Source organism: Heliomarina baculiformis, from assembly GCF_019966545.1.
In the GTDB taxonomy this organism is placed as follows: domain Bacteria; phylum Pseudomonadota; class Alphaproteobacteria; order Rhodobacterales; family Rhodobacteraceae; genus Heliomarina; species Heliomarina baculiformis.
In genome coordinates, this window is record NZ_JAIMIC010000001.1 from 1 (window position 1) to 230,686 (window position 230,686).

Genomic DNA, 230,686 nt, shown 5'->3' on the forward strand with positions numbered 1-230,686 from the left:
ACAATCCGCGCCGCCGCCATTCAGCACTGGGCTGGAAAAGCCCAGTCGCTTTCGAGCGGAAGGTGGCCTAAACGAGCGCCGGGGGCGGCACAAAAACGGGACAGGTCCAAAGGGCCGACAAGATATCGCCGGTATCGCAGCACTATGCAGCTCGTGCAAATATTCAAAGCGACACCGCGCAGCCCGTCCGCGAAGCTTCGGACGGATTTACGGATGAAATGCGACGGGTTCTTCGCAACACCGTGAAGAACTTTGGGTCAAGCCAAAGTGGAGGAGACGAATAATGGGTACTCCGACAAACCTGATTGCGACCGGCACACACGCACCTGTGCTAGAACCCCTGTTTGGGTCCTTCCGAGGAGTTACAGTATGCGGGGGGCAAAAGCGCCCGAATACGCCAGTTGCAGCGATTTTTTTTGGGTGCGCACCCCGGGTGCGCAGGTGCGCACTTCAGGTACGCAGGTACGCACCCCATCGTGTTGGGTACGCGCTCGCATCTGGCAGGCTTCGGTGTGCCTCGTTGTTGAAAGGATCTGCGTGCCGCTCCGGTCGGCTGGCCTTTGAAGGTCGCGCAACATGACCTACGGCTCCAACCCACTGGCTGCATCTGCCCTGTCTCCCTCTGAGCGTCGGCAGGAACTGTGCCACCTTCTCGCGCTGGGCCTGATCCGTTTGCACCTCCGCCATAGCGACAAAGACGAGACAGGTCCCGGAAAGAGAGAATGTTCGACTACACATTCCGCGCAATTCGAGCGGCACTGACAGGCAGAGGAAGGAGACGATCATGACCAAGGTCCACAATATCCCTGCCCGCCTGGCAGCGCTCAAAACCACGCCAACGGCTGAACTGAAATCCAAATGGAGTGAACTGTTCGACAGTGACCCCCCGCCCTTCAACCGACGCTACCTGGAAACCCGACTTGCCTACCGGATCCAGGAACTGGCCTATGGCGGCCTCAAACCGGACACTGTCCGTCGGCTGGAACGTATTGGCGAAGAGCTCGATGGGGGAGATCGCAGGAAAAGCCGCCTCCGTGCGGATCTGACACCCATCGTCGGCACCCGGCTGATCCGCGATTGGCAAGGCACCGAACATGTGGTGACGGTCACATCGGACGGCTTCGACTGGCAGGGACGTCCCTACAAATCCCTCTCGGCCATCGCACGGGCCATCACGGGCACGCGCTGGAACGGGTGGGTCTTCTTCGGCCTCAAGAGCCGCAGGGCAAACAGCGGCAGCCGGATGACCGCGCGAGCACAGAGGCCAACGACATGACCCAGCCTGTTCTGCGCAAGCTGCGCTGCGCCATCTACACCCGCAAGTCTTCCGAGGAGGGTCTGCAGCAGGAGTTCAACTCGCTACATGCCCAACGCGAGGCCTGCGAGGCCTATATCGCGAGCCAACGGTCGGAAGGCTGGGTGGCGGTGCGCGATCACTATGACGACGGAGGTCTCTCTGGCGGCACGCTCAACCGCCCTGCCCTGCAGCTCCTGCTTCAGGATATCGAGGACGGCCTTGTCGACGTGGTGGTGGTCTACAAGATCGACCGTCTCAGCCGGTCCCTTGCCGACTTCGCCAAGCTCGTGGACATCTTCGACCGAAACAACGTGACCTTCGTCTCGGTGACGCAGGCCTTCAACACAACCACCTCAATGGGTCGGTTGACGCTGAACATCCTGTTGTCCTTTGCGCAGTTCGAACGCGAGATCACGGCGGAGCGGATCCGCGACAAGTTTGCCGCCTCACGCAAAAAAGGCATGTGGATGGGCGGCGTGCCGCCTCTGGGCTACAAGGTGCAAAACCGCAAACTACTGATCGACACGGCGGAAGCCGAAACGGTGCGCTATATCTTCGAGCGTTTCGTCCATATCGGCTCCGCCACCGAGTTGGCGCGCGAGTTGAAGAGCCAAGGCGTCAAGACGCGCAAAGGTGCTGCGATCTCCAAAGGGTAACTGTACCGACTCCTGACCAACAGGGCCTATATTGGCGAGGCCGTGCACAAAGGAGAGAGCTATCCCGGCGAACACGACGCCCTGATCGATCAAACGACCTGGGACAAGGTTCAGTCCATCCTGAAGGAAAGCCCGCGCAAGCGCGCTGCCCAGACCCGTGCCGAAACACCTGCCCTGCTAAAAGGGGTACTCTTCGGTCCCGATGGCGCCGCCTTCTCTCCCACCCACACCCGCAAGGGTGACAGGCTCTATCGCTACTACGTCAGTCAGACCGTCCTGAAACACGGCGCTGGTGCCTGCCCTGTCGGCCGCGTCTCCGCTGGCGAGATTGAGTCAGCGGTCATCAATCAGCTGCGCGCCGTGTTCCGGCAACCGGAGATCGTCGCCGGCACTTGGAGAGCAGCAAAAAAGCAGGGCCACCAATTTGATGAAACTGAGGTCCGCTCGGCACTGTTGCACCTGGACCCGCTCTGGGACGAGCTCTTTCCAGCCGAACAGGCCCGTATCATCGCGCTCCTGATTGAACGCGTCGACATTGGGACCGACGGTCTCCAGATCCATCTCCGCATCGACGGTCTGTCAGATTTGATGGGCGAGCTGGAAGGTGGCAAGATCCGGCAGGCCGCATGACACGCCCGACCTCCTCACCCAGCACTGTGACGCTGCAGGTCCCGTTCCGGATCACCCAACGCGGCGGCCGCAAGGAAGTGCATCTGCCGGCCGGTGCACCGCGAACGCAACTGACAGACAACACGCTGGTCAAGGCGCTGGGCCGCGCCTTCCGATGGAAGAAAATGCTGGAGACCGGGGAATATACGACGATCAAGGAACTGGCCGATCACGAGGATATCGCCTTCTCCTACATGACCCGGGTGCTGCGCATGACCCTCCTTTCACCGAAGATCGTGGAGGCCGTTCTGGAAGGGAAAGGGCCAGACAGGCTTACTCTCTCAGTCGCGCTTGAACCGTTTCCCCTTGGGTGGCAGGAGCAGGAAATGGCGTTTCTGGAGGAAGATAACCAAGCCGCGCATTTATAGGCAGCCTGCTATAAAACTGCGCGTCAAGAAATTGATTAGATGCAGTGGAGCATTCGGTGCATCGGGCGGATTCCGGACCTTCGCTGCGGCGACAATCCCATCGTCCAAAAATAGTGGAAGCTGACCTTCGGAGCGGACCAAGGTCGAGGTTTGTGCTGCGCCGCCGCAAGACCGCTCCGAGCCTAAAGTGACCAATGCTTCGGGTATGATGTACTCGTAGAACCCCCACAAACGGCACGTCCGACCGCATTGTTCGAACGTGGACAGCGAACTCTTTCTCGACAGATGTTGCAATATTCACGAATGACAGCTTTCGCAAATAGGAGCCAAGCCGGGAAATCGCGCTATCGGTTTCGCCAAAATGTAGCATAAGCTTTCTTTAACCGTCGGCGAGCGTCAAGGTGAATGCCAGTCATTCCCGAAAAATCTCTACCCTATCAAAAACAACAGCTTTATCAAAAAGGTAAGACCTCATAGTGTAATTCAGCGCAACGGGCATATCTCCATATCTAAGAATATTAGTCATTAATATGATCGCGTTTCCTGTTTCCAAGAGGTCGGACAGGATAGAGGAATCCACCACCTCCATGCTCTCAAAATCAACATCAGACGATCGAAATTGCGACGCGAGTGCCTCGCGAACATCTTGCGGCACAATATCTGGTACAAATATCCTACTTAGGCCATACTCAATCGCACCATTCACGAGGATCATAATCTTTGGCTCATCCTCAATGGCATAGAGCCGATCTCCGCTAGTTATTGCCTCACCGTTTCGAGTTAAAGAAACGCTATCGAAAGAAATGATCTCTTCGGCTGCAAAAAAGTTTAATCCGGGTTCCATTTTGAAGAACCTACTCGCCTCAGGGTGCAGAAAATCTCGGGCAGGAGTGAAGATGAACGAGCCATCTATTCTGGACATATCGTCCTCAAAAGTAGAAATATCTGTTCTGACTTGCTGTGTAATATGCAAGCCTGATCTACCAAGTATCTCAATTGTTCTGTTGTCCACAGCAGTGCCTCCCGGCGCAATTAGAGAGACTTGGAGGTCCTCGACTGCTTCCTCCATCGTCATTATTATTATTCGGTTTGGATCATCACTCACCCTTAAAGAATTCACTTCGGAAACTGAAGGTTCAGTGTACAGGAAAACGGCGAAGGGGAAAACGGCTATGCACGTAATTGTTCGCATATCTAAATCTCATCGCAGGGTGGGAGTTCTCGGTCTCCGACCGGGTTCGTATAATTTACACCTTCGTCGAGGTTAAATTCGACGATTCTGTAGCTGCCTTCTGGCATGCCAGTTGGTTTTGCATCCCTCAAGTAGTACCTGCCCCAAGACCACATTCCTTCACGCTTGATTCCCGTAGATCCAGTAAAATCAGCGCAGCTTATGTTTACGTCTCCGAATGATGCCCCGGCTAATAGAGAAAACTTGAAGCTCGCTCTAATTGCGGCAGATGCAACCACCTCGGAATTTCTGAAGGACGCCCCAACGAATACTGCTTCAAAAAGGTCTGCGTTTCTTATTTGAGAGTTTGCAAAAGTAGCGCCAGAAGCATCTACTCTTCTCATATTGATGCCTGCAAGGGAGGTGTAATCCAGCTGCGCACTTTTTAGATTCGCCTTTTCCAAGATGGAGTTGTCAAGTATCGATTCTGTCAATATGGCCCCCTCTAAGTTCGCGTTTGAGAAATCAACCTCACGCAGATCAGATCTTGCCAAATTTACGCCAGACAAGTTTGCTGAGCGAAGAATGGCACCACGGAGATCGACACCCTCTAGATATGTTGGCCGCTCGCAGTAGGAGAGGCCACTTTTCGGGTCACGATCAAAGCCAAGGCCCGGAGGTCCAAAAGAGTCGGTTTCTGGAAACCAGTTTCCTCCCATCACGTCGCATGACAAGTCTATCCCTGCCAAGGGAACGTCCCGTTCCACCAGAAATTCCAGCGCTTCAATTTTACCGGAGTTACCTGACGATTTGGTCGTGAGGAGTTGCCAGGCTCTAGCTATCGAAGCGTTTTCGATTTCTTCAAGTGTTTCTGCGTTGACGACGCGCGCCTCACGTATTGCCGGCAGTTCCACTCTTATAAAAAGTCCGAGTCCCAGCAATGCTGCAACATTGGCACAGGCGGATACAATCAGTATAGCGCGCGCGGGGAAATCTTTTAGAATATCTAATTGAGATCTCATTAGCTTGGGCAACTTCATCCCGCGCTCGCTCAAGAATCTAGGGTTGCTGTTCAAGAATAGCATACGACGATAGGTTCGTCACTCCTTCCCATCCGTTCTAATTTGCGTCGCATCAGCGTTCGTTGGTTTCGTGGAGCAAAATTTGAGCGAAGTTCGCCTTCCTTACCTGCGCCCGATCTAGGGTCAGGATGCATTGATTTTCGACGCGCTGCGTGATTCACGGCTCGGAAAACGGAGCGGTGACATGAGCGACCTGTACTGGCTGACCAACGAGCAGATGGCCAAGCTTGCCCCTTTTTTCCCCAAGTCCCACGGCAAGCCTCGGGTCGATGACAGACGGGTCTTGAGCGGGATTATTTTCATCAATCGCAATGGCTTGCGCTGGCGCGACGCCCCTGAAGCCTACGGACCGCACAAGACGCTGTACAGCCGGTGGAAGCGTTGGAGCGAGAAAGGCATCTTCGCCCGGATGATGGTCGGTCTGGCTGCGGAACACGGCGAGGAAAAGACCGTGATGATCGACGCGACGTATCTGAAAGCCCACCGCACTGCGACCAGCCTGGCCGCGAAAAAAGGGGGCGTGGCCGCCTGATCGGTCGAACCAAGGGCGGCATGAACACCAAGCTGCACGCCATCTGCGACAGCCAAGGGCGACCGCTCAGCCTGTTCGTCACCGCTGGAAAGGTCAGCGACTACATCGGTGCGCGGGCGTTACTGAGCAGTCTGCCCAAGGTCGACTGGCTTCTCGGAGATCGCGGCTATGACGCCGACTGGTTCCGAGAGGCGTTGAAAGACAAGGGGATACGCGCCTGCATCCCTGGTAGAAAGCAGCGCAAGAAGGCCGTCAAATACGACAAGCGCCGATACAAATGGCGCAACCGCATCGAGATCATGTTCGGCAGGCTCAAGGACTGGCGGCGTGTCGCGACACGCTATGATCGCTGTCCCAAGGTGTTCCTCTCAGCCATCGCCCTCGCCGCGGTCGTCATCTACTGGTTATGAATCCTGACCCTAGAGGTTAAGAATTGTGTAGGTACCGTTGTTCGTTTCTAACCAAAGCCGTGTGCATGTCAAGTCAACCGTCTTGAACGCATTCGATAGCCTAGAACAGACATCAATTCATCAATCATGTCGCCATTTTGTAGATGTGCAAGCTCAGCAGGCATTCAACTCAAACTTGAACTAGAGTACGTTCAAGGTGGGTAACAAGGAATTCAGAAGTGGCTGCCAATAAAAGAATAAAACCGACGGCAATCACCAGAGCAGGGTATGAGTACCAAGACCTCGTTGGGATTGAAATGCTTATCCGGCACTACCGAGATCCCAATCTGTTTGAGTGGGTTCAGATTGAATCTGACGATCAGAACGCCAAAGCCCTCGACGATGTTGTTGCGCTAAGAAAAGATGGCTCCGTCGAGTATGTGCAGGTCAAATTTACGGTAAATTCGGAAGAGTATTTCTTGGACTGGGACTGGTTGCTGGGCAAAACTGGCAAGGGTTCAAGTATGCTCGACAAGTGGGCAAAGTCTTTCCGCAAAGCGAAAGCTTTTGGCCCCATCTACAGTGCCAAATTGAAAACAAATCGCGTGCCTACAGATACCCTTGCAGCATGTATGGCAAGCAACAAGGTTCTCCTAGAAAAGTTAGACTTGAAGACGAGAGCACTCGTTGAAGCAGAATGTGGTGGACCAGCTGAAGCCGCTGATTTTTTTGCCAATTTTGAATTCACCTCCGCAATGCCAGACTTGGAGCACTTTGAGGTGCAACTCCGTGATCAGTTGGTTCCTACTGACACTGACCAATCTGGTTGGCTCTTGCTCAAGGATAACGTGACTCGTTGGGCAATTTTGAAGAAAGAACCCTTTCCCGACGGTTGTATCCAAAGAGATCATGTTGTTCGATTGATTTCCAAGAAGCGTCCCAAGCCTATTCGTCAAAATTTCTTGGTCCCCCCCGACTATACACCGCCAGAAGATGGAATCGACGCCGGAATCCGATCTCGCATCAAAGAAAGCGCGACGCCAATCACGGTTTTGTGGGGAACGCCAGGACGTGGAAAGAGCACCTATCTATCCCACTTAACTCAATCGCTTCAGTCGAAAGGCGAAGTTGTGGTGCGTCATCACTATTTTCTTTCGTTAGAAGAGAACAGCGCTAACCGAGCATCATTCGCTGATGTAGCCGCTTCTCTCATCCATCAACTCAAGAGCAGCTATCCGCGACACACATCTGGCCTTGAAGACGACCCCGAAAAGCTCCGTAGCGGCCTGAGCCATGTTGCCAAGAGCTTAGGCTCAGAAGGAAAGCGTCTCTATCTTGTCGTCGATGGTCTTGATCACGTCTATCGCGACACCAGTCGCACTGATCAGCTGGATCACCTATTCAACATTGTTTTCCCGTTGCCGGAACACTTAACGCTGATTGTAGGGACACAACGGGTCTCTGACGACAAATTGCCTCAAAAATTGCTGCTAAACGCATCTGATGACGATTGGATCGAGATTCCGAGGATGAGTGAGGTGGCCGTTGGGCATTGGTTGAAAGGTCAGAACCGAGCTCGACCTCTCGCATTGAAGTGGGAGGGCCGGGAAACAGAAGAAATTAGCAAGATTTCCAAAACGCTATTTGAAATTAGCGGTGGTCATCCACTTCATCTGATTTACGCCTATGAAGCACTGGTTCGTTCTGGTAAGCCAATCGACAGCTCGGATGTCAAAGCTTTGCCTTCATGCCCTGATGGGGACATTCGAAGCTACTACAAAAGCCTATGGTTAAAGATTTCCCCACCAGCAAAGCAAGTACTTCACATGCTGGCAGGTTCAGGTTTCCATTGGCCTGCAAGCGGTATACGAGATTGCATTGGAGATTTTCATGAGGTCGAGTTTCTCTTAGAGCCCCATAACTCGGGGCTGAGGCCGTTTCACGAGAGTATTTTTGCGTGGCTTCGTAGCCGCGACGATCATGAAAATAAATTCCAGGCTCTTCGGCCAAAAATTATTGAATGGCTTGAGAACAATGCTCCTGAGTACTGGCGGTGGGGTTGGCTCTGGCTTACGCAGGCTGCAAGTGGCAACTATTCGCCATTGATTAACGGTGCCGAATTATCCTGGGCAGCAGACTCTTTGGCAAAGGGATGGCCAGAGCAACAGATTGCCAACATCCTTGCTTGCGCTGAAAAGCATACCTTTGAAAAAGGTGACCTCGCTTCAATTGTTAAACTCCGTTCCATAAAGACAAGAGTTATGAATGCGAGGGAGTACCAATCGCAGGATTTTGGAAAATACCTAAGCACAGCATTGACGATATCAAAAAATCAACAGCAGTCGCTTAACTTGCTAGACGACTTGTCTTCTCTCTCTAGCGATGAGCTAGTCGCACTTGCAAGATACGGACCCCAGTCCACTCAAGTTGATACTCGTGAGGCATGCCGAACAGAATTCGAGAGACGTATCAACACTTGGATACAGCTTAGGCATAAAACAGGCAGTGATTTTGTTACATTGACGCATCGCTGTCTAGAAGTTGCAGTTTTTCAAGGCAGGCCCGAAGTCGCAAAAGTTCTGAAATTCCTTAATGGTTTCAAAAACCCAAGCTCTCACCTTGGTCACTACGTCGAAGAACTGGGTAAACTTAACGATCTTGAAGCGCTTGTGGAGGTCTCCGAACACCTTAAGGACGGTAACCATGAGAAGCTGAGATTAGAGATTGACCGAAAGATTCTTAGGTCAGCCCTATTTATCGGCGCAGATCCAATGGAGTTTCTAAATCTGGATTATGGAAGTCTGCCTCCAGACATTACGTCTTGGGCGGCATACGAGAACGAAAGTGTAGCCAACCAAGCCCATCCTATGGTGGTTCCAGAAGATTTTATGCAAGAACGCACTAGCACAACAGAACGGGGCAGGCTAGCTGTCACTTTTTGTGAATACTTTTGGACTGCGCTACACTTTGCTTTAACTCCTGAGTGCGATTGGAAGCAGTTCTACCCTTCTCTAGAACGGGGAACTTTGGCCTTTGTTGATGATGCCTTGGATTGCCTAAAACAGTTGGCCATAGAACTTGTTTCAGGTGACTTACCATGGGAGTATTCAGCCGCATTCTTAGCCGCCTCAAATGTACCTGAGGTTGGTTTCGCAGGGAGTGCTGAAAGCCAACACGTCCACTATCTCGGCTTTCGAAATGCGCTCTGGAGCATCGCATGGGACATACATCTGATGGGGTTGAAGGGCAAAAGTGATCCTAGAATTGTGAAGCAGGAACTGGAAATTGCGCGAGCATCTGTCCACTGGAACGACGATATTTGGATGCATAAAAATGCGGGCCTTTTACACCCAATTCTCTGCGAAGATGCTGCTGAAATGGTGCTCCTTGATATGTCTACAGATCTTTCAAATCGAGTCACGGAATTTAATGAACGTGCGGATAACTGGACCGACTTGGCACTTTTTTCTCATCTTAATGAGGTTGGAGAACCGCGAAAACTACTGACAAGGGCAACCGCATGTCTCTTAGGTTACGGGTATCGGAAAGACATGAGCGTTTTCGATATCCTTAGTTGCGTCAAGTATGTTCACGAGGTGGATGACTCGAAGACTGCTCTTTGGATCAAGAGAATCGCTCCTATCGTTTCAGAAATTTCAGAGTTCACTGATGGTGACGAAACCCGCCATGCTCGGAGTGAACTGATATCAGTTGTTGCAAAAACGTGCCCTTACTGGCTGCACACGTTCTATGCCTACCACCTCTCGATGGACGAGTGGTACCTCGCGGATGATTGCCTAAAACAACTCATCAGAGTTATCGATTTAGAAAGCCCTGAAGCTGCCGCTCTATGTGGAACTCTTATCGATCCAATCCAATTGAGTTCATTAGAAGAGCGCGCCAATAACGAGCCAGCGGCCAAAGCTCTTTTTGACAAGCAAGTTAAATTTCTTGGGGGTCGCCCTCGTAAAAAGGAGCGCAACTATGAGACGCCGGATTCTCCTCTTAACGATGCTGAGAAGGCTCTGTTGGCACAAGACCCCTGTAGATTTGAAGCCGCAGATTTCACAGGATTAGTTTCATCGATTTCCGGCCATGAATTTCCTTATGAGCATCGGAAAGATCAATTGGTTCGCTGGCTTCGCCATTGGCAGTCTGAAAAGAAGGCTCGGACAGCGCTTAAGTCAATCTGGGATGTCTTTGAAGATCAGAGCAACTCTTCAGAAGCCGACGAAGTGCTGGATGAAGCATTTCAAGTGAGCTTGGCTTCTGAGGGAAAGAAAGCAGCATACAAGTGGCTGGTGCTTGCCCAGGTTTATCGCCATGGATGGGCCAGTTACTGGTCTTCAAGCGAGGAAGTAGAACACCGCCTACGAGTATGTGCAGAAACCTACCCCCAAAAGTGGCTGGAGTTTATCCGCGATAGTTCAGTGCCAAATCCTCGCTATGCCAGTGCAGAGACCGATTTCTCTGTGGGTGCAAAACGGCTTGTTCGCTTTTTGCTGTTCGCTAATCAGACAGATATTGCCTCCTCTATCGTAGACACCTTGATTGATGATCTGGCCTTACAAGTTCAGGACCAGCCAATCCCGGAGCTGAAATGGCTGACTTGACCTCCCATGGATTGAACATTTTTTCGTTTCTGACGCAACGGCTGAGCTGGCCTGTGCCTATGGTCAGGTGGAAAGCTGGGCGGGAAATCCGAGATTTATTGGAGAATGAGTTAACCCGTGACCGAATGACTAGTCAGCTCTTTGAAACGTTGGACGCGTGTAGAACAGAATCTGAAGTTTGCTCAATCTTGAATTTGTTCCTTCTAACGAAAAAGGACGCGCGTCCCGAAAGATCTGCCTTGATAAGTCACATAGGTCATCCTTCAATCTTGGCCGATTACATACTGGAGCGCATGTACGGGTGGGGGAAAGGAATAGGCCGATGGCTTACAGCACACTCAGGACAAGCACCCTTGGGCTTCACCGAAAGTAATTATTTTAAGGAACACAAAACCGCGCATGTGCCGCCAGTGTTTTGGCATCGCTTGAAGGAGCTTGAGGATCAAACTCACCTACCTTTCGTTAGGCAATGGGCGTTTGAATGGGAAACTTTGTGCGAACGTACAGGAACGCGTTTCACAAGATACCCCGATTATTTCGACGATGTAATGGAAAGGCGTTCGGGCATAGTTGGGCAATATCAACAGGGGCAGACTGAAGTTTTGCGTTCCGCGCATATTCGTACTTTTGCACTTGCGGTCAGCAAATGGAACATGCCGCAGGAGCGGGCGATGGATGAGCTCTTTGACCATATCCCCGCGATTTCTGGGCTGTTTGATCTTGAGCCTGTCGAAAAACCTAGTTGGCTTGAAAACTTCCCTCACGACTGCCTGGACGATGGTGTAGATCTAAAAGCAGTTGTGCAGGGGTTTGTAGCGAAGATACGGGGCGCTGATAAACAAGTCCTTTCTTTTACTAGCCCGTTCGAGATTGACGATGCCAACTACGGACATGTTCAGCTTAGCGCATTTCTTGCGACAGATGATTTTGTCCTTAAGGACAAAGATAGCCTGTTTGAGCCTAATGCATTTTGCGACGCTCGGGCGAATTTAACGATTGAGACTGTGTGGCCGAACGAACCAATTGAGGCCTTTAGTTTTAAGGGTAGAACTGGTCGAGCCGTACCAATTTGCCATGGAATACTTCCCGTTCCACACGGACATTGGCTGGGTCACAATTTCAGCACAGGTATTCCCGTTTTGGCGAGCTATTGCTTAGAGGGTACTAAAAATCTACGCGTTCGCAACGGTGCGCTTGAGTTAGTGGTTGACGGCACCCTCACATCTGAAACCTCGATCTGGCACTCTTCTTGGTCACCGCACTATGCACGGGACGGTGGACACACTCGAAACGGTGTGTGCGTGAAGGCATCATCTAATGATCTTAAAGGCGTTTTAGAGGGTCGGCCCCACGACCTCAAACTTGGTTGGTTGTTAAAGGTAAAAGTCTGGAAACGTGACAAAGAGTACGGCGACTATGAGCTGAAAGATCGGCAGGTATTTGTGTTTAATGATGAAATTTGAAAACGAAAGCCAAAAATCTCACGCCGGTTTGTCGTACCCGTGTGCCTGTGATTTGAGTGAGAGTTGACGGTTGTGTCCGCTTCCACGGTTGATGATTTTGGGCTCGCGACTACAGCGAACTTCCGCTTTCCGCCCTTTTAACCGCAAGAACTCCTGCCAAAGATTTAGATGCCAGCGTCATTTAGACCGGACAACTCTGACATCGAAACCATTGTTCAGACCAATCAAAAAGTACTTGTTTCCAATACCTTGCAAACAGCGTCGCAAAATAGCGTAGTCAACAGCTTCAGAGAATTCCGGTGTCGGAGAACGCTTTTGTCCGAATTTCACTCCGAACCACGCAACAGCCAAAATTCTATAACCCTCTAATACAAGGGAAAAATCCGAAAGCGCTGAGCGTTGGAGAAAGTTTGCATCGAGGCAAGTGGCGGAGAGACAGGGATTCGAACCCTGGAGACGGTCTCCCGCCTACACACTTTCCAGGCGTGCGCCTTCGACCACTCGGCCACCTCTCCGTAGGGCGGGTATTTGCCGGAACACTTGCCCCATTGCAAGGAGAAATCGGTAAAAATTCCGGGCAATCCGCGCTTTCTTTCGCGTGCACCGCCGCGCAAGGGACATGGGGTCGCCCGAAGGTAATGCCCCAGCCCCACCCGGCTACCGGCTCAGGAAGACTGCGCAGCGGCGTCCGGCTCTTCCGGTCCTTCCGGGGTCTGGTTCGCTCCAGTCCCTTCTGCCCCGGTCCCGCTTTCCTGCGGCTCGGGGCGCTGGTTCAGCGCCTCGGGGTTACGCAGCCAAACGTCCCGCTGGGCAAAGGGAATCTCGATGCCTTCTTCAACGAACCGGGCAGCGATATGGTGGTTCATCTCCGAGTGCACATTCATCACCCAGTTCACATCGCGCAGGATGGCGCGGATCTCGAAATCGAGACTGTCGGCGCCGAACCCCTTGAACAGAATATTGGGCGCGGGATTTGCCAGAACCATCGGGTGGTCATTGGCGATCTCGCGCAGGATCTCCTCGACCCGGCGCGTATCGGTGCCATAGGCCACGCCCACCGGCACGATCACCCGGCCAATCGTGTTGCCCCGCGTGAAGTTGGTCACCGTTCCGGAAATGAAATCCGAGTTCGGCACGATCACATCCGTGCGGTCAAAGGTCTCGATCCGTGTCGAACGCACCGAGATATCGCGCACATAGCCCATCTGGCCATTGACCTCGATCCAGTCGCCCTTGCCGATGGGACGTTCGATCAACAGGATGATGCCTGAGACGAAATTCGACACGATGTTCTGAAGACCGAAACCGATACCGACGGAAAGCGCACCGGCCACATAGCCAAGCGCGGTGAGGTCGATGCCCGCCGTGGTGATCGCCACCAGCGCCGCGATGGCGATCCCGACATACCCGATCCCCGACAGCACCGCCGTCTGCCCGCCCGCATCCATCTTGGTCTTGGGCAGGATAGAGCTGCGCAGCGCCCCCTGCAGCATCCGGGTCAGCATGTAGCCGATGGTAAAGACCACCGCGAAGGTCAGGAAATCGGTGGGCGAAATCCGGCTGTCCCCAATGGCAAAGCCCTCCTGGAACCTCGCCCAGACCTCGGTCAGGTCGGCCAGACGCGCGCCCCAGATGAGCGCCAGCAGCGGCAGCGCCAGCACCGCCACAAGGAACCCCGCCAGAACCGGCACAAGCCCTGTCTGCTCGGACTCGCTGGCCCCAGTGGCAAGATAGTAAAGGTCGTAAATCAGCCGCTGAATGATCGTGACGACACCGGCAAGGAACAACGTCCCAACCGCCGGGTAGACCAGCGCATTCGCCGCTGCGCCGTAGCCGATGGCCGCCATGATCGGCGCGACGACGCCGACCGCCATGGCCATGCGCCCCAGCGCCCAGATCACCCGGTCGAGGAACCCGATCTCATCTCCCTCCTCCGTTCTGCCGCTGGGCAGGATATGGGCAAGCACCTGCCCAAGCCGGAAGATCGCGATCGAGGTCAGAACGAGGATCGGGAAATCGAGAAGGTAACGCGTATTATCCGTGTATTCCCCGACATCACTGATCGTGCTGATGAAATCATGCGCCGCCAGCATCACGCCCAAAACGACGCTCAGAAACCGGGCCTGCTTGCGGTCTGACGGTTCCAGCTTGACCGTGGCCGTCGCATCCGAGCGCGAAAACACCTGTTCCGCCATCCACCACATCAGCAGGATCAGGGTAATCCACGCCGGTATCTGCTGGACCACGGGCTCGGTGATCGGCGCGAGAAGCCCCATGTTGTTGATCGCGGTGGTCACCATCGCCACGCCAAGCATCGGCAGAATGATCTGCCCAAGCGAGGTCAGGAAACTGAACACCCCTGCCCCACGGCGCGATTCCAGCCGCAGGTGGTTCGACAGACGGGTCGCCCAGGACCGTCCGCGCGCGGTTAGCACAAGGCCCAGCACCAGCACCAGCAGGGATACCGGCAGATCGCCCCAGAACTTGCGCCTGAAATCTTCCGAACGCCAGTTGTCGATGGAATCCTCGGCCAGTGACTGAACATTGCTGCCGAATGCACCGGCCACCACGCCCCAGCGGGCCGGGTTCAGCGGACTTGGCCCAAGCTGCAACAACTGGTCCGCGCGCCTTTCGCGGATGATATTGTCGATCTCGCCGATCAGCCCGTTGGCAAGGCTATAGGCCTCTTCCGCATTCAAGACCGGCGCTTTGAGTTGCGCCATCTGATCGTTGAGTTGCTCGCGCCGCGTCGCCACTTCACCGGGCTCCGGCGCGTCGCCCTTCTCGACATCGGGGGGCGGGCCAAGCGCATTAATCTGGCTTTGCAAGGTGCTGATACGAGAGGAATTTATCCCCTCGGCAGCCAGAAATTTCTCGCGCCAATCGGCAAGCTGCGACCGCAGGGTCTCCAGCGTTTCATCCGAAGCCTGGTCAGCCTGAATCAGGTTTTCCGCCCGGTCGGCCAGAACCTGCCAGGCATCGTAATCGGGGGCCTGCTGCGCCTGAACCGCGCCGCCAAAACCTAGGACAAGCAGACACAGGAAACCGGTGACGGCGGAAAGCAGGCGATAATGCATGTGATCAGGTCTCAGCTATCCACAAAGACGCCGGGGATCGACGCAGGCGCACGATCCATCCACGACGGCACCGGCAGTCCTTTTTCGGTCAGGAACTCTGGGTTGAACAGTTTCGACTGATAGCGCGTCCCATAATCGCACAGGATCGTCACTATGGTCTTGCCCGGCCCCAGATCCTTGGCCATGCGCACCGCGCCCGCGATGTTGATGCCGCTCGATCCGCCGACGCAAAGCCCTTCCTCGGACAGCAGGTCAAAGACGTATGGCAGCGCCTCTTCATCCGGGATCTGGTAAAGCATGTCGGGCCGGAACCCTTCGAGGTTGGCGGTGATCCGCCCCTGCCCGATGCCTTCGGTGATCGAATTGCCCTCGGGCTTGGCCTCGCCCTCCTTATACAGGCTGTAGACGCCCGACCCCATCGGATCGGCCAGACCGATCTTGACGCCCTTGGGCTGCAGGGCCATGCCGACCCCGGCCAGCGTACCGCCCGACCCGACCGAGCAGATGAACCCGTCGACCTTGCCGTCGGTCTGCTCCCAGATCTCGGGACCGGTGCCTTCGACATGTGCCTGCCGGTTTGCGGTATTGTCGAACTGATTGGCCCAAATCGCGCCTTTTGGTTCGGATTGTGCAAGCCTTTCGGCCAGTCGCTGTGAGTAACGCACGTAGTTATTTGGATTTTTGTAAGGCGCTGCAGGCACCTGAACCAGCTCGGCACCGGCCAGACGCAGCATATCCTTCTTTTCCTCGGACTGGGTTTCCGGGATCACGATGACCGTCTTGAACCCCATCGAGGCGCCGACCAGCGCCAGCCCGATCCCGGTGTTCCCGGCCGTGCCTTCGACGATAGTGCCACCCGGCTGCAACTCCCCGCGTGCCATCGCGTCACGAATGATGAACAGCGCGGCGCGGTCTTTGACCGATTGACCGGGGTTCAGGAACTCGGCTTTGCCGAATATCTCGCACCCGGTTTCCTCGCTCGCCTTCCGCAGGCGGATCAGGGGTGTGTTTCCTACGGCTTCTGCCAGATCACGTGAGATACGCATGGCGTTCCTTTCCTATCTTCAGCAAAGGTGTAGCCCTGCTGACGCCCGATCTCAAGCGATCAACGCGCGCCAGCGGCTTTGCCCCGCGAACGGTTTATCGCGAAACCGCGCTCTGCAAGGTATTCCCGTTCCGCCTTGCTGACAGTCACAAAACTGTCAGCCCCGGATGCCGGTCAATCCCGCGATGCTTTTCCTAAATGCCCGCCTCGGCCCGCAACCTGTCACGGTGGCGCGACAGCCAGAGCGAGGTCGTGACCAGCGGCATGTCCCGATGCCGTTCCGCATCGATATCCGCGATCAGCTCGTCAAAGCTCACCAACCGGCTCACAAGGTCTTCGCCCTCGCTTTCCAGACCGCCCCCGCCTTCGGGGCGATCCTCGAGGTCGCAGATTCCGATGAACAGGTTAAGAAACTCCCCGGAAGACCCTGTAGAAGAATAACATTTTCCCGCCGCGTGCAACTGACGAACCGTCAGCCCGGCCTCTTCGTGCGCCTCGCGCCGCGCGGCCTCTTCAGCGGTTTCGCCCGGGTCGACCAGACCGGCAACCGGCTCCCAGATCCACGGGTCCGGATCGCCCAGCATAAAGACCGGCGCGCGGAACTGCTGCACCAGCAGCACTCGGTCGCGCAGCGGATCATAGGGCAGCACGACAGCCGCCTCGCCCACCATCAGCGCGCCACGGTTAAGCACATCGCTCATGCTCCCGTCATGGCGACGAAACTGCAGGTCCATCTCTTCCATCGTGAAGAAGTTCATATAGGGCCGGTGATGCGCATGCACCTTCACGTCCTGCGCCAGATCCCAGTCGGTGCTGGCGGGACGTCGCCGGGCGACCATCCGCGCATGGGCCCGGATCGAGATCGGCGTGAACCGTTTTACCATCTCCTCGGCGCTTATCCGGCCATACCAAGCCATGATCTCTACCGCGGCGATCATCTGCAGTTCGGCCCATTTCTCTTGCCAGTCCGCAAGCAGCCATGGCGCGCCCGGCTCCCAGCGGTCGGTAGCCGCAAAGAACACCAGAGCCCGATCCCCGCCGACAAGCTGCACAGGCTCAAGGTCGTAATCGAACGCCCCCTCATAGAACCGCAGCCGCGCCACGTCCTCATCGCTCAACCCACGGGCCAGCAGCCCCTCGGCCCGCGCGCCCGGACGAGCGACGATAATCGGAAAGGCTTCACCCGCCGCCCAAAAGGCCGCGTGATCCTCAAGCACGGCGGGCGCGGTCTTGACGGCATGGCCAAGAACGCGCTCAAGCAGCGGCAGATGGCACAGCGTGCCATAGAAAAACAGGTCTGACATGAAAACTCTCCCGCTGGATCAGCGCCACTGACGCCAGGCATATTCGGTCGCCAGCCCGGCCAGTATGCCGCCGGCGATCAGCGTCATCACGATATGGGTCACAAAGATCGTGATGGCATAATCCAGCCCGATCTGAAAGATCGCCGCCACTGCTTCAAGCGGGCCGTCATAGCGGTTGCGCATCGCCCGGCGCATCATTTCATAGCCGCCCTGGATGAAAAGCGCCCAAAAGACCATGACAACCATGCCGGTCAGCCCGTTGTTCACCGCGTTGGTCATTCCGCGCCCGGCCCGGTCGCCCATGACCACCCAACCGATCGCCAGACCGATCGCGACATTCACGTAAGTGAACCAGCCGAAATCCATGCCCTCCGTCATCAGCGGCATGATCTGTCCGGACACGATAAAGGCTAGGAACGCAAGGCTGAGCGCAGCAACTAGTCGTGAGGCGTCGGGCATATAACTTCCGGCAATTTGGCTACGAAGGCCGCGACACCGTAATCTGGGTGACGTCGACGCCCTTACTGTCAAAGGCCGACGCGCATGAAGTCAAATAGAAATTCCACATGCGTCTGAACCTGTTGTCAAAACCCATCTCTGCGATCTGGTCCCACTTTTCATTGAAGGTCTCATGCCAGCGCCGAAGGGTGATGTCATAGCTCTTGCCGAACTCGATAGAACGTTCCACCGCGAGCCCGGCCTGTTCGACCTGCGCCCGCAGCACCGCCGGGCTGGGCAGCATGCCGCCCGGGAAGATGTATTTCTGAATGAAATCAACGCCGCGCTTGTAAACTTCCCAGCGCTGGTCCGACACGGTGATGATCTGAAGTGTCGCCGTCTTACCCGGTTTCAGACGTTCGCGCAGGGTTTCGAAATAGACCGGCCAGTATTTTTCGCCCACCGCTTCGAACATCTCGATACTGGCGATCCCGTCATAACTGCCGGTTTCATCGCGGTAATCCTGCAGCTTAAAGCTCACGAGATCGGATAGTCCAGCCTTTTCAATACGTTGACGCGCATAATTGAACTGTTCCTTGCTGATCGTCAGTCCCGTCACACGCAGGCCCCGTTCCCGCGCGGCATATTCCGCGAAACCGCCCCAGCCGCAGCCGATCTCAAGAATATGATCGCCCGGTCGCGCGCCCATCTGATCGACGAGAGAGGCGTACTTCGCAGTCTGCGCGCTCTCGGTTCTTTCCTGACCATTCAAAAACAATCCACTTGAATAAGTCATCGTATCATCAAGCCATAGCTTGTAAAATTCGTTACCCAGATCGTAATGGTACGAAATATTACGACGCGCCTGCGCCTTGTGATTGCGCTGTAGCCAGAACCGTAGCTGTTCGTAAAACCGCACCAAGCCCATGCCGGGAAACCCGTCGTATAGCGCCTCGTTCCCGGAGCTGACGAGATCCATGAAAGCCTGCAGATCCGGCGTGCTCCACCATTCCTCCAGATAGGATTCCGAAAAGCCCAGATCGCCCTCACGGATCAGCCGCGCGAAGACGTCGTTGTTATGGATGTGCAATTCCGCTACTGGACCGGGCTGCTTGCCCTCGGCACGGAAATGGCGACCGTCGGGCAGGATGATGTCCATCCGTCCGCGTTGCAGCGCGTTCAGCATCTCCATCACCTGAGGGAAATAGCGCGGCAGGTTTTTCTGCCCCTTGGTATCGGTCAGGATCATCGGTCGTTTCCCATCGAGTTTAATAAAATCTTAAGATGCGTTTCGCATTTGTGGCAAGAGATGACGGTCATCCGCGTCAGAAATCCGGGTTTTCATAGGCATCCAGCGCGGCCTGCCGGCCCTCTTGAACACCGACCACCGGCTCTGGATAATGATCCCCGGCTTGCATCGACCAGTGCCGGGGGATCGCGTCAAAGTAGGACAGCGCGGTTTCCGGGGGCTTGTCCTGCCCCTCGGCGATCCAGGCCTTGGCGTAAACCCCGTCGGGGTCGAACTTTTCCAGCTGCGTCACCGGGTTGAAGATGCGGAAATAGGGCGAGGCATCCGGCCCGGACCCCGCCGCCCATTGCCACCCCATCGAGTTATTCGCCGGATCCCAGTCGATCAGGCAGTCCTCGAACCATTTCTGCCCGATCCGCCAGTGACACATCAGGTTCTTGGTCAGGTAGCTCGCCACGATCATCCGCGACCGGTTGTGCATACGCCCCGTCACGTACAGCTCGCGCATGCCAGCATCGACAAAAGGCACGCCGGTGCGCCCCTGTTTCCACGCCTTGACCTCGGCCAGACGCTCATCTTCCTGCCATGGGAAGCTGTCCCATTTCTCGCGCCAGTTATCTGTCAGGATCCGCGGCGTGTGATGCATCAGGTGATAGGCGAACTCACGCCAGACCAACTCCTTCTGAAAGGTCTCGGCCCCGGCCTTGCCATCCTCGCGGGCCCGTTCTGCCGCCGCCCAGCAGCGGTGCGGGCTGATCTCGCCCAGCGACAGGTTCTCTGACAGGCCCGACGTCCCGTCTTCGCCCGGCAGATCGCGCCGTTTCGCATAATCCGCGACCCCGTCGCGCATAAAGCTGGCCAGCCGCGCAATCGCCGACTTTTCGCCCAACTGCACGTAGGGGCGCACGACATCGGCCCCGCGATCCATCGCCGCGCCAAGGGTCCAGCCCTCCAGATCGTCACTGTCAGGCCACTTGCCCGGCGCTGGAATATCCGCCGGTGTCGAAAGCGGCGCATCCACGTCGCGCCCCTTCACCGCGTTCCAATAGGGCGTATAGACCTTGTAAAAGCTGCCCTCGCCGGTTTCGACCGTCCAGGGTTCGAACATCAGGTGCCCGCCAAAGGACTTTGCCTCGATCCCGTCGGACTTGAGATCGGATTTTACCTCGGAATCCCGCTCAACCGCCCCCGGATCGTAAAGCCGTGACCAATAGACAGCGCCAGCGCCGGTTTCCTCGATCAGCGCCTGCAACTGGGTCAGCGCCCGGCCCCGGCGCAGGATCAGGCGCGAGCCTTTGTCAGCCAGCGCCTTGCCGAAACATTCAAGCCCCAGCCCAAGCCGCCATTTCGGCGCGGCGCCAAGCGCCTCGGCCTGATCGTCCAGAATAAACACAGGGATCACCGGGCGCCCGCTTTCGCAGGCCGCATGCAGCGCCGGATGATCCGACAGACGCAGATCGCGCCGGAACCACAACAGTATCGGAGTATTTTCGCCCGTCATTCACCACTTCCCATTTTAACGGGATACGTAGTCCGCCGGGGCTTGGATCAAAGTAAATCGTCCAAGGCGTTCAAGAGTTTATCCATTTCACCTTGGGTTGTGTAATGGGTAAAGCTCAGCCGCAGAACGCCGGTTTCGGGGGTGACCCCCATGCCTTCGAGCACCCGATGCGCGTAGAAATCGCTCGCGCCCGCGATGATGCCCCGCTCGGCCAGTGCCTTGGCCACCTTGACCGGGTCTTGCGTCAGCGCCAGCGCCACGGTCGGCGCGCGCCCCTCGGCCCGGTCCGGCCCCAACAGGCGCACCGCATTGCGCGATTTCACCGCGTCGAGCAGCGGTTGCAGCAGCGTCGTTTCCTGCCCGCGCATCAGATCATGCACGAACTGTCCCCGCTCCACCGCGTCACTACCGGTAAACCCGTGATGCGTGCCCAGCAGATCGATGTAGTCCGCCATCCCTGCGCAGGCAGCGATCTGGGCATGATCGGGACCTGCCGGTGTGAATTTCTTGTAGATCGAGTCACCGTTGAAATAATGCCCTTGGTTCGGCAACAGCTCGGCCAGCGCCCGGCGCACCACCATCAACCCCTGATGCGGGCCATAGGTTTTATAGGCCGAAAACAGGTAGATATCCGGCCCCAGCGAGTTCAGATCTGGAAACCCGTGCGGCGCGTAGGAGACGCCATCGACACAGACAAAGGCCCCCGCCGCATGAGCCATCGCAGTGATCTCGGTCACCGGATTGATATGGGCCACAACGTTCGAGCAATGCGGGAAACAGACCAGACGAACCTTTTCGTCGAGCAGATCCTCAAGGTCTTCGGGGTTCAGCAACCCGCTGTCCGGATCGACCCGCCATTCGCGGATCTCGATCCCCTCCTCCGCCAGACGCCGCCAAGGTCCCGAATTGGCCTCGTGATCCTGATTGGTAACAATGATCGCCTCGCCCGGGCTCAGCCACGGACGAAAGGCCTGCGCCAGCACATAGGTGTTCTGCGTGGTCGACGGCCCGAAACTCAGCTCGTCCTTCTCAACCCCCAAAAGCGCAGCCATCCGGGCGCGCGCCTCGTCCATTTCTTCGCCGCCAAGGCGGCTGGGGTCAGCATCGCCATAGGGCTGCATCTTTCGCTCGGTATAGAACCGCGTGAGGCGCTCGATCACCGGCGCGCAGGCATAAGACCCGCCCGCGTTCTCGAAATGCGCGAAAGCAGCAAGCTCGGGCTTGGAAAAGGCCGGAAACAGAGAGCGAACATAGTCGGAATCGAGTTTCATGCCGTTAGGAAAATACGAGTTTACCAAGGAAGGCAAGCATTTAGGCGCAAGCGCCTCTCGATTGCAGATCGGCGGGCGTCCCGCCCCTAACGTCCGCCCAGACGCACGTTCAGACGCGGTTTGCCACTGGGCGAGATACCGACTCCGACCGGTCCGCCGCCGGGGCGCACGGTCGCACCGACGCCCTTGGGTCCCACGGTGATCGATCCGTCCTGATTGGCGGTGCGCACCTTTGGTCCGCCGCCACCGACGGTCACCGAACTATGGGCGCCCTTCTTCTTTTTCTTCTTCTTGTTATTGCCTTGCTTGCCCCGGTCTTGCGCTCCGGCATCGGCAACCAAGACCGCCGCGCCCTCTCCCGGCATGGCAGAAGAAGAAGCCATGCCGGGATCGGCGGAGTTAACAATCGCTACAGCTATGCTGCAAAGAAAAATCAGACTCGGAACTGGGGCACGGGCCAAGCCGCTAGGGGGATAGGGGGGACTGATCGGCATGGCGTAACTCCGAAATAGATATTTCAGTTACTGCAACAGCGTGACAATCGTTACACTCAACTTATGATTGAAAACGACCAGTCAGATCAACCCTTAAAGAACAATTAAAAACGGTTGCGGCAAGATTTTTGCCGCAACCGCATAATGCCTACGCAAATTTCAGCTTACCGGGGTTCGCTGGCAAGCCCTTTGTAGATCGCCCAGCACATCAAAAGCAGAACGACCGTGAACGGCAGCCCTGTCGAGATGACCATGGACTGAAGCGAGCTCAGACCGCCCGCCGACAACAGCAGCACGATGGCCACGGCGCCTTCGAAAATGCACCAGAACACACGCTGCGGCACCGGCGCGTCGACCTTGCCGCCCGCCGTGATCGTGTCGATCACCAGCGAACCGGAGTCGGACGAGGTCACGAAGAACACGATGACCAGCACGATCCCGATCAGCGAAGTGATTCCCGCCAGCGGCAACTGGTCCAGCATCTTGAAGAGCTGACGCGGCAGTTCGGCATCCTGCGCGGCGGTATAGCCATCCTGCACGACCTGCTGGATCGCAACGCCGCCAAAGACCGACATCCACAGCACGCAGACAAGGCTCGGAATCAGCAGCACACAGATCACGAATTCACGCACCGAACGGCCCCGGCTGACGCGGGCGATGAACATGCCGACAAAGGGTGACCAGCTGATCCACCACGCCCAGTAGAACGCGGTCCAGCCCTGCATAAAGTTCACGTCCTCACGTCCCACGGGGTTCGACAGCGCCGGCAGGTATTCCACATAGGCCAGCAGGTAATCGCCAAACCCGGTCAGGATCGCGACCGTCGGTCCGGTGAACAGAACAAAGAGCAACAGCAGGAAGGCCAGACCCATGTTGATCTCCGAGAGCACCTTTACCCCGCCATCAAGGCCGCGCAGCACCGAGATCAGCGCAATCGCGGTGATGCCGGAAATCAGGACCACTTCGACCGTGTTGTTGATCGGAATACCGAACAGCTCGTTCAGACCGGCATTGGCCTGCGTCGCCCCAAAACCAAGCGAGGTCGCAAGACCGAACAGCGTGGCGAAGACCGCCAGCGTGTCGATGGCGTGGCCCCACCAGCCCCAGACCCGGTCGCCGAGGATAGGGTAGAATGCCGAACGGATCGTGAGCGGAAGACCCTTGTTGTAGGAAAACAAGGCCAGCGCCAGCGCAACGATGGCATAGATCGCCCAGGGGTGCAGACCCCAGTGAAAGATCGTCGCCGCCATGCCCAGACGCACAGCCGCCGCCTCGTCACCGGCTGCCGCACCCAGCGGTGCCCAGTCGGTACGCGCGCCGCCTTCGGCCGCCGTGCCCCCCATCGAGGACGAGAAGTGGCTCATCGGTTCGGACACGCCGTAGAACATCAGGCCGATGCCCATGCCCGCCGCAAACAGCATCGCGAACCAGCCGATATAGGTGTAATCGGGCTTGGCATCGACGCCACCCAGCCGGACCGACCCAAGCGGGGTAACGATCAGGAACAGGCAGAACAGCACAAAGATGTTCGCCGCGCCAAGGAAGAACCAGTCAAAGCCCTTGGTCACCGCGCCAAACAGCCAGCTGAATGCCTCGCCCGCCTGCTCCGGCAGGGCCAGCGTGTAAAAGACAAAGGCCACGATGGCGATGCCCGAGACGAGGAATACGGGGTTGTGAATGTCAAAACCGAACGGCCCTAGCTGGCCGTCGATATTATCCTGTCCGATCTCATAGTCGGTTTCGATCACGTCAGAGGCACCGCTTGGCTCCGGTATGCCCTGATCGCCAGAAGTGTCGGTCATATGCGATCTCCTTGTTGATTGATGCCGCGCCTCGTGGGGCGGCTATTGTCGTTTCATCCGGTCCGCGCAGGAATTGCACGGCTGATGGCACTGGTCAGTCGCGAACGACCATGACAGAAGCTGCGGCATGGGCCGCGATCTTACCGCCGTTTGACGGCCAGATGTATTCCTTAATGCCGGGCACATGGCTGGCCATGACAACCAGATCGGCGTCGGTTTCCTTAACCGCCTTGAGCAGAATCGCATCCAGATCGATCGCCGGGTCGTTGACCACGACCGCCCGCGCGGAGGCATTGACGGAATTGCTCGCGCCGAAATCGGCCGCAAAGGCATCAAGCTTCGTACGATATTCTTCCGGGGTATGCGCGACCGAGCCCGGCGTATCCGCCGTCACCCCGACCATGATCACCTCGGCCCCGTAATGTTTTGCCAGATCGGCGCTGCATTGCAGCCCTTTCACCAGCTTTTCCTTATGTGCCAGGTCTACCGGCACCATGATTTTGGAAAACACGTCTGTCCCTCCTAACCCGCAGCGAGTCGGCCATTCTGGACGACAGGCTGTTTGTCAGCCCGGCGCTAGCGGTATTGGTGTTGTTCGGGTCCGAACGGCGTATCCGTTCGATCACCACCCATGCGACACAATAGCCCAATAAATAGACAAATTGCAAACAACTGCGGCCATTTAACTGCCATGCGCGACACGCATGCCAGAGGGTACCTGAGAGGTCAGCACCCGATTTGCCCGGAGCCAATGGCTCGAAATGCAAACGACGCGCCCCAGACAGAGGCGCGTCGTTCTAAGACTCTCGACTTTGGGTCAGGATCAGGCGTTGACGTCCACGACGACGCGCCCCTTGACCTTGCCGGCAAGAATGTCGCTGCCCAGCTCGGGCAGATCGGACAGGGTCGCGGGCTGGATCATCGCCTCGAGCTTGTCCATCGGCAGGTCCGACGCAATCCGCGACCAGGCCCGCAGCCGGTTGTCATAGGGCTGCATCACGCTGTCGATCCCAAGAAGGTTCACGCCGCGCAACAGGAACGGCACGACCGTCGCAGGCAGCGCTGCGCCACCGGCCAGACCCACCGCCGAAACCGACGCGCCGTATTTCATCTGGCCAAGCACCCGGGCCAGCATCGCACCGCCCACCGCATCGACGCAGCCGGACCATATCTCGCTCTCCAGCGGGCGCTTGACGGTCTCGTTTATGTCCTCGCGCGCCACGATCTGCGTCGCGCCCAGCGATTTCAGGTAATCCGCGGTCTCGGGCCGCCCGGTCACACCGGCCACCTCGTAGCCGAGATTGCCAAGGATCGCCGTCGCGACCGACCCGACACCGCCCGCCGCGCCGGTGACCAGCACCGGACCATGGCCTGGTTCCAGCCCGTGATCTTCCAGAGCCATGACCGCCAGCATCGCGGTGAAACCGGCGGTGCCGACCGCCATCGCCTGTTTCGTATCCAGCCCCTCGGGCAGCGGCACCAGCCAGTCGGCCTTGACCCGCGCCTTTTGCGCATAGCCGCCCCAGTGGGCCTCGCCCACGCGCCAGCCGGTCAGCACTACCTTGTCGCCGGGCTTGTAGCGGTCATCGTCCGAGGCTTCGACCGTGCCCGCGAAATCAATGCCCGGCACATGCGGATAGCGCCGTACCAAACCGCCGCCCGGCCCAATGCACAGCCCATCCTTGTAATTGACGGTGGAATATTCGACCGCGACGGTCACCTCGCCATCAGGCAGATCCTCCAGCGAGATCTGGCTTACCCCGGCACTGGTCTTGCCGGTTTCGTCGTCCTTTTCCACCACGAGCGCATTGAACATCTCTAACTCCTGCTTGCTGGATTCACCGGCCAAAGCGCCTTTTCGCGCCCTCGCCCCCTCGATCAACTCAAACTGCTAACAGCCCGCCGACCCCTCTGCAATCCGTTCACAAGACTTCCGGCATCATGAAGAGGTCGGTCACCGGCGCTTCCGATCCGGTCGCCGTCAGCATCGCATGAACCTGACCGCGGTGATGGGTCTGGTGGTTGAAGAAATGCGGCACCAAAATCGACATGGGCTGGGTATTCTCCCTGCCCGTCAGCCCCGAGAACCACGTCAGATCGCCCGCCAGATCGACATTGTGCAGATGCGCCGCCCAAAGCGAGATGCGCCCGTCCAGCTGGAACCGTTCGGCACTCCACGCCGCGAGCGTCGGAAACTGCCCGAGCGCCTCCTTCGCCGTGTAGTCGGGTTTCTCGCCGCCGTCGAAACGCGACATCCAGATCTTGTCGGCCCAGCACAGGTGGTTCAGCGTCCCAAGGATCGAGCCGAAAAAGGCCTTACGGTTGCGCGTAAGTTCCTTGAAATCGAGCGCCCCCAGCAGGGTTTCGAGCTGCCTGTTCTGCCAGCGATTGTAACGCGCGAAAGTCACGCAATACCGGGTATCGATCATCCCTGGTATCCTCCGTCGAACCGGATGAAATATCGCGAAAAATATTGTCAGCTTTGGAAAACGCTTACAAATAAAAACGTTAACCGGAGTGTGTTATGCTGCCTTGCAGAATATGTAACACCTGCATGACAATCACACCTTGTCTTACGGTGTGATCGGCTTAAACAAAATTGCATGATCGAAACTCTGAACATCATCGCGGCGATGCTGACCATCGGATTTGGCCTCTTCGGCCTGATATCGCCCAATTACACCGCGTCGGTGCTTGATCTGACCCCGCGCGGCAGCACCATGGGCTATTCCGAGCTTCGCGCCTCGACCGGCGGCCTGTTTGTCGTGGCGGGGATCGCCGCGCTCTGGCTCTCTGCGCCGATCGCCTACGCGATGCTGGGTTTCGTCTATGCCGGGGCGGCGCTCGGGCGGCTTGTGTCGCTGCTTTTCGATCATCCGCCGGTGAAAAAGGTCATGGCCTATGGCGGGATCGAGGCGGCGCTTGCGCTATGGCTGATCTGGGCCAATCTCAGCTTTTAGGCCGATGCTGCGCTGCGGCGGTGTACAGGGGGTGCACAGATGCTGTACGGCCCGTGCATCGCGTACACCCCGTTATTTTAATCATTTTTCCCACCGCGCGTTGCCCCCGACACAGATTGACGATTGAAACCGCGCGGCCCCCGTCCTATATGAGATCTGTCCTTCGGGACTATGGACATAAACGCGCTCGTAATAAGCGGATCGGACCCGGGGGCGGTACCCGGCGGCTCCACCAAACATCCTTCATTTGGGGATCATGGGGCCGAAACAGGATCGACGAACGTCTAAAGGGGTTAGCTTTGTCCCGGCTGTCTGCCACCGTTATCGGCGAAACAAGTACAATTGCAAATGACAATCGTGCTCCGGTCGCCGTTGCTGCGTAAGCAGTAACAAGACCGAAACTTAAGCCCTTGCGCCTAGCAGCGTAAGGCGGGGTTCGCAGGCGCCTGGCAACAGAAGCCTGCACTTCCCTTTCCACTCGGTAACCTGCTGTTTCTGAATACTTTTCATTTTACAGTTTTCCATGGTTTTACAATTTCGGCAGATTGGCGTTCACGAATTGCCCTCAAGACGGCTTGACCGCCTGCTTTTCGATCCGCGTGTCGGCAATACCTTTCGACCATAGGCACAGACATTCCGACCATGTCCGAGATCTGCCCATGGCTGTAGCTTTCCTGACGCAGCCTGATGACAGCGTTCGCGCGCAGTCCATGCCAAACAGCGCCGGAGAGCACTTCGTTCTGTTCTCGCACCCGATTGAAAACCTTCCACAGTCCATTGGTCGTAAAGGGTTTTCCAGCGTTTCGACCGTTCTCCTGTAGCAAGTACGGCCCCGGGCGTTTATCCCAAGTTTCCATTTCCGATTGCAGCTCAGAGAAGATTGGGCACCACGGCCGAGCGCCACTTTTCTTTTGGCGCAAGCTGAAGCCGCCATCATCGATGCTGTGCGGCCCCAATCTGATTATGTCGCTTTCGCGTTGCCCAGTGAATCGAGCCAAGTAGAAGGCTCGGCGCAACATCCCGGTGAAATGCGCCTCTGCCCATTCCAGTTGCTCTTGGGTCCAAGGCTTGTGCCCCTCGCCCTTCTGATAATGTTGCACGCCCCGCGTTGGATCACGATCCAGTAATTCGCGCGGCCCGGACGCCCACTTGCACATAGCCTTGAGCGCATCGAGTGTATTGTTAGCTGCGCCTGGCCGTTCAATCCCGATTTTCTCAATGAGCGCCTGAACATGCTTAGGACGCAGATTATTAATGGGTAGATCGCCCCAAGATTGCTCCACAACGCCAAGATAGCGGCGATACTGATCTTGAGTTCCAGCCGACAACTTGCGCGGCAGACCCGGCCAAGCAGCGATGTAGGCCGCTATTACTGCGCCGACTGTGTCCGCGACCACAACTCCGGAAAGACCTTGAGCTTGTCGGACAGCTACCCAGAATTCTGGTTTCGTCGGATCATTGGGCAAGGAAATTCGGTCGCCTTCGTGGGCCGTCCCCCTACCCTCTTGATAATAAAAATACTCTCGGCCGCGCGATGTAACGCGGTGAACGTGCCGAGGAAGTGAGACTTTAGCGGCCATCATTCAACGCCGACAGAAAAGGGTCGACCTCCTGATCGGATTGCGGCTTGAGAGATGCATCGACTAGCGCCCAGCACCAGCGAACAGAGCCGCCCCGCTTGATTGGTTTCGGCAGAATGCCGCGCTTGACCCAATCATCGACAGTGCTTTCGCTGATATCGAGTTCCGCCGCCAAAGTAGCCTTCGACGGATAGCTCGGTGGACGGTCACCCTTTATCTCTCGGAGTTGCGCCATTACTCGGCCTTCATTTCCCGCATAGCTTCGAGTGCATCGAGACCGAGCTTTGATAGGAACGGATAAAAGAGCATTTCCAGATCGACGGCATCCAGCGACGTGCGAATGCTTTCCAACGGCTCTTTTCCGGAAAAGTGCCTTACCTGACATGCCATCGGATTTTCTCGATTGATCATGAAAAGCGTAAGTCCTTCCCGGAAGAGATGGCCCGCCTTTCTATTGTGTGTCGCACCCATTTCACCGGCGATATCGCCCTGATGAGCAAAATTAATTGCCGCTTCGCACGCATCAGGAACGGTAAGACCTCGCTTGTTCAATTCAACCGCCAATGGCAGTTGCAAAGTCGTTCTTGCGGACAGATTTACCCCACCTCCCCGCCCGACCTTTTCGCGATCTGCTGATGTGAGGACGAGCTCGCCTCGCTTGATCCACTTCGAGACAGTGTCGTGCTTACGTCCGGCGGCAGTTGCTGCCAGAGGCAAACCGAAGTGCATTTCGAAAAAGGCCATAACATCGTCTCCAATCATTTATTCGGAACTTATTCCGATAAAATGATTCCCGTCAAGACGTTTGAGCAATCTAAGTTGCAGAAATCATTGTCCTCATCTCCGCCCAAAGCTCATGTTCCCTTTCGGGAAGCCCCAAAGCGCCCCAACTGCTGAAGGCGATTATCTTGGCGGCAAGGTCGGCCATGTTTGCCGAAGGAACGGCAAGCATTTGACGTTCGATTGCTGCCATTTGCTTAACTGCCATATCGCAGTCTTCCTCAGAAACGCCGTTCGCTTCAATCAGTGCCTGCTCCCACTGACGAAACAGCCGGATTACAGGTGTTGGTGTCTTCGCCGATATCGGGACAGGCAACGACCACGATGCGCCCGTTGCCGGAAGCCCAATGATGAATAGCCGTCGAGTTACGTTTCTATCATCCGAAAGCCGCAAAGGATACCGCCGAACATACGACGTTTTGGGATCATAGATCCAATTTAGATTGATGCGATACTTCCGAGCGATACGGGCAATCCAGAAGTTGATCGGCAAGCCGGTATCGCTCGCCCAAAGGCGTCTTTTGGTCATTGTCAGGTTCTCCTGATTAAGCTACACATTTATTGCAACGCTGCACTATTAGCGCATGTTGCACTAATAGTGCAAGGTTTAAAAATGACTCCCTCTCAATGTCGTGCGGCTCGCGCACTGGTAGCAATGTCACAAGATCGGTTGGCCCAGACTGCTGGCGTGGCAAAACGCACCATTGCTAGCTTTGAGAAAGAAGAGCGACAGCCCTATGATAGAACAATTGCAGCTTTGCGTTCCGCTCTAGAAAGCGCCGGAGTCGAGTTCATCTCTGAAAATGGGAGCGGACCTGGAGTCAGGCTGAAAAATAAGGACATTTAAGGATGACTGTAAAACACCTATCAGTAGATGACGTAATCCGTGTCGCAACTTGTGGAGGCGGGCTTAAACTTAATTGCCAAAGCTTCTTTGTCGGAGACTTAATTCGGATAGCTACCGTCGCTAAATCAAAAAATGCGGTACTGACTCTAGAGAATAGCGCGGCGCTAACTGTCGATGACATGTTAAGATTGGCAACAGCAGGCAGTGGGGTTGTTATATTTGAGTAACATCAAACGAATTGCCCGCTCATCGTTTCTAATCAGCGCGGAAGCGCCCTCTGTTCTATCGAACTAACGGGTACAAATTTCGTAAAAAAAACCGGCTGCAGACACAGGGCTCAAATGAGAGAAAAGGCATGAGCTCATTTTACCCAAACACCGTTTCGGAATGGATAGCCTTGTTCGCGGTACTTGTTCCACTGATCACTTGGTCGGTGTCTGGCGCTTTCAGCGCCTTAACATACCGTCGAGATCAAATCCGACTTAGCTGGCTTCGTCTGTCAGAGCTAACCATCATACTCTACAATAAAAACCATGAGCACGGTGCCTTAGCCCAACTTGCGGCAGTAAGAGAATTGGACAATTTGAAGGTGGGAAGTGCAGACAAAGTAGTGATAGCAGATGCTGCTCTATCTTACTGGGACGGCAAGGCTACTCCTACGCTTGTTTCCGCTTTAAAAGAAGTCAAGTGTCGGCATAGCGTTTCATGTATAAGTCGATTTACAAAAAGGTCCTAGCCATAACCCAATACGCGCCGCGTCTCCGATTGGAGTTTGAGACCGCGCGCTGTCGGGGTTGTTACGGCACTCACCGACTAATCCGAGGTTCTTCCGGGTTGAAGCGCCTAAAAAGCACCCGAGGCGAACTCAGCCTATTCCTTCCAATCCACCATGCGCATTGCCCCGGACAGAGCTTCTGGGGCAATGTCCGCTTCTTTGGCCTCGACCATAGTCTTGACTATTGCGGACAATGCCCTGGCACGGCCGCCAGCGTCGAAGGCTTGCAACGGCCGGATGGTATCGATCTCGATTGTGTTCCCGAGCTTCGCCGTCGCTTCCTCGGCCAGCAATGCTGCAATAGGTTGTAAGGTCCAGATCGCGAGCTGGCGTTGTGCTTCCCTGACCACCGGACCAGTAGAGGCCCGGTTAGCAAGTGAAGGTAGGACGCCATAGGCCATGAGAATTCCCTCGCGGGCCGCTGCCAGCGTCTCGACCGTCATGCTTCTGGACAGATCCGGCGACAGTTGATCCGGCTTCTGGCCGATCTGGGGATTCATACCAGCGGCGGTCGCTTGCGCGACGCCCTCAATGACCAGTGTCGCCCCTCGATTCCCTTTGATTGCCCCCCGTATCGAGGCCATGTCATCGGCCCCAGTATCTGGCACAGGCACGATCTGCGAACCAAGCGGCGCATTCTCGAACGTCTCGCTGAGAGCTGCCTCGACCGCGTGAAGCATGGCGCCGGTAAGGCTCGACCGGCGCAAAGGCGCGGTGCCGATCCACGGTGTCAGGTGATCCGACCCTATCCGCAAATGCAGCACCTCGGCCGACAACGCTGTGACCGTTCGCCCTCCGCCAGCCTCGGGGATGGACAGACGATACGCACGCGGCTTGCCATCGCGGGTTGTCACGTCCCAGTCCGTCGCCGGGACAAGCCCCAGATCGGTGATCAGATACACTGCCTCGCCATTCAAGGCGGCGGCGCGGGCGATCATCGCCATGTTCTGCCGAGTCAGCAGGTCAGTGCCGATCACATCTGCCATTGCAAAGCCGCCTTCCCAATGGCTCACGCAGCTCTGCACCGTCGCGGTCAACTCGGCCACGCCGCGGCGGCCGCTGATGTAGCTATCGCGCGCCGCCATGACTTGGGCGGTGTAACCTTGGCCGCTCGACCTTGCCTCGATCGGGCGCAACTTGTTCATGATCCATCCAAGCATGATCACCTCCACCGAAAAGTTGCAGGACGGCTCGCCACACGTTGAGCTACAGCGCCGAGCGGCTGCCAGCTCCGAGCCTCGATCTGTGCTTCGGGGTATGCGGGCCGCGTGACGGCCGAAAGCTCGTAGAGCAGCGCATCGTGAACCGTTCGGATGAGCGCCATCCCCAAGGAAGGATCTTCTTCCTCGACCGTTTCCGCGTTGGGTGAAACGCGTTCGGGTGGGATTCGGAAACCGGGAGAAAGCCCCAAGATAAGCCCGGCATTCAGCCCAGACAGAAAGTCATTCACATAGTTCGCGCGTTGCAGCTCTACCGTGATGACAGCGGTGAACGCCAAAGCGTCGTCACTGTCCGTCAGATCCAGCGTCCCAGCTTTCCGGGATGCAAGCGGCCGGTCATAGTCGTGACCCACCAGAAAATGAATATCTTCCTCGGGCCGCTCTACGCGATAGCGAAACCCTCTCGGGCCGATCCGTTCCTTCTTGGGACGGCCGCGTCGGCCGCCATCGGTCAGCACTGCCGGTTGCCCGTATGGGAAACGGCCGGAGATGGTGACGTTGCCGCCACCATCCTTTCGCAGCTCAAGGCCGCCAGAGTGAGCGCCCCAGAGCATCAGCCCAGTTCCAGACCGGTCAGCAGTTCAAGTTGGGCGGGGCGCGCAACTGTCACGTCCATCGTCGCCAGAGCCGTGATGCGAAGGCCACCGGATTGCGCATCGCTGTACGGGTCTCGGATCATGTCGATTGCGCCCCAGTTGCCGACATAGATCGGTGCCACGCCGCCGGCCGAAGTCGTCAGCAGAGCAGAACAAGCCAGCGGATCGCCAACCGGCTCTGCCAAAGCGTTGTTCGTCATGGCTATGTTCGACGCCGGGATGTTCTTTACAAGGCGATCCCATTCCGAAAACGCCGTGCCGGACAGGACATTGTCGTCCAAGAAGTCCCACATCTCGGGCCGCATAAGCAACTTGATCATGTCGGACGACGCGGCTGCGTTCGAGGTCATGAACCGGACCACACCTGACCGGATGACTGCCCACCGAGCCAGATCATCTACGGCCGTTGCGGTAATGCCGTAAGTCGCCGCACCAGTGATAACGCCAAGCGGTTGACCGTTGGCACCGGTGCCGAGGAACACGGCCTGATCCATGGCCATACCCATGGCCCCGCTCATGTCGCGCCGAACGGCTTGTTCGAGCGCTGCACCGGACTGCTTCAGCGTCTTGCGCGTGATCCGCATCTGAATGCCGAGATTGTGGTCCGGCGACATGGCGCGATCCGTGGTCGCATAGGTGGTTGGCCCTGCCACGTTTGCGGTCTCGCCATCGGCCCAGCCTGCCGTGACAGCCGAGGTGGTCACCGGCCATTCAACTGCCCCTGTATCGATGCTGATCATCTGCGCGCCCATCCGAGAGGCTACGCTGTCCGGAAACAGCCGGTCGATGATCGGTCGGGTTTGGATTGGGTTCGGGGTTCCGGCCGCGACCGTTTCCCCGGCCCGCACTTCAAGCGCCTGCCACGGCACCGGAATGCCCCGGAAACCGCCTGCGCTGCGCAGCTCGGTGACGATTTCGGCCGTTTGTCCGTCGAGTTGGCGGCCTTCATCGAGGGCCAGCGCGACCTGGCGCATCTCGAAACCGGCCATAAGATCAGCCCATTCCTGAGACGAGCGGGTCTCCAGCTCGTTTCCGGCGTCTCGCCGCTCGGTATCTTCTGCGATCAAGGCCGCGCGATACCGGGTTTCATTCGAGCGATACTCAAAATCGAGCTGCTCCATATTGCGCAGTTCTTCCTCGGACGGGTTTTCCTTTCCCGCCAGCTCGGCAAGGTTCTGGCGGATTTCGCTTTGCCGCCGTGCGATCTTCACTGAATCCAGCATGTGTTACTCCGTTACTGGTGTTGAATTGTCCGTAGCCAGTTCAGCCACGGCATCGTCCCAAGCGCGCCGCTCGGGGGATTTCGGTTTGTGCCCGCATTCGATGCGCGTCTTTCGCGCGTGACAGGGGCCGCAAAGGGTTTGCAGGTTCCGGGGATCGAACGACAATTCGGGATGCGTTCTCACCGGCTTGATGTGATCGACCTCGAGTCGCCGCCGTTCGCCGCAGCGCCGACACTTCCATTCGTCGCGTTCAAGGATTTCATGCCTCAGCACCTGCCAGCGCTTCGTTGACGTGACTTTCCGAGAGTGCCGGGCGTGTTCTTTTCTCAGACCCACATTGCCCTCGCTTTCCGCACCGGATTTGCTTTCATCCGAGCGCCCTGCGCGACAGCCAGAACAGACGCTGCCGCCGCATCGATGCGGCCGAGAGACCGGCCTTTCACCAATTTATGGTTCCCGGCGTCATCGATGATGGTGATCGCGTCCCCGAAGGCGAAGCGCAGCAGAAGGGACGGCCGCGCCTTGACGTGACCCTCGAACAGAGCGCGGCGGAAGCGTTCCACATCCTCGCTGCCGTCCTTCCAGCCGAAACCACGCCAGATAAAGGGAACGTGGCTCAGTCCCGCCGCCCTCAGCGTCTCGATGAACTCGGCTTCGCGGAAGCGGTCGCCGACGATGCACTCCGGCACGATGCCGTCGAGATGCGCCACGATCTGAGCCAGCCATGGGCCTGTCGGAACGGTGGCCGTGCCCATGACGGACAGCTCGCCCCGTTCCTGCATCTGGCAGTAGCGATCCGAGACGCCATCCGCGTCGCCGCGATCCGCTAGAGACGGCGTAGATGGGAAGGTTCCCAAGGCTTCGAGCCTTCCGGTTTCGGGCCAATAGAACGCTGCTGCCGACATGCTGCGCGATCCGCCGAGATCCACGCCGAGAATGCACGGGCCGTCGCGCTCGGGAAGATCGTCCGATGACACTTCGGCCGCCATCCACTCGTCGACAGTAACCAGAACCGAACGATTGTCCGTCGAGACACGTTCGTTGCGGTTGAGGTTTCGGAAACTCGTGAGGGCAGAACCGCCACGGGCAATCGCCCGCTGTGCCTGTGACTGAAGCCATTCGGGGGTGGAGCCGATGCCCTGCGCCGATCCGGGGTTTGCCATCAGCAGGCTTTCCATGTCGTCGGCAGGCAGACCGAACGGCGGGCGATGCTCTTGAACGTAGGTTCCGGGGGGCGGCTCATCGAGCCAGCGAGAAAAGGTGTTGGCGTCGTCTGGGGCAGAGGTGGAAATGATCAGCGCCCGGCCGTCCCGTTTCCCAAGGCCGGAGAGGATTGCGTTTTCGAGGCTGTCGCCCTTCTCACGTTCCCACGCCGCGCGCTCATCCATGATTGCCAGTGTCGGAGCGCCGCCAAGAATGGACTTGCCATCGGCCGCGATCACGCGGGCAAGCCCGCCGCCGTTGCCCTCGAACTCGACTTCGAGCTTGGAGCCGCGCCGAATATAGAACAGGCCTTGGTCGGCCTCCGGCAAACCCTGAATGAAACCTAGAAGAAAGTTGAAGGCGATCTTTGCCTGATCCCGGTTTCGTGCAGCGATGATGATTTCGCGCTTGGGCTGGGGCTTCTCCTGTAGCGCCCCGACCAGCTCACCCAATGCAAGCCCAGCCGATAGGGCCGTTTTGGCATTGCCGCGCCCGATGGAAAGCACCCCGACCATGACTTTCTTGGCCAAAGCGCCTTTTACGAATTTCTTCTAGAAATCCGCCAGTTTCAGCGGTTTTCCGGCATTTTTGCCCTCGGGAATATGCAACAGAGCCAGAAACTGCCGGGCGCGTACTGTCTCCGATTTTCCCCCGATTTTTTCGAGGAGAGAGAAAGCAACAGTTGGTGGCGCGGTCCTGCCCCCCTTTGAGACGGGGGCATTGGGACCAGATCCGAAGAGGTCGGCCTGCCCTGTCTCTCTGTTCGTCCGCATCGCTTGTCCTCTCGCGCGTATCACTTCGTTCATCTGTCTCTCTGTGCCCTCTGCTTACTGGTGAGGGTTCGCTGTGACGGTCGGAAAGCGGGTTACCGTGGCAGGGGATGAAACCCCGCCTCCCGCCCCGACCGCCGCGATCTTGCCTGCTCACCGGAGCCGGGCCGCCGCTTAGGCCAGATCTGCCTTTCCCTCGGCTCGATCCGCTCTCCCATGTTCACCGCCTTGAGGGTGGCAGTGGGGCCTTAGGGCGTGGAGAGACCGCACGACGCGGAATAGCTGCCCTTGTGCTGTGGCCCGTTTCCCGGTAGCACTGTGATGCGTCATCCCCGGCTAACCCGTAAAAGCCAGATGCCGCACAGGCCCGCCGTGTCACCGGCGGGCTTACTTATTTCACCTCTCGATTAGTTCGACCTCCTGCTCGGGAGTGGTGCCCAGCTCGGACACGAGACGGCGCATGATCTGCGACTGCTTGGCAGACGGCCGCCACGCGGCTCGCTTCCCGTGCCTGGCAATCGACCGCACAAAGCCTTTGAGCCAATCGTCGGAGCTGTCGCCCATGACCCGGCGCATAACGAGCGGCCAGCGGTAGGTGAGGATCTCGTCAAGCTCTCGCTCGGTCATACCTGCACCCCCCGATACTTGGCCGCGATGCGCATAAGGTGCGGCGACATGGAATGAAGCCGTTTGTCAGGCTCTCCCCTGACCAAGAACAGCAAAGCCGCTTGATCCATGATCGCTTGCTGCAAGTCTCTCGGGATGGCCGTCACGTCATCGCCAAACCCGGCCAGATACTCGATGCTGATCCTCGACGGACGCAGATCGAAAAGCCCGTGCTTCCACTGGATGTAAGGCCGGTTCCCGCCCAGGAACTCGAAGTCGGTGTAGGCCTCGCCATCAATCGTCACAGTGGGTGTATTGCCGTCATCGGCGGGGCCGATAGGCAAGCGAAGCCCGACATCCAGCTTGGGATCGAAGATGGTGACCCGAATGGACTGAGTGAGCAGTGCCAGTTGGCCGATCTGCTCGATCTCGCTGGCCGCTGTCCAGGCGATATTTTCGATGACCGAATCTTGTTCGGTCTCGTCGTCTTCCAAGCGGAGAACTTGGCGCGTCAGCTCCAGATCAAACGGCGGGTTTTCGGAGACCGGATCTCGATGTGTCAGCATCTTCATAGGGCGATCTCCACTTCGGAGATATGCCGACGGAATGCCATCTGATCGGTGACTGGTAACGCCTCATAGGCCGCCAAGGCGTGGGCTTTCAGTTCTGATCTGCTGGCGAAGTTGGCCCACGACCGCGCGTCTTCCATGCCTCCGAAAAACGACGCAGACGGCGATCCTGCGCCACTGATTGCGGCATCAGCCGCAAGTTCCGCCTTTGACGGTGAAAGTGATTTTAGCGCGGCAAACGCTAAGGCTGCGCGCTCAGTCTCGCTCAGTCGAACGGTCGCGACGGCACTGAATGCGAACCATGCATCGAAGTCGCCAAGCGTAAGGCTGTAGCCCAGCATCTTCGACATGCGCTTGTGCGCCGTCTGCATGTGGTCGCCAAGCCGGAAACGCGTTTTACAGTGAAGTGCTTTGTTCTCCGCCCGTTCACCATTTGTCGTATTTTCGCTGTAAAACGCATGTCCTTGATAAGTTAAAGAACCTGCCGATTGCAGTGGAAGCCTGCACTTTCCTCCTCCACATTCCAGAAAGACACGGCAGGGATCGCTGCCAATTGCTCGCCCCGCCACAGACCTGTAACAAGGCGTTTCGAACAGATTCTGCTTTTAACGACTGCCGCTATGCTACTGAAATCCCTATAGTTGAATTTCTCCACAGACCGGCCTTTCGTTTCTCTCAGAATCTTCTATGTTTGAGTTACTTTGTTCAGGACACGCTCAATGGCGCACGGAATAGACTATGGAAACCTGATGCACACCGCGATGCGCGGACTGATAAAAACAGTCCTCGCCAAGGTGGCGGACCTCGGCGAACTGCCCGGCCAGCATCATTTTTTCATAACCTTCGACACGTCTCACCCGGATGCGGAACTGGCCGACTGGCTGGCCGATCGCTACCCCGGCGAGATGACTGTTGTCGTGCAGCACTGGTTCGACAATCTGGACGTGGGCGATGACGGATTCGCAGTGACGCTGAATTTCGGCAACCAGCCCGAACCGCTGTACATTCCCTATGACGCGATCAAGACGTTCGTCGATCCGTCAGTGGAATTCGGCCTGCGCTTTGAATCGCCCGAGGACGAGGAAATCGACGAGGACGATCTTCCGCCCGACCCGATCAATACCGATCATGCCCGTGAAAAACCTGAAGAATCCGAGAAGTCGGATGCCGAGATCGTCTCGCTCGACAGCTTCCGCAAGCACTGAATTTCGGCGTTCTACTGCCGTTTGAGATGCGTGCTGACCGCCGGTTTGGCGTCTTCGCTGTTCAGCCTGCTGAATTCAAGATCCAGCCCGCCCTCGGCCAGCGACCTGTCGAACTGCTGGATTTCATACCCCCCATCCGCCGTCACATAGAGTGAAAACACGGTCAGCGTGTCGTCGACGATCCGCGCCCAGACATAGGGAAGCCCCTTCATCGGGTCGAGCTGGACCTCGTGGCCAAAGACGTTCTTGGTCATCGCCGCCGCATAAACCCCGTCGCGATCGCTCGGTTGGAACTCGATGTGATAGGATTTCTGCGTGGCCTTATCGCTGCGAAACGTGGTCGAACTCCAGTCGATGGAAAAGCCTTCCTTGGTCTCGCGGATCGCAACACTCATGTCCCGGTCGACCAGGGAACCATCATAGGTCTCCACCTCGGCCGAGCCGGAATAGTCGCCTACAAACGGGGTGATAGCCGATTCCGCCATCGCAGCAGTGGCAAGGAATGCGGTCGCGAAACTGGCCAGCAGGCTTACGGCAATCGGGCGCATGTCGGGGATCCTGTTCTGGAAAGCCATCATAATCTTTCAACATAGATAGATTATGCACCGGTACAATGCCTGCAGGGCGGCCATTCTCCTGTACCCGATCACGTCTTGGCCATATGGTCTGGCCGAGCTCAGCAATTGCGTCACGGGCACCGTCCCGCTAAAGCGCAAGGCAAGACATGCAAGACGGAGAGAGAGATGTCCGATACCCGCACCGAAACCGACAGTTTTGGCCCGCTCGAAGTCCCGGCGGACAAGTACTGGGGTGCCCAGACCCAACGCTCGATCATGAATTTCCCGATCGGCTGGGAAAAACAGCCCGTACCGATCATCCGCGCCCTTGGCGTGGTGAAAAAAGCCTGCGCGATGGCGAACAAGGACTCCGGCGCACTTGATGCGAAACTGGCCGACGCGATCATCGCCGCCGCGGGCGAAGTCATCGACGGCAAGTTCGACGACAACTTTCCGCTCGTCGTCTGGCAGACCGGTTCGGGCACCCAGTCGAACATGAACGCGAACGAGGTGATCTCGAACCGCGCGATTGAAATGCTGGGTGGCAAGCTGGCCTCAAAAGATCCGGTTCACCCGAACGATCACTGCAACATGGGCCAGTCGTCGAACGACACCTTCCCCACCGCCATGCACGTGGCCATCGGGATGCAGGCCCGTGACGTGCTGCTCCCGGGGCTGAAAAAGCTGCACGAGGCGCTGGTCGCGAAATCGGAATCCTTCAAGGACATCATCAAGATCGGCCGCACCCATACGCAGGACGCGACCCCGCTCACGCTCGGACAGGAATTTTCCGGCTACGCCCATCAGGTCGCCAAGGGGATCGAACGGGTCGAGGCCTGCTTGCCCGACATCTACGAACTGGCGCAGGGCGGCACCGCCGTCGGCACCGGGCTGAACACGAAAAAGGGCTGGGGCGAAACCGTCGCCGCGAACATGGCCGAGATCACCGGCCTGCCCTTTGTCACCGCGCCCAACAAGTTCGAGGCACTGGCCGCCCATGACGCGATGGTCATGTTCTCGGGTGCGCTCAAGACGGTCGCCGCTTCTCTCTTCAAGATCGCCAACGACATCCGCCTGCTGGGTTCCGGCCCGCGTTCGGGTCTGGGCGAGCTGATCCTGCCCGAGAATGAGCCCGGCTCCTCGATCATGCCGGGTAAGGTCAACCCGACACAGGCCGAGGCGCTGACCATGGTCTGTGCCCATGTGATGGGCAATGACGCGGCTGTCGGCATGGCGGGTTCGCAAGGTCACTTTGAACTCAACGTCTACAACCCAATGATGAGCTATAACGTGCTGCAATCCATGCAGCTTCTGGGCGACAGCGCCTCGGCCTTCACCGACAACATGGTGGTCGGCATCAAAGCGAATGAGGCCCGCATTGAAAAGCTTATGAAGGAATCGCTGATGCTGGTCACGGCACTGGCCCCCACCATCGGCTATGACAATGCCACCAAGGTCGCCAAGACCGCGCATAAGAACGGAACGACCCTGCGCGAAGAAGCTATCGCGCTTGGCTTCGTGGACGAGGAAACCTTTGACCGCGTCGTCCGCCCCGAAGACATGATCGGTCCCAAGGACTGATCCCGGTCACATGACACATCACGGGCGGCCCCTTTGGCCGCCCGTTTTGATTCCCGCCCGCGCTTTCACCCGCGCATTCGTGATCTAGCCGGGTTTGGCAATCCGCATCGCTTGCGCCAGATTATGCCCATGATCACAAGACGCTCGCTCCTCGCCGCCTCGACGGCCATGCTCGCCACCGGCGCCCTGACGGGCCGCCCGCGAGCGCAATCGCTTTCCGATCTCGAAACCGCTGGCGACAGGTTCGACCAGTTGCATTCGCTGCAGGTGATGCAAGGCGACAAGATCCTCTTTGAACGCGCCTTTCGCGGCCCCGGGCTGGACCGGCTCGCCAATATCAAGAGCTGCTCCAAGAGCATCGTGGCCTTGCTGCTGGGCAGCGCCATCGACTACGGCGCGGTGACGGGTGTCGAGGCGACGCTGGGTGAGGTCGCACCCGCGCTGATCCCTTCCGGGGCGGATCCGCGCGTGGCCGAGATCACGCTCGAAGACCTCGTGACCCTGCGCGCCGGGCTGGAGCGCACCTCGGGCGCGAATTACGGCGAATGGGTTTCTTCGCGGAACTGGGTGGCCAATGCCCTCTCTCGCCCCATGGTGGCCCGGCCCGGTGGGCGGATGCTCTATTCCACAGGATCGACCCATATTCTGGGCGCGGCGCTGGCGGAGGCCACCGGCGACAGCCTGCTTGCGCAGGCCCGGGCAACACTTGGGCGTCCGCTTGGCATTGAGATTCCGCCCTGGACCCGGGACCCGCAGGGCTACTATCTCGGCGGCAACGAAATGGCGCTGACGCCGCGTGCGATGCTGCGCATCGCGCAGGTCATGCGCGACGGTGGCCGATACAACGGGGCGCAGGTCATCCCGGAAAGCTGGATGCAGGCCAGCTTGCGCGCCCGCACCCGGTCGCCCTTCTCTGGCATGGGATATGGCTATGGCTGGTTCCTCACCGACACGGGCTATGTGCTGGCCCGCGGTTATGGCGGTCAGGTTATCGCGGCCCATCCCAAGCGCGGGCTTGCGGTCGCGCTGACCTCCGACCCGCTGCGCCCTGCCCGTTCCGGCGGGTATTTCGGCGATATCGAGGCCCTACTGAACGGGCCGATCCTTGCTCTTGCCTGAAAGCGCTGGCAGAGTGAGCGCATGAGCAACGTCGTCAATCTCAACCAGTTCCGCAAGACCAAGGCCCGCAAGGAAAAGAAACAGCGGTCCGAAGAAAATGTGGCAAAGTACGGCCGGACCAAGGCCGAGCGGCAGGCCGAGGCCGATGCCAGCGAACGTGCGACGCGGCTGCTCGAAGATCACCGGCGGGAAACGGACGAAAGCGCCGAGGAATGAACAACCGCCCGGTCAAGCGCTCGCTGACCCTGAAAGGCCACCGCACCAGCGTCTCGCTAGAAGACGATTTCTGGTCCGCCTTTCGCGAAATTGCTGCCGCCGAGGACAAGCCGATCAACCTGCTGGCCGCCGAGATCGATGCCGAACGCGGGGTCGATTGCGGGCTGGCCTCGGCGATCCGGCTCTACGTGCTGCGTCACTTCCGAAGCCGCGCTTAACCCGATCTTTACGGTTCGCGTGGCACCACGGAGAGATGAGCGAAACTTTGATTCAAATCGATGCGGATCGCTGGATTTCACAGCTGTTCAGCTCGCAGACCGCCTGCGAGGGCGGCGTGGTCCGGCGACGCACGCGGGATGTGAAGCTCTTCGTCGGGCTGGACCGACTTCGCCACGAAGTCGACCGGCGCGGGTACCGGGCGGTCGAAAACGGCCGCCATATCGTGATCTTCTGCAATAGCGAGCCGATTACCCGGCTCTGACCCGCCGAAGGACCAAATTTCTGAACCAGAAATTTGCCCAGTAATTCCTATTTCCGTGGGTCAGCGCCGCTTCAGCTTCAGTCGGATCCCATCCTGCGCCCGCACTGTCAGATGCGCCACCGGCACGGGCTGGTCTTCCCCAATGACCTCGAAACGAAATTCCCGCACCAGCATCGACAGGATCAGCGGGCCTTCCATCATCGCAAAGCCCGCCCCCGGACAGACCCTCGCCCCGGCCGAAAAGGGGATGAAAGCCTCGCGATGACACTGCCGTCCATTCTCCCCATGCCAGCGCGCGGGATCGAAGCCGTCAGGGTTGTCCCACAGCCGCTCGTGCCGGTGAAGGTGCCACGGGCTGAGCACGATCTGCGCGCCGGTCGGTACGTCGCGCCCGCGCATCTCATGCGGGCAGGACGCCTCGCGCACCATCATCGGCACCGGCGGGTACAGACGCAGCGCCTCGCGGAACACGTCCCGCGACAGCCTAAGCGCATTGATAGCGGCGAAACCCTCGCCCATGCCCGCAGCCTCTTGTGCCACCCGCTCCTGCCAGGCGGGATAAAGCGCGAGCAGATAAAGCGACCAGGCAAGCGCCGAGGCGCTGGTTTCATGCCCGGCGAGAAAAAAGATCGCGACCTGATCGACCATTTCCTCGCGTGAGAAGCACTGCCCGGTCTCTGGGTCGGGCATGGTCATGATCTTGGTCGCAAGGTCATCGGGCGCACGGCTCTCGCGGATTTCAGCCTCGCGTGCCGCCACCAGCGCCGCGATCAATGCCCTGATCTCCCGCGCCGCCTGCCGGGTCGCGCGGCGATGCAAGCGCGGCACCCAAGTCGGCAGAGGCACAAAGGCGGCAAGGTTCAGGATCGGCTGGCTGCGCTGGTAGGCGCGAAAACGGTCGAACACCTGCGCGGCGATCTCGTGGTCGATAGGAATGGAGAAAAGCGTTCGAAAGATCACATCCGCCGCCGCATGGCTGGTGACCGCCTCGATCTCGGTCTCGCCCGGTTTGAGACGTGCGACTGCCGCCCGCGCCGCATCTTGCATCGCCGGAAAGGTATCGCGCAGCCTGCCACCTTCAAAGGCCGGATCAATAATCCGCCGCTGCCGCTTCCATGTCTCACCATTGCTCAGGAAAACCGAATTGCCAAGCAAGGGCCGCAGTCCTTCTCCGATCCTATCGGATTTCGGGAAATCCCCGGGCCGTTCCTTCAACACCAGCCGCACCAGTTCCGGCTGGTTTACCAGATACGACCGGAAAAACGGTGTGCGGAACTCGGCCATCCAGGCGCGGTAGAGCTTTGCCGGTTGCGCCGAGAGGATGTCGCGCCGGAACAGGCGCAGATAGCGCCAGAACGAAACCTTGTCGGCACGCGAAGCGGGTTTCGGCGGCATCATGGACCGGACACCGATCGATAGCCCGAGACCGGCGTTTCAATGCGCGAGGCCGAAGGCGCGCGCCCGGCGAACCGCGTCGCCAGTCGTTGCGGACCGGCGGTGATGCGGAAGTAATCATAGTCGCCCGGACGGTCGAAGGCGCAGAGATACTGGAAATGCAGCCGAAAAAACCGCCAGCGCAGTTCCCTCCATTTCTCGGGGCTGAGCGTCTGGGTGAAAGCGGCTGAAATCACCAGCGGTCCGCGTCTGCCGGGCGGCGCCACCCCGCTCACCGCCACCGGGTCGCACAAGGCAAAGGCGCAGCCATCGCCGGGGGCCGTCACATCCACCCATGTCACCCGTTCCGAGGCCGAGAGGTCGCGGAGATCCCGGCGCAGCCGGTCCGCGGCGGGCAGGAAAGACATCATCGGCACCACATGCCCCAGCGACAGGAAGGACAGCGCCGGGCCGTTGTCCGGCACGCGGCCCGCGCGCAAGAGGTCCGCAAGGATCGACACCGCCAGATGCGCGCCGGAGGAATGGCCGACAACCAGAACCTCCTCCGCCCCGCCCTGCAACGCCTCTGCGATCGTATCCCCCATTTCCGCCATGCGCTCTTCCAGCTCGGCCGGATTGGCACCGCGCCAGCGTGCTGAAAACGCATAGTCGTGCATGAGGTAATAGGCGAAATACCGGCCATCGCGTTTCTTGAACCAGCGCAGGATCAGCCCCGCTACCAACAGGCCGGGCAATGCGGCCAGCACTACGGCGTAAGGGGCAATCAGATGAAACACCCCCAGCCCCGTCAGCACGGCCACCAGCGCCTGTACCAGCAGAAAGCCAACCGGATAGAGAGCCGCGATCACCGGCCCTTTCCGAAGCCGCATCATCCGCCACAGAGCACCGGTCGAAAGGTAAACCCATGCCGTGCGCGCCAGTTGCAGATAGGTGCCGGGGATCGACCCGGTCATGCTGTCGCGCACGATGTCGGACCAGACCAGCACCTCGACATCGGCACTGACCGCCGCGCCCTCGATCTGCGCCGCGACGTGCCAGCCATAGGCCCCGCCCACCCGCTTGGGGCTCAGGGCAAGCTCGTAACCCGAAATCGCCGCCTGTGCCGCGCCCTCCTTGCGGTAAAGCTCGCGGTAGCGGCGTGGGTGGATCGGGTCGTAGCCGGGGATGTAGAATACATGCCGATGCCGCACCTGATCCGCGCCGGAAATAGACTGCTCGGGCGTCACCTGTTCTTCGGCCATTCTGTCTCCATCTTACTGCGAGAAAGCTTAACGGGGATTTTCCCCGAGCGTAAGATGTCAGCCCAGTCTCGCCAGAGAGGGGAAGGTTTCGAGCAACCACCACGAGAACATGCTGAACGCTCCGGTCACCAGCGCGAGCCCGACGAGGATCAGAAGACCGCCCATCACCTTTTCGATCAGGCCCATGTGACGTTTCAGCCGGTTCATCACCACCATGGAGCGGGTCAGGAACATCGCCGCCAGCAGGAAAGGAATGCCAAGCCCGGCCGCATAGATACCCAAAAGCACCGTTCCCCGCGTCAGAGAGGCCTCTGAAGCGGCGAGAGACAGGATCGCGCCGAGCTGCGGGCCGATGCAGGGTGTCCAGCCAAAGGCAAAGGCCAGCCCGAGGATATACGCCCCGAAAGACGACCCGCCCGCGTCCCCTGCATCCATGCGGGCCTCGCGGTCGAGGAAAGGAATGCGAAAGACGTTCAGGAAATGCAGGCCAAAGATGATGACCACGACCCCGGAGATCCGCGCGAACAGCTCCTGGTTCTTCAGGAAGAACGCCCCAAAGGCCGAGGCTGTGAAGCCGAGCAGCAGGAAGACAGTACTGAGGCCCAGAACAAAGAACAGCGCCGCGATGATCGCCTTGCGCCGCCCGGCCCGGTCATCCTGCATATCGTTCAGCGTCACCCCGCTCATATATGCAAGATACGGCGGCACGATCGGCAGCACGCAGGGCGACAGAAAGCTGATGATACCGGCGACGAGTGCCACGATCATCGCGGGCGCAAGGCCGGCATCTATGATTTCAATTCCGAACATGTACATGGTCTTAGGGCATTCACCCGACCGGGTCACGCCCCCTCCCCATGGCAGATGGTCACATCCCTGTGGACAGGCTGAAACATCGCGATTATCCCGAAGGCATGACTGAGATCGCCGATACGCTGGACGCCAACGGGCTGCTTTGCCCCCTTCCCGTCCTTAAGGCCCGCAAGCGCCTGCAACCGCTGGCGCCGGGTGCCGTTCTGAAAGTGCTAGCCGACGATCCGGCCGCGATCATCGACATGCCGCATTTCTGCGCCGAGGCCGGTCACGCGCTGATCTCGCAAGAGGAGCAGGACGGCCAGCAGATCTACCTCATCCGCAAGGGCGGCTAGGCGTCCGTCGAGACTGACGAACGACAGCGGCAAAGAAAAACCCCGGCACATCGGCCGGGGTTTTCCGTTTTTCAGAACTGTTGCCCAGGTCAGCTGCCCAGCGACCACCAGCCGCGCCGCTTGGGCTTGTTCGGCTCGTCTTTTTCCGGCTCGGAATCGCCGTTGGCAGCAACCGGTTCCGGCTCTTTGGGCGTCTCGGCCACAGGGGCCGGGCTCGCCGTCTTGGTCTCGGGCGCAGCAGCAGGCTCTGGCGCGGTCTCCGTCGCTGGGGTCGCCTCGACCGCCGGCTCGGGTTTTTCTTCGGCGACCGGCTCGGGTTGTTCCTCTGGCGCAGGCGCTTCCGGCTCGGCGGGGGTTTCCGCCGCCGCTGCTTCCGCAGGGGCCTCGGCTACAGGTTCCGCCGCCGCGTCTTCCGCGACCGGTGCTTCGGCCTCGGCCTCAACAGGTGCCGCTTTCTTGCGGGACCGGCTGCGCTTGGGCTTGGGCTTTTCCTGAAGCGCTTCGGCTTCGGTCACGTCTTCCGAAACGCTTGCATCCGCGCTGGTGGTTTCCTCGGCGGCCGTCTCCGCTTCCTTCGGCTTGGAGCGGGATCTGGACCGGCTGCGCGACCGCGTTTTCGGCTTGGGCTTATCCTCGGTCGCGGTCTCGGCTTCGGCGTCAGCTTCAGCAGTTTCTACACTCGCCTCTGCCGTGGCTTCAGCCATTGCAGGCTCGGGCTTGTTTTCCTCACCGGACTGCTCGTCGGACTTGTCGCCCTCGGAGTCGCCATTGTCGTTCGATTGGTCCTGCTCGTTCGAATCGCCGTTCGACTTGCCGCCACGACGCCGCCGACGACGACGCTTGCGCTTGGGCTTGTTCTCACCATCCCCGTTATCCGACGGCGTGCTGTCCGCCGACCCGGATCCGGTATCCTCGTCTTCGCTCTCGCTTACGTCCTCATTCGCGTCGATCTGGTCCATGATCGAGGTATCGACCGAAACCACCGGCGCCGCGACAGGGATCGCGCGGGTCGCTGTCTTGAACTTTTCAAGCGAGAAATCGGGGCTGACCAGATGCGGGTCGCCTTCGATGCGCACGGACAGACCATAGCGCGCCTCGATCTGGGCGATATGTTCGCGTTTCTGGTTCATCAGGAAGTTCGCGATACCGACCGGGCACTTCACCAGCACCTCGCGTGAGCGGCGACGCACGCCTTCTTCCTCGATCTGGCGCAGGATCGACAAGGCCATGTTGTCGTCCGAGCGGATCAGGCCGGTGCCGTGGCAGGCCGGGCAAGGCTGGGTCGTCGCCTCGATCATGCCGGGACGCAGACGCTGACGGCTCATCTCCATCAGGCCGAAACCGCTGATCCGGCCCACCTGAATGCGGGCGCGGTCGGTCTTCAGCTTGTCTTTCATCTTCTTTTCGACGGCAGCGTTGTTCTTGCGCTCGTCCATGTCGATAAAGTCAATGACGATGAGACCGGCAAGGTCACGCAGGCGCAACTGGCGGGCGACCTCCTCGGCGGCTTCAAGGTTGGTCTTGAGCGCGGTCTCCTCGATCGAGCCTTCCTTGGTGGCGCGACCCGAGTTCACGTCGATGGCCACCAGCGCTTCGGTCACGCCAATCACGATGTAACCACCGGATTTCAGCTGAACGGTCGGGTTGAACATCCCGCCCAGATAGCTTTCGACTTGGTAGCGCGCGAAAAGCGGCATCTGCTCGTTATAGAGCTTCACGTTCTTCGCGTGGGACGGCATGATCATCTTCATGAAGTCCTTGGCGATGCGATAGCCGCGCTCGCCCTCGACAAAAACCTCGTCGATATCGCGGTTATAGAGATCGCGGATCGACCGCTTGATTAGGTCACCCTCTTCGTAGATCCGGGCCGGCGCGATGGATTTCAGCGTCAGCTCGCGGATCTGCTCCCAGAGCCGTTGCAGGTATTCATAGTCGCGCTTGATCTCGGCCTTGGTCCGCTTGGCACCGGCGGTGCGAACGATCAGGCCCGCGCCGGTTGGCACGTCGATCTCGGCGGCGATTTCCTTGAGCTTCTTGCGGTCGGCAGCATTGGTGATCTTGCGCGAAATGCCACCGCCACGGGCGGTGTTCGGCATCAGCACGCAGTACCGGCCTGCAAGCGAAAGATAGGTGGTCAGCGCCGCGCCCTTGTTGCCACGCTCTTCCTTGACGACCTGAACCAGCAGCACCTGCCGGACCTTGATGACTTCCTGGATCTTGTAGCGACGCGGGCGCGGTTTGCGTACCGGGCGGAGATCTTCGGCGTCATCCTCTTCGGCGACGGATTCGATGGTGTCGTCTTTGTCCGCCGCGTCTGCGCCGTCCTCGTCATCGCCATCGTCATGCTGATCGTCGTCCTGATCGGAATCGTCTTGATCCGTATCGGGCTGATCGCTGTCTTCGGGTTCTTCGACCGGCGTTTCGGCGACGCGTTCCATCGGCGAGGACCCTTCGGGCACCCCGTCCGCGGCATCCACCGCTTCCGCCATGTCATCGCTCAGGTCGATGGTCTCCATCCCGCTGATTTCGCCCTCGACCTCTTTGGTCTCGACGGCATCCTTTGGGGTGGTTTCCTCGCTCTTGGAGCGCGAACGCGAGCGGGATTTTCTTGACTTGGGCTTTGCGGCCTCGGCCTCATCCTTGGCACGCTGAGCCTCGGCATAGGCGCGTTCTTCCTCCATCAGGGCCTGACGGTCGGCGACGGGGATCTGGTAATAGTCCGGATGAATCTCGGAAAAGGCGAGGAAACCGTGCCGGTTGCCGCCGTAATCGACAAAGGCCGCCTGAAGCGACGGTTCGACCCGTGTTACCTTTGCGAGGTATATGTTGCCAGCAAGCTGGCGTTTATTTTCGGATTCAAAGTCAAACTCCTCAACCTTGTTTCCGTCGACCACCACAACGCGGGTTTCTTCCGCGTGGGTGGCATCGATAAGCATTTTCTTGGCCATGTGTCCTTGATGCACGACCGCAACCGCGCCCGACCTGGCGGACGAGCGCGTTTGGGGTGGTGTCTTGAAAGGGCGATTTTGGACGCGGCGCGGCAGGGTCTGGCGCCTGGCCTACCCGACTGATTGATCAGTGCTCGCTCGCGCGTCATCGCGGTTCTTCTCCGACAGGCCGGGATGTCCCGTTACCTGCCCATTCTTTCCTTCGCCGCTTTACTTGCAACGAAGGTACTCCACTGATCCTTGGAAGGATCAAATCAGCCTGCCGGGAAACTGGAGGGATTTTTGTCCAGCACCGCTTCCCAAGCAGCGAAACTCTCTCCGGTCCGGCGTGGAAACGCGCGAAACCGTTTGTCTACTTAATGCCATGACGCGGTGAAAGACAATGGTCAACTTGGTTAAGCGACCGCAAATACGGAAACACGCCTCTTGGTTGAGCAACGCCCCGCGCCCCAAACAGCGCGAGGCGGTCTCCGGCTAGAGCCCGTAGAGCGCGCCGAACTTCGCTTCGAGATAGTCGAGAAGCGGTGCTTCGGAGACCGGCGCACCGGTCGCCTTTTCAATGACCTTGCGCGGTTCATACAGGCCGCCGTGCCGCTGGACGTTCTCGCGCAGCCAGCTCGTGGCCCCCAGCGTATCACCCGCCGAAAGCTGGTCGTCGAGCAGCGGCACCGCCTCGCGCAGCGCGTGATGCAGGCAGCCCGCGTAGACATTGCCAAGGCTGTAGGTCGGGAAATACCCGAACAAGCCCACTGACCAGTGCACATCCTGAAGGCATCCGTTCGAGGGCTGATCGACCGCATAGCCGAAATCGGCTTTGAACCGGTCGTTCCACGCGGCCTCGAGGTTGGCGACCTGCAGATCGCCCGACATCAGTGCCCGTTCCAGATCGAAACGCAGCATGATGTGGAGGTTGTACTGCACCTCATCGGATTCCGTGCGGATATAGCCGTTGTGGACCCGGTTCACCGCGCCAAAGAACTCAACCGCCGAATTGATACCGATATTGCCGTAGACGTCACGCATCTCTTCAAACAGCCAGCCGGTAAAGGCGCGCGAACGGCCAAGCTGGTTCTCGTAGATCCGGCTCTGGCTTTCATGCACGCCCATCGAGGCTCCGTGTCCGATCGGGGTCAGCGCATAGGCATCGTCGATGCTTTGCTCATAGGCCGCATGTCCGACCTCGTGGATCGTCGAATAGATGCAGTTGAACGGGTCAGACGGGTTGGTGCGCGTGGTGATCCGCACATCCATGCCGCTGCCCGAGCTGAACGGATGCACCGCCTTGTCCACGCGGCCCCGGTTCATGTCATAACCAAAGGTGCGGGCCAGTTTTCGGGCCAGACGCATCTGCACCTTTTCATCGTACATCCCGGTCAGCCCCTTGGGCGCGGGCTTGTCCAGCACCGCCGCGCGCAAGTCTACCAGACGGGGGCGCATCGCGTCGAACAGCGTTGCGATCTCGGCCCCGGTGATGCCCGGTTCGTAATCGTCGAGCATTGCGTCATAAAGCGTCCCACCCGCCGCCAGCGCCGCGCCTTCTTCGCGCTTCAGCTCGACGACGCGTTCCAGCACCGGCAAGAACGCCGAAACGTCCTCGTCCGCCCGTGCCGCCGCCCATTTGCCCTGTGCCTCGGAGGTGACCTGCGCCAGTTCCTTGGCCAGTCGCGCGGGCACCTTGTTGGCCCTTTCGAACGCCCGGCGGATTTCACGCAGCTGCGCCGCGCCGACCTCGTCAGGGGCCTCGGCTTTTTCCAGCCAGTCGCCGACCTCGGGCGCGGACCGGCGTGCGTGCAGCACGGATTCGATCGCTGCCATCTCGGCTCCCCGCTGCGCGGCTGCGCCGCGCGGCATGACAGTTTCCTGATCCCAGCCCAGACGCCCGGCAATCTCGCCAAGCGCCGTGGTATCGCGGGCATAGCTCATCAGCTCTTCAAATGCGCTCATTTCGCGCCTCCTTTGGTATTGCCCCGGATCGACGTGACCACCGGGTAGGCCGACAGGTAGCGCGCACGCAGGATCAGTGACCAGAGAACGACCGCCATGAACTGGTGCAGGATCGCAACCTGCACTGGTGCCGCGTAAAGAACGGTCACGATGCCCAGCAACATCTGGATGATCAGCGCCGCAAACACCGCGTTAAAGGCGAACCACGTCGCCGTGTGGGCGCTGCGCCGTCCGCGCAGCCAGACCACCACGCCAAAAGCAAACAGCAGGTAGCCGACGATACGGTGGATGAACTGCACGAGCCCCGGGCTTTCAAAGAAATTCCGCCACATCTGCGGTTCCGGGAAAGCATTCGGCGGAAAAAACTGCCCGGCCATCATCGGCCAGTCGTTATAGGTCCGGCCCGCGTCGATCCCCGCCACTAGCGCCCCGATAAGGATTTGCAGAAACGCGAAATGCAAAAGCCCGGTCGCCATGCCGAACTGTTTTGCTTCCTTGGCACGGCGCGCCTGCATCAGGTCACGCTCGCTGCGGCCCAGCAGGTAGACATACCACGCGATAAACCCGAGGATCACGAAAGCCAGTCCCAGATGCGTCGCCAGCCGGTAGCTTGCGACCGAGGTGATGCCCTCGCCCTGCGTTATACCCGAATGCACCATCCACCAGCCGATCACGCCCTGAAGCCCGCCCAGCGCGCCGATCAGCAGCAGCCGGCCGGTCCAGCCCGCCGGGATCTGGCGCGCGGCAAGAAAGCCGAGAAAGCCCAGCGCCCAAACAAGGCCGATAGCGCGGCCAAGCTGACGATGACCCCATTCCCACCAGTAGATCTGTTTAAAGTCCGACAGCTCCATCCAGCTGTGCTGAATACGGAACTGGTCGATCTGCTGGTATTTCTCGAATTCCGACTGCCACTCGGCCTCGTTCATCGGCGGCAGGGCGCCGGAGACGGGGCGCCATTCGGTAATCGACAACCCGCTGTCGGTGAGCCGGGTCAGTCCGCCCACGGCGATCATCACCACGACCAGTGCAAACAGCACCATCAGCCATGCCCGGATGCCACGGCGCGCGCCGGTGCGGGTCTTGCCGCTGCTGGTCTTGTCGATCAGCCCGGTCTGGGCTTCGGGTCGCTTGTCGCCGGTTTCGGAAACTTCTTCGAAGATGCTGCGCTTTGAGCTCATCTTGTCCTCATGCGTCATTCGGGCGGGAACCTAAGCCGCAAGTGCCCAAGGGTCCAGCGTGATCAATCGCCGCGCTCTTTCCAGCGCACCATCTGCCGCATGATCCCGTGCAGCATGCGCACATCCACCTGCGTCAGCGGCATCCGCGACCAGAGATTGCGCAGGTTCATCTTCATCGAGGCGGCCTTGTGTTCGGGAAAGAAGAACCCCGCCTGCTCGAGACGTTCCTCAAAATGATCGCCCAGCGCCGCGATTTCGTGGCCTTCGGCCCAGTCGGTCTTGCCCAGCGGCGTCGTCTCATGAGTGACCGCGCCGCTCTGGCGCATCCACTCGTAGCTCATCAAGAGCGTGCATTGCGCAAGGTTAAGCGAGGCAAATTCCGGGTTCACCGGCACCGAGATAATCGCATTGGCGCGCGCGATCTCTTCGTTTTCCATACCCGCACGTTCAGGGCCGAACAGAACGGCGACCTTTTCACCCTCTCCGATCCGGCGCGCCGCCTCCTGCATCGCGCGTTCCGGACTGAACACCGGCTTGGTCAGCCCGCGCGGCCTTGCGGTGGTCGCCAGCACATAGGTGCAGTCGGCAAGCGCCTCGGGAAAGGAGTCGAATATCTGCGCCTCGTCCAGCAGGCGCCCTGCCCCGCTTGCCATCACCACGGCCTTTTCGTTCGGCCAGCCGTCACGTGGCGCGACGATCCGCATCCGGTCGAGCCCGAAGTTCCACATCGCCCGGGCGGCGGCACCGATATTCTCGCCCATCTGCGGGCGCACCAGCACGAATGATGGCTGCGGTTGGTCAGTTGGCATAAAGGGTTCCCGTAAAAGCTGGGCCGTCCTCTAGTCCCTGCCGTGCATTTGGGCAACCCGTGCAGGCGAAACCGGTTTGCATCACGGTGTGAATTCGCTAGACGAGGTCAATCACGAACCGAGGAATACGGCCATGACCGCGCCCGAGCAGCCGCAAATATACCTGATCACCCCACCGACCTTTGAACTGAGCCATTTCCCTGACCAGCTTGCCGAAGTTCTGGACGAGGTCGAGATCGCCTGCGTCCGCCTTGCACTCGCCAGCCGCGACGAGGATGCACTGGGCCGCGCGGCAGATGCGCTGCGCGAGGTCACCCATGCACGCGACGTGGCGCTGGTGATTTCCGATCACGTGGTTCTGGCCGAACGGCATGGTCTTGACGGTGTACACCTGAGCGACGCGGCCCGGTCGGTCCGTTCCGCGCGCAAGACGCTTGGGCCGGATGCGATTGTCGGCAGTTTCTGCGCCGCCTCGCGCCACGATGGCATGACCGCGGGCGAAGCCGGGGCGGATTACGTCTGTTTCGGTCCAGTGGGCGAAACGACCCTGAATGATGGCACCCGCGCCGAGGCCGAGCTGTTCCAGTGGTGGTCGGAGATGATCGAAATCCCCGTGGTCGCCGAGGGCGCGCTGACCGATGAGCTGATGCGCAGCCTTGCGCCCGCCACCGATTTCTTTGGCATTGGAGACGAGATCTGGTCGAGCGACCAGCCCCTTGCCCGGCTGAACCAGCTCATATCGGCGATGGGTTAAAGAAACACCCGTTCGACAAACCAATAGGCGCCGATCACCGCGATCACGCAGGAGGCCGGCACCGCGATCCGCGACCGGTACCACGGCTTGTCCCGGAACCAGAAGCCGACCAGCAGAAAGGCAATGGCGATCACCGTCAGTTGCCCGATCTCGACGCCCACGTTGAACCCCAGAAGCGCGGGCACGAACTGCGCCTGCGGAAGACCGAATTCCGCCAGCACGCTGGCAAAGCCCAGCCCGTGCAACAGCCCGAAGCCGAACACGATCACGGGCCGCCAGCGGTGCAGCTTGCTAGTCAGGACGTTCTCGACCGCCACATAGGTGATCGAGGCCGCGATCAACGGCTCGACAATCGATCCCGGCACAGACACAAGACCCAGCGCGCCCAGCGCCAGCGTGACCGTATGGGCAAGGGTAAAGGCGCTGATCTGCCAGAGCAGCGGCCCCAGCCGGGTCGACAGAAAGAACAGGCCCAGCACGAAGAGAATATGATCCAGCCCCTTGGGCAAGATGTGATCGAAGCCCACCGGGACGTAGGCGGTGAAAGCTTCAAGCGGTCCACCGGCAAATCCGCCCGCCACGGCAATGGCCTCGCTATAGCCACCGCCCTCGATGAAACCGGTATAGGGATCTTCGACGCCCTGCTGGCGCAACCCCAGATCACCCGAGCCCACCGGCCAGCCGACGATGATGGTCTGGGTCCCCTCGGGCAGGTCCCCCGTCACCGTCAGGATCGAGCTGCGCGCGTATTGCGGGTCCGCCACCTCGGGGATGTCGAACCCATCGGCTGACAGGATGACCGGTTCATCCCCGTCGGCCAGCACGGTGAGGGATGCAAGCCAGGCCTCGACCCAGGTCTGCGCCTCGGCCTCAAGCTCTTTTGGCGGCAACCGGCGCAGGGTCTCGAAACGCTCGGCCTCGCTGGCGTTATTGGTATCCTGGACCTCGTCCAGATCGATCCCGGCCAGAAACGCCTCGAGGTTCATGCGCAACTCAAGCGTAAGCACCCCCTCCTCGACGGTCAGATCACCGATGGTCGGCGTCACCTCATGCGCGGCCCCGCCCGAGGGCAGCATGAACCACAGGCTTGACAGGATCATCGCAAAGGTCAGTTTGATCCGGGTGAGCAGCAGAGGTATTTCCATGTGTCGCGGCATCCTGACTCTGTCGGCATTCATATGGCTTGTGTCGAGTTTTCAAACTCTTGCACATGAGTTCTGGATAGAACCAGAGGAATATCAAATCCAGCCCCGCGCGCCCCTATCCGCCGATTTACGGAACGGTCAGGAATTCGAAGGCATCAATCTTCCCTATTTCAACCGGAACACCGAACGGTTCGAGATGATCCGCGAGGGTCACAGCGAACCTGTCACCTCGCGCATGGGCAACATCCCCGCGCTTGAGACCACTGCCGGTGAACCGGGCTTGCTTGTCCTTCTGCACGAAACCGCCCCCGCCACCCTGACTTATGACGACTGGGACACATTCGCACGCTTCATCGCGCATAAGGACTTTGGCGACATCGAATCCCGTCATACGGCGCGTGGTCTGCCCCGCGTAGGGTTCCGCGAGATCTACCGCCGTTTTGCCAAGGCGCTGGTGGCCGTGGGTGACGCGAGCGGGTCAGATAGCGCGAGCGGAATGGAAACGGAATTCATCGCCCTCACCAACCCCTATACCAGTACCGATGACACGATCACTGTCCAGCTGCTCTATCAGGATGCGCCCCGCCGGGATGCGCAGGTCGAGGTGTTTGCCAAGGCCCCCGATGACACCGTCACGACTACCTATCTGCGGACCGATGAGAACGGCGAGGTCACCGTGCCGCTGACCCCGGGTCATCGCTATCTGCTGGACGCCGTGGTGCTGCGAGAAGCGCCGCAGGGATCGGAAGCGGTGTGGGAATCGCTCTGGGCTGCGTTAACCTTTGCGCGTCCCTGATACGGCTCTGCCTTGCCAGTGGCCCTGATTATGGGCAGAAGGCGGATCATGAAACAAACCGCGCCAAGTGACATCCTCTGCATCGGCAGCGTCCTCTGGGACGTGATCGGTCGCGCCGCAAGCCATATGCGGCAGGGTTCCGACGTGCCGGGCCGGATCACCCGCCTTCCCGGCGGTGTCGCCATGAACATCGCCATGACGCTGGCGCGGTTCGGCCTGCGCCCGGTCCTGCTCAGCGCCATCGGAAGAGACCCTGAAGGGGACGAGCTGATCGCTGCCTGCCGCAAGCTCGGCATGGAAACGGCGCAAGTCTACCGGTCCGAGGATCTGCCAACCGATCGCTATATGGCGGTCGAAGGCGCGAACGGGCTGATCGCGGCCATTGCCGACGCCCATTCCCTTGAAGAAGCCGGAGACAAGATCCTGCGCCCGCTGACCGGCGGCGCGCTCGGGTCCGAAGCGAACCCATATGAGGGAATCGTCGCGCTCGACGGCAACCTGACCAAGTCCCTGCTGGAAACCATCGCCCAGAGCCCGGCCTTTGCCCGTGCCGATCTGCGCGTGGCACCCGCCTCTCCCGGCAAGGCGGAACGGCTGCTGCCCTTTCTGTCGTCCGGACGCGCCACGCTTTACGTCAACCTCGAAGAGGCCGGCCTCCTCTGTCAGGACGAATTCCCCGATACCGAGGCCGCTGCCGCCGGCCTGCTGTCGCGCGGGGCCAATCGCGTGCTTGTCACCGATGGCGGACGCGCCGCGACCGAGGCCGATCAGGACCGGATGCTGACCCAGGTGCCGCCGCAGGTGCTGGTGACGCGGGTGACCGGCGCGGGCGATACATTCATGGCCGCCCATCTGGCGGCAGAACATGCGGGCGCGGATCGCAAAGCGGCGCTGGAAAGCGCCCTGCGTGCGGCCGCCCGATACGTCTCAGGAGAAATGCCGCTGTGATCGACATCACCAATTCCGCCGAAGTCCAGAGTGCCCGCGACGCGGGTACGCCCATCGTCGCGCTGGAAAGCACGATCATCACCCATGGCATGCCCTATCCGCAGAATATCGAGGTCGCCGCCGAGGTAGAACAGGACATCCGCGACAGCGGCGCGACCCCCGCCACCATTGTCGTGCTCGAAGGCCGCCTGCATGTCGGCCTGGAGAAGGACCAACTGGCGCGTCTGGGTCAGGCGAAAGACGTGGCCAAGCTCTCGCGCGCGGATATTGCCGCCTGTCTGGCCACCGGCGGCACCGGCGCAACCACCGTCGCTGCCACGATGATCGCCGCGCGGCTTGCGGGCATCGAGGTTTTTGCCACCGGCGGCATCGGCGGCGTCCATACCGGTGCCGAGCAGAGCTTTGACATCTCCGCCGACCTCCTGGAACTGGCCCAGACCCCCGTGACCGTCGTCGCCGCCGGACCGAAAGCGATCCTAGACATCCCCAAAACGCTCGAAGTGCTGGAAACGCAGGGCGTGCCGGTGATCTGCTACGGACAGGACAGCCTGCCCGCTTTCTGGTCCGCCAGTTCGCCCCATGCCGCGCCGCTGCGCATGGATGATCCCGAAACCATCGCGCGCGCGCATTTCCTGCGCGGGCAGATGGACCTTCCGGGTGGCCAGCTTGTCGCCAACCCGATCCTTGCAGAAGATGAAATTCCAGCAAGCGAACTGGCCCCCGTCATCGCACAGGCGCAGGCAGAGGCCGACGAACAGGGCGTCGCGGGCAAGGCGATCACGCCCTTCCTGCTACAACGCATCTTCGAGATCACAAAGGGCCGTTCGCTCACCGCCAATATCGCTCTGGTGCGCAACAACGCCCGGCTTGCTGCCCGTATCGCCATCGCGCTGAACAAAATTCGGGGCTAGGAGCCTCCGAAAGGGTCCGACCCATTGTCGCGCGGGTCAAGACTTCCTAACTTGCGCGCATATCTGGTGGAATTACGATGAACACCCCTTTCGACGACGACTCAAAACGCCGTAGCGGACGGATCGGTACCCTGCGGGCGTCATTCCTGACAGGGCTGGTCATCATTGCCCCCGTCGGCCTGACCATCTGGCTCATCTGGACCGTTATCGGCTGGATCGACGGTGTCGTTCTGCCGCTCGTGCCGCACGACCTCCGGCCCGAGCAATATATCGGGATCAACCTGCGCGGCGTCGGGGTGATCATCTTTCTGGTCTTCACCACCTTCATCGGCTTTGTCGGACGCGGGCTGATCGGGCGTTCGCTGATCCGCTGGGGCGAAAGCATCGTCGATCGCATGCCGGTCGTGCGCTCCGTCTATTCCGGCATCAAGCAGATCTCGGAAACCGTCTTTGCCCAGAGCGAACGCTCCTTCGAGAAAGCCTGCCTTATCCAGTACCCGCGCAAGGGCATCTGGGCGGTCGGATTCATTTCGACCACCGCCCGCGGCGAAGTGGCGGACCGCGCGGAAACCTCGGGCGAGCTGATGAGCATTTTCGTCCCTACCACGCCCAACCCGACCTCGGGTTTCCTGCTGTTCTTTCCGAAAGAGGACGTGATCGAGCTGGATATGAGCATCGAGGACGCGGCCAAGCTGGTAATCTCTGCCGGTCTCGTCTACCCGAATGGCAACAAAACCAACGGCCATTAGCCCCTAGCTGTACATCGCCGCCAAATCGATCGTCCCGCGTTCGTTGAGGTCGGACTTGTGATCTGCAAGGAACCGTTCGGTCATCGTGCGGCCCGCATGTTTCAGCTGGCTAATCACCAGCGGGTTCGGGATCAGCTTTGTCGCGACCGACAGATCATTCATCAGGTCATCATCCGAGATCATGTGCACCAGCACCCGCGACTTGTCGGTGCTGGTCAGCCGCCCTTCGTCCAGCAGCCGCTGCACGAAAGCGATGGCCCGCAATTCGCGCAGCAGCGACGAATTGAAACTGATCTCGTTGATCCGGTTCTGAATCTGCTGCGGGGTGATCGGCACCTGATCGCGCTCAAGCGGATTGATGTTCACGATGACGATATCGTCGGGCAGGTTCGACCCGAACAGCGGGAACAGCGCCGGATTGCCTGTATAGCCGCCATCCCAATAGGCCTCCCGCCGCCCGGTTTTCGGATCGTCGATCTCGACCGCCTGAAACATCGTCGGTAGGCAGGCCGAGGCAAGGATCGCATCTGTCGTGATCTCGTCATGGGTAAAGATGCGGATCTTGCCGGTGCGGACGGCCGTCGCGCAGATAAAAAGCTCCGGCCCCTCGTCGGCACAGACATTGTCGAAATTCAGCGCCTCGACAAGCGGCTGCACCGCATTGCGATAAAACGGACCGTAACTATAGGGCGAGATCGTGCGCGCCACCGCATCCGACCAAGCGTAAAGCGGCGACAGTTCCAGCGCCTGCGCGAGCGGCCCGACCGTCGCCGCCCTGAACCATTCAGCCATGCCCGGCAGATCGCTTGCCCCGACACCGTTCCAGATCGCATCGAGACTGGCGCGGGCCCCTTCGCGTCCTCCCGCGAGCATTCCCGCCTTGTAGGCGGCGCCGTTCAGCGCGCCGGCTGAGGTGCCGGAAATACCGGAAATCTCGATGTCTTCCTCGTCCAGAAACCGGTCTAGCACGCCCCATGTGAACGCCCCATGCGCACCGCCGCCCTGCAAGGCGAGATTGATCCGTTTGACAGCCATCGAGAGCCCCTTCACCTATGAAAACGCGGGATAATTATGTCAGGGTGCGACATAGCGCTCCTAACATTCATTATCGCGCATATGTGATTTTTGATTGAAACTGGTTCTGTTAGACCCAGATCGAGAAAACAGTAATTCGTACCTGTGAGGCCCCGAATGAGCAATCCGACCCGACGCCGATTTATTGCCACCGCCACCGCTTCCGCCGCGCTGATCCCGGCCGCGAAAGCATGGGCGGTCGAAATCGAAGATCCCAGTCTTACCCATGACGAAACCCTGGCGCCGGTCCGCCGCAACATCTCGAGCTTTTCGGCGCAGGACTGGCGCGACCACTTCGACTCGCTTGGCGTGGCCAGCATCGTGGCCGATACGACCTCGCGCGCGCTGCACTACTGGGATGCGACCGGCGAAGATTACCGGATTTACCCGACCTCTGTCCCGATGAGCGACGAGCTGACCAAGCGCGGCTATACCAAGATCGTGCGCAAGAAGGTCGGCCCCGACTGGACGCCGACCCCCAACATGCTCGAGCGTGACCCCGACCTGAAATACATGCCGCCGGGACCCGGCAACCCGCTGGGCACCCATGCCATGTATCTCGACTGGCCCGCCTACCTGATCCACGGCACCCATGACACCCGCAAGATCGGGCGCAGGTCGTCGAGCGGATGTATCGGGCTGTACAATCATTTCATCGCCGAACTCTTTGAAATCACGCCGGTCGGCACGCAGGTTCGCGTCATCTGACGCCCTCTCCCGCGCCTGGACATCCGGGCGCGGGGATATGCCCATCAGGGCGCGGGGATATGCCCATCAGGACGCGGTCCAGCCGCCATCGGCGCTGATTGTCGTCCCGGTGATCTGATCCGCAGCCGGTGAGCAGAGGAAAACCGCGATCCCGGCAATCTGTTCGACCGTCGCGAATTCCTTTGAAGGCTGCTTGGCAAGGATCACCTTTTCCACAGCCTCATCCTCAGAAATCCCGTATTCCTTGGCCGTGTCCGGAATCTGCTTTTCCACCAGCGGTGTCAGCACATAACCCGGGCAGATCGCGTTAACGGTGATCGATTCCTTCGCGGTTTCGAGTGCCGCGACCTTGGTCATGCCGACAACTCCGTGCTTGGCCGTCACATAGGCCGATTTGAATGGGCTGGCGCGCAATCCGTGGGCCGAAGCCACGTTAACCACCCGGCCCCAACCGGCCTTGCGCATCATCGGCAGCGCCGCCGCCATGGTGTGAAAGGTTGAATTCATGTTGATCGCGATGATCGCATCCCATTTATCCACCGGGAACTCGTCAATCGCGGCGACATGCTGGATACCGGCGTTGTTCACGAGGATATCGCAGGCCCCCGCCTCTTGCACCAGCTTGCGGCATTCGTCCCCCTTGGACATGTCTGCCTTGATGTAGCGGGCCGTAACGCCCGTTTCCTTGGCGATCTTCTCGGCCAGGGCGTGGTCTTCTTCGTTATCGGTAAATGAGTTCAGGACGACATTCGCTCCGGCGCGTGCCAGTTCCCACGCGATTCCCAGACCGATTCCCGAGTTCGACCCGGTGATGACGGCGGTTTTTCCCGACAGTGACATGGTGTTTCCTTCTCGTCAGATGATCACGGGCAGAGTTGCATGCTGCACATGCGAATTAAACGGCTAAATCCGAATAAGTGGCCGATGATGAATGGCCGGTTCGACCTGTCCGGACGATCTGCCGCAGGGGGCGGTGGTTCGGCCATTTTCAGCCGGTCGGCCCAATATATGCTGGTGAAGGCGCGCTGCCTGTGAAAAACGGCAGCCACGCGACGGTGAGGATTTCCCCCATGATTCCCGTCGCGGGAAAACCCGGATGACGCCAACCCGACGAGCTAGGGACAATGACGCGGATGCCGCAGGAAACGCAGGGATCAGGGGCAAAAAAAAAACGCCCGCACGAAGCGGGCGTTAAGTTATTGAGGCAGGTTTCATACAGGCAAGAAACCTATCGAGCAGTGCCCCTGTTATAAGCAATTCCGCAGCGGCATCCAAGCTAAAAGTTTGAAAAGACGTGAATCCCACGTTAGCCTTGTTGCCAATAATATAAGGCCAGAGCAGATTGTCGCCAAAATGAAGATCAATTATTTCCGCCGCTTCCCGGCGATCGGACGTGGTTTCGCCGCCGGAGTCGCGATGGGATTCGCAGGGGTGCTTACAGGCTCTCTGGCCGGTGCCGAGCCAAGCCATGGCATAGCTATGTATGGCGACCCTGCCCTGCCACCGGATTTTGTGTCGCTGCCTTATGCAAATCCAAATGCGCCCAAGGGCGGAAAAATCGTCTTCGGCAACACTGGCGGTTTCGATTCACTCAATCCGTTCGTCTCGAAAGGCACTTCGCCCTGGCAAATGCGTTTCTGGAGCTACGAGTCCCTCATGGGGCGATCCTGGGACGAACCTTTCACCCTTTACGGTCTTCTTGCCGAATCGATAGAAACGCCGCCCGACCGGTCATGGGTCGAATTCACCCTCCGCCCCGAGGCTCGATTCTCGGATGGCAGCCCCGTGACCGTCGAAGATGTGATCTGGTCTTATGAAATCCTCGGCGAGGAAGGACACCTGCGCTATCAGGGTTTTGCCGATCAGGTCGAAAGCATGGAGCAGACCGGCCCGCGCAGCCTGCGCATCACCTTCAATCGCGACGACCGTGAGTTGGCGCTCTTGGCCGGGATGCGCCCGATCCTCAAGAAAGCGCAATGGGAGGGCAAGGACTTCGCCAATGCGCCGCTCTCGGAAATTCCCATCGGTACAGGCCCTTACGTGGTGTCCGATTATCAGGCCGGGCGTCAGGTCCGGCTGGAACGCAACCCGGACTACTGGGGCAAGGATGTCCCGTTCCGACGCGGCACGATGAATTTCGACGAGATGGATATCGAATTCTTTGGCGATGGCGCGGTGCTCTTCGAAGCGTTCAAGGCCGGCACCCTGACGGTCGAGCGCGAATACAACGCCGAGAAATGGAACAGCCAGTACGATTTCCCCGCGATCCAGCGCGGCGATGTCATCAAGACCGAGATCAGGCATGGCCGCCCGACCGGCATGACCGGCTTTGTGATGAACACCCGTCGCGCGCCGCTGGATGACTGGCGCGTGCGCGAGGCGCTGCTGCTGGCCTTCAATTTCGAGTTCATCAACGACACGATGACCGGCGGCGAACAGGCCCGCATCCACTCCTATTTCGACAACTCCGAACTTGGGATGCGCCCCGGCCCAGCCGAAGGGCGCGTGCGCGAAATCCTGATGCCCTTTGCCGACAGCCTGCTGCCCGGCGCGCTTGAAGGATACGAGATGCCCGTCTCGGACGGCACCGCCCGCAACCGGTCGAACCTGCGCAAGGCCGCGGCCCTGCTGCAAGAGGCCGGCTGGGGTGTCGAAAACGGCCGCCGCGTCAATGCCGACGGTCAGCCGATGCATTTCAACGTCCTGCTGCGTCAGGGCGATACGCAGAACAGCTCGATCATGGATCTTTACGTTCGTGCGCTGGAACGGCTTGGGATCTCCGTGCGGGTCGATCTGGTGGACAATGCGCAATACACGGCGCGGGAATCCGAGCAGGATTTCGACATCACCTCGTTCCGCCGTGACCTGTCCCTGTCGCCGGGGAACGAGCAGCGACTTTACTGGGGCAGCAATACCGCCGACCGCCCCGGCACGCGAAACCTGATGGGGGTCGAGTCGCCCGCGCTGGACGCAGCAATCGACGCGATGCTGGTATCTGAAACGCGCGAGGATTTCATCTCGGCCGCCCGCGCGCTTGATCGGATCCTGACCAGCGGACGCTATGTCATCCCGCTCTGGCAATATGACGTGGACCGGATAGCCCATGCGAAGGAGTTGAAATTCCCCGACTATACGCCGGTTTACGGCGACAGGCCCGGCTTTTTGCCCGAGGTCTGGTGGTACGCCGAAGACTGACGCGGCCACCGGTTCGGCAAGGAATTGCCCTGCGACATTTGACCACACCCAGCACCACCGAAGGTACGTTAGCGTAAACTATCTTCTGCGGCACTGGGGAGGTCACCGTGATGAGGATGCAATGGGCTGAAATAGCCAGTGACTGGTGTATGTGGTCTGAACGAATTCATCATAGGTTTCCGCACCTCGATTCCGAGCAGATGAACCTGCTCTATCGGGACCGGAAATCGTTCGAGGCACATCTTGCCGCGACCCATAACCTTTCCCTGATCGAGGCACGCGAGGAAATCGACGATTTCCTCTATGTCGAAACACTTGCACGCGAGCTGTCCGGCATTTCGTCCCGGATGCAATAGCTCAGCTTAGCGACGTCACCCACAGGATCGTCGCGTCCTCGGGGCTGACCGAGATCACGTTATGCCCCATCGTTGCGTCGTAATAGGCGCTGTCACCGCGCCGCATTTCGATGACTTCGTAGAATTCAGTGTAAAGCCGGATCACCCCGGTCAGTACGTACAGAAACTCTTCGCCATCGTGACGCACCCAGCCGTCGAACTCCTTCATCGAGCGCGCGCGCACCCGGGTGCGATAGGGCAACATCTGCTTCTTGGTCAGGCTGTCGGCCAGAAGCTTGTGCTCGTAGGTCGCCGTGGCCAGCGGCTGTCCATCGTCTGACTTGGTCACCGCCATGCGCCCGTTCACCTGATCGCGCTGGGGCGGCGTGAACAGTTGCGGTACCGAAATCTGCAAGCCGGTCGCCAGCTTTTTCAACGCGTCATAGGTGGGCGACATCTGCCCGTTCTCGATCTTGGACAGGGTCGACCGCGCCAGCCCGGCCTGATTGGCGGCCTGTTCCAGCGTCCAGTCCCGTTCCTTGCGCAGCTCGCGCACCCGCGCCCCAAGATCGAGCGGTTCGGCTTCGATTTCCGCGCCCGACGCGTGGGCAATCTGAATCAGGGATTTCGGGTCTTTCGGTGTCATGGAAATGCTATAGGCCTGCGATCAAAGGCTTGCAACGGCGCTTGCATGCCCGCAGGCACCGGGCTAGCCAGCGCCATGCTTTCGATTTTCGACAAAGGCGCCTTTGCGCCCTGCCCCGCTCCTTTCAACATGGCCGCCCATGTGCTGGCCCGCGCACCCAAACTGGCGGACAAGGTCGCGCTTTCGGTGCTGGGGCCCGCCCGATCGACTGACTGGACATATGGCGCGCTCGAAGCCGCCGTGCGCGGCACCGGCACCGGCCTGCTTGAGGCTGGCATCGCACCCGGTGATATCGTTCTCATGCGGCTGGGCAATACGTTCGATTTCCCGATTGCCTACCTTGGCGCGATTGCCGCCGGGATCATCCCGGTGCCGACCTCGTCGCAACTGACCGAGCGCGAGACGCAGAAGATCGTCGATGACCTGAAACCGGCGGCCATCCTGCTGGACCCCGAGGTCGCCTGTCCGCCGCACCCCAACCGCATCACGCTCGACGGGTTGCGCGAGATGCGGGACCTGCCGCCCTGCGCCTATGCGATGGGCGATCCAGAGCGGCTTGGCTATATCGTCTATACCTCCGGCACCTCGGGCAATCCCCGCGCCGTGGCCCATGCCCATCGCGCGATCTGGGCTCGAAAGATGATGCATGATGGCTGGTATGCCCTGCGCGAGGATGACCGGCTGCTGCATGCGGGCGCGTTCAACTGGACCTATACGCTTGGCACCGGGCTGATGGACCCCTGGACCATTGGCGCGACCGCTTTGATCCCCGAACCCGGCACCGATCCGGCCCATCTGCCGTTGCGTCTGCGCCACCACAAAGCGAGTATTTTTGCAGCCGCGCCGGGCGTTTACCGCAAGTTCCTCAAGGACAACGCGCCGCTGAACCTGCCAGAATTGCGCCACGGGCTAAGCGCTGGAGAAAAGCTCTCACCCAGCTTGTCCGCCGCCTGGACGAGTGCCACCGGATGCGGGCTCTACGAGGCCTACGGCATGTCGGAATGTTCGACCTTCATCTCATCAAGTCCCGATCATCCGGCTCGCGGACAGGCGCTTGGCCAGCCTCAACAGGGGCGCAAGGTCGCCATCCTCGGCCCCGGCGGGCCGGTGGATCAGGGCGCGCCGGGCACCATTGCCGTTCACCGCAGCGACCCCGGTCTGATGCTCGGATACCTGAACGCTCCGGAAGAAACCGAGGCTCGCATGCAGGGTGACTGGTTCCTGACCGGTGATCAGGGCGCAATGGCTGCGGACGGGCAGATCACCTATCTGGGTCGCGACGACGACATGATGAACGCGGGCGGCTACCGGGTCTCTCCGCTCGAAGTCGAAGCGGCGCTGACCGGTTTTCCCGGCATCGACATGGTCGGCGTCACGGATGTCGAGATCAAGCAGGATACCCGCATCATCGTGGCATTCTACGCAGGCCCCGCCGAGATCGACGAACAAGCGCTGCGTGACTTTGCAGAACAGACGCTTGCGCGCTATAAACAACCCCGTGCCTTTGTTTACCTGCCTGAAATGCCCACCGGGGCGAATGGCAAATTGCTGCGTCGCGCCCTGAAACCGTATTTTGAAAGCACTGCCTCATGAGTGAAAAAACAGTTGCCCTCGACATCCTGTCCGACCCGATCTGCCCTTGGTGCTATATCGGCAAGGCCCATCTCGAGACGGCTCTGGCGGCAACGCCCGATCATCCCTTTGTGATCCAGTGGCACCCGTTCCAGCTTAACCCCGAGATGCCAGCCGAAGGCATGGACCGGCGCGCCTATCTCGAAGCCAAGTTCGGCGGCAAGGAAGGTGCAATCAAGGCCTATGCGCCCGTCGTGGAGCATGCGGAAAAAGCAGGGCTGAACATTAATTTCGAAGGTATCGCACGTACCCCCAACACGCTGGATGCGCACCGGCTGATCCACTGGGCAGGGATCGAGCGCAAACAGAACGAGGCGGTCAACGCGCTATTCAACGCCTATTTCGTCGAAGGCCGCGATATCGGAGATGCCGAAGTTCTGAGCGATATCGCCGACATGATCGGCATGGACGCCTCGGTCGTAAGCAAGCTGCTGGCATCCGACGCCGACCGCGATGACATCTCGCGCCGCGACAGCGAGGCACGCTCGATGGGCGTCACCTCGGTGCCCACCTTTATCGTGGCAGGCAAACACGCGGTTCCGGGCGCCCAGCCGCCGGATCTCTGGCAGAACGTCATCTCGGAACTTAAGGAACAGCTCGACGCATGAGACCGATCAGTGCCGCCACACTGATCGTAAGTCTGACGACAGTTGTGGCGGCGGGCACGGTCTTTTTTCACTTCATCGAAAGCTGGAGCTGGCTCGATTCCTATTTCTTCACCGTCGTCACCATTTCCACGGTCGGCTACGGTGAACTGGTGCCGCAGACGCCCGTCGGCAAGATCGGCACCACGGTCATTATCTTTTTCGGCCTTGGGATTTTCGCGATGGCGATCCAGCAATTCGCGGAATACCACATGCTGATCCGGACGCGCCGCCGTCGCAACAAGCTGTCGTCGAAAAACATCGAAATCGCCGAAAACGACGACACCGACCGGGGTTAAGAAAACTTTTCCGCACGGACACGCAGAATTGCCCCGCCGGCCATATGGTCCCCCTCGAAATTACATGCTACCGGCACGTACCTGAAGGAGTCACCCATGTCCCGCATGTCACGGCCAGAATTCATCGCGCTGATCGCGATGATGTTTGCAACTATCGCTTTCTCCGTCGATGCCATGCTCCCGGCGCTGCCCGAGATCAGTGAAGAACTCAGCCCGCTTGATCCCAACCGCGCCACGCTGATCATTACCGCATTCTTGGCTGGCATGGGGATCGGCACTTTTTTTGTCGGCCCGATGTCCGATGCGATGGGCCGCAAGCCGGTGATTGTCGGGGGCGCGGCCGTATATATCGTCGGCGCGGCCGTGGCCGGCACGGCTGAATCGCTTGAACTGGTGGTCGCCGCGCGGCTGTTGCAGGGCATCGGCGCTGCCGGTCCGCGGGTCGTAGCCATGGCGATCATGCGGGACATGTACAGCGGGCGCGTCATGGCGCGGATGCTCTCTATCGCCATGTCGATCTTTGTGATCTTTCCCGCGCTCGCCCCGATGATCGGCACCGGCATCATCTACCTGTTCAACTGGCGCGCGATCTTCGGGGCTTTTGTGCTTTTCTCGGCAGTTTCTGTCACATGGCTGCTGATCCGCCTGCCGGAATCCTTGCCCCCCGAAGCACGCCGCCCGATGCGTCTGCCCCTGATGTTCGGCGCCGTGCGCGAAATGGTCTCGCATCCGATGGTGCGGCTGTCGATCGTCGTCCAGACGCTCTGCCTTTCGATGATGTTCGCGATGATCGCCTCGGTTCAGCCGGTCTATGACCTGATCTACAACCGCAACGACGAATTCCCCTTCTGGTTCGCCGGTGTCGCGTTGGTTGCGGGTTGCGCGAGCATCCTCAACGCCTCGCTGGTGGAACGGCTTGGCATGCGCAAGCTGGTCACATGGACGCTAGCCGTCGAAATCCTGATGTCCATCGTGATGATCGTTGAATACGGGCTCGACCTGCCGGAATCCGTCGCCTTCGGCTTTTTCGTGTTTTGGCAGGCAACCGTGTTCTTCATGGTCGGCACCGCGATGGGCAACCTGAACGCGCTGGCGATGGAGCCGATGGGCCATATCGCGGGCATGGCCGCCTCGGTCATCGGGGCAATTTCGACCGTGCTCGGATCTATCATCGCCTCGCCTATCGGCCTGATGTTCAACGGCTCCATCCTGCCGCTGGCGCTGGGAATTTTCGTGCTCTCGACGCTTGGGTTCCTGCTGATGCTGCGCATGAGCAAGCTGGAAAGAACATTGACAGCAAAGCCACCCATGGCGGAACATGCGCAAAAGGCGTGAGGATTGACCATGACCGATGAAGATTACGGTTACGATCTCGGAACTTACAGCCTGCCGGTCCGCGCGGCGACACCCGAGGCGCAGCGATGGTTCGATCGGGGCCTGAACTGGACCTACGGCTTCAACCACGAGGAAGCCGTCGTCTGTTTCAAGAAAGCCATCGCCCATGATCCGGGCTGCGCCATGGCGCACTGGGGCGTCGCCTATGCCACGGGGCCCAATTACAACATGCCATGGGAGCTTTTCGATGAGAAATCCAGGGCAGAGGCGCTGGCCATCGCCTATGACGCCACGCAAGTCGCGCTGGAGCTCTGCAAGGACGGCCCCGCCCATGAAAAGGCGCTGATCTCCGCGCTTGCCGCCCGCTATCCTGAACGCGACCCTGTCGAGGATATGGAGGCTTGGAACCACGACTTTGCCGATGAGATGGCAAAGGTCCATGCGGCGATGCCCGACCAGCCCGATATCCGGTCGATCTATGTCGAGTCGCTGATGAATCTCACGCCCTGGCAGATGTGGGACCTCGCCAATGCCTGCCCGGCCCCGGGGGCCGAAACGGAAAAGGCGCAGGCGGTGCTCGAGGACGCGTTGGCCAATCATCCCGGCACCATGGAGCACCCGGGGCTGCTGCACCTCTACGTGCACCTGATGGAAATGTCGCCCTTCCCGGAAAAGGCTTTGTCCGCGGGGGATATCCTGCGCACGCTGGTGCCCGACGCGGGCCATCTGGTGCATATGCCGACCCATATCGACGTGCTCTGCGGCCATTACAAGGACGTGGTCTTCTGGAACCAAAAGGCCATCGAGGCCGACCTGAAGTATTTCAACCGCGAAGGCGCCTTCAACATCTACACCGGCTATCGCCAACACGACTACCACTTCGTCATTTACGGCGCGCTGTTCCTTGGCCAGATGGAACCGGCGCTCGAAGCCAATCGCGGCTTGCTCGCCACCACACCCGAAGAGTTGCTGCGCGTCGAATCCCCGCCCATGGCCGATTTCTTTGAAAGCTACATGGCGATGGAGCCGCATATCCTCATCCGCTTCGGCCGCTGGGAAGAGCTGATCGCGATGAAGCCGCCCGAAGATTGCGAGATCTGGCAGACCTGCATTGCAACCGTGCATTACGGCCGCGCACTGGCTTTTGCCGCCCTGGGCCGCGTGGCCGAGGCAGAGGCCGAGGAGCAGGTGTTCCTGGACGCCGCCGCGCGGATCCCCGACTCCCGCCTGATGCACAATAATCGCGTTGTCGACCTCATGGAGATTGCCAAGGCGATGCTGCGTGGGGAAATTGCCTATCGCAAGTCAGAGTTCGACGCGGCCTATGCCTTCCTGCGCAAGGCCATCGAGCTTGAAGACAACCTGCCCTATGACGAACCCTGGGGCTGGATGCAGCCCGTACGCCATGCGCTTGGCGCGCTGCTTTTCGAACAGGGTCATGTGGCCGAGGCGGAGAAGGCCTACCGTGAGGATCTCGGACTTGGCGGACAGCTGAGCCGCGCCACAGTGCATCCGGATAATGTCTGGAGCCTCAAAGGCTTGTACGACTGTCTGAAAGCGCGCGGAGAGACGGTCGAGATCGTGCAGATCCGCCAGCGGCTGGACCTCGCGCTGGCCCGTGCCGACCGGCGTGTCGGGGCATCCTGTTTCTGCGCGCAGGCCGCCATGGCCATACCCGCCTAAAATTCTGACCAGAATTTTCTTGGCCCCGGATCAGGCCTTGGACTTCTTCTCCTTGACCTTCATCGCCAGGTCGCGCGCGATCGCATAGGCGCCCTTGATCTTGTCGCTTTCCTTGGTCCAGTCCCGGCGCACCACGATCTTGTTATCCTTGACCTTGGCCATGCCCCGCTGGTCCTGAATAAATTCGACCAGCCCTTCGGGCGCGGAGAATTTGTCATTGTGGAACTGGATAGTGGCTCCCTTGGGCCCGCCGTCCAGCTTGGCGATCCCGGCGCGTTTGCACATCGCCTTGATCCGAACCACCAGCAACAGCGTATTCACCTCGCGCGGCAGCTTGCCGAACCGGTCGATCAGTTCCGCCGCAAACCCTTCAAGCTCGACCTTGGTGCTGAGCGAGGACAACCGACGGTAAAGCCCCAGACGCACATCGAGATCCGGCACGTAATCCTCGGGGATCAGCACCGCAACGCCAAGGTTGATCTGCGGCGCCCACTGCTCGTCAATTTCCGAAAGCCCGTCGATTTCCCCGGCCCGGATCTTGGCAATCGCCTCTTCCAGCATCGATTGGTACAGTTCATAGCCTACGTCGCGCATCTGGCCGGACTGTTCCTCACCCAACAGGTTCCCCGCGCCCCGAATGTCGAGATCCTGGCTGGCAAGGGTAAAGCCCGCGCCCAGCGTGTCGAGACTGCCGAGAACGCGCAGACGCTTTTCGGCGGTGGCGGTGAGCTTTTCGCGTGGTTTCGTCGTCAGGTAGGCATAGGCGCGGGTTTTCGAGCGCCCCACCCGTCCCCGGATCTGGTAAAGCTGCGCCAGTCCGAACATATCCGCGCGATGGATGATCATCGTGTTGGCCGTCGGGATATCCAGACCGGATTCCACTATGGTCGTCGCCAGCAGCACATCGTACTTGCCGTCGTAAAAGGCATTCATCCGGTCATCGAGATCGCCGGCCGCCATCTGCCCGTTAGCCACAATATAGCTAACCTCAGGCACCTGCTCCTTGAGGAATTCCTCGATCTCGGGCAGGTCCGATATGCGCGGCACCACGTAAAAACTCTGCCCGCCCCGGTAATGTTCGCGCAACAGCGCCTCGCGGATCGTCACCGCGTCGAATTCGCTCACATAGGTGCGGATCGCCAGCCGGTCCACCGGCGGCGTGCCGATAATCGACAGGTCCCGCACGCCCGAAAGCGACAGTTGCAGCGTCCGTGGAATCGGCGTCGCGGTCAGCGTCAGAACGTGAATATCGGTGCGGAGTTGCTTCAGTCGTTCCTTGTGGGACACGCCGAAATGCTGTTCCTCGTCTATGATCAGCAGCCCGAGGTTCTGAAACCGGATCCCCTTGGCCAAAAGCGCATGGGTGCCGATCACGATGTCCACGGTGCCCCGCGCAATCCCGTCGCGCGTGGCCTGCGCCTCCTTGGCGCTCACGAACCGGCTAAGCTGACGCACGTTCAGCGGAAAGCCCCGGAAACGCTTGGCAAAACTTGCATAATGCTGCCGCGCCAAAAGCGTCGTGGGGGCGATCAACGCCACCTGCGTGCCAGACATGGCCGCGACAAAGGCGGCGCGCATCGCGACCTCGGTCTTGCCGAAACCCACGTCGCCGCAGATCAGCCGGTCCATCGGCTGTCCCGAGCCCATGTCGTCGAGCACATCGCCGATGGCGCGCAGCTGGTCATCGGTTTCCTCGTAAGGAAAGCGCGCGGAGAATGCCTCCCAGGCGTGATGTTCCGGCTCAAGCACCGGAGCGGTGCGCAGTGCCCGTTCTGCCGCGACGCGGATCAGCCGGTCGGCCATCTCGCGGATACGTTCCTTGAGCCGCGCTTTCTTGGCCTGCCATGCGCCGCCGCCCAACCGGTCGAGAAGCCCCTCTTCGTGACCGTATTTCGACAGCAGCTCGATATTCTCGACCGGCAGGTAAAGCCTTGCGTTTTCGGCATATTCCAGCAGCAGGCATTCATGGGCCGCGCCCGCCGCCGTGATCACCTCAAGCCCCTGATAGCGCCCGATCCCGTGGTCCACATGCACGACCAGATCGCCGGGCACGAGGCTCTGGGTTTCCGTCAGGAAATTCTCGGCCTTGCGCTTCCTGCGGGCCGTGCGGATCAGCCGGTCGCCCAGCACATCCTGCTCGGAGATGACCGTCAGCCCTTCGGTCTCGAACCCATGATCCAGCGGCCAGACCGCAAGGTGCAGGCCATTCTTGCCAATACGCGTGCCGTTCGGGATCGGGATGACCTCGACCAGACCTTCGTCCTCGATCAGGCCGGTCAGGCGCTCCCGCGCACCTTCAGAATAGGACGCGACTACCACCGGCCCATGCGCCATGCGCGCTTTGATATGAGCCGCCAGCGCCTCGAAGACCGAAACGTGTTCTTGCTGGCGCTCGGGCGCAAAATTGCGACCGATCCGTCCGCCGGCGTCGATCACGCCCGGCCCGGTCGCCTGCGGCAGCGCCGCGAATTGCAGCACGCGATGGCTGGCGACAGCCTTGGTCCACGCCGCGTCGTCCAGATAGAGTAGATCCGGTGGCGCCGGTTTGTAAACGCTGTCGAGCCGGGATTTCTGCTGCATCGCCAGTTTGCGCGTTTCATACTGGTCCGCGATGCTTTCCCACCGGGCCAGACGGCTGGGGGTTGACTGTTCATCCAGCGTGATCGACGTATCCGGCAGGTAATCGAACAGGGTTTCCAGCTTTTCGTGGAAGAACGGCAGCCAGTGTTCGATGCCCTGATGCTTGCGCCCGGCGCTGACCGCCTCGTAGAGCGGATCGTCCGTTCCCGCCGCGCCGAATTCGATGCGATAGCTCTGACGGAACCGGGTGATCGCCGCCTCATCAAGGATCACCTCGGACACGGGCGCGAGTTCGATCACATCGAGCTTTTCCGTCGTGCGCTGGCTCGCCGGATCAAAGCGGCGCGCCCCGTCGAGCACGTCGCCAAATAGGTCAAGCCGCACCGGACCGCTCTCGCCCGGCGGATAGATGTCGATGATGCCGCCGCGGATCGCATAATCGCCCGGCTCCATCACGGTCGGGCTTTGGGTGAACCCCATGCGCACAAGGAAATTGCGCAATCCTTCTTCGTCGATCCGGTCACCGACCCGCGCCGAAAACGCCGCCTCGCGCAGGACCGAACGCGCTGGCACCCGCTGGGTGGCCGCATTCAGCGTCGTCAGCAGGACAAACTGCTTGGGCAGCTGGTGCACCAGCGCCGCCAGTGTCGCCATGCGCGCCGCCGAAATATCGGCATTGGGCGAAACACGGTCATAGGGCAGGCAATCCCAGCTTGGAAACGTCAGCACCGGCATGTCCGGCGCGTAAAAAGCCAGCGCCGAGGCCATCGCCGCAAGCCGCTTGTCGTCGCGGGCCACATGCATGACGGGCCGGTTCTTGCGCGCGATTTCGTCAAGGATCAGACGCGCGTCGAAACCTTCGGGCGCGCCGCTCACTGTGATATGGTCAGGTGACGACATGGATCTGCCTGTGCTGGTTGCGACGCCGGATCAGAGCACGCCGATGGAAATATTCTGGTACATGCCCCACAGGGCAGTTACGAAAATCGAAAGCGTGCCGATCATCTGCGTATAAATTCTGTGCCTTGTCAGACGCTTGCAGAGCAATTCTCCTGTGGATTGTTCCACCTCGATCAGACGGGCCGTCGACAGGCTCAGCAGCCCGACCAAGGACATGGGAAAGCCCAGAAGGAACAGCGCCTGCGCGAATTCGATACGGTAGTAGAACCCCAGCACCGCGAGGCCCGACAGGATAAAGCAGCCAAGACCAAGCAGCCAGAGCCCCGAAACACGCGCGATGTAAAGCAGCCGGTTGACGTTGACGCGGGCAATATCCTCAAGATCCGCGACCGCCTGACCCTGATGGCGACGGGCACGCGTGACCATGTCATAGGGCACGCCAAGCACCCAGTGGCTCGTTGTGGACCAGACGACGGCAAGGGCGATCCAGAACCAGAGATTTGAAAAGGATCGCATATCGATCAGCTCGAATATCGAGGTGTACCAATCCAATCGTATCGCCCTTTTCTTCGATTTCTTGCCCGGCCTCGGGTTCGCCCCCGCTGTTTCCCTTGTGGGGGGTCGGCAATCCATGCCACCCAATAGCAAATTGTGCAAGGAGACCCTGCCATGAAACCCGTTGCCGCCGCCTTTCCAACCGCCCGTTTCCGTCGGGTGCGACAATCTCCCGCTCTCCGCGGTCTCGTGCGCGAAACGCTTCTGTCATCGGACGACCTGATCTGGCCGGTCTTCGTGCGCGAAGGCAAGGGTGAGGTCGAGCCGGTCGCGTCGATGCCGGGCGTGTTCCGCCGCAGCGTCGACAAGATTGCCGAAGCCGCCCGCGAAGCCTATGATCTGGGTGTCTCCGCGATCTGCATCTTTCCCTATACCCCGCTCGAGGCCCGCACCGAAGACTGCGCCGAGGCGTGGAACCCCGACAATATCGCCAACAGGGCGATCCGCGCCGTGAAAGAAACCGTCCCAGAGATGGCGGTGATGACCGACGTGGCGCTCGACCCGTATAATATCAACGGCCATGACGGTTTCGTGGTCGACGGCCAGATCGTCAACGACCGCACGGTCGAGGCGCTGGTCAAGATGACACTTGCCCAGGCCGAAGCCGGTGCCGATATCATCGGCCCTTCGGACATGATGGACGGGCGTATCGGCGCGATGCGCGGCGCGTTGGAAAGCGAAGGGCATCAGAACGTTACGATCCTCAGCTACAGCGCGAAATACGCCAGCGCCTATTACGGGCCATTCCGGGACGCAGTCGGAGCAAGCGGCGCGCTGACCGGCGACAAGAAGACCTACCAGATGGACGTGGCGAATTCCGACGAGGCCATGCGCCTGATCCAGCGCGACCTGAACGAAGGTGCCGACATGGTCATGGTCAAGCCCGGCACCCCCTATCTTGATATCTGCCGCCGCGCCAAGGACATGTTCGGCGTCCCGACCTTTGCCTATCAGGTCAGCGGAGAATACGCGATGATCAAGGCCGCCGCGCAGAACGGCTGGATCGACGGCGAAAAGATCATGATGGAAAGCCTCATCGGCTTCAAACGCGCAGGCTGTGACGGCGTCTTGACATATTTCGCCCCCGAAGCGGCGCGCATCCTCAATACCTAGCGCCTTATTTTCGCCAGCAATGATGTGATTAGAAACAAACTGTCCACGTCAGCATTACCTATTGCCACAAACAAAACACAATTTAAATCGATTAAGGAGAAAGTATGTCGTAACTAGGTTCACAGTATGAGCGGATTGGGTCACTCCATTATTTCAGTATTGGCCAGTGGGGATGCCCGGATCGACGGGCTTCTCTATGAATCCGCGTGGGCCGATAACAAGGTGACCTACGCCTTCCCCGCCGGCATGTCGCTGGCGGCCGCGCCCTATGGCGCGGGCGAGGCCGAGGGCATCTTTTCTGCATCCGGAGACATGCAATCCGTCGTGGCCTATGCGCTCGATGCCGACAACGGTCTCGCCGAACAGGCCGGTTTCGCGGTCAGCGGTTTTACCCAGCTTGAAATCATCCAGACCGTTTCCGACGGCTCGGCTCATATCAACGTGGCCCAGACCTCGGAAGACCCTTATAATTTCAACACCGCCTGGGGCTATTTTCCCTCGACCAGCGCGACGGCGGGCGATGTCTGGCTGACCAACAAGGTTTATAACTACGCGGATCAGGCGCCGGGCCAGTATGCCCATGTCATCCTGCAACATGAACTCGGACATGTGCTGGGCCTCGATCACGGCCATTCCGAAACAGCGCATGGCACGGTCCCCACGGAATATGACACGATGGAATACTCCATCATGACTTACCGCTCTTACGAGGGCGCCGACGCGCTTCGCTATTACAATCACAGCGACGGTTACGCGCAAAGCTGGATGATGCTCGACATTGCCGCGCTTCAGCACCTTTATGGCGCGGATTTCGACGCCAATGCCGGGGACACGGTCTATCGCTGGGACCCCGAAAAGGGCGAGACCATGATCGACGGCAAGGCAGCGATCGCACCGGCCACGAATAAGATCTTTGCCACCATCTGGGACGGCAACGGCACCGACACCTACGACCTCAGCGCCTATCGCAAGCCGGTCGACGTCGATCTCGCGCCCGGCGGGCATTCCCTGTTCAGCCTCGATCAGGCTGCGGGGCTGGGCAATGGCAATTACGCCTCCGGAAACATCTATAATGCACTGCAATACGACGGCGATGACCGGTCGCTGATCGAAAACGCCATCGGCGGCCGTGGCGACGACACGATCTCTGGCAACAGCGCCGATAACCGGCTCAAGGGCAACTCGGGCAAGGACGAACTCTTTGGTTTAGACGGGCGCGACAAGCTGATCGGCAACGGCGGCAGAGATATTCTCGACGGTGGCAATGCCCGCGACAAGCTGATCGGCGGCGGCGGCAAGGATACCCTCATCGGCGGAAATGGCCGCGACGTTCTGCGCGGCGGCAACGGCGATGACACGCTGATCGGCAACGCGGGCCGCGACAAAATGATCGGCATGAAAGGCGCGGACACCTTCCTGTTTCTGACACCCGACGACAGCGGCACCACGCGCAAATCTGTAGACCGCATCATCAACTTCTCCAGCGGCGAGGACATGATGGATTTCACCGCCCTGTCCGCCGCCTCGGTCGATTACGAGGACACGGGAAAAAAGTCGTTCAGCGTTTTTATCGACATCGACGGCGATGGCTCCGCCGACATGCAGGTCGATCTGCTGAGAACTGACGCCTTCGGCGACGGCGATTTCCTGTTCTGATCGCCACCTCAACGGCTACTATAGATAGCGGGTCACAGCGATTTCCCGCGCAATATGCGCCCATGTGACGTGACATATGGCAAACTTCCGCGTATATCACAGGTCAAGGACGGATTAACCGCCCAGATCGTGCAGCATTACAGGCAGACATAGTCATGAAAAATCAGAATACGTCCCGGCTGTCGCGCCGGGCCTTTACCTTATCAGCGCTCTCGGGCCTGACGGTCACCGCAGCCTGCGGCAACGGTGTAGGAAGCAACGGCGCGAACCAGATCGACGCGCGCGTGAACGCGACGCTCAACGAAATGTACAGCGTCTACCCCAACACGGTTTCGCTTTCGGAAAAGGCGTCGGGCATGCTGGTCATGCCGCTGGTCACCGAGGCCGGTTTCTGGCTGGGCGGCGCCTATGGGCGCGGCGCGCTCCGCGTCAACGGTGTCACTGTGGATTACTATTCGACCGCCAAGGCGAGCGCGGGCCTGCAGATCGGTGCGCAGCAATACGCACATGTGCTGTTCTTCATGACCGATGACGCGCTGTCCGAATTCCGCCGCTCGTCCGGCTGGGCCGCCGGTGGCGATATCGAATACGTGGTACGCGATCAGGGGGACTCGGTCGCGGCCGACACCACGACACTGCGTTCCCCCGTTCTGGCCGCTGTCTTTGGTCGCGCAGGGCTGCGCATCGGTGCAACGCTCGAAGGCACCAAATACACGCGCATCATCCCCTGATATTCGGATCCACAAACGAAAAATGCCGGACCTTTCGGTCCGGCATTGTTTGATTCTAATGAATTAGAAATTAGTCGTTCGCAGTCACTTCCGACCCTTGCTCATTGTCGGCACCGCGCGAGGACGTTTCGGTGTCGCTCGTCATGGTGTCGGAGACGTCAGTGCCCGGCTCTTCGGTGGCACGCGCTTGGTCGGAACCACGCGATGCGTCAAGTTCACCATCTTCGGCTTTAAGAACGTCGGCGTCCGCGTCGCCATCGGCGATTTCTTCGCTGCGCTCTTCGTCAGAACCACGCTGGGAGTCCTGTGCTTCGTCGGTGCTGCCGGACATCGTGGTAGCTTCGCTTACTTCGATCGAACCGGATTCACCGGTGGAAACTTCGTTTTCGACGCCAGCGGTAACTTCTTCACCCTGAAGGTCGGCTGCACCACGGCTTTCGACTTCGTCGCTCTTTGCAACGCCAGCAACTTCGTCGTCAGCAATAACTGCGGAACTTTCGGCTTCCGCGGCAGTCAGGTCGTCGTCGCCACGCGATGCTTTGTCGACATTCGCATCAACGGTTGCGTCAACGGGCGTGCCCATTTCGACTTTTTCGGAAGATTTCACGTTATCTGCGCCGCGCGAGGCGGTTTCAGCGAACGAGCCGGTTGCGATCAGGGCAGCGGTGATGGCAGTGGTCATCATGAGTTTCATAGTGTTGTCCTTTCGTTTCTCTCCGGCGGTGTGCTTGCCGCCTCGTATGGAGCAACAACACCGCCGGATCACGAAAGGTTCCCAAAACCGCTGAATTCCTTGGCCCCGCCAGATAACAGAAGCGTGAGAAACCTACCCCGCAGCACGCAAACGCTTGATAAGACTAGAGGTATCCCAGCGCCCGCCGCCAAGTTTCTGCACGTCCTTATAGAACTGGTCCACCAGTGCCGTCACCGGCAGGCTCGCGCCATTTTCATCCGCGGTCGAAAGACAGATGCCCAGATCCTTGCGCATCCAGTCCACGGCGAAGCCATGGTCAAATTGATCGTCCAGCATGGTTTCGTACCGATTTGCCATCTGCCAGCTGCCCGCGGCGCCTTGGCTGATCACCTCGACGACCGAGCGACCGTCAAGCCCGGACTTTTCAGCAAAGTGCAACGCTTCGGACAACCCCTGCACCAAACCAGCGATTGCGATCTGGTTGCACATCTTGGTCACCTGACCGGAACCACTCTCGCCGATACGGCGGCAGATCTTGGAATAGACCTCCATGATCGGCTCGGCGCGTTCATAGGCACCTTCGTCGCCCCCGCACATGATCGACAATGCGCCATTCTCGGCTCCCGCCTGCCCGCCGGAAATCGGCGCATCGATAAAGCTGATCTGCTTGGCATCCGCCTCGGCATAAAGCTCACGCGTCACCTTGGCAGAAACGGTGGTATGGTCGATGAAGACCGTGCCGCTGCCCATCCCGGCGAATGCGCCCTCCTCGCCCAGACAAACGCTGCGCAGGTCGTCGTCATTACCGACGCAGGACAAAACGAAATCGGCGCCCTTGGCCGCCTCTACCGGCGTCGGCGACATCGCGCCGCCATAGGTTTCCACCCATTTATCCGCCTTGGCTGCAGTGCGATTATAAACCGTCACGTCGTGGCCGGCCTTCTGCAAGTGCCCGGCCATCGGAGCACCCATCACTCCCAACCCCAAGAATGCCAGTTTTGCCATTTGCTTTCCCCTCCTGCTAACTTCACATAAAATCAGGATTCTCATTAACAGCCATTGCGGGCGCGGCAAAGAACCTGCATTCACTTTGAATTCCTAGAGCAGAAACAGGCAACAGGTAAGTCATGGCGACTCTCTTTCGCTGGTTATTGCGGGTTACCGCTGCCCTGATCTTTCTGATCGCCCTTGGCATCGGGCTGGTCTACTTCCTCGCCTCGCAATCCCTGCCCGATTACAGCAGCACCGTCGAAACCCCGGGGATCACCACACCGGTCGAGATCGTGCGCGATCATTCGAACGTGCCGCATATCCTTGGCGAAAACGACCCCGACGTCTATTTCGGGCTGGGATATGCCCATGCACAGGACCGGCTCTGGCAGATGACCATGCTACGCCGTACCGCGCAGGGGAGGCTTTCCGAGATATTCGGCCCACGCATGGTCAAGATCGACCGGCTGATCCGGCGGCTCGACATCTACCGGCTGGCGCAACAATCTGTCGCCTCGCAGGATGCCGAGACACTGGATGCACTCAGATCCTACGCGGCCGGCGTGAACGCACGACTGGCCGAAATCAACCACCGCGCCCTTGGCCGCGGCGCACCCGAGATGTTCATTTTCAACGCCCCGGTCGCGCCCTGGCAGCCGGGCGATTCCCTCGCGATCGTCAAGCTGATGGGGCTGCGCCTCTCGGTACAACTTGAATCCGAGGTTCTGCGCGCGCGCACCTCGCTGATGCTCGATGACGCGGACCGGCTGAAAGACATCCTGCCCGACGTGCCCGGCAGCGGCATCGCCGCACTGCCCGAGTATGCCGAACTTTTCCCCGGCCTGCCGCGCTATGCCCAAGGGTCCGACCTGCCCGCCTCGCCGTTGTCACCGATCCCGGAAAACGGTCTGGCCAGCGCCTCGAACGCGTGGAGCGCCGCGCCCTCGCGGTCCGCATCGGGCGGCACCTTGCTCGCGTCCGACCCGCATCTTGGCTTTTCCGCGCCCTCGATCTGGTATCTCGCCCGGCTCGAACTCGACACCGGCGGCGTCATCGGAGGTACCATCCCCGGCATTCCCGTCGTCCTCACCGGGCGCAGCGCGCGGCTTGGCTGGGGGCTGACTTCGGCCTATCTCGACGATCAGGACCTGTTCATCGAAAAGCTGAACCCGGACAACCCCGAGGAATACCTGACTCCTGATGGCTACAAGCCCTTCGAAAAGCGCCCCTCGATCATCGAGATTAAGGATGAGGCGCCGATCACCCTGACCCTGCGCTGGACAGAGAATGGCCCCGTCCTGCCCGGCAGCCAGTTCAACCTTGATACCATCACGCCCCCCGGTCATGTTGCGGCGCTCTCCTGGACCGTGCTCAGCCCGCGCGACACGACGCTCAGCGCCGCCATTGGGATCATGAAATCCGCGACGGTGACCGAGGCCATCGAAAAAGCCGAGGCCTATGTCGCCCCGGCGCAGAACCTGATGCTCGCCGATCAGGAAACCATCGCGATGAAAACCATCGGGGCCAATCCCCGTCGCGATCCCCGGCATCAAAGCAAGGGCCGCCTCCCAAGCCAGGGCTGGCGCGCCGAGAACCGCTGGCAGGGCCGGATGCCCTACGACTCGAACCCCGAATTCGTCAGCCCGCGCGGCGGAATCCTTGGCAACACGAACAACAAGACGGTCGAACGTCCCTTCCCTAATCACATCTCGTTCAAATGGGGCGATACCCAACGTATCAAGCGCTGGCAGCGGCTCATGCAGTCACGGCAGGTCCATACCCGTGACAGTTTCATCGAGGCCCAGCTTGATACGGTCAGCTTTACCGCGCGTTCGCTGCTGCCGCTGATCGGCGCCGATCTCTGGTACACTGGTCAGGCGGCACCCGATGGCACACCTGAACGTCAGCGCCAGATCGCACTTGACCTTCTGGCCGACTGGAACGGCGAGATGAACGAACACCTGCCCGAACCGCTGATCTATGCCGCATGGGTCCGCGCGCTTCAGGAGCGGCTGATCCGCGACGAACTTGGGCCCCTCGCCAATGAATTCAACCGCGTCGATCCGCTCTTCATCGAGCGTGTCTACCGCGACGTCGACGGTGCTTCGGTCTGGTGCGATGTCCGTCAGAGCGCCCCGGTCGAAACCTGCACCGAGATGTCGCGTCTTGCGCTGGACGACGCGCTGGTCTGGATCGGCGAGAATTACGGCACCGCGCTGGAAACCCTGCGCTGGGGCGACGCGCATCAGGCAACCCACGACCACCCGGTCTTGGGCGAAGTGCCCCTGCTGCGCTATTTCGTGAACATCCGCCAATCGACCAGCGGCGGTGACAACACCCTGCAACGCGGGTTGACCTCGGCCACCGGTCCGAACCCGTTCGAAAACGTGCACGGTGCAGCCTATCGCGGTGTCTATGACTTTACCGACCCGAACAGTTCCGTCTTCATCATCTCGACCGGGCAGTCAGGCCATTTCCTGTCACGCCACTACGATGACATGGCGCAGCTCTGGCGTCGTGGAGAATACATCCCGATGTCGCTCGACCTCGATCTCGCCCGCGCTGCTGCCGTCGGCGTCACGCATCTGCTGCCGCTTCCGGCGGCGGACTGACCTCAGACCACGGTCTGCCTGACAAAGGCCTGTACGCAGTCAAGCAGCTGGTCGTTCTGTTCGGGCGTCCCAAGGCAAAAGCGCATGAAATGCTCCAGACCCGCCTCGCGGGTCCGGTTCACCACGAACCCGCCTTCGTCGAACAGGTATTCAACCAAGCCTTCGGTCACCTCCGGCCCCTGCCCGTCGACCGTTACCATCAGGAAATTCGACCCGCTCGGCGTGGCGCTCACCCCCATGTCTTTCAATGCCAGCGCGACCCGGTCCCTCTCGGACACGATCTCGGCCACACGCTCGCGGACCAGATCGATGTCCTCCAGCGCCGCGATAGCGGCGTTCTGCGCCATGTTGTTCACGCTGCCCATGCCGCGTGTGACATAAAACCCCGGCAGCATCCAGGCTGGCACCTGCGCCCAGCCAACCCGCAGCCCGGCCAGCCCGAAGGCCTTGGAAAAGGTGCGCGTCACGATGACATTGTCATGCCCCTGCGCCATCGCATGGACCGAGTTGCAATAGTCCTCGCCGGTGAACTCGCCATAGGCAAGGTCGATCACCAGCACCACATCGGTGCGCAGGGTATCCACCAGCCGCTGCAATTCCGACAGCGGCAGCACGGTGCCCGTCGGGTTATTCGGGTTGGCCAGAAAGATCACCTTTGTGAAATCGCTGACCCCGGAAAGGATACCATCCACATCGGTCGTGAAATCGATCTCGGGCGCCTTGACCAGATCGGCGCCCGCCCGATGCGCGACCATCTGAAACTGGATATAGCCGAACTCGGAAATCAGGATCTCGTCCCCCGGCCGCGCAAAGCTGCGCCCGATCACGTCCAGCAGTTCTTCTGAGCCATTTCCGCAGATCAGGCTCTCGGGGTCCAGCCCGTAGGTCTTGCCAAGCGCCGAGCGCAGCCCGTCACAGCCGGGGCCGCCATAGCTGTTCACCCGATGCCCGGTCGCCTCGATCGCCGCGGCCACGGCAGGTGTCGGCCCATAGGGCAGTTCGTTGTAGCCAAGGTTGATGATCGGCAGACCCTTGGGCTGCGCCCGCGATATCCGCCCCCTGACAGGCATCGCCTCAATATAGGTTGTCGGCCGCGCGGCGGTTTGCTCGTCACTTTGCATCAGTCAGTACCTTGAGACTTCATTCCCAGCCGGGGAACGCTTACAATTCGCTCGATTGCAGGGCCTCGGCCACCGACAGGCCAAGCGCGAAATATATCTCGCGATACATCGCATCGAACCCGTCGAACAACGCCCCGTTCAGCGCCTGCCCCGCCTCGGTCTCCGAGAAATCGAGATAGGCCTGCATCTCGCTGTCGCTGAGCGGCCCATAGGCCATATAAAGGAAACTCTGCAGCCAGCCCAGCGTGTCGGCGCGGATCGCGTCTTCCTGAGACCAGACCTCGTCAAGGATCTCGGCCTCGCTCATCTTGTGGCTGCCGCCTTCGACCAGACCGTTAAAGAAATGATAGTTCGAACTCAGCGCCCCGGTCACGTTGCGCTCGTTTAAATCGTTAATCTCGATAAAGCTGGTGATCGCATCGACCCGGGCGTTTTCATCCGCTACCGCCTCGGCATAGATCGCATCGGCCAGTTCATCGACCGCAGGATCGACCATCGCCACCCGGGCGCTGATCTCAAGCTGCAGGATACGCCGCCCCGCATCGCTGCCAAAGAAATCGAGCGCAGCGCGGGTTTCCTCGGCCGTCAGGCGCTTTTCAAGGCTCGCTTCGAGCACGGACAACATCGCCTCGGGGTCATAGATGCGTTTCACCTTGTCCGAGAAATAGCGCCCACCCGTCCCCGACAGGAGATCGTCGTTCAGCCCATCGCCATAGCGCAGACCTTCCACTCGCAGGACCTTGATCACGTCATCCAGCAGAAGAACATCGCTCAGCTCGTCTATGTCCCCCGCACCGCTTGCAGTAAGCGGAACAAGCGCGACAAGCGACAGCGCCGCGGCGATCACATAACGTCTGGCCCATCTCTTCATGTCAGATGTCCTGACCGGGGTGCAGGTCGGCCATCTTGGCCGCCAGCACTTCGAAACGGTTGGCCATGATCTCGTACTGGACCGCGTTCAGCAGTTCATACACCTCCTGCATCTGCGGCTTTTCCAGTGTTTCGGTATAGGCCAGCAGGTCTTCGTCCGAAATATCGCGATAAGTATAGGCGGACCCGGACATGGCCGATTGCTCTAGAACCACACGCAGCCGTTCCTCGTCTTCCGCGATCATCGCCCGCAACTCATCCGCATCAAGCTGAAGCTCGACCACCCCGGCCGCGCTGGCTGACATCAGAAAGCGTACCTGAATCTCCTGCAAGGCCCGCAGGCTTGAATCGACGGAGGATATCGCCGCGTTCATCCGCTTCAACGTTTCAAGCCGGTCCGGATTATTCTCGGCCAGTTCGGCGAGGATTTGGTTGCCTTGCTTCATCTTGGCGTCATCGTCATCCTGCATGTGCGAGGCGTTCTCGGCCTCGACCAGCCGCTGCCCCAGATCGGTCGCATAGAACCCCGCCGCAAAATCAAGGTTTTCATCACTCAGCGTCTGCTCAAGAATATCAAGTGCGATATCGCGCATGATCTCCGGCTTGAAGACCTGTGCCGTCACCCGGTTCCAATCCGACCCAAAGACGTCTGGTTCCACCCCCAGCATCTGCGGGGCCGAAGCGGCGGAAAACGCGATTGAATCCAGCGCCACGTCAAATCCGGTCGTCGTCAGAAAGGCCTGTACCCGCTCGCGATTGGCCGCATTCGAGGGCTGAACAAAGACACACATCATCGCGAGACCAAGAATGGCAGCGATCTGCAGCAGGCGGGGCGAAACGAGTACGCGCGAAAACTGTATCATGCGGTGAACCGTAAGGCATTTCGCGGCACCGGCAATCAAAAAAAATGCAATCGGCGGAAACCTAAAAAACGCCCTTGCCACCCGCCGCATGACCGATTACACGCAGGCTCCACAGACCCCCGCGGAGAGGTGCCGGAGTGGTCGAACGGGGCGGTCTCGAAAACCGTTGACCCTTCACGGGGTCCCAGGGTTCGAATCCCTGTCTCTCCGCCATATGCCTGCCCATATGCACAAATCGCCGCTGTCACCGGATCAGTTCCGGCGCAATACCCTGCGTCCGTCTGTCCCAGCTCGCCGTGTCAATTACCAGTTCTTTAAGCGGCCTCGAAGAATCCGTTTCCGCGCGGCACTGTGCGCCTTCAATCAGCGCGGGCCATGGTTACTTCGGACCGAAAGCATATTCGGCTCAGCATCTTTGACAATAAATCCATGTCGGGGATAAAGTCGCGCACCGGTCGCAGCGGCCAAAGATCAACCTTCGGAAATGGAATAACGCCTTGCTAGAGCGAAATGAATTCGACGCAGTCTATGCCTGTGTCTGCGACCTCAACGGTGCGATGCGGGGCAAGCGCATCCCAAGCGCCCAGATCGAAAAAATCGGACGCGGTGAAATCCGGATGCCATTGTCCATCCTCTGTCTCGATATCTGGGGCGAGGATGTCGAGGGCAGCGAACTGGTCTTTGAAACCGGCGATGCCGACGGGCTTTGCGACCTGATCGACCGCAAGGTCAGCATCTCCACCTGGACCTCGCGCCCAAGCGCCTTTGCGCAACTCTGGATGCGAGAGGAAAACGGCAAACCCTTCCTTGGCGATCCACGCCGCGCGCTGGCCGAGATCCTCTCGCGCTACAAGGCGCACGGCCTGACGCCGGTGGTGGCGACCGAGCTTGAATTCTACCTCTATGACGACAGCGAAAGCGCCCCCTCAGCGCCCCGCGCGCCCCGTTCGGGGCGCAGTTCGGAAACCGCCGGTGCGCTCTCGCTCGACGAATTGCAGAAATACGAAGAATTCCTCGACGACGTTTACGATGCCTGCGCGCTGCAGGATATTCCCGCCGATGCGGCCATTTCCGAAAACGGCGCCGGGCAGTTCGAAATCAACCTCAAGCATTCCAGCGATGCGCTGAAAGCGGCGGATGATGCGGTCCTGTTCAAACGTCTCGTCAAGGGCGTCGCGCGGCGTCACGGGATGGGCGCCACGTTCATGGCCAAGCCCTATGGCGACCGCTCCGGAAGCGGCCTGCATGTGCACTATTCACTGATAGACGAACAAGGGCGCAATGTCTTCGATGATGGCGGCGCACGCGGCACTGACACGATGCTTCACGCGGTTAGCGGGATGCTCTCGACGATGCAGGATCATACGCTGATCTTTGCCCCGCATGAGAATTCCTATCGCCGGCTCCTGCCCGGCTCACATGCGCCCTCGGCGGTGGCCTGGGGCTATGAAAACCGCACCGCCGCGATCCGCATTCCCGGCGGAGACAACAAATCCCGCCGGATCGAGCACCGTGTCGCCGGTTCGGATGCGAACCCTTATCTCGTCATCGCCTCCATTCTTGGCGGTGCGCTGCTGGGCATCGAATCCAAGGCTATGCCGCCGAAACCGATCGAAGGCGACGCCTATTCCAAAAGGCTCCAGAACCTGCCGCTCGACTGGGCCTCGGCGATCGAGGCCTTCTCGGACAGCACCGGCGTCGAACAGGTCTATTCAAAGTTGCTCAAACGCATGCTGACCCAGTGCAAGATGCAGGAGCTGCGCCGGTTCACCCAGCATGTGACGGATTTCGAATACCAGAGCTATCTCGAGACGGCCTGACCTCCCTCCCCCAATCCCAAACTGATTTCGCCCCGCCGGTGCCCTTGCGATGTACGGCGGGTGTACAGGGGGTGTACGGCTTGTGCCGGGCATTTCGCCCGGGCTCACCCGCCGTTAGTTCTCCCTCGCATTTTGGCAGAGGGCGATTTGATAGACGTCTCTCAAAAAAAGATTGACGACCATCATTTTGATCATTTTATTAGGCGCAGGGAGGAAGTCCATGCAGAGTCGCCTACCGACATTGTCGGACGTCGCGCGTTGCGCGGGCGTTAGCTATGCGACCGTCGATCGCGTGGTGAATGACCGGGGCGGCGTGGCGGAGAAATCCGTCATACGGGTGCGCAAAGCCATCGATGAGCTGGGCTATGTGCGCAATGTAGCGGCGGCAAACCTTTCCCAGAACAAGACCTATCGCTTTGCCGCGATCATACCGACCGGCACCAACCAGTTCTTTCAGCAATTGCGCGCCATTCTCGAAGCCGAACGCATCAGGTTGCTGGCCGACCGCATCGACCTGCGCATCGAGGGGATCGCCGCGTTTGATGGCGAAGCCTTGTGCGAACGCCTTGATATCCTTTCACAAACCGGCATCGACGGCGTCGCGCTTGTCGGAACAGACGACGACATCGTCGCCCAGAAGATCGCCGAGCTTCGGTCTGCCGGGATTGCCGTTCTTACCCTCGTGTCGGACGCGCCGAACGCGCCGCGCGATGCCTATATCGGGATCGACAACCGCGTGGCGGGCCAGACCGCCGGACGTCTGATCGGCCTGTGCCACGGTGGCGCGTGCGGCCGGGTACTACCCATCGTCGGGGCGCTCTCGGCACCCGACCACGCCGAACGGCTTGAGGGCATGCGCGAGACGGTGACGTCCCTCTACCCCGATCTGGATATCGCGCCGGTCATCATCGGCCGGGACGAACACGAGATCGTCGAGAACAAGCTTCGACCAATATTCAAAAATTCTCATGACATAACAGCGGTTTACAGCGTCGGCGGCGGCAATGCGGGCCTGTTGCGCGTGCTGCGCTCCCTGCCTGACGGACAGAACCGGCCGATTGTTGTGCTGCATGACATCGTGCCTCAAGCGCGCGAAGCCCTCGAGGACGGGGTGATCGATGCCATCATCGACCAGCGCCCCGAAGTCGAGATCGCCAACGCCCTGAGCTGCCTGCGCAGCATTGCCGACCGGCGTATACCCGATGTCACGGACCCGATCCTGCCCACCGTTTATTTCAAGGAAAACCTGCCGCCTCACGGCAGGGATTCCTTTGTGCGTCCCGGCCATGCCGTCAATAGAACGGCGTCGGGACATGCCTCAAAATCTCGAATTCTCAAGGAGATAGACCAATGAAGACGATCAAGGGCCCCGGCCTTTTCCTCGCCCAGTTTGCCAGCGACGAAGCGCCGTTCAACTCGTGGGACCAGATCACCAAATGGGCCGCCGACGCCGGGTACAAGGGTGTTCAGGTGCCGGTCTGGGAATCGCGGCTGATCGACCTCGACAAGGCGGCAAGCTCCAAGGATTACTGCGACGAATGGGCCGGGCAAGCCCGCGAAAACGGCGTCGAAGTCACTGATCTCTCGTCACATATTCTCGGACAGCTGGTTGCCGTCCACCCCGCTTATGACACTTGGGTCGACGGCTTCGCCGCCCCCGAAGTGCAGGGCAAGCCCAAGGAACGCGCCGAATGGGCGGCGGAGCAGGTCAAAAAAGCGCTGACCGCATCAAAGCACCTTGGCGTCGATGCGCATGTGACTTTTTCCGGCGGTCTCTGCTGGCCGTTCATCTATCCCTTCCCGCAGCGCCCCGCCGGGCTGGTGGAAACCGCCTTTGACGAACTGGCGGCGCGCTGGCGTCCGATCCTGGATCACGCCGAAGATTGCGGCATCGATGTCTGCTATGAAATCCACCCCATGGAAGACCTGCATGATGGCGTGACCTTCGAGATGTTCCTTGAACGTCTGGACGGTCATGCCCGTTGCAACATGCTTTACGACCCGTCCCACTACGTGCTGCAATGCCTTGATTACCTTGACAATATCGACATCTACAAGGACCGGATCAAGATGTTCCACGTCAAGGATGCCGAGTTCAACCCGACCGGGCGTCAGGGTGTTTACGGTGGCTACCAGCCCTGGGTCGACCGGGCCGGACGCTTCCGCAGCCTTGGCGACGGTCAGGTCGATTTCGGTGCAGTCTTCTCCAAGATGGCGGCCAATGACTTCGACGGCTGGGCCGTTGTCGAATGGGAATGCGCCATCAAACACCCCGAGGACGGTGCTCGCGAAGGCGCGCAATTTGTCAAGGATCACATCATTCGCGTGACGCCCCATGCCTTTGACGATTTCGTCGACGGCGGCACCGATGACGCCGCAAACCGCAAGATGCTGGGGATTGATTGAGATGAGCGATAGCAAACGCATCAGGCTGGGCATGGTCGGCGGCGGAGCCGACGCGTTTATCGGCGGCGTGCACCGCATCGCCAGCCGCATCGACGACCGTTTCGAACTGGTTGCCGGGGCGCTGTCCTCGACCCCCGAAAAGGCCAAGAAGAGCGGCGAGGCGCTGGGGCTGGACCCCGCCCGCAGCTATGCCAGTTTTGAGGAAATGGCTGAGGCCGAAGCGGCGCGCGAGGACGGCATCGAAGCGGTCAGCATCGTGACGCCCAATCATGTCCACTACCCGGCGGCCAAGGCATTTCTTGATCGCGGCATCCATGTGATCTGCGACAAGCCGCTGACCTCGACATGGGAAGATGCCGAGGCGATGGAAAAGGCCGTGGCGGGTTCCAAGTCCCTGTTTATCCTGACACATAACTACACCGGCTATCCGATGGTGCGTCAGGCGCAGGCGATGGTCGAGGCCGGAGACATCGGCAAGATCCGTCTGGTGCAGGTCGAATACCCGCAAGACTGGCTGACCGATCCGGTGGAAACCGAAGGCGTGAAACAAGCCGAATGGCGCACCGATCCGGCGCGCTCCGGCGCGGGCGGGGCCACGGGTGATATCGGCACTCATGCCTATAACCTCGCCTCCTTTGTCAGCGGGTTGAAAGCCAGCGAGTTGCTGGCCGATCTGCAAAGCTTTGGCGCGGGTCGCTCGCTGGACGACAACGGTCACGTCCTGCTGCGCTTCGACAACGGCGCGCGGGGCATGCTCTGGTGTTCGCAGGTCGCGCCGGGCAATGAAAACGGGCTCAAGCTGCGCATTTACGGCGACAAGGGGGGGCTGGAATGGGCGCAGGAAGACCCGAACTACCTGTGGTTCACCCCGCATGGTGAAGCGACCCGCCTGATCCGACGCAACGGCGCCGGGGCAATCGACGCAGCAAATGCCGTAAGCCGTATTCCTCCGGGCCATCCCGAGGGCTATCTGGAAGGGTTCGCCAATATCTACACCGCCGCCGCCGATGCCATTCGCGCGGTTCAGGGAGGCAGCGACCGCGACGCGGCCATGGGCCCCCTGCCCGGCATTTCTGATGGCATGGAGGGGATGCGTTTCGTGCTGGCCTGCGTGGAGTCGTCGAAGAACAACGCGACATGGGTGAAACTGTGAGCACACCCACCCTCGAACTGTGCGATATCCGCAAGAGCTTCGGCCCGATCGAGGTGCTGCATGGCATCGACATCGCGCTGCGCTCGGGCGAGGTCCATGCGCTGATCGGTGAAAACGGGGCGGGCAAATCGACGACGATGAAGATCCTGGCGGGCTATCAGCCCGCCACCTCCGGCAAGATACTGCTAGACGGGAAAGAGGTGACTTTCGACAGTCTGCATGAAGGCGAAGAGGCTGGGATCGTGATGATCCATCAGGAATTCAACCTCGCCGAACAGCTGACGGTCGAGCAGAACATCTTTCTGGGCCGCGAGCTGCGCAAGGGCTGGCTTTTGGACAAGGCCGAGATGCGGCGCCTGACGCGCAGCTATCTCGACCGGGTGAAATGCCGTGTGCATCCCGATACGCCAGTGTCGAAATTGTCCAACTCTGACAAGCAGATGGTGGAAATCGCCAAAGCGCTGAGCCGCGACGCGCGGGTTGTCATCATGGACGAACCCACCGCCGTTCTGACCAACCGTGAGGCGGGCATCCTCTTTGAACAGGTTCGCGCCATGCGCGAGGCCGGCACCGCGATCCTTTTCACCAGCCACAAGCTGAGCGAGGTTGCCGAGATCGCGGATCAGGTCACCGTCATGCGCGACGGGGCGGTCGTGCGCGCCTGCCCCGCGTCGGACATCACCGAGGATGAAATGGCCACGGCCATGGTCGGACGCGATGTGTCCGACCTCTACCCCAAGCATCGCGAAGAAGCCGAGAATGAACTGGCGCTCTCCGTGTCCGGTCTGGATGTGCCCGGCTTTGCCGAAGGCATCTCTTTCGATCTTTATCGCGGCGAGATTTTCGGCATCGCGGGCCTCATCGGTTCTGGCCGGACGGAAGCGATGGAGGGGCTGTGCGGATTGCGCCCCGCCACACGCGACGCCATGCAGATCAATGGGCAGGATGTGAGCATCCGCAAGCCCTCTGACGCGCTGGCCCACGGGCTGTGCTACCTGACCGAAGACCGCAAGTTGCGCGGTCTGCTTCTGGAACGGGGCATGCGCGAGAACCTGACGCTTCAGGCGCTGCCCAAGTTCGGCACGCTGCTGATCGACCGCAGCGCAGAAGAAAAGGCGCTGGATCAGGCGATCAAGGATTTCGACATCCGTGCAGGACGACGGGACGTGAAGGTCGGCAATCTCTCGGGCGGTAACCAGCAGAAACTGCTGCTTGCCAAGGTGATGCAGTCGGAACCGAAGATCCTCATTGTCGATGAGCCGACGCGCGGCATCGATATCGGCACCAAGCAGCAGATCTATGCATTCCTGCGCCGTCTCGCGGATGAAGGCCATGCGATCATCATGGTCTCTTCCGAAATGCAGGAGCTGATCGGCATGGCCGATAGGGTCGCCGTCATGCGCACCGGCCGCATCGCGGGCACGCTGAGCGGCAAAGACATAACAGAAGACGCCATTGTCCGCCTCGCCATGGGCGTAGGGGCAACTGAATACGGCGCGAAAAAGGAACTGGCCTGATGACCTCTGAAACGACGAACAGCAAGCAAAGCGGGCGCGCCCTGCCCTCGATGAGCGTACTGGGCCCGATCCTCGCGCTGGTCCTGCTTGTGGTGGTCGGCGCCCTGCTGAACCCGAATTTCCTTGGCGCGGCCAACATCACAAACGTGCTGGCCCGATCCGCCTTTATCGGCATCATCGCCGTGGGCATGACCTTTGTGATCACCGCCGGGGGGCTCGACCTTTCGGTCGGGTCGATGGCGGCCTTTATCGCCGGGCTGATGATCCTTGTGATGAACGCGGCGCTGCCCAGTATGGGGGTCGGTGTGCCCATTATCCTGCTTGGAATGCTGGTGGCGATTGTCGCCGGTATCCTTGCCGGGCTTCTCAACGGCTTTCTGATTACCACCGTGGGCATCGAGGCGTTTATCGTAACCCTCGGCACCATGGGCATCTACCGCAGCCTTGTGACATGGCTCGCCGATGGCGGCACGCTCAGCCTCGACTTCGGGCTGCGCACCTTTTACCGCCCGGTCTATTTCGACGGGATTCTAGGAATCTCCTGGCCGATCATCGTATTCGCACTGGTCGTCATCATCGGCGAAATCGTGATGAGCCGCGCCCGTTTCGGCCGCCATTGCGCTGCGACGGGATCGAACGAGCACGTGGCCCATTATTCCAACGTGAACGTTAACCGCACCCGGCTGATCACCTACGCCCTGCTTGGTCTGCTGGTGGGGGTCGCGACGATCATGTATGTGCCGCGCCTTGGCTCGGCTTCGTCCTCGACCGGCGTACTGTGGGAGCTTGAAGCCATCGCAGCCGTTATCATCGGCGGCACCGTGCTCAAGGGCGGCTTTGGCCGGGTCTGGGGCACCGTGATCGGCGTCCTGATCCTAAGCCTGATCGACAATATTCTGAACCTGACCGACCTTGTATCGCCATACCTGAACGGCGCGATCCAGGGCGTCATCATCATTCTCGCAGTGATCCTGCAGCGGGAAGCCAAAGCGAAGGGCTGAGGCCCGCGCGTCAATACTCGAAAGGGAGGTAAGACATGAGCTACATGAAAAACATTCTGGCAGGGGCGGCAGCCATCGCGCTTGGTGCCAGCGCAGCCTATGCGCAAGACACCAAGGTGATCGGTGTTTCGATCCCGGCGGCAACCCATGGTTGGGCCGGTGGCATGAACTACCACGCACAGGAAACCGTAGAGCGGTTGGAAGAAGTCTATCCGCAGCTCGACTTTGTGCTGGCTACCGCATCGGATGCGGGCAAGCAGGTCAACGACATCGAGGACATGGTCGCTACGCGCAATATCTCGGCGCTGGTGGTCCTGCCCTTCGAATCCGATCCGCTGACTCCGCCGGTTCAGGCGGTTGCCGATAGCGGTGCATGGGTGACGGTGGTTGACCGTGGCCTGTCCGTCGAAGGCATCGAGGACCTCTATGTCGCAGGCGACAACGCGGGGTTTGGCACGGTATCGGGCGAATACATGGCCTCGAAAATGCCCGACGGTGGCAAGATCGTCGTCCTGCGCGGCATTCCGACCACCATCGACAACATGCGTGTCGAAGGCTTTGAGAAAGCGATCGAAGGCTCGGGCATCGAGATCATCGGCATGGAGCACGGCAACTGGAACCGTGACGACAGCTTTAACGTGATGCAGGACTTCCTGTCGAAGTACGACCAGATCGATGCGGTCTGGGCCTCGGATGACGACATGGCCGTTGGCGTTCTTGCCGCCATCGATGCCGCCGGTCGCGATGATGTTCAGTTCGTGCTTGGCGGCGCGGGCATGAAGGAAATGATCAAGCGCGTGATGGATGGCGACAGCATGATCCCCGCCGACGTGACCTACCCGCCGTCGATGATTGCAACGGCGATTGAAATGACCGCTGTGGGTCTGACATCGAACGCGCCGGTTGCCGGTACCTTCACCATCGGTTCCGTACTGGTCACCCAAGAGAACGCCGAGCAGTTCTACTATCCTGACAGCCCGTTCTGATCCGGAACAATAAAACGGACTGGCCCGGGAATTCCCGGACCAGTCCTTTTCATTTCGGCCTTTCAGCCATTCCGGGCATCGCCAAAATTGTACAGCCCGATCATTTCCAATGATCCGTCACCGATAGATCCGTGTGGTGCAATCCGGTCAATCGATTCAGGATCGTTCGTGAGTTCTCCCGGATCAATTCGTCCACACAATCCGGATCATTCCAGTCTTCCGCCACCGACGGGATAGATATCCCGCACCCGGCCCCTTCATTGCGCAATTTCATATGCATCGCCGTGCTGAGAGAACCCGTGAGCGGTGGGTCAGCATTCGGCCAGACATATACCGTGCCACACAAATATTCAGAGAAGCCGTATTCCGGTTACATTATTTGGTGACAACCCGTCCGCGAACTGTCGAATTCGACCGTCCGAAGATAAATAAGCGCAATAATTATCGTTCGAGTATGCTTTGGTATTTCGCGAAAGTCGTTTGTCTTAAAAGATATCTTGGGAATAAACGTAGTCCAAAGACACGTTTTTCAAACGTGTTTTTTCACGCTTTCGGATTTTCGGCGAATTAAAGCTTATTCAGGAGGATTACCGCGCAGCCCGGTCGCAGATACCAGTCTCCGGTCTAGCACCTTATTGAATGACCGAATTGTCCATCCGGGCAGAGACATCACCTACCCGGTCCAGCGCGCGTGCCGCGACAAAAGCGATGGCCGCTCCGACCAGCAGGCATAGCAGCACCACGGCGACAATCCGCACGAACCCCGCAGCCGTGCGCCGCTCGGCCTCAATCGGCAGCGAGCCGCTCTGCGTCGCCGCAGCGGGCATGTCCTCGGCCACATCGTCCCGACTGGGTTGGCCCACCCGCGGAGGCTGTCGGCGGCGCCCTGCCATGTGGTCCTCTTCTTCCGCAACGTCTTCTCCGGTGGCACGCCCATCTCCAAAGAGAGACAGAACATTGTCGCCAGCCGATGGTTTCGACACAGCAGGTTCAGAGCGTTCGGGCTTTGTTTTGAACGAGGTCAGCTTTGCTTCGGCTTTCGGAGATGCCCCCTCGCGTTCAGCTGCCATTCTCGCAAGGAATTCGGCACGGTTCTCGCGGGCAATGCGCTGCGCATCTTCGGGTGTCGCGTTTCCGATATCGTCCAGCTCATCGCTCTCCGTCGAAGCCGTTTCCCACGGCTTGCGGTCGGGCAGCACAGATTGTCCTTCGGACTTGTTCAGAACCTGCTCACGCGATTGGCGCGCAAGCTCCAGCCGGGCGTTCCAGCTCAGTTTTCGGTCCATATAGGATTTGGAATCCGAGCTTGGTACTTCGTCTTCAGGACGGTCGTTTTTCCGCAGGCTCATCACTCTCACTCAACAATACAGACACGCGGGTACTATACCTCAAGGTTAACGGTACGTCACGCTTTCTCGCGTCGCTCAGACCCCCGCACCCGGTCAGTCTCCCCCTGATCCCCGAGAAAATGGCGCGCAAACCGTGAAAATCAAGTGACGCGCGATAGCTTGCCGCAATGTGCTTAAGCATCAAAGGCGCAGTCTGTGGGACAAATTCGGCTCACCTTCGGCAGGGCGCCGGATAAAGTATGACCGGTTTCCATGGATCTGAAGCCAAGGACGAAAATGAAATTCCGAAGATTTATCTATTTGATAAAAAATAATTTATCGCGCCACGCGACGTTGGCCCTTTTCGCGAAGCGCATGGCATCTTGCGTATGGTTTCAGCATTTGCCGTGCGTCGAACGGAACAGAACGAGGCGGCCATCGATTGCGAAATGACTACCCAAGCTGCCACGCCGAGCGGCTTGAAACGGGCGATCCCAAACGCCTCTGAAATGCACAACCCAAAGTTGCACACATTTTAACGGTTTCGAATCCGGCACAATGTGAAGTAATTGCTGAAACCGTCCCGGCCCGAGCGACAATCCGGCGAATCCGGGAACGGCACGACGCTAGCTGTCCTTCATCAAGTTGTTAAGCACGTCCTGCGTATCCGCACCGCAAGCGGGCGGCGCGTGACGGTAGCAGACCGGCGTTTTCGAAAACTTGACCGGATTGCCGATCAACGGCACCTCGCCCGATGCGGCATGTGCATCCGGCATGGAGATCTTCATGCCGCGCGCCTCGACCTGATCCGAGGCAAACACCTCGGACAGGCTGTTGATCGGACCGCCCGGGATCCCTGCCGCTTCCATCGCGCGCACAAGATCTGCCTTGCCAAAGCGCAGGATTTCTCCGGCGAGCAACCCGATCAGGATATCGCGGTTCGTGACACGGTCGATGTTGCGCCGGAACCGTTCATCCTCGGCAAGATCGGCTCGCCCGAGAATGCCGCAGAACCTCTTGTACTGCACATCGTTCCCGGCGGCCACGATCACATGCCCGTCGCTTGTAGCGAACACCTGATAAGGCACGATATTGGGGTGCTGATTGCCCAGACGCGGCTGTTCCTGCCCCGACAAAAGATAATTTGTCCCCGCATTGACGAGCCACGCCACCTGGCTGTCGACAAGGGCGATGTCGATATGCTGACCTTCGCCGCTCTGGTCGCGATGGCGGATCGCCGCCAAAATCGCCGTCACCGCGTACAGGCCGCAGATCACGTCCGTCACCCCGACCCCGACCTTCATCGGCTCGCCCTCGGGATCTCCGGTCAGACTCATGATACCGCCATAGCCCTGTGCCAGCAGGTCATAGCCGGGCTTGTGCGCATTGGGGCCCGTCTGGCCGAACCCCGTGATCGAACAATAGACAATACCCGGGTTGTCCCGGCTCAGGCTCTGGTAATCCAAACCGTATTTGGCAAGCCCGCCGACCTTAAAATTCTCAACCAGTATATCGCAACGCCGGGCGAGCTGCCGCACCGTCTCGGCCCCCTCTTCGGTGGCGATATCAACCGCGACCGACCGCTTGTTACGATTGGCCGAAAGGTAATAGGCGCTCTCCGCCGTAGGCTCCCCATCCGGTCCGGTCACATAGGGCGGCCCCCAGGCCCGGGTATCATCCCCAAGGCCCGGCTTCTCGATCTTGATGACCTCCGCGCCGTAATCGCCCAGCAATTGCGTGCAGGTCGGACCGGCAAGGATACGGGACAGGTCCAGCACCCGAAGCCCGTCAAGCGGCCCCGGCACCTGCGCATTCGACATTGTCACATCCTTTTACCTGCAGATGCGAGGCCGCCTCAGGCGACCTCTTCCACCTCGCCCCCGGCCTTTTTCCAGCCCGAGAATCCGCCCTCGATATGCGCCACCGGCTGCAAGCCCATCTCCTGCGCGAGCCGCGCGCTCAGGGCAGACCGCCACGCACTGGCACAGTAGAAGACGAATGTCTTGTCCTGGGCGAAAACATCCTTGTGATAGGGGCTTTCCGGATCGATCCAGAATTCCAGCATGCCGCGCGGACAGGAAAACGCACCCGGAATCTTGCCTTCGCGCTTCAGCTCGCGCGGGTCGCGCAGGTCCACGAATACATGATCCTCGGCCCCCAAAAGTGCCTTGGCCTCCTCGATGGGCATGGTGGTGACCACGGCATTCGCCTCGGTGACCATATCTTTCACATGCTTGGTAATCGTTTGTGCCATGTCGGCTCCTTCTCTTCAGACTGGTGTCGTGACACGGGGCTCGCCGCAGGCGGCCTCGATCACCTCGCCCGCGTCAAACAGGATATCCTCGCGAAACTTGCCGCCGATCAGCTGGACGCCAACCGGTGCATCCCCCGCCATGCCGGTCGCGACCGACAGCCCCGGCAGCCCCAGCGTCGGCAGCGCCCGTTGGATAAGCTGCGCTTCCATGATGCGGTCAAATCCCGACCGGGCGCCCACGTCGCTCTGCTGCGCGAAAGGCAACATGCCCGAAGACGGGCAGAGCACCACGGGCCACTCGGCGAGGAAATGCAACCATTCGCGCTGCACCCCGATGCGCCGCTGCAGGCAGGCCATCAACCCGCCAAGGTCCATCTCCGCAGAATCCGCGGTCATCCGCTGAAAAACCACCGTGGCATCGGGATCATCCTCGGCTGCAATGGTTGCCGCCGCAGCGCGGGCTTCCGCCATCCAGAGCTGCGCGTTTATCTCGGCCGCTACCCGCATCGGCGGGCAATCGATCTCCTCGACCTGCCAGCCAGCCTCACGCAGGGCCTCGGCCGCCTGCGTCAGCGCCGCCAATACCGCGTCTTCCACCTCCATCCCGTCCGGAGTCGGACAAAAGGCCACCTTCCTGGGCAAAGCCTCCCCCGTCAGGCGCGCGGGGATCCAAAGCGGATCCTCGGGATCGCCCACCGACATGGCGGCCAGTCCCAACCTCAGATCGGCAATGCTCCGGGCAATCGGGCCCGAAACCGCCATCATCTGCGCCCCGATGTAACGATCCGGCGCCGAGGCATTGCGCGCCGGAACCCGGCCCACGGTCGGTCGAATCCCCTGCAGGCCGCAGGCATAGGCCGGATAACGGATCGATCCGGCGATATCGGTGCCATGTCCTATGGCGCAAATCCCGGCGGCCACCGCCGCCGCCGCCCCGCCCGACGATCCGCCCGGCGTCAGATCGGCATTGCGCGGATTAAGCGTCATCCCGTGCAACTCGTTATTGGTGAACCATCGCATCGAGAAAGCCGGCGTATTGGTGCGCCCGACAATTACCGCCCCGGCCCGCCGCAGGTTGGCCACCACCGGGCTGTCCTGTTTCGCGATCAGATCTTTCTGCAATTTCAGACCGTTGGTCGTCGCGTATCCCTTCTGATCCACGTTGACCTTGATCGTCACCGGCACGCCGGCGAGTGGTCCCGCGTCCTCCCCGCGCCCAAGTCGGTCGTCCAGCACATCCGCAGCGGCCAGCGCTTCCTCCGGGCATTCCTGTACCACTGCGTTGATCCGGGGATTGATCTCCGAAAGCCGGGCAAGATGCGATTCAACCACCTGGCGCGCGGAAAAAGACCGGCTTTTCACACCCCGCGCAATTTCACTGGCATCCATTTCCCAGAACTCAGCCATCCTCGCCCCTTCCTGCTTGAATTCCAAAGAGGTGACATCAAAAATCACGGCGTTTCAATGGGCATATAGAATTTCCCGCCCCATGACGGCGCTGCACAGACGACCCATTGCCGGCCCTGCCTGAAACCGTCTTTCCTCTTGCCAAAATACTCCGGGGGAGTCGCCCGTCAGGGCGGCGGGGGCAGCGCCCCCCATGACGCGGCGCGGGGCCAGCGATTCGAGAGGATATGGAAACGCTTCGTACCGGTGGTTTCTCCGCCGCTCCGGTCTATGCCACGCTGACCATGCCCGTATCCGGCGCCTCAAGGCTCGTGATTGCGCATTCGCCAAACCCCGGCAAATTCTCGACACGGTGATTGCCCAGCCGGAACTCGTCACCAAAGCTTTCCGCCGACGTCTCCAGAACCGTGATCTCCATCGGGGCGCTTTGCGACTGAAGCCGCGCCGCACAGTTCACCGCCGGTCCGAAGACGTCATAGATATATTTCTGCGTCCCCACGACCGAGCCCACAACCGAACCCGAGGCGATCCCGATCCGGGCCTGCCAGCGATGGCGATGCGTCTTGTTGCGATGCGAGAGGTATCTCAGGAAACCGCTCGCGCAGCGCGCCGCCAGCCGGGCGTGATCCGGATTGCTATGCGGCAGCCCAGACACTGCCATGTAGCAATCGCCAATCGTCTTGATCCGCTCGCAGCCATGCAGTTCAGCGATCCGATCGAAGGCCGTGAACAGGTCATTCAGCTCGCTCACCGTTTCCGTCGGATCCGAGGCCACCGCCATTTCGGTGAAGCCCACGAAATCCAACATCAGCACCGAAACCGGTTCGAACAGGCGCGGCGTGACCGTGCCAAAGCTTTTGTATTCCGCGTAGACCGAGCGCGGCATCACGTTCAGCAACAGCTTTTCGACCTGCACCTTCTCGCGCTCAAGTTCACGGGTGCGCCGTTCGGTCATCGAAGCATAGCTGTCGATCATCGCCTCGGTTTCCCGCAGGCGCGAAATGTTCTGACATTCCACGACCCACACCGGCTGTTCCAGATGGCGCGCGTTCCGCACGTCGATCTGCAGCGTCACCCGGCGACGTTTGGCCTTGACCGCAATTTCCAGCGTTTCGCCTTTCAGCGCGCGCGCCACTGCTGTGTGGTCAAGCTCTTCGACCAGCGAGGTCAGGACAACGCCCGAAACAGCCTCGGGAAAAAGCTTGGCAAAAGCCGGGTTGCAATAGATCAGCGTTTCGTCCTTGGCGTCGAAAAGCGCAACGCCCACGCCAATGGCGCGGAAAAGTTCAGTGGTAAAATTGGGGATACTCATGACAATCTCCTTTCGGATCAGGCAACGATCAGCCCGCGCCGCGCTTCGACCGCCTGAATGACCGTCGCGCAGTCATCCGACGCGAAACCGGCGGCCTCGAGCGTTTCGCGCAGCAGCGCCGCCACCTCATCGAACTGCGCATGGGTCACGCCCAGATGCGCATGTACGCGCTTAAGACGGCTTTCCGCAAATTCCGCTGGCCCGCCCAGCAGCATGGCAAAGAACTTGGTCTGATGGTCGATCAGGCGCGGCATATCCACGTCTTCAAAGAAATGCCCGACGATATCGCTGTCGAGAACACGGTCATAAAAATCGAGGATCACGCCGCGCAGGGCGCTCAGACCGCCATACTTGTCAAACAGGGGCATTTGGCCGGGGCGAAGTGCATAGGTCATCGAAATACTCCTTTTCCTGCAACCGGCCCCGCATCGAAATCAGGCGGAACCGGTATCGTGGCAAGGTGGATCAGGCCCGGTGGACGATCACCTCGGCATATTCCGCCGGAACGATCATCGCCTCGGACGTGCGCGACCATGCCGCGCCCAGCGCCGCGAGCTCGCTTTCAAGTGCCGCCGCGCCACTTGGCCCGACCGCCTCGAACGCCTTGAGCATCGGCCCGTAGGCGACCTTCCAGAGGTCGATCCATTGCTGCGGGGATTGAAACCTGAAGACAAAGTTCTTCTTCTCGATCTCGATCTTGCTGGCATTGCTGCCGAGCAGTTCCCGCAGCCGGTCCGGGTTCGACCATTCCATGGGCGAGCGCACACCGGCTGGCGGTTTCACATGGCTGCCGATGGTGCGGAACACGTCACCGATGAACCCCTCGGGCGTCCAGTTGGCCATCCCGATCTTGCCCCCCGACCGGCAGACGCGGGCCAATTCGCTCGCGGCTGCGTCCTGATTGGCCGTGAACATCACTCCAAATGTCGAGGTCACGATATCAAAGGAGGCATCCTCAAAGGGCAGATCCTCGGCATCGGCCTCGCGGAAGGCCACCGAAAGTTTCTCGGCCTCGGCCCGCTGCATGCCATTGCGCAGCCAGGCGCCGACATAATCGGTTGACACCACGTTGCAGTACCGCCGCGCGGCGGCCAGCGTCATGTTGCCATTGCCAGCGGCCACATCAAGCACACGGTCCCCCGGCATCACGTCCAGCGCCTCGGCAAGTCTTTCACCGGTAATCTGCAGGGTCACTCCGATTTCAGCGTAATTGCCGCTGGACCAGACGATCTGCTGGCGGCCCTTGACAGCGGTAAGATCCGGGCTGGGTTGAGTTACGACATTCATTGCAACATCTCCTTGGGTCAAAATATCAATGATCCCAATTTGACCTATCGTCAGCCTTGCCGCTTGGCGGTCCTCTGCAGAATGGCCCCGTTCTTGTGGGGATTACCTGCATATTTCCTGCAGAAACCGCTCTGATGGCTGCAAACGCGCGCCGGGCGACGGCACATCCGGCGCAGGGTCAAGCGGATGTTCTGGATATTTTGGGCGATATATCATAGAATTCGCGGGTATTGCGCCTTCAATTCCGCCCGCACGCCGTGCCGGGCGATACCACCCAAGTCCTTCAAGTCCCTTTGTCCTCGCGAATGGCTATTGTCCTGTGACCTATGCCTTTGACGATTTCGAGCTGGATATCGACCGTGCCGAGCTTCGGCGCGCGGGCGAACCTGTCGCCATCGAACCGCAGGTCTTTGCCTTGCTGAGCCTTCTCGTCACGGCGCAGGATCGCGTGGTCAGCAAGGATGAGATCTTTCAGGAAATCTGGAAGGATCGCATTGTATCTGATGCCGCCCTGTCTGGCCGCGTCCGCGACATGCGGCGCATCATCGGCGATGACGGCACCAGCCAGCGCCTTGTGCGCACCGTCCAGCGGCGTGGTTTCCGATTTGTCGGACCGGTCCGCAAGCTTGCCCCGGCAGATTCTGCCGATCCCATGCCCATCGCCGCGGATCCGGCCGAAGGGATCGATTTTGATCGCCCCGCCATCGCCGTTCTGCCCATATCCGAACCGGGCGGAGATGGAGCGTCGAGCTATATTGCCGAGGGTCTGACGGATGAAATCTGCGCAGCCCTCTGCGCGTGGCGTTATTTCCCGGTTATCGCGCGCAATACCTCTCTCCGTTTTCGCGACAGCGACCTGTCGATGAGCGGGATCGGCCAGCAGATCGGCGCGCGCTACCTGCTCAGCGGCTCGATGCGGCGAGCAGGCAATCGCATCAAGCTGAACATCGAACTGACCGACGCGCTGTCGGGCGTCCAGATATGGACAGAACGATTATCGCGTGACATCGACGATCTGGTCGATCTTGAAGAAGAGCTTGCCGCGCAGGTGGTCACCATCCTTGTTCCCGAACTCGAAGGGGCAGAATCACGGCGTATCATGCGCAAGCAACCCAGCGATTTCACCGCGTGGGATTACGCGATGCAGGCGGTCTGGTACTGCGGACGCGGCGCCAATGCTGATTTCGACATGGCCGAACAACTCGCCCAGAGAGCCTGCGAACGCGAACCCGACTGGTACCTGCCCTACACGCTTATCGCCACCTGCCGCTTTCAAAAGGCAATGGCGGGTTTTTCCTCTGCCGACAGCAGTCTGGCCTTTACCAGCACCCTCGAAGCCGCACGGCAGGCGCTTCAGATCGATCCGGGGTCATGGACAGCCCATGCGCTGGCCGCCGTGGGCGAGTTGTGGACCAATCACAACCACGACCGCGCCATGCGCCATGTAAAGCGCGCTATCGACCTTAATCCCAGCGCGCCGCAGAACTATCATTTCGGCGGTTGTATCTCGGGTTTCTCCGGCTCGCCGACCGAGGCGCGCCGCCTGCAAAAACGCCTGCTGCGCATCGACCCGCTTTACAATTACACGGCGGTGATCGAGGCGGATCTGGGACTCTGGCATATGATCGACGGAGAATATCCCGATGCCGATGATCGGCTGGCACGCTCGCAGCGTTGGGATCCACGTTATGGGCGCGCGCTCCAGCGGCGTATCGCGCTGGCCGGGCTTCAGGGCGATCACAAGGCCGCGCTGGATGCGGCAAACCGGTTGACCGATTTGGGTCTCTCGCTTGACCCGGCGGTGATCGCCGCCTCCTACCCGTTCAAGGTTGATGAACACCGCGCATTATTTGCCGAGGGCCTCTCCCGCGCAGGCATAAATTTCTAGGACCGCGCTATTCAGCAGCCGTCACCGCCGCCCCTCCGGCAAGCAATGTCTCGCTGGCCGGGATTTCCGCCATGTTGACACCCGCCAGACGACACAGATGCCAGGCCAGAACAAGGTTTGACGACAGCACGGTCAGCCCGGTCTCGCGCTGCAACGGTGCGATAATGTCCAGCGTGTCAAGGTTCGTGCAGGAAAGGAATACCCCGTCCACACCACCCTCGCGCACCAGTTCCAGCGCCGCCGCCTTGATCGAGTCAGGCGTGATCCGCGCCACCCGCGCCTCTTCCGCCTCGGCGAAAGTGCCGAATACCGGTGTCTCAGTCCCCTGCCCGGCCAGCACATCACGCAGCCGGTCCGAGACGTTTTCGACATAGGGCGACAGGAAAGCCAACCGTTTCAACCCAAGCTCCGCACAGGCCGCCACCAAGGCCGAGACCGGCTCGCTCACCGCGTTAGCGGCCACGCCTGTGCGCACCTGCGCCGCCACCTGGCTCGGGCCGATCTGCGCCGCGCCCGAGGTACAGCCATAGCCCACCGCCGCATAGGGTCTGACTTGCGGCAAGAGCGCCGCCGCCCGTGGCAGATGCTGGTCCATTTCCTGCAGCGTTTCCGGCGTCACATCCAATCCGCTTGGCACGCGCGAAACAAACAGTTCCGCCTCTGCCGGGATCAGCCGCCGGAAATCCAGTTCAATCCGTTCATCCGCCTGCAAGACGATCAAACCGATACGCAACGCCTCGTCGGTCTTCAGCTCATATGCCAGCCGTTTCATAGCTCAGCCCTCCAGCTCGATCAGCGTCCGCCCGGCGCGTGTAGACAGGAATTCCGGTGCGCCGTCGCGGATGACGATATCTTCCTCGTGCACCATGATCCGCCCTGGCGACAGTTCCACGCCCGGTTCGAGCGTGATGACCATACCGGGGCGCAAAACGGTCTGGTCCTGCGGGATCAGCGACAGCCCTTCGGTCAGTTGCATCCCCAACCCGTGCCCAAGCCGACCCGCGTCCGAGCCCCGCCCGCCAGTCAGCAGCCGGTCCATCACATGAAACAGCTCGGCGGCGGTGGTGCCGGGCCGAGCAATCTCGGCCGCCGCGTCGACAGCATCGATCAGCTTGACCTGCGCCGATTTTTCGGCAGCACCGGCCGGACCGACCGAAAAATTCCGGTCGAAATCGCAGAAATAGCCGTCGCGCTGCATGCCCGTGTCCAGCATCAGCACATCCCCGCGCTGTAGCGGGTCGGGTCCGGCGGGAGAGATGACATCCGAATACCCACCCGCGCCCGAGGCCCCGGCGACGTAAGGTACCCAGTCGGCCCCCTCTTCCAGACCAAGCCGCTGAAAGTCGCGAAACACCCGGTCCAGCGGCACACCGGCGCGGGCAATTTCAGGAACGCGGGCAAACACCCGGTCGCCCACGGCGCAGATCGCGCGGATCTTGTCGATCTCTGCCTCGGACTTCACCGCCCTAAGATCCCACATGATGCGCTGATCTGGCACAAAGCGCAGCCCCGATATCGCCTGCAAGCGCATCCAGTCGCCCAGCGGCATGCGCAGCTGGCTCTCCAGCCCCATCGGCACACCGATGTTCCCGCCCCCGGCCAACTCAGCCAGCGTCTCGGCCAAAAGCGAAACACCGTCGTCTTCGTAATCCGGCGCCCGCCATGTCCGGATGTCCCTGATCCATGTGCGCCCCATCAGCGCCGCGCCGATAGACGGGATCACCGCCACCGGATCGCCTGAAGCGGGCAGCACAAGGAACCACGGACGCGTCGGGCTTTCCCAGAACTTCGTCAGGTAGCCGGTGAAATAGCGAATATCCGGTTCGGTTGTCAGGAACAACGCGGCCAGATCGTGCCGCGCCATCATTCCCTGCGCCCGAGACACCCGCGCCTTGTATTCCGTATCCGGAAAACCGCGCGGCAGATCCATCATTCCGGACCTTCGCTCAGGATCAGCAGCACCGAAGAATGCTCATCCAGCCCCAGCGCCTCGCGATGGGCGGCGCTCGACATAAGGGCCGCCAGACCCGCCGCGCCCGACGGGGTCGACTTCAGCCCGACACCGGCGGCCAGTTCATCCCCCGCGAAGCCTTCGGCCTCGCTGATCGTGGCAAAGAAATCCGCATCCCGCGCCAACCCTTTCAGGGCGATCAGAGACGCCTCCTTGCAATCGAGCCGCCCCATTTCCGAAACCGGTCCGCTCGTCGTGACCATTTCCCCCGCCGCAATCGATTCTTTCAGACAGGGAGCAGCCTCGGGTTCGACCACGGTAATGATCGGTTCATCACCCCACGCCTTGCGGGCCAGCGCAGCTGCCGCCCCGGCAAGTCCACCGACACCGGCCTGAAGAAAGATATGGTTCGGGGCGCGGGGCATCGCCTCGATCACCTCCTGCATCAGTACAAGGTAGCCCTCCATCAGCCGATGCGGCCGCTCGGTATAGCCGGGCCACGAACTGTCCGAGAGCAGTTTCCAGCCGTTGTCTTCGGCCGCCTTGGCCGCCGCCGCCATGCTGTCCTCGTAAACCGCGCCTTCGCGCACCACCTCGGCCCCCTTTGCGCGCAACCGCTCGGCAAAGGCGTCGGGCACGGTTTCCGCGATATAGACCACCGCCCGCGCCCCGTAATCCGCAGCGCCCGCCGCCACCGACATGCCGTGATTGCCTGCGCTGGCGGTCACATAGGTCACGTCACTCACATCGCCCTCTGCCGCGTCATGCGCAATGACATAAGCCGCGCCAAGCGCCTTGAAGCTACCCAGCCCCATCCGGTTGCGTTCGTCCTTGATCCAGACCGTGCCGACCTCGCAGCTATCGGCCAGCGAATCCTGTGTCATCAGCGGCGTGGCGGCTGCATTGGGCCGCTTGTCCGTCAGCTGCACGGCGGTTTCCGCATCCTCGCTGGGATAGGGAATATCGGCGAGACCGGCCAAGGCATCGGTCTGCCCGCGATAGGGGTTCTTGAGTAATTCCATAAAAAGAGCGGACCCCATCAAGGGCCCGCCCGTCAATATTCAAAGCGACGCTTGGGTCGTAAAACGACATGCGCCGTCGAAATCAGCCCCGGCGGCGGCGTCCGCCTGCGCGCCCTGCGCGACCGCGACCTTCCTGCCCGGCTTTCGGCGCGACCTTATTGGTGCGAATCCATTCCGCGCCGTTCGGGTCGTTGTTGGTCAGGAAATTTGCCGCCCGGATTGCTTCCATTTCCGAGCCGGCCTTGGAACTCATCGACCCGAGCCCAAAGAGAGTCACGAATGTCTCGTCGTCCATATCCTCGGGCAGGATGATCCCCGCCGCCTCAACCTCGGCTTTTTTCTCGGCGATCTTGGTCTGCGTGACCGGAAGCGCAACCGGGTTCATGATCGCGCTGGTCATCCCCGCGCCCATCGCCATCGGCAAAAAGGCATTGTTGATCCCGTGCCGGTTCGGCAAGCCGAAGGAAATATTGGACGCGCCGCAGGTGGTGTTCACACCCAGCTCCTCGCGCAGACGCCGCACCAGGGTGAACACCTGCAAACCTGCCGTGCCCATCGCCCCCACCGGCATCACCAGCGGATCGACCACGATATCATGCGCCGGAATGCCGAAATCGGCAGCCCGTTCCACGATCTTCTTCGCCACGGCGAAACGTACGTCCGGATCTTCGGAAATCCCGGTATCGTCGTTGGAAATCGCCACCACTGGCACATTGTATTTCTTGACCAGCGGCAGGATCAGCTCAAGCCGGTCTTCCTCACCGGTGACCGAGTTCAGCAGCGGGCGGCCGTCGCACACCTCCAGACCGGCCTCGAGCGCGGCCGGAACCGAACTGTCGATGCACAGCGGAATATCCACAAGCCCCTGAACCAGCTTAAGAATTTCCACCATCAGCGGCGGTTCGGTCTCATTCGGGTTGGGGTTGGAGTTGTAGACGACACCCGCGTTGACATCCAGCATGGTGGCGCCGGCTTCGACCTGCGCCAGCGCGTCTTTTTCGACGGTCGAGAAATCGCCCGCTTCCAGCTCCGCCGCCAGTTTCTTGCGTCCCGTAGGGTTGATACGCTCACCAATAACGCAGAACGGCTGGTCAAAGCCGATAATGGCGGTCTTGGTTTTGCTCTCGACAATCGTGCGGGTCATTGGCGTCCTTTCCGGAGGCTTTTATTGATCATTCGCCGGGCGCGCGGCGTCACCACCGTTTTCAATGGCCCAGGTCGCATTTGTCTTGATACCGCCCAACGGGAAGAAATGCACGTTGGTGATGTTGAAATCCGGATTTGCCGCCTTGTGCGCCGCCAGCTCGCTGACGACTTCCGTCGGCTCATAGGGCAGCAGCAGCTTGGTCACGTCCATCGCGCGCTTTTGCAGAACCTTGAGCGAGGGGCCGACGCCACAGGCGATGGCGAACTTGATCAGCGTCTGCAACTTGGCCGGACCGGCAATGCCGATGTGGAGCGGCAGGGTGATCCCAGCCTCGCGCAGGCTGTCCGCCCAAGCGATGATCGGCTTGGCATCAAAGGCGAACTGGGTCGCCAGCGCCATGTCCGCGTCGGTGGTTTCGCTGAACTTCTGCTTCCAGCGCAGGGCCGCATCCACGTTGTTGAAACCGCCATCGGGGTCGATGTCGCGGTTGCCCTCGGGGTGACCGGCCACATGCAGCCGCTTGAAGCCCGCGCGGTCGAACTCGCCGGTTTCCATCAGCGCGATGGAGCTGTCGAAATCGCCAACCGGCTCGGCCACGCCACCTGCGAGCAGCAGCGCCTGATCGACACCCGCCTCCCCCTGATAGCGGGCGATCCAGTCCGCCAGAGTCGCGCGATCCTTGATGATCCGGGCCGGGAAATGCGGCATCACCTTAAAGCCGTCCCGCGACAGACGTTTCGCGGTGCTGACCATGTCCTCGATGGGGGTGCCGTCGATATGCGCGATGTAAACGCGGGTTCCCTCGGGCAGCAGCGCGCGGAAATCCTCGACCTTCTCGGCGGTGCGGGGCATCACCTCGATCGAATAATCCTGCAAGAAGGCTTCAACCTGCGCATTGCCCGGCTTGAATCCGACCGCGTCGCGTTTCCGAAAGTTCAACAAAGCCATGGCGGCCTCCCAAAAGGAGGGCGGGATCATGCCCACCCGTCGTTTTCAATCAGCGCCTTGATCCGGTCCTGGTCATATTCCGCATCCAGACGCACAGCCTCGGCCTCGGCAATCGCCTCTGCCTCCCCCTCAAGCACATAGGGATCCGCCTTGCGCCACTCCGCCAGATAGGCGTCGCTGTCCTTGGCGTTCACTTTCATCGCGGCACGGTCGATGGCCTGCTCGAAACGTTCGGGCAATTGCCTTTTTGCGCCACGACGTCCCTTGCCAACGATGACCTGCGCCGGGATATCCCGCCAATAAACAATCGTGACATCGGGCAACGTGTGATTCCTTCGTGTTCTCGATGGCCCTGAATACGGCAGAGCCCTGTCGCCCCATCGCCTGTTTTCGACACAACCGATGATGGGAACGACGCTGACAGATATAATGAAACATGCCATTCTTTACGATCCGGCTAAAAGATCAAATGCGATATCAATTATTCGAGAGTTGAAAAGCCCGCAGCCTTCGAAACCGGCGTTGCGGCAAAGCCTGTGCAGCAGCTTGGCCGGCATGATAGCGTCCTGACATCACGCGCTTTCGTTATCGCAAACCTTGCGTCGGCGACCGCCACAGCCTATCCTTGAAGCAACTCGAAATCGGAGGGCGTGAAATATGGCGCCCAAGCGTCCCACTGGTGCGGGCGCGTTCCCGAAAGCGGTCGAAAGCCCCGCGCCTACACCGCCCGATCCAGCCGACCTCTATGCGGCGCTGGATCTGGGTACCAATAGTTGCCGCATGCTGATCGCCCAGCCCAAGGGCAGCGGTTTCCATGTGGTAGACAGCTTTTCGAAATCGGTGCAGCTCGGCTCCGGTCTCGAGAAGACAGGCCGTCTCTCGCGGTCTTCCATGGCGCGCACGGTCCAGGCCCTGCGAATCTGCCAGCAGAAACTGAAACGCAACAAGGTCAGCCGCATGCGGCTGGTCACCACCGAGGCGTGCCGTCGTGCCAAGAACTCGCGCGAGTTCATCCGGCAGGTGCAGCGTGAAACCGGCATGAAAATCGAGGTCATCCAGCCCGAGGAGGAAGCCCGCCTCGCGGTGATTTCCTGCGCCCCGCTTGTCTCGACCCGTACCGAACAGCTCCTGGTCGTGGATATTGGCGGAGGATCCACCGAACTCGTCTGGATCGACATTTCCTCTGTACCGCATCGCGACCGCCCGCGTGCCATCATGCGTCTGCATGCCGGCTTCCACCCGCCCGAAAGCCCTTTCCCCGCGGCCAAGGTCGTCGACTGGATTTCGGTTCCGCTTGGTGTCGCCACCCTGCGTGACCAGTTCTCGGACGTCGAGGATGACGCGGCCCGCTTTGCACTGATGAGCTGGTTCTTCGAGGAAAACCTCGCCGATTTCGCCCCCTATAAGGACGAACAGGTACGCGAAGGCTTCCAGATCGTCGGCACCTCCGGCACGGTGACCACGGTCGCGGCAAGCCACCTCGGCTTGAAACGCTACGACCGGACCAAGGTAGACGGCCTCCGCATGACCTCCGACCAGATCGACCGCGTCATCCGGCGCTACCTCGAGCTCGGTCCCCAGGGCCGGCGTCGCGATCCGCGCATCGGCGAAGATCGGCAGGCCCTTATCATGTCCGGCTCCGCCATACTTCAGGCCCTGCTGCGCTGCTGGCCGACGGATCGCCTGAGTGTCGCCGACCGCGGCCTGAGAGAGGGACTGCTCTATGCCCAGATGAGCGCGGACGGTGTACTGGAGGACGGCCCTTTCTGAACTTGCGAACGGTGATGGGGGCGCTGCCCCCGCCGCCCTGTCGGGCGCCTCCCCCGGGATATTTTGTCACCCAAAGAAGGGGGCCGTTTACCTGCTTCTTTGGGTCATAAAATATCCCCGCCGGAGGCATCCCAAGGTTTCCGCTTTCGACTCGCTCTATTTGTTCCGCGTGGCTTGCCCGTCTGCACCTGAACGGATAACTCTGAAATCTAGGAGAGATTTGACATGGCCAAGAACACATCCGGGCGCGGACAGCGCGATCTCAAGGTCAAGGTCAAGACGGCGCGCGGACGAAAGCTTTCGTCGACGCGCTGGTTACAGCGGCAGTTGAACGACCCCTATGTGCGGCGCGCGCAGGCAGATGGCTACCGCGGCCGTGCGGCCTACAAAATTCTCGAGCTCGACGACAAGTTCCGCTTTCTCGTACCGGGCGCGCGGGTGGTGGATCTGGGCTGCGCGCCGGGTGGCTGGCTTCAGGTCGCCGTCAAGCGTATCAATGCCTTGGGTGAAAAATCCGGCAAGGCAGTCGGGCGCATTGTCGGTGTCGATCTGCAGGAGGTCGAACCAATTGCCGGGGCCGAGATACACCAGCTGGATTTCATGGCCGATGACGCGGACGAACAGGTGAAGACATGGCTCGACGGCAAGGCCGACGTGGTGATGTCCGACATGGCTGCGGCCTCTTCCGGGCACAAGCAGACGGATCACCTGCGGATCATCGCGCTTTGCGAGGCCGCCGCTTACTTCGCCTTTGACGTGCTGGAAGAGAACGGCACGTTTGTCGCCAAGGTTCTTGCAGGCGGTGCCGAAGGTGATCTGCAAAAGCTGCTGAAGCAGAAGTTTACTAAGGTTGCCAACGTGAAACCGCCCGCATCTCGGGCGGACAGTTCCGAGAAATTCGTCGTGGCGACCGGGTTTCGCGGATAGATTGATCTAGTCCGCCGGCATGTTCCACGACGAAATCGCGATCTCGCGAAAGGCGGCCGCATCGCTTTCATCCATCAGCGCGCGATCCTTCGCGCTGATCCGGACGGCGGTCAGCGCCGAATTGCTTTGCTGATGCAGGAGCTGGAACAGCTTCGAATGACGCTCCTGGCCTGACGCTTGTTTCATCTCCGGTCCCTTTGCCAATTCAGATCGTTGATCAGTTCGCCGGGAAGCTAGGAGCGAATTGTGCATCAACAGTGGCCAAGTCGGGTCATTGCCGTGAACATTGTAGCAAAATTTGTGGTAAATCGGGTGAGATCACGGAAGCGGCGAAAAGGGGCGCGGCTTCTTGCGGCCGTTCCGGCGCCGGATCAGGGCCCCATTGAACTCGGCCCCGAGGATCAGGATGGCAGCAATAAGGTAAAGAAAGATCAATGCCGCCATCGCCCCCGCAAGTCCTGCGTAGGTGGCGCTGTAGCGCGCGAAATGCGCGAGGTAGATCGAGAACCCCCAAGTCGCGGCATACCAGAGACCTACGGTCAGCAGGACACCGGGCCAGATTTGACCAAAGCGGTGGTGCAGCCCCGGCAGCCAGATGTGGCAGGCCGAGACCGAAAAGATCAGCACCGTCAGGGTAATCAGCGATTTCAGCGTCGAATAGCTGGCCAGATCGGCAATCGGATCGGGCAATTCCTGCGCGACATAGCGGAAATAGGCTGGCAGGCCGAAACTTACCGTCAGGCCGACCAGAACGATAGCGCCGCCGACCAGCACGAAGATCAGGCAGAGCCCCCGGGTCTTCCAATACGGGCGCGGGTCGCTTTCGCGATAGGCATAGCTCACCGCAAGCCGTACCGCATCGACACCGTTGGACGCGAAGTACAGCGCAAGGATTCCGCCCACCGTGACCAGACCGACGCTGCCGCCGGCCAGAACCGACCGGATCTCCGCCACGATCGGAGCGGCGATATCATCGGGCCAGACGCCAAAAATCAATTGGATCAGGTCGTCGATATTCACGTCCCGTGAGACTGCCCCGGCCAGCGCCACCACGAAGAGCATGAAAGGAAACAGCGCCAGCATCAGCGACATGGCCACGTGACTCGACAGGATCCAGCCATGATTGTCGTTGAACCTGAGGATCGCCTTGTAAAGCGCCTTGGGCGGTGTCATCCAGCGATGTTTTTCCGGCAGGTTCATAGTCAGGTTCTAGTGCTACACGGTGCATCTTGCCACTGAGAGCCGCAAGATCCGCGCGATTTCGCGCGCGCAATGGTTTTCCGGTGCCACCTGAACTAGCTATTGTGCCATGGACACGATCTCTCAGCCCCGCCAGCCGACGCTTTTTCTCGGTGCCGAGATCTATCGCGGCTCGACCTATGGCAGCGCGCATCCGCTCGCGATTCCCCGGGTACCGACGGTAATCGACCTGTCGCGCGCGCTCGGCTGGCTCCCGCGCGAGGTATATCGCACCAGCCCGCGCATCCGTCCCGCCGGTCTGATGGCCTTTCACACCCCTGCCTACATCGCCGCGCTTCAGACCGCCGAGGCCAGCCAGAGCGTCACCGCCGAAATCCGTGAACGCCACGGGCTTGGTACCTTGTCGAACCCGGTCTACCCCGAGATGTTCCGCCGTCCGGCCACGTCAGCGGGAGGCGCGCTGCTTGCCGCAGATCTGGTCGCCGCCGGTCATCGCGTCTATCATCCGGCGGGCGGCACCCATCACGGGCTGCCCGACCGCGCCAATGGCTTCTGTTTCTTCAACGACCCGGTTCTGGCGATCATAGCGCTCAGGGCACGGGGGCTGCGCCGCATCGTCTATGTCGATATCGACGCGCATCACTGCGACGGGGTCGAGGTCGCCTTTCCCGATACCCCTGGGGTCCGCCTTATTTCCCTGCACGAGGAAAAGCGCTGGCCGTTCACCGGTGCCTTGCATGACCGGGGCTGCGGCAATTTCTTCAACCTGCCCCTGCCCGCCGGGCTGAACGACGATGAATACGCGCTGGCGCTCCAAGATCTCATCTTGCCCGCCATCGCCAGTCACCGTCCGGATGCGGTGGTGCTGCAATGCGGGGCTGATGCGGTGGCCGAGGATCCGCTGTCACGGCTTACGCTCTCGAACAATGCCCATTGGGCAACTGTTGCGGCGCTCAAGGACATCGCGCCGCGCCTGCTGGTGCTGGGCGGGGGCGGGTATAACCCGTGGTCGGTCGGGCGTCTCTGGACCGGGGTATGGGCAACGCTCAACGGTTTTGACATACCCGACCGCCTGCCCCCCGAAGCAGAGGCGATTCAGCGCGGGCTAAGCTGGAACCGCCGCGCCGGGAGAACCCCGCCGGAGCACTGGTTTACCACGCTTCGGGACGTTCCGCACAACGGTGGAATCCGCGACGTGATCCGCGACCGGGTCAGCCTGCTTGCCGCGCGTCTGCTGGCCGAGGTCTGATCAGCGCCCCAACCGGCAATCCGCTAGAATACGCTCGTAATCCTTGCGCTCTTCCGCCTCGCGACGGTCGCGCGCGGCCTGCCCCGCACCGGGCGGCACATGCGGCTGCGCGCCGCCAGAACCGCGGCTGACGCCGATCGCAACTGATCCGCTGATCCGCGCCGTAAAGGGGCCGACATTGAACTCGGGAATGCGGTTGCCGTAATAGCCGCTCAGCTGCCGCGCCCGCTTTTCGCAGGCATCACTGGCCCCGGCCGCATAGGCTTGCGGTACCGCGGTCATACCAAACAGGACCAGACCAATCGTAAGACGTTTCATCACCGCACCCCTGTTTCGCTGCGTTCCACATAACATAAGCCCCCCGGCGATCCGAACCAAGCCCGCAGATGCGGCATTGTCGCCATTCCTCCGTTGCAGGGTTTGACCGCCTCCTGAATTGCGCCATCTTGAGAGAAACCGACCGCCATTTACCCAAAAACATCGGCGGAAAATCGCAAGGACCGCGCCCCGTGCTGCTTGAAATCTCAAACGTTGCCAAAACCTACCCCAAGGCGAAACAGCCCGTCTTTTCCGATATTTCCCTTACGCTCGCCAAGGGAGAAACCCTGGCGCTGACCGGTGAAAGCGGATCGGGCAAGAGCACGCTCCTGCATCTTGCCGGGGCGCTGGACCAATTCGACAGCGGAGAGATCACGCTGGCCGGGGAACCCTACTCGCAGCTCGATGACAAGGGACGCGCCGCGCTTCGCCGGACCCGTGTGGCGATGGTGTTCCAGCAGTTCAACCTGATCCCCTCGATGACCGTGGCCCAGAATCTCGCCTTTCACGCCCGGCTCGGCGACCGATTTGACGCCGCGTGGCTAGGCGAACTGACCAACCGTCTTGGGCTTGAGCCACAGGTGGACAAGTTCCCCGAACATCTCTCGGGCGGCCAGCAGCAGCGCGTCGCTATCGGTCGCGCCCTCGCCTCTCGCCCCGATCTTTTGCTGGCGGATGAACCCACCGGCAATCTGGATGAGGCCACCGGCGACGCGGTGCTGGCGCTGATGCTTGATCTGGTCCGGGCCAGCGGCACCGCCCTGTTCATGGTGACCCATTCGCCGCGCATTGCCGCACAAATGGACCGCCAATTGCATCTGAGCGCTGGCCGCCTGCAATGAACCGCACTGCCTTCCTTGCCCTCTGGTCGCACTGGCGGCGCCAACCGCTGCAACTGCTGGTTCTGGTGCTTGGTCTGTCGCTGGCGACCGGGCTCTGGTCGGCGGTGCAGGCGATCAACGGACAGGCGCGGGCCAGCTACGCCAGCGCCGCGGCCCAGCTTGCGGGCAACCAGCTTGATCGGCTGACATCACCTTCGGGCCGTATCCCTCTGGAAACCTACGCAGAACTGCGCCGTGCGGGCTGGCAGCTTTCGCCTGTCCTGACCGGACGCCTGCGCCTTGGCGACGCCAGGCTGCGTCTGATCGGGGTCGATGTTCTGAGCTACCCGGTGATCCCATCTACCGGCGGCGGGGAAATTGCCCCGGATGAAATCCTGACCCCGCCGGGACGGCTGCTCGCCTCGGCTGAGACCCGCGACGACCTCCCCGAGGATGCCGATCTGCCGCCACTGGTCCTCGCCCCCAATCTCCCACCCGGCACCGCCTTTACCGATATCGCCACCGCCGCGCGCCTTCTGAATCGTCCCAGTGAACTTTCCTACCTGCTGATCCTGCCCGATCAGCCGATGGGCCTGCCTTCCTTGCAAGAGATCGCGCCGGACCTGACCCGCCAGCCACCCAGCAATCAGGCGGATGCGGCGCAGCTTACCGACAGTTTCCACCTGAATCTCACGGCCTTTGGCTTGCTGTCCTTTGCGGTCGGGCTGTTCATCGTAAACGGCACCGTAGGTCTTGCCTTTGAGCAACGCCGCCCGCTGATGCGCACCCTGCGCGCACTCGGCCTGCCGCGGCGCAACCTCACGGCGCTGGTGATGGGGGAACTCCTTGCCCTTGCGCTGGTCGCCGGAACGCTTGGTCTGGTCTTGGGCTACCTGATCGCAGCGGCGCTTTTGCCGGATGTGGCCGCAACCCTGCGGGGTCTCTATGGCGCACCGGTGGCAGGCGGCCTCACTCTGCGCCCGCTCTGGGTTGCCAGCGGCCTTGGCATGGCTTTGCTCGGCACCGCCATTGCAGGTGCCCAAGGGGTTTGGCGGCTCACCCACATGCCGCTCTTGGCCAGCGCGGGTCTTGTCGGCTGGGCGGACGCCGCGCAGAAAAGCGCGCGGATCATGGCGCTTTGCGGCGTAGCCCTCATCGTCGCCGGCGTGCTTGCGGCCTTCCTTTTGCCCGGTCTGATCGGCGGTTTTGCACTGCTTGCCGGTCTCCTCATGGGGGCCGCGCTGACTCTGCCGATCCTTCTGCACACTGCGCTTGCCCTGCTGTCGCGCACAAGCCGCGCCCCCGCAAGCGTCTGGATCTGGGCCGACCTGCGCGCCCAGCTTCCGGGCCTGTCCCTCGCGCTTATGGCGCTCTTACTGGCGCTGGCCACCAATATCGGCGTCGGCACGATGGTCTCGAGCTTCCGGCTCACCTTTACCGGCTGGCTCGACCAGCGGCTGATGTCCGAACTCTACCTCACCGCGCGGGACGACGCTCAAGGCGCGGCTATCGCTGAATGGCTCGCCCCGCGCGCCGATGCCGTCCTGCCGATCCGCGCCGCCGAGATCACGCTCGCCGGTCAACCCGCCCAGCTCTACGGGGTGGCTGATCACGCCACCTACCGCGATCACTGGCCGCTGGTCGCACAAACACCCGACCTCTGGGACCGCCTTGCGCGCGGCGAGACGGTTATCATCAACGAACAGCTCGCCCGCAGCGCCGATATCTGGCCCGGCGACACCATCGACCTCGGCAACTGGCAGATCGAGGTCGGCGGCGTCTATTCCGATTACGGCAACCCAGCGCCCGAGGCCATCGCCGGTCTCGCCCCCCTGCTAAACCGCTACCCGGATATCGAAAACCGACGTTTCGGCATCCGCATTGCCCCCGACAAGGCCGATGCCCTCGCCCAAGAGCTGCGGGCGACCTTCGATCTGCCCGACGGCGCGATCACCGATCAGGCGGCGGTCAAGTCGCTCTCGCTGGATATCTTCGAGAAAACCTTTGTCGTGACCGCCGCGCTCAACGTGCTGACACTGGGCGTCGCCAGTTTCGCTATTCTTACCAGCCTGCTGACGCTCTGGAACAAGCGTCTGCCGCATCTCGCCCCGGTCTGGGCGCTGGGAATGACGCGCGCGCGTCTTGCCCGGCTCGAAGTGTTGCGCAGCGTCGCGCTGGCCGGGTTGACAGCACTCCTTGCCCTGCCGCTCGGGCTGATCCTCGCCTGGGTTCTGCTGGCCGTGATCAACGTTCAGGCTTTTGGCTGGCGCCTGCCCATGCATCTCTTTCCGCTCGACTGGCTCTGGCTCTTCCTTCTCGCTCTCCTGGCCGGGGCCGCCGCTGCCGCCATTCCCGCGCGCCGGTTGCACCGTCTGCCGCCTGCCGCCCTGCTCCGGATCTTTGCCGATGAACGCTAGAACCTCTGCCCTGCTGCTCTGCCTCCTGCCCCTTGGCCTTGGCGCCCAAGGCCTCGACACTGTCGGCAGCGCCGAAAAGGGCTTTGCCGGTCTTGGCGCGGATGCCGAAGGGTTTTCCCTGCCGCAGCCCGGCATCGCCCTCGACTTTCCCGCCGATCACGGGGCCCACCCCGCGTTCCGTATCGAATGGTGGTACCTGACCGCGACGCTCCAAGACACGGAAGGCACCGAATACGGCGTACAATGGACGCTGTTCCGCTCGGCCCTGCGCCCGGAAAGTGGTGAGGGTTGGGATACGCCGCAGATTTGGATGGGCCATGCCGCCCTCACCAGTGAAAACAGCCACCATGTCGCCGAACGGCTTGCCCGCGGCGGCATCGGTCAGGCGGGTGTCACCGCCGCCCCCTTCAGCGCCCATATCGATGACTGGCAGATGACCGCCACCTCACCCGAGGGGATCGACGATCTCAACCTCACCGCGCGCGGCAGCGATTTTGCCTATGACCTGATGCTCAGCGCTGACACGCCGCTGGTTCTGCATGGGGAGGACGGATATTCTGTCAAATCGCGCGAAGGCACCGCCAGCTACTACTATTCCCAGCCGTCCTACGCAGTTAGCGGCACTCTCACCACACCGGATGGCCCCGTCAAAGTCACCGGGAACGGCTGGCTCGACCGGGAATGGTCGTCCCAGCCGCTTTCGGCGGGACAGAGCGGCTGGGACTGGCTCTCGCTCTCCTTTGACAGCGGCGCGCGGATGATGGGATTCCGCCTTCGGGACGAGGCAGGCGATTTCACCTCTGCCACATGGATCGCCCCAGATGGCTCGGCGCAGCCCATCCCCGACGGGGCGCTGACGCTGACGCCTCAGACCAGCACGGACATTGACGGACGGCAGGTGCCAACCACATGGCGTGTCGAACTCCCCGAACGCGACCTTGACGTCACCATCGACGCCCTGAACCCGCGGGCATGGATGACCACCCGTTTCGCCTATTGGGAAGGCCCGGTCAGCATCGCGGGAAGCCATCAGGGACGCGGCTATCTCGAAATGACCGGGTATTGACCAGCGGCATAAACTATGACGTGACGCCACGTCACAACCAGCCATTAACTGCGCGACCGCTGCCAGCGCCGTTCACGTTAACCATTTGTTAACGCGTCTGTGCCGACAATTGGGCTTATTCCCTCCTGTGAAAGCAGCAATGTATGCTCGACGAAAACGTCACACTGGGGTGCCCGATTAAACTGGCTCATGTTTTGGCCAGACAGGTCGCCGTGGATGACTTCTCCGGCATTACGCGGCTGGCTGAAAGCTACGGTGTGCCTCCACCATTCCTGTCGTGGAACGTCGACCCAAGGTCCGCCGACCTGCGGGTTGAGCGCAATTTCTGGGAAATAACCCAAGGGTTTGCCCAGGCCGACGGCTCTGTCCGGCGCGATCTCCTGACCATGGATCGCTACGGGTCGATGAACGAATGGCTGATGCTGCTCGACAAGAATGACGGCACCCCCGGATACCGCTACTCGCAATTCGGCCCGGCGGTGGAAACATGGTGCGTTCCCGCCACCTCGGCCGAACAGAACACGCTCGATTTCGACGGTTTCCTCGGCATCTTCCTTACTGCCACCTACGAAGCCATCGCCATGCGCAACGCGCCGTTGCTGTCGATCCACCAGAGTTTTGAGCAGGCGTTTGTTTCAAAGAACCGCCGCATCATCATCCCGCTGGTCGACCGGCATGGTGAAAACGACGGTTTCATCGCGCTGAATACGCCGACGAACCTGCTCCAGCCGGGGCTCGAAGTGCTGCCCGTGCCGGTTCTCGTGGTCGATGGCGACATGACAGTCTGCTTTGCCAACAAGGAAGCGCGCAAGTCGCTGGACGGCGGGCGCTACGGGCCATGGGACCGGAGCCTGTTCCAATATGCGGGCGTCGACCTCACGATTGAATCCTCGCCCGAGGAAATTCTGATTTCGGGCGTGCCCCATGCCGGCACCTGCCGCCATCTGGCGCATCGCCAGATCGGCTCTTTCAAGGCAACCGTCACCGCCGCCCGGCATTTCGAACATGTGTTCTACATCATCATGCTGACCCGCGATTAAGGCAAAGCGCCCCGCGTACCCGAACGAGCAAAGACCACCACTCACCGGACTCAGCTTTTCGACAGCTCCGCGAGGATCGCCTCGGTATCGGCCCCGCGACCCGGCGCGGCAGGGGGAGACCACTCTTTCTGCCCCGAAAATCGCGGCGCAGGCGCGGCCTGAAGCACGCCCTCGCGTTCGACCCATGTTTTGCGCGCCTTGTTCAATGCATGGTGCTGCGCCTCCTGCGGCGTAAGCACAGGCGCGACGCAGGCATCCGATCCGGCAAACAGCACCTCCCATTCTTCGCGTGTGCGGCTCGCGAAAATACTCTCCATTTGCGAAGTCAGGTAAGGCCACAAATCCTTGTCATACTGGCGGGCAAAATCCTGATCCTTTTCCAGGCCGAGTTTCGTCAGCATGATCTGGTAGAACTTCGGCTCCAGCGCCTGCACCGACATGAACTTGTCGTCCTTGGTCCGGTAGCTGCGCGACCAATGCGGCCCGTCCAGCAGGCTTTTGCCACGTTCCGGCACGAACTGACCGTGCTGCGCCAGCGACATCAGCAGGTTCATCATATTGGCGGCCCCGTCGTAGATCGCCGCGTCGACAACCGTTCCCTTTCCGGTCGAGCGCGCATTCAGCAGCCCCGCCAGCAGCCCGACAACAAGGTACATCGCCCCGCCCCCGATATCACCCACAAGCGTTGGGGTCGTCACCGGCGGCTGCCCCGGCAGCGACGCATGCCACAAGGCTCCGGCAAGCGAGATATAGTTGAGATCATGCCCGGCCACCTGCGCCAGCGGGCCCTCCTGCCCCCAGCCCGTCATGCGCCCGTAGACCAGGCCTGGATTGACCGCGTGGCAATCCTTCGGCCCCAGCCGCAGCCGTTCCATCACCCCGGCACGGAATCCTTCGATCAGCCCGTCGGCACTTGCCACCAGCTTGAGAAAGATCTCCCGGTCGCTTTCCGCCTTGAGGTCCAGCACGATCGACCGCTTGCCCCGGTCCACGATCGCCTGATCCGCGGCCCCCGGCGACTGCGCGCCGTCGGGGCGATGCACCTTGATGACCTCGGCTCCCATGTCGGCCAGCATCATCCCCGCAAAGGGCCCCGGGCCGATGCCTTCGACCTCGACAATCCGTATTCCGCTCAGCATGCCTGTCCTCCCTGCGCCTCTCCTCAAAGGAACCTTGCAGGGAAATCAAAGCGGTGCAAATGCTATCGTGGCATCCCTGACACCGCGGTCAGTTCAGGCCAAGTATCGCGCGGGTCGTCTGCCAGTCTGCCACGGGGCGTTCATATTTCTCGCAAAGCGCTGCGGCACGTTCGACCAGCGCCGCGTTCGACGGGGCAAGCGTATCGCGATCCAGCCGCACGTTGTCCTCCATGCCGGTACGCGCATGCCCGCCCGAGGATATCGCCCACTCGTTCAGCACGATCTGGTTCGGCCCGATCCCTGCCGCACACCAAGCCACGTCCTCGCCGAACAGGCGATGTACGGTTTTGATATAATAATCAAAGACTTCCCGATCCGCAGGCATGGCGTTTTTCACCCCCATCACGAACTGGACGTAAGGCGTATCCTTGATCTGGCCCTTGCGATGCATCTCGGCCGCCTTGAGGATATGCGACAAGTCGAACGCCTCGACCTCGGGCTTGATGCCATAGGTGATCATCTCGCTCGCCAGCCAGTCCACCAGATCAGGCGGATTCTCATAGACCCGCGTCGGGAAATTGTTCGACCCAACCGAAAGCGACGCCATGTCGGGTGCCAGCGGCAGCATCCCGCCCCGCGTCCTGCCCGCACCCGACCGTCCCCCGGTCGAGAACTGGATCACCATGCCGGGACAGTGCTTTTCCAGCCCTTCCTTGAGCCGTGCGAATTTCTCCGGGTCGGAACTCGGCGTCTGATCCTCGTTGCGCACATGCGCATGGCAGATCGTCGCCCCGGCCTCGAACGCGGCCTGCGTGCTTTCGACCTGCTCCTCGACACTGATCGGCACGGCCGGATTGTTTTCTTTCGTGGGCAGCGAACCCGTGATGGCGACACAAATGATGCAAGGTTTTGTCATGCGCCCTGTTTATCGCGGAAGATCTGCATATGTCAGCACAAATTCACCCGCGCCCACTTTCACCCCGCCGCCCGAGTTGATAGCCAGAAATCAAACCGATGCCGCCCCGGCAAAGACAACAGACAGGACTACATGTGAGCGATCTCGACCTTTCCCACCGCACCGCGCTGCCCGACGCGCTTCGCGTCCTGCTGGCGGAATACCCCCGCGAAGCATGGGAGGCCGATCCGAATTTCTCGGCCCTGATCCGATTCTGGCTGGACCGGCACCAGATGTTCCGCGCGCTGATCGAACAGATGTACAAGGACGTGCAAGAGGCGCTCGACGGCAGTATGGAGCCGGGTTTCTACGCGCAAAAGCTCGCCCGGTTCGGCGGCGGTTTCGTGAATGAACTGCACGGCCATCACCAGATCGAGGACATGCACTATTTTCCCGTCCTTGAAAAACAGGATACAAGGATCTCTTCCGGTTTCGGCATTCTCGACAAGGATCACCACCAGATCGACGCGCTTCTGCACGGCTTCGCCGATGCGGCCAACCAGTTGCTCGGTGATCCCGGCACAGGCAGCGCCTTTCGCGACAAGAGCGGCGCGATCAAGACGGAACTCGACCGCATGGCGCCGATGCTCGACCGTCACCTTGTGGACGAAGAGGAACTCGTCGTACCGGTACTGCTGAAATTCAAACCCGCAGGCCTCAGCTAGAGCGACAGCGCTGAAAAAGGCCACCCCCTGTCCGGCCCTTCCAATTCCGAACAGAGGGCGACCGACGGCCCGGGATATTCCCACATCACCCCGACCGTGTCTTCCGGAACATTCGACTTCGTGAGTGACGTCCCGGATGTGACCTATTTGATGCCAAGCTTTTTCTTGATCTTCGAAAGCAGATTGGCGGGCTTTTCCTTGACGCTCTTTGTGTCCCACATGGCGCGCTCCCGCTCTTGCGATGTTTGAATGATCTTGTTTGCCTTGGTGGTTTCAGACAGGCACAGCGCCCGGATCGCGTTGTCTATCGCCTTGATATCCTTGGTGCCAACTTCCTTGGCGATCCGCTTGGCTTCCTTGTTGGTCAGAAGCAGAGCGTGCATTTTGAGAAATTCCGGCGACTTAAAGAAGTTAAGGTTATGGTTGATCTCGAGATCCTGGATGATGTGATCTTCGATGTCGGCCAAAAGCGGTTGCCAGGATTTCAACTTCCAGTCGCCCGCTTCCGCCAGGTCATTGGCGTCCTGAAACATTTTCGAGGTCAGATTCAAACCCTTGCGGGCGTTGGATTTGATATAGACCTTGTAGATTTTCTTGACGTCGAACTTGCCCTGCAGAAAGTTGACCTCATCCGAATTGAACACGCTGGTCAGGTGTTTCTTGTAAAGCGGCCCGATCTTGCGGTCCTTCAGCAGCGCCAAGGGATTGTCGGGATAGGTAATGGTTCCGATCTTGGGCATCGTTTTTGTCTTTCCTTTATGCGTCCGGCGGCACGCGGGGCCGCGCTATCGGGCTTTGATGGATCGTCGCGAACTGCGTCACGACAGGTTCTGTGACTGGGTCGAACGGCGCGGCGAAACGGTTCAAAAAAATTCGAATTTTTTGGGTAGCTCCGCATCGGAACGATCAGGGCTGCAAACACAACCATGACCCAAAGAATGCCTCAGCTTTTGCGGGTGACCCGGGCAAAGACGATGTGACGGTTCTGGCCAAAGACCACCTCGGCCTGCGCATCCTGCCCCTTGAGCGATGCATCGGCCAGCGCGCGCATCTGCGCTTCGGTCCGCATCAGCGACTGCCAGTTCATGAAGGTCTCCATGTACCCGTCCGGAATGACCTTGGTGCTGAAATTGCCAAAGACACAGCTGCTGACCGGCTTCACCCGCGCCAGTATCTGCCGCGTCAGCAGAGTCGCCGCCTCATCCGGTAGGTAGTCATAGACACCGGCCGAAAGGACCGGCATGTGAACGGCTCTCGCAAAAGACAGTCGCCCAGCGAATGGCGCTGTGCTTCGGGCAGCAACTCGCGCCACGTCACCGGGTCGCAGTCACTGCGGAATTCGTGCAGGCGCGTCACCAGCCCATGAACGATGGCATTTGCCGGTTCATCCTGATTGGCGAACCGCAACCGCGCCCATTCAAGTATCAGCAACAGCTTCAGCCGGGATTCTTCAAATGTCTTGGTTTCTTTGTCTTTGTGTCGCTGTTCAGGCCGTGCGTTCTGATCTTTGGCGTCACCGGAAACTTCAGAAAATTCAAAAGGCATCGGGTTATTCCATACTAAAGATGTCGATGTCTGCGAGCTAAGCAGCGTCCCTTGGCTTTCCCGTTATAGTCCCCGTGTGAAGGTTCGACTTCTTGGCGAGCCCTGCGTTGTTTTTCTCGTAGAAGGCAGAGCCAATCCGATGAAAGCTTTTGTTCCCGGCCTCGCGAAACGTCGGAAATAGATCAGGTCGACCCGGCCTCGGTCAGCTCGCGCTGCAACCGTTGTTCCTCGACCGTGCCGGGCTGGCTGAACCGGGCCAGCAACAGGTAGGCCACCGGCGTCAGGAACAGGGTCGACACCGTCGCCAGCCCCAGCCCGCCAACGACGACCCACCCCAGCGCCTCGCGCGCCTCGGCCCCCGCGCCCGACGACAGGATCAGCGGCACGCCCCCCAACACTGTAGATGTCATCGTCATCATTACCGGGCGCAGGCGGATCGTCGAGGCATCATAGATCGCATCGAACAGCTCGGCCCCGTCGTCGCGCAGCTGGTTGGCGAATTCCACGATCAGGATCCCGTTTTTGGCCATGATCCCGATCAGCATTACCAGCCCGATCTGCGAATAGACGTTCAGGCTCAGCCCTGCGAAGATCAGCGCGAATATCGCGCAAGCCAGCCCCAGCGGCACCGTCGCCATCACCACGATAGCAGAGATAAAGCTCTCAAACTGCGCCGACAGCACCAGCAGCACCACCGCAATGGCAAAGCCAAAGGTCAGCAGCAGCCCCGAGGAGGTTTCCTCAAGCGCCGCCGCCTCGCCAAGCGGCACGATGCGGTTGACCGGCGACATCAGCCCGGATGCAAGCTCCTCGACCTCGGTCATCGCCTGCCCAAGAGACAGCTCGGGCGTGAGCGAGGCCGAAATCTCCACCGACCGGTTCTTGCTTTCGCGGTTCAGCTCCGGCGCCACGGCCCGTTCTTCCAGCGATACGAAACTCGCCATAGGCACCATCTGCCCGTCCGCCGCCTGCACAAAGACATTCTCAAGATCGCCCGGATCGTTGATCGGATCCGAGGTCGATAGCATCTGCACCTCGTAACTCGTGTCCCCAAGGAAGACATCCGCCACCGCGCTGCCGTCCAGCATCGCCCGCAGCGCCGCGCCCAGACCGCTGATGTCGATCCCAAGATCCGAGGCCAGCCCCCGGTCGATCTCCACAAACAACTGCGGCTGGGTGGTTTCATAGCCAAGCTGCACACGGCCAAAACGCGGATCGTCGCGCAGGCTCTGCACCATGCTTTCGCCGATCTCGGAAAGCTGGGCGTAATCCGTGCCCGTCAGCGCAAATGTCAGCCCGCGTCCGGCACCGCGAATGCCCAGCGAGTTCGGCTGGATCACAAAGACACGCACCCCGACAATTTCCGAGATGGCATCGTCTATGTCGTCGGCAATCTCCTGCTGGGGCCGCGTGCGTTCGTCCCATTTCGCAAGGGTCGCCACCATGAAACCCTGATTGTCCGCGCCATAGCCGGTGATGGCAAAGACATTGGTGATCTCGCCGGACTGGCGCAGCGGCTCGACCGAATCCTCGATCTCGCGCATTTTCGATGTGGTATATTCCAGCGACACGCCCACCGGCGTGCGTACCGACATCAGGACCACGGCGCGGTCCTCGCGCGGGGTCAGTTCCTGATTGATGCTGCCGAACATAAAAATCGCCGTAACCGCGAACAGCGCCGCGATCACCACCACCACCATCGGCGCGGCCAGCGCGGCACGCAAGAGCCGCCCGTAAAGCGCCGCCAGACGATTGCCAAGCCAGACCATCGGCCCGCGCCCTTCGCCGTCTGAACTCCGGGTCAGCAACCGGCTTGCCATCATCGGCGCCAGCGTCAGCGCCACGACCGAGGACAGCATCACCGCCATCGCCAGCGTAAAGCCGAATTCGCGGAACAGCCCGCCCGCCTGCCCAGGCAGGAAAGACAGCGGGATAAACACCGCCGCCAGCGTCGCCGTCGTCGTCACCACCGCAAAGAACACCTGCCGCGTACCGATCACCGCTGCCGCACGCGGTCCGGTTCCGGCACTTCGGTGACGCACGATATTTTCAAGCACCACGATGGCGTCATCCACCACCATCCCCGTCGCCAGCACCAGCGCCAGCAGCGTCAGCACGTTGACCGAGAACCCGACAAGGTAGAGCGCGGCGACCGTCCCGATCAAAGCCACCGGCAGGGTCACGGTCGGGATCAGCGTCGCGCGAAAATCCCGCAGAAACAGGAAGATCACCGCGACGACGATCACCACCGCCAGCCCAAGTGTCTTGATCACCTCGTCAATCGCGCCCTGAATGAATATCGCGTCATCCGAGGTCACGAAGATATCGACATCATCGGGCAGCGTCTCGTTCAGAGCCGCCACCCGCGCCCGCACCGCCTCGGAAATTTCGAGCGTGTTCGACGTCGCCTGCCGGATCACCCCGATACCGATGCCGGACTGGCCATTCGCGCGCATGATCGTCTGGTTTGGCGCCGGTCCCAGCGTCACGCGGGCAATATCGCCGATCGTGACATCATTTCCGATCTCCAGCGCCTCGAAAGCCTCGGGCGTGATGACCGTTGCGGTGGTGCGCACGTTGATCGACTGGCTGTCGCCCTTGAGATCGCCCGCCGGCACGTCGAGCGCCACATCCGACAGGGTACGGCGTAGATCGGCCAGCGTCACGCCCCGGCTCGCCAGTTCAAGCTGGTCGATATCGACGCGGAAAATCGCATCCGTATCGCCATAGATCTGAAGATCCGCCACCCCCGGCAGCGAGATCAGCTCATCCTCGATGCGGTCTGTCACGATCAGCGTCAGATCCTGCGGCGCGCGGCTGTTCGAGGTGACCGCGATCCGCATCACCGGCTGGCCGTTGGCGTCTGCCTTGACGATCTGCGGATCGTCCGCATTGTCGGGCAGGTCGTTCACGATCCGCCCGATGGCATCCCGAACATCGGTCGCCGCCACGTCCAGATCCACGTCATCGGCGAATTCCAGCGTTACCCGGCTGCGCCCATAGCGCGAATTCGATGAAATCGAGCGCACGCCCGAAACCCGGCCCACCGCGCCTTCGATCCGACCCGTCAGTTCCTGATCGACGGTTTCCGGCGAGGCGCCCGAGAACATGGTGGTCACGGTAATGACGGGGCGGTCAACGTCTGGCAGTTCCCGAATCTCAGCGGCAAACAAGCCCGCCAGACCGGCGATCACGATCAGCGCGTTCAGAACAAAGGCAAGGATCGGACGGCGCACGAAAATCGCGATGCCACCCGGTTTTGCCGCCTCGGACACCGCTTGCTCTGCAAGGCTCGTCTGGTCCTTTTCCGGTTCCTTGTCGGCACCCGGTATCTGGTCTCCCCCCGCGCTCATGTCACAGCTTTGCCGGCTGGACCGCCGGAACTTCCGGCTGCGCCATGACCTGCGAGGATATTTCGACCTCGCCATTCGGCCTCAGGGTCTGCACCCCCTCGACGATCACCATCATGCCTGCCTCCAGCTCGGCATCGACCAGCACCGTCTGCTCGTTGCGCTGCAGAATCGTCACCGGCACCCGCTGGCTGCGGCCCTCACGCACCACCCAGACGAACGCGCCGCTCGCCGACCATTGCACAGCCAGCGGCGGCACCGCCGGCACCGGCGTGCCCTCGAAACTCATCGAAACGGAAAACGCCATCCCCGCGCGAAGGCTGTCATCGCTATTGTCCAGCGCACCCCGCACCCGCAACGTGCGCGAGGCCCGGTCGACCACGTTGTCGATGGCAATGATCTGACCTTCAAGCCGACGATTGCGATGCGCCAGCGGCTCGGCCCAGAACGGCTGCCCCGGTTCAACCAGATCGACCACCCGCTCAGGCAGACGGAAATCGACCAGAATGCGCGACCGGTCGGTCAGCACCGCGAGACTGTCCTCGGCGGTGATCCGTTCGCCATGTTCCAGATCGACAATCCCGACCCAGCCTGAAATTGGCGCGTGGATCTTGCGTTGGCCCAGATCGAACTCGGCCTGCCGCAGGGCCAGCTCAGCGTCCTGAAGAGCAAGCTCCGCCTCCTGCACCCGTACCGCCGTCACCGCGCCCGCCTGCGTCAACGTGTTCACCCGCTCGTATTCACGCTCTGCATTCGCCATCAAAAGCTGAGCGCGCGACATCGCGATCTGCTCGGCATCATCCTCCAGTTCGATGACGATCTCACCCTCTTCGACGAAATCGCCCGAGCTGATGTTCACCGAACGGATGCGTCCGGACACCTCCGCGCGCAGCGTGACCGACCGCAGCGCCCGTCCGTCACCAATCGCGCGCAGGTCGCTGTTCTGGCGTTGCATGACCACCTCGGTCACGACGACAAGCGACGGACCCTGCCCCCATCCGGCCTCGCTTTCCTCTTCCGGCGGGGCTGGCGGTTCCATGCCCAAGAGATCGAAAACCCCGGCCCGTTCCAGCACCGGCACCGCCGAGGGCACAAAGGCGATCCATGCCGCAACGGCAGCCGCCATCACCACCAGCGAAAGCAGGATCTGTCTGATCAGGGACATGGGGTCTTGGCCTTTGTCACATTAGGAATTCTGCACGACGCCGTGCGACGCGCCAGATATACGTCAAGGACTGTTCACTGCAAAATGCATTATAGCAACACACAACCCCTTTATCTGCTGTGTGCTGCCCGAAATTTCGCGCTGGATACGAGGGCTTAGCGCAATCCGTCCTCGCCTTTGACGTCCTCGACCGCCAGACCGCCCATGCGCGCATGGATCCGTGCGCCACGGCTCATCGCCAGTGCAAACAGCAACTCATCCGCGCGCGGCCCGTCCGGCACACCGACCTCCATACCATCGAAATGGCTGCGCACATAGGCCGCGTTTATATGGCCCAGCGGAATATCGATCCGCGTGCCGACGCCGCCCATTTTCATCGAGGACGGTACGATCGCCTTCGCCTCGCCCAGCCGCTCGCGCATCGCATAGCCGCCCGGCACGTGCCACAGCGCGGTATGTTCCAGTTCGCCCCGCTCTCCGGCCAGCCCCGCCTTGCCATAGCCGTCAATGCCATCGATCCCGCCCATCGCCGCGATAAGCCGGTCGGTCATCATCAGCCCCAGCGGCTTCAGATCCTCCATCGCCGATTGCAGATCCGCCTCGTACACCCCGGCAAAGGGGTTCCTGACCAGCGCCACAATAGCCGCCCGGCGGCGCGGCAGATCCGGCACCGGTCCGCCATCGTGGTGGATATCCTCAATGAAAATCATCGTCTTGCGCAGGGTAAATTCAGGCATCCAGCCGCTCCGTTTCTTGTAATTCCAACCCGGGCATCTCGCCCGCGATCCGCACGTGGCCTTGCAAGGACAGCCGCGCCGCCCGGATCAAACCCTTGTCGGCCACCTCGCGCGCAAAAGCCAGCCCCGCCGCAAGCGCCCGGTCGATATCCCTCCGCCCAAGCGGACCGACCTCCACAGTCACCAGCCGCGCGCCAAGATCACTGTCCGGCGAGATTTCCGTTGCCGGGCAACGCTTTATCACCGGATGCCCCGGCAGATCGACCGCATTGGCAATCAGCGTGGCCGCCGCATCCGCCGCCGCCGCCGTCGGGGCCAGCACCGTCACGCTATCGGCAATGCCCAGCGACTGGCTGCGCCCCCGCCAGCCCGAGGTCGCGATCCCGCGCACCTCATGCCCGGCCCGCAACACGGCCCGGTCCGACAGGCCATCCGCGATATGCGCGACCATTTCTTCGCCCTGCGCGATGTGAAAGGCCACGTCGCCGCCATTGTTCACATAGGCAGTGTTCAATTCACCCGCCGCCACCATGACGCCCAGGATCTCATCCGCGACCGATCCCGCCACCGCCGCCATCGGCGTCACGAATACCGGCGCAAAAGGCGCAACCGCCGCCCGCATGCGCCGAGCTACCGGGCCATTCAAATCCGGCCCGACCGGCTGGCGAAGCAGATCGAGCTCCCCCGCCAACTCACTAAGAACACTACGGAATCTTTCGATGGCCGCCTTCAGAGCCGCCTCTCGCCCGTGCCCCTTGGCATCGACAATCAGGTCAATCGGCCCGTGGTTCAGATGCAGCCGCCGCCCGTCAGCAAGAAACCACGCCTGCGCCCCGTCTGTCACGGCTTACGCCCAACCGCGCGGGCCGAGGACCCATATTCGCCCCCGCTCTCCAGCACATCGTCCACCGACCGGACCGACGCGTCATGCCCGCCAAGCGCCCGGAACTCTTCGCGGCTCGTGGTGAACTCCAGCGGCGCAACCAACGCCGGTGTCGGCACCGAGCCAAACGCGTTGCCGGGCAGACCCAGCACATCGGCCATGATCGTGATGCCGCCGCCGGGCCAGACATAGGCCTCGCCGCCACCTACCGTAACCTTCGTGCGCCGCGCCTGAACCGAGCGGGTCAGATGCACCGGGTTACGCGTCACGCCCGAGCGCAGCGACCCCCCAGCCCCGCCCATGAACATCACCGTGCACAGGGCCGGTTCGCAATTTTCCGCAATAAGTTCGACACTTGGAAGAAGTTCTTGAGGCATTTCCGCAGGCTGCGGCACCAGATCGTCGTCCAGCACGTAATAGGCCGAATGCTCGCCGGTGGTGGATACCATCAGCATGGTCAGCCCCGGTCGCGCGCCTTTTTTCTCAAGCCACGGGTTCAGGATTTCCAGCGGGTCGTTGATATTGGTCCCGCCCCAGCCCAGCCCCGGTTCGGCCACCTGGAAATAGCGCCCGGGGGTCGAACGTCGCCCCTTGATGCGAATGCCGGTATCGGGCCAGCCAATGACCTTGCCCGCCTGATGCTCGCTGACCACGCCGGTGATATGGTCGTCAACCACGACAACTTCGTCGACCAAGCCCTTCCACTGGCTTGCAAACATCCCGATCGTGGCCGAGCCGCAGCCCACCCGCATGCGGGCTTCTGGCACCCCGTCGACAATCGGCGGCTGCCCCGCCTGAACCACCACCGTAGCCCCGCCATCGACGCTCAACTCCACCGCTTCACGGTTACACAGCCGCAAAAGCGCGTCGCAGGTCGCCCGCCCTTCGGGTTTCGAGCCGCCGGTCAGGTGATCGACTCCGCCAAGGCTCATCATCTGCGAGCCATATTCGGACGTGGTCATATGCCCGACCACTTCGCCCCCGGCTCGGACCAGCGCGCATTCCTCCCCCAGATGACGGTCGGTGTCGATCTTCACCTTAACCCCGCAGTAGGAGAAAATTGCTTCTGTCACCACGGTCACGAAATCCGCGCCATCGACCTCACGGCTGACGATAAAAGGCGCGGGTTTGTAATCGGGATAGGTGGTGCCGGCGCCGATTGCGGTGATGTCCAGATCGCCCGCGCCGATGCGCCCGTCCCAATCGGCCCGCAGAAAGGGGCGAATTTCGCCGCCCGCTTCGATCCGGGCATCCAGCACGGTCAGCGGATCACAACGGATGATGCGGCCGCCTTCATTGGCATAGCGGTCGCAGGCGCCCAGCTTGCCCTCGGCGATGTAGCACATCACCGGGCATGCGTCGCAGCGGATCTTTTCGGGACGTGCCGAGGCTTTTTCCGCCATTGTCATACCTTCCGATGCACAGGGGGTGTACAGGGGGTGTACAGCCTGTGCATCGCCATTTTCGCTGCCCCAACGGCCATCGTTACACCGTTCGCCGCGTTAAGAACTGGATGTTTCTCCACCCCGATCATCCCCCGATCTCCCCGGCTTCCCGGATCGCCGCAAGCACCCGATGGGGCAGTGCCGGAACCCGTTTCAAACGCGCCCCGCAAGCATGGCGGATCGCGTTCAGGATGGCTGGCGCCGTGGGGATCAGCACATGTTCGCCCAGCCCCTTGGCCCCGAACGGCCCCTCGGGATCGGGCCTCTCGATCAGGATCGATTGGATCTCGGGCATGTCGCCAAAGGTCGGGATCAGGTAGTCATGCAGGTTCTCGGTACGCCCCGGAATGTACTCCTCCATCAGCGCGAGCCCGAGCCCTTGCGCGATGCCCCCCTCGATCTGCCCCTCGGCCAGCATCGGGTTGATGACCCGCCCCAGATCATGTGCCGCCACCATGCGGACCACCTTGACCGTGCCCAGTTCGATATCGACATCCAGCTCGGCAATCTGCGCGCCATAGCCGTAAACCGCATAAGGTGCGCCTTGACCGTTTTCGTCGAGCGCACCGGTCGGCGGGTCATAGCTTTCTTCGGCTGAGATCACGTAACCATCTGGCTGAACTTGCAAATTTGCCAGCTCAATCGCGGTATCCCGGGTGCCGTCGGTGACGCAGACACGTCCTTCGTCCAGGCTTAACGTTGCGCCTTCGCCCATGTTGGTCATCGCCAGCAGCTGCGCGCGCAGCGCCGCGCCAGCCAGTTGCGCGGCCTTGCCTGTGATGAATGTCTGGCGCGAGGCGGAGGTCTTGCCGCAATCCGGCGTCAGTGCCGTATCGCCGCCAATCAACCCTATCCGCCCCACCGGCACACCGAGTGCATCGGCGAAGATCTGGGCAATCACAGTGTTCGCGCCCTGCCCGATATCCGTCGCCCCCTGATGCAGCCAAAGCGTACCGTCGCTGCGCAAACCGGCCCGGATGGTCGACGGGTTCGGCAGCGCCGTATTCCCGCAGCCATACCAGCACGATGCCACACCGACACCTCGCCGCACGCGCCCCTTCTGGGCATTGATGACGGCAGCACGGGCCAAAGCCTCATCCCAATGCGGGGTCAGCGACTCGAGACAATCAGCGATCCCGACGCCGGACAATTCCTGCCCGCAGACGGTAGGTTCACCATCCTTTAACGCGTTGAGTTTACGAAATTGCAGCCGGTCGATCCTCGCCTTGATCGCCAGATCGTCGAATAAAGTTTCCTGAAGGATCGCCGCCTGCGGTACGCCAAAACCGCGAAAGGCACCGGAGACTGGCCCATTCGTGTGAACCGCGCGCGATCTCGCCCTGTAGTCGCCCATAAAGTACGGCCCCGACGCATGGACCGGCACACGCACCGCCACGGTCGGCCCCCAGCTTGCATAGGCGCCGGTATTGAACTGTCCGTCGAATTCAAATCCCGCGATCCGGCCCTTCGCGTCAATCCCGGCCCGCGCGCGCATCCGCGCCGGATGGCGTTTCGTGGTCGAACTCATGCTTTCGCGTCGGGTATAGATCATCCGGGCCGGGCGTCCGGTTTTCAGGGTCACAAGCCCGATCAGCGGCTGCAGGGACAGGTCCAGTTTGGATCCGAACCCACCGCCCGCCGCCGCCGGAATGATCCGCACGCGCTCGGGCGGCAGACCAAGCACAAGCGCCGTGTCATCGCGGTCCATCACCGGGGCCTGGGTGCAGGCCCGGATCACAAGAACATCGTCCTCCATCCAGGCGATACCGGCTTCGGGTTCGATATAGGCATGCTCCACATATCCGGTTTCCATTGCGAATTCAGCAACATGCGTGGCACTCCTCAACGCCGCCTCCGCATCGCCACGCTGCACCAGGCCCCGGATCAGGATATTGCCCTCGCGGTCCTCATGCATCCTCGGGGCATCCCCGACCTCGGCCTGATCCGGATCGCCAAGCGAAACCTCGGGCACCCAGGTGACCGGAAAGTCGACCAGATTCAGCGCTTCGATCACCTCGGGTTCGCCAGCCACAAGCGCAATGGCTTCGCCACGCATCCGTGCGTGTGACACTGCCAAAGCGGGCTGGTCGCGAAAGGCCGGGATCACGCTGAAGCGGTTCTCGCCCGGGATATCGGCGGCGGTGAATACCTCAACGCCCCGCTCGGCAGCCCATGCCGCGATATCGCCCAGCGTAAATCCCGTGCTTTCATGGGGCGAGCGAATGGCACGCACCGCCAGCATACCCTCGCGGATCATGTCAGCGCCGAACTGTTCGCGCCCGGCGACCTTGGGCACCCCGTCGAGTCGTTCGATGGCCGCACCAACAGCCTGCCCGGCCATCGGGGCCTCGACCGGTTCCGGCGCCAGTCCCGCCTCCATCACCGCCGTGACTATCTTGGCATAGCCGGTGCAACGGCAAAGCACCCCGCCCAGCGCGTCTTCGACCTCGGTCCGCGTCGGCACCGGCTTGCGCGTCAACAGCGCCGAGGCCGCAACCAGCATCCCCGGCGTGCAGATACCGCATTGCGCAGCCCCGTGACGCAGAAAGGATTGCTGCAAATTGTCCAACACCCCGTTTTCAAAGGATTCCACCGTGCGCACATCGCGTCCCACGGCCTGCGCCGCCGGGGTCAGGCAGGCGCAAACGGGCGAGCCGTCGATCAGCACCGTGCAGGCCCCGCAGTCTCCCGCATCGCAGCCAACCTTGGTACCGCGCAGACCCAAATCCTCGCGGAGCGCCTGCGACAGGCGCCGACCCGGCGCGATCTCGACCCCTGCCTCGACGCCGTTCACGATCAGCTTGGCATCCACCGCGTCCTTCATACCGGGCTCCTCATCAGGGTCAGGTCATCCAGTACCCGCCGCAGCAGGTGGACCGCCGCCTCGCGCCGGTATTCATCGCTCGCTCGCATATCGGTGATCGGCGTCAGCGCCGAGGCGATCAGATCCGGCTGCAACCTGTCCGGCAGACCGGCAAGCGGCGTGCCGCGCAAAGCCTCCTCGAGCGCCGCAAGCCGTGTTGCAACCGGCCCGCAAGCCCCGACCGACAGCGCTATATCGCGGACGAACCCATCCTGTACATGCAGGCGCGCGGCGACCATTACGATTGAAATCACAAGATATTTGCGCGCCCCAAGCTTGCTGAACCGGCTTTCCCCCTTGTCCGAGACGTCAGGGATGCGGATTGCCGTCACCATTTCACCGGGCATCAATACAGTGGCGCGCGGCGCGGTCAGGAACTCGGCCAGAGGCACCTCGCGAGGGCCTCCTTTCGCGCCGATTTCCACATGTGCATCAAGGCTTAGCAGAGGCGGCACCCCATCGGCTGCGGGCGAGGCATTGCAAATATTGCCCGCCACCGTTCCCGCATTCTGGATCTGGACCGACCCGACCTCGCGCGCGGCCTGTTTCAGCATGTCGAACGCAGGCGGCAGATCGGCCGCGATCACATCGCTCCACGTGCTGGCCGCGCCGATGCGCCAGCCAGTCGCGTCCTTCGCGATCCGTCGCAGCCCCTCGATCCGCGTCACATCCAGAACCGTACCGTTCAGGCTCTGGCTTTCGGTCGCGGCGAAGAGGTCGGTGCAACCGGCGGCAATCGTCACCGGCTCGCGCGCCAGAATGCCCAGCGCTTCATCAAGTGTGTCCGGTTGCAGATAGGCGCCCAAGTCGACCTGCCTTTCCTTTTGGAGAACAGGAATTGTTCGTGTACTAACAGAAGTTGAGGCAGGTCCGCGCACCTGTCAACAATCGCGATGCGCCGACAGGGTTCATGAACGACAATAGTGATGCAACAACAGGCAGCTACCGGCTTGACGATCAGGTCGGATTTATCCTGCGTCGCGCCAACCAGCGCCATCTTGCCCTGTTTGCGCGCGATATTCCCGATCTGACCCCGACTCAATTCGCCGCGCTTGCCAAGCTTTGCGAGCTGGGACAGGCCTCGCAGAATGCGCTTGGCCGGGCGACCGCAATGGATGCGGCCACGATCAAGGGCGTGATCGACAGGCTACGCAAACGCGGTCTGGTCGCCGCCCGGCGCGACGCAGATGACGCCCGGCGGGTCCATCTTTCCGCCACGGATCAGGGACAACAGCTTTACGCGGCGCTCCTCCCCCGCGCCCGCGAGATTTCAAAGGAAACGCTGGCACCGCTTGCGCCGCGAGAGGCGGCCGTGTTCCTGCAATTGCTGGAAAAGCTTGCCGGGGAATAAGCGTTACATTCCCCGGGGCGAGGCCAGCAGCCAGAGACCAAAGAAGGTATAGGCCACCATAAAGATCGACAGCGGCAACTGGCTCAACACCGCGCGGCGCGGTGTTTCAAAGGCGCGCAGGGCGAGCGCATGGGCCAGCAGGATCGCCACCACATGACCCGCAACAACCGCGCCCGCCTGTGTCAGCCAGATCAGGCGCACGGTCGATTCTGTTTGCAGGAAGCCGGTCGTCACATGGTAATGGTCCATCCCCAGCAGCTCGGCCCCATTGCGCAGGGGATCGTTCATCATTTTCAGCACATACTGGCCGTCGACCAGAAACACCGTGAGGTAATGGGCAATGTGATAGCCAAGCGCGATCGGCAGGATCGAGGGCGCAAACAGCCGAAAGAACCTGCCCAATCCACGCTGTCCCGCAAGCCGCACGCCCAGAGTCACGGTCCCCGCATAGATCGCAATCAGCGCCGCGTTGGCAAACAATAGCCCCCAGATCGACGGTGCAACGACCGCCGAACGCCCCGGAAATTCCAGCGGGTTAAGGCCCAGAAGGCCGAACCACCAGAAGGTTTCGTTCAAGCCGTCGAAACTGCCACTGCCCAGAAGGACCAACATGAACACCGCGGCCGCATATCCCGGCACCGGCTGGCGCAGCACCTGCCAGCCCCAAAGCCCCATCGCCGACCTCGCGCCCTTGCGACCGAACAGTCCCAGCCGCGCATAGCTGCGCATCAGCACCGTGATCGCCTCGCCGCGCAGCAACCAGCGTGGGCCGAGGATCAAACCGCCTATCAGCATGGCCAGCCAGTAGATCAGGATCACGCGGGCCAGATGATCCGGATCGGACGGGGCCAGATCGGCAAGCAGAAAGGCGTAGAAAGCAAGATAGCCCAGCACCGCGCTCCACCCCAATACCGCGCGCGACAGATGGATCAGCGTCCTCAGTCCCAACTGGCGACGCAGCCATAGGACAGGCACCAGCCACGGGTTCAGCCATGACCAAAGATTGCCGAGCAGCCCTTGCAGGCTGACCAGCGCCAGCCACCAGAGCGTCCATATCACCAGCGGTAGCGGGTTGCTCAGCGGATCATGCGGGCCTCTGAACCCCTCTCGTATCAGCCAGAACAGCAGCAGTGTCGAGAGAACCCCGGTGATTGCCCGTCCGCGCGGGCGCATCCTGAACAGGGCAAAGGGCCGGAAAAGGCCGTGGATCGCCCGCACCGGCAGGAATACCGTCAAAAGCACGGTCAGGACGACACAGCCCACCCCCGCCGCGATATAAATGTCCGTCGGCAGCAACAGCACAAATCCCTGCTCGGACACATGTGCCCGCGCCGCCGCCGGAAAAATTGCGCCAGCCAGCGCCGCGCCCGTGATCTGCCGATACCCCATGGGCCAATCTTTAGGCGGGCGTACATGACGTGGAAAGCGCCAAAGCTTGGGCAAGCACCCGGTACAGGTCGAAAACTTCCCCCCTGTCGCCTCGCTGCCGCGTTGACAGGCACAACGAATTGGCCACATCATTTGCACACAAACAATTCCGGAGGACCGATGAGCGGGACATCGTCAGGCGCCGTAGTGGGCGTGGATGTGGGCGGCACCTTTACCGACCTTGTCGAGCTTGATCCGGCAAGCGGCAGGGTGCGTCTGGCCAAGGTGCCCAGCACGCTCGACAATCAGGCCTTTGGCGTGCTGAACGCGCTGCGTGAGGCAGGCTGCGATCTGCAAACGCTGGCGCTCATCGTGCATGGCACCACGACGACGACCAACGCGGTCCTGGAACGCAAGCTGAGCCGTACCGGTCTGATCACCACCGCCGGTTTCCGAGACATCCTTGAACTCGGTCGACGCACCCGCCCGCAAGCCTATGGGATGAAGGGAGAATTCCGCCCCCTGATCCCGCGCGACCTGCGGCTCGAAGTGCCCGAGCGGATGGATTGCGACGGGTTGGTCGTTACCCCTCTCGACGAAGACGCGGTGCGGCAGGCGGCTCAGCAGCTTGTCGATGCCGGTTGCGAGGCGCTCGTCATTCATTTCCTGCACGCCTATGCGAACCCCACCCATGAACAGCGTGCCGCCGAGATCGCGCGCGAGGTCTGGCCCAACACCTACATCACAACCGGGCATTCGCTGCTATCGGAAAGTCGCGAGTTTGAACGCGGCGTGACGGCGGCGGCCAATGCCTCGGTCCAGCCGATCATCGACCGCTATATCCGCCGCCTTACGGCCGAGCTGAAATCCGGCGGGTATACACGCGACGTGCTGGTGATGAACGGCAATGGCGGCATGGTCAGCGCCGAACGCGTCGCGCTTGAGGCCGCCAAGACGGTGATGTCCGGCCCGGCCTCGGGTGTGATGGCCGCCGCCTATACCGGGCGTCAAGCGGGGATGCGCGACCTCATCACCTATGACATGGGCGGCACCTCGACCGATGTGGCGCTGATCCGCGATGCTGAACCCACCGTCTCGAACGAGATCGAGATCGAATATGCCATGCCGATCCATGTGCCCATGGTCGATGTGCGCACCGTCGGCGCGGGCGGCGGTTCCATCGCGCGGGTGAACCCCGCCGGTCTGCTCGAGGTTGGCCCCGAGAGTGCGGGCGCGACGCCCGGGCCGATCTGCTACGGACGCGGGGGCACCCTGCCGACGATTTCGGATGCGAACCTCTTGCTCGGGCGGCTCGATCCGTCACGGCTGGCTTCTGTCGAAGGCGTTTCGCTTGAGACCGTGACCAAAATTTTCCAAAGCGAACTGGGCGCTAAGCTGGGCGTCGATGCAACCGAGGCCGCCGCCGCCGTGATCAGACTCGGCAATACCAAGATGGCGGGTGCGATCCGCATGGTCTCTGTCTCGCTCGGGGCCGACCCGCGCGATTTCGCGCTTTTTGCCTTTGGTGGCGCGGGGCCGCTCCATGCCTGCGCACTGGCGCGCGAGCTGGGCATTCCCCGCGTTCTGGTGCCCTCGCGCCCCGGCATCACCAATGCCATCGGCTGCGTTGTCGCCGATCTGCGCCATGATTTCGTGCGCACGCTGAACACGCCGCTGGACGCGCTCGACCCGGCTGACCTGCACGAGGTTTTTGCCGCACAAGAGGCCGAAGGCGACGCGCTGATCGATGCCGAGAGCATCACGCTCAGCGACCGCCGCCACGTGCACAGCGTCGATATGCAGTTCATCGGCCAGACCCACCTGCTGCGCGTCCCGCTCGAGCGGCCTGATGTGGATCGCGAAGCTCTGCAAGCTTTCTTCGAGGCCGCCTATTACAAGCGGTTCCGGGTCAAGCTGGACAATATCCGCGCCAATCTGGTCAATGCGAATACCTCGGTCATCGGCACCCGCGCCGCGCTGGACCTATCGACCCTGATCGACCCCGCCGGGCGCAAGGACACGCTCGCGCAGGCCGAAACCGCGCGGCGTCCGGTCTATTTCGACGGCTGGCACGACACGCCAATCTACTGGCGCGATCACCTGCCCGCCGATTTCACCCTCACTGGCCCCGCCATCGTTCAGCAGATGGACACCACCGTCCTAATCGAACCCGGTGACCGGGCGCGCGGCGACGCGCAGGGCAATATCATCATCGAGATCGGAGCCACCGCATGAACCAGCAGGCGCTTGATCCCATCACGCTCTCGGTCATTCAGGCCGGGCTGCAACAGGTCTGCGACGAGATGGACCTGTCCTTTTCCCGCGCCGCCTTTTCGCCGGTCATCGCTGAGGCAAATGACCGCTCCGACGGGATTTACGCCGCCGAAGACGGCGCGCTGATCGCGCAGGGCGCAGGCGGCTTGCCGGTCTTTGTCGGCACGATGCAATATTCCACCGCGACCCTGATCCGCATGATCGCCGAGGGCCGCGCGGCAGAGCCACAGCCCGACGACATCTACATCGTCAACGACCCCTATCTTGGCGGCACCCACCTGATGGACGTGCGATTTGCCAAGCCTTTCTATCGCAACGGTAAAATCTGGTGCTGGCTTTCCAATACAGGCCACTGGCCGGATACCGGCGGCGCGGTTCCAGGCGGGTTCTCCGCCTCTGCCACCTCGGTCGAACAAGAGGGGCTGCGCCTGCCGCCCGTGCGCCTGTTCAAGCAAGGCAAGCTCGACCCTGAAATCTATGCGATCATCACCTCGAACATCCGCGTCGCGGACCAGCGGATTGGCGACGTTCAAGCGCAGGCCGCAGCGCTGCTGGTAGGCGAAGAGCGGCTCGGAGAACTGCTGGAACGCTATGGCGATGACACGGTGGCCGGGGCAATTTCCGAGTTGCGGGATCGTGCCCGCGTCCAGATGGGCGCCTTCATCGATGCAATCGAACCGGGTCGGTATGACTCCGTGGCCTATGTCGATAGCGATGGCGTCGTTGACGAACCCCTGGCGATCAAACTTTCAGTTACCCGGCAGGGAGATGAGCTGGTGTTCGATTTCTCCGGCTCTTCCGCCCCCTGCGCCGGACCTATGAACTCGGTGCGGGCCACGACGCTCAGCTCTGTCTACCTCGCCATGCGCCATATTTTCCCCGAGGTCCCGATGAACGCGGGTGCCTTTGCCCCGCTTAAGGTCACCGGGATCGAGGGCACTTTCCTTGACGCGCAATACCCACGCCCGGTGTCAGGCTGCGCCGCCGAGGTCAGCCAGCGCATTGCCGAGGCTGTGTTTGCCGCTCTTGTCCCCGCCCTGCCCGAGCGCGTCACCGCCGCACCCGCCGGGACCAGCGGCAATTTTGCACTTGGCGGCCATGACCCTGCGCGGGGGCGCGATTTCGTCATGTATCAGCTCTCAGGCGGAGGATACGGCGGCAATGCGGACCATGACGGGCTGGCCAACGGCTGCTCGACCATCGGCATTTCCAAGGCGCCGCCGGTCGAAATCATGGAGCAGGCCTTCCCCGTGCTCTACCGTCACTATGCCCTGCACGAAGGGTCAGGCGGTGCAGGCAAGCATCGCGGCGGGTTCGGTCTCGATTATGAGCTGGAACTGCGGCGTGGGTCGGCGCGCGCCAGTTTTGTCATGGACCACGGGCGTTTCGGACCGCAGGGCGTGATGGGCGGGCGTGATGGTGCGCCCAACAAGGTCACGGTCTGGCAATCGGGTAAGCCGCACGTGCCGCCGCATTTGTCAAAGGAACAGGACATTCCGCTTGGCCCTGGCGACCGCGTGCATGTGCGCACCCCCGGTGGCGGCGGTTATGGCGATCCGTTCAAACGTGACCCGAAACTGGTGGCCGAAGACGTGCGCCTTGGCCGGTACAGCATCGATCAGGCGAAAGAATTATTCGGCGTCGCCGTGACAGCCACGGATTTCACCGTGGACGAACCCGCGACCGCCACGCTACGCGAAAGCTAAAAACGTTTCTGCCAGGCGTTGATGGCCTGCCCGACACGGCTGGACGAGACAAAGGCAAAGAGTTCCTCATCCCCGAGACTCGCCGAAAGGAAATTGATCCCTCCGGCCAGAGGAAGGATCACGCATTCGGGCTGAGCCGCCCCGAGGCGCGGCTTGGTCGCGCTCCGGTTGCGCGCAGCGAACTCGGCCAATCGCACGACGAGGGCCGCGTCGCCGCCCCTCTTGTCACCACTGCCTTTGGTTGGCATGAAAATCCAGGCGATAGCAAAGCCTTCGATCACCGCGAAAAAGTCCGACAGATTGCGCGGCGCTTCGGGCGTGGGCGGCTTGATGCCAGCCGCTTTGGCGAGCATTGTGGCCGAGCATCCAACAGCATCGGTCACCTCATGCTCGCTGCTGCGTTCAAAGACAAAACGGGCCGAACGTACGTCGCTTAGAACGGTATTGAGCTGACCGGCCCAAAGCTGCGCCGCTGCGCGCGGATCGACTGGCGCTACGAAATTCGGACAATCTGGCAGCCGCGTGGACACCAGTCTTCGGTTCGAAACCACGAGACGGATCAGGAGATCAGCGCCTTGCAACAGCGAGATCCGTCGCGGCATCACGGTTTCGTCGATCTCTTTAAGCAGAACGTCAAGGATCGCTTCTGCCCCGCCGTCGACAACCGAAGGCAAGCCCTGCCCCGGTTCGGCAAGACGCGTCAGAGCCCGCGCGAGGCGCGAGCCGCCAGCACCGTTCTCTTCTGTCGTCGCCTTGGCCACCGGTGTCGTCATCCTATGAAAGCCTTAAATATTCCGCATCGCGCTGCGCGCGCCATTGGTCAGGATCGGCAGGTCCGCCGCCGAGTGACAGACGCAGCAGATCATGTCCGACGGCACCTGATCTGAGCGCACGAAAAGCTTGATCCCATCCGGGTGGAGTACAATGGCTTCGGTCGAGAAATCCAGCGCCATATCCGCATCTGACGAAATTGCGATGTGATCGGCCTGATCGAAACAGCGCGCTGCCAATTTACACAGCGCGTCGAGCTTTTCCTGCGGCCATTGGTTATCGGCGCTGACCCGCAGCACAAGCCGGGTCTCCAGATCGCCGAACGCCGCGAGAGAGCAGCTCTCTGTCGCGGCGCGCAATGCGTCCAGACGATCGGATACTTTCATGCGAAACCTTCCTCGCGTATCGGTACTTTCATCTCTGCGATGCCTCCATCGGCGGCAAGAATGTGCCTTCGCGACGCGGCAGTCGCTCGGACCGGCTGCCATCCGACCGGACCCGGACACGTTTGGGCACGACACGTGGACCTTCCGCTTCGTCAGGTGCGGCCACGGGTTCGACGGCCTCGGGTGCGATCTCATCCTTTTCCTCGGCTTCGCCTTCCGCAGTCTTCAGCAACATTTCAACCAGATGCTCTGTAAACGCCCCGGCACCGCTGGCGTTCCATGCTTCGACATCCTCGTCCGCCTGAAGCGCCGATATCAGCGAAACCGGGTAGATCGCCGCAAAGAGATCGCCGGTCTCCTTGCGCAGCCTTGCCAAGACCCGGGCGCGGTCGCGTTCATTGGTCAGCTTGTCGATCTGGGTGACCAGAAGCAGGCTGTCGCCCCGGATCTGGTCGCGGATCTCTTTCCATGTTGCCGCTTCGGACTGACGCCATGCCTGCGTCGCATGGGTGCACCAGACCACGTGATCGGCTTCGCACATCACCGGCTGCCAGACCTCGGAGGACATGTTGGGGTCCGATATCCCCGGCATGTCGATGAGGTCGCAGAGATGGAGCGTTTCGGATTCCATCGACAGGCGGATCAGCCGGGTTTCCTCAAGATCGACCAGATCGAAATCGACAATATCGAAAGGGATTTCGGTCCCGTCATGCCGCTGCATCACCGCGGCCTCTGGCCCGTAGGTTATCCATACAGGCGGCAGCCGGGTGGCTGTTACTTTGGTTGGCAGTGGGCTGGCACCGAGAAGCAGGTTCGACAACGTACTCTTACCGGCGCTGAATTCCCCCATAAGGGCCAATCGGGGCTTGCGTTCGGGCATGTCGTCCATACTTGGCAGTCCTCTGTCGTGTCAGGCGGCGTATTGGGTCAGGGTGTCGAGCGCATGCTGAAGCTGGCTCTGACGCTGTGCCTGATCGCCATCGACAAACAGCTTCTGCAGATCGCCCGGACGGGTCTGTCCGGCGCATAGCCCGTCAAGAATATCGCTCTGCTCGGCGAGGAATTCGTCGAGCGCGGCAAGCGCGGCGTCGCGCACCTCGGCGGTCTGTACCGATTTCAACTGGACCATGAAATCCTCTGTCTCGGCGGCGATAAGAACTTGAAATTTCGAGGCAAAAGCCTTGTAACCGCGAGTCCGACGCCACCAGGATTTCCACCAGCCGTCCCGAAAGTCGAGCGCGATGGTCTGCCCCAATGCGACCGGCGCGGGTGTCTCTGGGGCCATTGGCACGCTCATCTGGATACCGCCGACCGCCGATCCGAAGGCCGCGAAATACAGTTCGGCCATATCCTCGACCACGGATTCAAAGCAGGTGTTGGTCAGCGTCTGCGCGCGCGTTCCAAAGACGGTAAATGCCGAGCGAAGCAGCATCCGGAGCCCCGTCGGGCTGTATTCCCAAAGCTCGTTTTCGCCGTAGCTCTCCAGATGGCTGATCAGCGAATGGGTCGCGCGCTGGATAAAGGTGGCATGGGCGCGGTCTGCCCGGCTTTGATAATTCTCAATCAGTGCCGAAAATTCGCGGCTCAGGTTATCGCGGTGACGCTGCGCGATGGCCTCAAAGCGCTGTCGCGCCTCGGCCGGTGCAAGGGTCTCTTCGCCCGTCTGCCCCTCAATCGTGATGGTTTCCGCGACTTTCAGGCTGCTGGCAACCGTCACGGCGGAATTGGCCACCTTGGCAAGCAGCGCCTCACCGCTTTCCGATATGATCCGTTCCGAAATCAGGCGAAACAGGGCGGGCACACCGGATAGTTCCCAGATCATCTCGGCCGGAGACCCGTGGGATTCGCTGCCGTCGAGTGCAACATCCGCATAGTTCAGGAGGGCGTCAGAGCTGAGCTGGGACATGTTCTGCAACCCGCCCGATAGCACCTTGTTAGCCCAGTAGGCGCTGCCGAATACAATCTCTGCCTCGGTCGGGCCGTTCTGGTCGATCAGGGTCTGGCGAATGCTCGCCTCAATCTCGGGGATTTGCTCACCGGGGTTCTGCAATTCGTCGATGCGGTTGACAAAGATCAGCACGTCGCGCGATTTCAGGTTCGATATCAGACGGATAAGCCCCATGTCGACCGAGGTTAGCGCCTGATGCGCCGACAGCACGACGACGCATAGGCGGCTTTCGCGAATCGCCTGAATTGTCACCTGTTCACGCATCATAAAGGTGTCGTTGACGCCGGGCGTGTCACGCAGGCACATGCGGAACGGAACTGTTTCGCAGTTCAAATACAGGTCGGCCGAGCGGGTGATATCGGCAAACCGGCCCTGATCTTCGTCCGCGTCACCATCGCCGAATTCGATATCGAAATCATCGCCGAGGCAGATGTAGCGTTCGACGAGATTCTTGTCGAAAAAGCCGTATTCATGTTCCTGCCCCAGAAGCAGTTCGAACTTGCGACCAAGACGCTTGCGCGATTTTTCCCGCATGGCCTCGATCTGTTCGCGGATCTGTTCCAACTCGCTCTCGGCCCCTGCCCGCCCGGCCAGTTCACCGATGCGCCCGCCTTTGGTCAGCAGCCGGTCCCATTCATCCTCGGTCATGAACTTGAACCGTGCGCCGATTTCCGAGCGCGCGCTGCCCGGCGTCAGGTGAAGCGAGGTGACCACCGATGTCCAAGGGTTGACGTCCGACGGCAAAAGATCGGACCAGCCCGCCATCGCATTTACCAGCGAGGTCTTGCCCGATTTGACCTGTCCCAAAAGCGTGATCGAAGGTTCGAACTCGGCGAGCTGACGGCGCATCCGATCAACGGAACGATTGCCGTTTTCCCCGGTCAGTTCAGACAGGTCATCCAGCGCCTGCCCAAGCTGGGCAATCCGGTCGGAAAAATCCGACAGTTCTTCGAGACCGGCACCGAGAAAGTCCGATCGTTGCGTCCCGCGGAGCTTTCTGGCCGAGTCGAAACTGGTGGGACTATTCATTACTTTGCCTTGCTTCATACAGTATGGCGTTGATCTTTCAGGGTTTCCCCCTTTTGCGCGAACCTCCCCAGCTCTCAGTCTCAGCCCCTTTCGTTACGAAACTATGTTTGAAATGAGGCCTATCCGAGGCAGGGCCTTAGGACTGTTTCGGTGCGCCCGCCGCGTGCGCGATTTCCTTTTTGAGTTGCAACAAGAGCGTGACCGCATCCACAGCCGCATCTTCATCCCGTTCCAACTGGAAGAGCAGCATCATTTCGGCGCTGTCTTCGGTATCGAGTTGCAGATCCTGCGCCATCAGGTCGCGCGGGTCGGTCGCCTGAAGCATCTCGGCAAGGCGGTTGGCCGACTCCACGCATTTGTTGAGGATTTTCTCGGCCTGCGGCTCTTTCTGATTGGCATATTCGGCCAGCATGTCATTGGCGCAATCCTGCAGCAGCTTGAGCGCGCTCTCCAGGGTTGGGTCCTTGCTGCCGGGCTTGACTGCGGCAGGGCGCACATCGGCGATGCTCGCGGGCAGGTTTACGATCCGGTCCGCTTCACGAACGAACTTGTTCAACAGCATCTGCGCCTGATCCATGTCCGCAGTACGGCCGTTTTCGATCTGCTGGGACACGCCGGACATCAGTTGTTCGCCGCCGCTCGATTTCCACAGCGCATGGTTGAGGTTCGGTCCAGCTGTGCGCGCGGTGATCGCCTGTTCCGTGGCAATCGGGTAAAGGCAGAGGAATTCCTCTGAAACAATGGGCTCCAGCTCTTCGATACGCTGTTGCAGCACCCCACGCATCATCTGCCGGTCGGCCATCGTCAGAACGAGAAAGCTGTGATCCTTGATATCATCCGGCACCCCGGCCCAGAGCCGCTGTTCGGTTTCGTCAAAGCTCTCGGTACACCACAGGACGATATCGGCCCATTGGGTGATCCAGTTGACCATCGAGGCCTGATGGCCCGCGTTATCGGTCAGCCCGACTTCGACGAAATTCTGACGCAACAGGGAATCGTCATCGAGTTCAACGCGGGCGCGCACCGTGTTTTCCGGTACGTCACGTGCCTGGAATTCGCCGCTGCGCCGAATGCAGGTGCCATCGTCGAGCTCGAACAGGGAGCGCGGCTTGAGACCATGCGCGATTTCGATCACCGGAATATCCTGCACCCTCGGGATCGCCTGCTGACCAAGCAACATGTTGATCAGCGCGGATTTACCGCTGCCGTGCATGCCGACCACGGCCACCTGAACCGGCTTGCGCAGATGATCGAGGAGTCGGGTGCCCCACTGGTGCCATTCACTCGGAAAGACATCGCCTTCGAGCGCGGATTGCAGACGTTGAACGACGGGCTCTAAAGGATGGCTCATCGTCACGCGGATTTCTCCATCGACAGCCGATAGGTCATCACGTTCCGCGAGTCTGTCTTGGATGAACTGGCCATGAACGCGAACCCGTTTCGGTTGCGGATGACGCGCTGTTCAGTGCCCTGCATGGCGCCGACAGAGACGGTTGGCTCTTCGAGTACTTCGCGCTTTTCGCTAACACGGATGACGCAGACCGAGATATTGTCCTGATCTGGGTCGTCGAGCGCTTCGATTTCGCGCAAGAGTACGGTCCCGATTTCGGCGCTGCTCCGGTCGGCATGGGCCGCGATCAGGTTAGAGATCTCCTGATCCGCAAGGAATTGCAGGCCATCGCTGGCGACAACGATGATATCGTCGGGATAAAGGCGGACGGGCTCCGCCGGGCAGTCGATCTGCGCGATGGGGCCACCGATCAGCACCGAGGTCAGGCAGTTGCGATCCGGGTGCAGCGCACCCTGCCGTGAATCCAGAAGCCCGTTATCGACCATGTAATTGATCTGCGGGCCCATCGAATGGTCTTCGTTCAACCGGGAGAGCTGACCGTCGCGGAATAGGTAAAGCGGTGAATCCCCGACTGAAATCCAGTGCAGGCTGTCCCCCATCAGAACAGGGGCCACCAGCGTGGTGCCCATGCCTTCGGTTTCAGGGTTCTGCTCGGCGTGAAAGCGGAGGCATTCATTTGCCCCAAGCACGGCGTTGCGCAGGATGTCTCCGATACCGGTCAGACACTCCGGGTCCCCGCCATTGAATTTCAGCTCGCTGAAAACTTCGGTCACTGCGATCTTGCTGGCGATGTCGCCGGCGGCATGACCGCCCATTCCATCGGCAAGGACGGCAAAGCCCATTCCGACACCAACCGGGAAATCACAGGCGATTGAATCTTCCTGATATTCCCGACGTCCCCGGCTTTGCGCCGAGGCCGCCTCGTAGCTCAGCTCAGCCAAAGGATACATGTCGCGGTTTATCCTCTTGAGATGCGGTCCAGTCGAAATCCTTGCCACAGAGGGCCACGAAACGCAGCGTTGTCTCGCCGATCCGGATCAGGTTGCCGGTGTCGAGCTCTTCGGTGCTGAGCACGGGGCGGTTATTGAGGCGCACGAGGTTCGCCTTGCCGCCATGGCCAAGGTAGAATTTCCGGCTTTCCGCGTCATAGGCGACGGCCGCGTGATTGGCCCGCGAGATCGAGTTGTCGCCGAAATCCAGACGTACGGCCTGATCTTCGCCGCGACCGATCTGTGCCACGCCGTTTTGCAGCGTAAAGCATGTACCGCGTCCGGGGCCGTTCACGATAATCAGCCAGCCGACCGGGAATTCCGCCTGGGTTGAACGAGGCGCCGGGCTTTCGGCAAAGGGATCAGCCGCCTGAGTTTCGTTGTTGCTGAACCCGAGCAGCCGGGTTTTGACACGACCTGCGCGGCGCGATGCGCGTCCAGCCGCAGGGGCTGGAACATCGACCGGCGAGGTTTCTGCCACTGGTGCCGCGACTTTCGGCTGTTCAGGCACTGCGCGGCGCAGGCGAGCAGTTTGCGGGGCTTCGGCGGTTTCGAGCGGCGCGGGCGCACGTACGGGGCGCGGTATGGCGCCGGTCCATCCATTTTCCATAGGAGCGCTGGCCTGCTCTTCTTCGTCGTCGTATTCCGGTTCCTGCACCTTGGCTTCCATCGCGGCAAAGCGGCGCAACAGCGCAACCCGGCGCTCTTCATCGGTGCGTTCCGGCGCAACCTGTTCGGCGACGGGCTCGGGCTCAACCTCTTCCGCAACAGGCAGAGGCTCGGAGGGTTCTTCCTCGTCCGCGAAGGCTTCTATTTCTTCGAGTTCATCCTCTGCGTCGAAAGCGTATTCCGATGTTTCTTCCTCGGCGGCAACCTGCGTTTCCTCACGCTGGGCAGAGAGGACAGACATGATGCCCGCATTGAGGGCGCTGTCGTCTTCTTCATCGAGTTCGGGTTCGAATTCATCCTCTTCGAATTCAAGCGTCTCGTCAGCCATCTCGGCTTCGATCCCGGCGGGCTCTTCGACAGGTTCGTCCTCGGCTTCGGCGTAGGCTTGCTCTTCGGCAAAGGCTTCTTCTTCCGAAATGCCGCCCTCTTCCGCGAGGCTCATCTCTTCCTCGGGCTCGTCATCGGTTGCGGCGACGATCCGGTCGAGGGTACGGGTGAACTCGTCCTCGGCCTCTTCGAGGTCGTCAACCTCTTCGTCGAACACGTCGAAATCGTAATCGGCATCTTCCTGACCGGCGTCATTCGCATCATCAAGATCGCTGAACAAGCCCTCTTCCGGCCCTTCGTCGGTTTCCTCGATTTTCGAAGCGGCGAATTCCGGCACCGCGACGTCTTCTACCTCTTCGATGGCTTCGGCGAGATGCTCTTCTTCCCGGATCACATCTTCCTCGACCGTGGGTGCCTTTGCAGCGGGGGTTTCCCGGAGCATACCGCTCAACCGGGCCGCATCGAATTCGAAGGAGTCGATGTCGCGGCGGGTAACCTTATCGCGGGGAACTAGGTCCTGCTCCCGGTCGCGCATCACCTCGGATAGCGGCGCGATGAATTCATCGGAGAGAACAAGCGTAGATTTCGCCTTTCCCGTACTGTTCTGCCCGCCGGCTGCGGCCTGCGCACGTTTTTCGGAAATAATGTCTCGAATGAATTTCATGCTTCGTATCCTTTAGTTTTGGATCGGCGACCAATTCGAAGAGCGACGGATTGGCAGGCAGGACGTAAACAATTTCACCAGCCCGGAACCGCCCGACGCCCTTGTCCCCTCAGGCTGGGCATCGTCCTGCACCGCGTCTGTCGCCTCTTCTTCTTGCACACGAGGTTTGATGGATTTGGGTTGCATTTGCTTTGGCGCGGTATTCGGGTGTTCGCCGTTCTCCCGAAGCCAGAAATCAAGGTTCTCGATTGGCGCGCCAAAGATATCGACCAATTCCTTGGGACCGTCTTCCAGTTCCTGATCGAGCAGACGCGCGCGTTTCCGCTTCTTTTTCCGTTCGGCCTGAAGCGCCGCGTCACCGGGCATGCCCTGCTGCACCTGCCGGTTGGTGTCTTCCACAAGCCGCGAAATCACGCGGGTCAATTCGACTTCGCTGCTGGGCTCTTCTATTTCTTCCTCAACCACCGGCGGCGGCGCGATATCGAGCATGCCCAGCCATTCAGCGGCCGACGCGATACGATCGCGCGGCAGAACCTCAAGCGCGCGATCGATGGTCTGCAATATATTAAAGTCGAGATCCCACCCGCCCGAGGCAAGCGGCACGTACGGATCAGCCTGATGCGCAGCCAGGGCGGCGACGCGGTCCTGGCTGTTGGGCGGCGCCTCTCCGGTGATCAGGTGATAAAAGGTCGCCCCCAGAGAATAGAGATCGCTCGACGCGCCCTGCGGCACATCGGTCAGGTAGAATTCATGGGGAGAGTAGCCATCCTTCACCGCAAGTAGGTTGGAAAGCGCGCGGTGTTCCTTGCCAGCGCGTTCGCGGGCCGCGCCGAAATCGATCAGGGTCAGATGATTGTCGGGGTCCAACAGGAAGTTATCGGGCGAGATATCGCGGTGGAGAATGCCGAGTTCATGAATATAGCTGATCGCCGTCAGCGCATCGCATAGCATCTGCGACAGGACATCGCCGGTCAGCCGGTCGGGGTTGGTATCCATGATCGCCAGCAGGTCTTCGCCCGGAACAACCTCCATCGCCATGTAGGCGGTGTTGTTTTCCTCGAACACCTGGTGGACGTGGACGATATTGGGATGATCCAGCTTGGCGACACGGCGCGCCTCGCGCAAGAAGTGCCGCAAAATGGATTGGCACTTGTCCGCGAGGTCGGGTGATTGCGGCTGGAGCTTGCCATCTACCCGGCAGCATAGCGCACCGGGAAAGCATTCCTTGATCACATATTGGCGGTCTAGACTGTCGCGTGCGAGGTAGGTGATGCCGAACCCGCCCTGCACCATGTACTGTTCGATAACGTACTGACCACGCAGCAGAGTGGTCCCTGCCGGCAGCTCATCGACCTGATCGTTATCCTGTGTGGACGAGGTATCAAACACGACCGTCAGCTCTCTCACCGAATCCAATAGTTGGTTCAGCCGCGACACGATCAGACATTAGACTGCGCGCGACCCCTACACGTTGCGCGGAAATTGTGTCCACAACGTGGTTCAATCGGGCCAATCGAATGACCTGCGCGCCCGCGAGCGGAAAAATGTTCATTCAATTGAAGCGGCCAGCATCACATTTATTAAAAAAAAGCGGTCTAAAATTGACGCTCCGGTACAACAAGAGGCGTAGATCATTGCCTTTTGTGCAAAGTTCGGAAACATTGGAAAGCCAATGATCACAGCCGGTTTCGAGCGCAATTCGTAGATTTATACTAAAAAACAGGGGTTGGCCGGATTGTCGCCACGATTTGGGCAAATTTCGCGTATAGCAATTAACCAGTTGAGTAATCCACGAGTGGAGAATACCGGTGAACGCAGAAAGTAATGTAGACAGCACATTTCAAGAAAAGCTGTCTCGCCGCGCCCGTCTTCAGGAAGAATTGCGTGTACTCGCAGTAGATGACGACCATAACATTCTTCAGCTGCTGAAGACTGCCCTATCCGCGTTCCACTTCAACATTTCCATATCCGATTCCGGGGCCAATGCTCTCAAGCTGATCGAGCGTCAGGAAAAGCCCTTTGATTGTTTCCTGCTGGACATCCAGATGCCGAACATGAACGGCATCATGCTCTGCAAGGAAATCCGCAAGCTTCCCGCCTATCGTCAGTCACCGATCCTGATGCTGACCGCGATGTCCGACCGGGAATACGTGGATCTGGCATTTGTAGCCGGTGCGACGGATTACGTGACCAAGCCGTTCGACTTCCTCGAACTGCGCAGCCGCATGTCGGCGGCTCAGCGACTTGTGCAGGAACGCCGCATCGCTGAAACCGCGCATTCGCGCAGCAAGGCGGCCAGCAAACCTAAATTCCCGCTGAGCGAGCCGGTTTCCATCGAGGGTATCGACCGCATCCTGCGCTATACGGAATTCGACAACTATATCATGCAGTTGTCGCAGGGCCGGATGTTCAATACCCATGCGGCGGCCGTGAAGATTGCCAATGTCGAGGAGATGCACGAACGGCTTTCAGTTGATGCGTTCGAGACTGTTCTGCGCGATGTCGCGCTTGCGATGGCAAACCAGACCAAAAAGACCGGCGATATCATCAGCTATCGCGGCGACGGGGTCTTCCTGATGGTGCGTCACAGCCGGTTCAGCGGCAATGGTCAGGATCTTGAAGACGATCTGAACAAGATGCTGCACACCCTTCAGGCGCAGCGCCAAGGCGCGAACGAAGCCAGCGTGATCACCGGTGACAGCGTATCCCTGCGCTCGCTGTCGAAATCCGGATCGCTTATGTCGATCAACCGGGCCATCGAGAGCGTGAACATGCGCGACCAGATCATGCGCGAAGAGCAGAATACGCCGCGCCGTCTGTATTCCGGCCCCAATGCCGCCAGCGAACCCGAGACAGTACGCAAGCGTCAGTACCAGAATGTTCTTCAGGAACTGTTCCGGGAAGAACCGTCCCTTCGCAACGACTAGCCTGCCGCGACAAGCGGCAGCGCCCCCGTATGACAGCGAACGCTTCTGGCGACCGAGTTCAACGCATATGCTATCATGATTTTATCCAGCGAAAACAATGTTTTCGCGCGGGCCAAACGCCCTGCCTTCTCTAAAGCCTTAGAAAAGACACCTTTCATTCGAACAGTAAACGCAATTATTAAGTATTAAATACAAAACCTCGTCATGGATCGAGCAGACAATGACTCTTGTTGACCAGAATACCGAAGTAGCTGACGCGGTTCCCGCGATGTCGCGGGAAGAACGCCAGATACGCGATTATTTTTGGGCAACGATGGGGTTGATCTGGCAGCGCCAGGCCATTTTTGGCGCGGCGGCCATCCTCACCATGTTCTATTTCGATCCGCTGAAATCGCTGGCCTGCTACGGCGCTGTCCTGTTCACAGAGCTGAACGATCTCATCCTATGCCGACGGGTGACCCGAGAGCCTTGGCTGTCCGAGAAAAAATGCCGGATGTACAAGCGCTGGATCATCTTCAACACGATCCTCAGTGCGCTTGGCATCTGCATATTCATTTTTATCGTTGCGCAACAACAAAGTATCGGCGGGCATTTCACGCCCCTGTTCTTCCTATTCGCGGCCGCGCTGTTCGCGGCGATGAACAACCACCAGATCTTCAGCGTGCTGGCGGTGCGACTATCCATCTATGCCGCAACCTTCTTTGCGATCGCGCTGATGGATATCTTTGTCGTGCGCCCGCCCCTGTCATCCGAGCTATGGCTTCATTTCTTCACGGTCGTCTTTGTTCTTTACTTCGTCATCGATTGTTCCTTTGTCTTCCTGAAATTTTACCGCAAGAACATGCGCCAGCTAGAAGATCTTCAGGCCGAGCATGAAAGGACAAAGGCCGCCTATCGCGTGAAGTCGCAATTTGTCGCGGTTGTGAGCCACGAGCTGCGTACGCCGCTCACGTCGATCAAGGGTTCGCTCGACCTGCTGAATTCGGGGGCGCTTGGCCCCCTGCCCGACAAGATGAAGCCGATCATGAACATTGCGGGCAAGAATAGTGCCCGGCTGGCAGATCTCATCAACGACATTCTCGATCTGCAAAAGATCGAAGCCGGCGAAATCCGCTATTCCTTTACCCCGCTGGACGTGCGCGAGCTGGTACGCGACTCGGTTGAAATGAACCGTGGATACGCGGATTCGCTCAAAATCGGTCTTGAGTACGAGATGGATGAACGAGACGAAGCCTATATTCGCGGCGACGCAAAACGACTGGCCCAGGTCATGTCCAACATGATCTCGAACGCGGTGAAATTCTCGAACAAAGGTGGCACCGTGGTAGTCGGTTTCCAACGCCACGACGATCTAGTCCGCATCACGGTCACCGATACCGGCCGGGGTATTCCCGAAGATTCCTACGAGAAAGTCTTTGGCAAGTTCACGCAGGTGGATTCGACCGATCAGCGAGAAGTCGGTGGCACCGGTCTTGGGTTGAGCATCTCGAAACAAATCGTGGAGCATCACGACGGGATTATCGACTACACCAGCAAGATGGGCAGCGGCACGACCTTCTACATCGAGTTCGCCTCCTGGTCCCAGGCAGAAGCGGCCTGATCGCTCTCAAGCGCGAGTAGGCACTCAACGACTCACGCTCTGCTTGATTCGGTGGCAAATACAGATTTGTTACCAATTCGTTGCACAACACTGTCAATTGATCAGAAACAATGCACAATAAGGTGCCGCGTGACGTGTGGTAATGTTGCCAATTGGCACACCAGTCTGAGATTGTGGCGAAAATATGTAGACGCCCTGCAACCTGAGCATCTATCAAGGATAAAAAATACTGAGGCATGAATGAAACATACTCGCAATGGCGTCGCACCCGAACCGCAGGCAAAGGTTTTCCCCGAGCTTGCTCCGTTTAGGGATGCCCTCAAGATACTTGAAGATGGCCGGCCCGACTTTCTGAGCCGGGCGGCAAAGACGTCTGATGCGAGTTCTGATGTTCGTCCTCTGGGCGGTCAAAATGAATTGCGCTCAGATACGCTGTCCTTTCTGAACATGGGCAATTACGGAAGCCTGCTTCCGAAATACATGATGGAAAGGAAATCCGTATTTATCGACCGGCTGGAATGGAAATTGCCGCATGTCGATTCAATGGAATTCGATCAGTATGACACCCCAATGTGCCGCTGGATCATTCTGCATGAAAATGGCGATGTCTATGGCGGGATCCGGCTATTGCCGACGACCGCTGTCTGCGGCACCTATTCTTACATGCTTCGGGATGGACAGCTGGGATATCTGCGCGATTTTCCGACCGATGTACTGTTTTTCGAAGCACCGGTTTCCGACACGATCATGGAAGCATCGCGCCTGTTTATCTCGGAACATGTCCCTGCCGCGCGGCGGAGCGAAGTCCAGACCCTGCTGATGCGCCAGATGGTCCTGACCGCACATGAGATGAAGGCCAATCACGTTATCGGCATTGTGCCCGCCGTATGGTCGCGCTGGCTGCGTCGACTTGGCCTTTATGCCGTGCCAATCGGACCGAAATTCACCATCGGCCGGACGACAAGCCAGGCTGCGCTTTTCAACATCGAAGACCAGCTGAAATGGGCCTGTTCGGTAGGTAACCCTCAGGAAAACTGAGCATACTTGGCCCCTCTGGGGGCCATCCGGACAGCGATACCAGTTAAGGACAGGCGCATTCGGCGCCCTCAGGCCGCTTTATGCGGCCTTTTTACTGTTGGCTAGACCTAGGCAATTGAAACTGCGCCAATATCAAAGAAAAAAAGTCAGGATTGACCGGTCTAAGTTTTTTTGTCAGGTATGGCGGAAAGAACCTGTGATCCGCCAGACAGACGGTTGGTCGCAGGTAGACAGCCCACGCTTTCGGGGACTGCCCCGGCACACGCGCCCAAAAGGACTAGTAATGCTTCGTACACTTCTCGCGACAACAGCCGTTTTCTGTAGCCTCGGAGGCGCGGGATTTGCGCTTGAAAAGTCAGAAGTCGTCGCAACCTACGCCGATATTGCCGAGGCGGGATATGCGGATAGCCTTGCAACGGCAAAGACGCTTCAGGATGCTGTCGATGCGCTGATCAAATCGCCTTCGGAAGACACGATGGCTGCGGCGCGAGAGGCTTGGCTGGCGGCCCGGGTGCCCTACCAGCAGACCGAAGTATTTCGCTTCGGCAATGCCATCGTCGATGACTGGGAAGGCAAGGTGAACGCATGGCCGCTGGACGAGGGTCTGATCGACTATGTCGACGCTTCTTATGGCGGGCCGACGGATGCGAATGAACTGGCCGCGTTGAACGTCATCGCGAACCCGGAAATCAACGTCGCGGGCAAGACAGTCGATGCAAGCACCATCACACCCGAGCTTATCGCGGACACCTTGAACGAGGCGGACGGCATCGAAACGAATGTCGCACGGGGGTACCACGCCATTGAGTTTCTCCTTTGGGGGCAGGATCTTAATGGAACGGAGCTGGGCGCGGGCGACCGCCCGTGGACCGATTATGCCAGCGGCGATGACTGCACGAATGAAAATTGCGACCGGCGCGGCGATTACCTGAAAGCGGCAACCGATCTCTTGGTAAACGATCTTGAATTCATGGTCGCGCAATGGGCCGATGGCGGCGAAGCCCGCGCCGAGGTGACTGCCGACGCCGACGCGGGGCTCGTCACGATGCTGACCGGGATGGGCAGCCTTTCGTACGGTGAACAGGCCGGTGAACGCATGCGGCTTGGCCTGATGCTGAACGATCCCGAAGAAGAGCACGACTGTTTTTCGGACAATACCCACAACAGCCACTACTATGACGGCAAAGGCGTTCAGAACGTCTATCTCGGCAGCTATACGCGCGTCGACGGCACTGTCATCGAAGGTCCCTCGCTAAGCGACCTCGTGGAAGCCGAGGCGCCGGATCTAGATAGCGAGATGCAGACGCGGCTGGACGAGACCATGGAGGCGCTTGGGGCGATCAAGACAGCAGCCGAGGGCGGTTTCTCCTATGACATGATGCTGGAGCGGGGCAACGAAGAAGGCGAGAAGCTGGTGATGGGCGGCGTCAACGCGCTGATCGATCAGACCCGGTCCATTGAGCGGATCGTGACCACCCTTGGTCTGGACGGCATCGCCTTTGAAGGTTCAGACAGCCTCGACAATCCGAACGCCGTTTTCCAATGAGCCGAACCGCCGCCCCGAATTTCATTGTTGAGCAACGTGGCCTTCTGATGCGTGATGCGATCTGGTGCGACTTTCGGGGAGCGAACGATGCGGTAGCAAACCGGTCATCTTTCGCGCCCTATACCGGCTACGACACCGACAGCCCGATTGCCGAAAGGATTGAATCCACCGGTATCGGACACAAGTTCGAGATTGGGATCATTTGTGGTGGCAAGCCTGCCGCTCTTGACCAAACTGGTCTCAAATCAAATGCCACCGGCGCGTCCGTCGCGTTCCACTCAGGAGTTTGAACCGTGATCGTCTGTCACTGCATGAATATCACCGACAAGGATATTGATAACGCGATAGACTGGATGCGGGCATCCGATACGCGCGCGCTTATCACTCCGGGTAAAGTCTATCGAGCACTTGGAAAATCGGCTGACTGCGGCGGCTGCATGTCGCTCTTCCTTGCAACTATGCGCAAAAATGAGAATATGGAAGTTCCCATGGAACTCAGAACGCTGCGCGATATGCGCACAAAGGAAAAGCGATCATGCAAGGCGACAAAAAAGTCATAGAATATCTGAACCAAGCTCTGAGATCGGAACTTACCGCGGTCAGCCAGTATTGGCTGCACTATCGTCTGCAGGACGATTGGGGTCTGGGACACATGGCCAAGAAGAGCCGCGAGGAAAGCATCGAAGAGATGAACCACGCGGACAAGTTGATTACCCGGATCATTTTCCTTGGCGGTCATCCGAATCTGCAAAAGCTTGACGCGCTACGCATCGGTGAAACCCCGCGCGAAACCCTTGACTGTGACCTTGCGGCGGAGCAGGAAGCACAGGCGCTTTACAAGGAAGCACGTGCTTACTGCAACGAAGTCGGGGACTATGTCTCCATGAAACTGTTCGAGGAACTGCTGATCGACGAAGAAGGTCACATCGACTTTCTTGAAACCCAGATCGAGCTCTTCGATAGAATTGGAGCAGAGAAATATGCTCAACTCAACGCTCTGCCGATGGACGAGGCGGAGTAGTCTTTTCGGGTCGCTCGTTCTGATCGCGGGCAGCACGGCCGCTTTCGAACTGGGCGACCCACATCTGAACGTTGTGCCGCGCACCAGCGCCGAAGCAGAACGCATTGCTCGCGTCACGCGACCCACAACCGACTTTTCCAAGCCCGAACGTTTCGAAGGCATGCCCGGCGGGGCAGCGACAGTCCGGGTTCGGAACAATGCCGACGCGTTTTCACAGCCCTCCGGCAATATCGATTTCGAACGCGAACTCGATTTCAAGGTCGGCAACGGACTCTTCCGCAAAATCTGGGTCTCGGCCCCCTCCTCTACCTTGGCGTCGGACGGGTTGGGACCGCTTTACAACGCCCGTGGCTGCCAGAACTGCCATATCAAGGACGGGCGTGGCCATCCGCCGGAAGGTCCGGACGATACCGCCGTCTCCATGTTCCTCCGCGTGTCTATTCCGGGATCGCCCGAGGCCGAAGTCTCGCGCATATCGGATTACATCGCGACGGCGCCTGAACCGGTCTATGGCGGACAGCTTCAGGATTTCGGAACGCCCGGTCAAACCGCTGAATACCGGCTGGACGTCACATACGAGGATGTCGATGTCGTGCTGAGAGGCGGCGAGACTGCGACGTTGCGCAGCCCCAGCTACCAAGCAGCAGACCTTGGCTACGGGCCGCTACACGACGGCGCAATGCTCAGCCCTCGGGTAGCGCCGCAGATGATCGGGCTTGGCCTGCTCGAAGCCGTTCCTGCGGCGGATATTCTCGCCCTCGCCGATCCGGAGGACGCGGATGGAGATGGCATTTCCGGCCGGGTGAACATGGAATGGTCGATCGAATTCGATGAGGTGATGCTCGGGCGTTTCGGTCTCAAAGCCGGGGCACCGACGATCCGCCAGCAATCGGCCAATGCCTTTGCCGGGGATATGGGCATATCGAACCCGCTGTTTCCTGACCCTTGGGGCGAATGCACCGCAAGGCAGGAAGAATGCCGGAATGCGCCCCACGGCGATGACGCGGCCCAGCATGGTTTCGAGATCGATGCCGACGGGTTGGATCTCGTGACCTTTTACAGCCGTAATCTGGCGGTGCCCGCAAGGCGGGATGAGGCCGTACCAGAGGTTCTGGCGGGCAAGAAAGTCTTTTACGAAGCGGGCTGCACGGCCTGTCACACGCCGAAATTTGTCACACACCGTCTGGAAGATCGACCGGAACAAAGTTTCCAACTGATCTGGCCCTATACCGACATGCTGCTGCATGACATGGGCGAAGGTCTTGCCGATCATCGTCCCGAGGCCCGCGCCACAGGGATGGAATGGCGGACACCGCCGCTCTGGGGGATCGGTCTGACGGAACAGGTAAGCGGCGTTGAAACCTACTTGCATGACGGCCGGGCGCGGACCCTCCTCGAAGCCGTGCTCTGGCATGGCGGCGAAGCGCAAGCGGCCCGTGACCGGGTTGTCGATCTTAATCCGGACGACCGCGCCGCATTGATCAAATTTCTGGAGAGCCTGTGAAACATCTCTTGCTTGCCCTTTGCGCCGCCTTCGCCCCCCTGCCCGCGCTCGCCGATACGGCTTCGGCGCTGGATGACCTGATCCTGCCCGGCTTCGACAAGTTCGAAAGCGCAACGGCAAAGCTGTCGGCGGCGAGTCAGGAAAGCTGCCTGCCCGCCGATGTCGATGCGCCATACCAATCTGCCTTCGATGCCTGGATGCAGATTGCCGATCTGCACATGGGGCCGTCGGAAACCCGCGCCTTGTCGATTGCCTTTTGGCCGGATGCGCGCGGGTTCACGCCCAAGAGCCTGTCCGCAATGATCGCTGACAAGGACCCCGTCATATCGGATCCCGAAGCATTCATGGATGTCTCGATTGCCGCGCGCGGCTTGTACGCACTCGACATGCTGCTGAACGACCCGCGTTTTTCGGACTACACGCAGGAGGATTATACCTGTGGGCTTGTCCGCGCGATTGCCTTCGATCTCCACCATCAGGCGGCGGCGCTTCAGAGTGAGTGGCGCGAAAATTTTGCCAAAACGCTCAGCCGGGCGGGCGGCAGCGGGAATGCCACCTATCTCAGCGCCGATGAAGCGACGCGGGCGCTCTATACGCAGATCGTGTCTGGTCTTGAATTCACGGCGGACACGCGGCTCGGCTCTCCCCTTGGAACCTTTGAACGCCCGCGCCCCAAACGGGCCGAGGCATGGCGGTCGGGGCGCAGTCTGCGCAATTCCCTGCTGGCCGTGCAGGCCGCTTATGAGTTGGCGCAGGTTCTGGCGAACCAGCCGCTGCCTGAAACGTCCCTCGCGATGGACAAGGTAACCGAGGCCGCGTCGCATATTCAGGATCCGTCCTTTCAGGATATCTCGGATCTTCAGGCGCGGCTGCGGGTCGAGGTGCTGCAACAAACGGTGCGCGACGTGAAAGAAGCGATAGAAACCGAAGTCGGCAAGCCGCTTGGCATCGCGCCGGGGTTCAATTCGCAGGACGGAGACTGAGTTATGGCAACCCGCCGCGCCTTTCTTGCCAGTTTTCTTGCCGCTACGGCGGCTCCGGGCCTAAGCTGGGCCGCGGCCGGGAACCCCGCATATCTCGCGGCTGCGCGCGAGGCGGATGGAGGGTTTGCGCTCTTTGGTATCGGACGCGACGGTCAGGATTGCTTTCGTGTTCCCCTGCCTGCCCGGGGGCATGCGGGCGCCGGACACCCGAGCCAGCCGATTGCCGTCGCCTTTGCGCGCCGCCCGGGTGAATTCGCGCTGGTCATCAACTGCGCAACGGGTCGTGTTACGCACCAGATCACCCCGCCCGAGGGGTCCCATTTCAACGGGCACGGCGTGTTTGACACCGAAGGCGATCTGCTTTTCACCTGCGAACAGCGGGCGGCGGATTCCGAAGGTTTCATCGGCATCTGGAACGCCCGCGACGGGTACGAGCGGATCGGAGAAATGCGCTCGCAAGGGATCGGCCCGCATGATCTGCGTTTACTGAGCGACGGTGAAACCCTTGTCGTCGCCAATGGCGGGATCGCAACGGACCCGGAAACGCGAGACAAGCTGAACCTTGACGATATGCATCCCAACCTGACCTATCTCTTTAGCGGGTCGGGCGCGGTTGTGGAGCAGGTGACGCTCAAACCAGAACTGGCGCAGAACTCGATCCGCCATCTTGCGCTCACGCCCGACGATACGGTTGCTTTTGCAATGCAATGGGAAGGGGACGCGGGCATGGCCCCGCCTCTTCTGGGTTTGCACCGGCGCGGCGATGCGCCGGTTCTGGCAGAAGCGCCGCTTGGTGACGAATTTGCCATGGACGGCTATGCGGGCAGTGTTTCATTCTCGGGCGATGGCAGCAGCGTCGCGATCACCTCACCGAAAGGCGGCCGCGTACATCGCTTTGCAACCACTGGAGAATTCCTTGGCGCGGTGTCGAGATCCGATGTCTGCGGCCTAGCCCGGCACCGCAGCGGCTTTATCGCGAGCGATGGACTGGGCGGGCTGATCCACATTGAGGGCAGCCAAACACGACCTCTGGCGCGCCAGAAGCGCGCATGGGACAATCACATCGTCGAGCTGGACCAGGGACATCGACCGACCTGACGGGTGTTGCCCAACGAGTGACAACCGGACAGGATCGCAGGATAAATTCCTCTCAAATAGGATAATCCGGTTGCCTGACCATCACGATCTGTGCTGAATCGCCTTGCCGCCCGCGCTGACGGGCGTCCTTTTTTGTCGTCTCTCGAATGGACCCGTCACATGTCGCAATATGCCAGCTCATCCAATCGCCCCTCCTCTTCCGGGGGCCGTTCGCATTTTGCAACCGGGGCGAAACTGTCCGGCGACCTGAGTGTTCCCGGCCTTATGGAATTGAACGGGCATATCGATGGCACCGTGTCGGCGGATTCGATAATGATCGACCAGAGCGGGTCGGCAATCGGCGAATTGCGCGCCGATAGCGTCGGGATCAAAGGCACCTTCGAAGGCACGATCCGCGGCCGCGACGTGACGCTGCATTCGAGCGCGCGCGTTTCGGGCGATATTGAATACGAGCGCCTGACCATCGAAAGCGGTGCGGAAGTGAATTCCAACTGCCACAGAAAACCGCAGGGCTGAACTCGTCCCGTCATCAGTGACAGTATCGGAACTGTACTTGGCACTACGATTGCCAAGGGCGCTCAGCGTCGTTGGCCGTTCCGCATGCTTGCGATGACCGCCGAAGTCGAAAAGCGAAACTCGGCGAAAAGCTGCTTTAGCTTGCGCGAAATAGCGCAATCCAACGATCAGACAACATGAGCCTCCGGCCATAAAACCCGGAGTTTCAGGGTGTTGAACCCCTTCGGAACATTATCGGAAAAATGGCGCACCCATCAGGATTCGAACCTGAGGCCTCTGCCTTCGGAGGGCAGCGCTCTATCCAGCTGAGCTATGGGTGCCTGAAGCGGCGTATAGGGTAAACCCGCCCCTCCTGCAATCTCAAAACGGCTTTTTTCCACGTGGCATTGCGAGCGAGCCGCGACGCCGTGCGGGGGCAGCCGTCAGGCGAACAGCTCGTGCGCGAGTTCAAGCGCATCGACCAGCGTATCCACCTCGTCCCTGGTGTTGTAGAGACCAAAGGAGGCGCGGCAGGTGGCAGTCAGACCAAGGTGATCCATGAGAGGACCGGCGCAGTGGTGCCCTGCCCTGACCGCGACGCCCTTTTTGTCGAGGATCGTAGAAATGTCATGCGCATGTGCCGCACCGTCGAGCGTGAAGGAAAAGATCGCACCCTTGGTCGGTGTCGTGCCCTGCACCTGCAGCCAGTTCAGCCCGCCAAGACGTTCCACGGCGTAGTCGCGGATCGCCGCTTCGTGCGCGGCAATGTTGTCCATCCCGAGGCCCATCATGTAATCGAGCGCCACGGCCATCCCGATTTCCTGAACGATGCCGGGCGTGCCGGCCTCGAACTTCATCGGTGGGTCATTGTAGATCACGGTCTCTTTCGAGACTTCCTTGATCATGTCGCCGCCGCCGATAAAGGGGCGCATCTCGGCCATACGTTCGGACGTGATGTAGATCGCGCCAGAGCTTGAAGGGCCGTACAGCTTGTGGCCGGTTATCGCATAGAAATCACAGCCGATATCGGCCACGTCCACCGGCATGTGAACCGCTGCCTGGCTGCCGTCGACCAGCACCGGGATACCCCGTTCGCGGGCGGCATGCGAAATTGCTTTCACATCCACGACCGTGCCGAGCACGTTGGACATATGGGTGATCGCGATCAGCTTGGTGCGCGGGGTAATCGCGTCGATCACCGCCTGCGGGTCAAGCGCGCCGGTTGCATCGACATCGACCCATTTGATCACGACACCCTGACGTTCGCGCAGGAAATGCCAGGGCACGATATTGGCGTGGTGTTCCATCACCGACAGGATGATCTCATCCCCCGCTGCGAGATGGGGCATGGCCCATCCGTAGGCGACGAGGTTGATACCCTCGGTCGTGCCCGAGTTCAGGACGATTTCATCCGGCGACCCCGCGTTGAGAAAGCGGGCGACTGTATCGCGCACGGCTTCGTATTTCTCGGTCGCGAGGTTAGACAGGAAATGCAGACCGCGATGCACATTGGCGTATTCTTCCGAATAAGCACGGGTAATCGCATCGATGACCACCTGCGGTTTCTGGGCAGAGGCGCCATTGTCCAGATAGGTCAGCGGCTTGCCATTCACTTCGCGTCCAAGGATCGGGAAATCGGCGCGGATCTTCTCTACATCATACATAGAGTGTCTCTCCCATGAAGGGTGTCCCGACGAGGACGACAAAAAGTGAAAAGCCCAGCAGCACGGCAAGCATGGCCAGCACGATGACAACCAGTGTCCGGCCGATCGAGTCGAACCTGTGCACCTGGTTGATGAAGTTCACGAACATGTAGATGCCAATGCCGCTGGCCGCGAGGACCATCAAGGCTTCGAGGATCGGAATGAAGAGCCCCAGCAGCATGGCGACCAGCTTGAAAGCGATCTGGATTCCCTGAAACCAGACCATCACAACCATGATGTCTTCCAGTGTCGCTGTGCCGCCAAAGAGCCGTCCCATGCCCAGAAGCGCATAGATGGTCAGCACATTGATCAGCAGCGTCACGCCAAAGAACCAGAGCGGCGCACCGTAGAGCGCCTGAATGATGGCGATGGGCGCTTCGGGATCGCTGGGCGCTGGCGTGATCCAGACGGCAAAACCGACCAGCAGCGACTGAAGCGCGGCCATCAGCAGGATGCCGCTCCACAGCGCATTGCGCGGCAGGTCCAGTTTCATCAATACTGGCGCGGCGGCGGCGGGATCGCGGATCGACCTGAGCGCGAATGTCTGCAAATCTGCTCCGTTCATGTGGCCAATCCGTCTGCTCGGATCAGCCCGCTGATCCAGAACCAGCCAAAGACCGCCAGCCACAGCACCGAGACCAGTTGCAATCCCGGCCCCGGTCCGATGAAACCGGCAATCAGCCCGAGAAGCAGGGTCACCGGTGTCACCGCCAACAGCGCCCAGAAAAGCGTCAGCCGCACGTCGAACGCGGACAGGCGGCGCCGCGCGAGCTTGGAGACAAGCCACACCACCAGCGCAAAGGCATAGAGAACCAGCGGCATGATGAAGACCCAGAAAAACGCGCTCCAGTACAGGCGAACGGCAAGCGGCCCATCCGGGTTGAGATGCGCCTCGCGTGCCTGATACGGGGCCTGCGCCACAAAGATCAGCACGCAGGCGAGCATGACGAAGGTAAGCGCCCGGGTTTCCTGCCGCCCTTGCGCAAGAAGTCTATCGACCACGCGGCCGGGGCCGCGATAGGTCGCTGTAATGTCTGCCGTGACTGGCATCAGCTCCGCCGTGCCAGCCAGTTTTCCAGACGTTCGATCAGATCTTCAGCCAGAGCTTCGTCCTCGATTTCCTGAACGGCCTCGGCCAGGAAGGCCAGCGTCAAAAGGTTGGTCGCAGCCTTTTCCGGCACACCGCGGGACCGCAGGTAGAACAGCGCGCCCTCGTCGATGGCGCCGCTGGTCGAACCATGCGAACAGGCCACGTCATCGGCATAGATCTCAAGCTCGGGTTTGGCAAGGAACTGGCTGTCGCCATCCAGAAGCAGCGATTGGCTGATCTGGTAACCGTCGGTTTTCTGCGCACCTTCCTTGACGAGAATCTTGCCCTGGAAAACGCCGGTTGCGCCGTTGCGCAGAACTTTCTTGAAGACCTGACGGCTTTCACAATTCACCGCGTCATGGGTGATGAACACGGTGTCATCGTGGTGGAAATCACCATCGCCAACGCAGGCGCCTGCGATATGTGCAATCGCGTCGTCTCCGTTCAGTTCGATCACCGCTTCGTTCCGGGTCAGGACTCCGTTCACGGTCAGCGTAAAGGCCTTGAAAACGGATTCCTCGCCAAGACGGGCAAAAAGATGCGTCACCGCGCGCCGCTCATGGTCGCGCCCCTGGGCCCGCACAAGGTGCAGCTTGCCCGTATCGGCAATGTCGACTTCCATGCATTTGTTGAACCGTGCCGCAGCCGGACCGTTTTCGAGGATCGTCGCCTCAGCCTCGGCCTCCACGCGGATCACGTGATGCAGGATGGCATCGGAGTCTTCTTTGCCATGCGTATAGATCAGGCTGATCGGCTTGCTCGGCTTGCCGGTCACGTGGATCATCAGGCCGTCGGTTGCAAAGGCCGTGTTCAGCGCCGCGAAAGGACGCGGAACCGGCGACTGACCGCGTTTTTCGAGGACACCATAGAGATCCTTGGCCCAGTGAATGTCCTTGTCCGCGATATCCTCGAGCCGTTCGATGCTGACCCCTTCAAGGCTGAGATCGTCCGAGGCGTCGGGATCAAAGACACCGTCAGCAAAAACGATACGCAGCCTATCGTGCGCGTCGAAAACCGGCTGCTCGTCATTGTCGAAAACCGACGCTTTCGGCGTTTCGACCTGAACCAAGGTGTCCGGGCGGGTGAATTTCCAGTATTCGTCACGCCGATCGGGCAGACCCATCTCGCGAAGGCGCTGCAGGGCATCCGCGCGCGCCGATGCCGACCAACCGGTCTTTACAAGGTCAAAACCTTCGAGGCGCGCCTCGGTGGCTGTAATGCGTCGTTCGGCAAGCGCCATCAGACCACCTCGTTCAGGATGTCAGCATAGCCGTTATGTTCGACTTCCAGCGCCAGTTCGGGACCGCCGGATTTAATGATGCGCCCGTCGGACATGATATGCACGACGTCGGGTTTGATGTGATCCAGCAGACGCTGGTAGTGGGTGATCACCAGAAATCCGCGCCCCTCGGAGCGCAGCGCATTCACGCCATCGGCGACAAGCTTCATCGCGTCCACGTCGAGACCGGAGTCGGTTTCGTCGAGGATACACATCTTGGGTTCCAGCATCGCCATCTGAAGCACTTCGTTACGCTTCTTTTCACCACCGGAGAAACCGACGTTGACCGGGCGTTTCAGCATCTCGGCGTCGATCTTGAGTTCTTTTGCGCGGGCACGTACGAGTTTGAGGAAGTCGGTCGCGTTCATTTCCTCCTCGCCCCGCGCCTTGCGCTGCGCGTTCACGGCCGTCCGCAGGAAGGTCATGTTGCCGACGCCCGGAATTTCGACCGGATACTGAAACGCAAGGAAAAGACCGGCGGCAGCGCGCTCTTCAGGCTCAAGATCCAGAAGATCCTGCCCTTCCAGCATCGCCGAACCTTCGGTGACTTCATAACCGTCGCGACCGGACAGCACATAGGAAAGCGTCGACTTGCCTGACCCGTTCGGCCCCATGATGGCATGGACCTTTCCGGCTTCCACCGAAAGATCGACACCCTTCAGGATCTGCTTGTCTTCTTCTTCGAGTTTTACGTGCAGGTTTTTGATTTCGAGCATTTTTCTCTCATACGGCTGGCACCCGCGCATCCGGAGATACACGGGGCAAAGTTGCGTTCAGTTCTTCTCGCCGCAGTGGAGCGGCGAGACAATTCAGTAGGAAACGATCGGTGGCGTGCGCAAACCCGCCTGTATCAACATGTTGTCCAGATGTTCGGGCGAATAGAGCGCCATCCAGAGATCCGGAAAAAGCCAGGCAAGATAGGCTTCGCCCAGATACGTGGCGATTAACCCGGCTGCGAGCCCGATGACATGCGGTTTGTCCCGCATCCCCAGCCCGATCATGATGACGAACAACAGGCCGCCGGCGATCGCAAACGGTCCGACCGATCCCAGTATCTTGAGGAAGAAGCTGGTTTCGCCCTGTGTCTGAAACGAAATCACATTGGCTGCGAGCAGCACGAGTAATCCGGTCACGAATGCCAGAATGCATGCGAACGGCACCCTTCTGTCGGTTGCGCCCGAAGGCAGCTTGGTCTGGCTGCCCGTATTCGCGGCGACATGCGGCTCGGGTTCGCGCGTCCGTATACGTTCCAGACGTGCCTCGAACTGCTGTTTCTGATAGCTTTCTTCCATGGCACAGGTATTCCCGGACAGGTCGCGTTGAAGCGAACCCTGCGCAGGAAATCTGACGCGAGTTTGACGCTCGTACGGCCAGCATTTGCAAGCTGTTATCCATGATCCCATTGGGCATCAGACGCTTCCTCGGCATCGTCCAGACGGCGGGACAAATTTTATCGAAAAATTTGCCAAAAATCTTCGAGAAGATTTTTACCCGACGGACCCTTCCAGTGAGATCGCAACAAGCTGCTGCGCTTCCATCGCGAACTCCATCGGCAGCGCCTGCAGCACATCCTTGCAGAAACCGTTCACGACAAGCGCCACGGCTTCTTCCTCGTCCATGCCACGCGAGCGACAATAGAACATCTGGTCATCGTCCACTTTCGAGGTCGTCGCCTCGTGTTCGACCCGGGCCGAGTTGTTCTTGACCTCGATGTAAGGCACCGTATGCGCCCCGCATTGATCGCCGATCAGAAGGCTGTCGCATTGCGTGTAATTGCGTGCGTTCTGGGCTTTGGGATGCATGGAAACCAGCCCGCGGTAGGTGTTCTGCGCATGGCCGGCGCTGATGCCTTTGGACACGATCCGGCTCTTGGTGTTCTTGCCAAGGTGGATCATCTTGGTGCCCGTATCGGCCTGCTGGTAGTTGTTCGCGATGGCGATCGAATAGAACTCGCCCTGGCTGTCATCGCCACGCAAGATACAGGACGGATATTTCCACGTCACGGCAGAACCGGTCTCCACCTGCGTCCACATTACCTTGGCACGGTCGCCCCGGCAATCGGCACGCTTGGTCACGAAATTGTAGATCCCGCCCTTGCCGTTTTCATCGCCGGGATACCAGTTTTGCACCGTGGAGTATTTCACCTCGGCGTCTTCCTCGACGATGATCTCGACCACGGCCGCGTGCAGCTGCGCGATATCGCGCGCCGGTGCCGTGCAACCTTCGAGATAGGACACGTAGGAACCCTTGTCCGCGATGATCAATGTACGCTCGAACTGACCCGTATTCTCGGCATTGATCCGGAAATAGGTGCTCAGCTCCATCGGGCAACGCACGCCCGGCGGCACATAGACGAACGAGCCATCCGAGAAAACTGCCGAGTTCAGCGTGGCGTAAAAATTGTCGGAAACAGGCACGACCGAGCCGAGGTATTTCTTGACCAGATCCGGGTATTCGCGGATCGCTTCCGAGATTGAGCAGAAGATCACGCCTGCCTTTTTCAGCTCGGCTTGGAACGTCGTACCCACGGAAACCGAATCGAACACGGCATCCACCGCGACCTTGCGCCCTTCGGCAGGCGCTTCCTCGGCCCCTTCGACGCCCGCGAGGATCATCTGTTCCTTGAGCGGAATGCCGAGTTTTTCATAGGTCGCCAGCAACTTGGGATCTACCTCGTCCAGCGACTTCGGCTTGACCTCCATCGACTTGGGACGTGCGTAATAATACTGGTCCTGAAAGTCGATTTCAGGATAGTCGACCATCGCCCAGTCGGGTTCTTTCTTGGTCAGCCAACGTTCATAAGCCTCAAGACGCCATTCGGTCATCCACGCGGGCTCGTCGTTCTTTTCAGAAATCAGGCGGACGATATCGGGGGTCAGGCCCTTGGGCGCGTACTCCATCTCGATATCGGTGTTCCAGCCGTGTTTATACGCACCGCCGACCTCGCGTACTGCGTCAACCGTATCCTGGTCGACGCCTTCCTTTACCTGTGTCTGGTCCAATGCGGCCATCTGGTCTCTCCTAACCTCACGCAACGCGCGCGTGATGTTTCTTTTCCTTGCTCAGCCACGCATCGACAAAGCGTGATATGTCTTCTTCCGTCGTGTCCGTGCCAAGCGATACACGTATGGCACTCGACGCTGTTTCTTCGTCGTATCCCATCGCGCGTAACACTCGGCTCGCCCGAACTTTTCCGCTGGAACAGGCGGAACCGGCGCTGATTGCGAATCCGGCCAGATCCATCTGCATGACTTGCGTTTCGCCTTTCCAGCCGGGCACGGCAAGACATGACGTGTTCGGCAAGCGCGGCGACTCTTTCCCGACAAAAATAATGTTCTTTGCCGAAGCCTCAAGTGCCTTTTCTAGAATATTTCTAAGTTCGGCCACTCGTTCCCACGCGCCATCGGCCAGTTCGCGCGCTGCAGCTTCGGCAGCGGCGGCGAAACCAGCGATGCCGATCACGTTCTCTGTCCCCGAGCGTCGGCCCATTTCCTGACCGCCACCACGAATCCGTGCCTCGACCTCTGTACCGCGCTTGACCACAAGTGCGCCTACGCCTTTCGGTCCGCCAAGTTTATGAGCGGAGACAAGCGCCATCTCGGCCTCAAGCCAGTTAAAGGCCACGGGCAGTTTGCCAAAAGCCTGCGTCGCGTCCGTGAGAGCCAACCTCGACGGCAGCTTTTGAACAACACCGGTTTCAGAATTTGCGACTTGAAGCACGGTGTTGCCCGGATCCGTAACGCTTACCTGCCCGTCCGAGGCAACAGGCAGATCCGCCGTGATCCAGGCGCCAACCGCATCATGTTCTATGTCCCCGCCGTGCAGATCGCGCCCTGCGCAGGCAAGCGCCGCCGATTCGGTGGCGCTTGACGTGAAAACGATGTCTGCGCCATCCGCGCCAAAGGCACTCGCCACCTGTGCCCGCGCCCGTTCGACCAGCGATTTCGCGGCGCGGCCCTCGGCGTGGACCGAGGACGGGTTCCCGACGATATCCATCGCCTCGATCATCGCCGCCCGCGCCTCGGGGCGCAGTGGCGCTGTCGCGTTGTGATCGAGATAAATGCGTTTCACCGCGCCCCCGTTGGCATTGCCTGCGTTGCGACCAGTTCCGGATTATTCGTCAACGACATCGAACAGCCCCGGCACAGCCGGACAAGGCGCCAATTCATTCGTGACGACATCGGAAAGGCGGGTCTGGTGCAGGAACACGTAGACATGGGCGCTTAGCCCCTGCCAGAGCCGGTTCGTCAGCGATTGCGCACGACTGCCGGAGGACCCGCCCGAAGCGCCCGCGCCTTTGTGCATGGCGTCCACGGTTTCATCCACCGCCGCCAGCACTTCGACGATGCGAATGTCGGATGCCGGGCGCGCGAGGCGATAGCCGCCGCCGGGCCCGCGAACCGAGGTGACAAGCTCGCGACGACGCAATTTCACAAAGAGCTGCTCAAGATAAGGCAGGGAAATTTTTTGCCGTTGCGAGATGTCGCTGAGGTTCACCAGAGTACCTTCCGGTTGCAGCGCGATATCGGCTAGCGCGACCATCGCGTATCTTCCCTTGGTAGAAAGTTTCACCCGATCTTCTCCAAATCTGAGCTGCAACGCGAAAACATTGACGTTTCCCTAAGCAGTGCGTATTTGCCATGACGATGCGGGGGTCTCCCGCCCACAGAATTAGAACCGTTCTAAGGTGCCCTAGCGAATTCGTCAAGAATGCCGCGCGACGCCTGGTCGAAAAGAGACAGGATCCAACTGCCCATGCCCGAGGTCATTTTTCCCGGACCCGAAGGCCGCCTGGAAGGCCGCTATCACCCGCAAAAAGAAAAAGACGCCCCCATCGCAATCGTATTGCATCCGCATCCCCAGTTCGGCGGGACGATGAACAACAAGGTCGTCTATAACCTGCACTACGCGTTTTACAACATGGGCTTTACCGTGCTGCGCTTCAATTTCCGTGGTGTCGGACGCAGCCAGGGTGAGTATGACCAGGGCATCGGTGAATTGTCCGATGCAGCCTCGGCGCTAGACTACCTGCAATCGATGAACAACAACTCCAAGCATTGCTGGGTTGCCGGGTTCTCTTTCGGTGCTTGGATCGGCATGCAGCTGCTGATGCGCCGTCCGGAAATCACCGGGTTCATCTCGGTCAGTCCGCCGGCAAACATGTACGATTTCTCCTTCCTTGCCCCCTGCCCGTCTTCGGGCCTGATCATCAACGGCAGCGCCGACCGTGTCGCGCCGCCTGCGGATACCGTTTCGCTCGTCTCCAAGCTGCACGAGCAAAAAGGCATCACGATCACCCATGAAGAAGTGCCTGGCGCGGATCATTTTTTCCAGGATCAGCATATGGATACGATGATCGGCACGGTGTCTGACTACGTTAAACGCCGCCTGACTGAAACCACGCGCTGATATGTCGAGCGTCGAGACAATCGCCTCCAGACTGGCCGACGACACGATGGCCGCGATGAAAGAGACGGGCGAAGACCGGCTCTACACCGAGGTCGCGGCCGTTCTCGGCGCATCCTCGCAGACGCTTGAAGAAGCGTATCTGACGGAAATCCGGGTACGGCTGGCCGAAGTGACGGCCCGCCGCTTTCTCGAGGAAAAACTGGCGACCTCTCGCGACAAGGCGACCGGACAGGCACCGGGATAACAGCGGATGAGCGAGCGAATCGAAGCGCAGATCGCTTTCCTGAAAGAGGCAGACCAGCTTAAGTCCGTGTTGAGAGCCTCGCGCCTCATCGACGGGTCGCGTCGCGAGAACTCGGCGGAACACAGCTGGCATATCATGCTTTACGCGATGGTCCTTGGCGAACATGCAGGGCCCGAGGTTAGTGTTCCGCGCGTTTTGCGGATGCTACTGCTGCACGACATCGTCGAGATCGACGCAGGTGACGCCCCCATTCATGGCACGGTCGATCACGCAGCCATGGCCGCCAAGGAAGAAGCCGCCGCCGAACGTCTCTTTGGCCTTTTGCCAGAGGATCAGGCGCAGGAATATCTCGAGATCTGGCGGGAATTCGAAGCTGCCGAGACTCCGGATGCGCGTTTTGCCAAGGCAATCGACCGTGTGCAGACGCCGGTGGCCAATCTGGCGAATGGCGGCGGCACATGGGCCGAGTATAACGTCACGCTCGACCAGCTTGATCAGCGGGTCGGCACGCCGATAAGCGCGGGCGCTCCCGGACTCTGGCACTGGCTGCGCCCCAAGCTCGCAGCATTTTTCGACAAAAACGCTAGCTCCTCAGAATAGGTCCAGCTGGTCGCCTGCTTGCGGTGGCAGACGAAACAAATCGGTTCGCAAACCGGGCTGCGTTTCATCAAGACCCAGCCGAGAAGCTGCCGCCTTGAACCGCTTTGCAATCATCTCTGCATAGATCCCCTCGCCACGCATCCGATGGGACCAGCGGGGATCGTAATCTTTGCCGCCGTGCATTTCGCGCAGGCGGGCCATGACCTTGGCGGCCCTGCCCGGCTGATGTTCGGCCAGCCATTCCTTCCACAAGCCCGAAACCTCGCGCGGCAGACGCAGCATGATCCAGCTTGCCGCGACCGCCCCGGCCTCCTTTGCCGCCTTGAGCATGTTTTCCAGTTCGTGATCGGTCAGCCCCGGCACAAGGGGCGAGGTCATGACCCGCACCGGAATACCCGCGCGCGACAAGGTTTCGATGATTCTCAACCGCCGCTCCGGGCCCGGTGCCCGCGGTTCCATCCGTCGTGACAAATCCGGGTCCAGCGTTGTCAGAGAAATGCCGACTCGCAGCAGGCCAAGCTCCGCCATGGGCGCAAGGAGATCGAGGTCACTTTCGATCAATGCGCCTTTGGTGACGATCGCAACCGGGTGCCGGAATTCGGACAGGACCTCAAGGCAGTCACGCATGATGTGATGCTTCGCTTCGACGGGCTGGTAGGGATCGGTATTCGTCCCGATTGCAATCGGTGCCACCTGATAGCGCTTTGCCCTCAGCTCTTTGCGAAGCGTTTCGGCCGCATTCGGGCGCGCGATCAGCCGGGTTTCGAAATCAAGACCTGCGGAGAGGCCTAGATAGGCATGCGTCGGCCGCGCAAAACAATAGATGCAGCCGTGCTCGCATCCCCGATATGGGTTGATCGAACGGTCAAAAGACAGATCCGGCGAGCGGTTGTAGGTGATCAGACTTCGCACTTGCTCCATCGTCACCTGCGTCTTGAAGGCGGGCAAGGGTTCGGGAATATCCCAGCCATCCCAAGTATCAGCGCGCCCAAGCTCATACCGGCCCGGCTGATTGCTGGGCGCGCCACGCGCCTTTCGACGCTCGGGCTGAATGGGAACTGATGCCGACATACTTAAACATTTAGAACAAATAGAGAACAAATGCAATAATTCGAGCGGCACGGATAAACAACTTGATTACCTCGATCGGTCAATAAGAAGATTGGTCGGAAGCGAAGCGATCAGTGTCGCAAATATTACAGCCGCATTCTTCGGTTCGCGCAAAAAGCGGGAAATCGCGGGGCATGTCGCCTCACGTTAAATCAAGGTTTCGCCCATGTCGGAAGATGACGATATCATTCTCTCGGAACTTGACGACGAAGAGCTTGTCCAACAGATGTTCGACGACCTCTACGACGGTCTCAGGGAAGAGATCGAGGAAGGCGTCAACATCCTTCTCGAACGTGGCTGGGCCCCCTACAAGATCCTGACCGAAGCGCTTGTCGGCGGCATGACAATCGTCGGTGCGGATTTCCGTGACGGTATCCTGTTCGTGCCCGAGGTGCTGCTTGCAGCCAACGCGATGAAGGGCGGGATGGCGATTCTCAAGCCGCTGCTGGCCGAAACCGGTGCACCGCGCGTCGGCAAGATGGTGATCGGCACGGTCAAGGGCGACATTCACGACATCGGCAAGAACCTCGTTTCCATGATGATGGAAGGCGCAGGTTTCGAAGTGGTCGATCTGGGCATCAACAACCCGGTCGAAAGCTACCTTGAAGCGCTGGAAAAAGAACAGCCTGACATCCTCGGCATGTCTGCCCTTTTGACCACCACGATGCCCTATATGAAGGTCGTGATCGATACGCTGGTCGAACAGGGCAAGCGCGACGATTACATCGTTCTCGTGGGTGGCGCGCCGCTGAACGAAGAATTCGGCAAAGCAATCGGCGCGGACGCCTATTGCCGGGACGCGGCCGTAGCCGTGGAAACCGCCAAGGATTTTGTCGGTCGTCGTCACAACCAGATGAACGCCTGATCAGGCCACAGTGCGGCGCCTCGGCGCCGCACTGTGCTTCAGGTCTACCTATTGTTCCGTGGAATCGCGGTCAGAACCGCGACAAGAACGATGCCGTAAAGCACGTGTCCCGCCAGCGCGACCCATGTGATCCCGGTGAAATTCAGGAACAACGGCAGCCCCGCAATCGCGGTGATGCCACCGATCGCAAAGACCCAAAGTCCAAAACCATAGATCGCCGCGGGCAAAAACCACCCCCCCGCGCCGCCGGTCAGGCGCTGCCAGATCGGACGAAAGATAAAGAGCCAGCCAACCGGGTAACCGATCAGGCCGACCAGATAGAAATGCATAAAATAACCGGCAAAATCGCCGCTTGGCAGGCCAAGGCTGCCCAGCAGGCTTTTCGCCAGCCCATGCGGTGAGAGATTTGCAAAACCAAGCCCGGGGCTGACGATCTGGCCCCAGAAATCAAAAGCCATTGTCGCCAGCAGCCCGGCGATAAACATCTTGCCAACAGTATCAAGATTTGCAGGCGGCACGCCCGCCGCTGTGCGGGAATAATCTGAATTGGTCATTGGGTATCCGACTCTTATCTGTTTTTCTTTGTACGCCTAGCGCCCGATTGAACTGGGACGCAAACCCGCTTCGTGCAAGAAATGCTTCAAGGTTACACGCAAAGGTCAGCTTTATGTCAAACCAGACCGCCCCCCTGCCCGATGCCGAAAAGCTCACCCATGAAGGCTTTTCAACCGGATCTCAGGGCCGCATTCTGCTGATCGCCTGCGGCGCTCTTGCACGTGAAATCCTTGCGCTGAAAGAGATGAAAGGCTGGCAGCATATTGACCTCACATGCCTGCCCGCGATCCTGCATAACTCACCCGAAAAGATAACCGATGCGGTCAGGGCATCGGTAGAAAAGCACCGACCCGTCTACGAGACCATATTTGTCGTTTACGCCGACTGCGGCACGGGTGGCCAGCTTGAGAAAGCCTGTGCGGACCTTGGCGTGGACATGGTCGCCGGGCCGCACTGCTATTCATTTTTCGAAGGGAACGCGCATTTCGCCCTTCACGATGACGAAATCACCGCCTTCTACCTGACCGACTTCCTTGCCCGCCAGTTCGACGCCTTTGTCTGGAAACCGCTCGGGCTGGACCGTCACCCGGAACTCGCCGCCATGTACTTTGGCAATTACACCAAGCTGGTCTATCAGGCCCAGACAGACGATCCCGCGCTGACCGCAAAGGCAAAAGACTGCGCGGATCGGCTGGGGCTGGCGTTTGAAAGGCGGTTCACGGGCTACGGCGATCTGGCGACGACATTGTCACGGTGGATGGATAAGGAACCTTAAGGCGCCCTCAGCCCTGCGCTGCCGCAACCTCACGGATACGTTTGATCATGGCGCGCAACCCGTTCGACCTTTGCGCCGAGAGGTGATCGTTCAAACCGAGCCGCGCAAGCTCTCCGCCCGCATCCACGGATGTCACATCACCCACCGGCAGATCGTTATAGAGCGCCCGCAGAACGGCGATAAGGCCGCGTACGATCATCGCGTCGCTTTCCCCGTCAAAGCGGAACGTGCCATCCTCGATCTGCGGGTGCAGCCAGACCTGGCTGGCACAACCGTCGACCTTGGTCGCCGGTACTTTCAGCGCGTCGGGCAGCGGGTCCATCGCCTTGCCCTTCTCGATGACATAACGATACCGGTCTTCCCAATCCTCGAGAAACTCGAAGTCTTCCACAATTTCCTCAAAGGCAGGGCTGGCCATAGTCATCGCATCCTTTCTCGCGCGTCACTGACCTATGCGCTGCCCCGGGGTCTGTCCAGACCTGCCTTGCGGCTTTTCAAGTGGCGCAGGATGCGGTAACCGAAGGAGAATTACTTAATAACCGGTCCATCCAATGCGCAAATTCCTGATTTTACTTCTCGCCTCCGGCCTCGTTCTTTCAGCTTGCGGCAACGGGGGCAGACGTGCGGCAAGAGATGCCGCTATCGCCGGAGCAGGGGGCAACCCTCTCATCCCGACGGAACGTCGCGGCATGTTCTCTAAACCCGAGGAAGTTGACACCAGCGTGTTGATTGGCAGCATCTCCGAGCTTCGCATCGAGCGCACGCTCTCGGGCGCGATCGTTCACGTCACCGGCGTGGCTGACCGTCAGGGTGCCTATCGCGCCGAACTGCGCCCCGAGGATCCGGACCTGCTCGCAACAGATGGCGTGCTTAGCTTTGCCTTTCGCGTGCGATACCCCGCAGACCCGACCCCGATCGGCAGCACCGCGACACGCACGGTTTACGAGGCTTTCAGCCTCTCTTCCGGCACGTTGCAGAATGTCCGGACCATTCGGGTGACCGGTGCGCGGAACTCGATGCAGGCAAATCGCCGTTAAAGCTCGACCGTTTCGACGTTGTTCCCCTTGGCGGCAAGCGCGATCTTGCCGTCACACAGGCGCAGTGCATCAAGACCAAAGACTTCGCTTCTCCAGCCCGACAGGGCCGGCAGGTCGCGTTCCCCCGCCGCAATTGCATCCAGATCGGCGCTTGACGCGATCAGCTTGGCGGCCACGCCGGAACTTTCCGTCTTGGATTTCAGCAGTACCCGCAGCAGGTCCGCCAGCGCCGGGTTTACCTGCAGTTTTTCGCGGCTGCGGTCGGGTTTTGGCATCTGGTCCTGCGGACAGTTCACGCCCTTTTGCACCGCGGCAAGGATGCCGTCTGCAATCGCGCCGCGGCGCGCCTCGCGCAGCAACAGACGCAGCCCACTCAGATCGGTATGCGCCTTTGGCTTGGCCGAAGCCAGTTCGACCAGCGCATCATCCTTGAAGACGCGGTTACGTGGCACGTTGTTTTCTTGCGCATATTGCTCGCGGAATGCGGCCAGTTCACGCACAACGGCAAGGAACTTTGGCGAATTCGTACGTGTCTTGAGGCGTTTCCAAGCCTCGCGCGGTTCAACCTCATAGGTGCTGGGGTTGGTCAGAATCTGGATTTCTTCCTCGACCCAACGCTTGCGGTTCGTCTTGTCCAGTTCTGCCGACAGATATTCATAGATCTGGCGCAGGTGGGTGACGTCGGCCAGCGCATAGGACTTTTGTGCCTCGCTCAGCGGGCGGCGCGACCAGTCAGTAAAACGCGACGACTTGTCCACGGCCCCCCGCGCGATCTTGCGCACAAGCGTCTCATAGCCAACCTGTTCGCCGAACCCGCAGACCATCGCGGCAACCTGCGTATCGAAAAGCGGTTCGGGAAACACCTGCGCATCGACCCAGAAAATCTCGAGATCCTGACGGGCGGCGTGGAACACCTTGACCGTGCTAGTATCCCGGAACAGGTCATAAAGCGGTTCAAGCGAGAGTTCTTCGGACAAGGGGTCGACCAGGACCGCGTTACTTTCATCCGTGCCAGGCATGGCAAGCTGGATCAGGCAGAGCTTGGAGTAATAGGTCCTTTCGCGCAAAAATTCGGTATCGACGGTCACGTAATCATGTTCGGCCGCAGCCTTGCAGAAGTTGCTCAAATCTTGCGTCGTCGTGATCGTTTTCATTAGAACCCGGTTTTTTTGCTTTATTTCTTGTCGCTTGCGCAAACACTAAAAGTGTTATGACAATCTACCGCAATTGAAAAGCGACCATCAGCGGTCTTATTCTTCCGTGGTCTCCAGAAAGACCGGTTCACGCGATCCTGCCGCAAAACGCTTCAGAACTGCAGGATAGAGGCGGTGTTCCTCCTTCAGAACGCGCGCGGCAAGCGTCTCTTCGCTATCGCCCGGCAGAACCGGCACTCGCGCCTGCCCAAGGATCGGCCCGTCATCCAAGCGCGCCGTCACCTCGTGAACGCTGCAACCATGTTCTTTGTCCCCGGCTTCAAGCGCTCGGCGATGGGTATGCAGACCCTTGTACTTGGGCAAAAGCGACGGATGAATGTTCAACATACGCCCGTGGAATTTTGACACGAACCCGTCTGTCAGAACCCGCATGAAACCGGCAAGACAGACGATATCGGCCTCAGCCTCAAGGATCGGCTTGATCAGTTCGTCCTCGAAAGCCGCCCGATCGCCCGCGAAAGGCCGGTGATCGACAACCGCTGTCGCGACGCCACGTTCAGACGCTTTGGCCAGCCCGCCAGCCGTCTCTCGATTAGACAGAACAAGGCAGGGCCGCGCCGGATGGTCGCCGCTCATGCTGTCGAGCAGCGAAACCATATTGGACCCGCCGCCGGAAATCAGGATCGCTACACGCTTGTGACTCACAAAAGCGTCCCGCTGTAGGAAACGGATTCGCCCGGAACGACCGTACCGATGCGCGCGACTGTTTCACCGGCCTCGCCCAGCATCGCGGCGATCTCATCAGCCTTGTCGGCAGCAACCGCCACGATCATGCCGATCCCGCAGTTGAAAGTCTTGAGCATTTCCGATTCAGCCATACCGCCCGTCTCGGCCATCCAGCCAAAAACACCCGGCAGTTTCCAGCTGTCCAGATCGATGGAAGCGCCCAGCCCCTCGGGCAGAACGCGCGGCAGGTTCTCGGTCAGCCCGCCGCCGGTGATATGCGCAAGCGCATGAACGCCACCGGCCCGCACGGCCTCGAGCACAGGACGCACGTAAAGCCGCGTTGGCGTCAAGAGAGCAGCGCCCAACGTGCCTTCGGCAAACGGACAATCCGACTCCCAATCCAGACCTGATTGCTCTACCAGCCGCCGGACCAGCGAGTACCCGTTGGAATGTACCCCGTCGCTGGCCAGCCCCAGCAAGACATCGCCTTCGACAACGCCTGCGGGCAGTTCATGACCGCGTTCCATCGCTCCGACAGCAAAACCGGCCAGATCGAAATCGCCCGGCGGGTACATGCCCGGCATCTCGGCAGTTTCGCCACCGATCAGCGCGCAGCCGGATTTTTCGCAGCCCGTCGCGATACCTTCGATGATGCGGGCCGCCGTATCGGTGTCCAGTTTGCCGGTCGCAAAGTAATCGAGGAAGAACAGCGGCTCCGCCCCCTGACACACAAGGTCGTTGACGCACATAGCCACGAGGTCGATGCCAACCCCGTCGACGTGGCCCGTGTCGATCGCGATGCGCAGCTTGGTCCCGACCCCGTCAGTCGCGGCCACAAGGATCGGGTCCTCGTATCCGGCGCCTTTGAGATCGAACAGGGCCCCAAAACCGCCCAGCCCGCTCATCACACCGGAGCGATTGGTCCGCTTCGCCGCAGGCTTGATCCGCTCGACCAGCGCATTGCCCGCGTCGATATCCACACCTGCATCCGCATAGGTTATGCCGTTCTTTGACTGGCCGCTCATTCCCGTCCTCCGGTCCGATTGCCGCCCCCCGATAGCGCGGAGCGTTCAAGGAGTCCACGGCCAGAGCGACGTCTCGGCAACAAGGGCGCACAGAGGGTTCGGCTCAGCCGTCAGAACAGGCGATCGCGTTAACGCTTTGGCAAGGTTAATGCGGTGCACTAATCCCTGACCAAGGTGCGGTCGGACGATCAACAGGAAAAAAGGCTGCGCCATCACGATACAATGGGCCGGAATTGCAACCTCGTGCTTGACCGTCCCCGACCGCTTGCGTAGTCAATGCGCAGTCGGGCCTGTAGCTCAATTGGTTAGAGCAGAGCGCTCATAACGCTTTGGTTGCGGGTTCAAGTCCTGCCGGGCCTACCAAATCTCCCGAATAATCGAAAAACAATGCCGATGAACCGCGCCGGTTTTGATGCCTAATTGGAATGACAGCGTGCCGAACAGCTAAGCCACTACAGCCATAATCCGACGACTCGGCTCTTCCCCCGACCAGTCCTCGAAAAATTGAACCGGTCTGCCGCGACACATCACACCCCAAAGATGCAAAACTTTGGAATCTGGTTATGATAGGTTGAAATCCTGTGGGTGGTGGAGTGGCACATATGGCGGCTGCGCGGGCGACGTTTGCTGACGAGATCTTTGGAAGACAGCCCTTTCAACGGTCGTCCGAAACCATCGTTTTTGCAGATGTCGTGGATTCGGTCCGGCTGATCGACAGCGACGAGGAAGGATCGGTTCAGCGCTGGCTCGATTTCGTCGACAGGATCGAGCAGAGCATCGTCCAGACCGGCATGGGGCGGATTGTCAAACGGTTGGGGGACGGCGTCATGCTGGAATTCGATGACCCGTCAGAAGCGGTGAAAGTCGCGCTGAAAATGCGAATGGACCTCACCGAGTTCAACAGACATGCGCCTGAAGGTCAGACCTTTGAAATCCGCATCGGCATGCATGCCGGCGAAGTGCTGCGGGGTCCCGATGCCGATCTCTACGGGCGGGAGGTCAACATCGCGGCACGCCTCGCGGCGGCGGCAAACCCGGGCGACGTCATGGCCTCGGCGAGTGTACGTGACGCGCTTGCCAGCGACGTGGACGCCGAATTCGAGGATTTCGGTCCGGTTTACCTCAAGAACGTGCCCCTGCCCGTCCATGCCTTCCGGGTCCTTGCCCCCAACGAATTCTCCCGTGTCGCGCCCTTGATGTCACCAGAAGACCTATTACCGACAATCGCCGTGCTGCCGCTGATGGTGCGCAACAGCGACAAGGCTTCGGTCTGGGGAAAGATGCTGGCCGATGACTTGATCGCGGCGTTGTCGGGGTCGCACCAGATGAACGTGATCTCACACCTGTCGACCATGACCATCTCGATCGAGAATTACACACTGACCCAGCTATCGGAATCGCTGGGTGCGGATTTCCTGCTGTCAGGCTCCTGCGCGGTGGGCGAAAGCCGTCATGTTCTTGACCTTAGCCTGACCCGCGCGCTTTCGAGTTCGGTTGTCTGGTCCAGTCGCATCGAAGTCGAAGAGACGGAGATCCTGCAAAAGAACGCGATATTCGCCGAAGTCGCCAATGAAATTCATGTCGCGATTCTCGATCTGGAAATGAAGCGCGCGATGAGCCAGCCGATCCCGACCCTGAGCAGCTACGAAATATTGATGGCATCGGTCGCCCTGATGCACCGGCTGTCACCTGCGGATTTCAATCGTGCGGGCGATCTGCTGGACGCCCTTATCGAGCGCATTCCACAGCATCCGGTCCCGCTCTCGTGGAAAGCCCGGTGGCATGTTCTGAAGGTCGTGCAGGGCTGGTCGATCGACCGGTCCGAAGAAGCGCGGCGTGCGCTCAACCATACGCACCGCGCGCTTGATCTGGATCCGACAAACAGCGTGGCGCTGATCGCCGAGGGGTTTGTGCAAACCAATCTCCTGCACGATCTGGACGAGGCCGAGGAACTCTACGACAGCGCCCTTGAATACACGCCGAACGAACCAACCGGCCGTGCCCTGCGCGGAACGCTATATGCGTTCAGGGGTGACGGCGCGCGGGCGGTCCGTGACGCCGAACGCGCCCTGCATCTCGCGCCGCGCGATCCGCACCGTTTTTTTTTCCAGTCGCTTGCGGGCAGTGCCAGCCTTGTGGCCGAGGATTATCCACGGGCGCTCGAACTCATCAAAAGCTCACTAAGACTCAATCGGCTCCACATGTCTTCGCTGCGCATGCTGGCGGTGACCGATTGGCGGCTTGGCAATCACGACGCCGCCCGGGCCACGCTTGATAAAATCCTGCGACTCGATCCCGGCTTTACGATCAGCAGATGGAGACGCACCACGCCCAGCGCCGACCTGCCCGTTGGTCGGGCCTTTGCCGACACACTGAAAGAAATTGGAGTACCTGACTGAAGTTTATTTGAAACGACTATATTTTTGGGAGGAATAGACATGGCCAATTCATCCAACGTGGCCCCCGAAGGCGCATTCGGAGCATTCGGCGCCTTTGGAGCTTTTAACGGCAGCGGAGCCTTTGGCGCTTTCGGGGCGTTCGGGGCCTTCGGCGCACCCGGACCGGCAAACCCACCGCTCATCTCTCAGGCCTTGATCACCAATCACGATGGGATCGCAGGAAACTGGCAGCCGGTGGGTCCGAACGCAGTCGATCCGAGCGTTCAGGAAAGTACGGAATATCTCGGACGCCTCTCGCCCGCGGTCCGTGCCAGCATCTTCACGCTGGAACTGGGCAGCCGTATCGGCTTCGCTTTCGAACCGGACGCCGTGGCAGGTGATCCCGGTCTGGGTCGTGTCTTTCATCTTGAAACCACACCCGCCAGCCCGGTGCCCGACACGGCCTACAAACTCCTGTTTGAAATGCGCAGGCCGACACAGGACATCTTTGCCTCGCAGCTGACACTCATTGCCAATTATGCCGCCCTGAGACAGGACCGGATGGCAGAGATCCTCGCGCAGCTTGGCACGCCCACCGAGTTCCTGCGGGCCATTGCCTATATCGAACCGGCCCGCACGCCCTATACGATCGAACTTCTGTCGATGGCCCATTGGCTGGCGAACTTCGTCGAGATGCGGCTGAAGTATGCCTTGGCCTGCAAACGGCCGATAGAATACTCACCGCAGATCCAGCCGATGATATGGACGCCCTCGCATGGCAGCCTGCCAAGCGGTCACGCGACCGAGTCTTTCACCATGGCGCGGGTGTTGTGGCTGCTGCTGCGGGCCAACAACGTCAAACCATATTCGCAAGGCATATGGGGTGAAATGATGATGCGCCAGGCCGCGCGCATCGCGATAAACCGCACGGTGGCGGGGGTGCATTTCCCAGTCGACAGCGCCGCTGGCGCGGTTCTGGGCCTGTCGCTGGGCAAGTATTTCGTTGATCGCTGCACCCACACCGCGCCCGCCGAAAGCTGGAGTTTTGACGGCGCGTCCTACCCCGAGGCGCAGGATTTTGACTGGCGCGATTACTTCCGTCCGAATGATCCTGCTGGCGGCACGGATCCGGAACAGATCGAAACCGCTTGGGCGACCGAAACCGCCATTGCCAACCCGGCCACCAACCAGACCGTGTCACAAGCCTTGAACTGGCTCTGGAAGCGGGCGGCAGATGAATGGATCGACCTCGCCGAAGATCTCGACACCGACGGCGACGGAACATGAGGAGGATCGAACATGGCACTCAGTTGGACAGAACTTGCCCCGGTGGATCAGCCTCGCGATCCGCTGGCGGACTTCGCGGTCAACGCAATGGCGCGCTTTACGGCCGCCGATCTCAACCTCAGCACCGCAAGCCCCTCACCCGAGCGAAAATCCGAATATGATGATCAGTCGTGGCTCGCGCTGGTGAGCGTCGCAAGAGGAGATGACAAGATTTCCAGCCTGACGATCAATGAACTGGTCAGAAAGGCAAAGGAGCATTACACAGAGCCGCTCGATGACGATCTTCTGATACCGGGGGAATACGACGGGGCTTTCCGCGAAAGCACCGACCTCGATGTTATCACGATCTACGCCAAGCGCGCCTATATCAACGCGGTCAACGCACAGGATGGCGAAGACAGCCTGGGGATCGCGTCCATCGAAGTCAGCTTTCCGCTGGACAGCAGGACAGTGAACCCGTCGACATCAGAATTTGCCCCCATCGAACTGGATCTCACGGTTTCCGACCAGACGGTTGTCACCGCCGTCATCGACCATGGCATCGCCATCGCCCATGACCTGTTCCGGCAAGAGGATGCAACAGGCGCACTGGCGCTCAGCCGCGTGGATTTCTTTCTCGATATGGACGGCATCCCCGATCCGAACGCCCATATACAAAGCACTGTGGGCCGGGTCTGGACCCGCGCGGAAATCGAACAGATCCTGACTGACAACATGCACAACGGTCTGCTGGACGAGGAGAAAGTCTACCGCGCACTGGGGCTGATCGACTGGCGAAGGCGGTCAATCAACAGCTGCGCGCACAGGGTCTCACACGGCACCCATGTAACAGGTCTGGCAGCAGGCTATAGCGCAGATGACGCCAAGGGCGCCGAGAGGCGTATTATCGCCGTACAACTGCCTACCCGCCTCGTTGCGAATACGATGGGCCAATGGTTGCAGCAGGCCTTGGAACAGGCGCTTACCTTCATCGCGCGGCAAATGGAGCATTACTTCGTGGGGGGCGCCGCGCAGGCTACTCCCCTTGTCATGAACTTCAGCTTTGGCAATTTCATGGGGCCCCATGACGGGACCAGCAAGATCGACCGGGCCATCGATGACAACCTCTCCAAGATGGCCGCGAACTCAAACCGTCCCCGCATGCTGATGCTGCCCTCGGGGAACGGCAACCTTTCTCGCTGTCATGCAATCGTCAACCTGACAAACGCAATGCCAGCCAAGGATCTGGACTGGAACCTGCAACCCGCAGATCGGAGCGCTTCTATCCTGAGCGCATGGTTGCCGGTCATGACCCCGGTCCAGAATGGCACGGTCGAGATGCAGGTCACCGTGCCGGGTTTCAGCACGCCCCACACCATCATCGCCGGAACTGCGCCCGGCCTGACCCTACTGACAGATACGAATTCGTCAGGCATCAAAGTGACCGTCGGCATGTTGGTCTACAGGCCACCCCGGTTTCCGACCAAGCGGGGAAGGTTCGAAATCTATCTCGTACCGACGGATCATCCGGTAGACGTCCGACCCGTGGCCCGCGCGGGCGCATGGAAACTAAGGTTCACCAAGGCGGCCTCGATCAGCGATTTATCCCTGAACATCTGGGTCCAGCGGGATGATACCCTGCCCGGCTTTCCGCAATTCGGCCGACAATCCTACCTGTCGGACGGTCTCTACGACCGTTTCAGCCGCCCGGGTGGTGCGGTGATTTCAGATGACGAAATGGATCATGACAGTGCCATCTTCCGATCGGGAATGATCAATGGAATCGCCTGCGGCAACCTCCCTGCGGTGATCGCCGGTTATGTCAGGTCAGACAAGAAAATGGCCGATTATTCGGCCGGTGGGCCGACCCTGAACGCCTTCCGGCTACCCGGTCCCGATGCCTCGGCAACCAGCGACGACAGTGTGGTGCTGCAAGGCGTGCTGAGCGCGGGATCGAGCAGCGGCTCACGCGTGGCAATGAACGGTACCAGCGTTTCTGCCCCGCAGGTCGCCCGCTGGGCGGCAGACCAGATCGCTCTGTCGCCTACAACCCCGTTCACTCGGGCAACCGTAACGGCAAAGGCACTCAACGACGATACAGCCGGAATGGACAAGCCCGCCCTGACCCGAACCGGCGGCGGCAGGATGAAACTGGGCAGCGTGTTCGGCGACTTGCGATGGTCTGACCAATAAAAGCCTCGGAACTGGTTGGTTCAGGCCCGGAATGCGAGAACCGCGCGACTGTCCTCTCCGACAGCCGCGCCCCTTTTTCTCTAAAACCGCAGTCGCGTCGGTCTACGCGCGACAGGCAGAGCCAGTTCGAAACCACCATGCCACCCGGAAACTGACGAAACGCCGTTACCTCCACGCCGCGCCGAGGACACGTCCGGCCAATCGCAGGCTACCGACCGATAACGATATCGGCGCGCAGTCCGCCAAGCCGGTCGCTTTTCCCAAGCCGCAGGACACCGCCATGCGCCCGCGCCACATCGTTCACGATGGCAAGGCCAAGACCCACGCCACCGCCCCGGTTCTGGTTGCGCGACGGATCCAGCCGCGAAAACGGTTTGACCGCATCCACGCGTTTGGCTTCCGGAATGCCGGGCCCGTCATCCTCAACCCGGATCCGCATCGACTTCTCGGTCAGCACAACCGAAACCTCGGCCTTGGTGCCATATTGAGTCGCATTGCCCAGAAGGTTCTCCACCGCCCGGCGCATGGCGAGCGCGTTGACCATCACCTTGCCCTCGCCCTCGGCCTCGACAAGGTTCACGTCCTTGCCCGCGCGTTTCGCATCCTCGACAACATGCGTGACCATCGCCTTGATATCCACCTTCTCGGGTTCGCCCTCCGAAGCCCCCTTGGTGAAATCCAGAAACGCATCGACCAGCCGCTGCATCTCGTCGACATCGCGCAGCAGCGGCGCGGCGTCCTCTTCATCCAGCAAGGCCAGCCCCAGCTTCATCCGCGTCAGCGGCGTGCGCAGATCGTGGCTAACCCCGGAGAGCAGCATGGTCCTCTGCTCGATCTGTCGTTCGATCCGCGCCCGCATATCAAGGAAAGCGCCCCCCGCCGCCCTCACTTCGATCGCCCCGGTTGGCGAATAGGGCACGATCCGCCCGCGCCCAAAGGCTTCGGCCGCATTCGCCAGCCGCGTGATCGGGCGCAGCTGGTTGCGCATGTAAAGAAAAGCAATCGCGGTCATCAGTAGGCCGAAGAAAAGCATCGTCAGGATCAACTGGTGGGGCGCGGCGGCGGTCACCCGGCGGCGATTGAAGGTGATCTCGACCGGCCCGTGCCGTGTCGCGACGTAAATGCGGACCACGCGGTTGTCCGGCATTTCAACCGCCAGCGTCTGCGGCAGGCTATCACGCACGACTTGCCGCACCACATGCGCGGAATAGTCGAATATCCCTACATCGTCGCTGGTCGGAACCGCCGCCTCGCTGACCGGGTCGAACCCGACCAGAAGCGCGGCCATCAAAAGATCGGCGCGTTCAAGAACCTCGACCGCGCTCTCCGCCTCATCCACAAGGTCAAGAACCACCGCGATCTCGCGGGTGGTGGTCAGTGTCATCTGGGTTGTGATGTCGCGCAAGTGGTTGCGCAAGAACACGAATGACGCCACCAATTGCACTACGACAACCGGCAGGATGATGATCAGTGCCGCCCTTCCGTAGAGGCTGCGCGGCATGTATCGTTTGAGCCATTTGAAAGACATGCGCCGAACCTAACCGGACGCCCAGACAAGAGGAAGTGCGATGACCGAGGCCCCCGACGATTTCAATCCGCCAGTCGGAGAACCGGTCGAGCTTGAGGCAGGGCTACGCCGAATCCTTGCCCCGAATCCCTCGCCGATGACCTATCGCGGCACCAATACCTATCTGGTCGGCACGTCCGGCCTTGCGGTAATCGACCCCGGCCCGGCATCCGAGCCGCATCTCGACGCGATTCTCGCCGCGATCGGTCCGGGCCAGCACGTGTCGCATATCATCGTGACCCACAGTCATCTCGACCATTCTCCGCTGGCCGCTGAACTTGCAAAACGGACCGGTGCCGGGATCTTTGCCTTCGGCGGCCCACATGACGGCCGCAGCCCGGTAATGACCCAGCTTGCGGCAGACGGGCTTGCCGGGGGCGGCGAAGGAATCGACCTCGACTTTCGGCACGATCACCGTCTGGCCGATGGCGACGTACTCAGCGGAGATGGCTGGCAACTCGACGTGATCCACACACCCGGTCACCTTGGCAACCATATCGCGCTGGGCTGGAACGATGCCTGTTTCACTGCTGATCACGTGATGGGCTGGGCGACGTCGCTCGTTTCGCCGCCCGACGGCGACCTGACCGATTTCATGGCCTCCTGCGCGCGGCTCGGGCAACAAGACTGGCGGGTCTTCTATCCCGGACACGGGGCTCCGATCACATCGCCCGCCGACCGGCTCGACTGGCTGGTGAACCACCGCCTGTCCCGCGAACGGGCGATTCTGGATCAACTGGATGCGGGCCCCGCCACCGCCGCAACCATCGCCCGCAACGTCTATACCGAGACACCGGCGGCGCTCCTCCCTGCGGCAGAGCGCAATGTTTTCGCCCACCTCGTTGATTTGAAACAGAAAGACGTCGTAAAAGCCGAACCAGCCCTGTCGGCCAAGGCCGTATTTCACCGCCTGTGAAGACGGTTTGGATTTTTTCCGGGAAAACAGCCAAAACCCTCTGGACCTCCGAAATACCTGTTGCTATATCGCGCAAACCGTTCCGGCGTAGCTCAGCGGTAGAGCAGTTGACTGTTAATCAATTGGTCGTAGGTTCGATCCCTACCGCCGGAGCCAAAGAATTCAAGGGGTTAGCGATCAAACGCTAACCCCTTTTCTTTGCATTTCCTCACATCTGTCTCGCTGTTACCTGTTCCTTAAAGATCTCCGATGACGGCACCCTAGTTTCTTGTCCCAGCAGTTTCTGGTGGTTCCTGCCCTGTCTGTCAGTGCCGTGATGAGGAAAACAGGAGAGCATCATTGAAGAGCAATTTATTTTTGCTCGCGCTGGCTATTTCGGGGCCGACAAATGCGGCGACTTGGCTTTGCAAAGTTGACGATGGCGCTGGCTATCGTTGGATTGGACAAGAAAAACGTTGGCGACCTCAAACCTTCACTGCCGATGACACATTCATTATCCGCCCCTTCAAAGACACCGACGTGGCACCCCAGAACTTGTACCAAGACAGGCCACCACTCTATCTTGCGCTTGAGCTAGAGGATGATGAACCCGTGGCCTACTGGTGGTATGACTCGGAAAAGGCTGAAGGCACTCAGTCGTTAGTAGGACGATACGTCCTGTAATTCTTTGAAAACACTAACGTACTCGTCGTCACCTCAATTTAATACCCAGTGTCTCGGGATGAAAGCGAACGGGCAGAATATACGCCATATTTTGCTATCGGTAATTATTCACAAATCGATATGTAACCACGCTCGCTGACTACGATTGCCGCCGTCACCCCGGCACAGGTGGTGCCAGCTATCCCCTCACCTCTGACATCAGCGTGCAACCGACAGATTTAGAGGTTTGAGCCAGAAAAGCTTCTGGTTGTGTAAAACCCAGAGCGCTGACCACACGCCTCGCTACCCCAGCGCCGGCTGTATTCCCTGCCGGACCTGCTGCAAGGCGGGAAGGTACTCCCTCATGATTTCCTCCGCGCTTTTCTGGGCGGCGGATACGCCCACATTCAACGCCGCCTGCACCCGTCCCTGCGGATTTACCAGCGCCACCGCGAGCGAGCGCAGCCCGATCTCGATCTCCTGATCCACCAGCGCATAGCCGTCCCGCTGCGCCTTCTCAATTGCCTCCATGATAGCGTCCGGATCGGTCAGACTGTTGGGCGTGCGCGGCGACAGGTCCGAGCTTCGGATCAGCGCCATCGCCTCTTCGCGTCCAAGCGCGCCCAACAGGATGCGGCCCATCGAGGTACAATGCGCAGGCAGGCGTGAGCCCGGCATCAAACCGATCGACATCACCCGCCGCTGCGCCGCACGGGCGACATAGATGATCTCGGCCCCGTCAAGGATCGACACCGAAACCGACTCTCCAATCCGCTCCGACAACTGGTCAAGCCAGGGCTGCACGATCTGGGTCAGCGGCATACTGGCCAGCGCGTGGCTCCCCAGCCGCAGAACCCGCGGGTTGAGCGCAAAGAACTTGCCGTCATACTGCGCATAGCCCAGCTCGGTGAGCGTCAGCAGGCAGCGCCGCGCTGCCGCCCGGTCAAGCCCCGTAGCCTCTGCCGCCTGCGCGACGGACAGCCGGGGATGCACGCCGTCAAAGGCTTCGAGAACCGCCAGCCCCTTGGCCAGCGACCCGATATAGTCAGTCGGTTTGATCGCCATGCGCACAGCCCGCTACAAATATTGAACAAATATCATTATTTGCACGGAAAACCTGTGCCCTCAAGCCGTTCCCCCCTATGGCTAAGCGGCCAAGATCCTTTCACGAAAGGCCACCACAGAATGGACAAGACCCTCCCCTCGCTGGCGGCAGCCGTCGCCGACATCCCCGATGGCGCGCAGATCATGATCGGCGGTTTCGGCGGCTCCGGCGCCCCGATCGAACTGATACACGCGCTGATCGACCGCTACCGCGAAACCGGCAGCCCGCGCGACCTCATTGTCATCAACAATAACGCGGGCAATGGCAGCATCGGCATCGCCGCCATGATCAAGGCAGGCATGGTCGCCAAGATGATCTGCTCCTTCCCGCGCTCTTCCAATGCCGAGGCATTCAACGAGAAATACCTCGCCGGCGAGATCGAGCTGGAACTGGTCCCGCAGGGCACGCTCGCCGAACGCATCCGTGCCGCCGGCGCGGGCATCCCGGCGTTTTACACTCCAACCTCCTACGGCACCGAACTTGCCGAGGGTAAACCTGTCGAGGAATTCGACGGCAAGATGTACGTGCAGGAACGCTGGCTGCGCGCCGATATCGCGCTGCTCAAGGCGGAAACCGGCGATACCATGGGCAACCTGACCTACCGGCTCGCCGCGCGCAATTTCAACCCGCTCATGGCGATGGCCGCCGACCGCACCATCGTGCAGGTCTCGACCCTCGGAGAACCCGGCACAATCGAACCCGAAACCGTGGTCACCCCGGGCATCTTCGTCGATGGCCTCGTCCATGTCCCCGACCCGCAACAGGAAGAAGTGCTCGTCCGCACAGAGGTGGTTTACTGATGGCCTATACCAAGCTTTCCAACGCGCAGATCGCATGGCGCGCCGCGCAGGACATCGAAGACGGCGCCTATGTGAACCTTGGCATCGGCTTTCCCGAAATGATCGCCAAATTCCAGCCCGAAGGCCGCGATGTGACCTACCACACGGAGAACGGCGTTCTCGGCTTTGGCAAGGCCCCTGCGCCCGGCGAAGAAGACTGGGACCTGATTAATGCCGGGAAAAAGGCGATCACGCTCAATCCCGGCGCCTCTTTCTTTCACCACGCGGACAGTTTCGCGATGGTGCGTGGCGGCCATCTCGACCTTGCCGTGCTCGGGGCCTACCAGATCGCGCAGAACGGCGACCTCGCGAACTGGCGCGTCGGCACCAAGGGCGTGCCAGCCGTCGGCGGCGCGATGGACCTCGTTCACGGGGCGAAACGGGTCGCAGTTATCACCGATCACGTCACCAAGGACGGCAAGCCAAAACTGGTCGAAACCTGCACCTTCCCGCTGACCGGGCTGGGCTGCGTCACACAGGTCTATACCTCGCTGGCGGTGGTCGATATTGAAGATGGCCATTTCGTTCTGCGCGAAAAACTCCCCGACATGTCGTTTGACGAATTGCAGGCGCTGACCGGCGCGACCCTGCATGTCAAGGACAGCATCGGCGACCTCATCGTTCCGGACCTCGGGTAAAAAGTACGCAGGGCGGATCACTCCGCCCTGCCCGCTCTAGCCTTCGCCGCGCCGCGACCGCGCCACCTGCACCGCCGTCCGGGTCAGGATCACCGCCGTCACGATCACGATCAGCACCACAGACACCGCCGCGATGGCCGGGTCGATATTGTCGCGCAGCCCCATCCACATCAGCCGGGGCAGAGTCGCCACATCGACCGAAGTGATAAAGATCGTCACGCCGATCTCTTCCCATGACAGCACGAAGGTCAGCAGGAACGCGGTCAGCACGCCGAACTTGATATTGGGCAGGATCACCCGGAAAATCCGCGTGAACAGTCCCGCCCCCATGACCCGCGCGGCCAGATCGATCCGCCGGTCGATCTGCGCCAGCGACACGGTGATCAGCACCACCGCAAAGGGCGAAATCATCACCATATGCGCAAGGATCACGCCGGGAACACTGTCATAGGCGACGAAATCGTTCACTTGCCCCAGTGTGATCAGAAAGAAATAAAGCGTCAGCGCCGAAACCACTGGCGGCGCCACCATCGGCAAAAGCGCCAACCCCATCAGCGCACCCGCATACCGTGGCCGCAGCATCCAGATGCCCAGCGAAAACAGAAAGGCGAGCGCCGTCGCCAGCGCCGCGCTCGCCATCCCGATCAGCACCGAAAGCCCGGCCGCCCGCGCCCATTCCGGCTCATCAATAAGGCTTTGGTAATGGCGCAGCGACCAGACCTCCTCAGGCACCGACAGGAACCGCTTGGGCGTGAAAGACACCGGGATCACCGCCAGCAGCGGCATCAACAGGAACACCGCAACCAGCGCGGCCAGTACCACGGCAACCAGACCGGGACGTGTCGGCTTCATGACTTCTCTCCCGGCCGTACCGCCTTCATCAGCGCGCCCATCAGGAACGCGACCCCGATCATCAGGATCACGCTGATCGCGGCACCCAGTCCCCAGTTCGGGCTCTGGAAAATACGCAGGTAGACCAGTTCGGCCACCATTACGCTGCGCCCGCCGCCAAGGATCGCGGGCGTCACGAAGAACCCAAGCGCAAAGACAAACACGATCAATGCCGCGCCAAGGATGCCCGGCGCGGTCATCGGCAGGAACACGGTCCAGAACACCCGCTGCCGCCCGGCCCCCATGCCGCGCGCGGCCAGCAGCACGCGTTCGTCAAGGTTGCGCACGGCCGAGGCCAGCGGAAACACCGCAAAAGGAATCAGGAAATGCGCCATGCCGACCACGACGCCGAATTCGTTGCGCACCATGGTCAGCGGGTCAGACGTCAGCCCGATGCCCTGCAACCAGGTATTGATCAGCCCCCGGTTCGACAGCAGCGCCAGCCAGCCAAAGGCCCGCGTTAGCACGGAAATCCAGAACGGGATAAGGATGCAGAGCTCCATCACCAACCGCTGCACCGGACCACCCCGAACCCACAAGAGCGTGATGACATAGGCCGACGCAACCGAGACCAGCGTCACGATCACGCAGACTCGCAGCGTGCGCCCGAACACCGACAGGACCAGCGGGTCGGTCAGCGCATCGGCATAATTGCCCAAGCCAAGCTCGGGCAGCGTAAAACTCCAGCGCAGGATGCCGAGAAAAGGAAAGACATAGGCCAGCATCAGAAAGGCCAGCAACGGCCCCAGCAACACCAGCGCGGATTTCATCGGTTTGGACAAAAGGCTCTCCGCAAACAGGAAATCCGCCCCGGCAGGTCACCGGGGCGGACAGGTCGGATGGCTTGGATCAGGCCGAGACGATCTGAAGATAGGCGTCGAGCGCGGCGCCGTAATTCTCTTCGTACCATGCCATATCAAGCGGGATCTGCTTGGCAAAGTTCTCGGGATCCACCGGGTTGTACCGCTTCTGATCCTCGGGGATCAGCGCATCGGCTTCAGGGTTGGCCGGACCTTGTGCCAGCATCTCGAACATGACGAGCTGCTTTTCCGGATCCTGCGCCGAGGCGATGAAATCCATCGCTGCCTTGGCGCCGCCCGGGTTGCCCTTGATCACCGCCATCGCACCGGGCGAGATCAGCCCCTGATCCCATGTGAACCCGATATCGCCTTCGCTGTCCTCTTCGATCAGCTTGGCGCGGGTCGACCAGATCAGCGCCATGGACGCATCGCCGTTCAACAGCAGCGACTGGCTTTCGGCACCGCCGCCCCAGAAGCCGCTGACATTGTCCTTGAACTCGGCCAGCTTGGCATGGGCGCGCTCCAGATCAAGCGGATAGAGGTCTTCGGGGGCCACGCCATCGCCCAGCAGCAGCGCTTCCCACATGCCCGCGCCCCATTTGTACATCGCGCGCTTGCCGGGGAATTTTTCGGTGTCAAAGAAATCCGCCATCGAGGTCGGCGGCGTTTCGTATTTCGTGCTGTCATAAGCGATGATGTAGGAGAAGAAATAGCTCGACGCGGCGTATTCCCAGCCAAAGCCTTCGCGCATCTTCGACTTGTCGACCACGTCATAGTCGATCGGCTCCATCATGCCTTTCTTGCCCAGGGCCTCGGCCGAGAACGGGTCTGCATCGACGATATCCCAGCTCGGGCTGCCGCTCTGGAACTGCGCCGCGATCGCGCCTTCGGTCGGGCCGGACCCGTCCTGTTTCACGGTGATGCCGGTCGCCTCGCCAAAGGGCACCCCATAGGCGGTATCATAGGCGTCCATCGCGTCGCCACCCCAGTTCACGAACACCAGCTGGCCATCGTCGGCGAGCAGGGGCGTGCCTTTGGCCGCCACGGCGACACCGCCCATCAGGGCAATGGCAAGCTGCGTGAAACGGCGGCGCGAAATGTCGCCACGGCGGGCACGGTCGGCCAGGATTTCAACCTGATCCAGTTCAAATTTGTCGTTCATCTTCTTCTCTCCATTGGATATTTTTGGTTTTTGGTAGATCCGGGCTGCTGGCGTCCCGGTTATGGTTGTCTCACAGGAACACCCCGTGCTCGGGCGCCCAATTCACCCAGAACGGCGCACCGACAGCCGCCGTCGCAGGTACCTCATGGGTTGGCAGCGACATGGTCAGATCATTCCCGCCTGCCGTCTTCAGCCCAAGCCGCGTCTCGGCCCCGAGGTAGACGATATCGGTGATTTTCGCCGGGATCGAATTGGCCTGCGGCATCTCTTCGGCGCTCAGGATCATGCGCTCGGGGCGCACGGCCACCGATGAACCGCCACCCTGATCGGCCACGGCCCTGATCGCACGCCCTTCGAATTCAGCCACGGCGCCCGTCTCATCCGTTAATTTAGGATTAACGGGCAAAATATTGATATCGCCAAGAAATTCCGCCACGAAACGGTTACTCGGCCGGTCGTATATCTCACGCGGGGTGTCCAGTTGCTGCAACTGCCCATGATCGAAAATCGCGATTCGGCTGGACAGGGCCAGCGCCTCTTCCTGATCGTGGGTCACGAAAACAAAGGTCGTGCCGGTATCCTTGTGAATGCGCCGCATCTCGTCCTGCATCTGGCCGCGTAGGTTCCGGTCGAGCGCCGAAAACGGTTCGTCCAGCAACAGAACGGGCGGCTCATAGGCCAGTGCCCGGGCCAGCGCGACCCGCTGTTGCTGGCCGCCGGACAGGGCCGAGGGCTTTTTATGCCCATGCCCGCCAAGCCCCACCATTTCGACCATCTCCGCCACGCGCGCCTTGATCTGCTGGGCGCTGCGCTTTTGAACACGCAGCGGAAAGGCAATGTTCTGCTCGACCGTCATATGCGGAAACAGCGCATAACCCTGAAACACCATGCCGAATCCACGGGTCTCGGCATCGGTTTCAGTCATGTCCACGCCGTTCAGCGACAACCGTCCGGTGGTCGGTGCCTCGAACCCCGCAAGGATCATCAGGAACGTGGTCTTGCCCGATCCCGACGGCCCCAAAAGCGTCAGAAACTCACCGCGACCGACCGTCAGGCTGATGTCTTTCAGGGCAGTGAACCGGCCAAAATTCTTGCCGATTCCGGCGGCTTCTATTTCACCCGCGCTGACACTGTCCAGCATTCAATTCCCCACTTCGAAACGGCTCTTTGGGCCTATTGTGACGGCTGTTTCAGCCTCCTGCAATTGCCTGAAAGTGATTATCCGGAAACTTGGTTCACAAGACGCAAAACTTCTCGAAAGGCGCTGAAAAACAATGCAAAACCCGAAATCCGGAAAAGCAAAATCCGCGGTGATTATCCACCGCGGACTGCAAATTTCAGACATCTCCACCAAGATCGGACCAGATCCCTTCGACGATGGATTTGAGCTTTAGCGCCTCCTCCCACCGGTTCGATAATTCGCGCCCGTCAGGCCCGGTCATCGCGTATTCCGGCGGCCCGAGCTCACAAAGGAAAACCACGTCGCCGCTCTCGTTCCGCGCCCGCCAGTCGGCCAGCCCCTCGGCCCAGAGTTCCTTGAACAGATCGACCCATTTCTGGTGCTGCGGAAAGTCGATCTGCAACTGAACCTGCTGCCGACCGCCCACGCGCCCCTGAAAACTGTCGGACCGCTGCAAGCAACGGGTCAGCCATCCGCGTTGCTGCGCCGTCAGCGGATGCATGAATTCGCGATCCACGATGTAATGCGACAGGTCCGCGCCCAGCCGCATTTCCGGAATCGCATCCAGCAGGCTCAGCGTGGTGAAAAGGTCGTTGGTGATACAGTTGCGATGGGTTTCGAACTGAACCGGCATCCCTTCCTGATCGGCCATTTCGATCCAGCGCCGGATCACAGGGATCGACCCTTCGACGGTCAACGGAAAAACCTGGCCGACCACATCTACAAAGGGCGAACCGCAATCACGCGCAAACTTCAGCGTGTCGCGCAACTCTTCCACGGATTTCGGGAAGGCCACCGCCAGCGGGGTCAGCCCCTCGCGCTGGATATGTGGCAGCGCTGCCTTAACAGTTTCGACGTCGAACGCCCCGAAATCGAGCGCCAGCCCGTCATAGCCAGCATCACGCACCATGCCTGCCACCCGGTCAAGCGGCAGACGTTCGCCGCTCTGGTCATGCGGCTGCATGGCCCAGAGCGACTGAAATACCTTGAGGTTTCTCACGCGGCTTCGACCTTTACGCTGGCGCCGTTGCCACGGGGGACGATCCAGACCTCGTCATAAGGGTAGTCATCCTCGTTCTTGCGGCGCAGCTTGCGCCAGACTTCGACCTGAAATTCAATCCAGCCCATCCGGTGCGGCTCTGCTCCGTTTTCACGCATGGTCGCATCCAGATCGCGCAGCCGCCAGAACGGCACAGAGGGAAACGTGTGGTGCGCCGTATGATAGGGCATCTGCCAGCAGAGCCAGCGCATCAGCGCGTTGGTCTTGGTCGAGCGGGTGTTCTCGAGGATGTCGTTCTTGTGCGACAGGCCAAGGTGTTCGATCGTGTTCTGCAACTGGTGCACCGGCTTCATCACCAGCATCGGCGCAATCCACAGGATCACCGCTGCCCAGCTTTGCGCCGCCACCGAAACCACGGCGATCAGGACGTAAAGGGCGGCGTGAATGCGGGCCTCACGGATCACCAGCGCGTTTTCCTCGGCGCGGATATAGGGCTCGATCACTTCGCCTTTGCAAAAGCGGATGATGCGGGTGACGCGCGATTGCCAGTAGCTCACGCCCCAGAACCATAGCTGGTAGGTCTTGAACGTATAGGGCTCGCGCACCAGCTCGCCGTCCTTTTCCCAGTCCTGCGTGTGCTGATGATGCGCCGCGTGCTGGATCTTGTCGAAATCGCGCGGGTAAATCAGGAGGAACCCGAAAATGCGCCCGAACAGCACGTTGATCCACTTGGTCTCAAACACGGTGCCGTGGCTCAGCTCGTGCTGACCGGCATACAGGAAATTGATCAGCACACCCTGCACCATGAACAGCGGCACGGCCCACCACGTGCCCCAGAACTGCCAGAGCAGCACAGAGCTGACCGCCAACGCCCCAAGATGGCTGCCCAGCTGCAAGGCGCCCCGCAGGTCAGAGCGTTGCATCAGCTCGCGCAGCCGCGGCGGGGCAATCAGACGGCGGCGGGAAAAGCTCGCTTCCATGTGGCATCCCTCTCAATGGATAAAAGTTCGGATCGATTTGATACATCCAACTTGCCGCTTAAAATTCCTCGTGTAAAACTCGAATATTTCACAGTTTCGATGAGAGATTTTTGACGAAAAATGCGTATCGGGTCCCGCCATCTGCCCCTAAATGCCCTCCAAGGCTTTGAATCTGCAGGAAGACATCTGAATATGCGCGCCGCTGGCGAAGAGCTGAACGTGACACAAAGCGCGATCAGCCATCAGGTGCGGTCTATCGAAAAGGCGCTTGGCAAGGCGCTTTTTGAGCCGAACCGCCGCCGTCTTGTGCTGACCGACGATGGCAAGCGGCTGCTCTCGGCCGTGCGCGAGGCGCTGGACGGAATCACCGCCACCGCCTTGCAACTGGGCGAAGACGCCTATGCAGGCACGCTGACCGTCGCTGCGCCGCCCGCCTTTTCCACCCAATGGCTGATCCCGAGGCTGCCCCGGTTCCTTGCGCACTACCCCGACCTGTCGCTGACGCTCGAACGGCTTTCCACCCAAGGCATTCCCCTGCCCAAGGTCGACGTGGCCGTCGCCTTCAACGCCATCGACTTCCCCGGCATGCGGGTCAAGACATTGGCCGAGCTTGAAATGTTCCCCGTTTGCGCGCCCTCGCTCCTCCCAACGCGCCAGATGCAGCCGGAACAGCTGCGCGATGCGACGCTGATCCACGAAGACGGCGGCGCGATCTGGTCGCGCTGGTTCGCCGCCACGGGCGCCGACCCGGCCGCCCCCCGCCGCAGCATCCACGTGGCCAGCACGCAGGATGCGCTAGCGCTGGCGCGCGCGGGTGCCGGATTCGCGATCAATGATCCGTTCATGGGCGGGCATTTCCTCACCGACGGCACGCTGGTGCGCCCCTTTGGCGAGCTGAGCTTCACCTACGGGCAATACAGCCTTGTCACTTCGCCACCCGAACGCCTTGGCGCTGCCGCCAGCGCCTTTGCGGATTGGTTGATGCGAGAAATCGCAGCGACACCGGGCCATCGGTGATTTCGCCTAAAGATGGTATGGTACGGCGCTGGTGCGAAGGCTTCAAAGCTCGCAAAAAATGCGAGCGTAAAGTGAGATTTCGATCAACGCTACAGCCCCGCCCCCAAGCGCGCAAAACCGGCTACGGTTCAACAAAAAGGCAAAGGAGGAATGGTGGGTGATAAGAGATTTGAACTCCTGACATCTTCGATGTGAACGAAGCGCTCTACCACTGAGCTAATCACCCTTGGGGGTGTCTATTACCGCCCCTTCGCCCCTACTGCAAGAGGCTGCGCGGCCGGTTTCAACGACCTGCGCATAAAAAACGGGGCACCGCAGCGCCCCGTTTCCTTGACATATCGGCCTGGCGCTTAGTGGGCCAGCGTCTGATCGCGCGGGCCCGCAGCGGCGGCAGCGGCAGCAGCGGCAGCGGCCTCCTCGGCGGCCTCATCCCATTCGATGGGCTCGGGTTCGCGCACCATGGCCAGTTTCAGCACTTCCGAGACGTGCTTGACGGGGATGATCTTCAGCCCGTCCTTCACGTTATCGGGGATCTCCGGCAGGTCTTTCTCATTCTCCTGCGGGATAAGCACCGTCTTGATCCCGCCACGCAGCGCGGCGAGCAGTTTCTCTTTCAACCCGCCAATCGGCATCGCATTACCACGCAGCGACACCTCGCCAGTCATGGCGATGTCACGCCGGACCGGGATCTGGGTCAGTACGCTGACGATGCTCGTCACCATGGCAAGACCGGCCGACGGGCCATCCTTGGGCGTTGCGCCATCGGGCACGTGGACGTGGATATCCAGATGATCGAACTTCGGCGGTTTCACCCCGATCTGAGGGCTGATCGAGCGCACATAGCTCGATGCCGCGTCGATCGATTCCTTCATGACGTCGCCCAGCTTACCGGTGGTCTTCATCCGGCCCTTGCCCGGCAGGCGCAGCGCCTCGATATGAAGCAGCTCGCCCCCGACCGAGGTATAGGCCAAGCCGGTGACGACCCCGATCTGATCCTCCTGCTCGGCCAGACCAAAGCGGTACTTGGGCACACCCAGGAACTCATCAAGGTTGTCCGGCGTCACGATGACCGATTCCGCCTCTTTCTTGATGATCTTGGTCACGGCCTTCCGCGCCACTTTCGCGATCTCGCGCTCAAGGTTCCGCACGCCCGCCTCGCGGGTATAGGTGCGGATGATCTCGGTCAGCGCTTCATCGGTCAGCTCGAACTCCTTGCCTTTCAGACCATGGTTCTTGATCTGCTTGGAAATCAGGTGCTGCTTGGCGATCTCGGACTTTTCGTCCTCGGTGTAGCCAGCCAGCGGAATGATCTCCATCCGGTCAAGAAGCGGCCCGGGCATATTGTAGCTGTTCGAAGTGGTCAGGAACATCACGTTCGACAGGTCATATTCCACCTCAAGATAGTGGTCCATGAAGGTCGAGTTCTGTTCCGGATCAAGCACTTCGAGCATCGCCGACGCTGGATCACCCCGGAAATCCTGACCCATCTTGTCGATTTCATCGAGCAGGATCAGCGGGTTGGTCGTCTTGGCCTTTTTCAGCGCCTGGATGATCTTGCCGGGCATGGAGCCGATATAGGTCCGGCGGTGACCGCGGATCTCGGATTCATCGCGCACACCGCCAAGGCTGATGCGGATGAACTCGCGCCCCGTGGCCTTGGCCACCGATTTCCCGAGCGAGGTCTTACCGACACCCGGAGGGCCGACAAGGCACATGATCGGGCCTTTCATCTTCTTGGAGCGCTGCTGCACCGCAAGATATTCGACGATCCGTTCCTTGACCTTTTCCAGACCGTAGTGGTCGTTATCAAGGATCTCTTCGGCGCGGCCCAGATCCTTCTTGACGCGCGACTTCACGCCCCACGGGATCGACAGCATCCAGTCGAGATAGTTGCGCACAACGGTCGCCTCGGCGCTCATCGGACTCATGTTCTTGAGCTTTTTCAGCTCGGCATCGGCCTTTTCGCGCGCTTCCTTGGACAGCTTGGTTTCCTGGATCTTCTGTTCCAGTTCGGCAACTTCGTTGCTGCCATCCTCGCCATCGCCAAGCTCTTTCTGAATGGCCTTCATCTGCTCATTCAGGTAATATTCGCGCTGGGTTTTCTCCATCTGCGACTTGACGCGCGTCTTGATCTTCTTCTCGACCTGCAGAACGCTCATCTCGCCTTCCATCAGGCCATAGACCTTCTCAAGGCGCTCACTGACGCTCAGCGTCTCAAGCAGCTCTTGCTTCTGCTCGACTTCGATGCCCAGATGCCCGGCCACAAGATCGGCCAGCTTGGCAGGCTCGGTCGATTCATCGACAGCGGCCAGTGCCTCTTCGGGGATGTTCTTGCGGACCTTGGCGTAACGGGTGAATTCCTCGCTCACCGTGCGGATCAGCGCCTCGGTGGTCGACGGATCGCCCGGCATCTCGGTCAGGTACTCGGCCCGCGCTTCAAAGAATTCCTCATTGTCGAGGTATTCGGTGATACGCACCCGCGCCTGCCCCTCGACCAGCACCTTCACTGTGCCATCGGGCAGCTTCAGCAGTTGCAGCACATTTGCCAGCACGCCGGCCTTGTAGATCCCGTCGCTGGTCGGATCGTCGACCGAAGGGTCGATCTGCGACGACAGCAGGATCTGCTTGTCATCGGCCATCACCTCTTCGAGGGCCCGCACCGATTTCTCGCGTCCGACGAAAAGCGGAACGATCATATGCGGAAAAACCACGATATCCCGAAGAGGCAGGACCGGATAGGAGGAATTGAGGGGTTCTTGCATGCTCTTTCCTTATAATTGGCAAGACGACGCTTGTCCCTGACATCAGGCAACGTATCGGCCGTCTCCACGCTCGGATGTTTTAATTGGGGTCAGGAGGTCATCTTTTCAACCGGCCCAATGGAATGTTGGCCCCGAGGATGACGCCGTGAGCTCATGAGAGCAAGCGCAGAAATGGAGATTTTTGCTGCAAAAGGACGATATCTCCTGCTGTTGGATTTCGGGTTTCTGAACGGCCTGCAAACGGCGCTCCCCGGGCGGGTGGTCGCAGATTCCGATGCGACGCCCAAGCGAGGGGTTTTGACGAACCTTGGAAAGCCTTTCCGCCGGATTCAAGCTCAGATTGTTTAACCTTGGGTTAAATTGACCCCCCGATCCCCTGAGAGGGAGACACTGACCGGAATTTCGTCACCACGGCGCTCATCCGCCCGTTTCGGGCAGGGCCGCCGCACCGAGAGGCGGCGGCCCACACCTGCAAATCAGGCGTTTTCTTCATCCATGAAGGGATAGTCGGTAAACCCTTCGCGACCGCCGCCGTAATAGGTCTTTTGGTTACCTTCATTCAGCGGTGCATCCTTTTCCAGCCGCTTGGCCAGATCCGGGTTCGCTATATAGGGCCGGCCAAAGGCGACCAGCTCGGCCGCCCCGCTTTCCACCGCTTCAATGGCCATAGACCGGTCGTAGCCGTTATTGGCCATGTAAACCCCGTCGAACTTCTCGCGCAGCGCCTTCAGGCTCTGGCCCCCTGCCAGCTCACGCGACCCGCCCGTGGCGCCTTCGACCATGTGCAGATAGGCAAGTCCGAACTTGTTCAACTCCTTGACCACATAGTCAAATGTCTCCTGCGGATTTGCATCCTCGATCCCGTTGGCGGGCGAGAATGGCGAAAGGCGCAGACCGACATGATCGCCGTCCCATGCTTCCGTCACTGCCGCAAGCACTTCCAGCAGCAGCCGGGCGCGGTTTTCGACACTGCCGCCATAGGCATCCTCGCGCTTGTTCGACCCGGTCTTGAGGAACTGGTCCAGCAGGTATCCATTCGCACCATGCACCTCGACCCCGTCAAAACCGGCCTTCTTCGCCATCTCGGTAGCGTGGGCGTAATCGGCCACCACGCGGGGCAGTTCGTTCAGTTCCAGTGCGCGCGGCTCTGACACCTGTTCGAACCCGTTCTCGGTAAAGGTCTTCACATCCGCCGCAATTGCCGAAGGCGCCACCGGCGGCTGCCCGTCCGGCTGTAGCGACACATGGCTGATCCGGCCAACGTGCCAAAGCTGAACGACAATCTTGCCGCCCGCCTCATGTACCGCGTCCGTCACCTTTTTCCACGCGGCCACCTGCGCATCGGAATGGATGCCCGGCGTCCCCAGGTACCCCTTGCCTTCCGGGCTGATCTGCGTGGCCTCGGTAATGATGATCCCGGCCCCCGCGCGCTGGCGGTAATAGTCGACATGCATGTCCTTGACTTCGCCGGTGTCGTTGTCAGCCCGGTTGCGGGTCAGCGGCGCCATGACAACCCGGTTCTTCGCCTCGATCGCCCCGACCTTGAGGGGGGTGAATAATTTCTCGGTCATCTCGTTTCCCTTCGGATTGTGAGAATATCTTGTGCGACGGATCTATGCTCCATCCAAAGCGAGGCAAGGTGCACAGAGGCACATCCCTGCTATGCAAAAACTAACGGAACAGGCCGCGCGCCGATGTCGTTCTAAAGCGGCTCAATATCACCCTGGGCGCGGCCCGCATGGAACTCCGCTTCCCATGCCGCGAAACGGCCCTCGGCAATCGCGCCGCGCATACCCGCCATAAGATCCTGATAGTAATGAAGGTTATGCCACGTCAGCAACATGCCCGAGATCATTTCCTGCGCCCGAAACACGTGATGCAAATAGGCGCGCGAATAGTTGCGGCAAGCCGGACAACCGCAGGCCTCGTCCAGCGGGCGCGGGTCATCCGCATGGCGCGCGTTCTTGATATTGACCACACCGCGCCGGGTGAAAACCTGACCGGTCCGCCCCGAGCGGGACGGCAGAACGCAGTCCATCATGTCAATCCCGCGTTTGACCGCGCCGACGATATCGTCGGGTTTGCCAACCCCCATGAGGTAGCGCGGCTTGTCCTCGGGCAGCATCTTGGGCGCGTAATCCAGCACCTCGAACATGGTCTCCTGCCCCTCGCCCACCGCCAGACCGCCCACCGCGTAACCATCAAACCCGATCTCGCGCAGTTTTTCCGCGCTCTCCGCGCGCAGCTCCTGCGTCACGCCACCCTGCTGGATGCCAAAGAGCGCATGCCCCGGCCGGTCGCCAAAGGCATCGCGTGACCGCTCCGCCCAGCGCATCGACAGCCGCATCGACTCGGCCACCCGCTTCTCATCGGCGGGCAAGGCCGGGCATTCATCGAAACACATCACGATATCCGAGCCCAGCAACCGCTGAATCTCCATCGAGCGTTCCGGGGTCAGCTCATGCTTGGACCCGTCCACGTGGCTTTTAAATGTCACGCCCTGCTCCGTCAGCTTGCGCAGCCCGGCCAGACTCATCACCTGAAAGCCGCCGGAATCCGTCAGGATCGGCTTTTCCCAGTTCATGAACTTGTGCAAGCCGCCAAGGCGGTCGACCCGCTCGGCCCCGGGGCGCAGCATCAGGTGGTAGGTATTGCCCAGCAGGATATCGGCCCCCGTCGCCGCGACGCTTTCGGGCATCATCGCCTTGACGGTAGCAGCCGTGCCGACGGGCATGAAGGCCGGTGTGCGGATCTCGCCGCGCGGCGTGGAAATGACTCCGGTCCGCGCCCGGCCATCCGTTGCATTCAACTGGTAGGAAAATCTGCTCATGCCCGCCGCTATAAGCGCGAAGCAGCCCCTAGGCAACGGCAAGGCAACCAAACCCGCCGTTGTGCGTTATGAGATATCGCAAAGACGTAGGAACCAGCAGGAAAATACAACGCTATTCATGACGAAATCATTTGCCGCCGCCTTTATTACCCCGCTCATTCTTCTCCTTTGCGCCTTCCTTCTCAGCATCGCTCTACCCGGTCGCCTTGCCGCGCAGGAACCCTATTTCGAGACCGACACCCTGAATGAAGGTCTCGGTGACCTGCCTGACGATATCTCGCGCGATACCCCGATGAGCAGCGTCGAAAGCCTGCTTTACGCAACCGAGCGCGGTGAATTCGAAAAAGCCGCGCATCTGCTCGATCTAAGCGGCATTGACCCGGCCGAACAGGCGGCCCGCGGCGCCGAACTCGCGCAAATGTTGTCCATCCTGATCGACCGCAAGGTGATGATCCGCTGGGGTGCGCTAGCCGACCGACCCGATGGCTGGCTCGAAGGCGGCGCGGACACAACCACCACCGGAAGGGTCCGCCGCTCCATCCGCATCGACGTCTTCGAACTCGACGACCATAACGTGCCCCTGCGGCTGAACCGGATCAAACCTGCGAACGGCGATCCCGCTTGGGTGATTTCGCGCCAGTCGGTCGCCAACCTGCCGCAGCTTTACGAGATTTACGGGCCTACCCCCATCGAGAAATCGCTGCCCTCCTGGGCACGCGAAAAGGCGCTCTGGGGCATGTACCTGTGGGAAATCATCTTTGTTCCGGTCATGCTGATCATCGCGCTGCTGCTGGGACGGCTCACCTATCGCGGCGTGACTCTTTTGGGACGGCGGGCCAACACGCCGCTTGGCCATTCCATCGTACGCGCCCTGCGCTGGCCTGCGACCATCGCCATCACCGCAATGCTTGTCGGCATCTCGACCCGGCACGTCCTAGTGGTGTCGGGCGTCGTCGATACCTTCATCAGCCCTGCGGTCCTCTTTGGCTATATTGTTGCTATCACGCTGGCCGCAGTGCTTATAATCGACGAGCTTTTCGATTGGTTTACGCTGCAGAACGCGGCCGAGCTTGCCGATCCCGACAATGCCCATCTGCGCAACATCGCGACGACCATCTCTGCCGCACGCAAATTCATCGTGGTGATCGCGGTGCTGGTGGCCATGGGCGTCTTGCTCAGCTCCGCCACCACCTTCCAGTCGCTTGGCCTCTCGCTTCTGGCTTCTGCCGGTGCCCTGACCATCGTTCTTGGTTTTGCCGCCCGCGAAGTGCTCGGCAATATCCTCGCCTCGGTCCAGATCGCCCTGAACCGCTCTGCCCGCATTGGCGACCAGCTCATCTTCGAAGGCCGGTACTGCACGGTCGAACGCATCGCTTTCACCTATGTCCAGCTGCTGATCTGGAACGGCAACCGCTATATCGTACCGGTCAGCCATTTCGTGAAAGACGCGTTCGAAAACTGGTCGATCGAGGATGTGGCGATGATCCGCCCGATCATCCTCACGCTCACGCAAGAGGCCGACGTGGATCGGCTCCGCCAGTTCTTCCTCGATTCCGTCCGCAATGACGATGGCGAAGACACCGGCCCCATCGAAGATGCGGGTGTCAGCGTGATCGAGCAGGACGTATTCGGCAAAAAGGTCCGCTTCGAACTGCCCACTCCGCACCAGAACACCGGCTGGGACATGCAATGCCGGATGCGCGAGCGCCTGCTGGCAGAGGCATGGCGGCTGCAATCCGAAGAGGGCCTGCCGATGCTGCCCTCGGCCCAATTGCGAGACCTGCCCGAAAGCTGACCCGCGACCCCGTCGACACGGCCCCGCCCCCAAAAGGGATTTAGCGGCTGGATTAATCCGCCGCACTGGCGGACTATTGCCGCAACCGCGCCTGATCCCCATTTAGGTGCTGACATCTAACGGGAAAACGACATGAACGAAGAACAGATCTTTGCGCTCTTGACCGGGAACGTGGTCTACCTGCTGGGCGCGCTGCTGCTGATCGTCATCATCTTCAAGGGCGTGCGCATCGTGCCGCAGTCGGAAAAGCACGTGGTCGAACGCTTTGGGCGTCTGCACTCCGTGCTCGGGCCTGGCATCAACTTTGTCATCCCCTTCCTCGACGTGATCGCGCATAAGATCTCGATCCTCGAACGTCAGCTTCCCACCGCCAGCCAGGATGCCATCACGCGCGACAACGTGCTGGTCGAGGTCGAAACATCCGTTTTCTACCGCATCGTCCAACCGGAAAAGACCGTCTACCGTATCCGTGACGTGGACGCAGCGATTGCCACCACCGTCGCCGGGATCGTGCGCGCCGAGATCGGCAAGATGGACCTCGACGATGTTCAGTCCAACCGCAACCAGCTGATCGCGACCATAAAGGCCAGTGTCGAAGATGCCGTAGACAACTGGGGGATCGAGGTGACACGTGCCGAGATCCTCGACGTCAATCTCGATCAGGCGACGCGCGACGCGATGCTGCAACAGCTGAACGCGGAACGCGAACGCCGCGCGCAGGTCACCCGCGCCGAAGGCCAGAAACGCGCCGTCGAACTCTCCGCCGATGCCGAGCTTTACGCTGCCGAGCAGGTCGCCAAGGCACGCCGTATCCAGGCCGATGCCGAAGCCTATGCCACGGAGGTCGTGGCCGCCGCGATCAAGGAAAACGGGCTCGAGGCCGCGCAATACCAGGTCGCGCTGAAACAGGTCGAAGCCCTCAACGCACTTGGCAATGGCGAAGGCAAACAGACGATCCTCCTCCCCGCGAACGCGCTCGAAGCCTTTGGCGACGCATTCAAGATGTTGAAAGGAGGCAAGTAATGGCCTTCTGGACGATCTGGTGGGCATGGCTGGCGCTCGCCCTGATCCTGGGGATTGCCGAAATCGTGATCCCCGGTTTCATCTTCCTCGGCTTTGCCATCGGCGCGCTTGCGGTCGCCATGCTGCTGCTGAACACCGGCATCAGCCTGTTGCTGCCCCTGCTCCTGCTACTCTTTGCGGCCCTGTCCCTGATCGCATGGCTGGCCCTGCGGCATTTCTTTTCCCGCCCACAGGGTCAGGTCAAATATTTCGACAAGGATATCAACGACTAAGACGTCGGCGTACGCCCTCGTGATCGCGCGCTACAGCCCTCCCCTCAAAAGCGATAATACGACGTTCTCGGGGCCGCCCGCAGAGGTGCCGATGCTGCTTTGCACAAGATAGCGTCGGCGCAACTCTTCCATCCGGTCGCTTTCGATGAAATCGGCCACTTCTGAGGTGCCGAAATAGCTCTCGGCCCGCGCCTTGAAATCCGCCAGTTGACGATCAAGGTCCAGCGCGCCAAAGCTTTCAGGCAGTTGAAAAACCGTCTCGAAGATGGTGCGCAGCGGCTTCGAGGACATCACCCCGAACCAGCGCGCGTCGTTGCTCAGCGCATTTTCCACCACATCGTTGAGGTCGCGCTCCATCGCCAGCGCCACCCGCATCGAGGCATCAGACTCTCCGATCCGGATCTCGAACTGGCGATCAAGGTAGTTCTGCACGATGGCATCGGCAAACCCCGGCGGATAGACACGCCCCTCGGGCGGGGTCTTGAGATTGAAAGCATCCGCAAAGGCGTGATAGCGCTGATCCAGTTGAAGGTTGAGATAGGACAGCGGATTGTCCCGGTCCGAGGTCAGGATCTTGTTGGCGAATTGCGCGGCATCCGGTCGCGACGGCAGATCGAAGAACTCGAACGTGTCCAGCATCAGGCCGATATCGCTGAACAGGTCCTGCGCCGTTTCCACCTGGGCGCTGCGCGACGACACGCTTTCGACAAATTTCTCCAGCGTACTGGTGAACGGGTCGCCATTCGCCGTGGCCTCGGCGCGGGCGTTGAAATCAAAGGCTTTGGCGAGCGCCAGATAACGCCGGTCATATTCGGTATTCGCCACCGAAGCGGGATCGCCAATGTCCGATTCAAGAACCGATCGGAGGAAATCCTTGTTTTCGAGATCGGCCTCCAGCCCGAAAATGCCAAGCGCGGCCCGCAGCAGATCAGGCTCCTGAAACAGGTCATCCACTGTTTCTATTCCGGCGGCCTTCCCTTCAAACTTCGAAGCGAAAGCATAGATGCTTTCCTGATCGCGCACCTTGTCGGCAAGGTCAAATACCCGCGCCAGATCCGCGTAGGCCGGGTTGCTCAGCCGTCGCGCAAAGGATGTCGCGTCATCCGGGTTGGATTCCAGCACCTGTTTCAGAAAGAACCGATTGCCCGCATCGCTTTCAAGCCCGAAACGCGCAAGAGTCGATTGCAACAGCCGCGGATTGTTCAGGAGGTCATCCGCGCTGCGGATATTGGCAAGGTCGGCGCGCACCTCATCCGCCGTCTTGCCCGCGTTTATCTGCGGCCCTTCCTCCCCCTTGAAATTGAACGCCTTGGCAAAGGCGAGATAACGTTTGTCGGCCAGCCGGTTCGCCAGCGACTTGTCATCGCTGAGATCGGAATCGAGGATCCTTTTCAGAAACGCCCGGTTGTTGATATCCTCATCCAGCCCAAAGGCCCCAAGCGCCACGCGCAGCAATGCCCGGTCATTCAACAGGTCATCCGAGCTCTGGACATCCTTCATCCGTTCCATCGTCGCCGAGGTATCGCGCGCGATCTGCGGCGAATTCGCCAGCATCCCCTGCTGCTGATCGCGCGTGCGCGTCAGGAAACCATAGCCCGCCAGACCTGCCCCGATAACCGTGGGTGTGAACATGACAACCGACTCCTCAAAAGCCCTCCAGATCTTTTGTTAAGACGGTTGTGTTAACAATTGGTGGTTATGCGGATGTAATGCCGGATTCCCGCGCAAAACGGCTATGCTGCGCTGCGGCGGTGTACAGGGGGTGTACAGGTGCTGTACGGGTCGTGCACCGCCTGTGCCGCCCATTTCGGCCGCCCTGCCCGCAGTCGCAAAACCCGCGCGCCCCCTTTACGCTTTGGCGCGGAAATCCTATATAAACTATCAGAAACAGACCGAGGCATAGATGACACAGACGCCAGAACCTCTTGAAGGTGCGCCGCTGATCGCGCCCTCCTCAACAGACCACCCTCTGTATGAGCAGATCGTTGATGCGTGCCGAACGGTTTACGACCCCGAGATTCCGGTAAACATCTACGAGCTTGGATTGATCTACACGATTGATATCAACGAGCAAAACGAGGTTAACATCGCGATGTCCCTGACCGCGCCCGGCTGCCCCGTGGCCGGTGAGATGCCGGGCTGGGTCGCCGATGCGGTCGAACCGATCCCGGGCGTCAAACAGGTTGATGTGGCACTGGTCTGGGAACCGCCCTGGGGCATGGATATGATGAGCGACGAGGCACGGCTCGAACTCGGCTTCATGTAATCCGCCCGTTAAGATGGCAACTGGTCCGTTCGGACCCGCCTCTTGAGATCGTGCCGCACCGGGACTACCTTGGGACGGCAAAGGAGTATGAAAGATGTTTTCCATTCCGGGCAAACAGGCGGTCACCCTGACCCCTGCTGCGACCACCCAGATCACCAAGCTGATGGCCAAGGGCGGCCACAGCGGGCTGCGCATTGGCGTAAAGAAGGGCGGCTGCGCAGGCATGGAATACACGATGGACTACGTCTCGGAAGTTGACCCAAACGATGAGGTCATCGATCAGGACGGCGCCCGGGTGATGATTGCCCCGATGGCGCAAATGTTCCTCTTTGGAACTGAAATCGACTACGAAACCAGCCTGCTGGAATCCGGTTTCAAGTTCAACAACCCCAACGTGGCCGAGGCTTGCGGCTGCGGGGAATCCATCAAATTCAACGAAGTTCCCGGCGCGAACTGAACCGATGGCGCTGGGCGGTAGCGATATCGCCTTCGCGCTGGAGCTGTTCGAACCGCTGGGAGATCTGACCACCCGCCGTATGTTCGGCGGGATGGCGATCTATCATCAGGGCGTGATCTTTGCCCTGCTGCGCAGCGACGCCACGCTTCTGCTCAAGGCCGAGGGCGATTTTCGCGAACGCCTTGAGACCAACGGATGGGACCGCTGGACCCACACACGCAAGAACGGTGTGGAAACCAGCATGCCCTATTATGTCATCCCCGGCGAAGTGCTCGACGATCCGGATACGGCAAGCGACCTCGCCCGCGCCTCGCTTGAGTCGCGTTAGCCCTTACGCAGGTGCAGGTAGGTCTCATTGAACCGGCGCGACAGGTGATCGCCCGCCGAGATAACCTGTCCTGAACCCGGAGGTGCCACGTTCGTGTCATGGCTGGGGTTGAAGAACAGCGGGACCGAAATCCGCTCTTGCGGGCTGCCGATCACCCGGTGCAGCGTCGCCTTGGCGCGTCCGGCGGTCCAGAATTCCAGCATTTCGCCAAAATTGATGACAAACCGCCCCGGCTCGGCCACGACAGGTTGCCAGCGCCCATCGGCCAGCCGCACCTCCAGCCCCGGCACCCCATCAGTCGCCAACAGCGTCAGGCAACCGTAATCCGTGTGAGGCGCGATGCCGAAATCCTTATCCCCTGCCCAGTCAGGCCGTTCGGGGTAATAGTTTCCTCGCAGAAGCGCCATGGGCGCATCGAACGCCTGATCGAAACTCGTCTCATCCTCGCCGATCGCCACCGCCATCGCCCGCAGCAGTTCCAGCGCAACGCCATGCGCCTTGTCGTAATAAGCCTCGACCGCGGCGCGGAACCCCTCCTGTCCTTCGGGCCAGAGGTTGGGCGCATAGACCGACAGCCCGACTTCGGCCAAGGGATGACCTTCGGGCAATTCGTGACCGCAATCAAAGACTTCCTTGAAATCCGGGTTGGCCGTCGGGTCGACCTGCTCCGATTTCGGCGCACCCCAGCCCCGGTTCGATCCGGTGCGGCTCATGTCGACGGCAGATTTCTCGGCGGCCGAGCATTGGAAGAACCCGCGATAGGCCTCGATCACACGCGACACCTCATCGGCAATCAGATCGGTGTTGTGCAGGGTCAGAAATCCGACTTCGCGCAGCGCATGGGTCAGCCGGGCCATTTCGACGGGATCCCTTGCCCTCAGCAGGGCCATGTCTAGATCAGGTATCAAGGCAGCGCCTCCCTTTGGTTGGACCTGCTTGCATTTGTCCCGCCAAACCGCCGATGGTAGCAGCGAGACTTCAGGAACAGGGTAGAAAAACGATGCGACGGAAATTGGCGGCAGGCAACTGGAAGATGAACGGCACCTCGGAGTCGCTTGCGGAAATCGACACCCTGATCAAGGAACATGCCGAAGCGGGCTGCGACATGCTGATCTGCCCGCCCGCGACGCTGATCCAGCGCATGGCCGAGGCCGCAAAGGACACCAACCTGGCCGTTGGCGGGCAGGATTGCCATGCCGAGACCAGCGGCGCGCATACAGGCGACATCAGCGCGGTCATGCTGCGCGATGCCGGTGCGTCCTATGTCATCACCGGCCATTCCGAACGCCGCGTCGATCATGGCGAGCGTGACGAGACCGTACGCGCCAAGACCCTTGCCGCTATCGAGGCCGGTCTGACCGCCATCGTCTGCGTCGGCGAAAGCCTCAAGGAGCGCGAGGCCTCCAATACGCTCGACATCATCGCAGGCCAGCTGTCGGGGTCGATCCCGGATGCGGTGACCGGACAGAACCTAGTCGTCGCCTATGAACCGATCTGGGCTATCGGCACCGGCAAGGTCCCGACGCTCGACCAGATCGGCGAGGTACATGACTACATGCGATCCCGGCTTGAACGCCGCTTTGGCGCCGGTGTCGCGCGCTCGGTCCGCCTGCTTTATGGCGGCTCGGTGAAGGCGGGTAATGCCGCCGAGATTTTTGGCGTCTCCAACGTGGACGGCGCGCTTGTGGGCGGTGCCAGCCTCAAGGCCGCCGATTTCGGGCCCATCGTGGCCGCGCTATCCGCAAGCAGCTGAAACGAAAACGGATCACCGGATTATCTCCGGTGATCCGCATTGCTTGGACGATCAGAGCGACTGGTTTACGACCCGCTAACCCTACTTCGTAATGATCTCGGGCCCCATCAGGGTTGTCGGCAGGTAGGTCGACAGCCACGGAACATAGGTCACGAGGATCAGGAACACGAAGAGCACGGCGAGGAAGGGCAGCGCCGCCCGCACCACCGCCATCATCGGCATTCCCGCCACGCCCGAGGTGACAAAGAGGTTGAGACCCACAGGCGGCGTGATCATCCCGATTTCCATGTTCACCACCATGATGATGCCAAGGTGGATCGGATCGATCCCCAGTTCGATGGCGATCGGAAAGACCAGCGGCGCGACGATCACGATAAGGCCCGAGGGCTCCATGAACTGACCGCCGATGAGCAGGATGATGTTCACCACGATCAGGAACATGATCGGCCCGAACCCCGCGCTCAGCATCGCCCCGGCGATCTGCTGCGGGATCTGCTCGTCAGTCAGAACATGCTTTAGGATCAGCGCGTTGGCGATGATGAACATCAGCATGATCGTCAGCTTACCCGCATCCAGCAGCGTGTCGCGGGTGTCGCGATGAAAGAACGCCGTGACGATGGCCCAGGGCTTGTCCAGCAGGGTCAGCGGGCGCGGCGGCGCACCCGTCACGGCAGCGGCCGATAGGCTCTGCGCCTCGCGCGGTTTGAGCGGTCCCATGTCGCGATAGACAAAGAGCGCCACGATGGCCGCATAGACCGAGGCAACGGCGGCAGCTTCGGTCGGCGTGAACAGGGCCGCGGTCACACCTGGGATACCGTAGATCCCGACCATGATGATGACGATCAGCATCAGCCCCCAGAAGGCGTCGCGGAAACTGGCACCGATTTCGCCCCAGCCCTGCCATTCGCCTTTGGGCATGCCACGGATGACCGCCATGATATAGATCGTCACCATTAGCATGACACCGGCCATGAGGCCCGGAATGACGCCCGCAAGGAACATCCGACCGACCGAGACATCGGTTGCCGAGGCATAGACCACCATCACGATGGACGGCGGGATCAGGATGCCCAGCGTGCCCGCGTTACAGATCACACCGGCCGCGAATTCCTTGGTATAGCCCGCCTGCTTCATCGCCGCGATGACGATTGTCCCGATGGCCACCACAGTTGCCGGGGACGACCCCGACAGCGCGGCAAAGATCATGCAGGCGAAAACGCCCGAGATCGCCAGCCCGCCGCGTAGATGCCCGACGCAGGCGATGGAAAAGCGGATGATCCGTTTTGCGACGCCGCCGGTCGACATGAAGGACGACGCAAGGATGAAAAAGGGGATCGCCAGCAGCGTATAGTGTCCCGCCATCGCCTGATAGAGCGACTGCGCAATCGAGGCGAGCGAGGTGTCCGAGAACATCAGAAGGAACAGGATCGAGCTGAACCCGAGCGACACCGCAATCGGCACGCCCACCAGCAACAGGCCGATGATGAGAACAAATAGGAGAACGACTTCCATGTGAGATTACTCCTGACGGGCGGCGGCGACATCGGCGACCGCGTCTTCGGCTTCGTGGCTGACGATCAGGCTGATCCGCTCGCCCTTGATGACGGCGATAAAAGCCTGCACCACGCGCAGCAGGATCAGCGCAGTGGCAAAGGGCAGGATCGCATAAGGCACGACACGGGGGAGTTTTTCATATTCCTCGCCATAGTTTATCGCCTCTTCGAGCCAGCGGAATATACCCAGCATCGGCACTTGGTCGGTGACGTAAAAGGCCCGGTCCCGCACGCCCTCGGTAAAGCCCATGGGGAACCAGCGGCCCTCGGTCGGCTGAAGCGCCGCGAATGGCGCCCAGTAATCCCATGCGCCCTTCACCAAAAGCGCCGCATAGGCCAGACAGATCAGCGCCGAAATGATGGCAAGCACCCGTTTTCCCGGGCTTTCGAACAGGTTGATCACCGCGTCCACACCAAGGTGCGAGCCGATCTTGAACCCATAAGAGATGCCCAGCAGCACCAACCAGGCGAACAGGATCAGAACGACTTCAAGCCCCCAGATGAGCGAGGCGTTGAACACGTACCTCAGCAGGACATTGATGAAGGTAACCAGCGTCATAAGGCCAAGGATGACTGCAATGGCCGTCTCTTCGATGGAATTAATGAAACGTCCGACCGCCGATTGCGGCCGATACTGCGCATGACCAGACATCGCGCGTCCCCCGGATTGCAAGAGATGGAGTCGGCGCGGCAGAGGCGCGCCAGACAGGTGGCACCAGCCGGTTCCGGCTGGTGCGGTGGCCGATTACATCGACTCGTTGATGGATTGCGCAGCGGCGATGTTGTCTTCGCCCACGTCGCCTTCGAATTTTTCCCAGACGGGCTTCATCGCGTTGACCCAGTCGGCACGCTGCTCGGGGGTCAGCTCGCGCACGACACCGCCGGCTTCGATGATCGCTGCCTTGGCCTCTTCGTTGACCTTGAAGGACTCGCCGTTACGGGTCTCGGTCACTTCCTGAAGGATGGTCTGCATCTGATCGCGCACATCCGCGTCCAGCGATTCCCACCAGTCGACGCTGGTCACGACGAGATAATCGAGAACACCGTGGTTGGTTTCGGTCACACCGTCCTGAACTTCAAAGAACTTCTGGCCGTAGATGTTGGACCATGTGTTCTCCTGCCCGTCGACAACGCCCGTCTGTAATGCGCCGTAAACCTCGGAAAAGGCCATCGGCTGCGGGCTGGCGTCGAGAGCTTCCATCTGGGCGACAAGCACGTCGCTCGGCTGGACGCGGAACTTGAGCCCGGCCGCATCACCCGGCTCAAGCAGCGGTTTCTTGGCCGAGAACTGCTTCATGCCGTTGTGCCAGAATTCCAGTCCCAGTAGGCCACGGCGCGCCATGGATTCCTTCATCGCCTGACCGGTTTCGGAGGCCTGGAAGGCATCGACCGCTTCGATGTTCTTGAACATGAAAGGCAGGTCGAAAATGCGGAACTGCTTGGTGAAGGTTTCGAATTTCGAAAGGCTGGGCGCGGCCATCTGTACGTCGCCCTGAAGCATCGCTTCAAGAACCTGGTCGTCGTTGTAGAGTGTCGAGTTCGGGTAGACCTCGACACAGGCTTTGCCGTCCATCTCTTCGTTCACGCGTTCCTGGAACAGCGAGGCCGCGATCCCCTTGGGGTGACGGTCGGTGTTGGTCACATGCGCGAACTTGACGACAACTTCGCCGTCGTCACATTGCGCGAAACCGGCGGTTGCCGAAACGCTCAGCGTCAGGGCCGCCACGGCAGCGGTTGCAAACTTCATTGGATACTCCTCCCGAGCTATGTCTTCCGGATTGCTCCGGTGGCATCGTGATTCGATGCGCTGAGGTCAGTGAACAGAATCAGCATCAACCGCTCAAGAACGCAGCGCGGCAATGGCGCGATGGAAAAAATAGTTAATTTTTTCATCGCTTTACGGAACGCTTTGCACGGAAAGCGCCGACTGCTTCAGGTCCCGAGTGCGAAAATCCACACAAGCCCGGTAGCACACTGTGCGGAAATCCGCACACTTCCCACTCCCCTATCGGCGGAAGTCTTCCGGGCGAATCCCGTATTTCGTCAATTTGTCGTAAAAGGTCTTTCGAGGCAGCTTCAGCGCCTTGGCCGCTTCCGACGCATGGCCGTTCTGCCGCCCAAGCGCGGCGATCAACAGGGCGCGCTCGACCCGCGCCATCTGCTCGACAAGGCCAAGACCGGCGGCCTCGCTGACTTCCTCGGGCATACCCAGCACGAAGCGCATCGCCGCGCTCATCAGCGAACGCGCATTCCCGGGCCAGTCCTGCGCCATGAGCGAGGCGACATGTTCGGGTGATATCTCGGGCGGACGAACGCCGGATTGCTCGGCCGCTTGCGCCACGTAGCGGCGGAACAGCACCGGAATATCGTCGGGCCGCTCGGCAAGCGACGGGATACGCACCCGGCTCACGTCCAGCCGATAGAAAAGGTCGGCGTTCAGTGTCGTCTCGTCCGGCTCGACAGTGCTGCCTGCCATGACGCGGGTGGCGTGGCGTTGCTCCAATGCTTCGATCAGCGCGATCTGCGTGTCCGCCGGCAGGCGTGTGATCTCGTCCAGAAACAGCGCCCCGCCCCGGCTTGCTTCGAGCGCCTCGTGCAGCCCGGAGCGGTCCAGCCCGTCGGCCGCGCGTTTCTCGAACGGCGCCTGAGCCCGTGGCGAGCACATATGGATCACTTCGGCGATCTTCGAAATGCCGCTGCCCGGAGGGCCGCTGACCAGCACCTCGCTGTCAGTCTGCGCCACGCGACGCACCCGCGCCCGCAGCCCTTCGGCCAGCGCCGAAACTCCGAATATCAGGCGCGCCGCAGGGTCGCCCGCCTCGCTCATCGCCTGTTCGGCCCGCGCCTCAAGCACTTTGCGTCGCACCGCCAGCGCCCGGTTCATCACTTCGACCAGATCGGCGGGCGCGCAGGGCTTTTCGAGGAAGTCAAAGGCCCCCTGCTCCATCGCGGCGACCGCCATCGGGATGTCCGCCTCGCCGGTCAAAAGCACCACCGGCAGATCTTCGTCCACCGCGCGGGCATGGCCCAAAAGGTGAAACCCGTCGCGCCCCGGCATGCGGATATCAGACAGGATCACCCCCGGAAAATCGCGGGTGATATGATCCTTGGCCGCGACGAATGACCCGGCGACGATGGGTGTCAGGGCGGCCAAATCCAGCGTCTGTGCCAGCGCCTCACGCACGGCGCTATCGTCTTCGACCAGAAGCACCATATCGCTCATGCGGCCTGTTCCTCTTGCCAGGGTTCAAGATGCACCGTGAATTCCGCGCCGCCAGCCTCGCTGTTGCGGCCACGGATATCGCCGCCGAAACTCTGCACAAGTCCGTATGAGATCGAAAGCCCCAGCCCCATGCCCTCGGAAAGACCGACGGCTTTCGTGGTGTAAAACGGGTCGAATATCTTTTCCGGATCGTCGATGCCGGGGCCGGTGTCGCGCAGTAGCACGGTCAGCGGTGGCCCCTGATCTATCGCAACGGTCAGGCTCTTCTCGCTCTGGTTCTGCATCGCGTCGATGGCGTTGGTCACGAGGTTGAGGAACACCTGCCCCAGCCTCACCTCTCCACCGCGCGCCCAGACCGGGCCCGAGGGACGGTCGTAATGCAGCGTGACGCCTTCCTGTTCCAGCCGCGCCGAGACCATTTCCAGCACGCTGTCAAAGGCCGCCACCACGTCGACCCGGCGTGGTGTTTCGCTTTCCTGCCGCGAGAAGGTGCGCAGGTTCTGGATGATCCGGCCCATCCGCCGCGCCAGTTCGGAAATCCGGCCAAGGTTCGCGGCGGCCACGTCATCACGGCCACGCTCAAGATATTGCGCCCCGTTCTCGGCAAAGGAACGGATTGCCATAAGCGGCTGGTTCAGCTCGTGGCTGATGCCCGCGCTCATCTGGCCCAGTGCCGAGAGTTTGCCCGCCTGCACGAGATCCGCCTGCGCACGGGTCAGCGCGGCCTCGGCTTCCTGCCGCTCGGCGATTTCGCGACGCAACCGGGTGTTGGTCGTCGACAGAGCGCGGGTGCGTTGCGCCACGCGGGCCTCGAGCACGGCATTGGCCTCGGCCAGAGTGCGCCGTCGGATCGTTGCCACGAAAAGCGTCGCGCCAAAGGCAAGGCAGATCGCCGCCACCGCCGCCGCCTGCAACCCGGCCAGCCGCCGCGCCGGGGCGATATCGACAAGCACCTCGCCGGTCAGACCCACCGTGGGCATGGATTGCGCCAGATGCAGCGCCCTTGCAGGCAGATACGGACCCCAGCCCATCTCCCATATCTCGTGGCCTGAAAACGTCCATGTCCGAAACGCGCCCGCCGTGCCATCGGGCGCCACAAGGCCGATGCCCCCTTCGGGACGGTCCCATCCAAGTAGTTCCGAGCGGTTGGTGACAAAAACATCGCCGCTCAAATCGGTGAAGAGAACCGCCGGATTGTCGCCGCGCCACGCCTGTTCGATCAGCTCGATATCGGCCACGAAAACCAACGCCCCGCGCACCGCGCCGCCCGGTGCGAAAATGGGCGCGGCAAAGAAATAGGCGCGCTGACCGCCCGCCTGCCCGTGCCCGCGCCCAAGCGCGCCCTGCGTCGCCCGCCGGAAATAGGGCGTGCCGCTGATGTTTTCGGGGCTTTCCACTTCAGCGCTGGCAATGACCCGGCCATCGCGATCCGCATACATGATGTCCATCGCCCCAGTCTTGTCGGCCACCTCGCGCAAAAGTCCGTTGGCGGCCCCTACCCGTTCCGGCAGATCAAGCCGCTCAAGCTCTGGATGGTCGGCCATCAGCACGGCAAGTTCCTGATATGTCTGCAGTTGCGTCGCCAGACGATCACTCGCCAGCGCCAGATCGGATTCCGCGCGGCGGGCAAGCTGGTCAAGCGCCTGATCGTAGCCATAACGCCAGACGACGCTGGTCAACGCGGCGACGGCCAGCAGAAAGACCGGCACGACTAGGTTGAAAGGTTTGATCCAGCTTTTCATCTCGCCCAGACTATCAGGCGCGGGCTTGCATTGACCAGTGGCGCCTGACAAAGCTCTGCCGCATGAAGCAGTTGCGCCAATCCCCGGGTGATCCCGCGTTCGTCCAGAATCCCTATCCGTTCTATGCCACGGCGCGCACGGACGGGCATCTCCACCACTGGTCCGATTACGGGATGGTCGCCGCCTTTTCGCACGAAGCCGTCAGTTCTCTGCTGCGCGACAAGCGGATGGGTCGCGAGGTGCCGACCGAAATGGCGCAGCCGCCGCGCCCCGAGCTGGCCGCCTTTGACGCGATCGAGGCGCATTCCATGCTGGAGATTGAACCGCCGCGCCATACAAGGCTGCGCGGGCTGGTGCTGCGGGCCTTTACCTCGCGCGCCATTGCCGCGCTGGCCGGCGATATCGAAGCTCTCTGCCATGAGCTGGTCGATGGTTTCCCGGCGGAGCCTTTCGATCTGTTCCCCACCTATTGCACCGAGATCCCGCTGCGCACCATCGCGCGGCTGCTCGGCGTGCCCGAGGATATGTGCCCGAACCTGCTTGCATGGTCGCATGCGATGGTCGCGATGTATCAGGCCGAAACGCCACCCGGCACCGCCGAGACCGCCAACCGCGCGAGCGCCGAGTTCACCGCCTATCTGACCGATTTCATTGAACACCGCCGTCAAACAATGCAGGACTCGCCGCCCGATGACCTGATCACCCGGTTGATCGCGGTGCAGCAATCCGATGGCGACCGGCTGAGCATTGAGGAATTGATCTCAACCTGCGTTCTCTTGCTGAACGCCGGGCACGAGGCGACGGTGCACAGCCTTGGAAATGGCATCAAGGCGCTGGTGGAGCATGGGTTTGGCACGGATTGCCTGACCGATAACACCGTGGCGGGCACGGTCGAAGAGATCCTGCGCTATGACCCGCCGCTGCATATGTTCCAGCGCTATGCCTACGAGGATTTCGAGGCTTTCGGCCATGCCTTCAAACGCGGCAATCAGGTCGCGCTTTTGCTGGGGGCGGCCAATCGTGACCCGGCTGTCTGGCCCGATCCGGACCGGTTCGATCCGGCGCGCAAACCGCTCACCCATTCGGCTTTCGGGGGCGGTGCGCATTTCTGTGTCGGCGCGCCTTTGGCGCGGCTGGAAATGCAGATTGCCTTGCAGGTGCTGTTCCGGCGCTGCCCGGATTTGTCGCTGGCGCAGCCACCGATCTACGCCGACAGCTACCATTTCCACGGGTTGTCGGCGCTGATGGTGATGACCTGATCAGGCGAAACGCCCGCTGCGCTGAAGCACTTCGATCTGATAGCCATCGGGGTCGGCCACAAAGAAGAACCGCGCGATCAGTTGACCGTCGCGTTCGAATTCCACGATTTTGCGCGGTGAATAACCTGCCGCCTCGAACCGCGCGTGCTCGGAATCCAGATCATCGACGCTAAACGCAATGTGGCCATAGCCGTCACCAAGGTCGTAAGGCTCAGTGCGTTCTTTGTTGATGGTCAGCTCAAGCTCATGCCCCGCCTCTTCGTTCCAGAGATAGACCAGTGTGAAATCGTCGAAATCTAGGCGATCGCTCTGCGTCAGCCCGAAAGCGTCGCGGTAAAAGGCGACCGAGCGGTCTTCGTTCAAGACGCGGATCATCGTGTGAATGGCTTTGGCCATGGGCGTTCCTTTCCTGAGGATTTGGTCCCGCTATAGGCCTCTCGCTCGCGGCTTTCCACCCCGCCCAGTTATATTGAAATCAGGTCGAAATCTGGTCGATCGGCAACATCGTGGTGGATTTGATTTCCTCCATCGACAGGAGGGCCGTGACGTTATGCACCCGCACTTCCGAGATCAGCGCCTGATAGAACTGGTCATAGGCGCGGGCGTTCTTGACGCGCACCTTCAGGATATAGTCGATGTCGCCCGCCAGCCGGTGGGCCTCTTGTACCTCGGGGCGGTCGCGCAGCGCCTTGAGGAAGGTCGCCTGCCATTCCGCCTCATGCTCGGAGGTGCGGATCAGCACGAAAAAGCATGCCTCGAATCCCAGCGCCTCGGCATCCAGAACCACGGTCTGTTGCCCCATGATCCCGGCGTCGCGCAGCTTGCGGATTCGATTCCAGACAGGGGTCTTGGAAGACCCGACAGCCTTGGCGATATCGTCCAGCGACTGGCTGGCGTCGCGCTGCACTTCGGCCAGAATTTTTCGATCCACGTCGTCGATGCGAACTGACATTCCTGTTTCTTTCCTTGTTTGGGTCGATTGTCTCGACTTGGCGTTTGGTTGGAACAAATGTCCTTATTTGACAACCCCTATGGCGATTTGAAGGGAATATTTCCTATATTGCAGTTCAAGTCAAACAAACGGGCGGAGCCTGCGCGATGCAACATTTCCCGATCTTCCTCGCTGTCGAGGGCCAGCGCATCACCCTTTCGGGCGGTGGTGAGGCCGCGCTTGCCAAGTTGCGCCTTTTGATGAAGACAGAGGCGCGGATAGACGTCTATGCCGCCGCTCCAGCGCCGGAAATCGAGACATGGGCGAGCGAGGGCAAGCTGACCCTGTCTCGCCGCGCGCTTGCCGAGGGCGATGTGGACGGCTCGGCGCTGTTCTATGCCGCTGACGAGGATGAGGTCGAAGACGCCCGCACTGCAGAGCTTGCCCGCGCTGCCGGTGTGCTGGTCAACGTGGTCGACAACCTACAGGACAGTCAGTTCATCACCCCCGCCATCGTCGATCGTGACCCGGTCACTGTTGCCATCGGTACCGAAGGTGCGGCCCCCGTGCTGGCCCGTGCGATCAAGGCCGATCTCGAGGCACGTCTGGCGGTCACGCTCGGTCCGCTGGCGCGAATCGGCAAAGGATTTCGCAAACTGGCCGAGGCGCTGCCCTTTGGCCGTGCCCGCCGCGATTTCTGGGCCGATTACTATTTCAATGCCGGCCCCCGCGCGATGGATGAGGGTGGCGAAACCGCCGTTCGCCCGGCGCTTCAATCGCTGCTGAACGATCACCTGACGCGTCCGCAGCGCGACGGCCACGTCGCCTTTGTCGGCGCCGGTCCGGGCGATCCGGAACTGCTAACGCTCAAGGCGCGCCGTGCGCTGGACGAGGCCGACGTGGTGATCTACGACCGCCTGATCTCAAAGGAAATCCTTGAACTTGCCCGCCGCGAGGCGCTAATGCTCGATGTCGGCAAGGAAGGCTTTGGCCCTTCGACCCCGCAGGAGGTCATCAATGACCTGCTGGTGGAACACGCCCGCAAAGGCGCGCAAGTGGTGCGGCTGAAATCCGGTGATAGTACAGTATTCGGACGGCTGGACGAGGAAATCGACGCCTGCGACGCGGCAGGTGTCACCTGGCATATCGTACCGGGCATCACGGCCGCCTCGGCTGCCGTGGCTGGCATCGGCCAGAGCCTGACGAAACGGGGCCGCAATGCGTCTGTCCGCTTCCTGACCGGACATGACATGAAAGGTTTTGCCGATCACGACTGGGCCACGCTGGCGCGCCCGGGCGAGGTTGCCGCGATCTACATGGGCAAGAAATCCGCCCGTTTCATCCAGGGCCGCCTGATCATGCACGGGGCCGACCGCGCCACGCCGATCACCGTGATAGAAAACGCCTCGCGCCCCGATCAGCGCATTCTTTCAACCACGCTCGACACCCTGCCTACCGATCTGGCCGAGGCCGAAATGACCGGCCCTGCCCTCACCTTCTATGGCCTCGCCCCGCGCGCGGCCGCCCTTGCCCTTCCCGAGATGCAAAAGGAACTCGCCTGATGGCCCGCCCCTTTACCCCCAAAGTCGTTACCGCCAATGCCCTTCTTGAAGGCGATGTGATCTATCAGACCGCCGATGACCGCTGGTCGCGCACGCTCTCCGAGGCCGAAGTGCTGCGCGACGAGGCACTGGCCAAGCAACGGCTTGATTTTGCCGCGCAACAGGCCGGCGAAGTGGTCGGTGCCTATCTGGCCGAGGTCAAGATCGGCGCGAACGGTCCCGAGCCCACCCATTTCCGCGAGGAATTCCGCCTGACCGGCCCGTCGAATTATTTCCACGGCAAGCAGGCCGAAACCGCCTCCTGATCCGAACAAGACCCATCCGATGCCCCGCGCGGGGCTGGCGAAAGGAACGACCATGTATCAATACACTGATTTCGACCGTGATTTCCTTGCGGAACGCAACGCCCAGTTCCGCGCGCAGGTCGAGCGCCGCATCGACGGCTCGCTGACCGAGGACGAATTCAAGCCGCTGCGCCTGATGAACGGCGTCTACCTGCAATTGCACGCCTATATGCTGCGCGTGGCGATTCCCTATGGCACGCTGAACTCGGCGCAGATGCGCCATCTCGCCCTGCTGGCCGAAAAGTGGGACAAGGGTTATGGCCATTTCACCACCCGCCAGAACATCCAGTATAACTGGCCGCAACTGCGCGACATTCCCGATATGCTCGACGCGCTCGCCGAGGTCGGCCTGCACGCGATCCAGACCAGCGGCAACACGATCCGCAACGTGACGGCGGACCATTTCGCCGGGGCCGTGGGCGATGAAATCGCCGATCCACGCCCTGTCGCCGAACTGATCCGGCAATGGTCGACCGATCACCCGGAATTCCAGTTCTTGGGCCGCAAGTTCAAGATCGCCGTGACCGGGGCCGAGCATGACCGCGCCGTGACCCGCGCCCATGACATCGGGCTGCGCATGGTGCGCCGCAACGGTCAGCCGGGCTATGAGGTGATCGTCGGTGGCGGTCTGGGCCGAACGCCGATGATCGGCAAGGTGATCCGCGAGTTCCTGTCGCAAGAGGATCTGCTGCCCTATCTGGAATCCGTCCTTGCGGTTTATAACCAGCTTGGCCGCCGCGATAACAAGTACAAGGCGCGCATCAAGATCACCGTGCACGAAAACGGCATCGAAAAGATCCGCGAACTGGTCGAGGCCGAATTCCCCGCCCGTCGCGCTCGCTTCAGCGGTATCGATCAGGTGCTGCTTGCCAAGTTCGAGGCGGCCTTTGCCAACCCGGATTTCCGCACCGCCTCGACCGATGTCTACGACGTCGCGCACGGTTCCGACCCCGTGTTTCGTGCCTGGGCCGATACTAACCTCTTCGCGCACAAGGCGCCGGGCTATGCGATTGTTTCGATCAGCCTCAAGGCGCATGGCAAGACGCCCGGCGACGCCACGGCCGAGCAGATGCGCGTGATGGCGGATCTGGCCGAGCAATACGGCCATGACGAGCTGCGCATCAGCCATGAGCAGAACGTGATCCTGCCGCATGTCCACAAATCGGATCTGCCCGCTCTGCACGCGACGCTGAAAAAGCACGGGCTGGCGACGGCGAATATCGGCCTGATCTCCGATATCATCGCCTGCCCCGGCATGGACTACTGCGCGCTGGCCACCGCCCGGTCGATCCCGATCGCGCAGGAAATCGCAACCCGTTTCGACGAGCTGAAACTGGAACACGATGTCGGTCCGCTCAAGATCAAGATCTCGGGCTGCATCAATGCCTGCGGCCACCACCACGTCGGCCATATCGGCATTCTCGGGCTCGACCGCGCGGGCGTGGAAAACTACCAGATCACGCTGGGCGGTGACGGCACCGAGGACACGACCATCGGCGAACGCGCCGGTCCGGGTTTTTCGGCCGACGAGATCGTGCCTGCCATCGAACGGCTGGTGCTTGGCTATCTCGACCTGCGCGAAAGCCGCGAGGAAACCTTTCTCGACGCCTATCGCCGGTTGGGGGCTGCGCCTTTCAAGGCTGCGCTCTACCCCGAGGCCCGGGCCGATGCCGCTTGATCGCCCGATGATCCCCCCCTTGGACAAGGCGTCCGACGCACCGGTCGATCCCGTATTGGCCGAACGCGTCGCGGCGCTCAACACCCGGTTCCGCCACCACAGCGCGACCGAGGTGATGAAGGGTGCGCTGCGCGATGCGGGCCATATCGCGCTGGTGTCGAGTTTTGGCGCGGAATCCGTCGTGCTGTTGCACATGGCCGCCGTGATCGACCGCAAGGTGCCGGTGCTGTTCATCGACACCGAGATGCTGTTTACCGAAACGCTGGTCTACCAGTCCGAGGTGAGCGAACGTCTGGGACTGAAGAACGTGCGCATCATCCGTGCTGCGGATATTGCGAAGCATGACCCGGACAACACGCTGCGCCAGCGCGACACCGATGCCTGCTGCGCCCTGCGCAAAACCGTGCCGCTGAACAACGCGCTCGCGGAATTCGACGGCTGGATCACCGGGCGCAAACGGTTCCAGTCCGGCACCCGCGCCGCGCTCGATTTTTTCGAGGTCGAGGCGGGCACAGGCCGCATCAAGGTCAACCCGCTGGCGCATTGGGCCCCCGAGGACGTGCGCAACTACATGGAAGAAAACCGCCTGCCCCGTCACCCGCTGGTGGCCAAGGGCTATCCCTCGATCGGCTGCGCGCCCTGCACCTCGCCGGTGAAGCCCGGTGAAGACCCGCGTGCCGGGCGCTGGCGCGATCAGGAAAAGGAAGAATGCGGCATCCATTTTGTGAATGGCAAGATGGTGCGAACAGGAGCGACATCATGAGCTTTATCGTCAAAGATACCGGATTCACGTCCGACGACTGGAAGGGCGGCTTTGCCACCGCCGAGGAACGCCCGAACGAGGCCCGCGGACTCGACCTGCCCTCGGATGCGGATGTGACGGAGCTGGGCCCCCTGCTGGATCAGGTCGAGATGATCCGCGTGGATTTCCCGAGCTTTGCCGACGGGCGCGGGTTCACCATCGCGCGGCGACTGCGCCTGATGGGCTTTACCGGGCGGCTGCGGGCCAAGGGCCACGTGATCGCCGATCAATACGCGATGGCGCGCCGGTCCGGTTTCGACGAGGTCGAGATCGACGATGCGCTGGCTGCACGCCAACCGGAAGATCAGTGGCTGGCACGCGCGAATTGGCAGCAACATGACTATCAGGCAAGGCTGCGCGGCTAAACGCCCCTTCCCTTCGCCACTTTCAACGCTTACTGGAAAAAGGAGCCGGTCCCCGGGGCCGGTGTTCGCCTATGACCGAAATGAGACCTGTGACCGATACCGTGACCGAAGCCACTCCCGTCAAGACGCCCACCCTGCCCGACGCCCAGACCGTGACTTCGGTCAAGCACTGGACCGACCGGCTCTTTTCGTTCCGCGTGACGCGCCCGGCCTCGCTGCGCTTTCGCTCGGGCGAATTCGTGATGATCGGGTTGATGGGCGATCCGGATCCCAAGTCCGGCAAGCAAAAGCCACTGCTGCGCGCCTATTCCATCGCCTCACCCGCCTGGGACGACGAACTTGAATTCTATTCGATCAAGGTACAGGACGGCCCGCTGACATCGAAACTTCAGCACATTCAGCCCGGCGACCAGATCATCCTGCGGCCGAAACCCGTGGGCACGCTGGTGCATGACGCACTGCTGCCCGGCGAGCGTCTGTGGTTCTTCGCCACCGGCACCGGTTTTGCGCCCTTCGCCTCGCTCCTGCGCGAGCCTGAAACCTATGAGAAATACGACCAGATCATCATGACCCATACCTGCCGCGACGTGGCAGAGCTCGACTATGGCCGTGAACTTGTCGAAAGCCTCAAGGACGATCCGCTGATCGGCGAGCTGGTTGGCGACAAGGTCAAGTACTACCCGACCACCACCCGCGAGCAGAGCCCCAAGATGGGCCGCATCACCAACCTGCTGCGCGATGGCACCGTGTTTACCGATCTAGGGATCGAACCCATCAACCCCGAAACCGACCGGGGCATGGTCTGTGGCAGTCTCGATTTCAACAAGGATATGAAAGACGTGCTCGAAGGTTTTGGCCTGCGCGAAGGCGCCAATTCCGATCCCAAGGAATACGTGGTCGAAAAGGCCTTTGTCGGGTAATTCCTGCGCTCATTTGTGAACGGCAAAAGGCGACCCCGGGGTCGCCTTTTTCATATGAACTTGAAGCAGGTAAAACCGTTCAGAAGGATCAGTCCCGGTATCCCGGTGCCAGTGTTCCGGTGAAAACCAGCGTAAAGAACAACAAGGTCGGCAGGGAGGTTTCCCGAAACAGCGGCAGCGTGTCAAAAGCACGCGCATCCGCGAGCAGCAGCAAGAGAAGCCCCCCCGATACAATCACGCCCACGATCGCGGCGACAAAGCTGAAATCCGAATTCCGGTGCCACGTCGCCATCCGAAAGCACAGCAGCAGAAAGCCAAGCGAGGTGCCAGTTGCCATCCGGTCATCAAGACCGACGTTCACGCCGAACAACTCTTCGAGCTTCACGCCATACAGCAAGGTCGCCAACAGGATATTTATCCCGGCAATGGCGGAAACCGCGCCAAGCAGGAACATGCCCAGCACCCGGCAGCTGGCGGTTTTTTCCGTAAGCAGGTAGGCCGCACCGCAAGCCATGATGAAACAGATACTCGTACTTGGGACCATCGCATACGCATCCGAGCGCATCCGCACCAGCCAGTCGATATCCATTCCCCATCCGACCAGAAGGACAAGAAAGGCCAGCGCCCCGACGACTCCAAGCGCCTTTTCTGAAACATCGCGGAAAAGACTTATCCGTAGCATCCTCGAACACCCGAACTCTTGAAATGAAATGCACCGAATCTTTTCCAGACTCCGGCACGTCATGTAAAATACCCGGAAACGCGGCAGGTTCAAAATAAAATGGAACCTAATCGCACCGAAATGCGTTAGGTGACGCTGATGAGCGAATTCTGGGAATGATGCGGGTTTAACCTGCAAGATTTGCATCTCCGCAGGCTTTTCACCGGATTTGCGACTTGAACCGGAACACGCCTAAGATTAGGTTTGCACTTCATTAATTACAACGATCAAAGGACCGATTCCATAGCCCGCAGACCTCATAACGCGCCCCCGACCAGAGAAACCGGCCCGCGCGTCAACGAAAAGATCCGTGCCAACGAAATCCGCCTGATCGGCGCTGATGGCGACAATGTAGGCGTCGTGACACCCGAACGTGCGATGCAGATGGCCGAAGAAGCCGGCCTCGACCTTGTCGAGATCTCGCCGAACGCGACCCCGCCCGTCTGCAAGATCATGGATTTCGGCAAATTCAAGTACGAGACCCAGAAACGCGAGGCCGAGGCCCGCAAGAAGCAGAAGATCATCGAGGTCAAAGAGGTCAAGTTCCGTCCCAACACCGATACGCATGACTACGAAGTCAAAATGCGCAACGTGTTCAAGTTCCTGGAAAACGGTGACAAGGTAAAGATCACCCTGCGTTTCCGGGGCCGCGAGATGGCGCACCAGAACCTTGGCCGCGAGCTGCTGGAACGCGTCGCCGAAGACACCAAGGAAATCGGCAAGGTGGAAAACTTCCCCAAGATGGAAGGCCGCCAGATGATCATGCTGATCGGCCCGATGCCCAACAAGGGCTGAAGCGGATACCAGTTCAAAAAAAGCCCCGTTTTCACGGGGCTTTTTTTATTGTCTCGGGACACCGGGGCGCAACGCCCCGCCCCTCTCAGGCAGCAGCCGTCACCGCGCGCTTGGTCATCACACCGATCAGATGGGCCCGGTATTCGGACGAGCCGTGAATGTCCGAAATCATCCCCTCTGCCGACGCGCTCAAGCCCTCCAGCGCCGATGCCGAGAAATCGCCCGACAGCGCCTCTTCCGCCTCCGTCCAGCGAAAGACGCCTTCATTGGAGGCCCCCGTCACAGCAACCCGCACGCCGCCCGCGTATTTCGCGACAAACACCCCGACCAGCGGGAAACGCGACGCGGGCTGCTCGAACTTCTGATAATTTGACTTCTCCGGGATCGGGAGCTTCACCGCCGTGATGATCTCGCCCTCTTCCAGTGCCGTGGTGAACATGCCCTGGAAGTAGTCATCCGCCGCGATCTCGCGCCGGTCGGTCACCACCGTCCCGCCAGACGCCAGCAATGCCGCCGGGTAACAGGCCGAAGGGTCATTATTGGCAAGGCTTCCGCCCATGGTGCCGCGATTGCGCACCGCCGGGTCACCGATCTTCGACGCAAGCCCGGCCAAGCCCGGGTAATCGGCCGATGCCTCGCGTGCCACCGTACCATGGGTAGTGCCGCCGCCGATGACCAGCTGATCGCCGTCCTTCTTCACGCCCTTGATCTCGTCGATTGCCGTCAGGCTCACCAGCTTCGACGGCATCGCAAGGCGCTGCTTCATCGTCGGCAGCAGTGTCTGACCGCCACCCAGCGCCTGCGCATCCTCTTCGGACAGCGCCTTGACAGCATCCGCGACCGTCGTGGGCTGCTCAAACTCGAAATTATACATCCGTTCGCTCCTTGAAAAACCGGGATCTTTCCCGTTTTCCTCTTGCTCCAAATACTCCGGGGGTCCGGGGGCTGGCCCCCGGCTCCGCCGCTTTCCCTCAGCCCGACGCCCCGCCGAGCGAACGCCCCTCTGCCGTTCCGTGCCCCGTAGCGGACGCGCGGTTCATCGCGGCCCAGACCCGGGCGGGTGACATGGGCATGTCGATATGAGGCACATCCTTACCGCCCGAGTTCAGCGCGTCAATCACCGCGTTGACGACTGACGGGGGTGATCCGATAGCCCCGGCCTCGCCGCAGCCTTTTACCCCCAGCGGGTTATGGGTACAGGGCGTGGCGCAGGAATGATCCACCTCGAAATTCGGCAGATCCGAGGCGCGCGGCATGGCGTAATCCATATAGCTTGCCGAGAGCAACTGCCCGTTCTCGTCATAAACACAGTTCTCGAGCAGCGCCTGCCCGATTCCCTGAGCAAGGCCACCATGGACCTGTCCCGACACGATCATCGGGTTGACCACATTGCCGAAATCATCCGCCGCCATCATCCGCTCGATGGTCACCTTGCCGGTGTCCGGATCGACCTCGACCTCGCAGGCATAGGCGCCCGAAGGGTAGGTAAAGTTGCTCGGATCGTAAAAGGCGGTTTCCTCCAGCCCCGGCTCGAGATCTTCGAGCGGGTAGTTATGCGGCACATAGGCCGCGAGGCATACATCGCCCCAGGCCACGGATTTATCCGTGCCGGCAACGCTGAACGCCCCGTCTTTCAGCTCGATATCCGCGTCCGAGGCTTCCATCAGGTGGGCCGCGATCTTCTTGGCCTTGTTGATGACCTTTTCTGCGGCGCGCACCATGGCCGACCCGCCAACGGCGAGCGAGCGCGAGCCATAGGTGCCCATACCCATCGGCGTATTGGCCGTATCGCCATGCACGATCTCGATCATGCTTTCATCGATGCCGATCATCTCGGCGATCACCTGCGGAAAGGCCGTCTCATGCCCCTGCCCGTGGCTGTGCGAGCCTGTCATCACCACAAGCCCGCCGGTCGCGTTGACCCGCACCGTGGCTGATTCATAAAGCCCCGCCCGCGCGCCAAGCTGCCCGACAAGGTTCGACGGCGCGATGCCGCAGGCCTCGATATAGCAGTTGATGCCCAGACCGCGCAGCTTGCCCTTGGCCTCACTTTGCCTGCGCCGCTCGGCAAAACCCGCGATGTCGGCCATCTCTTCCAGCTTGTCCATCGTCGCGCCGTAATCGCCAGTGTCATAGGTCACCGCGACAGGCGTGTCATAAGGGAACTCGGTGATGAAATTCTGGCGGCGCAGCGCGATGGGATCGACCCCAAGCTCGCGCGCCGCCTTGTCGATCACCCGTTCCAGCTGATAAGTCGCCTCGGGCCGCCCGGCACCGCGATAGGCATCCACAGGCACGGTGTTGGTGAACACGGCTTTGACGTTCACATAGATGTTCGGCGTCTTGTAATTCCCCGCCATCAACACCCCGTGCAGCCACGTGGGCACGCTGGGCGCAAAAGTCGACAGATACGCGCCCATATTGGCGTGGGTCTCGGTCCGGACGGCGGTAAAGTTGTTATCCGCATCCAGCGCCAGCTCGATCTTCGTCACGTGATCGCGCCCATGGGCATCCGAGATAAACGCCTCGGACCGCGAACTGGTCCATTTTACCGGGCGGTTGATCGCCTTGGCGGCAAAGGTACAGAACGCCTCTTCGGCATAGTGAAAGATCTTGGTGCCGAAACCGCCGCCCACATCGGGCGCCACAACACGAAGCTTGTGCTCGGGGATCCCCAGCACAAAGGCGCCCATAAGCAGGCGGATCACATGCGGGTTCTGCGAGGTGGTATACAGCGTCGAATTGCCGGTGCCGCGCTCGAAATCACCCACGGCGACGCGCGGCTCCATCGGGTTGGCCACAAGCCGGTTGTTGACCAGTTCAAGCGTGGTCACATGGGCTGCGTTCTGGATGGCTTCCTCCACCGCGCCCTTGTTTTCCTCGACGAAACCCCAGTCATAGCAAAGGTTCGAGGTCAGGTCGTCATGCACCTTGGTGGCACCTTCCTTCAGCGCCTCTTTCATGTTGATGACGGCGGGCAGCTCCTCAAGATCGACCTCGATCGCCTCAACCGCATCGCGGGCCTGCTCGGCGGTATCGGCCACCACGGCGGCAATCGGATCGCCCACATGGCGCACCTTGCCCTGTGCCAGTACCGGATGCGGCGGCTCCTGCATGACCTCGCCGTGGCGGTCGGTCACCTGCCAGCCGCATGGCAACCCGCCGATGCCTTCGAAATCCTTGCCGGTAAAGATCCGCACCACGCCGGGCATTGCCTCGGCGGCGTTGGTATCAATGCCGTTGATCTTTCCGTGCGCCACGTCCGAACGCAGGAAATGCACATAGGCCTGTCCGCGAATATTGATGTCGTCGGTATAGTTCCCGGCTCCGGTCAAAAACCGCACGTCTTCGCGCCGCTTGCTGCTGGCGCCGATGCCGCTGTCCTTTGGCATGGGTAAACTCCTCCCTGGGTGGTGCACGTCTCCGGTGCACCGATGATTGCTGCCCCGCCTTCCCTTTCACCTCTTGTCAGGTGTCCTCCAAAGGGATCGGCAGGCCTGTTGGCGGTCAGCCCGTCCGGGCAAGACTGCGATGTTATTCAGCGGCGATGGCGCCGACATCCTGACCGGAAGCCGCGAGGACCGCCTTGACGATGTTATGGTATCCGGTGCAGCGACAGATATTGCCCTGCAGGTAATTGCGGATCTCGGACTCGCTTGGCTTGGGGTTCTCCTTGAGCAGCGCCGCCGCGCTCATCACCATGCCCGGCGTGCAGAAGCCGCATTGCAGCCCGTGATGATCCTGAAACGCCTGCTGGATCACGTTGAGCGAGCCGTCCGCATTGGCCTGACCTTCGATGGTGGCCACATCGGCCCCTTCCGCTTCGAGCGCGAGCATGGTGCAGGATTTCACCGCGTCGCCATTCACATGCACAAGACAGGCACCGCATTGCGAGGTGTCGCAGCCCACATGCGTTCCGGTCAGACCGGCCTGTTCGCGCAGGAAGCTGACCAGCAGAGTGCGGCCCTCGACCTCGCCGGAAACGGATTTTCCGTTCACCGTCATTTTCACAGATGTCATTCAGATCCTCCCTCGGGATTAAGTGCTTATCAATTAGTTAAACACGAGGCCAAAGGATTGAGAACCGAAATTTTCTGCGCCTTTGGTCTAATGGCCGTTCGCGGTCGATGCTGACCGTTCCGGCATCACCCTTGGGTCTTGCCCGACCTCGGCTGCGGGCGGGTCGGGATTTCCTTAAGTAGGCCGCCCACCCCCATCTCC

The 230,686-nt window shown here is 60.5% G+C and carries 209 protein-coding genes, 6 tRNA genes, 1 other RNA gene and 2 pseudogenes (1 of these 218 cut by a window edge); 94 read left to right on the plus strand and 124 right to left on the minus strand.

Annotated elements, in window-relative coordinates; translation table 11 throughout:
- Positions 1–784: 784 nt before the first annotated feature.
- The 3 genes and pseudogenes from MF268_RS00005 (at position 785) to MF268_RS00015 (ending at position 2,990) form a co-directional block, all read left to right on the plus strand.
- Positions 785–1,276, plus strand: a complete 492-nt coding sequence (locus tag MF268_RS00005) for a DUF2924 domain-containing protein (protein ID WP_238368870.1) — start codon at positions 785–787, stop codon at positions 1,274–1,276.
- Positions 1,273–2,583: pseudogene (locus MF268_RS00010) on the plus strand (recombinase family protein). Before MF268_RS00005 ends, MF268_RS00010 begins: the two are co-directional and overlap by 4 nt.
- The gene (locus MF268_RS00015; protein WP_238368871.1) at positions 2,580–2,990 is read left to right on the plus strand and encodes a hypothetical protein; all 411 of its coding nucleotides are present in this window, start codon (positions 2,580–2,582) and stop codon (positions 2,988–2,990) included. The pseudogene MF268_RS00010 and the gene MF268_RS00015 overlap by 4 nt, the downstream one beginning before the upstream one ends.
- 412 nt (positions 2,991–3,402) lie before the next feature.
- Here MF268_RS00015 and MF268_RS00020 read toward each other — a convergent pair whose 3' ends face one another.
- Both MF268_RS00020 and MF268_RS00025 read right to left on the minus strand, forming a co-directional pair.
- Complete coding sequence (locus MF268_RS00020) at positions 3,403–4,182, minus strand: hypothetical protein (protein ID WP_238368872.1); 780 nt, start codon at positions 4,180–4,182, stop codon at positions 3,403–3,405.
- Between the two features lie 2 nt (positions 4,183–4,184).
- Positions 4,185–5,201 carry a pentapeptide repeat-containing protein gene (locus tag MF268_RS00025; protein ID WP_238368873.1) on the minus strand — a complete coding sequence of 339 codons (1,017 nt, stop codon included), beginning with the start codon at positions 5,199–5,201 and terminating at the stop codon, positions 4,185–4,187.
- A gap of 226 nt (positions 5,202–5,427) precedes the next feature.
- On the opposite strand from MF268_RS00025, the gene MF268_RS00030 reads away from it, so the two are divergent.
- The 3 genes from MF268_RS00030 to MF268_RS00040 all read left to right on the plus strand — a co-directional run bounded on the left by MF268_RS00030 (position 5,428) and on the right by MF268_RS00040 (position 12,240).
- A protein-coding gene (locus MF268_RS00030; RefSeq protein WP_238368874.1) for an IS5 family transposase occupies positions 5,428–6,185 on the plus strand; the annotation gives its coding sequence in 2 pieces (ribosomal slippage) (positions 5,428–5,764 and positions 5,764–6,185; 759 coding nt in all).
- A gap of 218 nt (positions 6,186–6,403) precedes the next feature.
- Positions 6,404–10,777, plus strand: coding sequence for an ATP-binding protein (locus MF268_RS00035; RefSeq protein ID WP_238368875.1), 4,374 nt, complete (start codon positions 6,404–6,406; stop codon positions 10,775–10,777).
- Between the two features lie 353 nt (positions 10,778–11,130).
- Positions 11,131–12,240 (plus strand): hypothetical protein, encoded by a 1,110-nt coding sequence (locus tag MF268_RS00040; RefSeq protein ID WP_238368876.1) that lies wholly within the window; start codon positions 11,131–11,133, stop codon positions 12,238–12,240.
- A 425-nt stretch (positions 12,241–12,665) separates the two neighbouring features.
- Here the strand turns inward: MF268_RS00040 and MF268_RS00045 are convergent.
- From MF268_RS00045 to MF268_RS00105, 13 genes are all read right to left on the minus strand, one after another.
- Positions 12,666–12,755, minus strand: a tRNA-Ser gene (locus MF268_RS00045).
- 150 nt (positions 12,756–12,905) lie between these two features.
- Positions 12,906–15,317, minus strand: a complete 2,412-nt coding sequence (locus MF268_RS00050; RefSeq protein WP_238368877.1) for a DUF3772 domain-containing protein — start codon at positions 15,315–15,317, stop codon at positions 12,906–12,908.
- Between the two features lie 11 nt (positions 15,318–15,328).
- Positions 15,329–16,363 (minus strand): cysteine synthase A, encoded by a 1,035-nt coding sequence (locus MF268_RS00055; RefSeq protein WP_238368878.1) that lies wholly within the window; start codon positions 16,361–16,363, stop codon positions 15,329–15,331.
- Positions 16,364–16,556: 193 nt separating this feature from the next.
- Positions 16,557–17,666: an NUDIX domain-containing protein gene (locus MF268_RS00060; protein WP_238368879.1), complete on the minus strand. Its 1,110-nt coding sequence runs from the start codon at positions 17,664–17,666 to the stop codon at positions 16,557–16,559.
- A gap of 18 nt (positions 17,667–17,684) precedes the next feature.
- Complete coding sequence (locus MF268_RS00065; RefSeq protein ID WP_238368880.1) at positions 17,685–18,125, minus strand: TrgA family protein; 441 nt, start codon at positions 18,123–18,125, stop codon at positions 17,685–17,687.
- A 19-nt stretch (positions 18,126–18,144) separates the two neighbouring features.
- Positions 18,145–19,353 (minus strand): SAM-dependent methyltransferase, encoded by a 1,209-nt coding sequence (locus tag MF268_RS00070; protein WP_238368881.1) that lies wholly within the window; start codon positions 19,351–19,353, stop codon positions 18,145–18,147.
- A 76-nt stretch (positions 19,354–19,429) separates the two neighbouring features.
- Positions 19,430–20,854 (minus strand): cryptochrome/photolyase family protein, encoded by a 1,425-nt coding sequence (locus MF268_RS00075; protein ID WP_238368882.1) that lies wholly within the window; start codon positions 20,852–20,854, stop codon positions 19,430–19,432.
- A 47-nt stretch (positions 20,855–20,901) separates the two neighbouring features.
- Positions 20,902–22,125, minus strand: coding sequence for an aminotransferase class V-fold PLP-dependent enzyme (locus tag MF268_RS00080; protein WP_238368883.1), 1,224 nt, complete (start codon positions 22,123–22,125; stop codon positions 20,902–20,904).
- Positions 22,126–22,211: 86 nt separating this feature from the next.
- The gene (locus tag MF268_RS00085; RefSeq protein ID WP_238368884.1) at positions 22,212–22,508 is read right to left on the minus strand and encodes a hypothetical protein; all 297 of its coding nucleotides are present in this window, start codon (positions 22,506–22,508) and stop codon (positions 22,212–22,214) included.
- Positions 22,509–22,783: 275 nt separating this feature from the next.
- Positions 22,784–24,421, minus strand: coding sequence for a BCCT family transporter (locus MF268_RS00090; protein ID WP_238368885.1), 1,638 nt, complete (start codon positions 24,419–24,421; stop codon positions 22,784–22,786).
- Positions 24,422–24,515: 94 nt separating this feature from the next.
- Entirely contained in the window at positions 24,516–24,932 is a 417-nt protein-coding gene (locus MF268_RS00095; protein ID WP_238368886.1) for a universal stress protein, read from the minus strand.
- A 312-nt stretch (positions 24,933–25,244) separates the two neighbouring features.
- Positions 25,245–26,237 (minus strand): acryloyl-CoA reductase, encoded by a 993-nt coding sequence (acuI, locus tag MF268_RS00100; protein ID WP_238368887.1) that lies wholly within the window; start codon positions 26,235–26,237, stop codon positions 25,245–25,247.
- Positions 26,238–26,343: 106 nt separating this feature from the next.
- Positions 26,344–26,850, minus strand: coding sequence for a DinB family protein (locus MF268_RS00105; protein ID WP_238368888.1), 507 nt, complete (start codon positions 26,848–26,850; stop codon positions 26,344–26,346).
- A 174-nt stretch (positions 26,851–27,024) separates the two neighbouring features.
- Here MF268_RS00105 and MF268_RS00110 point away from each other — a divergent pair, with 174 nt between their 5' ends.
- Both MF268_RS00110 and ssrA read left to right on the plus strand, forming a co-directional pair.
- Entirely contained in the window at positions 27,025–27,381 is a 357-nt protein-coding gene (locus MF268_RS00110) for a DUF4345 family protein (protein ID WP_238368889.1), read from the plus strand.
- A 119-nt stretch (positions 27,382–27,500) separates the two neighbouring features.
- Positions 27,501–27,848, plus strand: a transfer-messenger RNA (tmRNA) gene (gene ssrA / locus MF268_RS00115).
- 39 nt (positions 27,849–27,887) lie between these two features.
- Here ssrA and MF268_RS00120 read toward each other — a convergent pair.
- From MF268_RS00120 to MF268_RS00175, 12 genes are all read right to left on the minus strand, one after another.
- Positions 27,888–28,847 carry a tyrosine-type recombinase/integrase gene (locus MF268_RS00120; protein ID WP_238368890.1) on the minus strand — a complete coding sequence of 320 codons (960 nt, stop codon included), beginning with the start codon at positions 28,845–28,847 and terminating at the stop codon, positions 27,888–27,890.
- Positions 28,848–28,950: 103 nt separating this feature from the next.
- On the minus strand, positions 28,951–29,196 hold the full coding sequence (locus MF268_RS00125; protein WP_238368891.1) for a helix-turn-helix transcriptional regulator: 246 nt from the start codon (positions 29,194–29,196) through the stop codon (positions 28,951–28,953).
- The gene (locus tag MF268_RS00130) at positions 29,196–29,705 is read right to left on the minus strand and encodes a hypothetical protein (protein ID WP_238368892.1); all 510 of its coding nucleotides are present in this window, start codon (positions 29,703–29,705) and stop codon (positions 29,196–29,198) included. The genes MF268_RS00125 and MF268_RS00130 overlap by 1 nt, the downstream gene beginning before the upstream one ends.
- A 70-nt stretch (positions 29,706–29,775) precedes the next feature.
- Positions 29,776–30,270, minus strand: coding sequence for a hypothetical protein (locus MF268_RS00135; RefSeq protein ID WP_238368893.1), 495 nt, complete (start codon positions 30,268–30,270; stop codon positions 29,776–29,778).
- A 1,188-nt stretch (positions 30,271–31,458) separates the two neighbouring features.
- The gene (locus MF268_RS00140; protein ID WP_238368894.1) at positions 31,459–32,523 is read right to left on the minus strand and encodes a phage portal protein; all 1,065 of its coding nucleotides are present in this window, start codon (positions 32,521–32,523) and stop codon (positions 31,459–31,461) included.
- 2 nt (positions 32,524–32,525) lie between these two features.
- Positions 32,526–33,137 (minus strand): HK97 family phage prohead protease, encoded by a 612-nt coding sequence (locus tag MF268_RS00145; RefSeq protein WP_238368895.1) that lies wholly within the window; start codon positions 33,135–33,137, stop codon positions 32,526–32,528.
- The gene (locus MF268_RS00150; protein WP_238368896.1) at positions 33,137–34,402 is read right to left on the minus strand and encodes a phage major capsid protein; all 1,266 of its coding nucleotides are present in this window, start codon (positions 34,400–34,402) and stop codon (positions 33,137–33,139) included. The genes MF268_RS00145 and MF268_RS00150 overlap by 1 nt, the downstream gene beginning before the upstream one ends.
- A gap of 3 nt (positions 34,403–34,405) precedes the next feature.
- Positions 34,406–34,738, minus strand: coding sequence for an HNH endonuclease (locus MF268_RS00155; RefSeq protein WP_238368897.1), 333 nt, complete (start codon positions 34,736–34,738; stop codon positions 34,406–34,408).
- Positions 34,729–36,135, minus strand: coding sequence for a terminase large subunit domain-containing protein (locus MF268_RS00160; protein ID WP_238368898.1), 1,407 nt, complete (start codon positions 36,133–36,135; stop codon positions 34,729–34,731). The genes MF268_RS00155 and MF268_RS00160 overlap by 10 nt, the downstream gene beginning before the upstream one ends.
- Positions 36,136–36,771: 636 nt before the next feature.
- Entirely contained in the window at positions 36,772–37,002 is a 231-nt protein-coding gene (locus tag MF268_RS00165) for a hypothetical protein (RefSeq protein WP_238368899.1), read from the minus strand.
- Positions 36,999–37,553, minus strand: a complete 555-nt coding sequence (locus tag MF268_RS00170) for a head-tail connector protein (RefSeq protein WP_238368900.1) — start codon at positions 37,551–37,553, stop codon at positions 36,999–37,001. The genes MF268_RS00165 and MF268_RS00170 overlap by 4 nt, the downstream gene beginning before the upstream one ends.
- A complete protein-coding gene (locus MF268_RS00175; RefSeq protein ID WP_238368901.1) occupies positions 37,550–37,900 on the minus strand; it encodes a hypothetical protein in 351 nt (116 codons plus the stop codon). Before MF268_RS00175 ends, MF268_RS00170 begins: the two co-directional genes overlap by 4 nt.
- A gap of 369 nt (positions 37,901–38,269) precedes the next feature.
- Between MF268_RS00175 and MF268_RS00180 the strand changes: the two genes are divergently transcribed.
- Entirely contained in the window at positions 38,270–38,755 is a 486-nt protein-coding gene (locus MF268_RS00180) for an SspB family protein (RefSeq protein ID WP_238368902.1), read from the plus strand.
- A gap of 11 nt (positions 38,756–38,766) precedes the next feature.
- Here the strand turns inward: MF268_RS00180 and MF268_RS00185 are convergent, their stop codons facing one another.
- A complete protein-coding gene (locus MF268_RS00185) occupies positions 38,767–39,303 on the minus strand; it encodes a hypothetical protein (protein WP_238368903.1) in 537 nt (178 codons plus the stop codon).
- A gap of 195 nt (positions 39,304–39,498) precedes the next feature.
- Between MF268_RS00185 and fumC the strand changes: the two genes are divergently transcribed.
- The 5 genes from fumC to MF268_RS00210 all read left to right on the plus strand — a co-directional run bounded on the left by fumC (position 39,499) and on the right by MF268_RS00210 (position 42,709).
- Entirely contained in the window at positions 39,499–40,893 is a 1,395-nt protein-coding gene (gene fumC, locus MF268_RS00190) for a class II fumarate hydratase (RefSeq protein ID WP_238368904.1), read from the plus strand.
- Positions 40,894–41,022: 129 nt separating this feature from the next.
- Positions 41,023–42,012, plus strand: coding sequence for a serine hydrolase domain-containing protein (locus MF268_RS00195; protein WP_238368905.1), 990 nt, complete (start codon positions 41,023–41,025; stop codon positions 42,010–42,012).
- A 21-nt stretch (positions 42,013–42,033) separates the two neighbouring features.
- A complete protein-coding gene (locus tag MF268_RS00200; protein ID WP_238368906.1) occupies positions 42,034–42,228 on the plus strand; it encodes a DUF4169 family protein in 195 nt (64 codons plus the stop codon).
- Positions 42,225–42,446, plus strand: coding sequence for a ribbon-helix-helix domain-containing protein (locus MF268_RS00205; protein ID WP_088634961.1), 222 nt, complete (start codon positions 42,225–42,227; stop codon positions 42,444–42,446). Before MF268_RS00200 ends, MF268_RS00205 begins: the two co-directional genes overlap by 4 nt.
- 35 nt (positions 42,447–42,481) lie before the next feature.
- A complete protein-coding gene (locus tag MF268_RS00210) occupies positions 42,482–42,709 on the plus strand; it encodes an N-(5'-phosphoribosyl)anthranilate isomerase (RefSeq protein WP_238368907.1) in 228 nt (75 codons plus the stop codon).
- Positions 42,710–42,769: 60 nt separating this feature from the next.
- Here MF268_RS00210 and MF268_RS00215 read toward each other — a convergent pair whose 3' ends face one another.
- The 3 genes from MF268_RS00215 to MF268_RS00225 are packed head-to-tail and all read right to left on the minus strand — an operon-like array spanning position 42,770 to position 46,155.
- Entirely contained in the window at positions 42,770–44,107 is a 1,338-nt protein-coding gene (locus tag MF268_RS00215; RefSeq protein WP_238368908.1) for a cytochrome P450, read from the minus strand.
- Entirely contained in the window at positions 44,104–45,345 is a 1,242-nt protein-coding gene (locus MF268_RS00220; RefSeq protein WP_238368909.1) for a hypothetical protein, read from the minus strand. The genes MF268_RS00215 and MF268_RS00220 overlap by 4 nt, the downstream gene beginning before the upstream one ends.
- A gap of 57 nt (positions 45,346–45,402) precedes the next feature.
- Positions 45,403–46,155 (minus strand): cytochrome c biogenesis CcdA family protein, encoded by a 753-nt coding sequence (locus MF268_RS00225; protein WP_238368910.1) that lies wholly within the window; start codon positions 46,153–46,155, stop codon positions 45,403–45,405.
- A gap of 104 nt (positions 46,156–46,259) precedes the next feature.
- Here MF268_RS00225 and MF268_RS00230 point away from each other — a divergent pair, with 104 nt between their 5' ends.
- Positions 46,260–46,493 carry a sulfurtransferase TusA family protein gene (locus MF268_RS00230; RefSeq protein ID WP_238369525.1) on the plus strand — a complete coding sequence of 78 codons (234 nt, stop codon included), beginning with the start codon at positions 46,260–46,262 and terminating at the stop codon, positions 46,491–46,493.
- Positions 46,494–46,582: 89 nt separating this feature from the next.
- Here the strand turns inward: MF268_RS00230 and MF268_RS00235 are convergent, their stop codons facing one another.
- The 4 genes from MF268_RS00235 to MF268_RS00250 form a co-directional block, all read right to left on the minus strand.
- Positions 46,583–49,441, minus strand: a complete 2,859-nt coding sequence (locus MF268_RS00235) for an Rne/Rng family ribonuclease (RefSeq protein WP_238368911.1) — start codon at positions 49,439–49,441, stop codon at positions 46,583–46,585.
- A 474-nt stretch (positions 49,442–49,915) separates the two neighbouring features.
- Positions 49,916–51,385, minus strand: coding sequence for a carboxypeptidase M32 (locus tag MF268_RS00240; RefSeq protein WP_238368912.1), 1,470 nt, complete (start codon positions 51,383–51,385; stop codon positions 49,916–49,918).
- On the minus strand, positions 51,382–52,563 hold the full coding sequence (ctaA, locus tag MF268_RS00245) for a heme A synthase (protein ID WP_238368913.1): 1,182 nt from the start codon (positions 52,561–52,563) through the stop codon (positions 51,382–51,384). Before ctaA ends, MF268_RS00240 begins: the two co-directional genes overlap by 4 nt.
- 62 nt (positions 52,564–52,625) lie before the next feature.
- Positions 52,626–53,372: an RNA methyltransferase gene (locus MF268_RS00250; RefSeq protein ID WP_238368914.1), complete on the minus strand. Its 747-nt coding sequence runs from the start codon at positions 53,370–53,372 to the stop codon at positions 52,626–52,628.
- Between the two features lie 133 nt (positions 53,373–53,505).
- Here MF268_RS00250 and MF268_RS00255 point away from each other — a divergent pair, with 133 nt between their 5' ends.
- Positions 53,506–54,126, plus strand: coding sequence for a thiamine phosphate synthase (locus MF268_RS00255; protein WP_238368915.1), 621 nt, complete (start codon positions 53,506–53,508; stop codon positions 54,124–54,126).
- On the opposite strand, the gene MF268_RS00260 is transcribed toward MF268_RS00255, so the two are convergent.
- Complete coding sequence (locus MF268_RS00260; RefSeq protein ID WP_420485403.1) at positions 54,123–55,271, minus strand: HupE/UreJ family protein; 1,149 nt, start codon at positions 55,269–55,271, stop codon at positions 54,123–54,125. The genes MF268_RS00255 and MF268_RS00260 overlap by 4 nt on opposite strands.
- Between MF268_RS00260 and MF268_RS00265 the strand changes: the two genes are divergently transcribed.
- From MF268_RS00265 to MF268_RS00280, 4 genes are all read left to right on the plus strand, one after another.
- On the plus strand, positions 55,270–56,067 hold the full coding sequence (locus MF268_RS00265) for a DUF4198 domain-containing protein (RefSeq protein ID WP_238368916.1): 798 nt from the start codon (positions 55,270–55,272) through the stop codon (positions 56,065–56,067). The genes MF268_RS00260 and MF268_RS00265 overlap by 2 nt on opposite strands.
- A gap of 48 nt (positions 56,068–56,115) precedes the next feature.
- Positions 56,116–57,015 (plus strand): PfkB family carbohydrate kinase, encoded by a 900-nt coding sequence (locus MF268_RS00270; protein WP_238368917.1) that lies wholly within the window; start codon positions 56,116–56,118, stop codon positions 57,013–57,015.
- Positions 57,012–57,926, plus strand: a complete 915-nt coding sequence (locus tag MF268_RS00275; protein ID WP_238368918.1) for a pseudouridine-5'-phosphate glycosidase — start codon at positions 57,012–57,014, stop codon at positions 57,924–57,926. Before MF268_RS00270 ends, MF268_RS00275 begins: the two co-directional genes overlap by 4 nt.
- 77 nt (positions 57,927–58,003) lie before the next feature.
- Complete coding sequence (locus MF268_RS00280) at positions 58,004–58,675, plus strand: DUF502 domain-containing protein (protein ID WP_238368919.1); 672 nt, start codon at positions 58,004–58,006, stop codon at positions 58,673–58,675.
- 3 nt (positions 58,676–58,678) lie between these two features.
- Here MF268_RS00280 and MF268_RS00285 read toward each other — a convergent pair whose 3' ends face one another.
- Entirely contained in the window at positions 58,679–59,710 is a 1,032-nt protein-coding gene (locus tag MF268_RS00285) for a patatin-like phospholipase family protein (RefSeq protein WP_238368920.1), read from the minus strand.
- A 156-nt stretch (positions 59,711–59,866) separates the two neighbouring features.
- On the opposite strand from MF268_RS00285, the gene MF268_RS00290 reads away from it, so the two are divergent.
- Complete coding sequence (locus MF268_RS00290; RefSeq protein ID WP_238368921.1) at positions 59,867–60,457, plus strand: L,D-transpeptidase; 591 nt, start codon at positions 59,867–59,869, stop codon at positions 60,455–60,457.
- 66 nt (positions 60,458–60,523) lie between these two features.
- Here the strand turns inward: MF268_RS00290 and MF268_RS00295 are convergent, their stop codons facing one another.
- Positions 60,524–61,297 carry a 3-hydroxybutyrate dehydrogenase gene (locus MF268_RS00295; RefSeq protein WP_238368922.1) on the minus strand — a complete coding sequence of 258 codons (774 nt, stop codon included), beginning with the start codon at positions 61,295–61,297 and terminating at the stop codon, positions 60,524–60,526.
- A gap of 513 nt (positions 61,298–61,810) precedes the next feature.
- Here MF268_RS00295 and MF268_RS00300 point away from each other — a divergent pair.
- Positions 61,811–63,652 carry an extracellular solute-binding protein gene (locus MF268_RS00300; RefSeq protein ID WP_238368923.1) on the plus strand — a complete coding sequence of 614 codons (1,842 nt, stop codon included), beginning with the start codon at positions 61,811–61,813 and terminating at the stop codon, positions 63,650–63,652.
- A 149-nt stretch (positions 63,653–63,801) separates the two neighbouring features.
- A complete protein-coding gene (locus MF268_RS00305) occupies positions 63,802–64,008 on the plus strand; it encodes a hypothetical protein (RefSeq protein ID WP_233145698.1) in 207 nt (68 codons plus the stop codon).
- Between the two features lies 1 nt (position 64,009).
- Here MF268_RS00305 and MF268_RS00310 read toward each other — a convergent pair whose 3' ends face one another.
- Positions 64,010–64,633 carry a helix-turn-helix domain-containing protein gene (locus tag MF268_RS00310; RefSeq protein ID WP_238368924.1) on the minus strand — a complete coding sequence of 208 codons (624 nt, stop codon included), beginning with the start codon at positions 64,631–64,633 and terminating at the stop codon, positions 64,010–64,012.
- A gap of 75 nt (positions 64,634–64,708) precedes the next feature.
- Between MF268_RS00310 and MF268_RS00315 the strand changes: the two genes are divergently transcribed.
- The 5 genes from MF268_RS00315 (at position 64,709) to MF268_RS00335 (ending at position 70,226) form a co-directional block, all read left to right on the plus strand.
- Positions 64,709–66,226, plus strand: a complete 1,518-nt coding sequence (locus MF268_RS00315; RefSeq protein WP_238369527.1) for a class I adenylate-forming enzyme family protein — start codon at positions 64,709–64,711, stop codon at positions 66,224–66,226.
- Positions 66,223–66,873 (plus strand): DsbA family oxidoreductase, encoded by a 651-nt coding sequence (locus tag MF268_RS00320; RefSeq protein WP_238368925.1) that lies wholly within the window; start codon positions 66,223–66,225, stop codon positions 66,871–66,873. The genes MF268_RS00315 and MF268_RS00320 overlap by 4 nt, the downstream gene beginning before the upstream one ends.
- Positions 66,870–67,208, plus strand: coding sequence for a potassium channel family protein (locus MF268_RS00325; protein ID WP_238368926.1), 339 nt, complete (start codon positions 66,870–66,872; stop codon positions 67,206–67,208). The genes MF268_RS00320 and MF268_RS00325 overlap by 4 nt, the downstream gene beginning before the upstream one ends.
- Positions 67,209–67,313: 105 nt before the next feature.
- Positions 67,314–68,543, plus strand: coding sequence for a multidrug effflux MFS transporter (locus tag MF268_RS00330; RefSeq protein WP_238369528.1), 1,230 nt, complete (start codon positions 67,314–67,316; stop codon positions 68,541–68,543).
- Between the two features lie 9 nt (positions 68,544–68,552).
- Positions 68,553–70,226, plus strand: a complete 1,674-nt coding sequence (locus MF268_RS00335; protein WP_238368927.1) for a tetratricopeptide repeat protein — start codon at positions 68,553–68,555, stop codon at positions 70,224–70,226.
- Between the two features lie 30 nt (positions 70,227–70,256).
- On the opposite strand, the gene mfd is transcribed toward MF268_RS00335, so the two are convergent.
- Positions 70,257–73,706 carry a transcription-repair coupling factor gene (mfd, locus tag MF268_RS00340; protein WP_238368928.1) on the minus strand — a complete coding sequence of 1,150 codons (3,450 nt, stop codon included), beginning with the start codon at positions 73,704–73,706 and terminating at the stop codon, positions 70,257–70,259.
- A gap of 30 nt (positions 73,707–73,736) precedes the next feature.
- Positions 73,737–74,258 (minus strand): component of SufBCD complex, encoded by a 522-nt coding sequence (locus MF268_RS00345; protein WP_238368929.1) that lies wholly within the window; start codon positions 74,256–74,258, stop codon positions 73,737–73,739.
- 117 nt (positions 74,259–74,375) lie between these two features.
- On the opposite strand from MF268_RS00345, the gene hemB reads away from it, so the two are divergent.
- From hemB to MF268_RS00360, 3 genes are all read left to right on the plus strand, one after another.
- A complete protein-coding gene (gene hemB / locus MF268_RS00350) occupies positions 74,376–75,374 on the plus strand; it encodes a porphobilinogen synthase (protein WP_238368930.1) in 999 nt (332 codons plus the stop codon).
- A 126-nt stretch (positions 75,375–75,500) separates the two neighbouring features.
- A complete protein-coding gene (locus tag MF268_RS00355) occupies positions 75,501–77,030 on the plus strand; it encodes a M10 family metallopeptidase C-terminal domain-containing protein (RefSeq protein WP_238368931.1) in 1,530 nt (509 codons plus the stop codon).
- 155 nt (positions 77,031–77,185) lie between these two features.
- Positions 77,186–77,761 (plus strand): lipid-binding SYLF domain-containing protein, encoded by a 576-nt coding sequence (locus MF268_RS00360; protein ID WP_238368932.1) that lies wholly within the window; start codon positions 77,186–77,188, stop codon positions 77,759–77,761.
- A gap of 70 nt (positions 77,762–77,831) precedes the next feature.
- On the opposite strand, the gene MF268_RS00365 is transcribed toward MF268_RS00360, so the two are convergent.
- Positions 77,832–78,455 (minus strand): hypothetical protein, encoded by a 624-nt coding sequence (locus MF268_RS00365; RefSeq protein ID WP_238368933.1) that lies wholly within the window; start codon positions 78,453–78,455, stop codon positions 77,832–77,834.
- A gap of 132 nt (positions 78,456–78,587) precedes the next feature.
- On the minus strand, positions 78,588–79,460 hold the full coding sequence (locus MF268_RS00370; protein ID WP_238368934.1) for an NAD(P)-dependent oxidoreductase: 873 nt from the start codon (positions 79,458–79,460) through the stop codon (positions 78,588–78,590).
- Between the two features lie 122 nt (positions 79,461–79,582).
- On the opposite strand from MF268_RS00370, the gene MF268_RS00375 reads away from it, so the two are divergent.
- On the plus strand, positions 79,583–82,057 hold the full coding sequence (locus tag MF268_RS00375; protein ID WP_238368935.1) for a penicillin acylase family protein: 2,475 nt from the start codon (positions 79,583–79,585) through the stop codon (positions 82,055–82,057).
- Positions 82,058–82,059: 2 nt separating this feature from the next.
- Here the strand turns inward: MF268_RS00375 and MF268_RS00380 are convergent, their stop codons facing one another.
- The 3 genes from MF268_RS00380 to MF268_RS00390 are packed head-to-tail and all read right to left on the minus strand — an operon-like array spanning position 82,060 to position 84,911.
- Complete coding sequence (locus tag MF268_RS00380; RefSeq protein ID WP_238368936.1) at positions 82,060–83,178, minus strand: pyridoxal phosphate-dependent aminotransferase; 1,119 nt, start codon at positions 83,176–83,178, stop codon at positions 82,060–82,062.
- A 40-nt stretch (positions 83,179–83,218) separates the two neighbouring features.
- Positions 83,219–84,049, minus strand: a complete 831-nt coding sequence (locus tag MF268_RS00385; RefSeq protein ID WP_238368937.1) for a DUF2059 domain-containing protein — start codon at positions 84,047–84,049, stop codon at positions 83,219–83,221.
- Position 84,050: 1 nt separating this feature from the next.
- Positions 84,051–84,911 (minus strand): DUF2059 domain-containing protein, encoded by an 861-nt coding sequence (locus tag MF268_RS00390; RefSeq protein ID WP_238368938.1) that lies wholly within the window; start codon positions 84,909–84,911, stop codon positions 84,051–84,053.
- Between the two features lie 123 nt (positions 84,912–85,034).
- Between MF268_RS00390 and MF268_RS00395 the strand changes: the two genes are divergently transcribed.
- From MF268_RS00395 to MF268_RS00430, 8 genes are all read left to right on the plus strand, one after another.
- Positions 85,035–85,124, plus strand: a tRNA-Ser gene (locus MF268_RS00395).
- Positions 85,125–85,408: 284 nt separating this feature from the next.
- Positions 85,409–86,731, plus strand: a complete 1,323-nt coding sequence (locus MF268_RS00400; protein ID WP_238368939.1) for a glutamine synthetase family protein — start codon at positions 85,409–85,411, stop codon at positions 86,729–86,731.
- A gap of 220 nt (positions 86,732–86,951) precedes the next feature.
- Entirely contained in the window at positions 86,952–88,085 is a 1,134-nt protein-coding gene (locus MF268_RS00405; RefSeq protein ID WP_238368940.1) for a LacI family DNA-binding transcriptional regulator, read from the plus strand.
- Positions 88,082–89,137 (plus strand): sugar phosphate isomerase/epimerase family protein, encoded by a 1,056-nt coding sequence (locus MF268_RS00410; protein WP_238368941.1) that lies wholly within the window; start codon positions 88,082–88,084, stop codon positions 89,135–89,137. The genes MF268_RS00405 and MF268_RS00410 overlap by 4 nt, the downstream gene beginning before the upstream one ends.
- Before the next feature lies 1 nt (position 89,138).
- Complete coding sequence (locus MF268_RS00415) at positions 89,139–90,290, plus strand: Gfo/Idh/MocA family protein (RefSeq protein ID WP_238368942.1); 1,152 nt, start codon at positions 89,139–89,141, stop codon at positions 90,288–90,290.
- The gene (locus MF268_RS00420) at positions 90,287–91,807 is read left to right on the plus strand and encodes a sugar ABC transporter ATP-binding protein (protein ID WP_238368943.1); all 1,521 of its coding nucleotides are present in this window, start codon (positions 90,287–90,289) and stop codon (positions 91,805–91,807) included. Before MF268_RS00415 ends, MF268_RS00420 begins: the two co-directional genes overlap by 4 nt.
- Positions 91,807–92,808: an ABC transporter permease gene (locus MF268_RS00425; protein WP_238368944.1), complete on the plus strand. Its 1,002-nt coding sequence runs from the start codon at positions 91,807–91,809 to the stop codon at positions 92,806–92,808. Before MF268_RS00420 ends, MF268_RS00425 begins: the two co-directional genes overlap by 1 nt.
- A 44-nt stretch (positions 92,809–92,852) precedes the next feature.
- Entirely contained in the window at positions 92,853–93,794 is a 942-nt protein-coding gene (locus MF268_RS00430; protein WP_238369529.1) for an ABC transporter substrate-binding protein, read from the plus strand.
- A gap of 632 nt (positions 93,795–94,426) precedes the next feature.
- Here MF268_RS00430 and MF268_RS00435 read toward each other — a convergent pair.
- The 7 genes from MF268_RS00435 to MF268_RS00465 form a co-directional block, all read right to left on the minus strand.
- Positions 94,427–95,143 carry a hypothetical protein gene (locus MF268_RS00435; protein ID WP_238368945.1) on the minus strand — a complete coding sequence of 239 codons (717 nt, stop codon included), beginning with the start codon at positions 95,141–95,143 and terminating at the stop codon, positions 94,427–94,429.
- A 605-nt stretch (positions 95,144–95,748) separates the two neighbouring features.
- On the minus strand, positions 95,749–96,942 hold the full coding sequence (locus tag MF268_RS00440) for a CaiB/BaiF CoA transferase family protein (protein ID WP_238368946.1): 1,194 nt from the start codon (positions 96,940–96,942) through the stop codon (positions 95,749–95,751).
- Positions 96,943–96,977: 35 nt separating this feature from the next.
- On the minus strand, positions 96,978–97,376 hold the full coding sequence (locus MF268_RS00445; RefSeq protein WP_238368947.1) for a rhodanese-like domain-containing protein: 399 nt from the start codon (positions 97,374–97,376) through the stop codon (positions 96,978–96,980).
- Positions 97,377–97,391: 15 nt separating this feature from the next.
- Positions 97,392–98,783: an amidase family protein gene (locus MF268_RS00450; protein ID WP_238368948.1), complete on the minus strand. Its 1,392-nt coding sequence runs from the start codon at positions 98,781–98,783 to the stop codon at positions 97,392–97,394.
- A gap of 268 nt (positions 98,784–99,051) precedes the next feature.
- Positions 99,052–100,095 carry an adenylate/guanylate cyclase domain-containing protein gene (locus MF268_RS00455; protein ID WP_238368949.1) on the minus strand — a complete coding sequence of 348 codons (1,044 nt, stop codon included), beginning with the start codon at positions 100,093–100,095 and terminating at the stop codon, positions 99,052–99,054.
- Between the two features lie 17 nt (positions 100,096–100,112).
- Positions 100,113–100,490: a group I truncated hemoglobin gene (locus MF268_RS00460; RefSeq protein ID WP_238368950.1), complete on the minus strand. Its 378-nt coding sequence runs from the start codon at positions 100,488–100,490 to the stop codon at positions 100,113–100,115.
- 70 nt (positions 100,491–100,560) lie between these two features.
- Entirely contained in the window at positions 100,561–101,382 is an 822-nt protein-coding gene (locus tag MF268_RS00465; RefSeq protein ID WP_238368951.1) for a class I SAM-dependent methyltransferase, read from the minus strand.
- A gap of 319 nt (positions 101,383–101,701) precedes the next feature.
- On the opposite strand from MF268_RS00465, the gene MF268_RS00470 reads away from it, so the two are divergent.
- The gene (locus MF268_RS00470) at positions 101,702–103,270 is read left to right on the plus strand and encodes a winged helix-turn-helix domain-containing protein (protein WP_238368952.1); all 1,569 of its coding nucleotides are present in this window, start codon (positions 101,702–101,704) and stop codon (positions 103,268–103,270) included.
- A gap of 7 nt (positions 103,271–103,277) precedes the next feature.
- On the opposite strand, the gene MF268_RS00475 is transcribed toward MF268_RS00470, so the two are convergent.
- The 6 genes from MF268_RS00475 to MF268_RS00500 form a co-directional block, all read right to left on the minus strand.
- Positions 103,278–104,042, minus strand: coding sequence for a maleate cis-trans isomerase family protein (locus tag MF268_RS00475; RefSeq protein ID WP_238368953.1), 765 nt, complete (start codon positions 104,040–104,042; stop codon positions 103,278–103,280).
- Positions 104,043–104,045: 3 nt separating this feature from the next.
- Complete coding sequence (locus tag MF268_RS00480; protein ID WP_238369530.1) at positions 104,046–105,200, minus strand: M24 family metallopeptidase; 1,155 nt, start codon at positions 105,198–105,200, stop codon at positions 104,046–104,048.
- A complete protein-coding gene (locus MF268_RS00485; RefSeq protein WP_238368954.1) occupies positions 105,200–106,243 on the minus strand; it encodes a pyridoxal-phosphate dependent enzyme in 1,044 nt (347 codons plus the stop codon). The genes MF268_RS00480 and MF268_RS00485 overlap by 1 nt, the downstream gene beginning before the upstream one ends.
- Before the next feature lie 82 nt (positions 106,244–106,325).
- Entirely contained in the window at positions 106,326–107,387 is a 1,062-nt protein-coding gene (locus tag MF268_RS00490) for a methyltetrahydrofolate cobalamin methyltransferase (RefSeq protein ID WP_238368955.1), read from the minus strand.
- 21 nt (positions 107,388–107,408) lie between these two features.
- Positions 107,409–108,338, minus strand: a complete 930-nt coding sequence (locus tag MF268_RS00495; RefSeq protein ID WP_238368956.1) for a methylenetetrahydrofolate reductase — start codon at positions 108,336–108,338, stop codon at positions 107,409–107,411.
- A gap of 26 nt (positions 108,339–108,364) precedes the next feature.
- Positions 108,365–108,661 carry a virulence factor gene (locus tag MF268_RS00500; RefSeq protein ID WP_238368957.1) on the minus strand — a complete coding sequence of 99 codons (297 nt, stop codon included), beginning with the start codon at positions 108,659–108,661 and terminating at the stop codon, positions 108,365–108,367.
- Positions 108,662–108,995: 334 nt separating this feature from the next.
- Between MF268_RS00500 and MF268_RS00505 the strand changes: the two genes are divergently transcribed.
- Positions 108,996–110,108, plus strand: a complete 1,113-nt coding sequence (locus MF268_RS00505) for a Ppx/GppA phosphatase family protein (protein ID WP_088635022.1) — start codon at positions 108,996–108,998, stop codon at positions 110,106–110,108.
- 225 nt (positions 110,109–110,333) lie between these two features.
- Positions 110,334–111,035, plus strand: coding sequence for an RlmE family RNA methyltransferase (locus tag MF268_RS00510; RefSeq protein WP_238368958.1), 702 nt, complete (start codon positions 110,334–110,336; stop codon positions 111,033–111,035).
- A gap of 6 nt (positions 111,036–111,041) precedes the next feature.
- On the opposite strand, the gene MF268_RS00515 is transcribed toward MF268_RS00510, so the two are convergent.
- Both MF268_RS00515 and MF268_RS00520 read right to left on the minus strand, forming a co-directional pair.
- Positions 111,042–111,221 carry a hypothetical protein gene (locus MF268_RS00515; RefSeq protein WP_238368959.1) on the minus strand — a complete coding sequence of 60 codons (180 nt, stop codon included), beginning with the start codon at positions 111,219–111,221 and terminating at the stop codon, positions 111,042–111,044.
- A 132-nt stretch (positions 111,222–111,353) separates the two neighbouring features.
- Positions 111,354–112,235 (minus strand): YihY/virulence factor BrkB family protein, encoded by an 882-nt coding sequence (locus MF268_RS00520; protein ID WP_238368960.1) that lies wholly within the window; start codon positions 112,233–112,235, stop codon positions 111,354–111,356.
- Positions 112,236–112,344: 109 nt separating this feature from the next.
- Here MF268_RS00520 and MF268_RS00525 point away from each other — a divergent pair, with 109 nt between their 5' ends.
- Positions 112,345–113,484: an acetoin utilization protein AcuC gene (locus tag MF268_RS00525; protein WP_238368961.1), complete on the plus strand. Its 1,140-nt coding sequence runs from the start codon at positions 112,345–112,347 to the stop codon at positions 113,482–113,484.
- On the opposite strand, the gene MF268_RS00530 is transcribed toward MF268_RS00525, so the two are convergent.
- Positions 113,485–113,802: a hypothetical protein gene (locus tag MF268_RS00530; RefSeq protein ID WP_238368962.1), complete on the minus strand. Its 318-nt coding sequence runs from the start codon at positions 113,800–113,802 to the stop codon at positions 113,485–113,487.
- A 191-nt stretch (positions 113,803–113,993) separates the two neighbouring features.
- Here MF268_RS00530 and MF268_RS00535 point away from each other — a divergent pair, with 191 nt between their 5' ends.
- The 4 genes from MF268_RS00535 (at position 113,994) to MF268_RS00550 (ending at position 119,146) form a co-directional block, all read left to right on the plus strand.
- A complete protein-coding gene (locus MF268_RS00535; RefSeq protein ID WP_238368963.1) occupies positions 113,994–114,644 on the plus strand; it encodes an ABC transporter ATP-binding protein in 651 nt (216 codons plus the stop codon).
- Entirely contained in the window at positions 114,641–117,040 is a 2,400-nt protein-coding gene (locus MF268_RS00540; RefSeq protein ID WP_238368964.1) for an ABC transporter permease, read from the plus strand. The genes MF268_RS00535 and MF268_RS00540 overlap by 4 nt, the downstream gene beginning before the upstream one ends.
- Positions 117,030–118,106 (plus strand): lipocalin-like domain-containing protein, encoded by a 1,077-nt coding sequence (locus tag MF268_RS00545; RefSeq protein WP_238368965.1) that lies wholly within the window; start codon positions 117,030–117,032, stop codon positions 118,104–118,106. The genes MF268_RS00540 and MF268_RS00545 overlap by 11 nt, the downstream gene beginning before the upstream one ends.
- A 143-nt stretch (positions 118,107–118,249) precedes the next feature.
- Positions 118,250–119,146, plus strand: coding sequence for a hypothetical protein (locus MF268_RS00550; protein ID WP_238368966.1), 897 nt, complete (start codon positions 118,250–118,252; stop codon positions 119,144–119,146).
- Positions 119,147–119,196: 50 nt separating this feature from the next.
- Here MF268_RS00550 and MF268_RS00555 read toward each other — a convergent pair whose 3' ends face one another.
- Both MF268_RS00555 and MF268_RS00560 read right to left on the minus strand, forming a co-directional pair.
- Positions 119,197–120,285 (minus strand): CaiB/BaiF CoA transferase family protein, encoded by a 1,089-nt coding sequence (locus MF268_RS00555; RefSeq protein ID WP_238368967.1) that lies wholly within the window; start codon positions 120,283–120,285, stop codon positions 119,197–119,199.
- Between the two features lie 88 nt (positions 120,286–120,373).
- Positions 120,374–121,201: a 3-oxoadipate:acetyl-CoA acetyltransferase gene (locus MF268_RS00560; protein WP_238368968.1), complete on the minus strand. Its 828-nt coding sequence runs from the start codon at positions 121,199–121,201 to the stop codon at positions 120,374–120,376.
- 134 nt (positions 121,202–121,335) lie between these two features.
- Here MF268_RS00560 and MF268_RS00565 point away from each other — a divergent pair, with 134 nt between their 5' ends.
- Positions 121,336–121,905, plus strand: coding sequence for a hemerythrin domain-containing protein (locus tag MF268_RS00565; protein ID WP_238368969.1), 570 nt, complete (start codon positions 121,336–121,338; stop codon positions 121,903–121,905).
- A gap of 143 nt (positions 121,906–122,048) precedes the next feature.
- On the opposite strand, the gene MF268_RS00570 is transcribed toward MF268_RS00565, so the two are convergent.
- The 9 genes from MF268_RS00570 to MF268_RS00610 form a co-directional block, all read right to left on the minus strand.
- The gene (locus MF268_RS00570; RefSeq protein WP_238368970.1) at positions 122,049–122,645 is read right to left on the minus strand and encodes a hypothetical protein; all 597 of its coding nucleotides are present in this window, start codon (positions 122,643–122,645) and stop codon (positions 122,049–122,051) included.
- Between the two features lie 203 nt (positions 122,646–122,848).
- Positions 122,849–123,148, minus strand: coding sequence for a hypothetical protein (locus MF268_RS00575; protein ID WP_238368971.1), 300 nt, complete (start codon positions 123,146–123,148; stop codon positions 122,849–122,851).
- A gap of 484 nt (positions 123,149–123,632) precedes the next feature.
- The gene (locus MF268_RS00580) at positions 123,633–126,803 is read right to left on the minus strand and encodes an efflux RND transporter permease subunit (protein ID WP_238368972.1); all 3,171 of its coding nucleotides are present in this window, start codon (positions 126,801–126,803) and stop codon (positions 123,633–123,635) included.
- A gap of 1 nt (position 126,804) precedes the next feature.
- The gene (locus MF268_RS00585; protein ID WP_238368973.1) at positions 126,805–127,965 is read right to left on the minus strand and encodes an efflux RND transporter periplasmic adaptor subunit; all 1,161 of its coding nucleotides are present in this window, start codon (positions 127,963–127,965) and stop codon (positions 126,805–126,807) included.
- Between the two features lie 155 nt (positions 127,966–128,120).
- Positions 128,121–128,702, minus strand: a complete 582-nt coding sequence (locus MF268_RS00590) for an amino acid synthesis family protein (RefSeq protein ID WP_238368974.1) — start codon at positions 128,700–128,702, stop codon at positions 128,121–128,123.
- Positions 128,695–129,546 carry a UPF0280 family protein gene (locus MF268_RS00595; protein ID WP_238368975.1) on the minus strand — a complete coding sequence of 284 codons (852 nt, stop codon included), beginning with the start codon at positions 129,544–129,546 and terminating at the stop codon, positions 128,695–128,697. Before MF268_RS00595 ends, MF268_RS00590 begins: the two co-directional genes overlap by 8 nt.
- Entirely contained in the window at positions 129,543–130,988 is a 1,446-nt protein-coding gene (locus tag MF268_RS00600) for a 6-hydroxynicotinate reductase (RefSeq protein ID WP_238368976.1), read from the minus strand. Before MF268_RS00600 ends, MF268_RS00595 begins: the two co-directional genes overlap by 4 nt.
- A gap of 127 nt (positions 130,989–131,115) precedes the next feature.
- On the minus strand, positions 131,116–133,854 hold the full coding sequence (locus MF268_RS00605) for a molybdopterin-dependent oxidoreductase (RefSeq protein ID WP_238368977.1): 2,739 nt from the start codon (positions 133,852–133,854) through the stop codon (positions 131,116–131,118).
- On the minus strand, positions 133,851–134,699 hold the full coding sequence (locus tag MF268_RS00610) for an FAD binding domain-containing protein (RefSeq protein WP_238368978.1): 849 nt from the start codon (positions 134,697–134,699) through the stop codon (positions 133,851–133,853). Before MF268_RS00610 ends, MF268_RS00605 begins: the two co-directional genes overlap by 4 nt.
- Before the next feature lie 104 nt (positions 134,700–134,803).
- Between MF268_RS00610 and MF268_RS00615 the strand changes: the two genes are divergently transcribed.
- Entirely contained in the window at positions 134,804–135,244 is a 441-nt protein-coding gene (locus MF268_RS00615; protein WP_238368979.1) for a MarR family winged helix-turn-helix transcriptional regulator, read from the plus strand.
- Between the two features lie 3 nt (positions 135,245–135,247).
- Here MF268_RS00615 and MF268_RS00620 read toward each other — a convergent pair whose 3' ends face one another.
- Positions 135,248–136,633, minus strand: coding sequence for a hypothetical protein (locus MF268_RS00620; protein ID WP_238368980.1), 1,386 nt, complete (start codon positions 136,631–136,633; stop codon positions 135,248–135,250).
- Positions 136,634–136,792: 159 nt separating this feature from the next.
- On the opposite strand from MF268_RS00620, the gene MF268_RS00625 reads away from it, so the two are divergent.
- Both MF268_RS00625 and MF268_RS00630 read left to right on the plus strand, forming a co-directional pair.
- Complete coding sequence (locus MF268_RS00625; RefSeq protein ID WP_238368981.1) at positions 136,793–138,847, plus strand: hydantoinase/oxoprolinase family protein; 2,055 nt, start codon at positions 136,793–136,795, stop codon at positions 138,845–138,847.
- Complete coding sequence (locus MF268_RS00630; protein WP_238368982.1) at positions 138,844–140,592, plus strand: hydantoinase B/oxoprolinase family protein; 1,749 nt, start codon at positions 138,844–138,846, stop codon at positions 140,590–140,592. Before MF268_RS00625 ends, MF268_RS00630 begins: the two co-directional genes overlap by 4 nt.
- Here the strand turns inward: MF268_RS00630 and MF268_RS00635 are convergent.
- From MF268_RS00635 to MF268_RS00670, 8 genes are all read right to left on the minus strand, one after another.
- Positions 140,589–141,365: a glycoside hydrolase 64/thaumatin family protein gene (locus tag MF268_RS00635; protein ID WP_238368983.1), complete on the minus strand. Its 777-nt coding sequence runs from the start codon at positions 141,363–141,365 to the stop codon at positions 140,589–140,591. The genes MF268_RS00630 and MF268_RS00635 overlap by 4 nt on opposite strands.
- Positions 141,366–141,377: 12 nt before the next feature.
- Positions 141,378–141,749: a hypothetical protein gene (locus tag MF268_RS00640; protein ID WP_238368984.1), complete on the minus strand. Its 372-nt coding sequence runs from the start codon at positions 141,747–141,749 to the stop codon at positions 141,378–141,380.
- Between the two features lie 28 nt (positions 141,750–141,777).
- Complete coding sequence (locus MF268_RS00645; protein ID WP_238368985.1) at positions 141,778–142,638, minus strand: dynamin family protein; 861 nt, start codon at positions 142,636–142,638, stop codon at positions 141,778–141,780.
- Between the two features lie 21 nt (positions 142,639–142,659).
- A complete protein-coding gene (locus MF268_RS00650) occupies positions 142,660–144,726 on the minus strand; it encodes a dynamin family protein (RefSeq protein ID WP_238368986.1) in 2,067 nt (688 codons plus the stop codon).
- A 136-nt stretch (positions 144,727–144,862) separates the two neighbouring features.
- On the minus strand, positions 144,863–146,077 hold the full coding sequence (locus tag MF268_RS00655; protein WP_238368987.1) for a dynamin family protein: 1,215 nt from the start codon (positions 146,075–146,077) through the stop codon (positions 144,863–144,865).
- Positions 146,078–146,079: 2 nt separating this feature from the next.
- Positions 146,080–147,027 carry a PP2C family protein-serine/threonine phosphatase gene (locus MF268_RS00660; protein ID WP_238368988.1) on the minus strand — a complete coding sequence of 316 codons (948 nt, stop codon included), beginning with the start codon at positions 147,025–147,027 and terminating at the stop codon, positions 146,080–146,082.
- On the minus strand, positions 147,011–148,726 hold the full coding sequence (locus MF268_RS00665; RefSeq protein ID WP_238368989.1) for an FHA domain-containing protein: 1,716 nt from the start codon (positions 148,724–148,726) through the stop codon (positions 147,011–147,013). The genes MF268_RS00660 and MF268_RS00665 overlap by 17 nt, the downstream gene beginning before the upstream one ends.
- A 12-nt stretch (positions 148,727–148,738) precedes the next feature.
- Positions 148,739–150,115: a serine/threonine protein kinase gene (locus tag MF268_RS00670; RefSeq protein WP_238368990.1), complete on the minus strand. Its 1,377-nt coding sequence runs from the start codon at positions 150,113–150,115 to the stop codon at positions 148,739–148,741.
- Positions 150,116–150,534: 419 nt separating this feature from the next.
- On the opposite strand from MF268_RS00670, the gene MF268_RS00675 reads away from it, so the two are divergent.
- The 11 genes and pseudogenes from MF268_RS00675 (at position 150,535) to MF268_RS00725 (ending at position 160,959) form a co-directional block, all read left to right on the plus strand.
- Positions 150,535–151,653 (plus strand): response regulator, encoded by a 1,119-nt coding sequence (locus MF268_RS00675; protein ID WP_238368991.1) that lies wholly within the window; start codon positions 150,535–150,537, stop codon positions 151,651–151,653.
- Positions 151,654–151,873: 220 nt separating this feature from the next.
- Complete coding sequence (locus MF268_RS00680; RefSeq protein ID WP_238368992.1) at positions 151,874–153,253, plus strand: sensor histidine kinase; 1,380 nt, start codon at positions 151,874–151,876, stop codon at positions 153,251–153,253.
- Between the two features lie 240 nt (positions 153,254–153,493).
- Positions 153,494–154,291 (plus strand): acyl-homoserine-lactone synthase, encoded by a 798-nt coding sequence (locus MF268_RS00685; RefSeq protein ID WP_238368993.1) that lies wholly within the window; start codon positions 153,494–153,496, stop codon positions 154,289–154,291.
- A gap of 283 nt (positions 154,292–154,574) precedes the next feature.
- Positions 154,575–155,837 (plus strand): imelysin family protein, encoded by a 1,263-nt coding sequence (locus MF268_RS00690; RefSeq protein WP_238368994.1) that lies wholly within the window; start codon positions 154,575–154,577, stop codon positions 155,835–155,837.
- Positions 155,834–156,127: a hypothetical protein gene (locus MF268_RS00695; protein ID WP_238368995.1), complete on the plus strand. Its 294-nt coding sequence runs from the start codon at positions 155,834–155,836 to the stop codon at positions 156,125–156,127. Before MF268_RS00690 ends, MF268_RS00695 begins: the two co-directional genes overlap by 4 nt.
- Before the next feature lie 3 nt (positions 156,128–156,130).
- Positions 156,131–156,346 (plus strand): annotated as a pseudogene (locus tag MF268_RS00700) ((2Fe-2S)-binding protein); the annotation flags it as partial.
- 26 nt (positions 156,347–156,372) lie between these two features.
- On the plus strand, positions 156,373–156,858 hold the full coding sequence (gene bfr, locus MF268_RS00705) for a bacterioferritin (RefSeq protein WP_238368997.1): 486 nt from the start codon (positions 156,373–156,375) through the stop codon (positions 156,856–156,858).
- On the plus strand, positions 156,818–158,362 hold the full coding sequence (locus tag MF268_RS00710; protein ID WP_238368998.1) for a di-heme oxidoreductase family protein: 1,545 nt from the start codon (positions 156,818–156,820) through the stop codon (positions 158,360–158,362). Before bfr ends, MF268_RS00710 begins: the two co-directional genes overlap by 41 nt.
- Entirely contained in the window at positions 158,359–159,345 is a 987-nt protein-coding gene (locus MF268_RS00715) for an imelysin family protein (protein ID WP_238368999.1), read from the plus strand. Before MF268_RS00710 ends, MF268_RS00715 begins: the two co-directional genes overlap by 4 nt.
- 3 nt (positions 159,346–159,348) lie before the next feature.
- A complete protein-coding gene (locus MF268_RS00720; protein WP_238369000.1) occupies positions 159,349–160,443 on the plus strand; it encodes a DUF1513 domain-containing protein in 1,095 nt (364 codons plus the stop codon).
- 159 nt (positions 160,444–160,602) lie between these two features.
- Positions 160,603–160,959 carry a bactofilin family protein gene (locus tag MF268_RS00725; protein WP_238369001.1) on the plus strand — a complete coding sequence of 119 codons (357 nt, stop codon included), beginning with the start codon at positions 160,603–160,605 and terminating at the stop codon, positions 160,957–160,959.
- Between the two features lie 243 nt (positions 160,960–161,202).
- On the opposite strand, the gene MF268_RS00730 is transcribed toward MF268_RS00725, so the two are convergent.
- The 10 genes from MF268_RS00730 to iscR all read right to left on the minus strand — a co-directional run bounded on the left by MF268_RS00730 (position 161,203) and on the right by iscR (position 169,582).
- Positions 161,203–161,279 (minus strand) — tRNA-Arg (locus MF268_RS00730).
- A 102-nt stretch (positions 161,280–161,381) separates the two neighbouring features.
- Positions 161,382–162,602 carry a cysteine desulfurase gene (locus MF268_RS00735; protein ID WP_238369002.1) on the minus strand — a complete coding sequence of 407 codons (1,221 nt, stop codon included), beginning with the start codon at positions 162,600–162,602 and terminating at the stop codon, positions 161,382–161,384.
- A complete protein-coding gene (locus tag MF268_RS00740; RefSeq protein WP_238369003.1) occupies positions 162,595–163,206 on the minus strand; it encodes a Yip1 family protein in 612 nt (203 codons plus the stop codon). The genes MF268_RS00735 and MF268_RS00740 overlap by 8 nt, the downstream gene beginning before the upstream one ends.
- Entirely contained in the window at positions 163,203–163,691 is a 489-nt protein-coding gene (locus MF268_RS00745; RefSeq protein WP_238369004.1) for a YIP1 family protein, read from the minus strand. The genes MF268_RS00740 and MF268_RS00745 overlap by 4 nt, the downstream gene beginning before the upstream one ends.
- Positions 163,691–164,971, minus strand: coding sequence for a SufB/SufD family protein (locus MF268_RS00750; RefSeq protein WP_238369005.1), 1,281 nt, complete (start codon positions 164,969–164,971; stop codon positions 163,691–163,693). The genes MF268_RS00745 and MF268_RS00750 overlap by 1 nt, the downstream gene beginning before the upstream one ends.
- The gene (sufC, locus tag MF268_RS00755; protein ID WP_238369006.1) at positions 164,971–165,726 is read right to left on the minus strand and encodes a Fe-S cluster assembly ATPase SufC; all 756 of its coding nucleotides are present in this window, start codon (positions 165,724–165,726) and stop codon (positions 164,971–164,973) included. The genes MF268_RS00750 and sufC overlap by 1 nt, the downstream gene beginning before the upstream one ends.
- Positions 165,727–165,819: 93 nt before the next feature.
- Positions 165,820–166,302 carry a hypothetical protein gene (locus tag MF268_RS00760; RefSeq protein WP_238369007.1) on the minus strand — a complete coding sequence of 161 codons (483 nt, stop codon included), beginning with the start codon at positions 166,300–166,302 and terminating at the stop codon, positions 165,820–165,822.
- A 195-nt stretch (positions 166,303–166,497) separates the two neighbouring features.
- Positions 166,498–168,021 (minus strand): Fe-S cluster assembly protein SufB, encoded by a 1,524-nt coding sequence (gene sufB / locus MF268_RS00765; RefSeq protein WP_238369008.1) that lies wholly within the window; start codon positions 168,019–168,021, stop codon positions 166,498–166,500.
- Between the two features lie 16 nt (positions 168,022–168,037).
- The gene (locus MF268_RS00770; RefSeq protein ID WP_238369009.1) at positions 168,038–169,081 is read right to left on the minus strand and encodes a cysteine desulfurase family protein; all 1,044 of its coding nucleotides are present in this window, start codon (positions 169,079–169,081) and stop codon (positions 168,038–168,040) included.
- A gap of 42 nt (positions 169,082–169,123) precedes the next feature.
- The gene (gene iscR, locus MF268_RS00775; RefSeq protein ID WP_238369010.1) at positions 169,124–169,582 is read right to left on the minus strand and encodes a Fe-S cluster assembly transcriptional regulator IscR; all 459 of its coding nucleotides are present in this window, start codon (positions 169,580–169,582) and stop codon (positions 169,124–169,126) included.
- Between the two features lie 183 nt (positions 169,583–169,765).
- Between iscR and MF268_RS00780 the strand changes: the two genes are divergently transcribed.
- Genes MF268_RS00780 through MF268_RS00790 form a run of 3 tightly spaced genes read left to right on the plus strand, consistent with a single transcriptional unit; the run spans position 169,766 to position 171,263 of the window.
- Positions 169,766–170,419, plus strand: a complete 654-nt coding sequence (locus tag MF268_RS00780) for an alpha/beta hydrolase (protein ID WP_088635974.1) — start codon at positions 169,766–169,768, stop codon at positions 170,417–170,419.
- Position 170,420: 1 nt separating this feature from the next.
- Positions 170,421–170,663 carry a hypothetical protein gene (locus MF268_RS00785; protein ID WP_238369011.1) on the plus strand — a complete coding sequence of 81 codons (243 nt, stop codon included), beginning with the start codon at positions 170,421–170,423 and terminating at the stop codon, positions 170,661–170,663.
- A gap of 6 nt (positions 170,664–170,669) precedes the next feature.
- Positions 170,670–171,263: an HD domain-containing protein gene (locus MF268_RS00790; RefSeq protein ID WP_238369012.1), complete on the plus strand. Its 594-nt coding sequence runs from the start codon at positions 170,670–170,672 to the stop codon at positions 171,261–171,263.
- Here MF268_RS00790 and MF268_RS00795 read toward each other — a convergent pair.
- The gene (locus tag MF268_RS00795) at positions 171,255–172,334 is read right to left on the minus strand and encodes a PA0069 family radical SAM protein (RefSeq protein ID WP_238369013.1); all 1,080 of its coding nucleotides are present in this window, start codon (positions 172,332–172,334) and stop codon (positions 171,255–171,257) included. The two genes, MF268_RS00790 and MF268_RS00795, sit on opposite strands and share 9 nt — an antisense overlap.
- A gap of 205 nt (positions 172,335–172,539) precedes the next feature.
- On the opposite strand from MF268_RS00795, the gene MF268_RS00800 reads away from it, so the two are divergent.
- Complete coding sequence (locus tag MF268_RS00800) at positions 172,540–173,238, plus strand: corrinoid protein (RefSeq protein ID WP_238369014.1); 699 nt, start codon at positions 172,540–172,542, stop codon at positions 173,236–173,238.
- A gap of 44 nt (positions 173,239–173,282) precedes the next feature.
- Here MF268_RS00800 and MF268_RS00805 read toward each other — a convergent pair whose 3' ends face one another.
- The gene (locus tag MF268_RS00805) at positions 173,283–173,792 is read right to left on the minus strand and encodes a hypothetical protein (RefSeq protein WP_238369015.1); all 510 of its coding nucleotides are present in this window, start codon (positions 173,790–173,792) and stop codon (positions 173,283–173,285) included.
- Positions 173,793–173,905: 113 nt separating this feature from the next.
- Here MF268_RS00805 and MF268_RS00810 point away from each other — a divergent pair, with 113 nt between their 5' ends.
- Positions 173,906–174,568: a DUF1638 domain-containing protein gene (locus MF268_RS00810; RefSeq protein ID WP_238369016.1), complete on the plus strand. Its 663-nt coding sequence runs from the start codon at positions 173,906–173,908 to the stop codon at positions 174,566–174,568.
- A gap of 7 nt (positions 174,569–174,575) precedes the next feature.
- Here MF268_RS00810 and MF268_RS00815 read toward each other — a convergent pair whose 3' ends face one another.
- Positions 174,576–174,986: a SufE family protein gene (locus tag MF268_RS00815; protein WP_238369017.1), complete on the minus strand. Its 411-nt coding sequence runs from the start codon at positions 174,984–174,986 to the stop codon at positions 174,576–174,578.
- Between the two features lie 271 nt (positions 174,987–175,257).
- Between MF268_RS00815 and MF268_RS00820 the strand changes: the two genes are divergently transcribed.
- Positions 175,258–175,605, plus strand: coding sequence for a hypothetical protein (locus MF268_RS00820; RefSeq protein ID WP_238369018.1), 348 nt, complete (start codon positions 175,258–175,260; stop codon positions 175,603–175,605).
- Here MF268_RS00820 and rnd read toward each other — a convergent pair.
- The 3 genes from rnd to purM all read right to left on the minus strand — a co-directional run bounded on the left by rnd (position 175,602) and on the right by purM (position 178,510).
- Positions 175,602–176,759, minus strand: a complete 1,158-nt coding sequence (gene rnd, locus MF268_RS00825; RefSeq protein WP_238369019.1) for a ribonuclease D — start codon at positions 176,757–176,759, stop codon at positions 175,602–175,604. The genes MF268_RS00820 and rnd overlap by 4 nt on opposite strands.
- 96 nt (positions 176,760–176,855) lie before the next feature.
- Complete coding sequence (purN, locus tag MF268_RS00830) at positions 176,856–177,464, minus strand: phosphoribosylglycinamide formyltransferase (RefSeq protein WP_238369020.1); 609 nt, start codon at positions 177,462–177,464, stop codon at positions 176,856–176,858.
- Positions 177,461–178,510: a phosphoribosylformylglycinamidine cyclo-ligase gene (gene purM / locus MF268_RS00835; RefSeq protein ID WP_238369021.1), complete on the minus strand. Its 1,050-nt coding sequence runs from the start codon at positions 178,508–178,510 to the stop codon at positions 177,461–177,463. Before purM ends, purN begins: the two co-directional genes overlap by 4 nt.
- 286 nt (positions 178,511–178,796) lie before the next feature.
- Here purM and MF268_RS00840 point away from each other — a divergent pair.
- The 4 genes from MF268_RS00840 (at position 178,797) to MF268_RS00855 (ending at position 184,347) form a co-directional block, all read left to right on the plus strand.
- Positions 178,797–178,873: transfer RNA gene (locus MF268_RS00840), tRNA-Ile, on the plus strand.
- A gap of 239 nt (positions 178,874–179,112) precedes the next feature.
- Entirely contained in the window at positions 179,113–180,909 is a 1,797-nt protein-coding gene (locus MF268_RS00845) for an adenylate/guanylate cyclase domain-containing protein (protein ID WP_238369022.1), read from the plus strand.
- Between the two features lie 39 nt (positions 180,910–180,948).
- Positions 180,949–182,175 carry a phosphatase PAP2 family protein gene (locus MF268_RS00850; protein ID WP_238369023.1) on the plus strand — a complete coding sequence of 409 codons (1,227 nt, stop codon included), beginning with the start codon at positions 180,949–180,951 and terminating at the stop codon, positions 182,173–182,175.
- 12 nt (positions 182,176–182,187) lie between these two features.
- A complete protein-coding gene (locus MF268_RS00855) occupies positions 182,188–184,347 on the plus strand; it encodes a S8 family serine peptidase (RefSeq protein WP_238369024.1) in 2,160 nt (719 codons plus the stop codon).
- A 208-nt stretch (positions 184,348–184,555) separates the two neighbouring features.
- Here the strand turns inward: MF268_RS00855 and MF268_RS00860 are convergent, their stop codons facing one another.
- Positions 184,556–185,875 (minus strand): ATP-binding protein, encoded by a 1,320-nt coding sequence (locus MF268_RS00860; RefSeq protein ID WP_238369025.1) that lies wholly within the window; start codon positions 185,873–185,875, stop codon positions 184,556–184,558.
- 40 nt (positions 185,876–185,915) lie between these two features.
- Here MF268_RS00860 and MF268_RS00865 point away from each other — a divergent pair, with 40 nt between their 5' ends.
- The 3 genes from MF268_RS00865 (at position 185,916) to MF268_RS00875 (ending at position 187,493) form a co-directional block, all read left to right on the plus strand.
- Positions 185,916–186,830, plus strand: coding sequence for an MBL fold metallo-hydrolase (locus tag MF268_RS00865; RefSeq protein ID WP_238369026.1), 915 nt, complete (start codon positions 185,916–185,918; stop codon positions 186,828–186,830).
- 81 nt (positions 186,831–186,911) lie between these two features.
- Positions 186,912–186,986: transfer RNA gene (locus MF268_RS00870), tRNA-Asn, on the plus strand.
- A 183-nt stretch (positions 186,987–187,169) separates the two neighbouring features.
- Positions 187,170–187,493 carry a hypothetical protein gene (locus tag MF268_RS00875; RefSeq protein WP_238369027.1) on the plus strand — a complete coding sequence of 108 codons (324 nt, stop codon included), beginning with the start codon at positions 187,170–187,172 and terminating at the stop codon, positions 187,491–187,493.
- Between the two features lie 282 nt (positions 187,494–187,775).
- Here MF268_RS00875 and MF268_RS00880 read toward each other — a convergent pair whose 3' ends face one another.
- Positions 187,776–188,537 carry an IclR family transcriptional regulator domain-containing protein gene (locus tag MF268_RS00880; protein ID WP_238369028.1) on the minus strand — a complete coding sequence of 254 codons (762 nt, stop codon included), beginning with the start codon at positions 188,535–188,537 and terminating at the stop codon, positions 187,776–187,778.
- 120 nt (positions 188,538–188,657) lie between these two features.
- Between MF268_RS00880 and MF268_RS00885 the strand changes: the two genes are divergently transcribed.
- Positions 188,658–189,377, plus strand: a complete 720-nt coding sequence (locus MF268_RS00885) for a 3-oxoacid CoA-transferase subunit A (RefSeq protein ID WP_238369029.1) — start codon at positions 188,658–188,660, stop codon at positions 189,375–189,377.
- Entirely contained in the window at positions 189,377–190,054 is a 678-nt protein-coding gene (locus MF268_RS00890; RefSeq protein WP_238369030.1) for a 3-oxoacid CoA-transferase subunit B, read from the plus strand. The genes MF268_RS00885 and MF268_RS00890 overlap by 1 nt, the downstream gene beginning before the upstream one ends.
- A 36-nt stretch (positions 190,055–190,090) precedes the next feature.
- Here the strand turns inward: MF268_RS00890 and MF268_RS00895 are convergent, their stop codons facing one another.
- The 6 genes from MF268_RS00895 to MF268_RS00920 all read right to left on the minus strand — a co-directional run bounded on the left by MF268_RS00895 (position 190,091) and on the right by MF268_RS00920 (position 196,067).
- Complete coding sequence (locus tag MF268_RS00895; RefSeq protein WP_238369031.1) at positions 190,091–190,906, minus strand: ABC transporter permease; 816 nt, start codon at positions 190,904–190,906, stop codon at positions 190,091–190,093.
- A complete protein-coding gene (locus MF268_RS00900; RefSeq protein ID WP_238369032.1) occupies positions 190,903–191,727 on the minus strand; it encodes an ABC transporter permease in 825 nt (274 codons plus the stop codon). Before MF268_RS00900 ends, MF268_RS00895 begins: the two co-directional genes overlap by 4 nt.
- 67 nt (positions 191,728–191,794) lie before the next feature.
- A complete protein-coding gene (locus MF268_RS00905; protein ID WP_238369033.1) occupies positions 191,795–192,907 on the minus strand; it encodes an ABC transporter substrate-binding protein in 1,113 nt (370 codons plus the stop codon).
- A 70-nt stretch (positions 192,908–192,977) separates the two neighbouring features.
- A complete protein-coding gene (locus MF268_RS00910; protein WP_238369034.1) occupies positions 192,978–194,048 on the minus strand; it encodes an ABC transporter ATP-binding protein in 1,071 nt (356 codons plus the stop codon).
- Between the two features lie 196 nt (positions 194,049–194,244).
- Positions 194,245–195,087, minus strand: a complete 843-nt coding sequence (locus MF268_RS00915) for a sugar phosphate isomerase/epimerase family protein (RefSeq protein WP_238369035.1) — start codon at positions 195,085–195,087, stop codon at positions 194,245–194,247.
- A complete protein-coding gene (locus tag MF268_RS00920; protein ID WP_238369036.1) occupies positions 195,084–196,067 on the minus strand; it encodes a fatty acid desaturase in 984 nt (327 codons plus the stop codon). The genes MF268_RS00915 and MF268_RS00920 overlap by 4 nt, the downstream gene beginning before the upstream one ends.
- Positions 196,068–196,187: 120 nt before the next feature.
- On the opposite strand from MF268_RS00920, the gene MF268_RS00925 reads away from it, so the two are divergent.
- Positions 196,188–197,084: a LysR substrate-binding domain-containing protein gene (locus MF268_RS00925; RefSeq protein ID WP_273544850.1), complete on the plus strand. Its 897-nt coding sequence runs from the start codon at positions 196,188–196,190 to the stop codon at positions 197,082–197,084.
- Between the two features lie 151 nt (positions 197,085–197,235).
- Here MF268_RS00925 and MF268_RS00930 read toward each other — a convergent pair.
- The 4 genes from MF268_RS00930 to tgt all read right to left on the minus strand — a co-directional run bounded on the left by MF268_RS00930 (position 197,236) and on the right by tgt (position 202,676).
- Positions 197,236–197,310, minus strand: a tRNA-Val gene (locus tag MF268_RS00930).
- 124 nt (positions 197,311–197,434) lie between these two features.
- Positions 197,435–199,846 carry an endopeptidase La gene (gene lon, locus MF268_RS00935; protein ID WP_238369038.1) on the minus strand — a complete coding sequence of 804 codons (2,412 nt, stop codon included), beginning with the start codon at positions 199,844–199,846 and terminating at the stop codon, positions 197,435–197,437.
- Positions 199,847–200,322: 476 nt separating this feature from the next.
- Positions 200,323–201,417 (minus strand): alkene reductase, encoded by a 1,095-nt coding sequence (locus MF268_RS00940; protein WP_238369039.1) that lies wholly within the window; start codon positions 201,415–201,417, stop codon positions 200,323–200,325.
- 131 nt (positions 201,418–201,548) lie between these two features.
- The gene (tgt, locus tag MF268_RS00945) at positions 201,549–202,676 is read right to left on the minus strand and encodes a tRNA guanosine(34) transglycosylase Tgt (RefSeq protein WP_238369040.1); all 1,128 of its coding nucleotides are present in this window, start codon (positions 202,674–202,676) and stop codon (positions 201,549–201,551) included.
- A gap of 118 nt (positions 202,677–202,794) precedes the next feature.
- Between tgt and MF268_RS00950 the strand changes: the two genes are divergently transcribed.
- The 3 genes from MF268_RS00950 to MF268_RS00960 all read left to right on the plus strand — a co-directional run bounded on the left by MF268_RS00950 (position 202,795) and on the right by MF268_RS00960 (position 205,766).
- Positions 202,795–204,471 (plus strand): mechanosensitive ion channel family protein, encoded by a 1,677-nt coding sequence (locus tag MF268_RS00950; protein ID WP_238369041.1) that lies wholly within the window; start codon positions 202,795–202,797, stop codon positions 204,469–204,471.
- A gap of 132 nt (positions 204,472–204,603) precedes the next feature.
- A complete protein-coding gene (locus tag MF268_RS00955; protein ID WP_238369042.1) occupies positions 204,604–205,494 on the plus strand; it encodes an SPFH domain-containing protein in 891 nt (296 codons plus the stop codon).
- On the plus strand, positions 205,494–205,766 hold the full coding sequence (locus MF268_RS00960; protein WP_238369043.1) for an NfeD family protein: 273 nt from the start codon (positions 205,494–205,496) through the stop codon (positions 205,764–205,766). The genes MF268_RS00955 and MF268_RS00960 overlap by 1 nt, the downstream gene beginning before the upstream one ends.
- Before the next feature lie 30 nt (positions 205,767–205,796).
- On the opposite strand, the gene MF268_RS00965 is transcribed toward MF268_RS00960, so the two are convergent.
- On the minus strand, positions 205,797–207,398 hold the full coding sequence (locus MF268_RS00965; RefSeq protein ID WP_238369044.1) for a DUF1217 domain-containing protein: 1,602 nt from the start codon (positions 207,396–207,398) through the stop codon (positions 205,797–205,799).
- A 271-nt stretch (positions 207,399–207,669) separates the two neighbouring features.
- Here MF268_RS00965 and MF268_RS00970 point away from each other — a divergent pair, with 271 nt between their 5' ends.
- The 3 genes from MF268_RS00970 to MF268_RS00980 all read left to right on the plus strand — a co-directional run bounded on the left by MF268_RS00970 (position 207,670) and on the right by MF268_RS00980 (position 208,817).
- A complete protein-coding gene (locus tag MF268_RS00970; protein ID WP_088635110.1) occupies positions 207,670–208,032 on the plus strand; it encodes an SUF system Fe-S cluster assembly protein in 363 nt (120 codons plus the stop codon).
- A gap of 94 nt (positions 208,033–208,126) precedes the next feature.
- A complete protein-coding gene (locus MF268_RS00975; protein ID WP_088635111.1) occupies positions 208,127–208,489 on the plus strand; it encodes a HesB/IscA family protein in 363 nt (120 codons plus the stop codon).
- A gap of 4 nt (positions 208,490–208,493) precedes the next feature.
- Positions 208,494–208,817 (plus strand): TfoX/Sxy family protein, encoded by a 324-nt coding sequence (locus tag MF268_RS00980; RefSeq protein ID WP_238369045.1) that lies wholly within the window; start codon positions 208,494–208,496, stop codon positions 208,815–208,817.
- Here MF268_RS00980 and MF268_RS00985 read toward each other — a convergent pair.
- The gene (locus MF268_RS00985) at positions 208,814–209,725 is read right to left on the minus strand and encodes an isopenicillin N synthase family dioxygenase (RefSeq protein WP_238369046.1); all 912 of its coding nucleotides are present in this window, start codon (positions 209,723–209,725) and stop codon (positions 208,814–208,816) included. The two genes, MF268_RS00980 and MF268_RS00985, sit on opposite strands and share 4 nt — an antisense overlap.
- 92 nt (positions 209,726–209,817) lie before the next feature.
- On the opposite strand from MF268_RS00985, the gene tpiA reads away from it, so the two are divergent.
- Complete coding sequence (tpiA, locus tag MF268_RS00990; protein WP_238369047.1) at positions 209,818–210,570, plus strand: triose-phosphate isomerase; 753 nt, start codon at positions 209,818–209,820, stop codon at positions 210,568–210,570.
- An 81-nt stretch (positions 210,571–210,651) separates the two neighbouring features.
- Here the strand turns inward: tpiA and MF268_RS00995 are convergent, their stop codons facing one another.
- From MF268_RS00995 to MF268_RS01015, 5 genes are all read right to left on the minus strand, one after another.
- Positions 210,652–212,082, minus strand: coding sequence for a TRAP transporter large permease (locus MF268_RS00995; RefSeq protein ID WP_238369048.1), 1,431 nt, complete (start codon positions 212,080–212,082; stop codon positions 210,652–210,654).
- Between the two features lie 6 nt (positions 212,083–212,088).
- Positions 212,089–212,775 carry a TRAP transporter small permease gene (locus MF268_RS01000; RefSeq protein ID WP_238369049.1) on the minus strand — a complete coding sequence of 229 codons (687 nt, stop codon included), beginning with the start codon at positions 212,773–212,775 and terminating at the stop codon, positions 212,089–212,091.
- Between the two features lie 93 nt (positions 212,776–212,868).
- Positions 212,869–213,870: a DctP family TRAP transporter solute-binding subunit gene (locus tag MF268_RS01005; protein ID WP_238369050.1), complete on the minus strand. Its 1,002-nt coding sequence runs from the start codon at positions 213,868–213,870 to the stop codon at positions 212,869–212,871.
- A 258-nt stretch (positions 213,871–214,128) separates the two neighbouring features.
- Positions 214,129–215,346 carry a sigma-54-dependent transcriptional regulator gene (locus MF268_RS01010; protein WP_238369051.1) on the minus strand — a complete coding sequence of 406 codons (1,218 nt, stop codon included), beginning with the start codon at positions 215,344–215,346 and terminating at the stop codon, positions 214,129–214,131.
- Positions 215,343–217,088 carry an ATP-binding protein gene (locus MF268_RS01015; RefSeq protein ID WP_238369052.1) on the minus strand — a complete coding sequence of 582 codons (1,746 nt, stop codon included), beginning with the start codon at positions 217,086–217,088 and terminating at the stop codon, positions 215,343–215,345. Before MF268_RS01015 ends, MF268_RS01010 begins: the two co-directional genes overlap by 4 nt.
- 62 nt (positions 217,089–217,150) lie before the next feature.
- On the opposite strand from MF268_RS01015, the gene MF268_RS01020 reads away from it, so the two are divergent.
- Positions 217,151–218,347, plus strand: coding sequence for a cytochrome P450 (locus MF268_RS01020; RefSeq protein ID WP_238369053.1), 1,197 nt, complete (start codon positions 217,151–217,153; stop codon positions 218,345–218,347).
- Here MF268_RS01020 and MF268_RS01025 read toward each other — a convergent pair whose 3' ends face one another.
- Positions 218,348–218,743, minus strand: a complete 396-nt coding sequence (locus MF268_RS01025) for a VOC family protein (RefSeq protein WP_238369054.1) — start codon at positions 218,741–218,743, stop codon at positions 218,348–218,350.
- Between the two features lie 79 nt (positions 218,744–218,822).
- Entirely contained in the window at positions 218,823–219,299 is a 477-nt protein-coding gene (locus MF268_RS01030) for an Lrp/AsnC family transcriptional regulator (protein ID WP_238369055.1), read from the minus strand.
- Between the two features lie 146 nt (positions 219,300–219,445).
- Here MF268_RS01030 and cysG point away from each other — a divergent pair, with 146 nt between their 5' ends.
- The 6 genes from cysG (at position 219,446) to MF268_RS01060 (ending at position 224,949) form a co-directional block, all read left to right on the plus strand.
- Positions 219,446–220,840, plus strand: a complete 1,395-nt coding sequence (gene cysG / locus MF268_RS01035; RefSeq protein WP_238369056.1) for a siroheme synthase CysG — start codon at positions 219,446–219,448, stop codon at positions 220,838–220,840.
- Complete coding sequence (locus tag MF268_RS01040) at positions 220,840–221,145, plus strand: DUF2849 domain-containing protein (RefSeq protein WP_238369057.1); 306 nt, start codon at positions 220,840–220,842, stop codon at positions 221,143–221,145. Before cysG ends, MF268_RS01040 begins: the two co-directional genes overlap by 1 nt.
- A 52-nt stretch (positions 221,146–221,197) precedes the next feature.
- Positions 221,198–222,862, plus strand: coding sequence for a nitrite/sulfite reductase (locus tag MF268_RS01045; RefSeq protein WP_238369058.1), 1,665 nt, complete (start codon positions 221,198–221,200; stop codon positions 222,860–222,862).
- A gap of 7 nt (positions 222,863–222,869) precedes the next feature.
- Complete coding sequence (locus tag MF268_RS01050) at positions 222,870–223,625, plus strand: phosphoadenylyl-sulfate reductase (RefSeq protein WP_238369059.1); 756 nt, start codon at positions 222,870–222,872, stop codon at positions 223,623–223,625.
- Positions 223,622–224,029, plus strand: coding sequence for a DUF934 domain-containing protein (locus tag MF268_RS01055; RefSeq protein ID WP_238369060.1), 408 nt, complete (start codon positions 223,622–223,624; stop codon positions 224,027–224,029). The genes MF268_RS01050 and MF268_RS01055 overlap by 4 nt, the downstream gene beginning before the upstream one ends.
- Before the next feature lie 71 nt (positions 224,030–224,100).
- Positions 224,101–224,949: a ferredoxin--NADP reductase gene (locus MF268_RS01060; RefSeq protein ID WP_238369061.1), complete on the plus strand. Its 849-nt coding sequence runs from the start codon at positions 224,101–224,103 to the stop codon at positions 224,947–224,949.
- Positions 224,950–225,037: 88 nt separating this feature from the next.
- Here MF268_RS01060 and MF268_RS01065 read toward each other — a convergent pair whose 3' ends face one another.
- Entirely contained in the window at positions 225,038–225,631 is a 594-nt protein-coding gene (locus tag MF268_RS01065) for a hypothetical protein (protein ID WP_238369062.1), read from the minus strand.
- A 243-nt stretch (positions 225,632–225,874) separates the two neighbouring features.
- Between MF268_RS01065 and infC the strand changes: the two genes are divergently transcribed.
- Positions 225,875–226,465, plus strand: coding sequence for a translation initiation factor IF-3 (gene infC, locus MF268_RS01070; RefSeq protein ID WP_238369063.1), 591 nt, complete (start codon positions 225,875–225,877; stop codon positions 226,463–226,465).
- A gap of 85 nt (positions 226,466–226,550) precedes the next feature.
- Here the strand turns inward: infC and MF268_RS01075 are convergent, their stop codons facing one another.
- The 4 genes from MF268_RS01075 to MF268_RS01090 form a co-directional block, all read right to left on the minus strand.
- Positions 226,551–227,339 (minus strand): FAD binding domain-containing protein, encoded by a 789-nt coding sequence (locus MF268_RS01075; protein ID WP_238369064.1) that lies wholly within the window; start codon positions 227,337–227,339, stop codon positions 226,551–226,553.
- 97 nt (positions 227,340–227,436) lie between these two features.
- A complete protein-coding gene (locus MF268_RS01080; protein ID WP_238369065.1) occupies positions 227,437–229,857 on the minus strand; it encodes a xanthine dehydrogenase family protein molybdopterin-binding subunit in 2,421 nt (806 codons plus the stop codon).
- Between the two features lie 142 nt (positions 229,858–229,999).
- Positions 230,000–230,485 carry a (2Fe-2S)-binding protein gene (locus MF268_RS01085; RefSeq protein WP_238369066.1) on the minus strand — a complete coding sequence of 162 codons (486 nt, stop codon included), beginning with the start codon at positions 230,483–230,485 and terminating at the stop codon, positions 230,000–230,002.
- 125 nt (positions 230,486–230,610) lie between these two features.
- Positions 230,611–230,686, minus strand: partial view of a molybdopterin-binding protein gene (locus MF268_RS01090; protein ID WP_238369067.1) — the 3' end only. Its footprint extends 938 nt past the window's final position; only the last 76 of its 1,014 coding nucleotides appear in the window; its start codon lies off the right edge, out of view; the stop codon is at positions 230,611–230,613.

What these genes read in the sequence shown, in the direction of transcription:
- MF268_RS00055 (WP_238368878.1), bottom strand. Translation starts at nt 16,363, where the DNA reads ATGCGTATCTCACGTGATCTGGCAGAAGCCGTAGGAAACACACCCCTG.
- MF268_RS00695 (WP_238368995.1), top strand. Translation starts at nt 155,834, where the DNA reads ATGAGCCGAACCGCCGCCCCGAATTTCATTGTTGAGCAACGTGGCCTT.
- MF268_RS00975 (WP_088635111.1), top strand. Translation starts at nt 208,127, where the DNA reads ATGTTTTCCATTCCGGGCAAACAGGCGGTCACCCTGACCCCTGCTGCG.
- MF268_RS00150 (WP_238368896.1), bottom strand. Translation starts at nt 34,402, where the DNA reads ATGCTGGATTCAGTGAAGATCGCACGGCGGCAAAGCGAAATCCGCCAG.
- MF268_RS00800 (WP_238369014.1), top strand. Translation starts at nt 172,540, where the DNA reads ATGTCGGAAGATGACGATATCATTCTCTCGGAACTTGACGACGAAGAG.
- MF268_RS00360 (WP_238368932.1), top strand. Translation starts at nt 77,186, where the DNA reads ATGAAAAATCAGAATACGTCCCGGCTGTCGCGCCGGGCCTTTACCTTA.
- MF268_RS00950 (WP_238369041.1), top strand. Translation starts at nt 202,795, where the DNA reads ATGACGAAATCATTTGCCGCCGCCTTTATTACCCCGCTCATTCTTCTC.
- MF268_RS00810 (WP_238369016.1), top strand. Translation starts at nt 173,906, where the DNA reads ATGTCAAACCAGACCGCCCCCCTGCCCGATGCCGAAAAGCTCACCCAT.
- MF268_RS00070 (WP_238368881.1), bottom strand. Translation starts at nt 19,353, where the DNA reads ATGATCCTGACCGATACCAAGGGGCAGAAAAACCTGCCGCGCTATTTC.
- MF268_RS00965 (WP_238369044.1), bottom strand. Translation starts at nt 207,398, where the DNA reads ATGTTCACACCCACGGTTATCGGGGCAGGTCTGGCGGGCTATGGTTTC.
- MF268_RS01060 (WP_238369061.1), top strand. Translation starts at nt 224,101, where the DNA reads ATGACCGAAATGAGACCTGTGACCGATACCGTGACCGAAGCCACTCCC.
- MF268_RS00385 (WP_238368937.1), bottom strand. Translation starts at nt 84,049, where the DNA reads ATGAAGAGATGGGCCAGACGTTATGTGATCGCCGCGGCGCTGTCGCTT.
- MF268_RS00170 (WP_238368900.1), bottom strand. Translation starts at nt 37,553, where the DNA reads ATGAAGATGCTGACACATCGAGATCCGGTCTCCGAAAACCCGCCGTTT.
- MF268_RS00325 (WP_238368926.1), top strand. Translation starts at nt 66,870, where the DNA reads ATGAGACCGATCAGTGCCGCCACACTGATCGTAAGTCTGACGACAGTT.
- MF268_RS00560 (WP_238368968.1), bottom strand. Translation starts at nt 121,201, where the DNA reads ATGACAAAACCTTGCATCATTTGTGTCGCCATCACGGGTTCGCTGCCC.
- hemB (WP_238368930.1), top strand. Translation starts at nt 74,376, where the DNA reads ATGAAACCCGTTGCCGCCGCCTTTCCAACCGCCCGTTTCCGTCGGGTG.
- MF268_RS00425 (WP_238368944.1), top strand. Translation starts at nt 91,807, where the DNA reads ATGACCTCTGAAACGACGAACAGCAAGCAAAGCGGGCGCGCCCTGCCC.
- MF268_RS00455 (WP_238368949.1), bottom strand. Translation starts at nt 100,095, where the DNA reads ATGAGTATCCCCAATTTTACCACTGAACTTTTCCGCGCCATTGGCGTG.
- MF268_RS00495 (WP_238368956.1), bottom strand. Translation starts at nt 108,338, where the DNA reads ATGGCTTTGTTGAACTTTCGGAAACGCGACGCGGTCGGATTCAAGCCG.
- MF268_RS00390 (WP_238368938.1), bottom strand. Translation starts at nt 84,911, where the DNA reads ATGATACAGTTTTCGCGCGTACTCGTTTCGCCCCGCCTGCTGCAGATC.
- MF268_RS00135 (WP_238368893.1), bottom strand. Translation starts at nt 30,270, where the DNA reads ATGACCAAAAGACGCCTTTGGGCGAGCGATACCGGCTTGCCGATCAAC.
- acuI (WP_238368887.1), bottom strand. Translation starts at nt 26,237, where the DNA reads ATGTTCAATGCGCTCGTGGTGGAAAAGGACGACGAAACCGGCAAGACC.
- MF268_RS00660 (WP_238368988.1), bottom strand. Translation starts at nt 147,027, where the DNA reads ATGTATCCTTTGGCTGAGCTGAGCTACGAGGCGGCCTCGGCGCAAAGC.
- MF268_RS01015 (WP_238369052.1), bottom strand. Translation starts at nt 217,088, where the DNA reads ATGAAAAGCTGGATCAAACCTTTCAACCTAGTCGTGCCGGTCTTTCTG.
- MF268_RS00750 (WP_238369005.1), bottom strand. Translation starts at nt 164,971, where the DNA reads ATGGCGCTTGCCGAACGACGCATTACAGCCACCGAGGCGCGCCTCGAA.
- MF268_RS00645 (WP_238368985.1), bottom strand. Translation starts at nt 142,638, where the DNA reads ATGGACGACATGCCCGAACGCAAGCCCCGATTGGCCCTTATGGGGGAA.
- MF268_RS00880 (WP_238369028.1), bottom strand. Translation starts at nt 188,537, where the DNA reads ATGGCGATCAAACCGACTGACTATATCGGGTCGCTGGCCAAGGGGCTG.
- MF268_RS00515 (WP_238368959.1), bottom strand. Translation starts at nt 111,221, where the DNA reads ATGAAACAAGCGTCAGGCCAGGAGCGTCATTCGAAGCTGTTCCAGCTC.
- MF268_RS01005 (WP_238369050.1), bottom strand. Translation starts at nt 213,870, where the DNA reads ATGAAGTTTGCAACCGCTGCCGTGGCGGCCCTGACGCTGAGCGTTTCG.
- MF268_RS00365 (WP_238368933.1), bottom strand. Translation starts at nt 78,455, where the DNA reads ATGAAACTCATGATGACCACTGCCATCACCGCTGCCCTGATCGCAACC.
- MF268_RS00940 (WP_238369039.1), bottom strand. Translation starts at nt 201,417, where the DNA reads ATGACCGAGAAATTATTCACCCCCCTCAAGGTCGGGGCGATCGAGGCG.
- MF268_RS00505 (WP_088635022.1), top strand. Translation starts at nt 108,996, where the DNA reads ATGGCGCCCAAGCGTCCCACTGGTGCGGGCGCGTTCCCGAAAGCGGTC.
- MF268_RS00790 (WP_238369012.1), top strand. Translation starts at nt 170,670, where the DNA reads ATGAGCGAGCGAATCGAAGCGCAGATCGCTTTCCTGAAAGAGGCAGAC.
- MF268_RS00415 (WP_238368942.1), top strand. Translation starts at nt 89,139, where the DNA reads ATGAGCGATAGCAAACGCATCAGGCTGGGCATGGTCGGCGGCGGAGCC.
- MF268_RS01085 (WP_238369066.1), bottom strand. Translation starts at nt 230,485, where the DNA reads ATGACATCTGTGAAAATGACGGTGAACGGAAAATCCGTTTCCGGCGAG.
- MF268_RS01025 (WP_238369054.1), bottom strand. Translation starts at nt 218,743, where the DNA reads ATGGCCAAAGCCATTCACACGATGATCCGCGTCTTGAACGAAGACCGC.
- MF268_RS00015 (WP_238368871.1), top strand. Translation starts at nt 2,580, where the DNA reads ATGACACGCCCGACCTCCTCACCCAGCACTGTGACGCTGCAGGTCCCG.
- MF268_RS00465 (WP_238368951.1), bottom strand. Translation starts at nt 101,382, where the DNA reads ATGAATGTCGTAACTCAACCCAGCCCGGATCTTACCGCTGTCAAGGGC.
- MF268_RS00855 (WP_238369024.1), top strand. Translation starts at nt 182,188, where the DNA reads ATGGCACTCAGTTGGACAGAACTTGCCCCGGTGGATCAGCCTCGCGAT.
- MF268_RS00485 (WP_238368954.1), bottom strand. Translation starts at nt 106,243, where the DNA reads ATGGAATTACTCAAGAACCCCTATCGCGGGCAGACCGATGCCTTGGCC.
- MF268_RS00200 (WP_238368906.1), top strand. Translation starts at nt 42,034, where the DNA reads ATGAGCAACGTCGTCAATCTCAACCAGTTCCGCAAGACCAAGGCCCGC.
- MF268_RS00820 (WP_238369018.1), top strand. Translation starts at nt 175,258, where the DNA reads ATGTTCTCTAAACCCGAGGAAGTTGACACCAGCGTGTTGATTGGCAGC.
- MF268_RS00180 (WP_238368902.1), top strand. Translation starts at nt 38,270, where the DNA reads ATGGCGCACGGAATAGACTATGGAAACCTGATGCACACCGCGATGCGC.
- MF268_RS00680 (WP_238368992.1), top strand. Translation starts at nt 151,874, where the DNA reads ATGACTCTTGTTGACCAGAATACCGAAGTAGCTGACGCGGTTCCCGCG.
- MF268_RS00490 (WP_238368955.1), bottom strand. Translation starts at nt 107,387, where the DNA reads ATGACCCGCACGATTGTCGAGAGCAAAACCAAGACCGCCATTATCGGC.
- sufC (WP_238369006.1), bottom strand. Translation starts at nt 165,726, where the DNA reads ATGCTCGAAATCAAAAACCTGCACGTAAAACTCGAAGAAGAAGACAAG.
- MF268_RS00815 (WP_238369017.1), bottom strand. Translation starts at nt 174,986, where the DNA reads ATGGCCAGCCCTGCCTTTGAGGAAATTGTGGAAGACTTCGAGTTTCTC.
- MF268_RS00290 (WP_238368921.1), top strand. Translation starts at nt 59,867, where the DNA reads ATGAGCAATCCGACCCGACGCCGATTTATTGCCACCGCCACCGCTTCC.
- MF268_RS00175 (WP_238368901.1), bottom strand. Translation starts at nt 37,900, where the DNA reads ATGTCGAAGATGCTGGGCTACAGCCTTACGCTTGGCGACTTCGATGCA.
- MF268_RS00615 (WP_238368979.1), top strand. Translation starts at nt 134,804, where the DNA reads ATGAACGACAATAGTGATGCAACAACAGGCAGCTACCGGCTTGACGAT.
- MF268_RS00270 (WP_238368917.1), top strand. Translation starts at nt 56,116, where the DNA reads ATGAAACAAACCGCGCCAAGTGACATCCTCTGCATCGGCAGCGTCCTC.
- MF268_RS00585 (WP_238368973.1), bottom strand. Translation starts at nt 127,965, where the DNA reads ATGTCCCTGATCAGACAGATCCTGCTTTCGCTGGTGGTGATGGCGGCT.
- MF268_RS00640 (WP_238368984.1), bottom strand. Translation starts at nt 141,749, where the DNA reads ATGAAAGTATCCGATCGTCTGGACGCATTGCGCGCCGCGACAGAGAGC.
- MF268_RS00650 (WP_238368986.1), bottom strand. Translation starts at nt 144,726, where the DNA reads ATGAATAGTCCCACCAGTTTCGACTCGGCCAGAAAGCTCCGCGGGACG.
- MF268_RS00110 (WP_238368889.1), top strand. Translation starts at nt 27,025, where the DNA reads ATGATCGAAACTCTGAACATCATCGCGGCGATGCTGACCATCGGATTT.
- MF268_RS00925 (WP_273544850.1), top strand. Translation starts at nt 196,188, where the DNA reads ATGCGTATCGGGTCCCGCCATCTGCCCCTAAATGCCCTCCAAGGCTTT.
- MF268_RS00625 (WP_238368981.1), top strand. Translation starts at nt 136,793, where the DNA reads ATGAGCGGGACATCGTCAGGCGCCGTAGTGGGCGTGGATGTGGGCGGC.
- MF268_RS00220 (WP_238368909.1), bottom strand. Translation starts at nt 45,345, where the DNA reads ATGGCCGAAGAACAGGTGACGCCCGAGCAGTCTATTTCCGGCGCGGAT.
- MF268_RS00555 (WP_238368967.1), bottom strand. Translation starts at nt 120,285, where the DNA reads ATGCTGAGCGGAATACGGATTGTCGAGGTCGAAGGCATCGGCCCGGGG.
- MF268_RS01080 (WP_238369065.1), bottom strand. Translation starts at nt 229,857, where the DNA reads ATGCCAAAGGACAGCGGCATCGGCGCCAGCAGCAAGCGGCGCGAAGAC.
- MF268_RS01000 (WP_238369049.1), bottom strand. Translation starts at nt 212,775, where the DNA reads ATGTCTGGTCATGCGCAGTATCGGCCGCAATCGGCGGTCGGACGTTTC.
- MF268_RS00620 (WP_238368980.1), bottom strand. Translation starts at nt 136,633, where the DNA reads ATGGGGTATCGGCAGATCACGGGCGCGGCGCTGGCTGGCGCAATTTTT.
- lon (WP_238369038.1), bottom strand. Translation starts at nt 199,846, where the DNA reads ATGCAAGAACCCCTCAATTCCTCCTATCCGGTCCTGCCTCTTCGGGAT.
- MF268_RS00210 (WP_238368907.1), top strand. Translation starts at nt 42,482, where the DNA reads ATGAGCGAAACTTTGATTCAAATCGATGCGGATCGCTGGATTTCACAG.
- MF268_RS00860 (WP_238369025.1), bottom strand. Translation starts at nt 185,875, where the DNA reads ATGTCTTTCAAATGGCTCAAACGATACATGCCGCGCAGCCTCTACGGA.
- MF268_RS00600 (WP_238368976.1), bottom strand. Translation starts at nt 130,988, where the DNA reads ATGGCGGAAAAAGCCTCGGCACGTCCCGAAAAGATCCGCTGCGACGCA.
- MF268_RS00710 (WP_238368998.1), top strand. Translation starts at nt 156,818, where the DNA reads ATGCTCAACTCAACGCTCTGCCGATGGACGAGGCGGAGTAGTCTTTTC.
- MF268_RS00315 (WP_238369527.1), top strand. Translation starts at nt 64,709, where the DNA reads ATGCTTTCGATTTTCGACAAAGGCGCCTTTGCGCCCTGCCCCGCTCCT.
- MF268_RS00255 (WP_238368915.1), top strand. Translation starts at nt 53,506, where the DNA reads ATGACCGCGCCCGAGCAGCCGCAAATATACCTGATCACCCCACCGACC.
- MF268_RS00185 (WP_238368903.1), bottom strand. Translation starts at nt 39,303, where the DNA reads ATGCGCCCGATTGCCGTAAGCCTGCTGGCCAGTTTCGCGACCGCATTC.
- fumC (WP_238368904.1), top strand. Translation starts at nt 39,499, where the DNA reads ATGTCCGATACCCGCACCGAAACCGACAGTTTTGGCCCGCTCGAAGTC.
- MF268_RS00785 (WP_238369011.1), top strand. Translation starts at nt 170,421, where the DNA reads ATGTCGAGCGTCGAGACAATCGCCTCCAGACTGGCCGACGACACGATG.
- MF268_RS00330 (WP_238369528.1), top strand. Translation starts at nt 67,314, where the DNA reads ATGTCACGGCCAGAATTCATCGCGCTGATCGCGATGATGTTTGCAACT.
- MF268_RS00475 (WP_238368953.1), bottom strand. Translation starts at nt 104,042, where the DNA reads ATGAAACGGCTGGCATATGAGCTGAAGACCGACGAGGCGTTGCGTATC.
- MF268_RS00375 (WP_238368935.1), top strand. Translation starts at nt 79,583, where the DNA reads ATGGCGACTCTCTTTCGCTGGTTATTGCGGGTTACCGCTGCCCTGATC.
- MF268_RS00995 (WP_238369048.1), bottom strand. Translation starts at nt 212,082, where the DNA reads ATGGAAGTCGTTCTCCTATTTGTTCTCATCATCGGCCTGTTGCTGGTG.
- MF268_RS00545 (WP_238368965.1), top strand. Translation starts at nt 117,030, where the DNA reads ATGAACGCTAGAACCTCTGCCCTGCTGCTCTGCCTCCTGCCCCTTGGC.
- MF268_RS00440 (WP_238368946.1), bottom strand. Translation starts at nt 96,942, where the DNA reads ATGTCGAATGCGCAGGTGCCGGGGCCGCTTGACGGGCTTCGGGTGCTG.
- MF268_RS00380 (WP_238368936.1), bottom strand. Translation starts at nt 83,178, where the DNA reads ATGCAAAGTGACGAGCAAACCGCCGCGCGGCCGACAACCTATATTGAG.
- MF268_RS00125 (WP_238368891.1), bottom strand. Translation starts at nt 29,196, where the DNA reads ATGGCGCAACTCCGAGAGATAAAGGGTGACCGTCCACCGAGCTATCCG.
- MF268_RS00980 (WP_238369045.1), top strand. Translation starts at nt 208,494, where the DNA reads ATGGCGCTGGGCGGTAGCGATATCGCCTTCGCGCTGGAGCTGTTCGAA.
- MF268_RS00780 (WP_088635974.1), top strand. Translation starts at nt 169,766, where the DNA reads ATGCCCGAGGTCATTTTTCCCGGACCCGAAGGCCGCCTGGAAGGCCGC.
- MF268_RS00020 (WP_238368872.1), bottom strand. Translation starts at nt 4,182, where the DNA reads ATGCGAACAATTACGTGCATAGCCGTTTTCCCCTTCGCCGTTTTCCTG.
- MF268_RS00295 (WP_238368922.1), bottom strand. Translation starts at nt 61,297, where the DNA reads ATGTCACTGTCGGGAAAAACCGCCGTCATCACCGGGTCGAACTCGGGA.
- MF268_RS01045 (WP_238369058.1), top strand. Translation starts at nt 221,198, where the DNA reads ATGTATCAATACACTGATTTCGACCGTGATTTCCTTGCGGAACGCAAC.
- MF268_RS00445 (WP_238368947.1), bottom strand. Translation starts at nt 97,376, where the DNA reads ATGGCACAAACGATTACCAAGCATGTGAAAGATATGGTCACCGAGGCG.
- MF268_RS00285 (WP_238368920.1), bottom strand. Translation starts at nt 59,710, where the DNA reads ATGGCTGTCAAACGGATCAATCTCGCCTTGCAGGGCGGCGGTGCGCAT.
- MF268_RS00060 (WP_238368879.1), bottom strand. Translation starts at nt 17,666, where the DNA reads ATGTCAGACCTGTTTTTCTATGGCACGCTGTGCCATCTGCCGCTGCTT.
- MF268_RS00105 (WP_238368888.1), bottom strand. Translation starts at nt 26,850, where the DNA reads ATGATCGATACCCGGTATTGCGTGACTTTCGCGCGTTACAATCGCTGG.
- MF268_RS00735 (WP_238369002.1), bottom strand. Translation starts at nt 162,602, where the DNA reads ATGTATGATGTAGAGAAGATCCGCGCCGATTTCCCGATCCTTGGACGC.
- MF268_RS00085 (WP_238368884.1), bottom strand. Translation starts at nt 22,508, where the DNA reads ATGGCTTCTTCTTCTGCCATGCCGGGAGAGGGCGCGGCGGTCTTGGTT.
- purM (WP_238369021.1), bottom strand. Translation starts at nt 178,510, where the DNA reads ATGAGCGGCCAGTCAAAGAACGGCATAACCTATGCGGATGCAGGTGTG.
- MF268_RS00145 (WP_238368895.1), bottom strand. Translation starts at nt 33,137, where the DNA reads ATGCTCTGGGGCGCTCACTCTGGCGGCCTTGAGCTGCGAAAGGATGGT.
- MF268_RS00195 (WP_238368905.1), top strand. Translation starts at nt 41,023, where the DNA reads ATGATCACAAGACGCTCGCTCCTCGCCGCCTCGACGGCCATGCTCGCC.
- MF268_RS00215 (WP_238368908.1), bottom strand. Translation starts at nt 44,107, where the DNA reads ATGATGCCGCCGAAACCCGCTTCGCGTGCCGACAAGGTTTCGTTCTGG.
- MF268_RS00665 (WP_238368989.1), bottom strand. Translation starts at nt 148,726, where the DNA reads ATGAAATTCATTCGAGACATTATTTCCGAAAAACGTGCGCAGGCCGCA.
- MF268_RS01065 (WP_238369062.1), bottom strand. Translation starts at nt 225,631, where the DNA reads ATGCTACGGATAAGTCTTTTCCGCGATGTTTCAGAAAAGGCGCTTGGA.
- sufB (WP_238369008.1), bottom strand. Translation starts at nt 168,021, where the DNA reads ATGGCCGCATTGGACCAGACACAGGTAAAGGAAGGCGTCGACCAGGAT.
- MF268_RS00050 (WP_238368877.1), bottom strand. Translation starts at nt 15,317, where the DNA reads ATGCATTATCGCCTGCTTTCCGCCGTCACCGGTTTCCTGTGTCTGCTT.
- MF268_RS00655 (WP_238368987.1), bottom strand. Translation starts at nt 146,077, where the DNA reads ATGAGCCATCCTTTAGAGCCCGTCGTTCAACGTCTGCAATCCGCGCTC.
- MF268_RS00205 (WP_088634961.1), top strand. Translation starts at nt 42,225, where the DNA reads ATGAACAACCGCCCGGTCAAGCGCTCGCTGACCCTGAAAGGCCACCGC.
- MF268_RS00300 (WP_238368923.1), top strand. Translation starts at nt 61,811, where the DNA reads ATGAAGATCAATTATTTCCGCCGCTTCCCGGCGATCGGACGTGGTTTC.
- MF268_RS00570 (WP_238368970.1), bottom strand. Translation starts at nt 122,645, where the DNA reads ATGCCCAAGATCGGAACCATTACCTATCCCGACAATCCCTTGGCGCTG.
- MF268_RS00865 (WP_238369026.1), top strand. Translation starts at nt 185,916, where the DNA reads ATGACCGAGGCCCCCGACGATTTCAATCCGCCAGTCGGAGAACCGGTC.
- tpiA (WP_238369047.1), top strand. Translation starts at nt 209,818, where the DNA reads ATGCGACGGAAATTGGCGGCAGGCAACTGGAAGATGAACGGCACCTCG.
- MF268_RS00005 (WP_238368870.1), top strand. Translation starts at nt 785, where the DNA reads ATGACCAAGGTCCACAATATCCCTGCCCGCCTGGCAGCGCTCAAAACC.
- MF268_RS00310 (WP_238368924.1), bottom strand. Translation starts at nt 64,633, where the DNA reads ATGACACCGAAAGACCCGAAATCCCTGATTCAGATTGCCCACGCGTCG.
- MF268_RS00550 (WP_238368966.1), top strand. Translation starts at nt 118,250, where the DNA reads ATGCTCGACGAAAACGTCACACTGGGGTGCCCGATTAAACTGGCTCAT.
- MF268_RS00850 (WP_238369023.1), top strand. Translation starts at nt 180,949, where the DNA reads ATGGCCAATTCATCCAACGTGGCCCCCGAAGGCGCATTCGGAGCATTC.
- MF268_RS00690 (WP_238368994.1), top strand. Translation starts at nt 154,575, where the DNA reads ATGCTTCGTACACTTCTCGCGACAACAGCCGTTTTCTGTAGCCTCGGA.
- MF268_RS00250 (WP_238368914.1), bottom strand. Translation starts at nt 53,372, where the DNA reads ATGCCAACTGACCAACCGCAGCCATCATTCGTGCTGGTGCGCCCGCAG.
- MF268_RS00895 (WP_238369031.1), bottom strand. Translation starts at nt 190,906, where the DNA reads ATGAAGCCGACACGTCCCGGTCTGGTTGCCGTGGTACTGGCCGCGCTG.
- MF268_RS00280 (WP_238368919.1), top strand. Translation starts at nt 58,004, where the DNA reads ATGAACACCCCTTTCGACGACGACTCAAAACGCCGTAGCGGACGGATC.
- MF268_RS00305 (WP_233145698.1), top strand. Translation starts at nt 63,802, where the DNA reads ATGTGGTCTGAACGAATTCATCATAGGTTTCCGCACCTCGATTCCGAG.
- MF268_RS00335 (WP_238368927.1), top strand. Translation starts at nt 68,553, where the DNA reads ATGACCGATGAAGATTACGGTTACGATCTCGGAACTTACAGCCTGCCG.
- MF268_RS00235 (WP_238368911.1), bottom strand. Translation starts at nt 49,441, where the DNA reads ATGGCCAAGAAAATGCTTATCGATGCCACCCACGCGGAAGAAACCCGC.
- MF268_RS01055 (WP_238369060.1), top strand. Translation starts at nt 223,622, where the DNA reads ATGAGCTTTATCGTCAAAGATACCGGATTCACGTCCGACGACTGGAAG.
- MF268_RS01040 (WP_238369057.1), top strand. Translation starts at nt 220,840, where the DNA reads ATGGCCCGCCCCTTTACCCCCAAAGTCGTTACCGCCAATGCCCTTCTT.
- MF268_RS01010 (WP_238369051.1), bottom strand. Translation starts at nt 215,346, where the DNA reads ATGAGCGATATGGTGCTTCTGGTCGAAGACGATAGCGCCGTGCGTGAG.
- MF268_RS00920 (WP_238369036.1), bottom strand. Translation starts at nt 196,067, where the DNA reads ATGGAAGCGAGCTTTTCCCGCCGCCGTCTGATTGCCCCGCCGCGGCTG.
- MF268_RS00530 (WP_238368962.1), bottom strand. Translation starts at nt 113,802, where the DNA reads ATGAAACGTCTTACGATTGGTCTGGTCCTGTTTGGTATGACCGCGGTA.
- ctaA (WP_238368913.1), bottom strand. Translation starts at nt 52,563, where the DNA reads ATGAGCTCAAAGCGCAGCATCTTCGAAGAAGTTTCCGAAACCGGCGAC.
- MF268_RS00540 (WP_238368964.1), top strand. Translation starts at nt 114,641, where the DNA reads ATGAACCGCACTGCCTTCCTTGCCCTCTGGTCGCACTGGCGGCGCCAA.
- MF268_RS00265 (WP_238368916.1), top strand. Translation starts at nt 55,270, where the DNA reads ATGTGTCGCGGCATCCTGACTCTGTCGGCATTCATATGGCTTGTGTCG.
- MF268_RS00370 (WP_238368934.1), bottom strand. Translation starts at nt 79,460, where the DNA reads ATGGCAAAACTGGCATTCTTGGGGTTGGGAGTGATGGGTGCTCCGATG.
- MF268_RS00805 (WP_238369015.1), bottom strand. Translation starts at nt 173,792, where the DNA reads ATGACCAATTCAGATTATTCCCGCACAGCGGCGGGCGTGCCGCCTGCA.
- MF268_RS00320 (WP_238368925.1), top strand. Translation starts at nt 66,223, where the DNA reads ATGAGTGAAAAAACAGTTGCCCTCGACATCCTGTCCGACCCGATCTGC.
- MF268_RS00230 (WP_238369525.1), top strand. Translation starts at nt 46,260, where the DNA reads ATGACTGAGATCGCCGATACGCTGGACGCCAACGGGCTGCTTTGCCCC.
- MF268_RS00605 (WP_238368977.1), bottom strand. Translation starts at nt 133,854, where the DNA reads ATGAAGGACGCGGTGGATGCCAAGCTGATCGTGAACGGCGTCGAGGCA.
- MF268_RS00635 (WP_238368983.1), bottom strand. Translation starts at nt 141,365, where the DNA reads ATGACGACACCGGTGGCCAAGGCGACGACAGAAGAGAACGGTGCTGGC.
- MF268_RS00885 (WP_238369029.1), top strand. Translation starts at nt 188,658, where the DNA reads ATGGACAAGACCCTCCCCTCGCTGGCGGCAGCCGTCGCCGACATCCCC.
- mfd (WP_238368928.1), bottom strand. Translation starts at nt 73,706, where the DNA reads ATGTCGTCACCTGACCATATCACAGTGAGCGGCGCGCCCGAAGGTTTC.
- MF268_RS01030 (WP_238369055.1), bottom strand. Translation starts at nt 219,299, where the DNA reads ATGTCAGTTCGCATCGACGACGTGGATCGAAAAATTCTGGCCGAAGTG.
- MF268_RS00740 (WP_238369003.1), bottom strand. Translation starts at nt 163,206, where the DNA reads ATGAACGGAGCAGATTTGCAGACATTCGCGCTCAGGTCGATCCGCGAT.
- MF268_RS00260 (WP_420485403.1), bottom strand. Translation starts at nt 55,271, where the DNA reads ATGGAAATACCTCTGCTGCTCACCCGGATCAAACTGACCTTTGCGATG.
- MF268_RS00575 (WP_238368971.1), bottom strand. Translation starts at nt 123,148, where the DNA reads ATGCCGGTCCTTTCGGCCGGTGTCTATGACTACCTACCGGATGAGGCG.
- rnd (WP_238369019.1), bottom strand. Translation starts at nt 176,759, where the DNA reads ATGAAAACGATCACGACGACGCAAGATTTGAGCAACTTCTGCAAGGCT.
- MF268_RS00130 (WP_238368892.1), bottom strand. Translation starts at nt 29,705, where the DNA reads ATGGCCTTTTTCGAAATGCACTTCGGTTTGCCTCTGGCAGCAACTGCC.
- MF268_RS00460 (WP_238368950.1), bottom strand. Translation starts at nt 100,490, where the DNA reads ATGACCTATGCACTTCGCCCCGGCCAAATGCCCCTGTTTGACAAGTAT.
- MF268_RS01050 (WP_238369059.1), top strand. Translation starts at nt 222,870, where the DNA reads ATGATCCCCCCCTTGGACAAGGCGTCCGACGCACCGGTCGATCCCGTA.
- MF268_RS00355 (WP_238368931.1), top strand. Translation starts at nt 75,501, where the DNA reads ATGAGCGGATTGGGTCACTCCATTATTTCAGTATTGGCCAGTGGGGAT.
- MF268_RS00905 (WP_238369033.1), bottom strand. Translation starts at nt 192,907, where the DNA reads ATGAACGACAAATTTGAACTGGATCAGGTTGAAATCCTGGCCGACCGT.
- MF268_RS00080 (WP_238368883.1), bottom strand. Translation starts at nt 22,125, where the DNA reads ATGAAACTCGATTCCGACTATGTTCGCTCTCTGTTTCCGGCCTTTTCC.
- MF268_RS00960 (WP_238369043.1), top strand. Translation starts at nt 205,494, where the DNA reads ATGGCCTTCTGGACGATCTGGTGGGCATGGCTGGCGCTCGCCCTGATC.
- MF268_RS00405 (WP_238368940.1), top strand. Translation starts at nt 86,952, where the DNA reads ATGCAGAGTCGCCTACCGACATTGTCGGACGTCGCGCGTTGCGCGGGC.
- MF268_RS00140 (WP_238368894.1), bottom strand. Translation starts at nt 32,523, where the DNA reads ATGCTTGGATGGATCATGAACAAGTTGCGCCCGATCGAGGCAAGGTCG.
- cysG (WP_238369056.1), top strand. Translation starts at nt 219,446, where the DNA reads ATGCAACATTTCCCGATCTTCCTCGCTGTCGAGGGCCAGCGCATCACC.
- MF268_RS00685 (WP_238368993.1), top strand. Translation starts at nt 153,494, where the DNA reads ATGAAACATACTCGCAATGGCGTCGCACCCGAACCGCAGGCAAAGGTT.
- MF268_RS00065 (WP_238368880.1), bottom strand. Translation starts at nt 18,125, where the DNA reads ATGCCCGACGCCTCACGACTAGTTGCTGCGCTCAGCCTTGCGTTCCTA.
- MF268_RS00890 (WP_238369030.1), top strand. Translation starts at nt 189,377, where the DNA reads ATGGCCTATACCAAGCTTTCCAACGCGCAGATCGCATGGCGCGCCGCG.
- MF268_RS00090 (WP_238368885.1), bottom strand. Translation starts at nt 24,421, where the DNA reads ATGACCGACACTTCTGGCGATCAGGGCATACCGGAGCCAAGCGGTGCC.
- MF268_RS00795 (WP_238369013.1), bottom strand. Translation starts at nt 172,334, where the DNA reads ATGTCGGCATCAGTTCCCATTCAGCCCGAGCGTCGAAAGGCGCGTGGC.
- MF268_RS00955 (WP_238369042.1), top strand. Translation starts at nt 204,604, where the DNA reads ATGAACGAAGAACAGATCTTTGCGCTCTTGACCGGGAACGTGGTCTAC.
- MF268_RS00075 (WP_238368882.1), bottom strand. Translation starts at nt 20,854, where the DNA reads ATGACGGGCGAAAATACTCCGATACTGTTGTGGTTCCGGCGCGATCTG.
- bfr (WP_238368997.1), top strand. Translation starts at nt 156,373, where the DNA reads ATGCAAGGCGACAAAAAAGTCATAGAATATCTGAACCAAGCTCTGAGA.
- MF268_RS00240 (WP_238368912.1), bottom strand. Translation starts at nt 51,385, where the DNA reads ATGAGCGCATTTGAAGAGCTGATGAGCTATGCCCGCGATACCACGGCG.
- MF268_RS00580 (WP_238368972.1), bottom strand. Translation starts at nt 126,803, where the DNA reads ATGAGCGCGGGGGGAGACCAGATACCGGGTGCCGACAAGGAACCGGAA.
- MF268_RS00430 (WP_238369529.1), top strand. Translation starts at nt 92,853, where the DNA reads ATGAAAAACATTCTGGCAGGGGCGGCAGCCATCGCGCTTGGTGCCAGC.
- MF268_RS00970 (WP_088635110.1), top strand. Translation starts at nt 207,670, where the DNA reads ATGACACAGACGCCAGAACCTCTTGAAGGTGCGCCGCTGATCGCGCCC.
- MF268_RS00450 (WP_238368948.1), bottom strand. Translation starts at nt 98,783, where the DNA reads ATGGCTGAGTTCTGGGAAATGGATGCCAGTGAAATTGCGCGGGGTGTG.
- MF268_RS00720 (WP_238369000.1), top strand. Translation starts at nt 159,349, where the DNA reads ATGGCAACCCGCCGCGCCTTTCTTGCCAGTTTTCTTGCCGCTACGGCG.
- MF268_RS00630 (WP_238368982.1), top strand. Translation starts at nt 138,844, where the DNA reads ATGAACCAGCAGGCGCTTGATCCCATCACGCTCTCGGTCATTCAGGCC.
- MF268_RS01020 (WP_238369053.1), top strand. Translation starts at nt 217,151, where the DNA reads ATGAAGCAGTTGCGCCAATCCCCGGGTGATCCCGCGTTCGTCCAGAAT.
- MF268_RS00165 (WP_238368899.1), bottom strand. Translation starts at nt 37,002, where the DNA reads ATGACCGAGCGAGAGCTTGACGAGATCCTCACCTACCGCTGGCCGCTC.
- MF268_RS00760 (WP_238369007.1), bottom strand. Translation starts at nt 166,302, where the DNA reads ATGGAAGAAAGCTATCAGAAACAGCAGTTCGAGGCACGTCTGGAACGT.
- MF268_RS00845 (WP_238369022.1), top strand. Translation starts at nt 179,113, where the DNA reads ATGGCGGCTGCGCGGGCGACGTTTGCTGACGAGATCTTTGGAAGACAG.
- MF268_RS00435 (WP_238368945.1), bottom strand. Translation starts at nt 95,143, where the DNA reads ATGAGCCTGCGGAAAAACGACCGTCCTGAAGACGAAGTACCAAGCTCG.
- MF268_RS00525 (WP_238368961.1), top strand. Translation starts at nt 112,345, where the DNA reads ATGGACACGATCTCTCAGCCCCGCCAGCCGACGCTTTTTCTCGGTGCC.
- MF268_RS00725 (WP_238369001.1), top strand. Translation starts at nt 160,603, where the DNA reads ATGTCGCAATATGCCAGCTCATCCAATCGCCCCTCCTCTTCCGGGGGC.
- MF268_RS00520 (WP_238368960.1), bottom strand. Translation starts at nt 112,235, where the DNA reads ATGAACCTGCCGGAAAAACATCGCTGGATGACACCGCCCAAGGCGCTT.
- MF268_RS00410 (WP_238368941.1), top strand. Translation starts at nt 88,082, where the DNA reads ATGAAGACGATCAAGGGCCCCGGCCTTTTCCTCGCCCAGTTTGCCAGC.
- MF268_RS01075 (WP_238369064.1), bottom strand. Translation starts at nt 227,339, where the DNA reads ATGTATAATTTCGAGTTTGAGCAGCCCACGACGGTCGCGGATGCTGTC.
- MF268_RS00745 (WP_238369004.1), bottom strand. Translation starts at nt 163,691, where the DNA reads ATGCCAGTCACGGCAGACATTACAGCGACCTATCGCGGCCCCGGCCGC.
- MF268_RS00590 (WP_238368974.1), bottom strand. Translation starts at nt 128,702, where the DNA reads ATGCCTGAATTTACCCTGCGCAAGACGATGATTTTCATTGAGGATATC.
- MF268_RS00510 (WP_238368958.1), top strand. Translation starts at nt 110,334, where the DNA reads ATGGCCAAGAACACATCCGGGCGCGGACAGCGCGATCTCAAGGTCAAG.
- MF268_RS00025 (WP_238368873.1), bottom strand. Translation starts at nt 5,201, where the DNA reads ATGAAGTTGCCCAAGCTAATGAGATCTCAATTAGATATTCTAAAAGAT.
- tgt (WP_238369040.1), bottom strand. Translation starts at nt 202,676, where the DNA reads ATGAGCAGATTTTCCTACCAGTTGAATGCAACGGATGGCCGGGCGCGG.
- MF268_RS00910 (WP_238369034.1), bottom strand. Translation starts at nt 194,048, where the DNA reads ATGCTGGACAGTGTCAGCGCGGGTGAAATAGAAGCCGCCGGAATCGGC.
- MF268_RS00225 (WP_238368910.1), bottom strand. Translation starts at nt 46,155, where the DNA reads ATGTTCGGAATTGAAATCATAGATGCCGGCCTTGCGCCCGCGATGATC.
- MF268_RS00480 (WP_238369530.1), bottom strand. Translation starts at nt 105,200, where the DNA reads ATGGATCTGCCGCGCGGTTTTCCGGATACGGAATACAAGGCGCGGGTG.